The organism is Polaromonas sp., assembly GCF_016185115.1.
In the GTDB taxonomy this organism is placed as follows: Bacteria; Pseudomonadota; Gammaproteobacteria; order Burkholderiales; family Burkholderiaceae_C; genus Polaromonas.
Map to the genome: position 1 here is coordinate 1 of NZ_JACPOF010000029.1, position 228325 is coordinate 228325.

General features: G+C 59.8%; 210 protein-coding genes, 3 tRNA genes, 1 other RNA gene, 1 pseudogene and 1 riboswitch (1 of these 216 cut by a window edge). Of the genes and pseudogenes, 79 read left to right on the forward strand and 136 right to left on the reverse strand.

Going from position 1 to position 228325, the window contains the following annotated elements; translation table 11 throughout:
• Positions 1-139 precede the first annotated feature (139 nt).
• Positions 140-319: pseudogene (locus HYX42_RS18835) on the forward strand (helix-turn-helix domain-containing protein); the annotation flags it as partial.
• Here the strand turns inward: HYX42_RS18835 and HYX42_RS18840 are convergent.
• The 9 genes from HYX42_RS18840 to HYX42_RS18880 form a co-directional block, all read right to left on the reverse strand.
• Positions 297-578: a hypothetical protein gene (locus HYX42_RS18840; protein ID WP_293406011.1), complete on the reverse strand. Its 282-nt coding sequence runs from the start codon at positions 576-578 to the stop codon at positions 297-299. The pseudogene HYX42_RS18835 and the gene HYX42_RS18840 sit on opposite strands and share 23 nt — an antisense overlap.
• On the reverse strand, positions 562-855 hold the full coding sequence (locus HYX42_RS18845; protein WP_293406013.1) for a nitrogen fixation protein FixH: 294 nt from the start codon (positions 853-855) through the stop codon (positions 562-564). The genes HYX42_RS18840 and HYX42_RS18845 overlap by 17 nt, the downstream gene beginning before the upstream one ends.
• A gap of 32 nt (positions 856-887) precedes the next feature.
• Positions 888-2345: a cytochrome c oxidase accessory protein CcoG gene (gene ccoG / locus HYX42_RS18850; RefSeq protein WP_293406798.1), complete on the reverse strand. Its 1458-nt coding sequence runs from the start codon at positions 2343-2345 to the stop codon at positions 888-890.
• 18 nt (positions 2346-2363) lie between these two features.
• Positions 2364-3341, reverse strand: a complete 978-nt coding sequence (gene ccoP, locus HYX42_RS18855; protein ID WP_293406015.1) for a cytochrome-c oxidase, cbb3-type subunit III — start codon at positions 3339-3341, stop codon at positions 2364-2366.
• Positions 3342-3352: 11 nt separating this feature from the next.
• Positions 3353-3490 (reverse strand): cbb3-type cytochrome c oxidase subunit 3, encoded by a 138-nt coding sequence (locus HYX42_RS18860; protein WP_293406018.1) that lies wholly within the window; start codon positions 3488-3490, stop codon positions 3353-3355.
• Between the two features lie 15 nt (positions 3491-3505).
• A complete protein-coding gene (ccoO, locus tag HYX42_RS18865; protein WP_293406020.1) occupies positions 3506-4111 on the reverse strand; it encodes a cytochrome-c oxidase, cbb3-type subunit II in 606 nt (201 codons plus the stop codon).
• A gap of 48 nt (positions 4112-4159) precedes the next feature.
• Positions 4160-5638, reverse strand: a complete 1479-nt coding sequence (gene ccoN / locus HYX42_RS18870) for a cytochrome-c oxidase, cbb3-type subunit I (protein ID WP_293406022.1) — start codon at positions 5636-5638, stop codon at positions 4160-4162.
• Positions 5639-5714: 76 nt separating this feature from the next.
• On the reverse strand, positions 5715-5891 hold the full coding sequence (ccoS, locus tag HYX42_RS18875) for a cbb3-type cytochrome oxidase assembly protein CcoS (RefSeq protein ID WP_293406024.1): 177 nt from the start codon (positions 5889-5891) through the stop codon (positions 5715-5717).
• Positions 5892-5895: 4 nt separating this feature from the next.
• The gene (locus HYX42_RS18880) at positions 5896-8211 is read right to left on the reverse strand and encodes a cation-translocating P-type ATPase (protein WP_293406027.1); all 2316 of its coding nucleotides are present in this window, start codon (positions 8209-8211) and stop codon (positions 5896-5898) included.
• Positions 8212-8314: 103 nt separating this feature from the next.
• On the opposite strand from HYX42_RS18880, the gene HYX42_RS18885 reads away from it, so the two are divergent.
• Together HYX42_RS18885 and HYX42_RS18890 are read left to right on the forward strand one after the other, a co-directional pair.
• On the forward strand, positions 8315-8758 hold the full coding sequence (locus tag HYX42_RS18885) for a universal stress protein (RefSeq protein WP_293406029.1): 444 nt from the start codon (positions 8315-8317) through the stop codon (positions 8756-8758).
• 18 nt (positions 8759-8776) lie between these two features.
• Positions 8777-9199: a universal stress protein gene (locus HYX42_RS18890; protein ID WP_293406031.1), complete on the forward strand. Its 423-nt coding sequence runs from the start codon at positions 8777-8779 to the stop codon at positions 9197-9199.
• Positions 9200-9216: 17 nt separating this feature from the next.
• Here the strand turns inward: HYX42_RS18890 and HYX42_RS18895 are convergent, their stop codons facing one another.
• The 7 genes from HYX42_RS18895 to ispD all read right to left on the reverse strand — a co-directional run bounded on the left by HYX42_RS18895 (position 9217) and on the right by ispD (position 16304).
• Positions 9217-10740, reverse strand: a complete 1524-nt coding sequence (locus HYX42_RS18895; protein ID WP_293406033.1) for a malonyl-CoA synthase — start codon at positions 10738-10740, stop codon at positions 9217-9219.
• A 27-nt stretch (positions 10741-10767) separates the two neighbouring features.
• Positions 10768-11544, reverse strand: a complete 777-nt coding sequence (locus HYX42_RS18900) for an enoyl-CoA hydratase-related protein (RefSeq protein ID WP_293406035.1) — start codon at positions 11542-11544, stop codon at positions 10768-10770.
• Positions 11545-11627: 83 nt separating this feature from the next.
• Positions 11628-12626: a tripartite tricarboxylate transporter substrate binding protein gene (locus HYX42_RS18905; RefSeq protein WP_293406037.1), complete on the reverse strand. Its 999-nt coding sequence runs from the start codon at positions 12624-12626 to the stop codon at positions 11628-11630.
• A 61-nt stretch (positions 12627-12687) separates the two neighbouring features.
• A complete protein-coding gene (locus HYX42_RS18910) occupies positions 12688-14148 on the reverse strand; it encodes a malonyl-CoA decarboxylase (RefSeq protein WP_293406039.1) in 1461 nt (486 codons plus the stop codon).
• Positions 14145-14816 carry a GntR family transcriptional regulator gene (locus HYX42_RS18915; protein ID WP_293406041.1) on the reverse strand — a complete coding sequence of 224 codons (672 nt, stop codon included), beginning with the start codon at positions 14814-14816 and terminating at the stop codon, positions 14145-14147. Before HYX42_RS18915 ends, HYX42_RS18910 begins: the two co-directional genes overlap by 4 nt.
• Positions 14817-15058: 242 nt before the next feature.
• The gene (gene ispF / locus HYX42_RS18920; protein WP_293406043.1) at positions 15059-15550 is read right to left on the reverse strand and encodes a 2-C-methyl-D-erythritol 2,4-cyclodiphosphate synthase; all 492 of its coding nucleotides are present in this window, start codon (positions 15548-15550) and stop codon (positions 15059-15061) included.
• Between the two features lie 16 nt (positions 15551-15566).
• Positions 15567-16304 (reverse strand): 2-C-methyl-D-erythritol 4-phosphate cytidylyltransferase, encoded by a 738-nt coding sequence (gene ispD, locus HYX42_RS18925; protein WP_293406045.1) that lies wholly within the window; start codon positions 16302-16304, stop codon positions 15567-15569.
• Positions 16305-16391: 87 nt separating this feature from the next.
• Between ispD and HYX42_RS18930 the strand changes: the two genes are divergently transcribed.
• The 6 genes from HYX42_RS18930 to HYX42_RS18955 all read left to right on the forward strand — a co-directional run bounded on the left by HYX42_RS18930 (position 16392) and on the right by HYX42_RS18955 (position 25320).
• Positions 16392-18041, forward strand: coding sequence for a caspase family protein (locus HYX42_RS18930; RefSeq protein ID WP_293406047.1), 1650 nt, complete (start codon positions 16392-16394; stop codon positions 18039-18041).
• A 183-nt stretch (positions 18042-18224) separates the two neighbouring features.
• Entirely contained in the window at positions 18225-21689 is a 3465-nt protein-coding gene (mfd, locus tag HYX42_RS18935; protein ID WP_293406049.1) for a transcription-repair coupling factor, read from the forward strand.
• A gap of 200 nt (positions 21690-21889) precedes the next feature.
• Positions 21890-22207 (forward strand): virulence-associated protein VapB, encoded by a 318-nt coding sequence (locus HYX42_RS18940; RefSeq protein ID WP_366931167.1) that lies wholly within the window; start codon positions 21890-21892, stop codon positions 22205-22207.
• Entirely contained in the window at positions 22204-22632 is a 429-nt protein-coding gene (locus tag HYX42_RS18945; RefSeq protein WP_293406051.1) for a PIN domain-containing protein, read from the forward strand. The genes HYX42_RS18940 and HYX42_RS18945 overlap by 4 nt, the downstream gene beginning before the upstream one ends.
• A 25-nt stretch (positions 22633-22657) precedes the next feature.
• Entirely contained in the window at positions 22658-23368 is a 711-nt protein-coding gene (gene serB, locus HYX42_RS18950; protein ID WP_293406053.1) for a phosphoserine phosphatase SerB, read from the forward strand.
• A gap of 77 nt (positions 23369-23445) precedes the next feature.
• Positions 23446-25320: an ABC transporter ATP-binding protein gene (locus HYX42_RS18955; RefSeq protein WP_293406055.1), complete on the forward strand. Its 1875-nt coding sequence runs from the start codon at positions 23446-23448 to the stop codon at positions 25318-25320.
• Here the strand turns inward: HYX42_RS18955 and HYX42_RS18960 are convergent.
• The 17 genes from HYX42_RS18960 to HYX42_RS19040 form a co-directional block, all read right to left on the reverse strand.
• Positions 25295-28117, reverse strand: a complete 2823-nt coding sequence (locus HYX42_RS18960; protein ID WP_293406057.1) for a 7TM diverse intracellular signaling domain-containing protein — start codon at positions 28115-28117, stop codon at positions 25295-25297. The genes HYX42_RS18955 and HYX42_RS18960 overlap by 26 nt on opposite strands.
• 56 nt (positions 28118-28173) lie before the next feature.
• Positions 28174-28833 (reverse strand): hypothetical protein, encoded by a 660-nt coding sequence (locus tag HYX42_RS18965; protein ID WP_293406059.1) that lies wholly within the window; start codon positions 28831-28833, stop codon positions 28174-28176.
• A complete protein-coding gene (locus HYX42_RS18970) occupies positions 28830-30335 on the reverse strand; it encodes a response regulator (protein ID WP_293406061.1) in 1506 nt (501 codons plus the stop codon). The genes HYX42_RS18965 and HYX42_RS18970 overlap by 4 nt, the downstream gene beginning before the upstream one ends.
• Complete coding sequence (locus tag HYX42_RS18975) at positions 30336-31847, reverse strand: ATPase domain-containing protein (RefSeq protein ID WP_293406063.1); 1512 nt, start codon at positions 31845-31847, stop codon at positions 30336-30338. It abuts the gene before it with no gap.
• Between the two features lie 211 nt (positions 31848-32058).
• Positions 32059-33516 carry a cobyric acid synthase gene (locus HYX42_RS18980; protein ID WP_293406066.1) on the reverse strand — a complete coding sequence of 486 codons (1458 nt, stop codon included), beginning with the start codon at positions 33514-33516 and terminating at the stop codon, positions 32059-32061.
• Positions 33513-34538, reverse strand: a complete 1026-nt coding sequence (locus HYX42_RS18985) for an aminotransferase class I/II-fold pyridoxal phosphate-dependent enzyme (protein WP_293406068.1) — start codon at positions 34536-34538, stop codon at positions 33513-33515. Before HYX42_RS18985 ends, HYX42_RS18980 begins: the two co-directional genes overlap by 4 nt.
• A complete protein-coding gene (gene cbiB, locus HYX42_RS18990) occupies positions 34535-35554 on the reverse strand; it encodes an adenosylcobinamide-phosphate synthase CbiB (protein ID WP_293406802.1) in 1020 nt (339 codons plus the stop codon). Before cbiB ends, HYX42_RS18985 begins: the two co-directional genes overlap by 4 nt.
• A gap of 198 nt (positions 35555-35752) precedes the next feature.
• Complete coding sequence (gene bluB, locus HYX42_RS18995) at positions 35753-36448, reverse strand: 5,6-dimethylbenzimidazole synthase (protein ID WP_293406070.1); 696 nt, start codon at positions 36446-36448, stop codon at positions 35753-35755.
• 24 nt (positions 36449-36472) lie between these two features.
• Positions 36473-37054, reverse strand: a complete 582-nt coding sequence (gene cobO / locus HYX42_RS19000; RefSeq protein ID WP_293406072.1) for a cob(I)yrinic acid a,c-diamide adenosyltransferase — start codon at positions 37052-37054, stop codon at positions 36473-36475.
• A 14-nt stretch (positions 37055-37068) separates the two neighbouring features.
• Positions 37069-37848 carry an ABC transporter ATP-binding protein gene (locus HYX42_RS19005; RefSeq protein WP_293406074.1) on the reverse strand — a complete coding sequence of 260 codons (780 nt, stop codon included), beginning with the start codon at positions 37846-37848 and terminating at the stop codon, positions 37069-37071.
• 8 nt (positions 37849-37856) lie between these two features.
• Complete coding sequence (locus tag HYX42_RS19010; RefSeq protein ID WP_293406076.1) at positions 37857-38936, reverse strand: iron ABC transporter permease; 1080 nt, start codon at positions 38934-38936, stop codon at positions 37857-37859.
• Positions 38933-39826: an ABC transporter substrate-binding protein gene (locus HYX42_RS19015; protein ID WP_293406078.1), complete on the reverse strand. Its 894-nt coding sequence runs from the start codon at positions 39824-39826 to the stop codon at positions 38933-38935. The genes HYX42_RS19010 and HYX42_RS19015 overlap by 4 nt, the downstream gene beginning before the upstream one ends.
• A complete protein-coding gene (locus HYX42_RS19020) occupies positions 39823-40413 on the reverse strand; it encodes a bifunctional adenosylcobinamide kinase/adenosylcobinamide-phosphate guanylyltransferase (protein ID WP_293406080.1) in 591 nt (196 codons plus the stop codon). Before HYX42_RS19020 ends, HYX42_RS19015 begins: the two co-directional genes overlap by 4 nt.
• Positions 40406-41257 (reverse strand): cobalamin-binding protein, encoded by an 852-nt coding sequence (locus HYX42_RS19025; RefSeq protein ID WP_293406082.1) that lies wholly within the window; start codon positions 41255-41257, stop codon positions 40406-40408. The genes HYX42_RS19020 and HYX42_RS19025 overlap by 8 nt, the downstream gene beginning before the upstream one ends.
• Complete coding sequence (locus tag HYX42_RS19030) at positions 41254-42597, reverse strand: cobyrinate a,c-diamide synthase (RefSeq protein WP_293406084.1); 1344 nt, start codon at positions 42595-42597, stop codon at positions 41254-41256. Before HYX42_RS19030 ends, HYX42_RS19025 begins: the two co-directional genes overlap by 4 nt.
• Before the next feature lie 5 nt (positions 42598-42602).
• The gene (locus HYX42_RS19035) at positions 42603-44429 is read right to left on the reverse strand and encodes a TonB-dependent receptor (protein ID WP_293406086.1); all 1827 of its coding nucleotides are present in this window, start codon (positions 44427-44429) and stop codon (positions 42603-42605) included.
• Positions 44430-44510: 81 nt separating this feature from the next.
• Positions 44511-44794, reverse strand: a riboswitch (cobalamin riboswitch).
• Between the two features lie 29 nt (positions 44795-44823).
• On the reverse strand, positions 44824-46788 hold the full coding sequence (locus tag HYX42_RS19040; protein WP_293406088.1) for a TonB-dependent receptor: 1965 nt from the start codon (positions 46786-46788) through the stop codon (positions 44824-44826).
• A gap of 294 nt (positions 46789-47082) precedes the next feature.
• Between HYX42_RS19040 and HYX42_RS19045 the strand changes: the two genes are divergently transcribed.
• The 4 genes from HYX42_RS19045 (at position 47083) to HYX42_RS19060 (ending at position 48817) form a co-directional block, all read left to right on the forward strand.
• Positions 47083-47322, forward strand: a complete 240-nt coding sequence (locus tag HYX42_RS19045) for a DUF904 domain-containing protein (protein ID WP_293406090.1) — start codon at positions 47083-47085, stop codon at positions 47320-47322.
• Entirely contained in the window at positions 47319-47669 is a 351-nt protein-coding gene (locus tag HYX42_RS19050) for a cell division protein ZapA (protein WP_293406091.1), read from the forward strand. The genes HYX42_RS19045 and HYX42_RS19050 overlap by 4 nt, the downstream gene beginning before the upstream one ends.
• 115 nt (positions 47670-47784) lie before the next feature.
• Positions 47785-47964: non-coding RNA, 6S RNA (ssrS, locus tag HYX42_RS19055), on the forward strand.
• Between the two features lie 37 nt (positions 47965-48001).
• The gene (locus tag HYX42_RS19060) at positions 48002-48817 is read left to right on the forward strand and encodes a sulfite exporter TauE/SafE family protein (protein ID WP_293406092.1); all 816 of its coding nucleotides are present in this window, start codon (positions 48002-48004) and stop codon (positions 48815-48817) included.
• 4 nt (positions 48818-48821) lie between these two features.
• On the opposite strand, the gene rraA is transcribed toward HYX42_RS19060, so the two are convergent.
• Positions 48822-49328, reverse strand: coding sequence for a ribonuclease E activity regulator RraA (gene rraA / locus HYX42_RS19065; RefSeq protein WP_293406093.1), 507 nt, complete (start codon positions 49326-49328; stop codon positions 48822-48824).
• 511 nt (positions 49329-49839) lie between these two features.
• Between rraA and HYX42_RS19070 the strand changes: the two genes are divergently transcribed.
• Complete coding sequence (locus tag HYX42_RS19070; protein ID WP_293406095.1) at positions 49840-50298, forward strand: SWIB/MDM2 domain-containing protein; 459 nt, start codon at positions 49840-49842, stop codon at positions 50296-50298.
• A 64-nt stretch (positions 50299-50362) separates the two neighbouring features.
• Here the strand turns inward: HYX42_RS19070 and HYX42_RS19075 are convergent, their stop codons facing one another.
• Positions 50363-52084, reverse strand: a complete 1722-nt coding sequence (locus HYX42_RS19075; RefSeq protein WP_293406097.1) for a thiamine pyrophosphate-binding protein — start codon at positions 52082-52084, stop codon at positions 50363-50365.
• A 222-nt stretch (positions 52085-52306) separates the two neighbouring features.
• Positions 52307-52615 (reverse strand): hypothetical protein, encoded by a 309-nt coding sequence (locus tag HYX42_RS19080; protein WP_293406099.1) that lies wholly within the window; start codon positions 52613-52615, stop codon positions 52307-52309.
• A gap of 273 nt (positions 52616-52888) precedes the next feature.
• Between HYX42_RS19080 and HYX42_RS19085 the strand changes: the two genes are divergently transcribed.
• Positions 52889-53791, forward strand: a complete 903-nt coding sequence (locus tag HYX42_RS19085) for a DMT family transporter (protein WP_293406100.1) — start codon at positions 52889-52891, stop codon at positions 53789-53791.
• 10 nt (positions 53792-53801) lie between these two features.
• Here the strand turns inward: HYX42_RS19085 and HYX42_RS19090 are convergent, their stop codons facing one another.
• Positions 53802-55037 carry an MFS transporter gene (locus HYX42_RS19090; RefSeq protein ID WP_293406102.1) on the reverse strand — a complete coding sequence of 412 codons (1236 nt, stop codon included), beginning with the start codon at positions 55035-55037 and terminating at the stop codon, positions 53802-53804.
• Between the two features lie 119 nt (positions 55038-55156).
• Between HYX42_RS19090 and HYX42_RS19095 the strand changes: the two genes are divergently transcribed.
• Positions 55157-55966 (forward strand): helix-turn-helix transcriptional regulator, encoded by an 810-nt coding sequence (locus HYX42_RS19095; RefSeq protein WP_293406104.1) that lies wholly within the window; start codon positions 55157-55159, stop codon positions 55964-55966.
• Between the two features lie 246 nt (positions 55967-56212).
• Here the strand turns inward: HYX42_RS19095 and HYX42_RS19100 are convergent, their stop codons facing one another.
• The 3 genes from HYX42_RS19100 to HYX42_RS19110 all read right to left on the reverse strand — a co-directional run bounded on the left by HYX42_RS19100 (position 56213) and on the right by HYX42_RS19110 (position 59844).
• Positions 56213-56458 carry a DUF1272 domain-containing protein gene (locus tag HYX42_RS19100; RefSeq protein WP_293406106.1) on the reverse strand — a complete coding sequence of 82 codons (246 nt, stop codon included), beginning with the start codon at positions 56456-56458 and terminating at the stop codon, positions 56213-56215.
• Positions 56459-56595: 137 nt separating this feature from the next.
• Positions 56596-57282: a helix-turn-helix domain-containing protein gene (locus HYX42_RS19105; RefSeq protein ID WP_293406108.1), complete on the reverse strand. Its 687-nt coding sequence runs from the start codon at positions 57280-57282 to the stop codon at positions 56596-56598.
• A 183-nt stretch (positions 57283-57465) separates the two neighbouring features.
• Positions 57466-59844: a cation-translocating P-type ATPase gene (locus HYX42_RS19110; RefSeq protein ID WP_293406110.1), complete on the reverse strand. Its 2379-nt coding sequence runs from the start codon at positions 59842-59844 to the stop codon at positions 57466-57468.
• 184 nt (positions 59845-60028) lie between these two features.
• On the opposite strand from HYX42_RS19110, the gene HYX42_RS19115 reads away from it, so the two are divergent.
• The 3 genes from HYX42_RS19115 (at position 60029) to HYX42_RS19125 (ending at position 60935) form a co-directional block, all read left to right on the forward strand.
• Positions 60029-60226 (forward strand): heavy-metal-associated domain-containing protein, encoded by a 198-nt coding sequence (locus HYX42_RS19115; RefSeq protein ID WP_293406112.1) that lies wholly within the window; start codon positions 60029-60031, stop codon positions 60224-60226.
• Positions 60223-60660, forward strand: coding sequence for a Cu(I)-responsive transcriptional regulator (gene cueR, locus HYX42_RS19120; protein ID WP_293406114.1), 438 nt, complete (start codon positions 60223-60225; stop codon positions 60658-60660). The genes HYX42_RS19115 and cueR overlap by 4 nt, the downstream gene beginning before the upstream one ends.
• Positions 60661-60740: 80 nt before the next feature.
• Positions 60741-60935 (forward strand): DUF2892 domain-containing protein, encoded by a 195-nt coding sequence (locus tag HYX42_RS19125; RefSeq protein ID WP_293406117.1) that lies wholly within the window; start codon positions 60741-60743, stop codon positions 60933-60935.
• A gap of 49 nt (positions 60936-60984) precedes the next feature.
• On the opposite strand, the gene phbB is transcribed toward HYX42_RS19125, so the two are convergent.
• From phbB to phaC, 3 genes are all read right to left on the reverse strand, one after another.
• Positions 60985-61722, reverse strand: coding sequence for an acetoacetyl-CoA reductase (phbB, locus tag HYX42_RS19130; RefSeq protein WP_293406119.1), 738 nt, complete (start codon positions 61720-61722; stop codon positions 60985-60987).
• A gap of 93 nt (positions 61723-61815) precedes the next feature.
• Entirely contained in the window at positions 61816-62994 is a 1179-nt protein-coding gene (locus HYX42_RS19135) for an acetyl-CoA C-acetyltransferase (protein WP_293406121.1), read from the reverse strand.
• 54 nt (positions 62995-63048) lie between these two features.
• Positions 63049-64812 (reverse strand): class I poly(R)-hydroxyalkanoic acid synthase, encoded by a 1764-nt coding sequence (gene phaC / locus HYX42_RS19140; RefSeq protein ID WP_293406123.1) that lies wholly within the window; start codon positions 64810-64812, stop codon positions 63049-63051.
• 87 nt (positions 64813-64899) lie between these two features.
• Here phaC and HYX42_RS19145 point away from each other — a divergent pair, with 87 nt between their 5' ends.
• Positions 64900-65166: a hypothetical protein gene (locus HYX42_RS19145; protein WP_293406125.1), complete on the forward strand. Its 267-nt coding sequence runs from the start codon at positions 64900-64902 to the stop codon at positions 65164-65166.
• A gap of 2 nt (positions 65167-65168) precedes the next feature.
• Here HYX42_RS19145 and HYX42_RS19150 read toward each other — a convergent pair whose 3' ends face one another.
• On the reverse strand, positions 65169-66089 hold the full coding sequence (locus HYX42_RS19150) for a LysR substrate-binding domain-containing protein (protein ID WP_293406803.1): 921 nt from the start codon (positions 66087-66089) through the stop codon (positions 65169-65171).
• Positions 66090-66197: 108 nt separating this feature from the next.
• Here HYX42_RS19150 and HYX42_RS19155 point away from each other — a divergent pair, with 108 nt between their 5' ends.
• From HYX42_RS19155 to HYX42_RS19175, 5 genes are read left to right on the forward strand one after another with little or no spacing between them, the layout of a single operon-like run.
• Positions 66198-67064 carry an amidohydrolase family protein gene (locus HYX42_RS19155; protein WP_293406127.1) on the forward strand — a complete coding sequence of 289 codons (867 nt, stop codon included), beginning with the start codon at positions 66198-66200 and terminating at the stop codon, positions 67062-67064.
• Positions 67061-67861 (forward strand): SDR family oxidoreductase, encoded by an 801-nt coding sequence (locus HYX42_RS19160; protein ID WP_293406129.1) that lies wholly within the window; start codon positions 67061-67063, stop codon positions 67859-67861. Before HYX42_RS19155 ends, HYX42_RS19160 begins: the two co-directional genes overlap by 4 nt.
• A 31-nt stretch (positions 67862-67892) precedes the next feature.
• Entirely contained in the window at positions 67893-68885 is a 993-nt protein-coding gene (locus HYX42_RS19165; RefSeq protein WP_293406131.1) for a tripartite tricarboxylate transporter substrate binding protein, read from the forward strand.
• Positions 68886-68893: 8 nt separating this feature from the next.
• Positions 68894-69451 carry a carboxymuconolactone decarboxylase family protein gene (locus tag HYX42_RS19170; protein WP_293406133.1) on the forward strand — a complete coding sequence of 186 codons (558 nt, stop codon included), beginning with the start codon at positions 68894-68896 and terminating at the stop codon, positions 69449-69451.
• Positions 69426-70040, forward strand: a complete 615-nt coding sequence (locus HYX42_RS19175) for a hypothetical protein (RefSeq protein ID WP_293406135.1) — start codon at positions 69426-69428, stop codon at positions 70038-70040. Before HYX42_RS19170 ends, HYX42_RS19175 begins: the two co-directional genes overlap by 26 nt.
• 29 nt (positions 70041-70069) lie before the next feature.
• On the opposite strand, the gene HYX42_RS19180 is transcribed toward HYX42_RS19175, so the two are convergent.
• Both HYX42_RS19180 and rnr read right to left on the reverse strand, forming a co-directional pair.
• Complete coding sequence (locus HYX42_RS19180; protein WP_293406137.1) at positions 70070-70639, reverse strand: YggT family protein; 570 nt, start codon at positions 70637-70639, stop codon at positions 70070-70072.
• Positions 70640-70668: 29 nt separating this feature from the next.
• Positions 70669-73065, reverse strand: a complete 2397-nt coding sequence (rnr, locus tag HYX42_RS19185; RefSeq protein WP_293406139.1) for a ribonuclease R — start codon at positions 73063-73065, stop codon at positions 70669-70671.
• 71 nt (positions 73066-73136) lie between these two features.
• Here rnr and HYX42_RS19190 point away from each other — a divergent pair.
• Positions 73137-73221: transfer RNA gene (locus tag HYX42_RS19190), tRNA-Leu, on the forward strand.
• An 88-nt stretch (positions 73222-73309) separates the two neighbouring features.
• Here HYX42_RS19190 and rimO read toward each other — a convergent pair.
• The 6 genes from rimO to HYX42_RS19220 all read right to left on the reverse strand — a co-directional run bounded on the left by rimO (position 73310) and on the right by HYX42_RS19220 (position 79738).
• Positions 73310-74719 (reverse strand): 30S ribosomal protein S12 methylthiotransferase RimO, encoded by a 1410-nt coding sequence (rimO, locus tag HYX42_RS19195; RefSeq protein WP_293406141.1) that lies wholly within the window; start codon positions 74717-74719, stop codon positions 73310-73312.
• 39 nt (positions 74720-74758) lie between these two features.
• Positions 74759-75370: a polyhydroxyalkanoate synthesis repressor PhaR gene (gene phaR, locus HYX42_RS19200; protein ID WP_293406144.1), complete on the reverse strand. Its 612-nt coding sequence runs from the start codon at positions 75368-75370 to the stop codon at positions 74759-74761.
• A 166-nt stretch (positions 75371-75536) separates the two neighbouring features.
• Positions 75537-75613: transfer RNA gene (locus HYX42_RS19205), tRNA-Val, on the reverse strand.
• A gap of 184 nt (positions 75614-75797) precedes the next feature.
• Positions 75798-76199 (reverse strand): GreA/GreB family elongation factor, encoded by a 402-nt coding sequence (locus HYX42_RS19210; RefSeq protein WP_293406146.1) that lies wholly within the window; start codon positions 76197-76199, stop codon positions 75798-75800.
• Positions 76200-76511: 312 nt separating this feature from the next.
• On the reverse strand, positions 76512-78779 hold the full coding sequence (locus tag HYX42_RS19215; RefSeq protein WP_293406148.1) for a bifunctional (p)ppGpp synthetase/guanosine-3',5'-bis(diphosphate) 3'-pyrophosphohydrolase: 2268 nt from the start codon (positions 78777-78779) through the stop codon (positions 76512-76514).
• Between the two features lie 38 nt (positions 78780-78817).
• Positions 78818-79738, reverse strand: a complete 921-nt coding sequence (locus tag HYX42_RS19220) for an alpha/beta hydrolase (RefSeq protein WP_293406150.1) — start codon at positions 79736-79738, stop codon at positions 78818-78820.
• 116 nt (positions 79739-79854) lie between these two features.
• Between HYX42_RS19220 and HYX42_RS19225 the strand changes: the two genes are divergently transcribed.
• On the forward strand, positions 79855-80634 hold the full coding sequence (locus HYX42_RS19225) for a 3-hydroxybutyrate dehydrogenase (protein WP_293406152.1): 780 nt from the start codon (positions 79855-79857) through the stop codon (positions 80632-80634).
• A gap of 216 nt (positions 80635-80850) precedes the next feature.
• Here the strand turns inward: HYX42_RS19225 and HYX42_RS19230 are convergent, their stop codons facing one another.
• Positions 80851-82281 (reverse strand): coniferyl aldehyde dehydrogenase, encoded by a 1431-nt coding sequence (locus HYX42_RS19230; protein WP_293406154.1) that lies wholly within the window; start codon positions 82279-82281, stop codon positions 80851-80853.
• A 157-nt stretch (positions 82282-82438) separates the two neighbouring features.
• On the opposite strand from HYX42_RS19230, the gene HYX42_RS19235 reads away from it, so the two are divergent.
• Positions 82439-83428: a DnaJ C-terminal domain-containing protein gene (locus HYX42_RS19235; protein WP_293406156.1), complete on the forward strand. Its 990-nt coding sequence runs from the start codon at positions 82439-82441 to the stop codon at positions 83426-83428.
• Positions 83425-83757, forward strand: a complete 333-nt coding sequence (locus tag HYX42_RS19240) for a chaperone modulator CbpM (protein ID WP_293406158.1) — start codon at positions 83425-83427, stop codon at positions 83755-83757. Before HYX42_RS19235 ends, HYX42_RS19240 begins: the two co-directional genes overlap by 4 nt.
• Before the next feature lie 18 nt (positions 83758-83775).
• On the opposite strand, the gene ygiD is transcribed toward HYX42_RS19240, so the two are convergent.
• Complete coding sequence (ygiD, locus tag HYX42_RS19245; protein ID WP_293406159.1) at positions 83776-84681, reverse strand: 4,5-DOPA dioxygenase extradiol; 906 nt, start codon at positions 84679-84681, stop codon at positions 83776-83778.
• 186 nt (positions 84682-84867) lie between these two features.
• Here ygiD and HYX42_RS19250 point away from each other — a divergent pair, with 186 nt between their 5' ends.
• Positions 84868-85974 carry a DNA alkylation repair protein gene (locus HYX42_RS19250; RefSeq protein ID WP_293406160.1) on the forward strand — a complete coding sequence of 369 codons (1107 nt, stop codon included), beginning with the start codon at positions 84868-84870 and terminating at the stop codon, positions 85972-85974.
• Positions 85975-85991: 17 nt separating this feature from the next.
• Here the strand turns inward: HYX42_RS19250 and HYX42_RS19255 are convergent, their stop codons facing one another.
• Positions 85992-86678: a glutathione S-transferase N-terminal domain-containing protein gene (locus HYX42_RS19255; RefSeq protein ID WP_293406161.1), complete on the reverse strand. Its 687-nt coding sequence runs from the start codon at positions 86676-86678 to the stop codon at positions 85992-85994.
• A 225-nt stretch (positions 86679-86903) separates the two neighbouring features.
• Between HYX42_RS19255 and HYX42_RS19260 the strand changes: the two genes are divergently transcribed.
• The gene (locus HYX42_RS19260; protein WP_293406163.1) at positions 86904-87608 is read left to right on the forward strand and encodes a glutathione S-transferase N-terminal domain-containing protein; all 705 of its coding nucleotides are present in this window, start codon (positions 86904-86906) and stop codon (positions 87606-87608) included.
• Positions 87609-87628: 20 nt separating this feature from the next.
• Here the strand turns inward: HYX42_RS19260 and HYX42_RS19265 are convergent, their stop codons facing one another.
• From HYX42_RS19265 to HYX42_RS19295, 7 genes are all read right to left on the reverse strand, one after another.
• Positions 87629-88639: a lysylphosphatidylglycerol synthase domain-containing protein gene (locus HYX42_RS19265; protein WP_293406165.1), complete on the reverse strand. Its 1011-nt coding sequence runs from the start codon at positions 88637-88639 to the stop codon at positions 87629-87631.
• Between the two features lie 101 nt (positions 88640-88740).
• Positions 88741-89670: a LysR family transcriptional regulator gene (locus HYX42_RS19270; RefSeq protein WP_293406167.1), complete on the reverse strand. Its 930-nt coding sequence runs from the start codon at positions 89668-89670 to the stop codon at positions 88741-88743.
• Between the two features lie 138 nt (positions 89671-89808).
• Positions 89809-90228, reverse strand: coding sequence for a nuclear transport factor 2 family protein (locus HYX42_RS19275; protein ID WP_293406169.1), 420 nt, complete (start codon positions 90226-90228; stop codon positions 89809-89811).
• Between the two features lie 7 nt (positions 90229-90235).
• Entirely contained in the window at positions 90236-90850 is a 615-nt protein-coding gene (locus HYX42_RS19280; RefSeq protein WP_293406171.1) for a VOC family protein, read from the reverse strand.
• Positions 90834-92528 carry an FAD-dependent monooxygenase gene (locus tag HYX42_RS19285; protein WP_293406173.1) on the reverse strand — a complete coding sequence of 565 codons (1695 nt, stop codon included), beginning with the start codon at positions 92526-92528 and terminating at the stop codon, positions 90834-90836. Before HYX42_RS19285 ends, HYX42_RS19280 begins: the two co-directional genes overlap by 17 nt.
• A gap of 14 nt (positions 92529-92542) precedes the next feature.
• Positions 92543-93538: a tripartite tricarboxylate transporter substrate binding protein gene (locus tag HYX42_RS19290; RefSeq protein WP_293406176.1), complete on the reverse strand. Its 996-nt coding sequence runs from the start codon at positions 93536-93538 to the stop codon at positions 92543-92545.
• Positions 93539-93896: 358 nt separating this feature from the next.
• On the reverse strand, positions 93897-94907 hold the full coding sequence (locus HYX42_RS19295; protein WP_293406178.1) for a tripartite tricarboxylate transporter substrate binding protein: 1011 nt from the start codon (positions 94905-94907) through the stop codon (positions 93897-93899).
• Positions 94908-95139: 232 nt separating this feature from the next.
• On the opposite strand from HYX42_RS19295, the gene HYX42_RS19300 reads away from it, so the two are divergent.
• The 4 genes from HYX42_RS19300 to HYX42_RS19315 all read left to right on the forward strand — a co-directional run bounded on the left by HYX42_RS19300 (position 95140) and on the right by HYX42_RS19315 (position 99019).
• Positions 95140-95973 (forward strand): IclR family transcriptional regulator, encoded by an 834-nt coding sequence (locus HYX42_RS19300; RefSeq protein ID WP_293406180.1) that lies wholly within the window; start codon positions 95140-95142, stop codon positions 95971-95973.
• Positions 95974-95998: 25 nt separating this feature from the next.
• On the forward strand, positions 95999-97051 hold the full coding sequence (locus HYX42_RS19305; RefSeq protein WP_293406183.1) for a hypothetical protein: 1053 nt from the start codon (positions 95999-96001) through the stop codon (positions 97049-97051).
• A 728-nt stretch (positions 97052-97779) separates the two neighbouring features.
• Positions 97780-98196, forward strand: coding sequence for a hypothetical protein (locus HYX42_RS19310; RefSeq protein ID WP_293406185.1), 417 nt, complete (start codon positions 97780-97782; stop codon positions 98194-98196).
• 178 nt (positions 98197-98374) lie between these two features.
• Positions 98375-99019: a hypothetical protein gene (locus HYX42_RS19315; RefSeq protein ID WP_293406187.1), complete on the forward strand. Its 645-nt coding sequence runs from the start codon at positions 98375-98377 to the stop codon at positions 99017-99019.
• 179 nt (positions 99020-99198) lie between these two features.
• Here the strand turns inward: HYX42_RS19315 and HYX42_RS19320 are convergent, their stop codons facing one another.
• Positions 99199-99981, reverse strand: a complete 783-nt coding sequence (locus tag HYX42_RS19320; protein ID WP_293406188.1) for an IclR family transcriptional regulator C-terminal domain-containing protein — start codon at positions 99979-99981, stop codon at positions 99199-99201.
• 129 nt (positions 99982-100110) lie between these two features.
• Between HYX42_RS19320 and HYX42_RS19325 the strand changes: the two genes are divergently transcribed.
• The 7 genes from HYX42_RS19325 (at position 100111) to HYX42_RS19355 (ending at position 106745) form a co-directional block, all read left to right on the forward strand.
• Entirely contained in the window at positions 100111-100647 is a 537-nt protein-coding gene (locus HYX42_RS19325; protein ID WP_293406190.1) for a VOC family protein, read from the forward strand.
• 28 nt (positions 100648-100675) lie between these two features.
• Positions 100676-101599, forward strand: a complete 924-nt coding sequence (locus HYX42_RS19330) for an alpha/beta hydrolase (RefSeq protein WP_293406192.1) — start codon at positions 100676-100678, stop codon at positions 101597-101599.
• Between the two features lie 64 nt (positions 101600-101663).
• Positions 101664-102668 carry a tripartite tricarboxylate transporter substrate binding protein gene (locus HYX42_RS19335; protein ID WP_293406194.1) on the forward strand — a complete coding sequence of 335 codons (1005 nt, stop codon included), beginning with the start codon at positions 101664-101666 and terminating at the stop codon, positions 102666-102668.
• A 43-nt stretch (positions 102669-102711) separates the two neighbouring features.
• Positions 102712-104166, forward strand: coding sequence for an amidohydrolase family protein (locus tag HYX42_RS19340; RefSeq protein WP_293406196.1), 1455 nt, complete (start codon positions 102712-102714; stop codon positions 104164-104166).
• 145 nt (positions 104167-104311) lie between these two features.
• Positions 104312-105022, forward strand: a complete 711-nt coding sequence (locus HYX42_RS19345) for a YebC/PmpR family DNA-binding transcriptional regulator (RefSeq protein WP_293406198.1) — start codon at positions 104312-104314, stop codon at positions 105020-105022.
• Positions 105023-105203: 181 nt separating this feature from the next.
• Complete coding sequence (locus tag HYX42_RS19350; protein ID WP_293406200.1) at positions 105204-106397, forward strand: MFS transporter; 1194 nt, start codon at positions 105204-105206, stop codon at positions 106395-106397.
• A gap of 99 nt (positions 106398-106496) precedes the next feature.
• The gene (locus HYX42_RS19355; protein WP_293406202.1) at positions 106497-106745 is read left to right on the forward strand and encodes a hypothetical protein; all 249 of its coding nucleotides are present in this window, start codon (positions 106497-106499) and stop codon (positions 106743-106745) included.
• A 272-nt stretch (positions 106746-107017) separates the two neighbouring features.
• On the opposite strand, the gene HYX42_RS19360 is transcribed toward HYX42_RS19355, so the two are convergent.
• From HYX42_RS19360 to HYX42_RS19385, 6 genes are all read right to left on the reverse strand, one after another.
• Positions 107018-107209 (reverse strand): hypothetical protein, encoded by a 192-nt coding sequence (locus HYX42_RS19360; protein ID WP_293406204.1) that lies wholly within the window; start codon positions 107207-107209, stop codon positions 107018-107020.
• An 88-nt stretch (positions 107210-107297) separates the two neighbouring features.
• On the reverse strand, positions 107298-107483 hold the full coding sequence (locus tag HYX42_RS19365; protein ID WP_293406206.1) for a hypothetical protein: 186 nt from the start codon (positions 107481-107483) through the stop codon (positions 107298-107300).
• A gap of 63 nt (positions 107484-107546) precedes the next feature.
• Entirely contained in the window at positions 107547-107936 is a 390-nt protein-coding gene (locus HYX42_RS19370) for a RidA family protein (RefSeq protein ID WP_293406208.1), read from the reverse strand.
• Positions 107937-107953: 17 nt separating this feature from the next.
• On the reverse strand, positions 107954-109102 hold the full coding sequence (locus HYX42_RS19375) for a DSD1 family PLP-dependent enzyme (RefSeq protein WP_293406210.1): 1149 nt from the start codon (positions 109100-109102) through the stop codon (positions 107954-107956).
• Between the two features lie 12 nt (positions 109103-109114).
• Positions 109115-110122, reverse strand: coding sequence for a tripartite tricarboxylate transporter substrate-binding protein (locus HYX42_RS19380; RefSeq protein ID WP_293406212.1), 1008 nt, complete (start codon positions 110120-110122; stop codon positions 109115-109117).
• A gap of 1 nt (position 110123) precedes the next feature.
• A complete protein-coding gene (locus tag HYX42_RS19385) occupies positions 110124-110813 on the reverse strand; it encodes an HAD family hydrolase (RefSeq protein WP_293406214.1) in 690 nt (229 codons plus the stop codon).
• 99 nt (positions 110814-110912) lie between these two features.
• Here HYX42_RS19385 and HYX42_RS19390 point away from each other — a divergent pair, with 99 nt between their 5' ends.
• Complete coding sequence (locus tag HYX42_RS19390) at positions 110913-111830, forward strand: LysR family transcriptional regulator (protein WP_293406216.1); 918 nt, start codon at positions 110913-110915, stop codon at positions 111828-111830.
• A gap of 170 nt (positions 111831-112000) precedes the next feature.
• Here HYX42_RS19390 and HYX42_RS19395 read toward each other — a convergent pair whose 3' ends face one another.
• Positions 112001-112918 carry a LysR substrate-binding domain-containing protein gene (locus HYX42_RS19395; protein WP_293406218.1) on the reverse strand — a complete coding sequence of 306 codons (918 nt, stop codon included), beginning with the start codon at positions 112916-112918 and terminating at the stop codon, positions 112001-112003.
• A 154-nt stretch (positions 112919-113072) separates the two neighbouring features.
• Between HYX42_RS19395 and HYX42_RS19400 the strand changes: the two genes are divergently transcribed.
• From HYX42_RS19400 to HYX42_RS19410, 3 genes are read left to right on the forward strand one after another with little or no spacing between them, the layout of a single operon-like run.
• The gene (locus HYX42_RS19400; RefSeq protein ID WP_293406220.1) at positions 113073-114035 is read left to right on the forward strand and encodes a tripartite tricarboxylate transporter substrate binding protein; all 963 of its coding nucleotides are present in this window, start codon (positions 113073-113075) and stop codon (positions 114033-114035) included.
• 30 nt (positions 114036-114065) lie between these two features.
• Complete coding sequence (locus HYX42_RS19405; protein ID WP_293406222.1) at positions 114066-115559, forward strand: aldehyde dehydrogenase family protein; 1494 nt, start codon at positions 114066-114068, stop codon at positions 115557-115559.
• Between the two features lie 34 nt (positions 115560-115593).
• On the forward strand, positions 115594-116736 hold the full coding sequence (locus HYX42_RS19410) for an iron-containing alcohol dehydrogenase (protein ID WP_293406225.1): 1143 nt from the start codon (positions 115594-115596) through the stop codon (positions 116734-116736).
• A gap of 343 nt (positions 116737-117079) precedes the next feature.
• On the opposite strand, the gene HYX42_RS19415 is transcribed toward HYX42_RS19410, so the two are convergent.
• Positions 117080-117967: a LysR family transcriptional regulator gene (locus HYX42_RS19415; RefSeq protein WP_293406227.1), complete on the reverse strand. Its 888-nt coding sequence runs from the start codon at positions 117965-117967 to the stop codon at positions 117080-117082.
• A 222-nt stretch (positions 117968-118189) separates the two neighbouring features.
• On the opposite strand from HYX42_RS19415, the gene HYX42_RS19420 reads away from it, so the two are divergent.
• The 4 genes from HYX42_RS19420 to HYX42_RS19435 all read left to right on the forward strand — a co-directional run bounded on the left by HYX42_RS19420 (position 118190) and on the right by HYX42_RS19435 (position 122292).
• Positions 118190-119017 (forward strand): NAD(P)-dependent oxidoreductase, encoded by an 828-nt coding sequence (locus HYX42_RS19420; RefSeq protein WP_293406229.1) that lies wholly within the window; start codon positions 118190-118192, stop codon positions 119015-119017.
• Entirely contained in the window at positions 119014-120417 is a 1404-nt protein-coding gene (locus HYX42_RS19425; RefSeq protein ID WP_293406231.1) for an aromatic ring-hydroxylating dioxygenase subunit alpha, read from the forward strand. Before HYX42_RS19420 ends, HYX42_RS19425 begins: the two co-directional genes overlap by 4 nt.
• Positions 120414-120953 (forward strand): 3-phenylpropionate/cinnamic acid dioxygenase subunit beta, encoded by a 540-nt coding sequence (locus tag HYX42_RS19430; RefSeq protein ID WP_293406233.1) that lies wholly within the window; start codon positions 120414-120416, stop codon positions 120951-120953. The genes HYX42_RS19425 and HYX42_RS19430 overlap by 4 nt, the downstream gene beginning before the upstream one ends.
• 166 nt (positions 120954-121119) lie before the next feature.
• Entirely contained in the window at positions 121120-122292 is a 1173-nt protein-coding gene (locus HYX42_RS19435) for an ABC transporter substrate-binding protein (protein WP_293406235.1), read from the forward strand.
• A gap of 426 nt (positions 122293-122718) precedes the next feature.
• Here the strand turns inward: HYX42_RS19435 and HYX42_RS19440 are convergent, their stop codons facing one another.
• Both HYX42_RS19440 and HYX42_RS19445 read right to left on the reverse strand, forming a co-directional pair.
• Positions 122719-123477 (reverse strand): TetR/AcrR family transcriptional regulator C-terminal domain-containing protein, encoded by a 759-nt coding sequence (locus HYX42_RS19440; protein ID WP_293406237.1) that lies wholly within the window; start codon positions 123475-123477, stop codon positions 122719-122721.
• A gap of 45 nt (positions 123478-123522) precedes the next feature.
• Positions 123523-124788: an alpha/beta hydrolase gene (locus tag HYX42_RS19445; protein ID WP_293406239.1), complete on the reverse strand. Its 1266-nt coding sequence runs from the start codon at positions 124786-124788 to the stop codon at positions 123523-123525.
• A 300-nt stretch (positions 124789-125088) separates the two neighbouring features.
• Between HYX42_RS19445 and HYX42_RS19450 the strand changes: the two genes are divergently transcribed.
• From HYX42_RS19450 to HYX42_RS19475, 6 genes are read left to right on the forward strand one after another with little or no spacing between them, the layout of a single operon-like run.
• Entirely contained in the window at positions 125089-126771 is a 1683-nt protein-coding gene (locus HYX42_RS19450; RefSeq protein WP_293406241.1) for an AMP-binding protein, read from the forward strand.
• A 12-nt stretch (positions 126772-126783) separates the two neighbouring features.
• Positions 126784-127395, forward strand: coding sequence for a VOC family protein (locus HYX42_RS19455; RefSeq protein WP_293406243.1), 612 nt, complete (start codon positions 126784-126786; stop codon positions 127393-127395).
• A complete protein-coding gene (locus HYX42_RS19460) occupies positions 127395-127652 on the forward strand; it encodes a hypothetical protein (RefSeq protein WP_293406246.1) in 258 nt (85 codons plus the stop codon). The genes HYX42_RS19455 and HYX42_RS19460 overlap by 1 nt, the downstream gene beginning before the upstream one ends.
• Positions 127649-128815: an FAD-dependent monooxygenase gene (locus HYX42_RS19465; RefSeq protein WP_293406248.1), complete on the forward strand. Its 1167-nt coding sequence runs from the start codon at positions 127649-127651 to the stop codon at positions 128813-128815. Before HYX42_RS19460 ends, HYX42_RS19465 begins: the two co-directional genes overlap by 4 nt.
• Positions 128812-129276, forward strand: a complete 465-nt coding sequence (locus tag HYX42_RS19470; protein WP_293406250.1) for a thioesterase family protein — start codon at positions 128812-128814, stop codon at positions 129274-129276. Before HYX42_RS19465 ends, HYX42_RS19470 begins: the two co-directional genes overlap by 4 nt.
• A gap of 44 nt (positions 129277-129320) precedes the next feature.
• Positions 129321-130304, forward strand: a complete 984-nt coding sequence (locus HYX42_RS19475; protein ID WP_293406252.1) for a tripartite tricarboxylate transporter substrate binding protein — start codon at positions 129321-129323, stop codon at positions 130302-130304.
• A 95-nt stretch (positions 130305-130399) separates the two neighbouring features.
• On the opposite strand, the gene HYX42_RS19480 is transcribed toward HYX42_RS19475, so the two are convergent.
• The 4 genes from HYX42_RS19480 to HYX42_RS19495 all read right to left on the reverse strand — a co-directional run bounded on the left by HYX42_RS19480 (position 130400) and on the right by HYX42_RS19495 (position 141298).
• The gene (locus tag HYX42_RS19480; RefSeq protein ID WP_293406254.1) at positions 130400-132121 is read right to left on the reverse strand and encodes a response regulator; all 1722 of its coding nucleotides are present in this window, start codon (positions 132119-132121) and stop codon (positions 130400-130402) included.
• Between the two features lie 29 nt (positions 132122-132150).
• Complete coding sequence (locus HYX42_RS19485; protein ID WP_293406804.1) at positions 132151-139197, reverse strand: HAMP domain-containing protein; 7047 nt, start codon at positions 139195-139197, stop codon at positions 132151-132153.
• 380 nt (positions 139198-139577) lie between these two features.
• Entirely contained in the window at positions 139578-140561 is a 984-nt protein-coding gene (locus HYX42_RS19490) for a fumarylacetoacetate hydrolase family protein (RefSeq protein WP_293406256.1), read from the reverse strand.
• Entirely contained in the window at positions 140558-141298 is a 741-nt protein-coding gene (locus tag HYX42_RS19495) for a TetR/AcrR family transcriptional regulator (RefSeq protein ID WP_293406258.1), read from the reverse strand. Before HYX42_RS19495 ends, HYX42_RS19490 begins: the two co-directional genes overlap by 4 nt.
• A 108-nt stretch (positions 141299-141406) precedes the next feature.
• Between HYX42_RS19495 and HYX42_RS19500 the strand changes: the two genes are divergently transcribed.
• The 6 genes from HYX42_RS19500 to HYX42_RS19525 all read left to right on the forward strand — a co-directional run bounded on the left by HYX42_RS19500 (position 141407) and on the right by HYX42_RS19525 (position 147171).
• On the forward strand, positions 141407-141961 hold the full coding sequence (locus HYX42_RS19500) for a cupin domain-containing protein (protein WP_293406260.1): 555 nt from the start codon (positions 141407-141409) through the stop codon (positions 141959-141961).
• 56 nt (positions 141962-142017) lie between these two features.
• A complete protein-coding gene (locus tag HYX42_RS19505; protein WP_293406262.1) occupies positions 142018-142998 on the forward strand; it encodes a tripartite tricarboxylate transporter substrate-binding protein in 981 nt (326 codons plus the stop codon).
• A 31-nt stretch (positions 142999-143029) separates the two neighbouring features.
• Positions 143030-143566, forward strand: a complete 537-nt coding sequence (locus HYX42_RS19510) for a cupin domain-containing protein (RefSeq protein WP_293406264.1) — start codon at positions 143030-143032, stop codon at positions 143564-143566.
• A gap of 149 nt (positions 143567-143715) precedes the next feature.
• The gene (locus tag HYX42_RS19515) at positions 143716-144696 is read left to right on the forward strand and encodes a tripartite tricarboxylate transporter substrate binding protein (RefSeq protein ID WP_293406266.1); all 981 of its coding nucleotides are present in this window, start codon (positions 143716-143718) and stop codon (positions 144694-144696) included.
• Positions 144697-144703: 7 nt separating this feature from the next.
• Positions 144704-146086, forward strand: a complete 1383-nt coding sequence (locus tag HYX42_RS19520; protein WP_293406268.1) for an MmgE/PrpD family protein — start codon at positions 144704-144706, stop codon at positions 146084-146086.
• Positions 146087-146106: 20 nt separating this feature from the next.
• On the forward strand, positions 146107-147171 hold the full coding sequence (locus HYX42_RS19525; RefSeq protein WP_293406270.1) for an enolase C-terminal domain-like protein: 1065 nt from the start codon (positions 146107-146109) through the stop codon (positions 147169-147171).
• A 90-nt stretch (positions 147172-147261) separates the two neighbouring features.
• Here the strand turns inward: HYX42_RS19525 and clpB are convergent, their stop codons facing one another.
• The 10 genes from clpB to HYX42_RS19575 form a co-directional block, all read right to left on the reverse strand.
• Positions 147262-149859 (reverse strand): ATP-dependent chaperone ClpB, encoded by a 2598-nt coding sequence (gene clpB, locus HYX42_RS19530; protein WP_293406271.1) that lies wholly within the window; start codon positions 149857-149859, stop codon positions 147262-147264.
• Positions 149860-150646: 787 nt separating this feature from the next.
• Positions 150647-151597, reverse strand: a complete 951-nt coding sequence (locus HYX42_RS19535) for a hypothetical protein (protein ID WP_293406272.1) — start codon at positions 151595-151597, stop codon at positions 150647-150649.
• A 78-nt stretch (positions 151598-151675) separates the two neighbouring features.
• Positions 151676-152920: a flavin-dependent oxidoreductase gene (locus tag HYX42_RS19540; RefSeq protein WP_293406806.1), complete on the reverse strand. Its 1245-nt coding sequence runs from the start codon at positions 152918-152920 to the stop codon at positions 151676-151678.
• 11 nt (positions 152921-152931) lie between these two features.
• Positions 152932-154554, reverse strand: coding sequence for an FAD-dependent monooxygenase (locus HYX42_RS19545; protein WP_293406808.1), 1623 nt, complete (start codon positions 154552-154554; stop codon positions 152932-152934).
• Positions 154555-154638: 84 nt separating this feature from the next.
• Entirely contained in the window at positions 154639-155604 is a 966-nt protein-coding gene (locus HYX42_RS19550) for a tripartite tricarboxylate transporter substrate binding protein (protein ID WP_293406273.1), read from the reverse strand.
• Positions 155605-155650: 46 nt separating this feature from the next.
• A complete protein-coding gene (locus tag HYX42_RS19555) occupies positions 155651-156691 on the reverse strand; it encodes an amidohydrolase family protein (RefSeq protein ID WP_293406275.1) in 1041 nt (346 codons plus the stop codon).
• 39 nt (positions 156692-156730) lie between these two features.
• Complete coding sequence (locus tag HYX42_RS19560) at positions 156731-157705, reverse strand: tripartite tricarboxylate transporter substrate binding protein (RefSeq protein WP_293406277.1); 975 nt, start codon at positions 157703-157705, stop codon at positions 156731-156733.
• Positions 157706-158686, reverse strand: coding sequence for a tripartite tricarboxylate transporter substrate binding protein (locus HYX42_RS19565; protein WP_293406279.1), 981 nt, complete (start codon positions 158684-158686; stop codon positions 157706-157708).
• A gap of 85 nt (positions 158687-158771) precedes the next feature.
• Positions 158772-160502, reverse strand: a complete 1731-nt coding sequence (locus HYX42_RS19570) for a thiamine pyrophosphate-requiring protein (protein ID WP_293406281.1) — start codon at positions 160500-160502, stop codon at positions 158772-158774.
• Entirely contained in the window at positions 160499-161947 is a 1449-nt protein-coding gene (locus tag HYX42_RS19575; RefSeq protein ID WP_293406283.1) for an aldehyde dehydrogenase family protein, read from the reverse strand. Before HYX42_RS19575 ends, HYX42_RS19570 begins: the two co-directional genes overlap by 4 nt.
• Before the next feature lie 131 nt (positions 161948-162078).
• Between HYX42_RS19575 and HYX42_RS19580 the strand changes: the two genes are divergently transcribed.
• Positions 162079-162990, forward strand: coding sequence for a LysR family transcriptional regulator (locus HYX42_RS19580; protein WP_293406285.1), 912 nt, complete (start codon positions 162079-162081; stop codon positions 162988-162990).
• 9 nt (positions 162991-162999) lie between these two features.
• Here the strand turns inward: HYX42_RS19580 and HYX42_RS19585 are convergent, their stop codons facing one another.
• The 7 genes from HYX42_RS19585 to HYX42_RS19615 all read right to left on the reverse strand — a co-directional run bounded on the left by HYX42_RS19585 (position 163000) and on the right by HYX42_RS19615 (position 169643).
• Positions 163000-163473, reverse strand: a complete 474-nt coding sequence (locus HYX42_RS19585) for a molybdenum cofactor biosynthesis protein MoaE (protein WP_293406287.1) — start codon at positions 163471-163473, stop codon at positions 163000-163002.
• A 4-nt stretch (positions 163474-163477) separates the two neighbouring features.
• Complete coding sequence (locus HYX42_RS19590) at positions 163478-163729, reverse strand: MoaD/ThiS family protein (RefSeq protein ID WP_293406289.1); 252 nt, start codon at positions 163727-163729, stop codon at positions 163478-163480.
• Positions 163730-163739: 10 nt separating this feature from the next.
• Positions 163740-165011 carry a gephyrin-like molybdotransferase Glp gene (glp, locus tag HYX42_RS19595; RefSeq protein WP_293406291.1) on the reverse strand — a complete coding sequence of 424 codons (1272 nt, stop codon included), beginning with the start codon at positions 165009-165011 and terminating at the stop codon, positions 163740-163742.
• Between the two features lie 4 nt (positions 165012-165015).
• On the reverse strand, positions 165016-165573 hold the full coding sequence (gene mobB / locus HYX42_RS19600) for a molybdopterin-guanine dinucleotide biosynthesis protein B (protein ID WP_293406293.1): 558 nt from the start codon (positions 165571-165573) through the stop codon (positions 165016-165018).
• Between the two features lie 21 nt (positions 165574-165594).
• Positions 165595-167022, reverse strand: a complete 1428-nt coding sequence (thrC, locus tag HYX42_RS19605; protein ID WP_293406295.1) for a threonine synthase — start codon at positions 167020-167022, stop codon at positions 165595-165597.
• Entirely contained in the window at positions 167022-168344 is a 1323-nt protein-coding gene (locus HYX42_RS19610) for a homoserine dehydrogenase (protein WP_293406297.1), read from the reverse strand. Before HYX42_RS19610 ends, thrC begins: the two co-directional genes overlap by 1 nt.
• A gap of 69 nt (positions 168345-168413) precedes the next feature.
• Positions 168414-169643, reverse strand: a complete 1230-nt coding sequence (locus tag HYX42_RS19615) for a pyridoxal phosphate-dependent aminotransferase (protein WP_293406299.1) — start codon at positions 169641-169643, stop codon at positions 168414-168416.
• 193 nt (positions 169644-169836) lie between these two features.
• On the opposite strand from HYX42_RS19615, the gene HYX42_RS19620 reads away from it, so the two are divergent.
• The 3 genes from HYX42_RS19620 to HYX42_RS19630 all read left to right on the forward strand — a co-directional run bounded on the left by HYX42_RS19620 (position 169837) and on the right by HYX42_RS19630 (position 172654).
• A complete protein-coding gene (locus HYX42_RS19620; RefSeq protein WP_293406301.1) occupies positions 169837-170226 on the forward strand; it encodes an Mth938-like domain-containing protein in 390 nt (129 codons plus the stop codon).
• Between the two features lie 102 nt (positions 170227-170328).
• Positions 170329-170805, forward strand: a complete 477-nt coding sequence (locus HYX42_RS19625; RefSeq protein ID WP_293406303.1) for a peroxiredoxin — start codon at positions 170329-170331, stop codon at positions 170803-170805.
• A 172-nt stretch (positions 170806-170977) separates the two neighbouring features.
• Complete coding sequence (locus HYX42_RS19630; protein WP_293406305.1) at positions 170978-172654, forward strand: PhoH family protein; 1677 nt, start codon at positions 170978-170980, stop codon at positions 172652-172654.
• Between the two features lie 69 nt (positions 172655-172723).
• Here HYX42_RS19630 and HYX42_RS19635 read toward each other — a convergent pair.
• Together HYX42_RS19635 and dnaQ are read right to left on the reverse strand one after the other, a co-directional pair.
• Positions 172724-172798 (reverse strand) — tRNA-Val (locus tag HYX42_RS19635).
• A 29-nt stretch (positions 172799-172827) separates the two neighbouring features.
• The gene (gene dnaQ, locus HYX42_RS19640; protein ID WP_293406307.1) at positions 172828-173550 is read right to left on the reverse strand and encodes a DNA polymerase III subunit epsilon; all 723 of its coding nucleotides are present in this window, start codon (positions 173548-173550) and stop codon (positions 172828-172830) included.
• 146 nt (positions 173551-173696) lie between these two features.
• On the opposite strand from dnaQ, the gene HYX42_RS19645 reads away from it, so the two are divergent.
• Entirely contained in the window at positions 173697-174812 is a 1116-nt protein-coding gene (locus HYX42_RS19645; RefSeq protein WP_293406309.1) for an ABC transporter substrate-binding protein, read from the forward strand.
• A gap of 22 nt (positions 174813-174834) precedes the next feature.
• Here HYX42_RS19645 and HYX42_RS19650 read toward each other — a convergent pair whose 3' ends face one another.
• Both HYX42_RS19650 and dusA read right to left on the reverse strand, forming a co-directional pair.
• Positions 174835-175776 carry a DMT family transporter gene (locus HYX42_RS19650; protein ID WP_293406311.1) on the reverse strand — a complete coding sequence of 314 codons (942 nt, stop codon included), beginning with the start codon at positions 175774-175776 and terminating at the stop codon, positions 174835-174837.
• A complete protein-coding gene (dusA, locus tag HYX42_RS19655; protein ID WP_293406313.1) occupies positions 175769-176821 on the reverse strand; it encodes a tRNA dihydrouridine(20/20a) synthase DusA in 1053 nt (350 codons plus the stop codon). Before dusA ends, HYX42_RS19650 begins: the two co-directional genes overlap by 8 nt.
• A gap of 190 nt (positions 176822-177011) precedes the next feature.
• Here dusA and HYX42_RS19660 point away from each other — a divergent pair, with 190 nt between their 5' ends.
• Together HYX42_RS19660 and HYX42_RS19665 are read left to right on the forward strand one after the other, a co-directional pair.
• Positions 177012-178814: a M14 family metallocarboxypeptidase gene (locus tag HYX42_RS19660; protein WP_293406810.1), complete on the forward strand. Its 1803-nt coding sequence runs from the start codon at positions 177012-177014 to the stop codon at positions 178812-178814.
• Between the two features lie 141 nt (positions 178815-178955).
• The gene (locus tag HYX42_RS19665; protein WP_293406315.1) at positions 178956-179357 is read left to right on the forward strand and encodes an RNA-binding protein; all 402 of its coding nucleotides are present in this window, start codon (positions 178956-178958) and stop codon (positions 179355-179357) included.
• 14 nt (positions 179358-179371) lie between these two features.
• On the opposite strand, the gene HYX42_RS19670 is transcribed toward HYX42_RS19665, so the two are convergent.
• Positions 179372-180247 (reverse strand): PA0069 family radical SAM protein, encoded by an 876-nt coding sequence (locus HYX42_RS19670; protein WP_293406317.1) that lies wholly within the window; start codon positions 180245-180247, stop codon positions 179372-179374.
• 242 nt (positions 180248-180489) lie between these two features.
• Between HYX42_RS19670 and HYX42_RS19675 the strand changes: the two genes are divergently transcribed.
• From HYX42_RS19675 to HYX42_RS19690, 4 genes are all read left to right on the forward strand, one after another.
• Complete coding sequence (locus tag HYX42_RS19675; protein ID WP_293406319.1) at positions 180490-181329, forward strand: DUF4344 domain-containing metallopeptidase; 840 nt, start codon at positions 180490-180492, stop codon at positions 181327-181329.
• 147 nt (positions 181330-181476) lie between these two features.
• Entirely contained in the window at positions 181477-182643 is a 1167-nt protein-coding gene (iteA, locus tag HYX42_RS19680; protein WP_293406321.1) for an anti-phage ATPase IteA, read from the forward strand.
• Entirely contained in the window at positions 182612-184900 is a 2289-nt protein-coding gene (gene iteS / locus HYX42_RS19685) for a S8 family anti-phage peptidase IteS (RefSeq protein ID WP_293406323.1), read from the forward strand. Before iteA ends, iteS begins: the two co-directional genes overlap by 32 nt.
• A gap of 213 nt (positions 184901-185113) precedes the next feature.
• A complete protein-coding gene (locus HYX42_RS19690; protein ID WP_293406325.1) occupies positions 185114-185485 on the forward strand; it encodes a DUF305 domain-containing protein in 372 nt (123 codons plus the stop codon).
• A gap of 41 nt (positions 185486-185526) precedes the next feature.
• Here HYX42_RS19690 and HYX42_RS19695 read toward each other — a convergent pair whose 3' ends face one another.
• From HYX42_RS19695 to HYX42_RS19800, 22 genes are all read right to left on the reverse strand, one after another.
• Positions 185527-186846 carry a hypothetical protein gene (locus tag HYX42_RS19695; protein ID WP_293406326.1) on the reverse strand — a complete coding sequence of 440 codons (1320 nt, stop codon included), beginning with the start codon at positions 186844-186846 and terminating at the stop codon, positions 185527-185529.
• Positions 186847-186861: 15 nt separating this feature from the next.
• Positions 186862-188166, reverse strand: a complete 1305-nt coding sequence (locus HYX42_RS19700) for an MFS transporter (protein WP_293406328.1) — start codon at positions 188164-188166, stop codon at positions 186862-186864.
• 4 nt (positions 188167-188170) lie between these two features.
• Positions 188171-188602: a hypothetical protein gene (locus HYX42_RS19705; protein WP_293406330.1), complete on the reverse strand. Its 432-nt coding sequence runs from the start codon at positions 188600-188602 to the stop codon at positions 188171-188173.
• Between the two features lie 23 nt (positions 188603-188625).
• A complete protein-coding gene (locus HYX42_RS19710) occupies positions 188626-189120 on the reverse strand; it encodes a TPM domain-containing protein (protein ID WP_293406332.1) in 495 nt (164 codons plus the stop codon).
• Between the two features lie 2 nt (positions 189121-189122).
• On the reverse strand, positions 189123-189911 hold the full coding sequence (locus HYX42_RS19715) for a YgcG family protein (RefSeq protein WP_293406334.1): 789 nt from the start codon (positions 189909-189911) through the stop codon (positions 189123-189125).
• A 74-nt stretch (positions 189912-189985) separates the two neighbouring features.
• Positions 189986-190618: a LemA family protein gene (locus HYX42_RS19720; RefSeq protein ID WP_293406336.1), complete on the reverse strand. Its 633-nt coding sequence runs from the start codon at positions 190616-190618 to the stop codon at positions 189986-189988.
• Between the two features lie 35 nt (positions 190619-190653).
• Positions 190654-191310 carry a DUF6629 family protein gene (locus tag HYX42_RS19725; RefSeq protein WP_293406338.1) on the reverse strand — a complete coding sequence of 219 codons (657 nt, stop codon included), beginning with the start codon at positions 191308-191310 and terminating at the stop codon, positions 190654-190656.
• On the reverse strand, positions 191311-192582 hold the full coding sequence (locus tag HYX42_RS19730) for a cyclopropane-fatty-acyl-phospholipid synthase family protein (protein ID WP_293406812.1): 1272 nt from the start codon (positions 192580-192582) through the stop codon (positions 191311-191313). It lies immediately after the preceding gene.
• A gap of 134 nt (positions 192583-192716) precedes the next feature.
• Positions 192717-193187 carry a hypothetical protein gene (locus tag HYX42_RS19735; protein WP_293406340.1) on the reverse strand — a complete coding sequence of 157 codons (471 nt, stop codon included), beginning with the start codon at positions 193185-193187 and terminating at the stop codon, positions 192717-192719.
• Between the two features lie 29 nt (positions 193188-193216).
• Entirely contained in the window at positions 193217-194104 is an 888-nt protein-coding gene (locus HYX42_RS19740) for a ribose-phosphate pyrophosphokinase (RefSeq protein ID WP_293406342.1), read from the reverse strand.
• Positions 194101-195609, reverse strand: a complete 1509-nt coding sequence (locus HYX42_RS19745) for a thymidine phosphorylase family protein (protein ID WP_293406344.1) — start codon at positions 195607-195609, stop codon at positions 194101-194103. Before HYX42_RS19745 ends, HYX42_RS19740 begins: the two co-directional genes overlap by 4 nt.
• Positions 195606-196967: an MBL fold metallo-hydrolase gene (locus HYX42_RS19750; RefSeq protein ID WP_293406346.1), complete on the reverse strand. Its 1362-nt coding sequence runs from the start codon at positions 196965-196967 to the stop codon at positions 195606-195608. Before HYX42_RS19750 ends, HYX42_RS19745 begins: the two co-directional genes overlap by 4 nt.
• Before the next feature lie 104 nt (positions 196968-197071).
• Positions 197072-198127: a type II glyceraldehyde-3-phosphate dehydrogenase gene (locus tag HYX42_RS19755; RefSeq protein WP_293406348.1), complete on the reverse strand. Its 1056-nt coding sequence runs from the start codon at positions 198125-198127 to the stop codon at positions 197072-197074.
• 147 nt (positions 198128-198274) lie between these two features.
• A complete protein-coding gene (locus HYX42_RS19760) occupies positions 198275-199021 on the reverse strand; it encodes a lycopene cyclase domain-containing protein (protein ID WP_293406350.1) in 747 nt (248 codons plus the stop codon).
• 45 nt (positions 199022-199066) lie between these two features.
• A complete protein-coding gene (locus HYX42_RS19765) occupies positions 199067-199729 on the reverse strand; it encodes an isoprenylcysteine carboxylmethyltransferase family protein (protein WP_293406352.1) in 663 nt (220 codons plus the stop codon).
• A 21-nt stretch (positions 199730-199750) separates the two neighbouring features.
• The gene (locus HYX42_RS19770; protein WP_293406354.1) at positions 199751-200053 is read right to left on the reverse strand and encodes a DUF2933 domain-containing protein; all 303 of its coding nucleotides are present in this window, start codon (positions 200051-200053) and stop codon (positions 199751-199753) included.
• A gap of 175 nt (positions 200054-200228) precedes the next feature.
• Entirely contained in the window at positions 200229-202058 is a 1830-nt protein-coding gene (locus HYX42_RS19775) for a DUF3141 domain-containing protein (RefSeq protein ID WP_293406356.1), read from the reverse strand.
• A gap of 63 nt (positions 202059-202121) precedes the next feature.
• Positions 202122-204593 carry a cation-translocating P-type ATPase gene (locus tag HYX42_RS19780; protein WP_293406358.1) on the reverse strand — a complete coding sequence of 824 codons (2472 nt, stop codon included), beginning with the start codon at positions 204591-204593 and terminating at the stop codon, positions 202122-202124.
• A 140-nt stretch (positions 204594-204733) separates the two neighbouring features.
• Positions 204734-204964: a heavy metal-associated domain-containing protein gene (locus HYX42_RS19785; protein WP_293406360.1), complete on the reverse strand. Its 231-nt coding sequence runs from the start codon at positions 204962-204964 to the stop codon at positions 204734-204736.
• A 50-nt stretch (positions 204965-205014) separates the two neighbouring features.
• A complete protein-coding gene (locus tag HYX42_RS19790; protein WP_293406362.1) occupies positions 205015-206676 on the reverse strand; it encodes a multicopper oxidase family protein in 1662 nt (553 codons plus the stop codon).
• A gap of 53 nt (positions 206677-206729) precedes the next feature.
• Positions 206730-206990 (reverse strand): DUF5676 family membrane protein, encoded by a 261-nt coding sequence (locus HYX42_RS19795; protein WP_293406364.1) that lies wholly within the window; start codon positions 206988-206990, stop codon positions 206730-206732.
• 2 nt (positions 206991-206992) lie between these two features.
• A complete protein-coding gene (locus HYX42_RS19800) occupies positions 206993-207430 on the reverse strand; it encodes a hypothetical protein (RefSeq protein ID WP_293406366.1) in 438 nt (145 codons plus the stop codon).
• A 326-nt stretch (positions 207431-207756) separates the two neighbouring features.
• On the opposite strand from HYX42_RS19800, the gene HYX42_RS19805 reads away from it, so the two are divergent.
• Both HYX42_RS19805 and HYX42_RS19810 read left to right on the forward strand, forming a co-directional pair.
• Positions 207757-207879: a hypothetical protein gene (locus tag HYX42_RS19805; RefSeq protein ID WP_293406368.1), complete on the forward strand. Its 123-nt coding sequence runs from the start codon at positions 207757-207759 to the stop codon at positions 207877-207879.
• A 669-nt stretch (positions 207880-208548) separates the two neighbouring features.
• Positions 208549-209811, forward strand: a complete 1263-nt coding sequence (locus tag HYX42_RS19810; RefSeq protein ID WP_293406370.1) for a type II restriction endonuclease — start codon at positions 208549-208551, stop codon at positions 209809-209811.
• Between the two features lie 11 nt (positions 209812-209822).
• Here the strand turns inward: HYX42_RS19810 and HYX42_RS19815 are convergent, their stop codons facing one another.
• Complete coding sequence (locus HYX42_RS19815) at positions 209823-211247, reverse strand: heavy metal sensor histidine kinase (RefSeq protein WP_293406372.1); 1425 nt, start codon at positions 211245-211247, stop codon at positions 209823-209825.
• Entirely contained in the window at positions 211244-211924 is a 681-nt protein-coding gene (locus HYX42_RS19820; protein WP_293406814.1) for a heavy metal response regulator transcription factor, read from the reverse strand. Before HYX42_RS19820 ends, HYX42_RS19815 begins: the two co-directional genes overlap by 4 nt.
• 155 nt (positions 211925-212079) lie before the next feature.
• Here HYX42_RS19820 and HYX42_RS19825 point away from each other — a divergent pair, with 155 nt between their 5' ends.
• The 3 genes from HYX42_RS19825 (at position 212080) to HYX42_RS19835 (ending at position 213515) form a co-directional block, all read left to right on the forward strand.
• Positions 212080-212406 (forward strand): DUF4148 domain-containing protein, encoded by a 327-nt coding sequence (locus HYX42_RS19825; protein ID WP_293406374.1) that lies wholly within the window; start codon positions 212080-212082, stop codon positions 212404-212406.
• A 324-nt stretch (positions 212407-212730) separates the two neighbouring features.
• Complete coding sequence (locus HYX42_RS19830; protein WP_293406376.1) at positions 212731-213093, forward strand: DUF4148 domain-containing protein; 363 nt, start codon at positions 212731-212733, stop codon at positions 213091-213093.
• A gap of 74 nt (positions 213094-213167) precedes the next feature.
• Positions 213168-213515 (forward strand): copper-binding protein, encoded by a 348-nt coding sequence (locus tag HYX42_RS19835; RefSeq protein ID WP_293406378.1) that lies wholly within the window; start codon positions 213168-213170, stop codon positions 213513-213515.
• A gap of 9 nt (positions 213516-213524) precedes the next feature.
• Here HYX42_RS19835 and HYX42_RS19840 read toward each other — a convergent pair whose 3' ends face one another.
• The 9 genes from HYX42_RS19840 to dmeF form a co-directional block, all read right to left on the reverse strand.
• Positions 213525-215912, reverse strand: a complete 2388-nt coding sequence (locus HYX42_RS19840; RefSeq protein WP_293406380.1) for a heavy metal translocating P-type ATPase — start codon at positions 215910-215912, stop codon at positions 213525-213527.
• A gap of 326 nt (positions 215913-216238) precedes the next feature.
• Positions 216239-216592: a copper-binding protein gene (locus HYX42_RS19845; protein WP_293406382.1), complete on the reverse strand. Its 354-nt coding sequence runs from the start codon at positions 216590-216592 to the stop codon at positions 216239-216241.
• A gap of 28 nt (positions 216593-216620) precedes the next feature.
• Positions 216621-217124 carry a DUF411 domain-containing protein gene (locus tag HYX42_RS19850; protein WP_293406816.1) on the reverse strand — a complete coding sequence of 168 codons (504 nt, stop codon included), beginning with the start codon at positions 217122-217124 and terminating at the stop codon, positions 216621-216623.
• Complete coding sequence (locus HYX42_RS19855; protein ID WP_293406384.1) at positions 217105-217617, reverse strand: cupredoxin family protein; 513 nt, start codon at positions 217615-217617, stop codon at positions 217105-217107. The genes HYX42_RS19850 and HYX42_RS19855 overlap by 20 nt, the downstream gene beginning before the upstream one ends.
• A gap of 36 nt (positions 217618-217653) precedes the next feature.
• Positions 217654-219084, reverse strand: a complete 1431-nt coding sequence (locus HYX42_RS19860) for a copper oxidase (protein WP_293406386.1) — start codon at positions 219082-219084, stop codon at positions 217654-217656.
• 31 nt (positions 219085-219115) lie between these two features.
• The gene (locus tag HYX42_RS19865; RefSeq protein WP_293406388.1) at positions 219116-220540 is read right to left on the reverse strand and encodes a TolC family protein; all 1425 of its coding nucleotides are present in this window, start codon (positions 220538-220540) and stop codon (positions 219116-219118) included.
• The gene (locus HYX42_RS19870; protein ID WP_293406390.1) at positions 220537-220854 is read right to left on the reverse strand and encodes a hypothetical protein; all 318 of its coding nucleotides are present in this window, start codon (positions 220852-220854) and stop codon (positions 220537-220539) included. Before HYX42_RS19870 ends, HYX42_RS19865 begins: the two co-directional genes overlap by 4 nt.
• A gap of 120 nt (positions 220855-220974) precedes the next feature.
• Positions 220975-221391 (reverse strand): hypothetical protein, encoded by a 417-nt coding sequence (locus HYX42_RS19875; protein ID WP_293406392.1) that lies wholly within the window; start codon positions 221389-221391, stop codon positions 220975-220977.
• A gap of 87 nt (positions 221392-221478) precedes the next feature.
• A complete protein-coding gene (gene dmeF / locus HYX42_RS19880) occupies positions 221479-222429 on the reverse strand; it encodes a CDF family Co(II)/Ni(II) efflux transporter DmeF (RefSeq protein ID WP_293406394.1) in 951 nt (316 codons plus the stop codon).
• Positions 222430-222491: 62 nt separating this feature from the next.
• Here dmeF and HYX42_RS19885 point away from each other — a divergent pair, with 62 nt between their 5' ends.
• Positions 222492-222767, forward strand: coding sequence for a metal/formaldehyde-sensitive transcriptional repressor (locus HYX42_RS19885; protein WP_293406396.1), 276 nt, complete (start codon positions 222492-222494; stop codon positions 222765-222767).
• Positions 222768-222839: 72 nt separating this feature from the next.
• Here HYX42_RS19885 and HYX42_RS19890 read toward each other — a convergent pair whose 3' ends face one another.
• The 4 genes in view from HYX42_RS19890 to HYX42_RS19905 are tightly spaced (each overlapping or abutting the next) and all read right to left on the reverse strand, a layout consistent with a single transcriptional unit that may run on beyond the window.
• Complete coding sequence (locus tag HYX42_RS19890) at positions 222840-224114, reverse strand: TolC family protein (RefSeq protein WP_293406398.1); 1275 nt, start codon at positions 224112-224114, stop codon at positions 222840-222842.
• Positions 224075-224377 carry a DUF3240 family protein gene (locus tag HYX42_RS19895; RefSeq protein WP_293406400.1) on the reverse strand — a complete coding sequence of 101 codons (303 nt, stop codon included), beginning with the start codon at positions 224375-224377 and terminating at the stop codon, positions 224075-224077. The genes HYX42_RS19890 and HYX42_RS19895 overlap by 40 nt, the downstream gene beginning before the upstream one ends.
• Positions 224370-227462 (reverse strand): CusA/CzcA family heavy metal efflux RND transporter, encoded by a 3093-nt coding sequence (locus HYX42_RS19900; RefSeq protein WP_293406402.1) that lies wholly within the window; start codon positions 227460-227462, stop codon positions 224370-224372. The genes HYX42_RS19895 and HYX42_RS19900 overlap by 8 nt, the downstream gene beginning before the upstream one ends.
• A protein-coding gene (locus HYX42_RS19905) for an efflux RND transporter periplasmic adaptor subunit (RefSeq protein WP_293406403.1) crosses the window boundary here: on the reverse strand, positions 227462-228325 show its 3' portion. Its footprint extends 303 nt past the window's final position; only the last 864 of its 1167 coding nucleotides appear in the window; the start codon falls outside the window, past its right edge — the gene reads right to left on this strand; it ends in the stop codon at positions 227462-227464. The genes HYX42_RS19900 and HYX42_RS19905 overlap by 1 nt, the downstream gene beginning before the upstream one ends.

Below are 228325 nucleotides of genomic sequence, written 5' to 3' on the forward strand. Positions count from 1 at the left end.
CCACCACGCCGTGACCCCGTTCAATGACTTGTTTGACTGCCTCAGCCTTGAATTCGGCTGTGTAGCTGACTCTCTTCATGACTTTTTCTCCTTTTCAATTTCGACCTTATCAGGTGTCTATTGAAACGGGTCAAGTCCACTGATCCTGCGCATGACGCGCGAAGAAATCGGGAGTTACCTCGGCATGAAGCTGGAAACGGTTAGCCGTACGTTTTCAAAATTCGCCGAAGACGGCATGATCGAGGTCAAGCAGCGCAACATCCATATCCTGGATGCGGATGCACTCAGACGCATCGTCAATCCGCAACAGTGTCATTGACATCCCCGGGTGATGCAGAGAGCCACAAAGCTGCTCCTGCCGCCGCCATCCCGATGAGCCAGAAACAGAAAAAAGCCATGGTGTAAATGCCCAGCCGCGTGGGTTGCGGCATCCGCCCTGGCCAATGAACTTCGCCCGGATCAACCAGCGAAAACACCAGGCCCTCCAGAAGACAGGCCGCGAGAAACCCGACCCAGACGGTCAGTGCCACCTGCCCCGTTCGTTTATCAACGGCATTCAACTCATGGTTTTTGTACAAGTTGACCTCCCGTGGCGCTGTGATTGCGACCCTGCTGCGCGGGTTGCATGGGTGGTTGGGCAGTTTTGACCTCCCGGCTTATCGCAAGACCTTCGGGATAATGGCTTTCAGGCACCACGGCATCGGGGCCTTGCAGGATGTAGGCGGCAGTCACAATACACGCCAGCACGGCTGAAACCGGTCCCGCAATCACCATCCAGACATACGGTTCCTTCCACCAGGGTCGCTGGGCGACTAAGACAGGGTGATCACCATCACGACTTGCAGAGTAATTCATGCGGTCTCCTTGGAGCGGGTTATACGGGGAGCCTACCGGGGCACAAGGAACACTGATTTTTCGGTCAACTGTTCCGGCGAAACCCCTTGCTTGGACACAAGGAACTGGATCGGGTGGGAACCGGGCGTCAGAACGCCGGGCGGGGTGCGAACGCGAACCGGCACCCAGCGGGATTCTGCGGCATCAACAGTCGCTGTTGCATCAGAAACAATCTGCGCGCCTTCAATTCCCGCCACACGAATCGAATACTGCTGGCCATGCTCGGTTGCGTTCATGATTTGCAGCCGGTACACGTTCTCTATTTCACCCTGCCCCACCATGCGGGCGATCGAGCCCCGGTCGCGCACTACATCCACCTTGAAAGACGCGCGTAGCAACAGGCTCGCCAGCATGGCGATGCTGACGGCTCCCAGCACCGCCGTATAAATCAGCACACGGGGGCGCAGCACCCTGCGGAACATGGCAGATCGCGTAAGCTTCTGGGTAATGCCGTTCTGTGTACTGTTCCGGATCAGGCCGCGCGGGTAATGCATTTTGTCCATCACGCCGTCACAGGCGTCTATGCAGGCCGAACAACTGATGCATTCGTATTGAAGACCCTCGCGGATGTCAATGCCCGTCGGGCAGACCTGCACACACAAGCCGCAATCGATACAGTCGCCCAGCCCTTTAGCGTGATATTGGGCTGGCGTCTCGCTCCTGGGGCGCGACCCCCGCGCCTCGCCCCGCGCTTCATCGTAGGTCACGATCAGCGTGTCGCGATCAAACATCGCACTCTGGAAACGGGCGTAGGGACACATGTATTTGCAGACCTGCTCACGCATGAAGCCCGCATTGCCATAGGTCGCAAAACCATAAAACAGCACCCAGAACCACTCCCACGGACCCAGCGAAAAATGAAGCACCGCCGTGGCCAGTTCCCTGATCGGCGTGAAGTAGCCCACGAACGTAAACCCGGTCCACAGGCCGACGGCAATCCACGCCGCGTGTTTTGCACTTTTGCGTGCCAGCTTGCCGGCGTTGAGCGGCCCCTGATCCAGCCGCATACGCGCCACGCGGTCACCTTCAATCTTGCGTTCAATCCACATGAATATCTCGGTGTAGACGGTTTGCGGGCAGGCGTAGCCACACCACAGCCGCCCCGCGACGGCGGTGAACAGAAACAGCGACAGCGCGCAAATGACCAGGAGCCCCGTCAGGTAAATCAGGTCCTGCGGGTAAAGCACGAGGTTAAAGATATAAAAACGCCGCGCGCCGAGGTCAAACAACATTGCCTGGCGGTCGTTGAGCGACAGCCAGGGAATCCCGTAAAACACCAGTTGCGTGGCCCAAACCATGGCCCATCGCCACTGGTTGAACCAGCCGGAAACATGGCGGGCGTAAATGCTGCGTTCCGATCTGTACAGGGAGACGACCGTCGATGAGTCGTCCGCCACGGCAATCGGAATAACTTTCCGGCCTTCCGGGTTCTCTGGATGCTTGGTTGGCAAAGTCACGCCTTTGCGGCCCTACGGTTTGGTAACCGCAGGTGCCGCAGCCGCGCCGGGCGTGGTCACCGCCACGGGAAAGCTGCTGCCAGACAGACTGAGCACATAAGCAGCCACCACGTGTATCTGGTCTGGTGTCAGTTTGGGCGACTGGGCTGGCATCGCATTGGTTTTTCCGGTCTTGATCATGTTTACAATGGCCGCCTCTCCCCAGCCATGCAGCCAGTAGTCATCGGTGAGGTTGGGTGCACCCAGCGCCTTGTTGCCCTTGCCGTCTATCCCATGGCAGGCCGCGCAGGCGGTGAACTTTGCCTTGCCTCTAAAAGCCTTGATGTCGTTGTAGGGGCTGCCAGAAAGTGAAAGCACATAGTTCGCGAGCTCGCTGAGTTCCTGCTCACCACCCACAGCAGCGGCCATGGGCGGCATCATGCCGGTACGCCCATTAGTCACCGTCTGCACAATGTGGGCCGCCGTTCTCTCCCCAAGCCAGCCCGCATTGCTGTTGGTCAGGTTGGGATAAGACTTGCTCCCCCGCGCATCTGAACCATGGCACTGGGCACAGTTGTTCATGAATACCCGCTCGCCTATTGCCAGGGCGCGTGAATCCTTCGCCAGCGCCTCCACAGGCTGAGCGGCAAATTCGGCATAAAGCGGCGCCACCTGTTTGCTCAGGTTACCGACATCCTCGCTGTGTTCACGGTCCGTGGACCATTGCAGCAGCCCTTTGTAACTGCCAAGCCCGGGAAAGATAACCAGGTAAGCCAGTGAAAAAACCACTGTGATGACAAACAGCCACATCCACCATCGCGGCAGCGGGTTGTTGAACTCGCGCAAGTCTTCGTCCCAGACGTGGCCGGTGGTGTTGTCATTGGCCTGCCCCGCCGGTGTGTTGACGGTTACCCTGCCCGCCAGCCACAAAAGAACAGCGCAGGCCAGGATGGAAACCACGCTGATGGCAGCCACATACCAAGGCCAGAACCCGTTTGTAAAGTCACTCATGTCGGCAACCCCTATTCAGACCGGAAGGGCAACTGCGCCGCATCATCAAACTGCACTTTTCTGGAAGGCTGGTAGGCCCAGACCAGGATTCCGATGAAAACCACAAACGCGGCAACAGTCACCAGGCTGCGTAAAACATTGATATCCATACGCTTGAATCCTTCTCATTTAAGTGCAAGGCCGAGGCCCTGCAGGTACGCTACCAGCGCATCCATTTCGGTTTTTCCCTGCAATTCGCCAGGCGCACTGGCGATTTGCGCGTCGGTGTAGGGAACACCTACCGCCCTCAAGGCTTTCATGTGTTGCTGGATCGAGCCTGCATCGGCGGGAGTTTTTTCCAGCCACGGATAAGCCGGCATGATCGACTCAGGCACGAGGTCCCGCGGGCTTATGAGGTGCAGGCGCTGCCAGTCATCGCTGTATTTGCCACCCACACGGTGCAGGTCCGGCCCTGTGCGCTTGCTGCCCCACTGAAAGGGGTGGTCGTAGACAAACTCACCCGCTACTGAATAGTGGCCATAACGCAGCGTCTCTGCGACCAGCGGGCGAATCATCTGCGAATGGCAGTTGTAGCAACCTTCACGCACATAGATGTCGCGCCCCGCAATCCTGAGCGGGGAATCCGGCACCATACCCTTGACGGGAAGCGTGGTTGATTTCTGGAAAAACAGCGGGACGATCTCCACCAGCCCGCCAACCGCCAGTACCAGCAGTATCAGGACGATCATCAGCCAGTTGGTGGTTTCTACTTTTTCATGTGAGAAGGACATTCGGGAGTTCTTTCAGGCCTGATTTGGTACAGCTTGCAGCGTCATGATTTATGCGTGACCGGCAACGGCCGGGATGCGGCTTTCCGATGGCTTGCCGGCCATGGCAGTCTTGGTCACGTTCCAGGCCATGATCAGCATGCCCGTGAGGTAGAGAACCCCGCCGAAGAATCGCACCATGTAAAACGGGAGGGTCGCCTTGACGCTCTCCACAAAGGTGTAGGTGAGCGAACCATCGGGGTTGATGGCGCGCCACATCAGGCCCTGCATCACACCGGCAATCCACATCGCAGCGATGTAAAGCACGATGCCTATGGTGGCGACCCAGAAGTGCGCCTCAATCGCCTTGATGCTGTGCATTTTTGTTTGCCCGAACATGCGCGGCACCAGGTAATACAGGGCACCCATCGAGATGAAGCCCACCCAACCCAGCGTGCCGCCGTGCACATGCGCAATATTCCAGTCGGTGTAGTGCGACAGTGCGTTCACGGTCTTGATGGAGAGCATCGGCCCCTCAAAGGTTGCAATACCGTAAAACGACAGCGCAACAATCATGAAACGCAGGATCGGGTCGTCGCGCAGCTTGTGCCACGCACCCGACAACGTCATCACGCCATTGATCATGCCGCCCCAGCTGGGCGCAAGAAGGATCAGGGAGAACACCATGCCCAGGGACTGCGTCCAGTCCGGCAGGGCAGTGTAATGCAGGTGATGGGGACCGGCCCACATGTAGGTGAAGATCAGGGCCCAGAAATGCACGATGGACAGACGGTAGGAGTAAACCGGCCGCTCCGCCTGCTTGGGAATGAAGTAATAAACAATGCCAAGAAAACCCGCTGTCAGAAAGAAACCGACGGCGTTATGGCCATACCACCACTGCACCATGGCATCCTGCACACCGGCGTAAGCCGAGTAGGACTTCATCCAGCCTGCGGGCACCACTGCGGCGTTCACGACGTGCAGCAATGCGACCGCAATGATGAACGCACCATAGAACCAGTTGGCGACGTAAATGTGCCGCACCTTGCGGATGCCGATGGTTCCGAAGAACACCACAGCATAGGCCACCCAGGTCAACGTGATCAGGATGGCAATGGGCCATTCGAGTTCGGCGTATTCCTTGCCGCGCGTGTAACCCATGGGCAGCGAAATCGCGGCCGCCACAATCACAGCCTGCCAGCCCCAGAAGTGAAATGCAGCCAGCTTGTCCGAGATAACGCGCACCTGGCAGGTGCGCTGCACCACGTAATAACTCGTCGCAAACAATGCGCAACCGCCGAAGGCAAAAATGGCAGCATTGGTGTGCAGCGGACGCAAACGGCCGAAAGACAGCCAGGCAATGCCGAAGTTAAGTTCGGGCCAGGTCATCTGTGCGGCAATGAAGACGCCGACCAGCATGCTGACAACCCCCCACACCACAGCCATGACCGAGAACTGACGTACCACCCGGTCGTTATAGAAACCGGCGCTTGAAGCTGACCAGTTCGCGGACCATGACCTCGTTGAGGTTGTAGAAATTACTGCGCTCATCAAAAGCCCTTTGCTTTATTGTCCAAACTGACTGAAGCAGTGTGCCGCCCAGGGGCAGAACCTGTATTGATGTGGATCAAGCTTCTCGGTCACCCCGGGGTAACGGTGGTTCCGCCGGGTCACTTGCCAGGATACGGGCGCCTTCGCTCTCAAGCTCCTCAAACTGTCCCGACCACACGGCCCACGCCAGCACACCCAGAACACCGAGCCCCAGCAAAACGGAGACTGGAATGAGCAGGAACAGGATATCCATAAATTCAGTTGCTTCCGGGTTTGAACTTCGCCAGACGCGCAGCGTTGCCAACGACCAGGAGCGAGCTCAAGGCCATGCCCAGCCCCGCCAGCCACGCCGGCAGCAACCCGCCGACGGCCAGGGGCACGCATACTGCGTTATAGGCAGCAGCCCACCAGAGGTTTTGACGCACAACCCGCATGGTGGATCGCGCGTGCCCCAGGATCGCGGGGAGCATCCCCAATTGCCCGCCAGGTACCACAAAGTCAGACTGCGCCTGCGCAAGTGGTACTGACAAACCCATGGCAATCGAGGCATGGGCACCGGCAAGTACCGGCCCATCATTCATTCCGTCGCCCACCATCAGCACTTTTCGGCCTTGCTGCTGCAACGCCTGCATGTAGGCCAGTTTGGCGCCGGGAGTACAGCCGCCCTGCAAATGATGAATATCCAGCTGTTTGCCCATACGCAATACGGCATCCGGCTGGTCACCTGAAAGCAGGTAGACCTCAATTCCCCTGGCACGCAGGGCGCTGACTGCCTGCGCCGCGTCGTCCCTTGGCGCTTCACCAAAGTCAAACCGCGCAAGCCAGCCATATTCGTCAGAAAGATAGACCTGGGGGCCGTGGCCCGGCGAGTCCTCGACGCCGCAAAACCCGGCCGAGCCCATACGGAGTCGCTCACCCCTCCCAGCACAGGGGGCGGCGCGGCATTCAAGCCCCTTCCCTGCATGCTCCTGCACATCCATCAAAGCCGGTTGTGCGGTACCCTCCCCTGCGGCCTGGACCAGTGCACGAGACAGCGGATGCAGGGAGTAGCGGGCCAAGCCGGCGGCAAGCTGCAAAGCTTCATGCGCGCTGATGCAGCTACGCGTGCGGGTGTCCCGCAAACCCATCCCTGCCTCCGTCAAGGTACCCGTCTTGTCAAATATCACCGTATCGATGTCAGCAAGCACTTCCAGTGCTTGCATGCGACGGACCAGCACCCCGTTACGGGCCAGCAGCCCAGCAGACGTGAGCATCGCAGCCGGCGTCGCAAGCGAAAGCGCACATGGGCATGTCACTATCAGTACAGCCACCGCAGCCATCAATGCCCGCGCCGGGTCGGTGTTCCACCAAAAGACGGCAGCGCCAGCGGACGCAAGCAATACGAACCACAGAAACGGACGCGCGACCCTGTCAGCAAGCATGGCCAGCCGGGGCTTATCCACAGCAGCGCGAGCCATCAGCGCCACAATCTGGGCATACAGCGTGGCGCTGCCCAAGCTGAAGACGCGGACCTGGACTGCTGCCGAAAGGTTGTAACTGCCCGCCATGACGTCGGCACCCTCTGCCCTGGGCACAGCTGTCGACTCGCCTGTAAGCATGGCTTCATCAACGAAGGTCTCACCCGCGACTATGGTGCCGTCGGCCGGGAAAGCCTCGCCAGGCAATACTCGGATCACATCGCCACGCCGCAGGCGCCTGGCAGCAACCCGTTCAAACTGGCCATCCAGGCCGAGTCGCTCAATGCTGTCTGGCAGCCGCCGCGACAGCAAGTCCAGCGAACCGGCCGTGCGAGCACGCAGGCGCTGCTCCAGCCAGCGTCCGCTGAGCAGGAAGAACACAAACATGGTCAGCGAATCGAAATAAACCTCATGGCCCCACCAGCCCCTGGGTTCAAATGTTGCCGCAGTGCTGACGGCGAAGGTCACGGCGATTCCGAGAGCCACCGGAAGGTCCATGCTGATGCTTCGATGCCTGAGGTCACGCAGCGCCGTGACGAAGAATGGCCTGCACGAGAACAACACCACAGGCAGGCTCAGCAGCCATGAGGCCCAGCGCAGCAGCTTCTCGATATCAGGGGTGATATCCCCCGGCGCCGAAAAATAACCAGGTGCGGCGTACATCATGACCTGCATCATGCAAAACCCTGCGACCAGCCACCGCCAGAGCATAAGGCGGGCTTCCTGCCGCTCAACGTCGCGCGAAAACGCATCTGAAGCCGGCGAGAGTTCATAGCCCAGAGCACGCGGTACAGCCATCCACTCCGATGGGCGGGTATCTGCAGGGCACCAGGTGACGCTTGCACGCCTGCTCGCGGCACTGACGCGCGCGGCCCTCACACCCCGAATACCGAGAAGCGATTGCTCAAGCGTGAGCGAACAGGCAGCACAGTGCATGCCGCGCACCGTGACCTGCGACTCCCATGTCTCGGTTGAACCGGACGGCGAACCTTCGCAGCGGCGACTGAACAGGTCCCACTCGTGCGGGTCATCAAATACCAGCAGCGTGGCATCCGCCTTGTGTGGGTCCGCCGGCAGGTATCTGTGGGAGTCAGGCAGGGAGGCGGCAACTTGCATGCTGCAACGGTAAGCCCGGGCACGTGCGTACATATTGACCTACATCAAATCAGACGCCCTGAGCTCCGACTATGGTCGAACCATCATCAATAAAGGAGACCCCGTGTACAAAAGCATTCTTATAGCCACCGACGGATCCACATTGTCAAAAAAAGCTGTTTCTGAAGGTATCTCGCTGGCGGCGCTGACGGGCGCAGAAATCACAGTCCTGAAGGTGGTCGCGCGCTACCCGGTAAGTTATTTCGAGGGTGGGTCTGCCATTTCCAGCAGTCAGGTTGCCGCCACCGAAAAACAGTGGGCAGACGCAGCAAACGCCGTGGTGCAGGCAGTCAAGGCGACGGCTGAAGCCAAAGGCGTCAAGGCAAGGGCCATCACAAAGATGTCTGACCTGGTCGCGGAATCCATCATTTCAGCGGCCAAAAAACACAAATGCGACCTGATCGTGATGGCCTCACACGGCAGAAAAGGCGTCAAAAGGCTTTTGATGGGCAGCGAAACCCAGCATGTTTTGACACACAGCACCGTTCCGGTGCTGGTCCTGCGCTGACAATCCGCAAGGTAGTCCATGAAGATACTGTTCGCAGCTGACGGTAGCCGGTATACGAAAAAGGCATTAGCTTTTTTGGTCACGCATGAGACGCTGGCAAACCCTGATGCAGAACTCATCGTGCTGAACATCCAGCCTGCCGTATCGCCCCGGGTACGCGCCATGGCTGGCGCCGGCATGGTCTATCAATGGCAAAAAGACGAGGCGATGGCCGTGCTTGATCCTATCGGGACATTCCTGCAGCGCCACAAAATTCGCTACAAATGCAGCTGGGCAGTCGGCCCTGCCGCAGCGAAAATCGTGCAGACCGCTGAAAAAGAAAAAGTGCACATGATCGTCATGGGCACACATGGTCACGGGGTCGTAGGCCGGGCCCTGCTCGGCAGCGTGTCGCAACGCGTCCTCAGCGATGCGGGCGTCCCCGTGTTACTGGTGAAGTGATCTGCGGGTGAAGTGATTCAGGCAAAAAGGTTCTTGTGCTGCTCCCTGAGCAGGTTTTTCTGAACCTTGCCCATGGTGTTTCGCGGCAGCTCGTCAACCACAAAGCACTGTTTGGGTATCTTGAAATTGGCGAGCTTTGACTTGAGGCTTGCCACAATCTGACCCGGATCAACCGCAGCGCCTGGCTTTGAAGTCACCACGGCCACACCCACCTCGCCAAAGTCCGGGTGCGGCACACCCACCAGTGCACTCTCGGCCACGCCCGGCATGTCGTTGATGTAACCCTCGATCTCTGCCGGGTAGACGTTATAGCCACCGCTGATGATGAGGTCCTTGCTGCGGCCCACAATGGTGATGTAGCCTCGCTCGTCAATTTTCCCGACATCGCCGGTTTTGAAGTAACCGTCTTCCGTGAACTCCTCTTTTGTTTTTTCGGGCATGCGCCAGTAGCCCTTGAAAACATTCGGCCCCTTCACCTGGATGCCGCCAATTTCGCCTGTGGGCATGGTCTGGCCATCATCACCCTGAACGCGCAGGCTGACACCGGGCAAGGCAAAGCCCACAGTACCGCCGCGTCGCTCGCCGCCCTGGTAGGGGTTTGAGGTCAGCATGGCCGTCTCGGACATGCCATACCGCTCCAGAATGGTGTGACCGGTACGGTCTTTCCATTCGTTAAAAGTCTCAATCAATAGTGGTGCAGAACCGGCGACGAACAAACGCATGTTGCGGCAGGCCTGCTTGTCCAGACCCGGTTCGGCCAGCAGCCGGACATACAGCGTAGGCACACCCATGAAGACCGTCGCTTCCGGCAGTTTTTTGACGATCAGCCTTGGGTCGAATTTCGATAGCCAGATCATCTTGCTGCCGTTGATCAACGCGCCGTGCAGCGCCACAAACAGGCCATGCACATGAAAAATCGGCAGCGCATGGATCAGCACGTCACCGGGCTTCCAGCCCCAGTAATCCTTGAGCACCAGCGCATTGCTCAGCAGGTTGCCATGCGAGAGCATGGCGCCCTTGCTGCGCCCCGTGGTACCACTGGTGTAAAGAATGGCCGCCATGTCATCGGCGCTTTTGACAAACGCCATCTCGTGTTTATCGCTGCAGTGCGCCGCACGCTCAAGCAGCGAGCCGGTGCGGTCATCGTCCAGCGTGAACACATTGTGCGTACCCGCCTTGAAGGCGATCTTGCTGACCCAGCCGAAGTTCTTTTTGGAGCACACCACCACTGCCGGCTCGGCATTGCCAATGAAATACTCGATCTCCGCGCTCTGGTAGGCGGTATTGAGCGGCAGGAAAACATACCCGGCCCTCAAGGTTGCCAGGTAGAGCATCACCGCCTCGACGGATTTTTCGACCTGTACCGCAACCCGCGAACCCGCCGGCAATTTGAGCGATACCAGCAGGTTGGCAATCATGGCCGTCGAGCGGTCCAGGTCGCGCCATGAATAGTTCAGCCCGTCACCGGTTTCAATGGCGACAGCATCAAGGTCAGAGGGAAAGGCGGCACGCAGGGCAGCGAACAGGTTATTGTTTTTCATGGTTCAGGTAGTCAAAAGATGGTCAATTCAGGCGGCAAAACGCGCAGGACGCTTTTCAGTGAAGGCGGCAACCCCTTCCCTGTGTTCGGGCGAGTCTGCATAGGCGTAGGCATTCAGAGCAAGGTCATTCAGGCCTTGGGGATGTGTGCGCAAGGCGCGAAAAGTCTGCTTGTTCAGCCGCGCGGCAACCGGCGCGAGCGCAAGCATGCGGCTGACCAGCGCGTCGGTAGTGGCTGGCAGAGCGGCATCGGCCACCACCGAATTGAGAAAACCCCGCAGCTTCATCTCGGATGCTTCGAGCACCGCCGCAGACAGCAACAATTCACGCGCCGTCAACTCACCCACAGCATTGAGCACCAGTGCAGCCTCACGCGGCGCCATGGGGAAACCGAGTTTCGCAATCGGCGCGCCGAAGCGGGCGGACTCACCAGCGATACGCATGTCGCAGCAACTGGAAATTTCAAGGCCTGCACCCATGCAGTTGCCGCTGATCTGCGCCACGATGGGCACATCACAATCGAGCATGGCCTGCAAGCCGCCCCAGACCTCGTTTTCATGGAAGTCACTCAGCGACTGCTCGGCAAAACGGAAATCCCCATACTCGGAAATATCGCCGCCGGAACAAAAATGCCCGCCGTCGCCGCTGATGAGTGCGCATCGGATCCGGCGATCCTCATGGATGGCAGTGAACGCAGACCGAAGCTCACGCCACATCGCACGCGACATGGCGTTGAACTTGCCGGGGTGGGAGAGTGTGACCCGCGCAAGCGGGCCGGTCATCTGCAGGGAAACGGTGCCAGTCATTAAAAAATGCTTCTTTCAATATTCTCCAGATGCGAACCCCGAAGCACCCGCATCCTGAATGAAAAAGCATAACTTCAAATCGGTTATTCCAGTTTGGCGCCCGATGCCTTGACAACGGCCGTCCAGCGTTTGACTTCACCGCTGACAAAAGCACCGAACTGGACGGGCGTCAGGTTGCCGAATTCAGCACCGTTGCTGGCCCAGATGGCCTTGAGTTCGTCGGTATTGGCGGCCTTGCGCAGGTCTTCGACGATGCGGGCCTGCACATCGGCCGGCGTGCCTTTGGGCGCCCACATGCCATACCAGGTTGTTACGGTGTAATCGGGCAGGCCCAGCTCGCCGGCGCATGGTACGTCGGGGAAAGCCGGGTTACGTTTGGTACCCGAGACCATCAACGCCTTGATACGGCCGCCCTTGATATGCGCGGCAGACGAGCCAAGTCCATCAAACATCATGTCGACATTTCCCGAGATCAAATCCTGCAGGGCCGGGCCTGCGCCGCGATAAGGGATGTGCGTGATGAAGGTGCGGGTCTGCTGCTTGAACAACTCGCCAGCCAGGTGATGCGACGTGCCTGCACCGGCCGAGCCATAGTTGTATCTGCCGGGAGACTTGCGAACTGCTTCAATGTAAGTCTTGAAATCTGCAAATGGCATGTTGCGGGGGTTGACCACCAGCACCTGGGGCACATTGGCCAGCAGGGCCAGCGGCACAAAATCCTTCTCGATGTCGTAATCAAGTTTGGGGTACATCGACGGCGCAATGGTGTGGTGAACCGCCCCCATGAACAGCGTGTAGCCATCTGGTGCCGCCTTGGCCGCAATGCTGGCGCCCAGCGTGCCGCCTGCACCCCCGCGGTTGTCGATGATGAGCTGCTTGCCCGTCAGCTTGGCAAACTGGCCGGAGAGCGGCCTTGCAAAAGCATCGGTGCCGCCGCCGGCGGGAAAAGGCACGATCACCGTCACCGGTTTGACCGGCCAGCCGGATTGGGCATGGCTGCCCATTGAAAGTACCGCAAGACCCGCCGCGCCGGCACGGAGCACATCGCGCCGGTTACCCATCATGTCCATCGTGTAATTCATCTTTGTCTCCTGTCGTTATTAAAAGCAAATCGTCTGTCCAGCCATGGACCACTCGCACTCTTCAAATATACAAATCCTCAATATCGCCCGATACGGGGACTTTCCCCTGAGAAAGCAGCAGCCTGTGCTTGTCCAGGCGCTTCAGGTCATAGAGGTAATTGACCATCAGGCCATAAGACTGTTTCACGCCCTTGGCTGAGGGGTCACCAGCCCAGTTCAGACGCTCGACTCGTGCGCCGTTGCCAAGGTGGAACTTCGCCACCGCATCGACGGGTTTGCCATCGTCCATGGCCTGGCCAAGATAGTGCGCTGCGCAACGCAACAGCGTCAGGCGCACGGGTGACTTTTCAGGCAGGGCCAGAACATCGTCCGTCGCACCCAGAAAATGCCCGGCCGTCGGGGGCTCAAAGCCCACCGCCCGCCCCAGCGCTGCGAGCGATTTTTCATCGAGCTTTTCAATCATGGCTGCTGCGTTTTTATTCAGCCAGCTGCGAAACCCGGGAATGGGTGAAAGCGTCGCAAAGGTCTTGAGCCGGGGAAATTCCTCCTTGAGGGTTTCCACCACCCGCTTGATCAGTGAATCACCAAAACTCACACCCCTGAGCCCGGCCTGCGTGTTGCTGATGGAGTAAAAAATGGCCGTGGTCGCCTTGCCGAGATCCGCGGCATCTGCCGATTCATCAAGCAGCGGCGTGATGCAGTCAGACATCTCGTCAACCAGCGCAACCTCCACAAAAATCAGTGGGTCATCGGGCAGGCGTGGATGAAAGAACCCGTAACAGCGGCGGTCTGAATCCAGCCGGTTTTTGACATCCGACCAGCTCTTGATGTCATGCACCGCTTCGTATTTGATGAGTTTTTCAATCAGCGATGCAGGCGAGTCCCAGCTGATGCGGCGAAGCTCCAGAAAACCAACGTCGAACCATGTCGAGAACATGTACTCCATCTCGACATCGAGTGCCTGCAGTCGCCTGTCAGCCTTCAGGTACGGCAACATGTCGGCGCGCAGGTCGACAAGGAAACGTATGCCCTCGGGAAATGCGCTGAAACGCTGCAGCAAACGCCGGCGCGGCGACACAGTTGCGCGGCGATAGCGCACCTCGGCCACCGCTTCGTCGGGCGTGCCCACAGCAGCGGCGAATTGCGCCTGCGCCAGCTTTGTTTTCTGCGCATCGGCAACGAACTGCTCGCTCATCAGGAGCCACATGTCACGCCTCTCGTTCGGCGCCGCCTTTGCATACCAGCCTGCTACGCCCATGGCGCGCCGTCCGCCTTCGACCTCGCTCACACGCGGGTCAACGATGGCCTGCAACTCCTGCAGGGTACGGCGCAATACGCGCGGCGACAGGGCCTCTTCTTTTTGCCGCAGGGTGGCCTCCAGGCGTTCGCGCGTGCTGCGGCCGGCAGGCAATGCGTCCTGCGCCACCGCTTTTTTCGCGGCAGGCTCTCCCGCTGCTTTCGGCGCCTTCTTGTCACCCGCCAGGAGCGAGACGCTGCGGTTGAGCCAGTCAGCTGCGGTCATGATGCAATCCTCGAAGGCTTCTGGCTGCGCGCCAGCTCACGCAGGGCTTCGCGCTGGCGCGTGAGGTGCGTACGCATGGCCGCTTCGGCACCTTCGCTGTCGCGGCTTTTAAGTGCGGCAAACACCGTCATGTGTTCGGACAGGCTTTGCGCCAGCCGCCCCTGCGCGCCCAGAGATTGCAAGCGCGACAGCTTGAGTATCTTGCGCAGGTCGGCAATCGCCTGGGCCAGCCAGCGGTTGTTGGCCAGCGTGATGATGGCTTCGTGGATCAGGTAGTTGGTGGCGTAGTAATCGGTAATGCGCCCCGCCTTCGCATGGCCATTCAGCCTGTCGTGCAGGAGGGTGAGTTCAACCAGGTCGGCATCGGTCGCGTTGCGCGCGGCCTCATAGGCACAACGCCCTTCGAGCAAGGCAATCACGGGGAAGATATCGTCGAGATCCTGCTCGGTCACCTCGTTGACAAAACAGCCGCGCCGCGGCTCGTGGCGCAGCAGGCCCTCGGCAGTCAGCACTTTCAGCGCTTCGCGCAGCGGTGTGCGCGAAATCTCCAGCCGCTCGCAAAGCGCCACCTCATCAAGAAAGCTGCCCGGGGCCAATGTGCCCGCGAAGATCTCCTCGCGCAGCGTGGCAGCGACTTCATGGTGCAGTGAATTCTGGACTGGGCGCATGTTGGCAGGCTGTTGTTTCAGGTTCTATTTGCGGCTCTATTTCGGGATCTCGTTAGCCCCAGCTTAGCATCGCCGGAAGGTCATTATTTTAAGTAATTACCCGTAATTATGATAATTTCAAAGCCGGTTGCAATGCTTTTTTTGATCTCCAGAAACAGGGGTTGCCAATCTGCCACATCTGCACCGCGCTCATGTCACATCCACGCAAATGCGCGTCATGACCCGTGCCCAATGCGGCCGAATCAGAACAGCAGGACGACTGCCCTTGCTTCCATCGCCAGCCCCTGCCCCACAGGGCCAAGCTTTTCGGCGGTCTTGGCCTTGACGTTGACGCGGCTTACATCCAGACCCAGCGCCCCCGCGATTTTCTCTCGCATGGCCGCAATGTGGGGCGCGAGTTTGGGCGCCTGGGCAATCACGGTGCTGTCGATGTTGCCTATGCGCAGGCCGCGCCCTGCGAGCATCCGGCCGGTTTCCTTGAGCAGCACCATGGAGTCAGAGCCCTTGAAACGGGCATCGGTATCAGGGAAGTGCGAGCCGATGTCGCCCAGCCCTGCTGCACCCAGCAAGGCATCAATGATGGCGTGCGCCAGCAGGTCGGCATCTGAATGACCCAGCAGGCCGGCTGCATGGGGAATCTCGACCCCGCCGATGATGAGCTTGCGTCCGGGGACCAGTGCGTGGGTGTCCCAGCCTTCGCCAATACGGATGTTCGGGAAATCTGGCGTACTCATGTGTTTTCTTGTTCCTTCAGTTCTTCAGGGCTTGCCTGCCCGCGAGGATGGCCTCTGCCAGCGCAAAGTCTTCGGGATAAGTCACCTTGAAATTCTGCGCGCTGCCCGCGACCAGTTTGGGCGACAGGCCTGCCAGTTCCATGGCACTGGATTCATCGGTCACATTGTCCCCTGCAGCCTGCAATGCCTTGACCAGCGCACCGATACGAAACATCTGGGGGGTTTGCGCCAGGAATTTTCCTGAACGGTCAATGGTGGCGGTCACACGGCCAAATGCCCCGCTCTTGAGCGTGTCGGGCAAGGCCTGTGCCAGCAGGCCCCCCACCTCATCGCCCATGCACGCATCTACAAGCGCCAGAATTTGCGCGGGGGTGACGAGACAGCGCGCGGCATCGTGTACCAGCACCCAGTCGGTGGGCTGCGCACCACCCTGCCCCATCATGGCCTGCAGGCCATTGAGCACCGTCGCCGCGCGGGTCGGGCCGCCTGCAGAAAGAAGCATGTCGAGAGGCCGGTTGAAATCCGGGCAGGCTTTCGGGAAGGCATCGTCATCCGGTGAGATCACTACGCACAAACCCGAGAGCAGATCGCCAAGGCCCCGAAAGGCTTCAACCGTATGCGCCACCATGGACTTGCCGAGGATGGGCCGGTATTGCTTGGGACCCATATGGTCGGGGTGGGTGCCGGCGCGGCTGCCATTGCCTGCACAGGGAATCAGCGCATACAGGCGTATTTTTTGTGCAGGGGTATTCATGTGTCAACGGATTCTAGGCTGAGGGGCCTGGGCCTCATATCACGGTCAAAGATTCCTTCACACGACCCGGGTTGTAAGATAAAACGCATGAAAAAACAGCTCGCCGCGCTCAAAACCGCAGTGGCCATGGTGGCACTTCTAGCCTTCGCAGCCACCGCACAGGCTCCGGGCGAAGTCCGTGTGGCGCTTGTCATCGGCAACAGCGCCTACATCAGCGCACCAAAGCTGTTAAACCCGGCCAACGATGCCAAAGCCATGGGTGACACGCTGCGGGGTTTGGGCTTTACGGTGGTCGAGTTGCGCGACGGCAGCAAGGCGCAGATGGCGGAGGCCATAGCAAAAGTGCGTGATGCACTCAAGGGCAAACAGGGCATCGGCATGCTGTATTACGCCGGCCACGGCCTGCAGATGGATGCACGCAACTACATGGTGCCTGTGGATGCAAAGATGGGTAAATCGGCCGATGTGGCACCGCAGACTGTGGATGTTGGCAGCGTCATTGATGCCTTCAAGGGCGCCGGCAACCGCATGAACATACTTGTATTGGACGCCTGCCGTGACAACCCGTTTGGCGGCATCACCACAGGCAAAGGCCTGGCGCCACTCGATGCACCCAGCGGCACCTTCCTGGCCTACGCCACGGCACCGGGCAATGTGGCCGAAGACGGGAACGTCAAGACCGGCAATGGCCTGTACACGCAATACCTGTTGCAGGAACTGAAAAAACCGCAGGCCAACATTGAGAGCGTGTTCAAGCGCGTGCGCTTTGCTGTGCGCAAGGCTTCCAGCGGCAGGCAGATCCCGTGGGAATCGACCAGCCTTGAAGACGACTTCCAGTTCAATGATGGCAGGATAGTTGCCGCCATCAAACCGACCGCGCAGCAGTTGCAGGCTGAATTCAACCTGGAGGCCCAGGACTGGGACCGCATCAAGACCAGTACCAACCCCGACGACTTCTTTGCGTTCGTACAGAAATATCCCAAAGGCACCATCACGGATGCCGCCCACGCCCGGTTGAACATGCTTTCCAGACCGGCGCTGACCGTGCAGGGAGCCACCGCCGACGGGAAGGACCAGCCTTACGTGCCATCGAAATTCCGGCAAGGCGACGTCTATGAAACCATCGAGGTCAACGAAGAAGGTGATCGCTCCAGAGTCACCACAACCGTCAGAAAAGTTCAAGCCGACCGCGCCGAGGTCACCACCGAATACGCAGTCCCCGGCGTCAGGGTTTTGCGGCTAAAGATGTACGAGCCCCGCGGCGGATTCAAATTCTCGGGGCTGATCACGCGGGGCCAGAATTACGACCCGGCGATGGACTATGACGCGATGTACAGCAAACCGTTTACCGACGACTCGACTTTCATGCCGCAGCAGCGGTTCGACCCGCCGCAGTCTTACGTCCCTGATGGATTGCTGCAGGTGGGCCGCAAATGGACCTCGGCCTACCGCACGCTTTCGAGCACGGGCGAAGTATTGTGGACAGTGACGGAGCAGGGACGCGTGACCGCGCGCGAAAAAATCCGGGTCCAGGCCGGGGAGTTCGAAGCCTTCCGGGTGGAATCCGGTGGACAAAATATCAACCTCAAAGGCATCGAGCGGGCCATGCCATCCACCGTGATGTGGGTGGTTCCCGACCTGCCCTTTCCCGTCAAGATGGAGAGTGTGCGCACCTTGCCCAACGGCAGCACACGGCGCTCGTCGTTCGAAATGGCAAAAATCACCCACAGCAGCTGAAGATCCAACCGGCATCTGCCCCCTACAAGGCCGCGATGCCCGCATTCGCTTTGTGCCTGGCTTGCACGCTGCCCAGGCCTGGACGCTGACGCACAGGGGGATTGCCCCGCAGGTAAAATCGGGCCTTCACACCCCCCGCCATCTCGCCGGGGGGTGTTTCCCATTTCCGAGCGCAATCCACACATGGACCTTCCCAAACTCACACCCGGCAAACGCTACACCCTGCCCCAGCCCGTCGGCTCGGCGGATGCATTGCTGCTTGCGAACCTGGGACTGCGTGAAAAGGCTGCCGGCAAGCTGACAGCCATCGTCACGTCAGACGCCACCACGGCGCAGCGCCTGCTGGATGAATTGAAGTTTTTTGCGCCCGACCTGCGCTGCGCCCTCTTCCCCGACTGGGAAACGCTGCCTTACGACACCTTCTCGCCGCATCAGGATCTGATCAGCGAGCGGCTGGCCACGCTGTGGCGCATCTCGCAGCGCGACAAGGACACAGGCGCCGATGTGGTCATCGTGCCGGCCACGACCGCGCTGTACCGCCTTGCGCCACCCAGCTTTCTGGCGGGCTACACCTTCGAGTTCAAGGTCAAGCAAAAGCTCGACGAAGCCCGCCTGAAAGCGCAGCTGACGCTGGCGGGCTACAGCCACGTCACGCAGGTTGTCAGCCCGGGTGAATACGCGGTGCGCGGCGGGTTGATTGACCTTTTCCCCATGGGCTCGCTGGTGCCGTTTCGCGTCGATTTGTTTGACGACGAGATCGACAGCATCCGCACCTTCGACCCGGACAGCCAGCGGTCGCTGTACCCGGTGCCCGAAGTGCGCCTGCTGCCGGGCCGCGAGTTCCCCATGGATGACGAGGCGCGCAGCCGCTTTCGCAAGCGCTGGCGCGAACTGCTCGATGGCGACCCGACCAAAAGTCGCATCTATAAAGACATCGGTAATGGCGTGGCGACTGCGGGCATCGAGTACTACCTGCCGCTGTTTTTTGAAGAAACGGCCACCGTCTTTGACTACCTGGGTACCGACGCCACCGTGGTGCTGCACGGCGACCTGGAGCCGGCCTTCCAGCGCTTCTGGCAGGACACCAGGGACCGTTACCGCCTGGTGCGCGACGCGCCCGACCGCCCCGCCCTGCCGCCCGAGGCGCTCTTTCTGGATGCAGAGCAGTTCTACGCACGCGCCAACCACTACGCCCAGCTTGCGCTGCGCTCGACGGTGCAGGACGTGGCAGACAACGCACAGTTCCAGAAGCTTGAAGAGATGGCTGTGGTGCGCGGCGCTGAAGACCCGCTGGTCAAGCTCAAGAGCCATATCCGCAACACGCCGCACCGCGTGCTCATGCTGGCCGAAAGCGATGGCCGGCGCGAGAGCCTGCTGGACTTCTTGCGCGCCAGCGGCGTCAGCCCGCCGGCCTTTGATTCACTCGAAGACTTCCAGACCAGCACTGAAAAGCTGGGTATCGCCACGGCTGCTGTCGATACCGGTTTCAGCTGGCTTGAAGGCGACATCGACTTCATCACCGAGACCGAACTATTTGCTGCCGGCACCACGGTGCGCCGCCGCAACAAGAAGCAGGAGCAGGTCAGCGACGTTGAAGCGCTGATCAAGGACCTTTCTGAGCTGAACGTGGGCGACCCTGTCGTGCACAGCGCCCACGGCATTGGTCGCTACAAGGGCCTGATCAACATGGACCACGGCCAGGGGCCGAGCGAATTTTTGCACCTGCAGTACGCCGACGATGCCACACTGTATGTGCCGGTCAGCCAGTTGCACCAGATCAGCCGTTACACCGGCGTCAGCGCCGACGAGGCCCCCCTGCACCGCCTGGGCAGCGGCCAGTGGGAGAAAGCCAAACGTAAGGCCGCCGAGCAGGTGCGCGACTCTGCCGCCGAGCTGCTGAACATCTACGCGCGCCGTGCCGCACGCGAGGGCCATGCCTTCCGCTACTCGCCCGGCGACTACGAGGCCTTTGCCAACGACTTCGGCTTTGACGAAACCGCCGACCAGCGCGCCGCCATTCATGCCGTCATCCAGGACATGATCAGCCCCCGCCCCATGGACAGGCTGGTGTGCGGCGACGTGGGCTTCGGCAAGACCGAGGTCGCCCTGCGCGCCGCCTTTATTGCGATTACCGGCGGCAAGCAGGTGGCGCTTCTGGCACCAACGACGCTGCTGGCCGAGCAGCACTACCAGACCCTGGTAGACCGCTTTGCCAAGTGGCCGGTCAAGGTGGCGGAGATGAGCCGCTTTCGCTCCGGCAAAGAGATCACCGCCGCCATCAAGGGCCTGGGCGACGGCAGCGTGGACATCGTGGTCGGCACCCACAAGCTGCTGAGCCAGGACGTGAAGTTCGAACGCCTGGGCCTGCTCATCATCGACGAGGAACACCGCTTTGGCGTGCGCCACAAGGAGGCGATGAAGGCCATGCGAGCAGAAGTCGATGTGCTGACACTGACGGCCACGCCAATTCCGCGCACGCTGGGCATGGCGCTGGAAGGTTTGCGCGACCTCAGCGTGATTGCGACCGCGCCGCAACGCCGCCTGGCCATCAAGACCTTTGTGCGCAGCGAAAGCAACGGCGTGATACGCGAGGCTGTTCTGCGGGAGCTGAAACGCGGCGGGCAGGTGTACTTCCTGCACAACGAGGTCGAAACCATCCAGAACCGCCGCGAAAAGCTTGAAGCCCTGCTGCCCGAGGCGCGCATCGCCGTCGCCCACGGCCAGATGCCCGAGCGCGAGCTGGAAAAGGTCATGAAGGACTTCATCGCCCAGCGCTACAACCTGCTGCTGTGCTCAACGATTATTGAAACCGGCATCGACGTGCCGACCGCCAACACCATCGTGATGGCGCGGGCCGACAAGTTCGGCCTGGCGCAGTTGCACCAGCTGCGCGGCCGCGTGGGCCGCAGCCACCACCAGGCCTATGCCTACCTGATGGTGCCCGACATCGAGGGCCTGACCAAACAGGCCAGCCAGCGGCTGGAAGCCATCCAGCAGATGGAAGAATTGGGCTCGGGCTTCTATCTAGCCATGCACGACCTGGAGATTCGCGGCACCGGCGAGGTGCTGGGCGAGAACCAGTCCGGCAACATGATGGAGATCGGTTTCCAGCTCTACAACGAGATGCTGGGCGAAGCTGTGGCGGCCCTCAAGGCAGGCCGCGAGCCCGATTTGCTGAGCCCGCTGAACGTCACTACCGAGATCAACCTGCACGCCCCCGCCCTGCTGCCCAACGACTACTGCGGCGATGTGCATTTGCGGCTGTCGTTCTACAAAAAGCTGGCAACTGCCAAAACCACCGACCAGGTCGATGCCCTGCTCGAAGAGATCGTCGACCGCTTCGGTAAGCTGCCGGCCCAGGCCCAAACCCTGATCGACGTGCACCGGCTGCGGGTGATCGCCAAGCCCTACGGCGTGGTCAAGGTCGATGCGGCGCCGGGCGTCATCAACATCACCTTCAAGAAGGACCCGCCCATCGATTCGATGGCCATCATGCATCTCATCCAGAAGAACCGGCACATCAAGCTGGCCGGCAACGACAAGCTGCGCATTGAGCGCGAACTGCCGGAGCCGAAAGACAGGGCGCAGATGGTGCGCGACGTGCTGCGCAGCCTGGGACAGCCCAAAGTGGAGACGGCAGCGGCTTGAGCCGGCTGTCGGTCACCCTCTAATTACTATTAATTTCATAGCTGCTGACGTGCGTATTTATTGGCCTACAGCCGTTTTTATGCCTGGAAATGGCCTGTTTTCGCCTATTTTTTAAGCACCTCGTCCTCCGGCGAGCCAGTCAACCAGGCATATGCTGAGGCATATGCTAAAGTTGACCCGTTGACTCCAGGGAGCAAAACATGAGCAATCCACCCCCCCTCACCGCTGAAAACCTGCCGGCCTATGCTGCCGATACCGGTGCCCGACATGTCAGGCTGTTCAAAAACGGCGCCAACCAGGCCGTCCGCATACCAAAGGAGTTCGAGCTGCCCGGCAAGGACGCCGTGATGCGGCGTGAAGGCAACCGGCTGATCATTGAAGTTCCAGACAAGCCAGCTCGCGGTACCGCTGCGGCCCTGTTGCTGGCACTGGAAGAAATCCGCAAGATGGGCCCCTGCGAAGACGAGTTTCCCGATGTTGACGGCGGCATGCTGCCCCTTGACGACATCGTTTTATGAGCGCCCCCCTCTACCTGCTGGACACCAACATCGTCAGCCACATGATGGTCGATGGCGCCGGCATGGCCGCAAGGCAGGCCGAAAGCGTGATTGCAGGAAACCCCTCGGTTCAGATGTGCATCAGCGTAGTGGTTCATGGCGAGCTGGCATTCGGTCTGGCGAAGCGACCATCGGCACGCCTTAAAAAAGCGCTGGATGTGCAACTTGAGAACCTGCTGGTTTTGCCGCTGGACGAGACCATGGTTCCCCACTACGCCCACCTGCGCGCAACACTTGAAGCCGACGGCCAGCCCATGGGCGCCAACGACCTGCTCATCGCCGCACACGCGCTTGCACTCGGCGCCACACTGGTCAGCGCTGATGCAGCTTTTGGCCGCATCCCCGGCCTGAAATTTGAAAACTGGCTCGCAGCACCATCGCTGTGACCGTCAAAATCGATACCCTCCCCGCATGACCCCCACAGAAATCTCCCCCGGCCTCGTCGTCAATATTTCCACGCCAGACCTGAAACTCGGCGACTTCAAGCTGATCGCCTTTGACATGGACTCGACGCTTATCAACATCGAGTGCGTTGACGAAATTGCCGATGCCGTCGGCCTGAAGGCCGAGGTAGCCGCCATCACCGAAGCCACCATGCGTGGCGAGATCAAGGATTTCAAGGAAAGCCTGCGCCGCCGCGTCGCCCTGCTCAAGGGCGTGAGCGTGGCCAGCATGGACGAGGTTTACCGCCAGCGCCTCAAGCTCAACCCCGGTGCGGCCGAACTGGTACACGCCTGCAAGCAAGCCGGCATGAAGGTGCTGCTGGTCAGCGGCGGCTTTACCTTCTTTGCCGAACGCGTGCAGGCTGAACTGGGTATCGACTACACCCGCGCCAATGTGCTGGAAGTCGAGGGCGGCCTGCTGACCGGCAAAACCGTGGACCAGCCCTGGGGCGACATCTGCGACGGCGAAGAGAAGAAAAAGATGCTGATCGAGACCTGCGCCATGCTTGGCATCAACCCGCTGCAGGCGATTGCCGTAGGCGACGGCGCCAACGACCTGCCCATGATGGGTGTGGCGGGCCTGTCGGTCGCCTACCACGCAAAACCCAAAGTGCGTGAGCAGGCCATGGTGGCCATCAACGAAGGCGGGCTGGACCGATTGCTGGAACTGCTGAAGTAAATCCACGGGCAGCGGAACCCGGCGGCCGCGCGAGACACCAACAAGCACGAGACACAAAAAAGACAAGCCGAGACAACATGCCCGTTTTCAAGCGATTCGAGAGACTCCTTCACGCCTACCCCGAAGCCGAACCAAGCCCAGTACCCAAGGGCTTTGTTGCCTTTTTGTGGGCCTGTACCGCCGGCGCACGCGGCTACATCCTGGCGCTGGGCATTCTGTCGGCGGCCATGGCCGCCTTTGACGCCCTGCTCTTTGCCATGCTGGGCCGCATCATCGACTGGCTGGGCAAGACACAGCCCGGCAGCCTGTGGGCCGAACAGGGCGGCGTGCTGAAGGTGCTGGCCGGCATTGTGGTCGCCAGCATATTTGTTGTGGCGCTGCAGACCATCGTCAAACACCAGACACTGGCCATCAACTTCCCCATGCGCCTGCGCTGGAACTTTCACCGCCTCATGCTGGGCCAGAGCATGGCCTTTTACCAGGACGAGTTTGCCGGCCGACTGACCACCAAGGTCATGCAGACCGCACTGGCCGTGCGCGACACGCTGTTTGTGCTGGCCGATGTGTTGGTCGCCATGGGCGTGTATGTAGCAACCATGACGGTGCTGGCCGGCGCCTTTGATGTCAAGCTGGTGTTGCCCTTTCTCGTCTGGCTGGCGCTCTACATCGCGTCTCTGGTGTTTTTTGTGCCGCGGCTGGGCAAGATCAGCAAGTCGCAGGCCGATGCGCGCTCCATGATGACGGGCCGCATCACCGATGCGTATTCCAACATCATGACGGTCAAGCTGTTCTCGCACACGCACCGCGAAGCAGCGTTTGCGCGCTCGGCCATGCAGGAGTTTCTCAAGACCGGCTACAGCCAGATGCGGCTGGTGAGTGCGTTCGAGACCGTGAACCACACTCTCAGCATGGGCCTGATCCTCGGCATGGCAGGTACCTCGCTCTGGCTGTGGGACCAGGGCCAGGTCGGCGCAGGTGCCGTTGCAGCAGCTACCGCCATGGCACTGCGCCTGCAAGGCATGTCGCACTGGATCATGTGGGAAACCACCAGCCTGTTTGAAAGCGTGGGCACCGTGCAGGACGGCATCAATACCCTGTCGCGCCCACGCGCCATCGTCGATGCGCCCAACGCCAGCAAACTGACAGTACCCAAAGGCGAAGTCCGCTTCGACAATGTGAGCTTCAGCTACGGCAAGGGCAAACCGGTCATCGACGGCCTGTCGCTGACGGTCAAGCCAGGTGAAAAGATAGGACTGGTCGGACGCTCAGGTGCCGGCAAGTCGACACTGGTCAACCTGCTGCTGCGTTTTCATGACATTGACAGCGGGCGCATCACCATAGACGGGCAGGACATTGCACTCGTCACGCAGGACAGCCTGCGAAGCCACATCGGCATGGTGACGCAGGACACCTCGCTGCTGCACCGCTCTGTGCGTGACAACATCACCTACAGCCGGCCCGACGCCAGCGAAAAAGACCTGCTGGTCGCAGCAGAGCGCGCAGAAGCGCACCACTTCATCGACAGCCTGACAGACCTGCATGGCCGTACAGGTTTTGACGCACACGTTGGCGAGCGCGGCGTGAAGCTGTCGGGCGGCCAGCGCCAGCGCATCGCGATTGCACGTGTGATGCTGAAAGATGCGCCCATACTGCTGCTCGACGAAGCCACCAGCGCGCTGGACTCGGAGGTCGAAGCCGCCATACAGAGCAGCCTGGACACGCTGATGAAGGGCAAGACCGTGATCGCGATTGCGCACCGCCTGTCGACCATCGCGGCCATGGACAGGCTCATCGTGCTGGACCAGGGCCGCATTGTTGAAGAAGGCGACCACCACACGCTGCTGGCCAACGGCGGCCTGTATGCCAGGCTCTGGTCACACCAGAGTGGCGGCTTTCTTGCTGACCAGAACGGTGCCGATGACGGAATCAAGCCTGAGCAGATGGCAGCCTGACGGTGAACCTCGTGCCCTGCCCCGGGGTGCTTGTGACTTCTATCGTGCCGCCATGCACATCCACCGCATTCTTCACAATCGCCAGCCCCAGCCCCGTTCCCTGGATCGCACCGACATTGCTGGCGCGGTGAAAGGATTCAAACAGGTGGCTGATCTCGTCAGCCGGTATGCCAATGCCCTGGTCGGACACTTCAAACACCGTGATGCCCTGCCCGACTGACACATCGAAGTTCACCGTGCCCCCCTCGGGCGAATACTTGATGGCGTTGGACAGCAGGTTGCTGAAAATGTGCCGGAGCAATTTTTCATCGTAAACACCCTGGCTGACCCCACCCGCGAATTGCAGTTTGACATTGCACAAGGTTGGAGCCTGCTGGCTGCAGGCTTCTTCAACCAGCTCTTCGCAAAGCGTTTTCAAATCCAGCGGCCGGGGCAAGAACTCCAGCATCTGTGCATCGGCCTTGCCTATTAGCAGCACGCGGTCCAGCATGCGCATCATGCGGTGCACGCCGACTGAAATGCTGTCCAGAATGTCCGATTTTTCGGACTCGGGCAGCCGGTCACCGTAATGCTTGAGAAGCTCCTGCGCAGACAAAATGCTGGACAGCGGCGTACGAAACTCATGGCTGGTCATGGCCACGAAACGGCTGCGCAGCTCGTTGAGTTCACGCTGCTGCTGAAGCGCTTCCCGTGTGTCTTCTTCTGACTTTTTGCGCTGGGTGATGTCCAGGAAAGTCCAGATCACGCCCGCCTCGGGGTCATTGGGCCTGATGCAGCTTCCGCCTATCTGCACCCAGAAGAGTTCGCCGTTGCGCCGCTTGAGCTGGCGCTCTGCGGTATGTGTGCTGTGGTCAGCCAGTGCAGCCCTGGCCTCACGGCCGAACTGTATCCAGTCGTCGCGGCTGATGTGATAAAACTCTGACGACTTGCCTATCATTTCCTCGCGTGAATAGCCCATCATCTGGGCGAATTTGTCGTTCACCCATTCATGACGGCGCATCACCGACAGAACGATGCCGACCAATGCACTGTTGAGGATGGCTTCACGCTCTGATGATGTCCTGAGCAGCGCGGCTTCAAGCTCCTTGCGCTGGGTGATGTTGGTCATGACCCAGACCGTTCCCTGGCCGAGGTCGCGCGTCACCACCGCCTTGCCCGAGAGCGATACCCAGATCAGCGTGCCGTTGGCCTGGCGCACCTGTATCTCGGTCTGGTAGACCTCACCACGGGCGATGCAGGCGGCCACCTCGCCGCCCACGCGCAGGTACTCTTCACGCGACTGGTAGAACGGTTCCATGGTGGTGACGTTCCTGTCGGTCGAGGCGAAGATGTCCATCATGGCCTGGTTGGCCCAGCGAAAGCGCCCCTCCGGCGAGAGAAAAACAATGCCGACGATGGAGGTCTGCAAAATCGTTTCACGCTCCTGGAGCACCGTGCGGTAGCGCTCCTGCGATTCGCGCAGTGCCTCGACCATGGCATGGTCTACCTGGCTTCTGGCCTGCGCCTGCTCTTTCTCGGCAATCGCCACATTGATGCGGTTGCCCAGGCCGAATGACAGCAACACCATCTCGAGCGCAGAGCCCACCATGAGTGCGTTGGCCGTCAGGGCATTTGAAGGAAGCAGGCCTGTGTTGTGCGCCGCCAGCACGGCAACGCCCAGCAGCAGCACCGCCCATGCAACCAGAAAATAACGCGCACCGGGGTGTTTTCTGCTGACGCTGAGTATGCCCACCAGCACCAGCGTGCTCACCGTCAGGATGGCCAGCACGGTGACCATCCAGACAGACACCACATAGGGTAACAAGAGTGCGGCAGCGACGGCCAGCACCCACAGCACGACCTCGACCTGCAGCAGCCTGTCGAGAAGTGGCATGGTAGTTCTGCTTGACAGGAAATCACGCGCAAACAAAATGCCGAAAACCCCGCTCGCGGCGTTGCTGGCAGAGATGGACACCATGATCCACCAGGACCATTGCGGCCACAGGAACTGCGCGCCCATGCCTGTCAGCGAGGCCTGTGCGACAGCGATCCAGGCCACAAAAGCGACGTAAAAAAGATAGACCCGGTCCCGCAGCGACACAAACAGCAGCAGGTTGTAGAGAAACAGGCCGATCAGCATGCCAAAGTAAAGGCTGAGTACGGAATATTCAAACTGGTCATGCGCCCAGAGCGCAGCCGGTTGCCACAGCCGCACGGGTGTCGCCACCGTGCCCTCTGACATCACACGCAGATAGACCGTGTTGGCCTGCCCAGGTTGCAGGGTCACTGGCAACACATGGTTGCGATGCGGGATCTTGCGTTCGGCGAACGGCAGCAGGTCGCCACCGGCCTGCCGCTCAAAGCTGCCATCAGGCCTTGCGATGTAAAGCTCAAGGCGATCAAGCGGCGGATAAGCTACTTCGAAAAGCCACTGCGAAGGTGAGTCTGGCTGCACATCAAGCGTCAGGCGAAGCCAGAAAGCCGAATGGGTCAGGCCAAAGTTGGTGGCTGTCGCACCTGCATTGACGGGAAAAAACCGCGCCTGCGCTGCGGGCTTGAGGATGTCATCAAGGCCGAGTTGCGCACCCTTGTCTTCGAACACCGTGAAGGCGTTTGAAAGCACATACCGGTCTGCCTTGCCCACCAGCAGATGACCCGTTGACCCGCTTTGCGCGACGGCAACCGGGACAACGCAGCAAACTGCCAGAAGCACCAGCAGGCGCCGGGCCCACCACCCCGGGCTTGAGGAACTGTCGGCCCCCCAGCCCATGTGCGCCACGACACGAACGGCATGCAGGAGTCGGGAGGATATGAACATAAGGCAGCGGGTGTGGGATCCCGCGCATTATGAACGGCCCCTGCCAAAGCAATCCCTCAGGCCGGAAAGCGCAACTCCACATGCCCCGGAGAATGGACAAGGCCAACCCCCTGCGCCTCGGCCAGCGCCTCTACGTCATCCCACCCCAGCTTTCGGTAAGCTGGTGAGCCATCGGTCATCATGACTTCGCCCGAAGAAGCAGACACGCGGATATCCAGCAAAGTTGCGGAGCCAGCAGGAACGACCGTCAACACGACGTCGGAAGGTCCAACACATTCATCGGTCAGCGCCAGCAGGCTGGCCATGAAGACACCGCGCAGGCTGCTCAGAAGTGCCTTGCCTTCGGCACCTTCTGTTTCATTGACGAGATTGATGCCGCGAAACGACATTTCGGTGGCGACCAGCCCCAGGGACTCGGCCACGCAGGTGCTGACCGCGAGGGGTACATCCTCCCGGGGTGCCAGCCATGTCATCAGCCCCATGCACGACGCTGACGCCTCCCGGGCCAGTGCGCTGATGGCGCTGGTGTTTTTGCCCAGGGCCACCATGTCGGGATCAGGTTTTTGCAGGCGCTTTTCAAGCATGGCGGCCATCATGCTGACAGGCTGCAGGGCGCCAGCCATGTCATGCCTCAAGGCCGGCGCCATACGCCTGAGCAATGCGTAGCGTGCCGCCTCGCCAAGGCGTTCCCTGAGGACTTCGGGGGAGTGGTTCATGCGTGTTCCTGAAGGCATTTCATGAGCTGGTCGTAATCGACGGGCTTGACAAGGTGATGATCGAAGCCCGCCTGGCCGGCCCTGTTCCTGTCAGCCGTCTGTCCCCAGCCAGTCAGCGCGATAAGGGTCATGTTTTTGCCGCCTTCCTGCTGCCTGATCATGCGGGCCGCGTCGTACCCATCCATCCCCGGCATGCCTATGTCCATCACGATGACGTCAGGCTGGATGCGTTCTGCGGCCTCCACTGCGGCCACACCGTCATAGACGGCCTTCACGTCAAAGCCGTCCATCCCCAGCAGGGCTTCCAGTGTGTCGGCGGCATCCACGTTGTCATCGACCACAAGGATTTTTCGCGCTGTCAATTCTTTCATCTTCTCTGGATCCATTTTTTCCTGCTGCACTGGCGGCAGCGCCTCTTCAACGACGACCGGCAAGGTCAGCACAAATTCACTGCCCCTGCCCAGGCCCGGACTGGTGACATGCAGGGTGCCACCATGCATTACAGCAAACTGCCGGGCAAGACTCAAACCTATACCCAAACCGGTAGGGGCCTCGCCGGGTACCGGTGTCTGCGCAAACAACTCGAATATACGGGCGATGGACGATGCCTCCAGGCCAATGCCGTTGTCGATCACCCGAAATGTCACGGTCTTTCCGGCAACGTCTGCCGCCAGGACGATATGCCCGCCAGCGGGGGTGAACTTGGCCGCATTGACCAGCAGGTTGGCAACACTTTGCACCAGACGCGCATGGTCGGCAAAAAGCACATGCCCGGAGTCTGGCTGGATGACCTCAAGCTCATGGCCTTTGCTCTCCATGGAGGACATCGAAATTTCAATGGCATGGTTGATCACCGACTGAAGGGAAATCTGACCGGTTTTGAGAACCACCTTGCCAGTGGTTATGCGGGCCACGTCCAGCAGGTCATCCACCAGGCGGGTCAGATGGGTGACCTGCCGGTTGACGACATTGCGCAACTGGGTGACCTGGTCCGAGTGAGGGTGCAGATGATGCAGGATGCCCATGGACGTCCGTATGGGCGCAAGCGGATTGCGTAATTCATGCGCCAGGGTGGCCAGGAATTCATCCTTGCGCTGGTCGGCATCACGTACCTGGTATTGCCTTTCACGCGCGCGAATGGCGGTGCGCGCAGCAGCTATCAGGGCGATGGTGCGTACCGGCCGTTCCAGCACCGTCACATTCCCCAGGTGCTCAACCGCGCGCTGCACGTCCACCGAATCGGCTCCGCTGCGCGTCAGCAGCAGGATGGGAATGTCCGACCAGGTGGGCTGCGCGGCCACATATTCAGCCAGGGGGCGGAGCGCGGTGCCGCTGATGGCTTCCTCCACAAGAAGCAGCGCACCGGCGCCCTGCGAGAGTTGATCCAGCAAATCACCGGGGGAAACGGAGATGATGCAGTCCAGCCCAACCGATTCAAACACCCTTGCCGTCAGGCTGGCGTCCTGCCCGGTAGGTGCACAGATGACGATGCGACGCTCCATCTACCTGATCCCGGCGTCGTCAACCGAAGCGCCGCTTTTGCCGAGATAGACCGGCACCCCGGTGAGAATGCCACGGAAACCACGCAGGGCCTCACCCACATGTATGCCCCTGTCGGACATCGAGAACTGGCGTATGGTGCGCTCGTGAAGGCTCCCGCGTTTTTTGAACACGGAAACAGCCTGCTTGACCTCGCCGTCATGTTCGAAATAACGCAGCATCAACACGTTGTCTGCAAGATAACTCGCATCCACCGTTGTGGACATGGCACCGCCCAGCATGCCCTGCTGCACCCCTATAAGGATGGTGACCACGCCCCGCTGCCCAAGATAGGTGAGCAACTCATGCAAGTGGGTGGTCAGGAATCGCTCGTTGGGCATGGCGTTGAGATAGCCGTTGACGCTGTCAATGACCACCACCCTGGCACCATCATCCGCAGCCCTGCAGACGGCCGTCGCAAATTCTCCCGGGGACAACTCGGCCGGATCGATCTGCCTGATGGTCAACAGGCCGCTGTTGTAATGCGCGCGCACATCCATGCCCAGGCCATCGGCACGGTTGAGCAGGTTGTTGGCCGCTTCCTCGAAAAGGAACATGGCGCTCTGCTGGCCGCGTTGCCCCGCAGCGGATACAAACAGACTGGCCAGCGAGGACTTGCCCGTACCGGGTGGCCCCGCGATGAGCGTGCTTGAGCCTTCCTCCAGACCGCCTCCCAGCAGGGAGTCAAGCTGCGGGAGATTGCTGGTCAATTGAAGGCGTCTGGCCATCACGCGTGATTCGGCAGCCACCAGGCGGGGATAGACCACCAGTCCGCCGTAGCGTATGTCGTAGTCGTGCATGCCGCCGCGAAAAGCCCGGCCGCGGTATTTCACAACACGTACGCGCCGTCGCTCCGCGCCATACTCCTGCACCGATTGCTCCAGCGTGATCACGCCATGCGCGATGCTCCTGACCTGAAGATCGACGCCGGCAGCGGTGCGGTCATCCAGCAGCATCACGGTACAGGCCCGGCTGGCAAAAAATTGTTTGAGGGCGAGCACCTGGCGCCGATAGCGCAGGGGCGTATCTGCAAGCAATTGAAGTTCAGACAGGGAATCCAGCACCACACGGGTCGGCCTGCGTTGCTCGATGGCAGCAAGAATCAGCTGTGTGGTGGTGCCCATCTCGACTTCCGACGGATGGAACATGGTGTACTGGGCCTCGGGTTGCAGCAGGTTTTCCGAGGGCAGCACTTCGTGGATATGAATCCCGTCCATGGACCATCCGTGAGACTCTGCAACACCCCGAAGTTCAGCGGCGGTTTCCGCAAGGGTGATGTAGACAACCGACTCTCCGGCTCTGGCACCTTCCACGAGGAACTGCATGCCGGTGGTGGTCTTGCCGGTGCCCGGCTCCCCCTCGATGAGGTAAATGCGTCCTGTTGTCAGCCCGCCGCCAAGAATATTGTCAAGGCCTTCAACGCCGGTGGACAGGAGCTCGTCATCTTTCGTTTGCTGGATATTCTGGTGGGTCATGTGTTACCAATATCTGGTTATTCTGGTTGATGGCAGCCACATGCAACTTTCAGACGGGATAAGCAAAAAGAAGCGTGTAACACTTCCAATTATTAGCAACACAGGGTACAGGCCACGGGGCTTGCGAGCGGACGGGTGCGTCGGAAATCACTGGATCAGCATGTAGGACCAGGCTGACAATGGCCTCCTCCCGACCGCGCATCACACCGCATCAACCGATCAGCGATTGCAGAAAGTCTTTGTCGAAATGCTGGCCAATATAGTCAGCGAGACCGTCAAACACGCTGTCGAGCGTGGCGGCTGACGCGCCAAACAGGGCCTTCAGAACCTCAGGATCTTCGAACATGCCGTGGAGGTAGATACCCAGAACATTGCCCGCAGCGTTTTGCCAGGCGAGCCCGCCGGACATGACGGCTACGGCTGCGTCGCCAGCGGCAGCCATGTCAGCGCGAACCGAGGTCTGCCCGTGATGGATTTCATACCCCTGCACCTGCACGCCGGAAAGCGCGCCCCACGGTCCCCGCAACGCCCCGAACCTTGCGCGACTGTGCTGCACGGTTTTGTTTTCCTCGAACACGGTCACCAGGGACAGCAGCCCCAGACCCGGTCCATTGCCATCAATGCCATGCGGGTCTATCAAGGCCTCACCCAGCATCTGAAGGCCGCCGCACACGCCCAGCACCATGCCGCCTGAACCTGCATGCACAGCAATGGCCTGATCAAGACCCTGCGTACGTAGCCAGGCGAGGTCGCTGCTGGTGTGCTTGGACCCCGGCAGGATGATCCAGTCAGTCGCCACCAGGCCGGCCAGATCGGCCGGGCTTCGCGCCCACAGCAGGCGGACGCCAGGAATGTTCTTCAGCGGCTGGAACTCGTCAAGGTTGCTCAGGCGCGGATAGGCGACCACCGCAATGGTTTTGGTGACCACGCCTGTGGCCCGGCTGCGGTCGTCAAATACGCCATCTTCTTCAGGCAGGCCGTGTTGCCACCACATGGGCAGTGTGGCCACTGTCTGCACACCTGTCAGGTCTTCGAGCATCTGCGGGCCGGGCGCCAGCAACCCTGCATCACCTCGAAACTTGTTGAGCACAAAGCCCCTGATCAGCTTTTGCTCTGCGGCATCAAGCATGGCCCAGGTGCCATACAGGTGGGCAAACGCACCGCCGCGGTCAATGTCAGTGACCAGCAGGCAGGCTGCGTTGGCATGAAGCGCCACGCGCATGTTGACGATGTCGCTGGCCTTCAGGTTGATCTCGGCCGGGGAACCCGCACCCTCCATGACCACGACATCGTTTTCCTCGAGCAGTTCGTCCAGCGCCTGCGCAACCACAGGCCAGACCGATGCACTGCGGCCTCGCCATTCCATGCGCGACAGGTCAGCATTGACCTGTCCCATGAGGACGACCTGGCTCTGGGTGTCCTTTTCGGGTTTGAGCAGCAAAGGGTTCATGCGCACATCCGGCACGGCCCGTGCGGCCAGCGCCTGGAAATACTGCGCGCTGCCGATTTCACCCCCTGCCACAACCCTTGCGTTGTTGCTCATGTTCTGGGCCTTGAACGGAGCGACCTTCAGGCCCTGCCTCGCGTAATAGCGGCAAAGCGCAGTCGTCAGCCAGCTTTTGCCGGCACCGCTGGTGGTGCCCAGAACCATGACACTTTTTGCCCTCATGCGGTCTTTCCGGTAATGAATTGCCACGTATTGTGCAGCGCGTCCTGCGCTTCTGGCGCTTGCACACTGACGCGCACCATACCTGGCAGGCCGAATGAACCTGCATCGCGCAGCTTGATGCCGCGCTGTCGCAGGCGTCCCAAAGCAGCTGCCAGCGACATCGCATCGGGCAAGGCTGGCCGGGCGCAAAAGAAGTTTGCGTGGCTGGCCTCGCAACGCCAGCCCATGGCCTCGCACAAGGCAAGCTGTCTGGTTTTCCAGTTGCGCAAGGTGTGAAGGCTGCCCGCCAGCCACGCCTGTACGTCTGGCTGCGTCCATGCCTGCAACATCGCCACGCCATGGCTGCCCACGGGCCACGACGGGCATAGCGCATCCATGGCTTGAACCTCGGCATCGGCGTCAAGCGGTGCAATGGCGTAGGCTGCACGGACGCCGGTCAGGCCCAGCGCCTTGTTCGGTGTCCACAGTTGCCAGACGGATTGCAACTGCTTGTGTGTCAGCGCCACCGCACCTTCAAGGCGCAGGGGCTCGTATGCACGGTCAAGCACCACAACATCACCCTTCCCCCGCGTGGTCACCAGGTCCGGCAGGCGTTCATCGCCGAGCCCCTGCGGGCTGGAAGGATCACAACTCCAGCGCAAAGGCGCTTTTGCATCTGTGCTGGCGGGTTTCATCGCACAGGCTCTGGCTGCCTGCGCATAGTCGCCATAGCTGTGCACGGGCAGGGACACAGTATTCCCGCCGCGCCGGGACACCATGGAGGTGATCCGGAAAATAAACTCGCTCGCACTTGAGGCAAAAACAATTCGCCGTACATCTACATGGTGAAAGCCGGCCAGTTGCTGGCGCAGTCCGGTATAGGCAGCATCCGGATAGTGTGTCGGGTCGGCTTGCAGCACCGCCGATAACGCATGCGGAGACGGACCGCATGCATTGCTGTTGGTCGAGAAGTCATGCAATGGAACGCCCGCCTCATCGGGACCGCCATGGACCCGCGTGCCGGGAAAAGACTGGTTCTTCATGAAAGGAATGCAAGCGCGAACAGAACCAGGACAAGTGCCCAGGAAGACCAGCCAATGATTTCAAGCACGCAGGACGCGCGTCTGATGGCCAGGCTGACATCTGCAGCGACCGGTGAACGCCCCGACGCGTTGAGTGAATAAACGCCAGGCTTGCGCAGGCAGACGTCCAGCGTCAACGCCATGGCAGCCATGGGCCAGCCACTGTTGGGCGAAGGTGTCTTGCGGGCTTCGGTACGCAGCCCCGCAAAGGAAGAGAAGTCCCGGCCCGCCAGGAGCAACAGTACAGCGGTGATGCGCGCGGGTACCCATGACAGCGCATCGTCCGCCCATGCAGCCCATTTGCCGGCCCACTCCCACGTCACACCGTGCCTTGAGCCCCGGTAACCCCACATGGCATCGGCCGTATTGGAAAACCGGTAAATCACCGCACCGGGAAGGCCGAGCAACACAAACCAGAAAATCGGGGCCACGACCGAGTCGCTGAGGTTCTCTGCGAGTGATTCGATGGCGCTCTCGCGTACCTCACTTTCAGTGAGCGTTGACGTGTCACGGCTGACAAGCATGCCCAGCCTTTGCCTGCCCACAGTGAGCGACTGCTTCAGCGCGGCATCAACCGCAAGCGTTTCATCGCGCAGCATGCGCCACGAGAACATCGTCTTGAAGAGCCACGCAGACGCCCCCAGACACAACAGGGAATATAGGACGTCGGGAAGGCCACGGCCAGCCGCCACCGCCGCGATTTCATGAAATGCCGACGCCTGGACGATCCAGGCCAGCATCCAGGCACACAGAACACCCACCCACCAGGTAACCGCCCCGATCAGAAATGCTACAGCGGGTTGACACCGGGTGGACATACGCCCGCACAAGTCGAGGTACTCACCCATCCACACCACCGGGTGCCATGCCACTGCAGGCTCGCCCCATGTCCGGTCAATCCAGAGCGCCAGCAGCAGGCAAGCCGCCTGCGCAAAAGCCAGCCACAGGACCGGGTCTGGCGCCAGCCCCGTCAGCATGGCGCTCTGGATGGCAAACCAGTCCACCCGGCCGGCAACACTGCAAGGCCTGCCGTTTGGGGCTCGCCTGGCATTGGGTCAGATGCGCAACTCAGCATGATTCGTAGGTCAAGGAATGCCGGCTTGTGATGCAGCCCAGCCGCGCATCTTTTTGTCGCATGCATGCTGCATCACCACATGCTGCGCCGGCATGAAAAATCATGTTGTTCCCTCAGGGCTGGAAACCTGACCCCAGCCATCTTCAAACATCATGTCCTCCAGCTTGCTGCGGGTCGCCCAGTTTTCGGATTGCAGCATGGGTTTGTCGTAGAAAGCCTTGACCGGACCGAGGCACAGGACAGCAACAGGCTTGCTGCCTTCAGGCATGCCCAGCAGCCTGGCCAGTTGCACCGGACAGAAAAGCGAGACCCATCCCATGCCCAGACCTTCGGTACGTGCAGCCAGCCACAGATTCTGTATCGCACACGCCGCAGAGGCGAGGTCCATCTCCGGGAGGGTGCGGCGCCCGAAGATGTGCTGCTCGCGGCCTTCAGGCAATGCCACCACAAGAACTTCTGCGGCATCGAGTACACCCTGCACCTTCAGTTTCATGAACTCGTCTTCGCGTTGACCCAGGGCCTTTGCGGTCAGCAACCTCTCCCGCTCTACAAGCGTGTGCAACTCCACCCGCAGGGGCTTGCTACGCACGCGTATGAAACGCCAGGGCTGCATGAAGCCTACGCTGGGTGCATGGTGCGCGGCGGACATCAGGCGCCGCATGACATCGGCAGGGACTTCACCGCCCACGAAATGTCGCATGTCACGCCGTTCGAAAATGGCCCGGTAGACGGCGTCGCGCTCCGCTGTGCTGAAGGCAAGGTCCGGGACAGCCGGGGTGACGGAATCAGCATGCATAAACCGGAATCAGGCGTGCACGGATCAGTCTTCGATACCGCGCTGTGCGGGCACGCCCGCATTGAAGGCATGTTTGACCTTGGCCATTTCCGTGACCGTGTCAGCCAGTTCAATAATCTCGGGTGGGCAACGGCGGCCAGTGATGACCACATGCACATCCCTGGGCCGGCTTTTCAGGGTCGCCAGCACATCGTCAAGCGGCAACCAGCCATAGATCAGCGGGTAGGTCAGTTCATCCAGCACCACCATGAAATTCTCACCGTTAAGGATGGCAGCACTGGCTTTTTCCCAGCCGTTCCTGGCCAGTTGGGCGGAATGTTCAAGGTCCTGGCTTTTCCAGCTGAAGCCGTCACCCAGGCCTTCAATCGGAATGCCGAGTTGCTCGAACATGCGGTGCTCCCCGAAGCGCGCTGTCGGCACCTTCATGAACTGGAAAATCCTGACACCCTTGCCATGCACATGGTGCCGGCCATGGGCGCGCAGCGCAAGGCCGAAAGCCGCTGTGCTTTTACCCTTGCCATCGCCCGTGTTGACGATGATGATGCCACGGCGCTCGCCCTCGGGTTTTTCATAGGGTTTGTTGACGGGAGCGGTTTCGATTTGCATGTTTCAAAGTTCCTTCAAATTCTGGGCAGCGCCACCCACTGGCCAGATACCAGGTGTACACCGATACGCTGGTCAAACACCTCCTGCAGCGCGCGGTGTGTGGCCGGGTCGATGCAGGCACCCTGATGCGTGACGCGGCCCTGATCCATCACCACGAGTTCATCGGCCTGCAAGGCAAATGAAATTTCATGGAGCACGCTGACGACGGTCTTACCGCCCGCCACCAGTTCGCGCACGATGAGCAGCCAGTCGGCCTGATGGGGGGGATCCAGGTTGGCCATGGGTTCGTCCATCAGCAACACCTGGGCTTGTACCGCCAGGGCGCGAGCCAGCAGCACACGCTGGCGTTCGCCGCCCGAGAGCTGGCCCAGGGCGCGCTGACGCCAATCCCACGCGCTGGTGGCACGCAGCGCGCCCTCCACCGCGGCATGGTCAGCTTCGCTGGGGGGCGCCAGCCAGGCCTGGTGCGGCAGACGTCCCAGCATGGCCACGTCCCATACCGTCAAATCATCGGCTGAGGCTTCGTTCTGTCCCAGCCAGGCCAGCTGGCGGGCACGCTCGCGGTGTGGCAGGCTGTGCAAAGGCTGGCCAAGCAGCGTGACGCTGCCACTGTGTGCGAGCAGCCCGGCCAGCGCCCTGAGCAGGGTGGATTTGCCTGCGCCGTTGGGTCCCACGATGCTGGTCCACCGTGCCGCAGCAAAGTCCAGGCTGATATCGTGCAGCACGCGTTGTTTATGAAGACCGGTTCCGAGACTGGCCCCTATGGAACGTGCGCCTATGGCTACTGAATTCATGGCAGTGTTCATGTCGGGTGCGCTCCACCCAGATTGCTGCTGCGGTGCATGAGCCACAGCAGGTAACCGCCGCCCAGCACGGCGGTGAGCATGCCCACTGGCAACTCCTGCGGCGCAATCAAACCGCGCGCCAGCGTGTCGGCAGCCATCAGCAAAACGCCGCCCATCAGGCTGGAGAGCAGCATCAAGTGGGCGTGCGTGGTCTTGACAACCGACCGCACCAGATGTGGAGCTGCCAGGCCGACAAAGGCGATCAGCCCGGTCTGGGCCACGGCCGTACCCGTGGCCAGCGCCAGCACCGCCACCAGCGCCGCACGCATGGGCGCCACGGGAAGACCCAGGCTGATGGCGGTGGCGTCTCCCAGGCTCAGCCCGTCGAGCACGCGGGCCAGCAGCCAGGCCGCCAGTACGCACACGGCCCAGACGCCAACCATGAGGATGCACGAAGTCCAGCCGACAAAGGCGGTCGAGCCGAGCATGAAGGCCTGCATGGCCTGCAGCGATTCGGGCGAGAACAGCAGCACCAGATGCGTCGTGGCACCCAGCACCACGCCCACCACCACACCGGCCAGCAGCAGGCGCAAGGTATGCCCCACACCGCGCGACAGCATCAGGGTGAGCATCACCGCCAACACGGCGCCCATAAACGCTGCGCCCGTGAGACCCAGTCGCACCCACACGCTGCTGGAGAACACACTGACAGTCACACCACCATTCATCATGCTGCCGCCCAGCATGCCTGCACCACCGCCCAGGGCCGCAAGCGCCAATGCAACACCCAACGATGCTCCTGATGCACTGCCCAGCAGATAGGGGTCAGCAAGGGGGTTGCGAAACAGGCCCTGCGCAACCGCGCCGGCCAGGCCCAGCAAAGCGCCTGCGGCCCAGGCGCCCAGCGTACGCGGCAGCCGGATTTGCCAGACGATCTGCTGCGCCATCGCGGTTTGCTGCGGGTCCTGCGCAGGATTCAGAAGCGGCCGGATCAAATTCTCGAGCCCGGCACTTCCCACGCAAATGCCCAACGCCACGAGGGCCAGCGCACCCAGCACCCCGACCCATACCAGCCACCACACGCGGGCCTGCATCATGGCTTGGGCCCCATCACTGCCGCAGGGGACCCGGGCGCCTTGCCGGTCAAACACCGGGCCATCAGGCGCGCACCTTCTGCCATGCGGGGGCCGGGACGCACCAGCACATTGGCCTCTTCCGTCGGGAAGATGCAGACCCGCTGCTCGCGCAGTGCGCGAATGCCCTGCCAGCCGGGCCGCACCTGCAGGCCGTCGGCGCTGCGTTGACCAATCATGATCAGGTCGGGGTTGGCCCGGACGATGTACTCGGGATTCAGCTTGGGAAAAGGTCCCAGCCTGGCGGGCACGATGTTTTTGACACCCAGACGTGTCAGCGTCTCACCAATGAAAGACGACTCGCCCGCCGCGTACGGGCCCGGGTTGACCTCAAAGTAGACCCGCGTACCGCGCGTACCGGCCGGCAGCGACTGGGCCGCTGCGGAAACACCCGCGTCGATCGTGCGCCAGATGCGCGCGGCATCACCCACCTCCAGCAACTGGCCCAGTTTGAGTATCACGCGCTGCACGTCGGCATGGGTTTTAGGCTCCAGCGCCACTACCCGCAGACCCAGCGCCCGCAACCGCTCGCCCCCGCGTGACGAGGTGGCCATGAGCACCACATCGGGTTTGAGAGCAACGATCATTTCAATATTCGGATCTATGCCGCCGCCCACCACGGTCAGGCGTTTGACGCTGTCCGGGTAATTGGAATACCGGTCCACACCTACCAGTCGGTGGCACTGCCCCAGCTCGCAGACGCTTTCGGTCAGCGAAGGCAGCAGGCTGACGATGCGCTGTGGCGATTGCTCAAACGTCACGGTCACGCCGCGATCGTCAGTCACCTGCAACGCCCGGACGGGCACGGCCAACACCAGGAAAAACAGGGGCACCAGAAAGGCGAGACGTTTCACAAAGGGGCTTTCAGGGTCAGCGGCAAACCGGCAGCCATGAGGGTGACTCGCTCACAGGCACCGGCCACCTGCTGGTTCAGCAAGCCGAGCGCATCGACAAAGGCGCGCGTCTCCCGCCCCATCGGGATCACGCCCAGGCCGATCTCGTTGCCAACCAGCACGACAGGTCCGCGGGCCGACCCAATGGCCCTCAAGGTCATGGCCATTTCCCCACCTTCCCTGAGCACTGCAGACGGGTTTGACTCATGGCCCGGCGCGGGCATGAGCCAGTTCGTCAGCCAGAGGGTCAGGCAGTCGACCACCACCAGGGTGTTTTCAGCGCTATGCCGGGCCATGGCGCCGGCCAGTTGCAGAGGCGCTTCTACAGTGGTCATGCCGGGCACACGTTCGGCCCTGTCCTGCTGGTGGCGCCGGATGCGTTCCTTCATTTCCTCGTCCCACGGGCGGGCCGTGGCAATCAGCACAGCCCGGTGTACGGGGGATTGCGCCAGCCAGCAGTTTGCCAATAGTTCCGCGCGGCGCGACTTGCCGCTTTTCTGGCCACCGAGTATCAACTCGGTGCGGGATATTGAAACGGCCTCAACCATGATCACGGCTCCATTGCATGATGATGCGGTGCAGTTGCTCAACACCATCGGTCAGCGATGCCGGGCCAGGTTGAAGGATCTCCGCAGACTTGATTTCAAACAGCTGGTTGTTCCTGACCGCGTTGACACCCTCCCACCCGGGACGCCTGCGCACATGGTCCGGACGAAACTTGCGGCCGCACCACGAGCCGAAAATGATGTCAGGATTGCGTTGAACGATCTCGCCACCGTCTGCAATGATGCGGTCCTTGCCCATGGCTTTGGTGGCGAGTTCCGGAAAGCAGTCGTCGCCCCCCGCAATGCCCATCAGCTCGGATACCCAGGCGATTGCGCTGATGTGCGGGTCGTACCATTCTTCAAAAAATACGCGGGGCCGGCGTTTCAGGGTCGCAGCCTCCTGCTCGATGGCCAGCAACCTGCCCTGCATGGACTGCATCAACTCAAGCCCCCTGGCCTGCTGGCCGACCATGGCTGCAAGCTGGAACATCATGGAGAAAATCTCCGCGACGCTGCGCTGGTTGAAGATCGTGACCTGAACGCCTTTTTTGACCAGTTGGGAGGCGATGTCGGCCTGCAGGTCGGAGAACCCGATCACGCAATCCGGCTTGAGGTCGATGATCTTGTCAATCTTTGCACTGAGGAAGGCACTGACCCTGGGTTTTTCTTCACGCGCCCGCGGTGGCCGCACGGTGTAGCCGGAAATACCCACAATGCGGCGCTCTTCGCCCAGCATGTAAAGCCATTCGGTAGGCTCCTCAGTCAGGCAAACGATGCGTTGCGGACCATAGGCAGACTGGTCCGTGCCCGAGGCCAGCGTCCGCCAATCGGTGATTTTTTCAGTCATGCAGGAGCCTTCACAAACAGTGCGGCGGCGGCAGCCGGATTGGATGCAAACCACGCATGAAAATAACTTGCCTGAACGGCTCCTGAAGGGCCGTGTACATACAGGGCCTCACCCTCACCCCTCATTTTTTTCCCCGGAGCAGCCGTCGTGCGGGACCTGGGCATCAGGCCGGTTTCAACGGTGGAGTAGTGAAACGAATGGCCACGCATCGCACCACCCGGCAATTCAAGCTGCTGCGGGCCCAGGGCGGCGAGACGCTTTTGGAGCGTCACGCTGCCCGGCAGAACGCCCCACATGGGAAAGCTTGTGCCATCTGCCGTCGTGAGTTTGTCAAACAGCGCCATCATGCCGCCGCATTCCGCCCAGACCGGTTTGCCAGCATTCACATGCGCTGCGATGCCTGCTTTCATCGGGCCATTCGCAGCAATGGCCCCGGCGTGCAGTTCCGGGTAGCCACCGGGAAGCCAGAGCGCATCGCACGCGGGCAAAGCCGCATCCTTGAGTGGTGAAAAATATACCAGCCGCGCGCCCATGGCTTGCAGGCAGTCGACGTTGGCTGCATACATGAAACAGAACGCGGCGTCCCTTGCCACTGCGATGGTTGTACCCTGCAAGGCATGTTGGGAGATGTGTGCATCAGTTGTACTTTCCACCTCGAAAATCACGTCCCATGCATGAAGGTCGGCAGCCGTCATCTGGCCCAGCGGTGTAGTCGCAAGTGCATCGGCAGCTGCATCGAGTCGCGCTTCGGCGTCTAACAGTTCGCCGGCCACGACAAGGCCAAGATGACGCTCGGGCAAGGCAAATGCGTCACCGCGCATCAGCCCGCCCTGCCATTGGGAGGCATCACGCAGCCCGTCTTTGAGCATGTCCGCATGCCCGGGCGAAGCCACCCGATTGGCCAGTACTCCGGCAAAACGCAGGCCCTCGCGGTAATGCTGCAAACCCCAGGCCAGCGCCCCGAACGTACCGGCCATGGCGCTGGCATCAATCACCGCAAGCACGGGCAGACCGAAACGCTGCGCAAGGTCTGCCGCACTCGGGTCACCATCAAACAGCCCCATCACGCCCTCAACAATGATGAGGTCTGCATCCGCCGCGGCGTCATGCAGGCGCCGGGCACAGTCAGCCGGGCCTGTCATCCACAAGTCAAGCTGGTGCACCGGCGCACCGCTGGCAAGGGTGAGCCAGTGCGGGTCCAGAAAATCAGGGCCGCACTTGAACACGCGAACCCTCAGCCCCTGCCGCGAATGCAGACGCGCCAGCGCACAGGCAACAGTCGTCTTGCCCTGTCCGGAAGCCGGAGCGGCGACAAGGATGGCGGGGCAGTTTGCGGTCATGAAGCCTATTTTGGCTGCCAGCGCGCCGTGAAGTAAACCGCGCGCCCTGACTGGTTATAGCCAAGAGCGGTCTGATACGTCTTGTTGCCGACGTTGTTGATACTGGCCTGCAGCAACCAATCCCGCATCAGGGCGTAATTGACATACAGATCAGCCGTCGTAAATCCGCCCAACGGCACCGTATTGGCAGCATTGTCAAAACGGCTGGAAACTGCCAACAGCGACATACCGGATTTCCAGGGGCCGACGCCGTAGTCAATGGCAGCCGTTATCTGCTCGTCGGCCCGGCGTATCAGCTTCAGATTGTTGGCCTTGTTGCGGGCGTCCAGAATATCCAGTGCGCTGCGGTAAGACCAGTTACCTGATTGCCCTTCGTAAGACAGCGTCCACCCTTTGATCAGGGTGCTCGGTACATTCACAACTGCGGGCAAGATGGTGATGAAGTTGCGGATATCGTTCTGGTAGTGGGTCACCTTGAACTCGTTGCTGCCGCGGGTGTAGGTCATGCCGACTTCAGCACTTTTGCCGCGTTCCGGCTGTGTTGTTGCATTGCCAAAACCAGGAAAATAAAGCGTGTTGAAAGATGGCGCCTTGTAGGTCGTGCCATATGAGCCGCGCACACGCAGGTCCGGCGTCAGCTTATAGCCATATGCCAGCAGCCCGGTATTGGCTCCGCCGAATTGCGAATCTCCGTCATGCCGCGCGTTGGCCTGCCAGCTGTGACGTCCGGCCTCACCATTGAGTCCGACAAAAGCCGAATTGGTGATGCGCCTGGCAACTGTATAGGCGGTGCTGCCGCTCACGGTCTGGTCCAGGCGTTCCAGACCAGCCAACACCTTGCCGACGGGTGTACTGATTTCGTTCAGCCAGGTCATCTTGTCCTGCCGGGTATTGAAGACGCTTGCAACAGGGCTCGAATAGCTATCGGAAAGATCCTCGGAATGTGCCAGGGAAAAGCGCGATTTCCAGCGTGCAGACAACTGGCCTTCAATACCCAGACCATAGACACGATTCTTGACGTCCGCGTGCGTATCGTAGGCCGTAGGGCCGCTGTCATAGTGGTTGATGCCATCGGAGGTCAGCAGGTTCATGTCTACCTTCCATCCCGGTGCAAAACGCCAGTCGACAGAGCCGGTCAGGCTGCGTTGCTTGAAGCCATCACGGTCTGAATTGAAGCTCGTACCGACGGCAGGGTTCGTCGAAGAAAAGCCCTTTTCCCGCAGGTTTTGCACGCCAATCGCATAACTCACATTGCCCACGCCACCGCGCAGCCCGGCGGTCGCCTCCCGGCGGTCTTCACTTCCCAGCGTCACGCTTGCATAGGGTTTGAAGCCACTGGTGCCGCGCCGCGTAAATATCTGCACCACACCACCGACCGCGTCGCTGCCATACAGCGCGGATGCCGGGCCCTTGAGCACCTCGATGCGCTCGATGCTGTCGAGCGGAATGTTGTCCAGCGAAGGCGTTCCGGCCGTCGCGGATGAGAAGGGAACACCATCAATCAGGAACAACACATGACGCGACTCGCTCCCGCGAATAAACAGGCTGGAAGATTTACCCAGGCCTCCGTTGGACGCGGTTTGCAGGCCAGCCTGCCGAGCGATCAGATCCGAGAGGGTGCGGCCGGGCTGCTGCTCGATTTGTTCACGGGAAATAACCGTGACATCGGCCAGCACTTCGTCAACACGCGATTCCGTGCGCGTCGCCGTGACGACAACACCGCCCATTTCGGGATTCAGGCGGGATATGCCGGTCTGCGAAAAGACTGGAAATGCGGCGGCCAGCGCCAGTGGAAGCACGGCAAGGCGCGTGCGGAAAATACAAGTTTTCATCGGTAGGAACAATCAACAAAATACCCGGACCAGCTTCCCCGCCAGTCATGAGCGATACGGACATGCGGCCACGAAAAAAGCGCGCACGTCCACGTTGTTGGCCGGTATCCGGGCTGACGGAACTGTTCTCATCGCCTTCCCAGGTGCTTGTTCAAGGCACTCAGTGGCTGTGATGAAAACTGGACCAGTTCCTGAATAAAAGGAAATGACCCGTCCGTTTTACCGTTGCGGGGGCAGCGCAGGTTAAGAGTCGCGGCGCTTGCACATCGGATTGACCGGCGTGCATGGCTGGAGACTCCCTCCTGCTTCCCGTTGAACTGGAGTGTGTGAACCACACCCCGAGCACCAACAAAATGTATTCTAGCGTCCGAAAGGCCTTGCCAACCGCCGGTAGCTAGAACTGGAACCTGACGGCCAGCCGCAGCGCCCTGCCCGGCTCGGGGAAGATGCTGCTGGTAATGCCACCTGAGCCAGGGGTTCCAGCTACCGGGGCATCACATTCCGCCTTGGTAAAAAATCGCCGGTCGAAAAGATTGGCGATGGCCAGCGAAATCTCTGCCTCCCTGAACTGGTAGGCGTATCTCACGTCAGCCACGGTGTACCCCGGCATCGCACACAGGTTGGAAATATCCAGCCGCTGCGCTGAAAATGCGGTCACACCACCACTCAAAAGATGTTTGGCCATGGGGCGCCAGTCTGCATGTACGCCCAGCATGCGAGCAGGGGTACGGACCAGTTCCTTGCCGGCATAAACGCCTCCCACAAACCGTGACTTGCGCAGTGCGGTGTTAACACGAAGCCCCAGACTATCTGACCATTCGTAAACCCCCTCGGCTTCAAGCCCTGTACGCAGGGTGGGATCAAAATTGACATTGGCACCGAAGGCTGCAATAGACGTGAATCTGGCCAGATCGTAGCCAATCTCGTCCGTGATCGCGCTTCGGTAAATACGTGCATCAAGCTTGACGCGTCCCGCTGCATAACGTGAACCAATTTCCGTGTCGCGTGAGCGTTGCGGTTTGAGGATGACCCCAAAAGGCGTGTAGTTGAACTCCTCCACCTGGGCAACCCTGAAGCTTCGCCCGACGCGGCCGTAGACGGAAACTTCCTTGCTGACGGGTTGGTTGATGCCCAGTTCCCACGACGTCAGCGGATCTGAAATATCACGCGACCCGAAGGTAGCGTTGTCGTTATGGCCTGTCACGCGCTCCGTGCGTACACCTGCAGAAAGCGTTGTACCGCTGGACGCAAGGGTCAGCTCATCACGGACATAAAACCCTCGTGATACCTGTGTTGCCACCAATGCAGCGGGCACAGCAGGCGTTTCACGCTGCCAGCGCGCGTAATCGGTGCCCAGGATCAGGCTGTTCGAAAACGAGGCTTGCCGCGCCTGATGCACCGCACGCAGCGCGTAGTTCACACCCTTCACGTCATACCCGCCGCCATATTTGCCCTGCAGAACGTTGCGCAGCTTCTTGTTTCGCATGCCCGCATCTGCGAAAAACTTCCAGTCGCCTGACCTCATCTCGCCAAACAGGCCATGCCGGACATTGTTGATGACAACGCTGTCGGTTGGGGTTGTGGCTGTCCTGGGATTGGCCTGATAGACCGCAGGCGTCAGCAGACCAGCAAGCCCGGCATTCAACCCATCCTGCGAATGGCTGACGCCCAACCGGAGCCAGTCATTTTTCCACTGGCCAAGCAGGCTAAGTGCACCGCTGCCAGACCAATAATTGTCGCGATCATTGTTCCCATTGCGCCGGGCGGCATTGATATCCAGCGAAAAACCTCCCCCAGACACTGTTGCGTTTGCCCGTGCCTCACTCATGCGATTGCTGCCCACCGTCCCATAGAGGGATGCACTGTTGACACGCGTTTGCCCTTCCCGGCCTTTTGTCGTGATGGAGATCACCCCACCCGTGGACCCGGAACCATAAAGCACACCTCCGCTTCCGCGGATCACTTCTATTTTTGCCACCGAATCGATGGGAATTCCTGCAAGACGAATCGCATCGAAGTCGGACTCCTTGATCCGCACGCCATCAAGCATCACCACCTGGTTGCTGTCCGCAGTTTTTCCGAATCCGCGCAGGTCGAGTGAATATTCCCCCGCACCAAAAAAGTCGAGGTGTGACCCGGCTCCCAGCAAACGGATGATCGCATCGTTGACGGTCGTCGCACCGATGCGCTGTATGTCATCTGCCGTGATCACACTGATGCCAAACGGCTGGGCTTCACGGGGGCGGGCGATGCGGGTGCCTGTCAGGTCTGCCTCGGCAACTTGAGCCCCGGCTGCGAATGCAGCGGACACGCCAATCGAAAGCACCGTCAGGCGGGCAAGGTTCAAACAGGTTTTCATGGACAGGCAATCAAAAGCCCCGGCACCCGGCCACTCGCCAGCGTACAGGTATCACGGGCATGCGACCCCTCCGGATCGAATGACCACCTCGTTGGCGGCTTATGGGTCTGGCAACACGGTTGCCATCGCGCCAAATAGCGTCAGTGGGCAACCGCAACCATCACCCATTGGGGGTACAGCCAGCCCAACAGCCCTGGAACTGCAGCGTGTGAACCACACCGTATGCACCAACAGTTGCCGATTCTATGGCCGTCCTTACCCAATCCTGCCGTCAAACCCTACAATCAGGCTGCCATGGCGAACCAAACCCAAATCGACCAGATCACCGAACGCGTCGAGCGGCTCCTGCTCAGGTACGAAGAGCTTCAGCGCACCAATGCCTTGCTCAACGAGCAGCTTGCAGTGCTGACGCACGAGCGGGATTCGCTGAAATCAAGGCTGAGCGCAGCGCGCGCCCGTGTGGATGCCCTGCTCGAGCGCCTGCCCGAGAACGCCGTCAATGGCATGCACGCGCCTGCGGGAACCCCACAATGAAGCAGCTTGAAGTACAGATCATGGGCCAGAGCTACCTGCTTGGTTGCCCCGAGAACGGTGACGCCCGCATGCTGGATGCCGTCAACCGCGTCGACATCGCCATGTGCAAGATCCGCGATGCGGGCAAGATCAAGGCGCGCGACCGGATTGCAGTTCTGGCCGCACTCAATCTCGCATTTGAATTGCCTGACCGCTCGCTCGCGGAACCAGCGTTTGAAGCATCCAGTGCACCCATGCCATTGCAAACACCCCAATCGGGCAGCGATACCGTACATGACAGTCCACAACTGGCTGGCCTTTTGCATCGGCTGGACATGGTCCTTGGCCAGGACGGACAACTTCTCTAGGTCCTCAATACCTTCTCCATTAAAAAGCCCCGCAACAGGGGCTTTTTTACGCCCACACCCTGCAGGAGTTATCGGGTAACCAGACTGCACCATCTGCATCAAAGGCCTACAATCGGTTTGTCTGCGGTGCTCATCGGGCTTTATATTTCCTTGTACCAATGCTCTTTGAGCTCGGGCTTGGTAAATTGCCTGGCTGGCGTGATCGTCTCGCGTTAGACGGACCCAAAGTCAGGCTGCCCTCGCCCACCTGAACCCTGGTTCAGGATGACGGCCCGGTGGCATTCGCAGACACCTTTATCCTCAGGCTTTCGCGCCAACACTTCGCAACTCCCATGATCTTCGAACCTCTTTTGATTGTTGAACTTGCCGTGCTCGGCGTCGGTACCGGCTTCCTTGCAGGGCTGCTCGGTATAGGCGGCGGCATGATCATGGTCCCCTTCCTCACCATCATCCTGTCCAATCGCGGCGTCATGCCCGACCTGGCTGTCAAGATGGCAATCGCCACGTCCATGGCCACCATCATTTTTACCTCGCTTTCAAGCGTGCGGGCGCACCACAAACGCGGCGCAGTCCGGTGGGATATCGTCAAGCGTCTGGCGCCCGGCATCGTGGTCGGCAGCATCATCGGCAGCCTAGGCGTTTTTGCCCTGCTCAAGGGCTCCTATCTCGCCATCTTTTTCGGATTGTTTGTCGGCTTTTCGGCGACCCAGATGTTTCTTGACAAGAAACCCAAGCCCACGCGGCAGATGCCAGGCACCGCCGGCCAATTTGCTGCAGGAAGCTTTATCGGCTTCCTGTCGGGCCTGGTAGGCGCGGGCGGCGGCTTTATCAGCGTCCCCTTCATGACCTGGTGCAATGTTGCCATTCACAGTGCGGTCGCCACGTCAGCAGCGCTTGGCTTTCCGATCGCTGTTGCTAACGTGGTCGGCTACATCTTCAGCGGCCTGCACGTGCAAAACCTGCCTCCGGCTTCTTTCGGCTACATCTGGCTGCCTGCCCTTGTGGTGATCGCCATCTGCAGCTTCCTGGTGGCTCCCCTGGGCGCCAAAGCCGCTCACAGCCTGCCCGTGCGCAAGCTCAAGCGCGTCTTCGCCAGCATCCTCTATGTGCTGGCCGCCTATATGCTCTACAAAGGCCTGACCAGCTAATCATTCAGCGGGCCTTTGAGCCGGCGTCGACCACCACGATGCCGTCCTCATCGGCATAGAGCCAGTCTCCGGGGCGAATCCACACGCCTTGCACCTGCACCGGGACATCCCGCTGGCCTTCGTTACGCTTTTCAGTTGGCAACGGCATGGCTGCCAGCGCACGGATGCCCGTGCTGCACTGCGCCAGTTCAGCAAGGTCTCGCACACACCCGTCAATCACGACACCCGCCCAGCCATTCCTGGCGGCTGCTGCGCCGAGGTTTCCGCCCAGCAGGGCCCTGCGCAATGAGGCGCCGCCATCAACAACCAGAACGCGGCCAAGGCCGGGCGAATCAACAGCGGCCTTGACCAGCGAGTTGTCTTCGAAACACTTGATGGTTGTGACCGGTCCGGAAAACTTTTTAACACCACCGAAATCCGGGAACACAGGCGGCAGCACACGAAAAACGCCTGAACTGTCGTTTTTATGGGTATCGCATAAATCACAAGTCGCAAATTCCAGACTGCCCATGGAGATCACCTTTCCTGAAAAAATTTCTGCCTCACGCCCGTGGCATGTCAGCCATGCACGCATCCGGCGGTACGCGTAACTTTAGCAAGCGTTGCACCTCGATGCCCTGATCCGAAGGACGCTCGGAGTGCACCAAGAATGCTGTTTGCTGGCGCGACGTTAGTGGCGTTATCTCTATTTTGCGTGAGCATGCCCCACCCGCACATCTCAAAAAAAGAAGGCCGTCACGACCTGTGCAGACACGTACTGCTGCGCGTTTTCATGCTGATATGGAGTAGCCCGCGCACCACTTTCTCCAGCGAAAAACGCCGGTTGAAGCACTAAACGCAGGCGACGATCACGCTCCCCAGAGGAGGATTTACGGTTTTCCGGGGTAAATCCGCAACATAAAGACTCAAAAAAAGTGCTTTTCCCCTATGAAATGGGGTTTTTCTCCAGTAGCATCCGCATTGCCATTGGGGAGTAGTTATCTCTAGTGGTGATTTATCAACTTCTAGAAGGAAAATCAATCATGGCAACTGCAAAAAAAGCACCGGCTAAAAAAGCGCCAGCAAAAAAGGCTGCTCCGGCAAAGAAAGTAGCTGCGAAAAAAGCAGCTCCTGCGAAAAAGGTAGCCGCTAAAAAAGCAGCTCCTGCGAAAAAGGTAGCCGCTAAAAAAGCAGCCCCCGCCAAGAAAGTTGCGGCCAAAAAGCCAGCAGCCAAAAAGGCGCCTGCCAAAAAGCGTACCCCCAACGCAGCGTTCATGAAGGCATTGACCCTGAGCCCGGCACTGGCCGCGGTGGTCGGCGACAAGCCACTGCCACGCACAGAGATCGTCAGCAAGCTGTGGACATACATCAAGTCCAAGGGCCTGCAGGACAAGATCAACAAGCGCATGATCAACGCAGACGACAAGCTGAAGGCCGTATTCGGCAAGGCACAAGTCTCGATGTTCGAGATGGCTGGCCTGATCGGCAAGCACGTCAAGTAATCAGCCCTGCTGAACTGAAAAGGCCGGTTTTCACCGGCCTTTTTTTATGCGCGCAACACCCGGGTCATGGGGCTCTATGCCCTGGGCTGGCCTGATCTGATGCCTTCAATGCATTCTGCGTGATCGCCGAGAGGGTTCCGCGCGTGGTGATGACCTCCGGGTCCAGCATGATTTCAATCACGGTGCCCTCGTCGCGCCCCAGCGCCGCCAGCAGTTCCGCTTCGAACGCATCCGTGCGCGTGATGCGCACACCCGCATAGCCATAGGCCCGCGCCAGCGCCGCAAAGTCGGGGTTCTGCAGGTGCGATCCACTTTCATGCTCTGGATACTCCCGCTCCTGGTGCATGCGTATCGTGCCGTACATGCCGTTGTTGAGCAGCACGATGATGGTCTTTGCCCCGTGCTGCACGGCTGTTGCCAGCTCCTGGCCGTTCATCAAAAAATCGCCATCCCCCGCAATCGTGAACACCACACGCCCTGTCGTGATGGCCGCTGCAATGCCTGCGGGCACGCCGTAACCCATGGCGCCCACGGTAGGTGCAAGTTGCGTCTTGAAGCCCTTGGCCAGGCCGTGATGTTTGAAGAAGCGATGCACCCAGCTGGCAAAGTTGCCTGCGCCATTGGTCAGCACGGCATCGTCCGGCAGATGTTTCTGCAGCAGCCCGACGATGGCGGGCATGTCGATATCTCCGGGCAGCTTCTGCGGTTCAAGGTTGGCCAGGTAGTCTTCATTCGCGGACGCAGTCCACGCCTCCCATGGCAATGACACCGGTGCTGTCAGCACCTCCAGGGAACGCGCAGCGGCATTCATGGTCGCGTTGATGGCCAGGTCAGCCTGGTATACGCGGTTGAGTTCTTCCGCGCTCGAATGGATGTGGACCAGCTTCTGCCTGGGCCGTGGCGCTTCCAGCAGGGTGTAGTTGTTGGTTGTCATCTCACCCAGCCTGGGGCCTATGGCGATGATGAGGTCGCTGGCCTTGACGCGAGCCGCCAGCTTGGGGTTCAGGCCTATGCCGACATCTCCCGCATAGAGCGGATGATGGTTGTCAAAGGTGTCCTGGAAACGAAAGGCATTGCCCACCGGCAGCTTCCAGTTCTCGGCAAAGCGTTGCAGCGCCTGCGCGGCCTGCGGTGTCCAGCCACCGCCACCGGCAATCACCAGCGGCTGTTTTGAGGCCAGCAGCATTTCACGCAAGGTTCGCAATGACCCGGGGTCGCTCCAGGCCTGCACCGCCTCCACGCGCGGCAGGGGCTCTGCATCGGTCATGCGGGTGAGCATGTCTTCGGGCAACACCAGCACGACAGGGCCCGGCCTGCCGTTCATGGCGGTGGCGAAGGCGCGGGCAATATATTCCGGAATCCGGTCCGCATCGTCGATGCGCTCCACGCGTTTGGCAAACCCTTTGGTGCTGGGGCCAAAGAAACTGAAGTAATCGACTTCCTGGAACGCCTCACGGTCACGGCAATCGCTGGCCACATCGCCGACCAGCAGCACCATGGGGGTCGAGTCCTGGAAGGCCGTATGAACGCCTATGGATGCATTGGTAGCGCCTGGGCCGCGCGTCACCATACACACGCCGGGCCGGTTGGTCAGCTTGCCATGCGCCTCGGCCATGTAGGCCGCCCCGCCCTCCTGGCGGCAGATCACAAATTTGATCTGGTCACGGCGCGCGTGCAGGCCATCCAGCACAGCCAGGTAGCTTTCACCTGGAACGCCAAACGCATGAGTTACGCCCTGGGCCAGGAGGCAGTCAACAAGAAGATGGCCCGCAAGTTTTGAAGTCATGCGGCTTATTGTGCCGCTGGAATGTGGCCCCCACGTTCGCCCACTGCGTGTGGCTCTCTGCCCCCCGAGGGGGCCGCCCGCCTGTGGCCCGGCAAAGCCGGTTCCACGGCTCGAGCTTGCAAGAGAAAGACCCCCACGTTCGCCCACTGCGTGTGGCTCTCTGCCCCCCGAGGGGGCTGGCCTTGCTTGGGGCGGCCCTGCGCTGCGGCCCTTGACCCGCGCCTACTCTGGTGTGCTGCTGTCCCCGTCATCGCCGCCAGCCTCGAGCGCCTGCCGGGCAAGCTCTTCTTCGCTGAGCGGCGGAGCATGTTCAAGGGCCGCGAGTTCTTCAAGAAACTCGGGTGTCGGCTCTTCATGCTCCAGCAAGACCTCTTCCAGTTTTTGTTTCCCCGTCTCCACATGCACGGATGGCGAATGGAGTTCGGTTGGTGGTACGGGAAATTTCTCGCCAAGCGCAAACTTCAGTTCCTCGGCTTTTTCATCTACCCAGGCTGCAAAATTACCGTCTTTGGGGGTATTGGAATCATTCATGGGAACTCCTTTTTATGTCGTGCCGGTCACCAGGGCCTGATGGCAGGCCCTGACCATTACATTGCGCCATGGATATGCAAGGCGTAAGGCAATGGCTTGAATCATTTCACCAAAGCTTGCCGCCGTCCACCCTGAACGGCTACTGCGAGATAGAAATATTCCCGACCGGCCCGTCGTGGCCGCGTGACCATTCCAGGTGATGGACGCCAAATCCCCAGGCACAAGAGTGCCGTCTGAAGCCGTCAGCGAGCAGAGGCGCGGTATAAACACCGCATGAACCATTCCCCCGCCGCCAACCGCCGCGGTATCTTTTTCATGGTGAGCGGCACCGCCAGCTTTGTGGCCAACGATGCCCTCGTCAAGTTTGCAAGCCAGAGCATGCCCAGCTCACAGCTCATTTTTATTCGGGGCGCACTGTCTGTGCTGTTGATACTGGCCGTCGCTTATGCCTTGCGCACCCCGGTGCGTGTGCCGTCAGGCACGCGCGGCTGGGTCACCGGCCGGGCACTTGTGGATGCGCTGGCGACCATGTTGTATCTCGGCTCGCTGTTTCACCTGCCGATTGCCAACGCGATAGCCATCACGCTGGCCGCGCCGCTGTTCATGACGTTGTTTGCCGCCGTCTTCCTGGGCGAGCGGGTCAACACGGCGCGCTGGCTGGCTGTAGGTGCCGGGTTCACCGGCGTGCTGCTGGTGGTTCAGCCGCGTGCGGATGGCTTCAATTACTACGCTTTGGTATGCCTGCTGGCGGCGCTTTGCCATGCCTCACGCGACCTGATGACGCGCCGCATCGACGCCGGTGTGCCGTCCATCATCGTCACACTGACCACGGCGCTGGCCGTCACGGCCCTGTCGGGCGGTTTGACGCTGGCGCAGACATGGCAGCCCTTCAGCGGGTTTGAATTCGGCGTGCTGCTGCTTGCAGCGGCGTTTCTGGCTGCAGGTTATTACCTGACGGTCTGCAGCATGCGGTTTGGCGAGCTGTCGGTGGTCGGCCCCTTCCGCTACAGCGGCATTATTTTTGCGCTGGTGCTGGGCTACCTGGGCTGGCGCGACATACCCAACGTCATCGCCTGGTGCGGCATCGCCCTGCTGGTGGGCTCAGGCCTCTACATGCTGCGGGGTAACAAGCCAGGCACACCAGCCCAAAACGAGGCTGACACACCCCTGGCCTGAAAAAAGCCCCTCAGGCCGGGACAAGCGCCGTGCGACGCACACGCCGCACATTGAAGGCGCTGGCAATCAGCACACCCTGCACCAGCGCCAGGCCCAGCAGCACGCCGCGGTACTGGCCGTGGTCCATCATCAGGCCGAAGATCAACGGCGACACCGCGCTGCCGATGTCCAGCCCCGCATAGACCACGCCATAAACGCGGCCGGAGGCGTTGTCAGGCGTCGAGCGCTTGACCAGCAAATCACGCGACGGGCCGGCCATACCCGATGCAAACCCCATCAGGCCGAACAGCACAGGCACCACCCAGGCCGGGTAGCTGCCCAGGGCCAGCAACAAGGCAACGCCCGCCGCCAGTCCAAAACCTATACCCACGATGCGCTCACAACGCGACGGGTCTGAGGCCAGGAAGCCGCCCAGCACCATGCCGCCTGCGCTGCACAGCATGTAAATCGTCAGGCAGCTGGCGACCAGCGCAATCGGCATCTCGTGCAGGTGGCGTGCAGCTTCAGGGGCAAAAGCCTGCACCACACCCAGCGCGATGGCGTACCAGAAGAAGAAGGCAAAACACATCCACACGGCGGGTATCTTCAGGAAACCGAAGCTGCTGTCCTGTGCGGCCACGCCTTTGGCAGGCGCTTCAACCTTGAGGTGCAGGTGCCCGCGGTTGACCAGCAGCACGGCCAGCACGCCAAAGGCCAGCACACCGGCGGCCACCAGCGCCACGCGCCAGGAGAATGCCACCGTCAGCGGCACCAGCATGGCAGGCGCCAGCGCCCAGCCCAGGCTGCCGGTGATGCCGTGCACGCTGTAGGCGTGTCCCAGGCGCGGCGCACTGACCTTGCGGTTGAGCAGCGTGTAGTCGACCGGGTGAAACACGCCATTGCCGATACCGCCTATGACCGAGAAGACCGCCAGCATCCAGTAACTGTGGCTGGCTGCATAACCAAAGGCAGACACGCCTATCAGCGCCAGCCCGGCAAACAGGATGGGGCGCGGCCCGAAGCGGTCAACCACAAAGCCGGAAGCCGCCTGCACGCCGCAGGACACTGCGAAAAAGATGGTCATGAGCAGCCCCAGCTCGGCATAGCTGACGTTGAACTCGGTCTTCAGCCAGGGGAACAGCGGCGCCAGCAGCAACTGGCTGAAATGGCTGACCATGTGGGCTGCACCCACCAGGCCGATCACACCGGCGTCGTTGCGCAGAGGCACTGGGCCGGAGGGGAAGTTCATCGTGCTTGAAGTAGTCATGGGCTTATCGTAGTATTTGCGGTCCGCGCTGAAATGCGACAAATAGCCAAGAATCGTCGAATTTCAGACAACCAGCCAATACATCCAGACTCATGCCCCGCGCCCAGCCACTCCAATACATGCCCGTCGGCGATACCGACAGCTTCACGCCTCATACGAAGCGCCCGGTACGCGTGCGCGCCCGCACCATGGCGGCGGACACGCACTTCGAGCCGCATTCACACGCCTGGGCGCAACTGGCCTACTGCGCGGTCGGCATCGTGCAGGTCACGTCTGAACAGACACAGGCGGGCGGAGACCAGGTCACCTACATCGTGCCGCCCTCGCGCGCAGTATGGATCGCCCCTGGGGCCAAACACCACATCACAGTGCTGGAGGCGGCCGAGTTCCGCACCCTTTATATGGATGCCAGCGTCACGCCCAAAGGCTGGAGCGGCTGCCGCATGATCGTGGTCTCACCGCTGCTGCGCGAGACAATCCAGGCACTCGACGCCCCGGCGACTGCACCACTGCCCGCCGCCCGGGAGCAACTGCTGACCCGGCTGACACTCGACGAGATCGAGCGCGCCGACATCCAGGCGCTGGGCGTGCCACTGCCGCACCCGCAAACCGGCGACAAGCGCCTGCGCGCGCTGTGCGAGGCGGTGATGCGCGCGCCGTCCGAGCGCGCCACGCTGGCCGAATGGGCGGCCGACATAGGCGCCAGCGAACGGACAGCCGCCAGACTGTTCCGGGACGAGCTGGGCCTGAGCTACCAGCAGTGGCGACAGCAGGCCATACTCGCGCACGCCCTGCCGCTACTGGCGCGCGGCCAGTCCATCAGCACAGTGGCCGCTGCCAGCGGTTACGCCAGCGACAGCGCCTTCTCGGCGATGTTCAAGTCAGCGATGGGGCAATCACCCAGCCATTTCCAGCATCGTGGCAGCTGATCTGCGCTGGCTTGACGCCCGACTGCTATTTATTTCGTAGCTGCTCACGTACGTATTTATTGGCCTGCAGCCGTTTTAGGTGCCTGAAAATGGCCTTTTTCAGGTGTTTTTGGTCAATTTTTTGCCCCGAACATCGCCCAAAACCCAAAAAGTTAAGTTCCATATTAACTTTTGAAGTATTTTTAACGTATACGTTAAAAATCATGGTTTTTGGCCTGCATGACCCGGATACCCTGTCCGGGGAACTCAGCCGACCGCGCAGCCGCCCGGCTTGTAGACGCGCTCGACAGATGCAGGAAACTTCGCCAGCTTGTCCGCAGGCCGGCGCGGCCGGGTCACCAGCTCTCCACCGCAATTCGGGCACTTGCCCTTGAGTTTGTCTTCCGCGCAGCTTGAGCAGAAGGTGCATTCAAAAGTACAGATGCGGGCATCCGTCGAATCTGGCGGGAGGTCCTTGTTGCAGCATTCGCAGCCGGGCCGGAGTTGAAGCATGGGCGTGTCCTTAAAACCAAGAGAAGCTGATAGATAAGCCCTGTTATGTCGTATGAGCAGGCTCGCCAAGCAACACCTAGTCATTAAGCCATTGCATCGGACGCTACAAAAATCATCACAGAAAAGCCGCTGAGAAATTAGCCTAACTGCACTGCTTTGGGCGTGGCGAATTCGGTAAGTTCTTGACCTAGTTTGCATGCCACCACATAAAGCGCTTCGGCGGTAAAAGGTTGGGCTCCAAGGGCGCTCGTGAAGGCCACCTTCCGTGTCGCAAAGCAAAGGGACACTTGAAGTCCTTTTAGGGCCTTTATATGCTCATCCATGGCATCATAAATTTCGAACTTGTCTAGCTCCGAGTACATATCCTTGCAGTCCCGATATTCGCGAAAGTAGTCTATGAGCTCTGCGAATCGCTCATCAGCTTCCCGGGACAATTCGATTGCCGGCGTAGACATATCCATCATGGTCATTTCTACTAGCTTCGCGAGCTCTTTTCCTGACCCTATGGGTTGCGCTTTAAGAGTAATGTGGTCTTTTGCAAATTGTTCTTGCTGGGCTTTTTGCTCTTCCGCGTCGGGGATGCTGAAAGGCTTGTTGAGAGCATCAATGTCCTCAAATTCAAAAGCGCGGGCCAACGCACGACGGGTGTCTATGGAAGAGGCCTTGCCCTCCTCAACTCTTTGAACCGTCCGGCAGCTCAATCCCGAAATAGACGAAAGCTGCTCTTGCGACCATTGGCGTGTTTCACGGAAAAACTTAATAAGAAAAGCCAGTTCCGCCAATGTGAGCATGCGAGGGGGTTTGGTTTGTTCAGCAGTAGTCATCTAAAACTCCGTCAGTGGTTTGGTTGATGACACAAGTGTTAACTTTATGGCCTAGAAAAAACACGACAGGAACACGACAGCAAGACGACACCTCAATGAGAACAAAATTTCAGGCTAAAAAATATGCTCCTTTGAACTCTTATAAGTTAATTTCCCCATAAATATACGTTGTGTCATCACATTTCACTTCGGCGTCCAGCGCTTGAGCAGCAGCGCATTGGCCATCACGCTGACCGAGCTCATGGCCATGGCGGCACCAGCCAGCACCGGGTTCAGGAAACCCAGCGCGGCCAGCGGAATGCCGGCGGCGTTGTAGACAAAGGCCCAGAACAGGTTCTGGCGGATCTTGGCCACCGTGCGGTCAGAGATGTCGAGTGCCGCTGCCACCAGCATGGGGTCGCCGCGCATCAGCGTGATGCCGGCTGCATGCATGGCCACATCGGTGCCATTGCCCATGGCCATGCCGACATCGGCAGCCGCCAGCGCGGGCGCATCATTCACGCCGTCGCCCACCATGGCGACAACATGGCCCCCACGCTTGTCACTTCGTGTACTACGCTGCCCCCCGAGGGGGCTTTCGCCACTTGGGGCGGCCCGGCGTGGCGCATGCCCGCCCTCCTTCAACCCCATAACCCGCGCCGCCTTGTCGCCCGGCAATACTTCGGCCATCACTTCGCCTTCTTCGGGGCGCAGGCCCAGCCGGCGTGCCACGGCCTCGGCAGCGCCCCGGTTGTCACCGGAAATCATCACCGTTCTGATGCCGCGCGCACGCAATGCAGCCAGTGCCTCTTTGGCGCCGGGCTTGGGTTCGTCGCCAAAAGCCATCAGCGCGCGCAGCGTGGGGCCTGCCGTGGTGCGCTCAGCCATGGCAGAAACGGTGGCGCCTTGCGCCTGCAGTTCAGCGGCTTTGCCGGCCAGCGCGCCCATGTCCACTTTCAGCTCATCCATCCAGCGCAGGCTGCCGATCAAAAAGCTGCGCACGCCGACTTCGCCTTCGGTGCCACGGCCCGGCACGGCGCGCACGTTGTCGGGTGCTTCCACCACCAGGTTTTTCGCCTGCGCGCTGGCCACCACGGCGCGGGCCAGCGGGTGTTCGCTGCCGCTTTGCAGGCTGGCTGCGGCCTGCAAGGCTTCGGTTTCGTCCATGCCGGGCAGCACGACCAGCGCGGTCAACCGGGGCTGGCCAACCGTCAGCGTGCCGGTCTTGTCGAAGGCCACTACATCCACCTTGTGCGCTAGCTCCAGCGCCTGCGCGTCCTTGATCAGGATGCCGTGCTTTGCCGCCACGCCGGTGCCAGCCATGATGGCTGCCGGCGTGGCCAGGCCCAGTGCGCAGGGGCAAGCTATCACCAGCACTGCCACGGCGTGTATCAGCGCCAGTTCAAACGCATGGCCGCTCAGCCACCAGCCCAGCAGGGTAGCCAACGCAATCACCAAAACCACCGGCACAAACACCGCGCTCACCTGATCCACCAGGCGCTGTATGGGTGCCTTGGCGGCCTGCGCGTCTTCGACCAGTCTAATGATGCTGGACAGCACCGTCTCGCTGCCTGTTGCCGCCACCTGCATCACCACACGGCCATCGCCGTTGATCGAACCGCCCGTCAGCTTGCCGCCCACTTCTTTGGTCACCGGCAGGGGCTCGCCGGTCAGCATGGCTTCGTCAACCTGGGTGTGGCCCTCAAGCAGCGTGCCATCAACGGGGAAACGCTCGCCCGGTTTGACCACGATGCGGTCGCCGACCAGCACTTCTGCAACGGGAACGTCAATCGTGCCCCCACGCTCAATCACTTCGTGTATTTCGCTGCCCCCCGAGGGGGCCGTGCCTTGCTCGGGGCGGCCCGTCGCATCGGCCACCTCACCATCCACACGGATCAGATGCGCCACGTCAGGCCGCAATGCGTGCAAAGCCCGGATGGCTGAAGTCGTCTGGCGTTTGGCGCGCGCCTCCAGCCACTTGCCCAGCAGCACGAGCGTGATGACGACAGCAGAACCTTCAAAGTACAGGTGCACCATGGTGTCAGCATCTGCCGTGAGCCAGAGCCACATCGACAGCGCCCAGCCGGCGGTGGTACCCAGCGCCACCAGCAAATCCATGTTGCCGGTCAGCGCTTTCAGGGCGCTCCAGCCGGCCTTGTAAAAGCGGGCTCCCAAAATGAACTGCACCGGTGTGGCCAGCAGAAACTGCCACGACGGCGGCAGCATCCAGTGCAGGCCGAACAGGTCGGCAATCATGGGCGCCACCAGCGGTACCGACAGCGCCATGCCAACAGCGACCGGCATGAAACCAGCCCATGGTGAGGCGTCGGGCGCGTCAATCGCCGCATCGGCAGCGCGTGGCTCGTAACCGGCATCACGCACAGCCCGTCGCAGCCGCGCCTCCATCTGCTCGCCGGGCGCATACACAATGCGCGCCGACTCGGTGGCGAGATTGACGGTGGCGGTCTCCACACCCGGCACTTTTTTCAGGGCCTTTTCAACCCGCGTGACGCAGGATGCGCAGGTCATGCCGCCTATGCCGATGTCGAGGGGAATGGGTGTAGATAGGGTAGTCGTAGTCATAAAGGGGCTTCCAGAAATTTGATGTGCGTTTCCAGAAGGTTAAAGCTTCCCATGAAGGCAAGGTCAAGCATTGATTTACATCAACCTTACCCCGGGCAGCGGCAAAAACACCGCCCTTGACCTTCCCACGGTGGCAAGGTTCACGATATGCTTTCCCTCAAACCAGACCCCAAAAGGAATATTTATGAACCAGACATTCACCGTCACCGGCATGACCTGCGGCCACTGCGAAAAAGCCGTCACCCGCGCCATCAAACAGGTTGACCCGCAAGCCGAGGTCTCGATTGACCGCGCCGCCAACAAGGTAGAGGTGCAATCAGACCAGCCGCACGACGTGCTGGGCAAGGCGATTGCCGAAGAAGGCTACGCCGTCGCCGGATGAAACCCGCCGCCCCCACCAGCACCGCGTGGCCGGTAGCCATTGGTACAGCGGCAAGACTGTCCGGCGTGTCGGCCAAGATGCTGCGCCACTATGAATCGCTGGGGCTGCTGGCCGGTGTGGCACGCACCGACAGTGGCTACCGCCAGTACAGCGAGACCGATGTGCGCAGCCTGCAGTTCATCAAGCGCAGCCGCGACCTCGGTTTTTCGATGGCCGAGATCTCCGAGCTGGTCAGCCTGTGGCACAACCGCCGCCGCGCAAGTGCAAGCGTCAAGCGCATTGCCCAAAAGCACGTCGACGACCTGGCCCAGCGGATAGAAGCCATGCAGGCCATGCAGCGCACACTGTCCAACCTGATGCACCACTGCCAGGGCGACGAACGCCCCGACTGCCCCATTCTTGATGACCTGGCGGGCGACATCGCACGGGTTTGACATGGATCATTGAAATCCGCCCCCGGCGGGCGCTTAATGAATGCCCCCAGCATTCATCAACCAGCACCAAGGAGACTTTCATGACCAAAAATGTCGGCAGCATTGACCGCGCCCTGCGCGCCATCGTCGGTCTGGCACTCATTGCCCTCGCCGCCACCGGCACTGTAGGCTGGTGGGGCTACCTGGGCGTCATCCCGCTGGCGACCGCCGCCATCGGGTGGTGCCCGCCGTATGCGCTGTTTGGCTGGAATACCTGTTCCACCAAAAACCAATAAAAAACCCGCCGGAGCGGGTTTTTATTGAGGAGCAAGACGCCCGGAGGCATCAGCCCATGTGCAGGCCGCCGTTGAGCGAGAAGTCCGCACCGGTGGCGTAACCGCCTTCTTCCGACGCAATCCACGAAATGATGGATGCGATTTCTTCGGGCTTGCCAAGGCGTTTGGCTGGCACGCCGGCAACGATTTTCTCGAGTACGTCGGGGCGGATGGCCTTGACCATATCGGTGCCGATGTAACCCGGGCTCACGGTATTGACCGTCACGCCCTTGGCTGCCACTTCCTGTGCCAGAGCCATGGTAAAGCCATGCAGGCCGGCCTTGGCGGTGGAGTAGTTGACCTGGCCGAACTGGCCCTTCTGGCCGTTGACGGACGAAATATTGATGATGCGCCCGTAACCGCCTTCAATCATGCCTTCGATGACCTGCTTGGTCACGTTGAACATGCTGTTGAGGTTGGTGGAGATCACCGCATCCCAGTCGGCCTTGCTCATCTTGCGGAACTGGCCGTCACGCGTGATGCCGGCGTTGTTGACCAGCACGCTGACCGGGCCGTGTTCGGCCTTGACCTTGTCGAAAGCCGCGACGGTGGAATCCCAGTCACCGACATTACCGACTGACGCATGGAAGGTGTAGCCCAGTGCTTTCTGCTCGTCAATCCATTTGGTGAAGTCGCGCGTGGGGCCGCAACCTGCCACTACGGTAAAACCGTCCTTGGCCAGTCGCTGGCAAATGGCGGTACCAATACCGCCCATGCCGCCGGTGACGTAAGCTACTTTTTTTGACATGTATGTGCTCCTTGCTGTGCTTATGTCGATGCGAATTTCAATTCTTGCAATGCTATGTTTTTAATAGCCTGCAAGCATTGTTGTACCCGATATTCAGCGTTCGATAGTCAGGGCAACCCCCATACCGCCACCGATACACAGGCTGGCAATGCCTTTTTTCGCATCACGCCTTGCCATCTCGTGCAACAGCGTGACCAGGATGCGGCAGCCCGATGCACCAATCGGGTGACCAATCGCAATCGCGCCGCCATTGACGTTGACCTTGCTGGTGTCCCAACCCATCTGCTGATTGACGGCGCAGGCCTGCGCGGCAAAGGCTTCGTTGATTTCGAGCAGGTCAAGATCCTGCGCTTTCCAGCCTGCGCGCTGCAGCGCCTTGGTCGATGCGGGAACCGGGCCCATGCCCATGTAGGCCGGGTCAAGTCCGGTTGTGGCGTAGCTGGCGATGCGGCCCATGGGTTTGAGGCCCAGCTCGGCCGCTTTTTTGGCCGTCATGACCATCACGGCGGCTGCGCCGTCATTGATACCGGACGCATTGCCCGCCGTCACGCCACCAGCCTTGTCGAACGCAGGGCGCAAACCGGCCAGGCCTTCTGCCGTGCTCTTGCGGTTAATGAATTCATCAGCTGCAAACACGATGGGATCACCCTTTTTCTGGGCAATTGAAAACGGCACGATTTCGTCCTTGAACTTGCCGGCATCCTGTGCGGCGGCCGCCTTGGTCTGGCTGGCCAGCGCAAGGGCATCCTGCATTTCGCGGTTGATGTCGTACTTTTTGGCAACGTTTTCTGCCGTGATGCCCATGTGGTACTGGTTGTAGACGTCCCACAGGCCGTCAACAATCATGGAGTCGATCATCTTCCAGTCGCCCATGCGCTGGCCTTCACGCGAACCGTTCAGCACGTGGGGCGCCAGGCTCATGTTTTCCTGGCCGCCGGCAATCACGATCTCGCTGTCGCCAGTGGCCACGGCCTGTGCAGCCAGCATGACAGACTTGAGACCGGAGCCGCAAACTGCATTGATGGTGAGGCCGGGGATGCCGTTGGGGAAACCCGCCTTGATAACGGTCTGGCGTGCCGGGTTCTGGCCGACGCCTGCAGCCAGCACCTGGCCCATGATGACTTCACCGATCAGGTCGGCAGAGATGCCGGAGCGCTCCAGCACGGCACGTGCAACCGCAGCACCCAGTTCGGTAGCGGGTGTTTTGGCCAGCGAACCACCAAATTTGCCAACCGCGGTGCGGGCGGCTGAAACGATAACGATGTCTTCCATGATGTCTTTCCCTTTGATTAAATCTGTTGTGAAATTTTGCGAGGACCGCCCCGGTCAGGCCTTTGCCTTGACATAGCGACCGGGCGCAGGCTCCAGGGCCTGGTATTTTTTATTGCCGTATGTTTTGGGCGCAGCCACCTGCTTGCCCGAGTGGCCCTTGAGCCAGTTCGACCAGTCTGTCCACCAGCTGCCAGGGTGCTCCGTGGCGGTCTTGAGCCATTCGGCCTGTGCTGCCGGAAACTTGTTCACAGGCAGCTTGTCGTTGGTCCAGTAGCTGCGTTTTTTCTTGGCGGGCGGATTGATGACGCCGGCAATGTGGCCGGATGCGCCCATCACAAACCGCTTTTTGCCCGGCAGGTGCTGGGTAGAGGCGTAGGCGCCGCCAATCGGCACGATGTGGTCTTCGCGCGAGCCGTACACATAGACGGGGATGTCCACCTTGCCCAGATCAACCTTCTGGCCGCAGACAACAGTCTTGCCGGGCTTGACAAGGTTGTTTTCAAAATAGGTGTTGCGCAGGTACCAGGCGTAAAAAGGTCCTGGCAGGTTGGTGGAGTCGCTGTTCCAGTAAAGCAGGTCAAACGGCGGCGGCGTTTCACCCTTGAGGTAGTTGCCGACGACGTAGTTCCAGACCAGGTCGTTTGGCCGCAGGAAACTGAAGGTGGAAGCCAGGTCCTGGCCCTTGAGCAGCCCGCCCTTGCCCATTTCCGACTCACGCTGGGTGACGGTGCTCTCGTCGATGAAGATATCAAGGATGCCGGTGTCGGTGAAGTCCAGGAAAGACGTCAGCAGGGTTGCACTGGCAGCCGGTTTTTGCCCTTTGGCGGCCAGCACGGCCAGCGCGGTGGCCAGTATGGTGCCACCCACGCAAAAGCCCAAGGTGTTGATGGTCTTTGCGCCAGAGATTTCCTGCACCACTGAAATGGCCTTCATGGCCGCATGCTCGATGTAGTCGTCCCATGTTTTGCCCGTCATCGATGCATCCGGGTTGCGCCAGCTCACGACAAACGTACGGTGGCCCTGGCTGACCGCGTAACGAATCAGGGAATTCTCGGGCTGCAAATCAAGGATGTAAAACTTGTTGATGCACGGCGGCACCAGCAGGAAAGGCTTTTCATAAACCTTTGCCGTCAGCGGCTTGTATTCAAGCAACTGGAAGAACTCGTTTTCAAAAACCACCGCGCCCTCAGTAGTGGCCACATTTTTGCCCACTTCAAAGACGCTCTCATCGGTCATGGACACATGGCCCTGCCTGATGTCATGCAGCAGGTTGGCAATGCCCCTGGCAATGCTCTCGCCCTGGGTTTCAATGGCCTTCTTTTGCGCTTCGGCATTGAGCGTCAAAAAGTTGCTCGGTGCAGAAGCGGCCATCCATTGCTCGACCGCAAAACGCACACGGGCTTTGGTCTTTTCATCGCCCTGCACCGCTTCGGCCAGACTCATCAGGGTGCGGGCGTTAAGCAGGTAGGTTGCGGCAGAGAATCTGGAGACCGGATTTTCATTCCAGGCCTCGGCGGAAAAACGGCGGTCAGACGCCAGCGGTGCGACACTGCCAGCCTGCACACTCTGGTTCCAGAGGATGGAGGCTTCTTCAAGATAGGTTTGCTGGATCTTCTGCAGTTGCGCCGGGTCAAAAGTGACCTGCGGCTGCTGGAGTGATTTGAAGGCCGACAAATCCATTTGCGGAAAGCCTGCGGGAGCGCCCGCCGCAGCAAAGGGATTGGCACTGCCGAAAGAGCCCATGGCCTGCTGCAAGCCCGCGGTAAAGGTCTCTTGCATCTTTTGGGCAGCCTGGGCCCAGTTTGCGTCAGAATTCATCATGTCTCCCGGAATCTTGGATCATCAGACCCCTAGCAATATGCACACCACTTCGTTTACTGATTCTAAAGTCCGCACGGGTGATTTATGTATTTAGTTGTCATTGCGTGGCTGTACGTAGTCCTCATGATGAGTGTGGCCGAAGCCACCAACACCACCGGCACTCTCCTGGGCGCCATCATCACCTTTTTTCTGTATGGTTTGGGGCCTGTAGCCTTGGTGGTTTATCTCATGGGCGCGCCGGCGCGCAGCAAGGCCATCAAGAAACGCAATGCCGAAGAACGGGCAAGAGAAATGGCAGGCGAGATACCGGCGCCAGAAGCCCGGCCAGACATGCCGGCTGACAAGTCCTGAGGCTACCGCTTCCGGGTTTTGGCACTGGTTTTGGCGCTTTCGCCGTAATACTGCATGCATAAGTCCCGCGCCAGTTGCACCAGCGAACGGCTGAGCCGCGTCGCAGGCCTGGCTTTTGGCACCGCAATGCACAACCTGTTGCGTATGACAGGCGCGTAAATGGCGGCCATGTGCGGCGGCGTATCGTGTGTCCACTCCCGCACGGCGCTGGCGGGCAACACGGTGGCTGCCACCCCCCTGGCCACCAGTGACAGCACCGTCTTGATGGAGTCGACTTCTGCGACCACCTTCAGCAAATGGCCGCGCGGGGCCGCCTCACTTTCGAGCAGTTGACGCAGCGAGTTGGGTTTACTCGGCAACACGAGCGGCAAGGCTGCCACATCGGCCAGCCGTATGCGCGCGGGCAGCGGTGTCGAGGCCATCAATACCAGCGATTCGCGCGCCACGGTTTCAATATTGAGCAGCGGCGATGCCGGCGGGTCAAACAGCACGGCCACATCAAGCCGTCCTGCCACCAGCCATTCACGCAGGCGAATGCTCAGCCCCTCTTCCACGCTGATTGCGGCATCAGGGAATTCGGCGCGAAAACGCTCCACAAGATCGGCCGTCAGGGCGTGCGCCACACGTGGCGGCAGGCCTATGGTGATACGTCCACTGGGTGTGAGCTGCCTCTCACGCATGTCGGCCCGTGCGCGTTCTGCCAGTTCAAAAATGCCGCGCGCATGCACCAGCAGCGCCAGACCCGCCTCGGTTGGCTCCACGCCCCTGCCGGTGCGGTTGAGCAGTCGCTGGCCGGTTTCCTGTTCGAGGGCCGCTACCTGCTGGCTCAAGGCCGGTTGCGACATCACCAGCGTGGCGGCAGCCTTGCTGAAGCTGCCCGCCTCGGCGACCGCCACAAAATATTCAAGCCTGCGCAAATCGATGATGAACTCCTCAGGTTGATGGAAAGCATTTTATAAGTATTTCAAATATCTGATATTTGAGAATCATTTTCACAACACGCGCAAGCGCCGCCAGAATACGGACACACCATGAGCAACACCCTTCTCACTTACAACCCTGCACCATCAAAGCCGCAGTTCAGCCTGCCACCCGGTGCATGCGACAGCCATGTGCATGTTTTCGGCCCCGCCATACGCTTTCCGTTTGCACAGGGACGCAACTTCACCCCGGCTGATGCACCCAAAGAGAAATTGTTTGCACTGCACGAATACCTGGGCATCTCGCGCTGCGTGATCGTGCAGTCCGCCGTTCACGGCTTTGACAATTCAGCAACTGAAGACGCCATTTCGGCAGGCGGCGGCAATTACCTGGGAGTGGCGCTGGTTCCGCACGACGTGCCTGACGAAGAACTCCAGCGCCTGAAGTCGGCCGGCTTTCGCGGCGTGCGATTCAACTTCATGCCGCACTTGGGCGAAGGTGCCACGCCGCCGCAGGTCATTGCATTGACGCATCGCCTCAAGCCGCTTGGCATGCACCTGCAGGTTCACTTTGCGAGCAGCCTGATCCATGAACTCGCACCTATCCTGAAAACCTCGGCAGTGCCGGTGGTCATTGATCACATGGGCCGCGTCGATGCGACGCTGGGACCTGACCACGCCGACTTTCGCGCACTCTGTACCCTGATGGAAGACCCACTGTTTTACATCAAGGTCAGCGGTGCCGACCGCATTGATGCCACGCCACCCTACGATCTGGGGGCCGCCCTTGCCCGGCAACTGGTCCAAGCCTTCCCCGATCGCTGCTTCTGGGGCACCGACTGGCCGCACCCCAACCACACCCACATCCCTGACGACGGCGTGCTGGTAGACACCCTCCAGCGCATCGCCCACACCCCCGAATTGCTGCACAAGCTGCTGGTCAGCAACCCCCAAAACTTCTACAGGTTTGAAGCATGAGCAGGCGTCTCCAGGACAAGGTGGTACTGGTGACCGGGGCAGGCTCTGTTGGCCCGGGCTGGGGCAACGGGCGGGCCATCGCCGTGCGTTTCGCGGAGGAAGGCGCGAAGGTGTTTGCAGTGGACCGGGATGCCGATCGCATGCTTGAGACCATCAGGCTGGTGAAAGAAGCAGGGGGCGAGATCGAGACCGCCACCTGCGACGTGACGCAGTCCGCTTCCATCGCATCTGTTGTCGAAGCATGCGTCAAACGTTTTGGCCGAATCGACATCCTGGTCAACAACGTGGGCGGCTCTGCAGCCGGCGGCCCGGTAGAAATGACAGAAGAGGTGTGGGACGCGCAGATCGACCACAACCTCAAAAGTGTGTTTTTGACCTGCAAGCACGTGCTGCCATTGATGGAAAGCCAGGGTTCTGGCGCCATCGTCAACATCTCGTCAACCTCGGGCGTGCGCTGGACCGGGTCCGCACAGGTTGCCTATGCATCGACCAAGGCCGGCGTCATCCAGTTCTCGCGCGTCACTGCGGTGCAGTACGCCAAGGCAGGCATACGCATCAATACCGTGGTACCGGGCCAGCTCTACACACCCATGGTAGATGTACGCCTTGCCAAACAGCGCACAGGCGGCGACGTCACTGCGCTCCTGCAGCAGCGCCAGTCACGCATTCCCCTGCCCTTCATGGGCGACGGGCGCGACACCGCCAATGCTGCCCTTTTTCTTGCTTCAGATGAAGCCCGGTTCATCACCGGTACCGAGCTTGTCGTCGATGGCGGCATGTCGGTCAGATGCGACTGATTTAAACAGAGTAAAAACCCAAGGAGACACCATGACCATACGAAAAAATACCACCCGCAGAAATGCACTTACCTTCATCGCAGCGGCCGCAATGGCGCTATCGGCGGGCTTCACCCTGCCAGCTTTTGCCCAGCAAAAAGTTACCCGCCTTGTTGTGGCATTCCCGCCCGGCGGCCCGGTGGACTTCGTTGCCCGTACCATCAGCGAACAACTGGGCAAGGAACTGAACACCCAGGTCATCGTTGAAAACAAGGCTGGCGCGAACGGTGCCATCGCCGCCGAATACGTGTCGCGTGCGACACCGGATGGCAGCACCTTGTGGCTCACAAGCGTGGGCGCGGTAGCCATCAACCCGCCTCTCTATGAAAAGCTGCCCTACGACCCGGTCAGGGACCTGACCCCCATCTCGCTGGTGGTGAACAACGTTGAGCTGCTGGTCGTGCACCCGACCAACCCTGCCAGCAACGGTGCAGAGTTTGTGGCCAATGCCAAGAAGCGCAAGGAAGGCATCACCATGGCATCTTCAGGCACAGGCAGCGTGCCGCACCTGGCGATGGAACTGCTGGCGGATGTCAGCAAGGCCAAACTGGTCCACGTCCCCTACAAGGGTGCTGCGCCGGCCATTACCGATGTCATGGCCGGCCACGTGGACGGCTTTTTTGGCGACATCCCGGGCCTGGTGGGGTTCATCAAATCCGGCAAGCTCAAGCCCATTGGTATTGCATCGCCCAAACGCCATCCGCTGCTGCCCGACGTCAAGACCTTCAAGGAAATGGGCCTGCCCGGTGTGGATTCAGACAACTGGTATGCCCTCTTCTCATCCAAAGGCACGCCGACGGCTGAGCTGGCCCGGGTCAACCTGGCCGTTCAGCGCACCCTGGCAACCGAAAGTGTTCGCAGCAAGCTGATGGCATCGGGCGCCGAGCCTGCGGGCTCCACGCCGGACGCACTGGCCACATTGATGAAAAATGACACCGCCAAATGGGGCAAGGTCATTCGCGACAAAAAGATCAAGCCCGAATAAAACGACCCATGACCCTGACAAGAATCACACCCGTCGAACCGGGTAGCCGCCCGGAACTGGCGGCCATAGAAGCCGGCATCATGGCTGAGCGGGGCCGCGTCTCACTGCTTTACCAGGTGCTGCTCAACAGCCCGCCGCTGGCGCAGGGCTGGGAGCAGTTGCTGACCGCCGTGCGCAATCGCAGCAGTGTGCCGGCCGATCTACGCGAGATGGTCATCCTGCGGGTGGCCGTGCTCAACCGCGCGCCCTACGAATTTGAAGCGCATGTTCCGCATGCCCTCAAGGCAGGCATGACGCAGGACAGCATTGAGGCCCTGCGCAACTTGCAAGTGACGCAAGACGAAAAAACCTTTTCAGCGAAAGAGCGTGATGTGCTTGCCCTGACCGACACCATGACCCGCGACATTGAGGTAGCTGATGCTGTTTTCAACGCAGCGAAAGCGCATTTCAGTGATCAGCAGATGACAGACCTGGTGGCGACCATCGCCGCATACAACATGGTGTCACGCTTTCTGACTGCTTTCAAAATAGGTCACGGACATGAGCGTATCAAGCGTGGCCACTGATGCCCTGCTCGTGCAGGCCAACACGCCGGACACCTCAAGCCTGCCCATACTGATACAGCGCCTTGAAAAGGCCTTGCCCGGTACATCCGTCAGGATTCACGCAGCTTTTTCGCGGGTTCAAAAGCAGTTCTACGCTTATCTGTACCTCGACAAACGCCGAACCTGCACTGTTGATGAGGCTGCCTCCCTGCAGTCGTCGCTGCAAAAAGAATTTCCCCGGCTTCAAAACCTGCGCGTCTCAAGGCTGGAGCAGGTCTTTGCCACTGATGGCTCATCACAAGGTTCTGCACCTGCCTTTCATTACGCCGTCGAGATGGACCCGGAGTCCGGCTGGATGCCAGAGCTCTCGCAGTGGTACGACACGGAACACATGCCGGGCCTGGCCAAAGTGCCGGGCTGCATACGCGCCAGCCGCTTCCTGAACCATGACCACGGTCCGCTGTCCCTGGCCTGCTATGACCTGGTGACTGAAGAAACACTGGGGTCCGAACCCTGGCTGGCTGTGCGGGGAACACCGTGGAGCGATCGCATGCGTCCGAAGTTTACGAACACGATCCGCACGATGTTCAGGAGTTGGCCTTTGCCTTAGCTGCGCTTGTGCCCAGCCAGGGCGACAGTTCAGCCCAGAACCATCAGGCCAATCTGCAAAAGAAGTATCAGCACCAGAGCCGAAAGGTCAACTCCGCCAATTGAGGGCACGATGCGGCGCAGAGGCGTCAGCAGCGGCTCGGTGAGGCGGCCCAGCAGCACATAGGCAGGCGAGCCGGGCTGAACCCAGGACAGGATGGCAAAACCTATGACGAGAATCATCATGGTCTGCAGCGCCACGCGCACCAGCATCTTCAGCGCAAACACGAGCAGGTTGAACAGCGCAGAAATACCCAGGTCAGGCGACCAGTGCGCCACACCCAGCAGCACACCGAAGAGCAGGCTCCAGAGCAGCCCGTAGGCCAGCGCAAGCACCGCAGCGGCAATCAGGCTGGCCCAGTCGATCCGGGCTTTGCCGAGACTCGCCGGCAGTACGCGCCTCAAGGGCTTGACCAGCCAGTCCGTGATGGCCAAGACAAAAATGCCGGGCTGCCCGCGCATGTTCACGCGCGTCCAGTTCATCCAGGCGCGCAGCAGGGACGCGCCTATCAGCAGGAAGAAAATCGTTTCAAGCAGGAAAGCGAGGATACGGATCAACATGGGTGTCAGCGTTCAATAAACAAACACGATCATCGGCGCGGCTTTTTGCCCTGCTTTCGGCTGGCCTTGCCCGAAGCCTTTTTGACCGCGGCTTTCAGCGCCTGGATCGGCGAAGGCGGCGAATGACTGCTGCCTTTTGCGCTACGCCTGGACGAACCGGGTGCATTGCCTTCGCGTCCAGCACCGCGTGACTCCGAACGCGACTCAGAGCGCTTTGGCACGCCCTTGCCTTGCGACTTGCCTTCGCTTCGGGACGCACCACGCTCCCGGGCCGGCAGTTCCAACGCATGGCCACCGGTTTTGTCCTTCATCGCACGGCCCAGCAACTCCTCGCCCTCATTGATCAGGCGGAAATCGATCTTGCGGCCATCGAGGTCCACGCGGCTGACCTGCACCCGCACGCGCGTGCCGATGGCGTAGCGGATGCCGGTACGCTCGCCGCGCAGTTCCTGGCGTGCTTCGTCAAACCGGAAGTATTCGCCGCCAAGCTCGGTGATGTGCACCAGCCCCTCGACATACATGGCGTCCAGCGTGACAAATATGCCGAAGCCGGTGGCTGCCGTGACGACGCCGCCGAACTCCTCACCGAGATGCTCGCGCATGTACTTGCACTTGAGCCAGGCTTCCACATCGCGGCTGGCTTCGTCGGCGCGGCGCTCGTTCGCGCTGCAGTGCAGGCCCGCCGCTTGCCAGGCCAGTTCGTCAGCACTGATCTTTTTCGGCTTCTGATCCGGCTCTTTCACGCGCGACGCCAGACGTTTGGACAACTTGGCTTCTGCCTCTCCCGGTGTCGGAAGAACCGGTAACTGGTACCTGGACTTGGTCAGCACGGCCTTTATGACGCGATGTACCAGCAAATCGGGGTAGCGCCGGATCGGGCTGGTGAAGTGAGTGTAGGCCTCATAGGCCAGACCGAAGTGGCCGCTGTTGATGGGCGTGTAAATGGCCTGCTGCATGGATCGCAGCAGCATGGAGTGAATCTGCATCGCGTCCGGCCTGTCCTTGGTGGCCATGGCAATCTGCTGGAACTCGCCCGGCTTGGGGTCATCCGTGATCGTCATGCCCAGGCCAAGCGCTTTCAGGTAGTTGCGCAGCATGTCTTTCTTCTCTGGCGTCGGACCTTCGTGCACCCGGAACAGGCCCACGTGCTTGCTGTCGGCAATAAAGTCGGCAGAGCAGACGTTGGCGGCCAGCATGGCTTCTTCAATGATGCGGTGCGCCACGTTGCGGGTGCGCGGCACGATTTTCTCGATGCGCCCCGCTTCGTCACAGACGATCTGGGTTTCTGTGGTTTCAAAGTCCACGGCACCACGCACGCCGCGCTGCTTGAGCAGCGCCTGATACACATCATGCAGGTCGAGCAGGTGCGGCACCAGCGCCTTGCGCTGCGCGGCTTCGGGGCCACGCGTGTTGGCGAGAATGGCCGCGACCTCGGTATACGTGAACCGGGCGTGACTGAACATCACGGCCGGGTAAAACTGATAGGCGTGAACTTCCCCTTTCGCATTGACCAGCATGTCGCAAACCATGCACAGGCGCTCGACATTCGGGTTCAGCGAGCACAGGCCGTTGGACAGCTTTTCGGGCAGCATGGGGATCACGCGGCGCGGAAAGTACACGCTGGTGGCACGGTCATAAGCATCTATGTCAATGGCGCTGCCGGTTTCAACATAGTGGCTGACATCGGCAATTGCCACGAGAAGGCGCCAGCCCTTGCCGCGGCCGACCTTGGCTGGTTCGCAGTACACGGCATCGTCAAAGTCGCGTGCGTCTTCACCATCTATGGTGACCAGCGCCACGTCGGTCAGGTCGATGCGGCCTTTTTTGTCCGCGGGGCGCACGGCATCCGGAAGGGTTCGGGCCAGCGCCAGGGCGCCATCGCTGAACTCATGCGGCACGCCGTATTTGCGCACGGCAATTTCAATCTCCATGCCGGGGTCGTCAATCTCTCCCAGCACTTCCTTGACGCGACCTACCGGCTGACCAAACAGGGCCGGCGGTTCGGTCAGTTGCACGACCACGACCTGGCCCGCCTTGGCAGTGCCGGTCGCGCCCTTGGGAATCAGCACGTCCTGTCCGTAGCGCTTGTCTTCAGGTGCGACCAGCCAGACGCCGCTTTCCTGCAGCAGGCGGCCAATGATGGGGTTGGGGGAGCGCTCGATGATTTCCGTGACGCGGCCTTCGGGCCGGTTTTTGCGGTCATGGCGCACGATACGGGCCTTGACCCGGTCCTTGTGCAGGACGGCGCGCATTTCGTTCGGGGGCAGGTAAATGTCCGCCTCGCCGTCGTCGCGCTGTACAAAGCCATGGCCATCACGGTGGCCGGAAACGGTGCCCTCGAATTCAGCGAGGAGGCCGGCAGATGTGCCGGCATTTTGATGAACTGTTTTGATAAAAAACTCTTTTTTCTTTAATGAAAACTGCATCAGTATGCAGTCGAAATATTTCAGGTCTCCGGCCGCGAAAAACCATCAGATAATGGTACACTGCTAGCTGTGCCCGGGTGGCGGAATTGGTAGACGCGCACGGTTCAGGTCCGTGTATCGCAAGATGTGGAGATTCGAGTTCTCTCCCGGGCACCAAAATTACCTGGAGTTCCAGCAACCAGACTGGAACTCAAAACTAAAAGCCACTGCAAAGTGGCTTTTTTGTTGCCTGTCGTTTTTGCGATCAGAAAGGCTGCGCCACCAGATCGTGGCCTTGAACGCCGACGATTCTTGCCTTGGTAAATTCGCCAACCTTGAGCGTCTTGCTGATTTTTTCGGGCGGCAGCAATCTGACCACGCCATCAATCTCGGGTGCATCGGCATAAGAACGGCCGATACCGCCCTTGCGGCCCAGGGCCGGCGCGGAATCAACCAGCACCTGCATGGTCGCCCCCAGGCGCTGCTGCAGTTTGCGGCTTGACACAGCCTCGGCCACTGCCATAAAGCGCGCCCTGCGCTCTTCACGCAACTCGATGGGCAGCATGCCGGGAATGTCATTGGCCGTTGCGCCTTCGACAGCGCTGTAGGCAAAACAACCGGCCCTGTCGATATGGGCTTCCTGCATGAAGTCCAGCAGGTGCTGGAATTCCTCTTCGGTTTCCCCCGGAAAGCCGGCGATAAACGTGCTGCGAATGACCAGCTCCGGGCAGATTTCGCGCCAGCGCGCAATGCGTTCCAGATTTCTCTCGCCACTGGCGGGCCGCTTCATGCGCTTGAGCACATCGGGATGGCTGTGCTGCAGGGGCACATCCAGGTAAGGAAGAACCTTGCCCGTAGCCATCAGCGGCAAAATTTCATCGACGCTGGGATACGGGTACACATAGTGCAACCGCACCCATGCGCCATAAGGCTCGGCAATTTCGCCAAGCGCCTGCACCAGTTCCAGCATGCGGGTCTTGACCGGTTTGCCGTCCCAGAAACCGGTGCGGTATTTGACGTCAACACCATACGCCGAGGTGTCTTGGCTGATGACCAGGAGTTCTTTCACGCCGCCTTCAAACAGCGCGCGCGCCTCATTCAGCACATCGCCAATCGGCCGCGACACCAGGTCGCCGCGCATGGACGGGATGATGCAGAACGTGCAGCGATGATTGCAGCCTTCGCTGATTTTCAGGTAGGCGTAATGTTTGGGCGTGAGCTTGATGCCGGCAATGCCAAACGAATTGGGCACCAGGTCAACGAAGGGGTCATGCGGCTTGGGCAGGTTCAGGTGCACCGCGTCCATGACCTCCTGCGTGGCATGCGGGCCCGTGACGGCCAGAACACTGGGGTGCATCTGCCTGACCATATTGCCACCGCCCTCGCCTCCCTTGGCGCCAAGACAACCCGTGACGATGACGCGGCCGTTGGCGGCCAGTGCTTCGCCAATGGTGTCCAGGCTTTCCTTGACCGCATCGTCGATAAACCCGCAAGTATTGACGATGACCAGGTCAGCGCCCTCAAAGGTTTTGGAGGTCTGGTAACCCTCTGCACTCAACTGCGTGAGGATCAGTTCGGAATCGGTCAGCGCCTTGGGGCAACCCAGGCTCACAAAACCCACGCGTGGCGCGGACTTGCTGGCAGTTTGTATCGGTGGGGAAAGGACGTCGCTCATGGCTCTATTGTCTCAGAGCCCCAAAAATCAGGGCTTGGTTCAGCGTTTCAACCCTAAAGCGGCCAGCATCTGCTCACTTTGCTTTTGCATCTGCTCCTGCATCTGCGTGAAAACAGTCTTGGACTGCTCGACATAAGTGCCCATCATGCCCTGCATCATGGGCGACTGGGCATTCATGAACTGCGCCCATTTTTCCGGGCTCAGGGTTTTGGATTGTTCGGCCATCTTGACCTGCAGGTCCATGAAACTCTGGACATTTTTCTCAAGGTAAGCGCCCATGAAACCCTGCATGGCATTGCCGTAAAAACGGATGATGTTGGCAAGCACAGGCTCGGTAAACATGGGCGCGCCGCCGGACTCTTCTTCAAGAATGATCTGCAACAGGATGGCGCGGGTCAGGTCTTCGTTGGTCTTGGCGTCACGCACCACAAAGTGCGCACTGTCCATGACCAGCTGGCGTACTTCGGTGAGCGTGATGTAGGTCGACGTTTCGGTGTCGTACAAACGGCGGTTCGGGTATTTTTTGATGACACGATTTTTAACGTCGGCTGCATCTTTGGTGCTGGACGGCGTGTCGACAGAATCTTCTGCAGGGGAATCCGTGGCAGGGGCTGCGCCTGCTTTGGCGCGGGTGGACTTGGCTTTTGGCACGGAGAACTCCTCTGGAATAACCGGCATGCAGGACACTGCACGCATTAACTGCTGCTCAAGACATTCTAGGAAGTAAGGATAGTCGCAATCCCCTTGGTTTACCCTGTGAGTTCAGTCCTGCACACAAAATGTGCAGGCTGAATCGGGGAAAACGATCTAGGGAAATTGGTAGGCGCGATTGGACTCGAACCAACGACCCCCACCATGTCAAGGTGGTGCTCTAACCAGCTGAGCTACGCGCCTGAAAGTCTGTTCGACAACTAGCATTATAGCATTGGATTGATCCTCTTTCGGGAAGGCAGCGACAAAGCTGGCCCGCACCCCGCTAAACCCCGGGGAATGTTGCCCTTGCGCTCCATCGCTCATCACGTCTATCTGCAGCAGATCCGCGTGGCAACAGGTGGGGCCACCGCACGCAGCAAAATATTCAGGTGGTGTAGTCGCCGCTGGCTTCTGGCTGAAAAAGGATGGCCGTAACCCTTGCAGAGCACGCATCCCCCTTTGGCGATTTCCAGCTTGCGACGGATCCCACGCGCAAGCCCAGCAGGCTGGCGCCGACCGGGGAGAGCACTGAAATAAAACCCGCCGCCGGTTCGGCATCGGCCGGATAACAAAGCACCAGCTTCTGGCGGACACCGGAGCCTGAATCCTCGATCTCCACTTGCGAGTACATGGACACCCGGTCAGCTTGAATATCCCGCGGCGCAACCAGCTCTGCAAGTTCAATGCGGTCGGAAATTTCAGGGGGCATATCGCCCCCGCCAAGTTTTTTCAGGCGGACGAAGTCCAGCTCGGTGATCGTTCGATCAGTGGTCGCCATTGAATACATGTGTCAATCTCCAACAGGGCGTGCCTCCGCACAGCGCGGCGCTCGCTATCGCGCAGGCTTTGGGCCCGGCGATAAATGGATTGCGCAAAAAAGAGGGGTGGGTATCGCCGGGCTCAGGAATGTGCTGCCGGCAGGCGCAGCAGCACATCGCAGGCGCGTCGCGCGGGACGCGACAGACCAGGCGGCGAGGCATGGAAGTGTGGTGAGCAAAGACTCATGCGAATGATTTTAGGGAAATATCCCGTTCGTACAAGCAAGCCCCTACAGGTCTTGCCAGATATGCCGTAACTATTCCCAAAAATGTAGCTGGCTTTAGCGTCGCCTTGCTGATCGCACACCCGGCACTTCAGCCACCACACCCAGAACCTGCTTGAGCCGACCGGACTGCGCAACCTCAACCGTAAACGTCATCCAGGCGGTGCCGCCGCGGTTATCTTTCACCGACTGCGTCTGCACGCCGATGACATTCATTTTTTCTTTGGCGAATACTTCTGAAATGTCGCGCAGCAAACCCTGGCGGTCTGACGCTTCAATCGATACATCGACGGGGTACACCGCGCCATCGGCAGACTTGGGCGCATTCCACTCCACCTCGATCACGCGATCGGGGCTGCCCGATGCCATGTTGCGAAAGTTGCTGCAGTCGCTGCGGTGAATGCTCACGCCCTTGCCTTTGGTGACAAAACCCAGGATCTCGTCAGGCGGCGCGGGCTTGCAGCACTTCGCAAGCTGGGTGAGCAGCGAGCCCATGCCGACCACCAGCACACCGCCGTTGCCCTTGGCGTTCTGGCTGGGTGCTCGTGCCTTCTTTGCAAGTACATAGTCGTCCTGCGTGAGCACGGGCTCCGGCGGCCTGAGCATGTTTTCAATCGTGCGAAGCGAAAGTTCATCCTTGCCGACGACCTCAAACAAATCGTCTGCCGCCTTGAAACCCAGCTGCACCGCCAGGTCGTCGAGCTTCATCGACGTTTTGCCCTCACGCTGCAGCAGTTTTTCAACGGCTTCACGGCCACGTGCGACGGTCTGCGCCATGTCCAGCGCGTTAAACCAGGCGCGCACTTTGGACTTGGCGCGGTGGCTGGTCAAAAACCCAAGCTCGGGATTCAGCCAGTCGCGCGAAGGCCCGCCATCCTTGATGGTGATGATCTCCACCGTCTGGCCATTTTGCAGCGGCGTGTTGAGCGGCACCATCGCGCCGTCAATACGCGCACCGCGGCAGCGGTGGCCGACGTTGGTGTGCACGCTGTAGGCGAAGTCCACAGCGGTTGCGCCCTGCGGCAATTCGACAATCGCGGCATCCGGTGTCAGCACATAGATGCGGTCTTCAAACAGGCCCTTGTTGGCCTCGCGTGCCTTCGCGGCGGCAGGCCCTGAAAGATCACGCTCCCAGGCCAGCAACTGCCGCAGCACCGCAATCTTGGCATCGTATTCACTGCTGGCCGACACACCCGCATAACCCTTGTTGCCCGCCTCTTTATAAGCCCAGTGCGCGGCCACGCCGTGCTCGGCATGGTCATGCATGGCCTGGGTGCGGATCTGGATTTCAATCGCCCTGCCCGCTTCATCGCGCACCACGGTGTGCAGCGACTGGTAACCGTTTGACTTGGGCTTGGCGATGTAGTCGTCGAACTCACCCAGCACCGGCGTGAAGCGCGAATGCACAAAGCCCAGCGCGGCATAACAGCCCTTGATGTCAGCGGCAATCACGCGCAATGCACGGATGTCAAATACCTGGTCAAAGTCAAGCGACTTGCCGCGCATCTTCTTGACAATGCTGTAGATATGTTTGGGCCGGCCATAGACCAGCGCGGCGATGCCGTCCTTGTTGAGTTCGCGCTCAAGCTGGCTGCGCAGTGACTCCATGAACTGCTCGCGCTCAAGCCGCTTTTCATCAAGCAGGCGTGCGGTGTTTTTATAGGTCTCAGGCTCAAGAAAACGGAAGGCCAGGTCTTCCATCTCCCATTTCAGTTGCCAGATACCCAGGCGGCTGGCCAGTGGCGCAAACACGTGCAGCGACTCATAGGCCAGCGCAGCCGGCGCGGCCTGCCGGGTGGCAGCGTAATGCCTCAGGGTCTGCAGGCGTGATGCCAGGCGCAGCAGCACCACACGCAGGTCGCGTGAGAAAGCCAGCAGCATCTTGCGCACGTTTTCGGTCTGCACGGCCTGCACTTCCGGCTCGTGGGTGCCGGGAACAGCCGCACGCGCCTGCCGCTGCACATTGACCAGCTTGGTTGTTTCAACGGCCAGCGCTGCATAGTTCGCGCCAAAAGCCTTGGTGATGGATTCCAGCGGCCTGGCCAGGTGCTCGCACGAATGCACAAGGTAGATGGCTGCCTGCAGGGCCTCGGTACGGCCTATGGCCTTGAGGATGGCTGCAACAGCGTCGGCATGCGCGAGGATGTTTTCGCCGGTATCAAAGTGTTCGCCGGCAATCAGCGGTTCGGCAAAGGCGCGTGCCCGGGCCAGGGCATCGGGCTGGTCTGGCACTGCACCGGCCGTGGCAATGGCGATGGATGTCGGTACGTCGTCGGGATGTACAAAATCTTTGGGGCCGCCTGGCCCCTGCGCGTTGCTTTTCATGAAAACCTGAGTGAGATATGAGCGCCTGTGTTCACGGTTCAGCTAAATAAAAAGCCCTTGACTGCCGCGACCTGGTCATCGGCAATCAGCGTGGGCGCGTGGCCCACGCCCGGGAACTCCACCAGCCTGGCATGCGGACCGCGTTCTGTCATGGCCTTCGCCGTATCCGGGTTCAGCAGATCCGAATTGGCACCGCGTATCAGCAGGGTTTGCGCCTTGATGTTGTCGTAAAGCTGCCAGAGCGCGGCTGCACCCTGCTGCGTCGCCTCTTCGGTTGCCTGCCTGAAGGGTATGGCCATGGCCGGGTCGTAATGCAGACGGTATTTGCTGCCCGGCGCATCCGACACCGGCTTGACCATATGCTGCGACAGCGCCAGCCACTGCTCAGGGGTGTGCGGTCCGAAGCCGGTAGACACTGCCCACATCGCATCTGCCGCCGCCTGGACAGATTCAAACTCGCCCGCCAGGCCCAGGTACTGGCCTATGCGCACCAGCGCCTGCCACTGGATGGCCGGGCCCACATCGTTCAGGACCAGCTTGCGCACTGGTACCGGCAAAGGCAGCCCCGGCTGGCCGCAAAGAATGATGCCGATCAGCCCGCCCATGCTGGTGCCTACCCAGTCCAGCGTGGTGATGGGTGCCTGGCCGTGCACCTGGCCCAACATGGCCAGCATGTCGGCGGCATAGGCGGGCACCTGGTAGCCCATAGGGTCTTTCAGCCAGTCGCTGGCGCCACGGCCTGCCACGTCAGGGCAGATGATGCGGACACCGCCTTCGCGCTTTTCACCCTGGTCGCAGAGCGACTGCGCCAGCACGTCGAAATCCCGGCCCTGGCGCGACAGCCCGTGCGCGCAGACGATCACGTGGCCAGCATCGGGCTGCCCCCACTGCCAGTAAGCCATGCGGTGGCCGCCATTGGCATCAGGGCAATTGACGTAGTTCAGGCTGGGTTGGGTCATGGTCGGCTTGTCAGGAGTCGAAGGCTGATAATCAGATTGAAAATTCATCGGAGTGGCAGGTTTTATGCTTGCCCTTTCCTCAGGCCAACCATCGTAAATCATCCGGAGAAACATCCATGCTCAAAGGTAAGACAGCCCTCGTCACAGGTTCCACCAGCGGTATCGGCCTGGGCATCGCCAAGGCGCTGGCCGCGCAGGGCGCCAACATCGTCATGAACGGGTTTGGCGATGTCGAGGCGCCCAAAGCCGAAATCATCGCTGCCGGCGGATCAGGCATCAAGGTCGGCTATCACGGCGCAGACATGAGCAAGCCCGCGCAAATTGAAGAAATGATGAAATACGCCGCGAGCGAGTTCGGGCGCGTCGACATCCTGGTCAACAACGCCGGCATTCAGCATGTCGCCAATGTCGAGGACTTCCCGGTCGAGAAGTGGGATGCCATCATCGCCATCAACCTCAGCAGCGCCTTCCATACCACCCGCCTGGCCATGCCCGCGATGAAAGCCGCCAACTGGGGTCGCATCATCAACGTCGCGTCAGCCCACGGGCTGGTCGCCTCGGCACAAAAGTCGGCCTACGTCACGTCCAAACACGGCATCGTCGGTTTCACCAAGTCTGTGGCACTAGAGACCGCGACCACCGGCGTCACCTCCAACGCCATCTGCCCCGGCTGGGTGCTGACCCCGCTGGTGCAAAAGCAGATCGACGACCGCGCCGCCCGCGAAGGCATCACGGTGGAGCAGGCCAACAAGGAACTGCTGGGCGAGAAAGAGCCCTCACTGCAGTTCACCACCCCTGACGAACTCGGCGCCCTGGCGGTCTTTTTCTGCTCGCCCGCCGGCAACAACGTACGCGGTGTGGCCTGGAACATGGATGGCGGCTGGGTCGCGCAGTAAATTTCACGCAATTTGTGCTATTAAATTAATAGCTGCTCACGTGCGTATTTAAAGGGCTAGAGGCGTAAAACATCCTAAAAAAAGGTCGCAAAACCGGGTTTTGCGGCCTTTTTGCCGATTCAGCCAGCTCTGGAATGGTTGCCAGACAATTAATGCGTCATGTATAAATCATTAAGCACTTAAGGCATCTTTTATGACACCTTATTTAAACCATCTCTAAAACCAGCGTTTGAGCAGACCCATCACCTGCGTAAAGCGTTTGCCATACGGCGGGTAAAACACATCACCCCGGCCCCACTTCGATGACACAAGCACCGGTTTTTGCTGGGTCAGGCGCAGAAACCCTGCCTCGCCGTGGTAGCTGCCCCAGCCGCTTTCACCGATGCCGCCAAAAGGCAGATTTTCGTGGGCGATATGCATGAGCGTGTCGTTGACGGTCACGCCGCCGCTGACGGTTTGCGCCAGCACCTTGTCGCGTGAGGCTGTGTCAGTGCCGAACCAGTACAGCGCCAGCGGCCTGGGCCTGGCGTTGATGTGCGTGATGGCCTGGTCCATGGAGTCGTAGGGCAGCACGGGCAGGATGGGGCCGAAGATTTCCTCAGTGAGCAGTTTTGAATCTGCCTTTGCACCAAACACCAGCACCGGCACCATCTGCCGCGCTGCGCTGGGCCCTGTATCAGCACCGACGCGTTGCAGGCGTGCGCCCTCACCTTCAACCTCCGCCAGCAAGGCCTGCAGGCGATCATGGTGGCGCGGGCTGATGATGGCGGCGTAGTCGGGGTTGCCTTCAATCGTCGGGAATAGCTGCGCCGTGGCTTTGGCGAAGGCTTCGCCGAACGCGCCTTCGCTGCCTTTGGGCAGCAGCACGTAGTCGGGTGCGATGCAGGTCTGGCCGGCGTTGAGCAGCTTGCCGTGGGCTATCTTGATGGCGGCACTCTCCATGTCGCAAGAGGCGTCAATGATGCAGGGCGACTTGCCGCCCAGTTCAAGTGTGGTCGGCGTGAGATTGGCTGCGGCGGCTTTGGCAACGATGCGGCCAACGGCGGTAGAGCCTGTGAAAAACAGATGGTCAAACGGCAGGCTTGAGAACTCTGCCGCCAGTTCCCCATCGCCCTGCACCACACAGAGCTCTTCTGCCGCAAAGGCCTTTTCAATCAGTTCAGCCATAAGGGCCGATGTACGCGGCGTCAGTTCGCTGGGCTTGAGCATCACGCGGTTACCAGCCGCCAGTGCGGTAATCACAGGCCCCAACGCCAGCTGCACGGGGTAGTTCCACGGCGACACTACGCCTACGACACCCAGAGGCTGGCGCTGAAGGTAAGCACTGGAAGGCTGCAGGTAAATCGGCGTGCTGACCTTGACCGGCTTTATCCATTTCGGCAGTGCCTTCAGCGTATGGTGCAGCATGGTGCGCAGCACAAACAGGTCGGCAATCTCGGTGAGCTGCGGCGAGCGCACGCCGAAGTCGGCCTGCACTGCAGCGGCCAGCGCATCGCCGCCATCAACCAGCAAGGCACGCATGCGCAGCAGGCGGTCTCGGCGCATGGCGAGCGGCACATCAATCCGGGCGCGACTGGCCTGGTATTGGGCATTGAACAGGGCGCGGAGTGCGGCATTGGCCACAGGAGCGGTCGGGCTTGAATTCATGCAGGGATGATAGGTGGGAGGCAGCCACACCGTTAGGGGCACGCCCCAAGTTTTGGGGAGGGTTGACACGAGTCAAGGTTTGCGTGGATTCTTACAGGCCCGGCCCCCTACAGCGACTAAGCTCGGGCAGTACGGTTGCAGTCTTCAGAGGAGTTTCATGGAATACAAGGACTATTACAAGGCGATGGGTGTCGAGCGCAGCGCCACGCCGGAAGAGATCAAAAAAGCCCACCGCAGGCTGGCTCGCAAATACCATCCCGACGTCAGCAAGGAAAAAGATGCCGAGGCGCGCTTCAAGGAAATCGCCGAAGCCTATGAGGTGCTGAAAGACCCCGAAAAAAGGGCGGCTTACGACAGGCTGGGCGCCAACTGGCAGGCCGGTCAGGACTTCCGGCCGCCGCCGGACTGGGAACGCCAGGGTGGGCAGACCGGCGGCGGGTTTTCAGGCCAGGGCTTTGAAGACATGTCCGGCTTCGAACAAAGCGAGTTCTTTGAGTCGCTCTTCCGCGGGATGGGCGGTGCTCGCAGCGGCGGCGCCGGCGGCCAGCGCACACGCGGCAGCTTCGACATGCATGGCCAGGACCAGCACGCCAAAATCCAGATCAGTATTGACGATTCCTACATGGGGGCGACGCGCACCCTGCAGTTGCGCGTGCCCCAGCAGACGCCCGACGGCCATGTGCAGATGCAGGAACGCACCATCGAATTCGCCATTCCCAAAGGCATACGCGCAGGGCAGCACATACGCCTGGCAGGCCAGGGCGGGCCGGGCATAGGCCAGGGCAGCCCGGGCGACCTCTACCTGGATGTCGAATTTTTGCCGCACACACGCTTTCGAACGGAAGGCTACGACGTGTACATGGACTTGCCAGTCTCGCCTTGGGAGGCCGCACTGGGTGCAGAAGTCGAAGCGCCCACGCCGACCGGCGACGTTGAGATCAGGATCCCCGCCGGCTCGGCCAGCGGGCGCAAGCTGCGCCTCAAGGGGCGCGGCCTGCCGGGCAAGACACCGGGCGACTTTTATTTCGTACTCAAACTCAGCCTGCCGGCAGCGGAGACTGATGCGCAACGCAAGGCTTACGAAGACATGGCCGGCGCGTTCAGGACATTTGACCCCCGCGCAGCACTGAAAGGAGGCAAGGCATGACATCCCCATCCACAAACACATCCACAGCCGTACGCATCACCGGTTTCATTCTTGAGGACCAGACCGAACTGACGCTGGACGACCTGTGCCGCGCCTGCGCAGCGGAATCCGCACACATCACCGAGCTGATTGAAGAAGGCGTGCTGGCGCCTGAGGGCGCCGGGCCGCAGGAATGGCGATTCACCGGGGTGCACGTGCACAGGGCAGTCACCGCCGTGAGGCTGCAACGCGACCTGGGCGTCAATCCGGCCGGTGCGGCACTCGCCCTGCAGCTCATGGATGAGCTGGCGACGCTGAGGGCGCAGCTTCATCACCTCACCATCGACTAGGCACCCGCAAGGACAGCATCAACCCCACTGCAGGCAGCGCATGCTGAGCGTGCCGCTCTGAAAGCCTTCAAAGGTGGTGATGGTTTTTTCGGTCTTGCCCGCCGCACCCAGCGCATACAGCAGCGGCCAGTAGTGGTCTGGCGTGGGCACCGCCATGCGCACCGAGGCATCCATGCCCAGCGGGTTCATCAGGGCGTTGTCGTCACGCGCAGCCAGCGCATCGCGCACGGCGTTGTCAAACGATTGGGCCCAGGGCTTGCTGGCCATGACGCCCATGGGCACACCGCGCTCGGTGGCGCGCAGGTTGTGCACGACATTGCCGCTGCCCATGATGAGCACGCCCTTCTCGCGCAGCGCGGCGAGTTCCTGCCCGATCGCATAGTGGTATTTGCCCTGCTGCGCATAATCAATCGACAGCTGGAAGACCGGAATGTCCGCCCTGGGGTACATGTGGCGAAGCACCGTCCAGGTGCCGTGGTCCAGACCCCATTCATCCGAAGTGGAGGCTGGCGCACTTTTGACTAACGCAGCCGCCTGCCTTGCAAACGCCGGTGCGCCGGGCGCGGGGTACTGCATCTGCTGCAACTGGTCGGGAAAGCCGCCAAAGTCATGAATGGTCTTGGGCTTGTCATCAATGCCCACGGCCGTTTGCCCCGGTGTGAGCCAATGTGCAGACACCGACAGGATGGCCGCAGGCCGCCCCAGCGACTGGCCCCATTGGGACAGCTGGCGCGTGAAGGCGTTGTCCTGGATGGCATTCATGGGGCTGCCGTGCCCGACAAAGATGGACGGCATGCGTTTGCCGGCTTTGGCTGGCCTGCCCTGCTGCGCATGTGCCAGGTCGGCCAGGGTGGAAAGTGCAGCCAGTGCGGCTGCCATGCTGCCGCCTGTGAGGAGCTTGCGGCGGTCGGGAGAAGAAATCATGGCTGTTGTATCGGAGATATTTTCTGACACCCCTGGCATCCAGGGGCCTTGTTAAAAATGACATAGCGGTTGTAAACCCACATCTATGAACCTTCAAAACCGATTTGGTTCAAGAAGATTGATCATGCCGGCAATATGGATGGCTGCGTGAAGTTGGGTTGGTGAAGTTCTGCGATCATTCCGTTCATGACAGAAGAAGCGCAGACACCCGCACCCGCACTCAAGGAAATTTTCAACACCGCCCGGCTGCGGCATATCGCAACCGAGGTTGCGGCGGTTTACCCCGCCTTTGACCAGAAGAAATTCCTGAAACTGGCGCAGGCAGACCTGGACAGCCTGAGCCTGATGCAGCGCCTGAGGCGCACGTCGGAAAGCCTGCATGCCACCCTGCCCGCCGACTACAAAAAGGCGATTGCCATACTGCGCAGGCTGGCACCGCGCATCAACAGCGGTTTTGTCACGCTGGTGCTGCCAGACTACGTGGGCCTCTATGGGCAGGATGATTTCGACACATCCATGGATGCACTGAAGTTTTTCACCGCCTTCGGCAGTTCTGAGTTTGCAATTCGTGAATTCCTGCGGCGTGACCCGAAGCGCACACTGGCCGTGATGAAAAACTGGGCGCGCGATGACAGCGAGCATGTGCGCCGACTGGCCAGCGAAGGCAGCCGCCCCCGCCTGCCCTGGTCATTCCGGCTTGACGCACTGATGGCCGACCCGGACATGGCCGCACCCATTCTTGAAAGGCTGAAGGCCGACGACAGCCTGTATGTGCGCAAGTCAGTGGCCAACCACCTCAACGACATCACCAAGCTGCACCCCGAATGGGTCATGACGCGCCTTGAAGGCTGGCCGCTGGACCAACCCCAGACCGCGTGGATTGCGAGACATGCGCTGCGCACGCTCATCAAGCAGGGCGACAGGCGCGCGCTGGCCGTCATCGGTGCGGGTAAAAAGGCAGCTGTCAGGCTCAAGGGTCTTGCAGTCAGCCCGAAAAAACTTGTCCTCGGTGAGAGGCTTGATATCTCTTTCAGCCTCGAATCAACAGCGCATGAAAGCCAGCGCCTGGTGGTCGACTACGCCATTCACTACGTCAAGAAATCAGGCGCCAGCTCGGCCAAGGTCTTCAAGCTCAAGGAACTGACGCTGGCCCCGGGTGACACCGTGCAGCTCAAACGCAGCCAGGTGGTGAAGGACTTCACCACACGCTTGCACCATGCAGGCCACCACGCAATTGATGTGATGGTCAACGGCGAGAAGCTGGCCAGCAGCGGGTTTGACTTGCAGCGCTGATTGCGCTTGTTACTGGCTCAGGCTGCCAGGCGCGCGTTCTGCGGGAACATGTGTTTTTTGGCCTCATCGTCCATCTCCATCTTGAAGTTGAACTTCGCCTGCAGGCCTTCAGCGCGTTTGGCCGCAGGCCGCTCATTGATCTCGTCAAACAGGCGTTTGAGGTTGGGCAGCTTGCCCATCGCATCAGGCCCCAGCACGCGCGGCAGGGCTCGGGCCCATCCCCAGACGGCCATGTCGACCAGGGTGTAGGTATCGCCCAGCATGTATTTGTGTTTGGCCAGCTGGTCATCGAGGATTTTGAAGTGGCGCTCGGCCTCAAATGTGTAGCGGTTGATGGCATAGGCATTTTTCTCTGGCGCAGCGTGCTGGAAGTGCACCGCCTGGCCTGAATACGGGCCTATGCCGCTGGCCACAAACATCAGCCATGACAGCATCTGGCCTCGTGCGGCAGGCGTGTTTTCGGGCAAAAACTGCCCGGACTTTTCAGCCAGGTAAAGCAGGATGGCATTGCTGTCGAACACCGTCACGTCGCCATCGGTGATCGCGGGTGTCTTGCCATTCGGGTTGATCTTGAGGAAGGCCGGCGAATGCTGCTCGCCCTTGCGCGTGTCCACCGCCATCAGTTCATAAGGCATGCCGGCCTCCTCCAGAAACAGCGCGACCTTCAACGGGTTGGGGGATGGGTGGTAGTAGAACTTGATCATGGGGTCTGGTCTTCCTGTTTAAAAATTCCGGGGAGCTGACGCACGGGTGCAGCAGTGCAGATTTGATAATACCGGCTCGCACGAATTCATGTGGGGGCCGGTACGGCTAGCCGAAGTCAAACAAACCCACCCGGCAAGGGTTATTCGCGCTGGGGCTATATTGGCTTTCCGCAACGGTTTCCTTCATCTGCTTCATCCGCACTGCCGGCAACAACTTCAAAAACCATGACAAAACTGACCGACTTCCCCATCACAAAAAAATGGCCTGCCCAGCACCCTGACCGCATCCAGCTGTATTCATTGCCGACACCCAATGGCGTGAAGGTCTCCATCATGCTGGAGGAAACCGGCCTGCCTTACGAGGCACATACGGTGAGCTTTGAGAAGAACGACCAGACCTCGCCCGAGTTTTTGTCACTCAACCCCAACAACAAGATACCGGCGATCATTGACCCTGACGGCCCCGGCGGCAACCCTCTCGCGCTGTTTGAATCGGGCGCCATACTGCTTTACCTGGCTGACAAGTCCGGCAAGTTCATTCCGAAAGACGCTGCCGGCCGCTACGAAACAATCCAGTGGCTGATGTTCCAGATGGGCGGCATCGGGCCCATGTTTGGACAGCTTGGTTTTTTCAGCAAGTTTGCCGGCAAGGACTATGAAGACAAGCGCCCGCGTGACCGCTATGTGGCCGAATCAACCCGCCTGCTCGGCGTGTTGAACCAGCGCCTGGCCAACCGCGCCTGGATTGCCGGTGACGAGTACAGCATTGCCGACATCGCCACCTTCCCGTGGATTCGCAACCTGGTCGGTTTTTATGAAGCCGGTGACCTGGTCGGTATCCAGAACTTCCCGAATGTCACGCGCGCACTCGATGCGTTTGTGGCGAGGCCTGCAGTGGCAAAAGGCCTGACCATTCCCCCGCGCGGCTGATACTGATTCTGCTGCCCCGTTCAGCGCGAGGCAGCAGCATGCGGTGGGTCGACCAAAGTGGCGGGGTGCCTTGACGCATAGTGCTCCAGAAAGGCGTAGAGCAGCAGCCCACCGCCCAGCGGCACCAGGTAATACAGTGCGCGGTAGGCCAATATCGCCCCCATGATGGCGCCCTGCTTCATCGAGCCCGAAAGCAGCGCCAGGTACACAGCTTCAAGTACGCCCAGCCCGCCCGGCACGGGTATGAATACACCAGCAATGGAGGCGGCCAGCAGCACGCACAGCGTTGTGCCATAGGGTATGTGCTGCCCCAGCAACAAATACATCATCGCGCCCATCAACGCCCAGTTGACCGCGGAGACACAAAGTTGCACCAGCGCCAGCCCGGGCGAAGGCAGCCGCAGGTGCTTGCCGCGAACAACCCATTCACGCCCGCTGGCCCACGCACACGCAAGAACATAACAGGCGGCCATCAGCACCAGTGCCACCCCCAGCAGGCGCAGCGTGGTGCTTTCAAGGCGGGCCTGTGGAGGCGGCTCTATGAGGCCAGCCGCAAACAGGCTGCCCGCCAGCAGACCGTAGCCCATCCAGTTGGTGGCCAGGCCGGTGCCAATGACCTGGGCAATGGTGAAATCGCCGAGACCAGAGCGGGAGTACAAGCGGGCACGCAAGGCCATGCCGCCCACCAGCGCACCCAGATTCAGGTTGAGCGCATAGCTGGCCATGGCGATGGCCCATGTCCGCCACACCGGCAATCTGTGGCGCGTGTGCCGCCTGCCAATCAGGTCATAGCAGCCATAAATACAGTGGCTCACGGTCGCGAGTCCCAGCACAGCCAGCAGCAGCCCGGGCGGGTAATGGGTAAGGGCATACCATGCACCTTTCCAGTCAACCTTGTGCGCATGCGATATGAGCAGGCCCAGCACGGCAATGCCAAACAGCGGCACCACCCACCGGCGTAAACGGGGCCACCAGCCCTCCCCTGCGGATGAAAGGGTCTGGTCAGTCATGGCAGCGGCATGAAAGGTCATGGCACATCATGACCAGGACTGCCGCAGATGTACATTCATCGGCCTCCCCAATCCGCGCAAGAACTTTCCTACAGCCCGGGTAAAAGCCATGCTGCGCGCTGTCACAACGCTGGCAGCGACCCGCCCGCGCCTGTAAAGGGTGTGCCGGCCGCACGTTGCAGCAGCAGCGACAAATGCTCCGCAGCGGGCGTCAGGGGGAAATGCGCAGAATGCATCTGCACGATGTCGGGTGCGGCCAGGGATTCCATGACCGGGATCTGCTCCACCATGCCGCCAAACAGTTCATTGCCGGCCCATACCCGGGGCAGCAGTACCAGTGCATCTGTCGTGGCGATCAGAACCACCAACACCAGCATCGATTCGGCGCGCGTGCGCACGGCCGGGCTGGGCAGGCCGTGCGCCGAAAACACTTCTTCAAATTCTTCTTCAACACGGTCGCGTATGGCCGAGACCACCCATTCGGCGTCGACCAGCTCGGCCAGGCTGGTAGCGCCTGCAAGGGGGTGGCCCCTGCGGCCCATGATGACGCGCTCGTTGGCTGAAATGCGCAGCACGCTGTAGCCACTGCCCAGCTCGCGCTCGGGGCGCGGGCCCATGTAGAAGTCCAGCTCACCGTCGCGCAGTTTGGGTTCTATGACAGGAAAGTTGCCGTCCACAAAACGCACATTGATGGACGGCCAGGCCTTGCGGAACTGCGGGTAGGCCAGGGGCAGCATGCCGAGCACCGCAGCGCTTGAAATCGACACCGACACCGTGCCGCTCAGGTCGCCCTGGAACTGCCGCGCTTCTTCACAACCGCGCCGTATCGACTCGCTGGCAATTTGCGCGCGCACCAGGAATTTTTCGCCCGCCGGGGTCAGCACCACACCGCGCGCATGCCGCTCGAACAGGGGCACGCCCAATTCTTCCTCAAGCTCCTGCAGGCTGCGCGACACAGCCGGTTGCGTCAGCCCCAATGAGGTTGCCGCAGCGCGCAGGCTGCGCGAATGCGCAATCGCAATAAAGTCACGCAGGTGGCGGCTTTTGGGCATGAGGGTCTTTTATACGGGGCTGGAACACGATGATGGTATCGCGACGCCAGCGGCCCGTGACCATATCCGGCAACCGGCACCCGGTTCAACCCACACCAGGGCTTTTACAGACGCGGCTCCGGCGAACGCCTGACTGAATCAGGAAGGGGCAAAGACGACCGTTATCCTGCGGTTTTTTATTTTCCAGCCAGCGCCGGTCAGCACAAAGTCGTCGTCATATTCGGCAAATATCAGCAGGGAAGACGGCAGAGGCAAGGCGGCATCCGGCGCGGCCGTGGCGCCGAACATCATCACACTGCTGCTGCCTCTGGCCGTGGCCGGGCCCGTCATGTCGATGCGGATATTGCTGGTGGCGTGGCGCACGTAACGGTCCCTGGGTCGCCCCTCGCAGAACTGCTTCAGGCCGTCCATGCCCCTGAACACCTGCCCCGCCCTGTCGAGCGTGGGATCGGGCGCAAACAGCGCCAGGAAAGGCTCGTACTGGCGCCTGTCTATGTGGTAAATAAAATCCTGGCACAGGCGCGTGCATTCACTTTCGCAGCGGAGAAGGTCGTCCATGCCAGCCCTATCGCAGGTTCAGTGAGTCGAGCCCGCGCGCCTCGCTGTCCGGCCGCATCTTGATGGCGGTTTCGTCTTCGCCAGAATGAAAACGCCTGGCCAGGTCGGCGGGCTCGAAGTCCACACCGATCGGGTTCTTGGCGAAGGCGGGGCTGTAGAAAAATTCACCGGCCTTTTCAACCGTCTCGTAGTTGTCCACCTGCAGTTCGACCTGGTTGCCGTCGGGGTCTGCGTAATACATGGAGGTCGTCGGGCCATGGTTCATGCAGGTCACGGGGCGTATGCCGGCCTTGTCAAGGCGCTCATAGGTGGCGACCAGATCGGCCAGGGAGTCATAGGTGAAGGCCACATGGTGCATGCCGGCAATACCATCAGGCTGGCGCTCCAGGCCAGGAATGTTCAGTATCGCAATGCGGTGGTGCTCTTCGTCATACGACAGGAAGGCCAGGGCGCCGTTGGAAAACGCCGTCTTCGCGCACAGCACCGTGGTGTACCAGTTCACCAGCGCATCGAACTGCGAGGTGCGAAACACCACATGGGCCAGTCGTGCGGGTGGCACGGCGGCCCTGGGTGCAACTGCGGCGCGGGCTGTTTGCGGGCGGGATTCAAGTACCTGATTCATGGAGCGTCTCCTTCTGGGTGGTTTTAAAAGCGGCAACAGGTCCCTGCCCTGTCACCATCATGAGCACATCAAAATCTTCTGCAGCAGGCCACACATCGCCAGCCCACGCAATGTGCTGGTCAGGGCGAATGAGTGTCAGGCGGCGGTTGTAAAGGGCGGGCATGGCCGGGTTGTCTGTCTGCAGGATCTTCAGCGGTATACCCAGTCGCTTTGCGTCTGCACTGGCTGCATTAAGGGACGATGGCGCCGCCGACGGCAAAGCCAGCAATGTAAAACCCTCCCCGAAGTTGTCAAACAGCGAACTGCCGTCGTGCAGCCAGGCGTGCGGCGCGCGCCCGCCCGGTGCCGAGCTGGGCACGTAGTTGAGGAAGTCACGCATTGCAGGCGCCGCGCCGAGCACAGGCTGAACCACGGGCGAACTGGTGTAGCGATCGCCCAGAATCGTACCGAGGGTATAAAACTCGGAAAGTTTTTCGGCGTTGATGCGTTTGCCCACGCGCCGCCGTGCATCAGCACCTGCAGGCGTATCGTCCTCAAGCCCCGCCTCAAACAGCGCGTTGCTGAATTTGGAATGGTTGGTGGCGGCCTCCTGCAGCACATGCATGTGCACAGGCCGTCGCTCCAGTTCATAACTTTGCAGCAGCGTCTCGCCACCCCATCCCTGCAGCACTGCGGCCAGCTTCCAGCCCAGGTCAACGGCATCGCTGACACCCATGTTCATGCCGAAACCGCCATAGGGTGGGTGCAGGTGGCAGGCATCGCCTGCCAGAAAAGCGCGGCGGTCGCGGTAGCGGTCGGCCACCACGCGGTGTGCTACCCACTCGTCAATGCTGAGCACTTCAAACGGCAGGTCGATGCCGGTTGCGCGGCGTATCAGGTCTGCAGCCGTGTCTTTGGTCACCTGCACATCGGGTGCCAGCCCCGTCGGCATGAAGAACCAGCGGTCGCCGGAATCCATGGGCCCGATGAGGCTGGGCACGTCATCGTTGATCTGCCAGTACATGATGGCTTTGCCGTGCGGGTGGGCCTCAGCCAGCCCGGGCGCATGGAAAACGATGTTGTAGTTTCTTGAAAGGCCAAAGGTGCCCTCCATGCTGGCACCTATCGCGCTGCGCACCAGGCTGCGTCCGCCATCACAGCCGGCGATGAATTGCGCTTCGATCTCGCGTTCAAGCCCGGTCTCCAGGTCGCGCACGATGGCCAGTACGCCGTCATCGTCCTGGGTAAAGCTGATCAGTTCGCAGTTGAGCTGCACATTCACGCTGGCCACCGTGTCCAGGTGCTGCCGCATCACACGCTCGACGGTGTACTGCGGTATCCATTGCGCATGCTCTGCATACAACGGGTTGCGGCCCGGCGCGCAATACAGCGCGTTGTCAAAGCGCGCCAGCATGTGGCCCGACATGCGCGTGGTGAACACGATGTTCGACGGGTAATCCACGCCGAAAGGCGCAGCATCACGCAGCGCATCCGCAATGCCCCAGCGCCTGAAGTGCTCACGCGTGCGCACGTTGGTGGTCTTGGCGCGCGGGGCCACACCAATGCGCGGGTTCTTCTCGATGACCAGGCACGGGATGCCGCGGTGGCCCAGCTCAATGGCCAGACCCTGCCCGGCCGGACCTGCGCCGACGATCAATACCTGTGTTTTCTGTCGCATGGTGGGTGCATGTGGGGTCATGGGGCGTATCCGTATCAGTCGATGGTGGCGCCGGTGCGCTTGACCATGTCGGCGTAGTACACGGTCTCGGTGCCAATCAGCCGGACCAGGGCGGCGGGCGTCTGGGCATCGGGCAGAAAACCGAAGCCGGCGAACTTCTCTATCACCTCAGGCTGCTTGAGCACATCACCCAGGCTTCGGTTGAGCGTGTTGACGACCGCGGATGGCGTGCCTTTGGGCGCCATCACGGCGACCCAGCTGCGCACCTGGATATCCTTCGGCCCACCAGCTTCCTGGAAGGTCGGTACGTCAGGCAGGACGGTAGAGCGCGCGCTGTCCGCCACGGCGATCAGGCGCAGCTTGCCGGCCTTGACCAGCGCCGAGGTGCTGGCCACGGAGCCCATGGCCCAGTCCACCTCGCCAGTCGATACCGCCAGATACAGCTGCGAGATCTCCTTGTAGGGAACATGCAGCATCTTTGTGCCGGTGACGGCTTCGACCTGCGCAGCGCCCAGATGCAATGGCCCACCCACGGAGTTGGAGCCATAGGTGATCTTGCCGGGGTTGGCGCTTGCGGCGGCGATCAGGTCTTTCACAGTACGTATGGGGCTGTTGGCGCCCACGGCGATGAAAAAAGAGGTGCGGTAAATGCCGCCCACCGGCACGAAGTCGGTCTTGGGGTTGTAGGGCAGGTTTTTGAAGAGTGCCGGGCTGATGGCCAGGTGGCCTACATCGGCCAGCAGCAGGTCGTAGCCGGTGGGAGCGGCCTGCTTGACGGCTCCCGCCGCCAGGAAACCATTTGCACCCGGGCGGGCATCCACCACCACAGGCTGCTTCCACGCAGCACTCAGGCGCTCACCCACGATGCGGGCGACGACGTCGGGGCCGCTGCCAGCGGGGAAAGGCGAAATCAGGCGCACAGGCTGGGCCGGGAAGGACTGCGCCAGTGCAGCTGGCGATGTCGTGGCCGCCAAAAGGCCCGCCAATACCGCCGCGCATACCGCCACAGAAGCCAGGAATCGTTGCTTCATGCTTGTCTCCAGATTTTTATAAGAAAGGGCAGCACGGATGCTAGGGACACCGGCGTTGAGGCGACAGACCTCAAATATGACCAAAATATGCCTTTTAGGCATCACAAACCCTTGCAAAAGGTTGTTTTCATCTAAAAAGGTATGGGAAACCCTTAGAAGACAGGTTTATTGCCATCAATCACACTTTTTGGCCCCAAAAAGGCATCAAAAGGCCTATTTTTAGCCTCGAATATGGCTATAGCCCTTTAAATACGGGCGTGAGCAGCTACTAAATACATAGCAAAACTGGCGTAAAAAAGCCCACTCCTGTGCGGGAGCGGGCTTGTCGGCGCCAACAACGGGCGGATCAAGCGGCTTGTCAGTCCGCCTTCGCGCCGGATGACTTGATGATCCCGGCCCAGCGTGGGATTTCCAGCTGCAGGCGCTGCGTCACGCGCTCGGGGGCACCGCCTTCAGCCTCGGCACCGACTACCTGAAGTCGCGCGCGGGCTGTGGGGGTCTGCAGCGCCTTGTTCAGGGCTGCGTTGAGCTTCTGAACCACCTCAGGCGGCGTGCCGCGCGGCGCCATCAGCGATATCCACGAGCTCACGTCAAAGTCCTTGTAGCCCAGCTCTTTCAGGGTTGGCGTGTCGGGCAACAGCGTGGAGCGTTTCGGCGTGGTCACGGCCAGCGCGCGCAGCTTGCCGCTGCTGACCAGTGGTGAAGCCGTGGGCACGATGTCCATCATCACGTCTATCCGGCCAGCCATCAGTTCATTGAGAGCGGGCGCGCTGCCCTTGTACGGCACATGCAGCCACTTGATGCCGCTTTTCTCCTGGAAGTACTCACCCATCAGGTGGTTGATGCTGCCGCTGCCAGCCGAGCCCATGTTCAGCTGCTGCTTGGAAGCTTTTGACAGGCCCACCAGTTCGCTGACCTTGCCGGCCTTGACATTCGGGTTGACCACCAGCACGCCGGGGGTGCTCGCGTACCAGATCACCGGGTCAAAGCGCGTGAGCGGGTCGAAGTTGCGGTCCTTGTAGAGAGACGGGCTCATGGACAGCGGGCCAGCGGCACCTACGGCCAGCGTGTAGCCGTCAGGCGCCGAAGCGGCCACCTGTTCATAAGCCAGCAACCCGCCCGCGCCCGGGCGATTCTCGACAACAAAAGCCTGGTTGAGCGCTTCTGTCAGCGCGACGGCCATCTGCCGGCCAATCAGGTCGACAGCGCCACCGGCGGCAAAGGGCACGATCAGGCGCACCGGTTTGGCGGGGTAGGCCGCAGCCGTCTGGGCGCTGGAACCAGCGGCCACACAAAGCGCGCCGGTCAGCAGAGCCAGGGTTCGAATGGAAGAGAGAGCTGCGCGGCGGCCGTTGTTGAAGGGGTTCATGTTGTGTTGTCTCCAGTGCTTCAGCATTGACATTGGGAGGCCGGCACGAATGGGTGCGGCCCGAAAAGCAAAACAAATATTGTTCTTTTCAAAAGAATAACATTTCTTTAAAAGAAACAATATACTTTGTTGAAATTTTCTCGGGAAGGGGCCGGTCACCCGTTGCGCGACGTGACTGCACAGGGACACATGCACAATCGAAATGCCCCCACCCTCCCGTAAATCCATCCACATGCCACGGACCACCGCCGCAAAACAAAACAGCCCCCGCACCGCCGCCACACCGGCCGGCCCGGGCATTCTTGAGTCCGTCGGCATTGTTTTCGACATCCTCGACAAGCTGACCCAGGCCGGGCGGCCGCTGGGCGTGACTGAGCTTGCACAGCTCATGAACGAACCCAAGCCGCGTGTCTACCGGCACCTGGCCTCCATGCGCCAGCTAGGTGTGGTCGAACAGGAAGCGCTCAGTGAAAAGTACCGCCTGGGCGCGCGGCTGGTCGGCTACGGCGCAGCTGCCAACAACCAGTTTGATTTGCGCGCGCTGGCCACCCCCTACCTCAACCGCCTGCGCGATGCGACCGGCGAGACCGCCGTGCTGTCAGTGGCCGACCAGGCCTCGGCGCTGGTGATTGCGTCTGCAGATTCCGCCAACCCGGTCTGCATATCCGTCAAGCCAGGCAACCGCGTGCCCGTGCACAGCTCTGCGCAGGGGCGCATCGTGCTGGCCTGGTGCGATGCCGCGACGCAAAGGAAACTGCTCAAACCCAAGCTGCAGCGCTTTACCGACAAATCGTCGGTTGACCCGCAGGAAGTACTTGAGCGCCTGGCACGCATTCGCGAGCGGCTTTATGAAGACGCCAACGGCGAAATGATTGAAGGCGTCAACGTGCTGGCCGCGCCCATCTTCTCGGCCGGCGATGAGCTGGTCGGCGTGATCGGCATCATCGGCGCCGCGCGCGACGTGCCCTCCCCGCCCGCCAGCAAGCTGCTCAAGGCCGTGCAGGGGACTGCAGCAGAAATCAGCGCCAGGCTGGGAAGCGACATCTACGAGCGGCCGCGCAAATAAACAAACCATTCAAGGACAAGGACATATGGCCAACCTGCAGACCACGATAGGCAGCATCACCCTGAAGAACCCGGTGATCTGCGGATCGGGCGAACACACCATGAGCGCAGAAGGCATACGCGCGGCGATTGCCAGTGGTGCGGGCGCAGTCGTGGCCAAATCCACCAACGAATCTGCAGCGGCCAAATCACAGCTGGACAAAACCGACTACCGCCTGCTGGACGAGAACTGGCAGGCCGTGCCCTGGGACTTCAATGTGCCGCGCGACGCCACTGTGTTCTGCAGGTCGGGCCTGATACAGCAGGACTTCGAACCATGGATGGCGCAACTGCTCGCCCTTGACAGGGAAGCCGCCGCTGCTGGCAGCTACGTCATACCCAGCCTGATATTGAGCGGCCTGGACCAGTGCGTGGCTTACGCACAGCAGATTGAAAAAATGGGTTTTCGCATTCTCGAAGTGAACATAGGCGCACCGCATGGCGATGAGGCCGCCAAGGGCGCCATCATTCTTGAGCGTGATGCCGGCCGCATCACCACCATCGTCAGTCGCCTGCGCGCCGCCACAAAACTCCCGCTGTGGATCAAGCTCACCGGCCAGAGCGAAGACCCCGCCGCCCTGGCGGTGGCGGCAAAAGACGCCGGCGCCGATGCCGTGGTGCTGATGGGCCGCTTCATGGGTTTCATGCCTGACCTCGAAACACAGGCACCCCTGCTCAACACATCGGCAGCGATAGGCGGCGGCTGGGCCCTGCCGCTCACGGCACGCTGCATTGCACTGGCACGCAAACGTGTGGGCCGCAGCTACCCGCTGCTGGCCACCAACGGCGCACGCAGCGGTCTTGATGTCGCACGCTTTTTGTTGTCAGGCGCAGCGGCTACAGAGATGGCTTCACTGGTACTGATGCGGGGTTATCGCGCGCTGACAGAAGCGATTGCTGAACTTGATGCCTACCTCGATGGTTGCGGCAAGTCAGCTGCCGATATCACAGGCACTGCTGCAGACAGTCTGCAAACCTATGGCCAGCAGGCAGACAGGCCTGGCATCTGGCGCGACTTTGTGCCGCCCGTGAATGTGTAGGGTCTTCCCCATACTGGTCACGGTTGTCCCAGCACTTTCAAGAGCTAAAAAGACTTGCAGCCCAGTAGTGGCGGCCTTGTCTGAAGACATGCTCCTTCTGTGAACGCATTCCGGTCACTGGAAAACCCTCCCAAAGTACAGACAGGTTTTCGATATGCCCGGGCTATAGTGCAGGCAATAACCGCAAAAACAGTTTGCGGGGTTTGACGGATTCTTTATGAACGTACAACCACGTACAAAAATATCGGCAAACCCGATACACATGCCGGTTCCAGGAGGATTTTCATGACCAGCTTATGTTGCAGTTGCCAGGTTAGGCCGTAGGTGTTGCGGCACACATTACGTTAGACCTCATGGAGAACAATCACACGCTGTAACAGTGCCAGCGAAACTAGGTCATCCAAGATTAAGAACTGAGGGGTAGGAAATGAGTCCAACAATAGCTCCACCGATACCAGAGAAATGCGAAAAATGCGCGCGTTGCGTTGAGGTAGCCATAACTAGTAACCCATTTGATTTCGATGCTCCGTCGTTCAACTCGGAATGCAACCTCGATGGTTGTCCGGTAAACGCGCGGAATCAGCCAAACTCGGATGAACGGGTGAATGTCTATTTCGTGAATTGTGATGAGGCCTAATTTATCAATCGACAAGGACGCACAACAGCAGACTGTGGTTTTGCCGCAAGTGTTGGTTGTACGGTCATTTTTGCGTTAAACCGCAATGGCTATGGACCTTGCACTTTCTCAGGCCACTGCGAGTGCATTTCTGGAGGCATTTCGGCGCTGCGAGCCTGACGCCAATGACTCAAAGTACTTCATGGCATTCCCTGCATTGGTCTGCGCTGCCTTTTCTGCCGAGGTGGGGCTCAAGACAATTTTAAAAAGGGAGGGGAAAAGTGCGCATGGTCATGATCTTCTCTCTCTATTCATGCAGCTTTCAGACGAGAAAAAGATCGAAATCGCAGATGAAACCGGCATTTCAATTGAAGACTTTGCAGCGCATCTAAACCACTCGAAAAAAGCGTTCTTGGAATGGCGCTATATCTATGAAGAGTCTGGCGAAAAAATGATTAGTCTTCTTTTCATTGGAAAATTCGCCGCAGCTGTCGAGGCGGCGGGCCTCAGAATGAAAAATGCGGTCTAACATGTTGCTCGACACGGAAACACAACTACACACTCGTACTTCGCCGATCGTGTTGCGCTCCTGTCAGCCTCGATGTTAGACCGCACATTCACCTCTGTGTCAACGCGAAGCTTGAAGACGACCAGCACCTGAACTTGAATTTGAACTCAGCCCGTGCATACAAAATCGAATACCCGACATGACTCATACACAGACCGCGCGGCTTCTCACGTCCTTCATTCGGTATGCCGATGAAAAGGGTTCCATTGACAAACATAACGAGGAGTTCTTCGGAGAGATTGGCGCGCTGTACTCGAACGGGAATCAACTCAGCGAACATCTGTACGAATTGAGCGCGGCAGGCGTTGTGTACTATGAAGAAATTGGAGAAGACGGCTTCGCCCCGATCATCATGGCGGGCTGCACAAAGCAGACAGCAGCGCATCTTGCTAGTCTTCTCAAAGAGATCGATGCAGATGTAGAAGGTCTGCGACGGCGTATCAACGAAATACTGACTTTTGATCCCGATCGCCTGAAGTCAGAAATCAGCGTCGCAGAAGAGAAGCTTGGTGCTGCCCGCAGGGCCGCGGAGGAGAACGAGTTGCTCAGACCTCTTCTTCGGCAAATAACTGAGATAGAGAAGTATTTCCACGGCGTCTCCGCAGTGGCTGACAAATACGAAGATGTGTACAAAAACATCATCCGGCCGGTTCAACTTGAAGGAAAGTCAGGTGTCGAGGCTACCGTACGCTGGGCCATCATCAGTATCGTTGCATCGACAGCCATCTCAGTCGTGTTGGGAAATTGGAAGGAGCTTGCGCAGCTGTTTAGGAGCCTGATATGAGGGGAAAGGATGAAAGTGCGACAGCGGTCTAACAGGTCGTTCGACGCGGACACGCAGCGGCGCAATGGCACTGCGCGCCGGGCAGTTCCAAGGTTAAGCCCCCATTTGCCTTCCGAAGCGAATCATTTACCTCCCTTCCGGCTTCAGCACTGTGAAGCCTTACTACCAGACGGCGCAGCTCAGTTCGCAATCGTTTCCTGATAGGCCGCTTCAATCCGCGCAGCCGCATCCCGCAATATCGGCAAATAACGTCGTGTAGCCTCATCGAACTTGATGGCCGAATCTATCCAGATGATGTTGATGCAGCCCAGCACGTGGGCTCCATTCATGATGGGCACGGCGATGCTGGATGTTTTGGCCATGAACTCGCGCTGGCGCGTGCCGTAGCCGCGCCGCCTTGTGGCCGCCAGTGTGCGCCGAACGGCTTCAGGGTCCTGCATCTTGTCCTGGTCAGGCCCGGGCACCGAGCTGATACGTTCAAGAATGGCCTTGCGCTCCGGCAGCGGTGAGAAGGCCAGGTAAGTCCAGCCTATCGCTGTACTCAACATCGGCAGGTGCCGCCCCACCCACGAACGTTCTATGGAAAGCGGGCTGCGGAAATGGGTGGTTGAACGTATCACCATGCCATCGTCTTCATAGGTGGCGACATCTGTGGGCCAGACCACCTCATTGACCAGTTCACCCAGCACCACATCGGCGATTTGGGTGATCCAGTCGTCATCCTTGTAACCACCGGACAGGCTTTTGACCTTCAGCGTGAGGCGGTAGGCATCGCGCAAACCGCTGCGCTGCAAAAAACCTTCTGTGCGCAGCGTCTCCAGCAGGCGGTGCACGGTCGGCCGCGGCAGGCCGGTGTGCGCAGCCACCTCGACCGTCGTTGCATGCTGCAGTGCATTCACGGCGCGCAACACAGCGAGGCCGCGTTCCAGCCCGCGCACCGAGTGATAGGTGGATGTCGTCATATCGGGAAAACCATGAGTGAAATGTTCAGCCAGTGGACATTGAGCTTAAATCAATTGCGCCGCCCTGGTGCAGACCCTATTCTCCAAAGCAGGCGCCCACGAAGGCGCAGCAAAAAAAGGAGACATGACATGACACGACCGCCGGACGCACAACTCACGCACATCGGCCTGTTTGTGCGCGACCTCGACGCCATGGTGGCGTTTTACGGCAAGCTGCTCGGCCTGGTGGTGACCGACAGCGGTGACTTCCATGGCAAGCGCATCGCCTTCATGAGCCGCAATGCCAATGAGCACCACCAGCTGGTGATGGTCAGCGGCCGGCCCGAAGACGAGTACTCGCCTGTCAACCAGATGTCGTTCCGCGTGAAGACGCTCGAAGACCTGCAGCACTTTCACCGCGAAGTCGCTTCACTGGGCCTGCGCGACCTCAAACCCTCCAACCACGGCAATGCCTGGAGCATTTATTTCCTCGACCCGGAAGGCAACCGCATCGAGATCTATGCCGGTTCGCCCTGGTATGTGAACCAGCCCTACCAGCAACCCGTGGACCTCAGTGCCCCGGCTGACGAGATACGCGCCAGCACCCACGCCATGGTCAGCAAGGACCCCAGCTTTCTGCCGCATGAGACCTGGCAGCAGGGCCTGATGGAACGCCTGGCTGCATGAGCCCGAACACTTTTAAACGGAGACAACAATGAGCACAGTGATGAATGCCGAAGCGGCGCACCCCGCCACTTCAGCACGCCCAGCCCCCTTCCGCAGCGTCTGGTCCGAGCTGCGCGAAACATCTTTCCGCCAGGGCTGGATAGATGCAGGCGGCATACGCACCCGCTACATCCAGGCAGGCCCTGAAAACGCCCCGCCGCTGCTGATGATCCACGGCACAGGCGGCAGCTGGGAATGCTTTTGCGCCAACATTGCTGCGTTTTCAAAAGACTACAACTGCTATGCCTTCGACACCGTGGGCACGGGCTTCAGCGACAAGCCCGATGTGGACTACGAAATCCCGCTGTATGTCGAGCACACCGCAAACTTCATGAAGGCCGTGGGCATCAGCAAGGCGTCCATCATCGGTGTCTCGCTGGGGGCCTGGATCGCCGTGCGTTTTGCGCTCACCCATCCTGACAAGGTGCAAAGCCTGGTGCTGGTGTCAGCTACCGGCCTGCTGACAGATGCCAAAACCTCGTCGGACATCAAGGGCGCGCGCTTCAATGCCGTCGACAACCCCAGTTGGGAAAACGTCAGCGCCGTCTTCAAGGGCCTGATTCTTGAAGAGCAGAACCGCATTCCTGACTTTGTCAGCGTACGGCAAGCCGTCTACAAACAGCCCGGCATGCGCCGCGCGATGGAGCACATCCTCTGCCTGCAGGAGCCCGGCATACGCGCGCGCAACATGATCCCGGAGAGTGAATGGCGCACGGTGCAGGCGCCGACGCTGCTGATAGGCGCTGTAGACCATCAGGACATTTTTCTTGAGACCGCGAAACAGGTGGCCAAACTCATACCGAATGCCGAGTACGTCGAGATACACCGCAGCTCTCACTGGTCGCAGTTCGAGGCCCCCGAAGAGTTCAACCGCGCCGGGATTGATTTTTTGAAGCGTACAGTTACCCGCTGACAACCTGGTTCAGCTTTGCAGACGCCTGCCAGAGGCGCGCCACAACAACGAAGGAGACAAGACAATGAGCATTCACACCCGCAGGCGTTTCACCACCCTTGCATCAAGGGCTATCACGGCATGTGTGGCATTCGCAGGGCTCTCAGGCCTCAGCATGCCCGCCCATGCACAGGACTACCCCAACAAGCCGGTGAAGTTCATCGTCGGCTTCACGCCCGGCGGCAGCGCCGACATCATCAGCCGCTTCATGGCGCAAAAACTCGGCGAGCGCCTGGGCCAGACCTTTGTGGTGGAACAGCGCCTGGGCGCCGGCGGCATCATTGCGCAGTCTGCCGTGGCCAAGGCGCCGCCTGACGGCTACACCATGGTGCTGCTGACCGGAGGACACCCCACATCGGCCGCGATGAAAAAGACGCTGCCCTACCACCCCGTCAATGACTTCGGCATGGTCTCGACCATCATCGAATACCCCATGGCCATAGGCGTCAAGCCCGATTCGCCCATCAAGTCTTTCGCCGACCTGATCGCACGTGCGAAGGCCGAGCAGGGCAAGCTCAGCATGTCGTCTGCAGGCGTGGGCACCCTGCACCACCTGATGGGCGAGTGGATCAAGATCGAATCCGGCGCAGAGATGATCCACGTGCCGTTTGCGGGCGCAGCACCCGCCTACACCGAACTGCTGGGTGGCCGTATCGACGTGATGATAGAAACCATGACCTTCATGAGCACCAACTTCAAGAACGGACAGATACGCCCGCTGGCCGTGTCATCGTCGAAGCGCCTGAAGGACTTCCCGAATGTGCAGACCATGTCTGAAACCCTGCCCGGTGTTGAAACGACTTCATGGCTGGGCCTGGTGGTGGCGCCCGGCACGCCCGCGCCCATCATTGAGCGCCTGAACCGTGAGATGCGCGCCATCCTGGCAGAGCCGGCAACAGCCGAAAAATTTGCACAACTCGGTGGCGTTCCCGCGCCTTCCAGCCCGGAAGAAATGCGCACCCGCATCCAGCGTGAGGTGGAACGCTGGAACCGCGTGGTCAACCTGCGCAAGATAGAGCGCCAGGATTGATACCCGGCCATACAACAAAACACAACAGGCAAAAGAGACAAGCATGACCATCTTTCAATCTTCCCGCCGTGACTTCCTGGGCCGCGCCGGCCAGCTCGGCGCCGTGACTTCCCTTGGCTTCGTGGCGCAGGCCGGCCTGCTGTCGAACGCCATGGCTGCGGACAAACCGCTGCGGCCAGACGTTCGCAGCGTGACTGGCCCGCTGCCCAGGCGCGGCGAGTACCTGATACGCGGCGCCTATGTGCTGACCATGGACAAGGCCGGTGACATGCCCGACGCCGACGTACACGTCAAAAACGGCGAGATCATCGCCGTCGGCAAGGGCTTGCGCGCACCCGGTGCCGAGACCATAGACGCACGCGGCATGCTGGTCATGCCCGGGATGGTCGAGACCCACTGGCACATGTGGAACACCTTGCTGCGCAGCATGTCGGGCGACATTCAGGCAAAGGGCTACTTCCCACTGTCTGAAGCGCTTGGCAAGGTCTTCACACCCGGCGACATGTACCTGGGTGCCATGCTCTCTTCCGCCGAGGCCATCAACTCCGGCATCACCACGGTGCATGACTGGTGCCACAACACCAACTCGCCGGCCCACGTCGACCAGGACATCCTGGCCCTGCAGAACTCCGGTATACGCGCACGCTTCAGCTACGGTTACCCACAGGGCCTAGCGCGCGACAAATCGGTGGACCTGCAGGACCTCTCGCGCGTCAAACAGCAATGGTTTACCGGCAACGATGGCCTGCTGACCATGGGTTACGCCGCACGCGGCACGCGTTACCCCGGCGCCTACCCCAGCGAATGGGAGGCAGTGCGCAGGATGGGCCTGCCGATCTCCGTGCATGCCAACATCACAAAAAAATTCGGCAACGAGACAGAGATCGAGACCTTCTACAAGGACGGCTTTCTCGGCCCCGACGTGCAGGTCATACACGCCCTCACCGCACCGCCTGCTGCCATCGAGGCCATGGCCAAAACCGGCACCTCGGTCAGCCTCAGCCCCTACACAGAGATGCGCATAGGCTTCGGCTTCCCGCAGACCGGTGCATTCCTGGCTGGCGGCGTGCTGGTCACGTTGTCTGTCGATACGGCGGCGCTGTCCGGCAATGCCGACATGTTCGGCGTGATGAAGGCCACGCTGAACGTCGAGAACGGCCGCGCCGAAAGCGAGTTCAAACTGACCGCGCGCAAGGTGCTGGAGATGGCCACCATAGACGGCGCCAAAGGCATGGGCATCGCCGACAAGGTGGGCTCCATCGTCGCGGGCAAGCGGGCCGACATCATCATGGTGCGCACTGGCGACATCAACATCGGCCCCATGACCGATGCCGCGCATCTGCTGGTCGAGGCCGCGCAACCGTCAAACGTTGACCTGGTCATGGTCGATGGACGCATCCTCAAGCGCAAAGGCAAACTGACCGCCATACGCCCCGACCAGGTGGTGCGCGAGTCGGCCGTCGCACTGGCGGGTGTCCGCAAGCGCGCCAACTGGTAAACACAGCGTCCCCGGGGTTTCAAAACCCTGCTTCAGGAGAACCCGCAAGCAGGGTTTTGCCATTGAAGGGCTGGTGTTATAACCAAGACCCCTCAAAGGCGGGCGCACGGCGCCCCCATATCCAAAATATCAAGGAACTCCGAACATGGGCGCGCAGTGGAAAGCAAAAGGCAAGGAACTTGCCGCAAATGCAAAAGGCAAGGTCTTCGGCAAGCTGGCCAAGGAAATCATGGTCGCGGCCCGCAGCGGGGCTGACCCTGCCTCCAACGCCAAACTGCGGCTGGTGGTCGAGCAGGCCCGTAAGGTGTCCATGCCCAAGGACACCCTTGAGCGTGCCATCAAGAAAGGCGCAGGCCTGACCGGTGAATCCGTCAATTTCGAGCACGTGATATACGAGGGCTTTGCGCCGCACCGCGTGCCGGTGATGGTCGAATGCCTGACCGACAACCTCAACCGCACCGCGCCCGAGATGCGCGTGCTGTTCCGCAAGGGCCAGCTGGGTACATCGGGCTCGGTGTCATGGGACTTTGACCATGTGGGCATGATTGAAGCCGAGCCGATTGAAAAAGGCGCTGATCCCGAACTGGCCGCCATTGAAGCCGGTGCGCAGGACTTCGAGGCTGGCGAAGAAGGCGTCACCATGTTCCTGACCGATGCAACCGACCTCGACATCGTCAGCCGCGCCCTGCCCGCGCAAGGTTTCACCGTGCTGTCGGCCAAACTCGGCTACAAGGCGAAGAACCCGATTGACCCTTCAACACTGAGCGCCGCAGAGCTCGAAGAAGTCGAAGCCTTCCTGGCCGCGATTGATTCGAACGACGATGTGCAGAATATTTTTGCGGGGCTTGGAGGCTGAGGCTGCTGGTTGTACACCTCTGTCATTGCGGACGCTGTCCGCAATCCATGACCCCAGTCCGTTGATCGCGGCGCAAGTGAAGTCATGGATCCCGGATCAAGTCCGGGATGACAACCTTGAAGCGCAGACAGCCCTGCGGCTCACTTCCTGCTTCCATTCCCGCACCGACTGAATCTCCTGCATGAATCCGCCAAGCCATTCGTCCGCCCCCGAACCCTCACCCGCAAAAAGACTGCTGCCCCTCGCCGCCATCGTGCTCTTCGGCTTTCTCGCCGTCGGCCTGCCGCTGGCCGCGTTGCCCCTCTATCTGCATGGCGTGCTGGGTTTTGACACCGTCACCGTCGGCTGGGTGGTCGGCATACAGTCACTCGCCACCGTGCTGACGCGGCAATTCGCCGGCAACTACTGCGACCGGCATGGCTCGAAGGCCTCTGCACTGGCCGGCCTGCCGCTGGCGGCGCTGGCAGGCCTCATCTATCTGGCGTCAACCTTCCTGCCCGCAGGCAACGCCGCGCTGGGCGTGCTGGTCATCGGGCGCCTGCTCATGGGCCTGGCCGAGAGCCTCTTCCTGACCGGCACCATGACCTGGGGCATTGGCCGTATCGGCCCCGCACGCACAGGCATGGTCATGGCGTGGCAGGGCATCGCCATGTTCGCGGCCTTCGGCATCGGGTCCCCCAGCGGCATTGCCGTCATGCAGCAATGGGGCTTTACCGGTGTGTCGATTGCCACAATCGTGCTGCCGCTCATCGGTCTGTGCATCGCGCTCGCGCTGCCCGACACGGCCAAATTTGTCGGTGGCCGGGTGCGTCAATCGATGCTCAGCGTGATCGGCCTGGTATGGCGTCCCGGCCTGGCGATGGCCCTGGGCACGGTTCCGTTTTCAGTCATCACCACCTTTGTCGTGCTGTACTACGGCGACAAGGGCTGGGCCGGCGCAGGTGCATCGGTCGCCAGCTTCACGGCCGGCTACATCGCCATACGCCTGTTCTGGGCGCACCTACCCGACAGGCTGGGCGGCCGCAAGGTGGGCATCATTTCAGTCCTGATACAGATTGCCGGCCTGCTCTTGCTCTGGTGGGCGCCCTCGCCCCTGTTTGCGCTGGCAGGCTGCGTGCTCACCGGCATGGGCCTGTCACTGGTCTTCCCCGCCATGGGCGTGGAAGCCATGCGCCACGTCCCACCCGAAAGGCGCGGCCTGGCCGTCGGCTGCTTCGTCGCGTTCATCGATCTCAGCACCGCCATCGCTGGCCCCCTCATGGGCGCGGTGATCGGCCTGGCAGGCTACCCCGCCGTGTTTCTCTGCTCGGCGGCGCTGTGCGTAGCGGCGCTCGGGCTGATGGGCTGGGGCTTGGGTGCGCGGCGGGTGGCCTGATCCCGTGCTGCGCGCTGGTTCCGGCACTTCGGCCTGCAAGGGTATTTAAATCACTGCCAGCCGGCTTAAACGGGTACCCTTGGGCACACGCAGGACTACATGCCCCACAACACCACCCAAACCCAACACCTTATTGCCCAGACTGCGGAAGAAGTCCTGAACGATGAGGCTTACCGGCTTTACGCACACCTGATTGCAGCCATCACAGCCTTCCAGCTCGGCAAATGTGACGCACCAGCTGATGAAGAATTTGCCCTGTGGCGGGCAGCCCAGCAAAAGCGGCTGGACACCACCATCAAGCCCATAGATACATTCCTGCCGCGGCCGGACCGGCGCCCGGCCGGTTAAGAGCAGCAGCACCCTCCCGGCACACCGGCCCCCCACCTGGCCAGATGGAGCAATTTTCGCGTACACGGCAAATTTTTAATGTATGCGTTAAAAATTGGGTAAAAGTTAATATGGAAGTTAACTTTTGGGCTTGTAGCCGGGTTGGGCAGCCCAAAATGCCTCAAAAACCCCATTTTTTAGTGCCAAATCGGGCTGCAGGCCAATAGATACGCACGTGAGAAGCTATGAAAAACATAGCAATCGCAGGATCGGCGGGCAAGGCAGCGCCCGTGTCACTGGAGCCGCTTCAGGGTTTTGGCAGCTGCGCTGGCCATATCGAGCTCATGAAGCTCTGACAACTGGGCGGTGATGGCTTCGCGCGCCAGCATTTCCTTATTCACGGCGTGATTGAGTCGCAGCGCGACCCATGCCAGGACGACCACCACCAGTGCGAAGGCACACCACAGAAAATTTATCAGGCCCATGAATCAGCATTGATGAACCCGGAGCGTCTGTCTGTGCGCTGGCGAACACAGCGCAGCCCCGGCTGGCTGAAGAAAGCCAGGCGCCCGATCAGCCAGCGCCTTTTTTGTGGGCCTTGCGCCCTTTCACCTCGGCAGACGCCAGCTCTTTCGCCGTCAGCATGTAGGCGGGGTTGTCGGTCAGGCGGCTGACGGCCAGGTCTATGAAGGCCCGGACACGGGCCGGTTGCGCGGGCCGGCTGCCGTAGTAGACAAACACGCTGGACAAGTCGGCCATGTGGTCAGTGAGCAGGGGTAGTTGCGGTGATTTTTGAGCGCCGAACGCGCGATCGTTCAGGGATCACCCGCATGTGCCTACAACTTCAACTTCAATGGCAAAGCCGTAATGCAGTTCAGGTACCGGTACGACCGTGCGGGCAGGCCTTGCCGGCCCGGCCCACGCCTTGTAGAGCTGGTTGAAGGCTGGCCAGTGGGCTATGCCGGTGATGTACACACGCACCTGCACCAGTTGCGCGACGCTGCTGCCCGCGGCCTCAAGTGCGGCCTGCACGTTGGCCAGGGTTTGTCTGGCCTGCGCTTCAAAGCTGGCCCGGTTGAGGCGCTCGCCTGAGGGCGTGATGGGCAACTGGCCGGAGACAAACACCAGGCCGCCGGCGACCACGGCGTGACTGTAGTGGCCGCCGGGTGGCGCCATGCTGGCTGGGTTGATCAGGCGAATGCTGTTGTCCATGGCAGTGCTGGCCGTGGCTACCAGCCATAAAAGCGTTGCCAGGTCGCGCCTGCTTCGGGCTCGCCGCCCGGGGTTGCGGCGACGGTATGGTATTCGGGAAACTGCGCGCCGGTGGCGCAGGCGTGGTTGGGCAGGATGCGCAGCTGCGTGCCGATGGGAAAGCGGGTGGTGATGTCCTGCTCTGGCTCGTCGCTCGTGCTGCTGAGGATGCCGTGCTCCTGGTTGGCGCCTGTGAGCTGGTAGCCGTCAAGCGGTTGGCCGTCGGTGTTGCAGACCTGGCCGTAGCCGTAGTCCCGTGACTGCTTTTGCGTGCCGCGGTCCCGGCTCATGGCCATCCAGCCGGCGTCAACGATGGCCCAGCCCTTGTCTTTCTGGTGGCCAATCACGGTAGTGAGCACGCTCAGGGCAATGTCGTCCAGGCCGCAGACGCCCACATTGGCCATGACCAGGTCAAACAGCACATACACGCCGGCTCGTACTTCCGTCACGCCTTCCAGTTGCTGTGCCGACAGCGCGGTGGGCGTGGAGCCGACGCTGACATTCGGGCAAGGCAGGCCTGCAGAGCGCAGGCGCGTAGCAGCGAGTACGCAGAGGCTGCGCTCCTGCTCGGCCATGGCCTGCAGGGCAGCGGGTGTGCTCAACTCGTAGCTTGAGCCCGCATGTGTCATGACGCCGCCGAGCGTGACGGCGCCCTGGTGCAGCAGGCGGCCTATGGTGAGCAGGTCTTCGCCGGCGGGTTGCACGCCGGAGCGGTGGCCGTCGGTGTCGATTTCTATCCAGACCTCGAAGGGGGTGTTGCTGGCCTGCGAGAACGCGACGATGGCGGCGGCAGAGTCGGCGCTGTCGGCAATGATCTTGAGCGCGCAGCCCTTGTTGATCAGTGCGGCGGCCTGTCTAAGCTTGGGCGCGGCCATGCCGACTGCGTAGAGGATGTCGGTGATGCCGGCGGCAAAAAACTGCTCGGCCTCTTTCAGCGTTGAGACGGTGATGCCGCGTGCGCCGGCAGCAATTTGCGCCTGGGCGATATCAACACACTTGGTGGTTTTGACGTGCGGGCGAAAGGCGACGCCGAGCGTGTTCATGCGCTGCTGCATGCGCCGGATGTTGCGCTGCATGCGCGCGGTGTCGATCAGCGCGGCGGGGGTGGTGAGGTCTTGCAGTTGCATGGTGGTTTATGTTCAGTCAATGTATTCGCCGCGTGCCTTCAGTGCGGGCACGTCGCGGCGCAGGCCGAGTGTGATGAAAGCCGAGACGACGCCCGGGGCTACAGTTTCGGCCGTGGGCATGTCGACGCCGACGGCGGCCATCTGCATGCGGAGCTCGGGGTCGGCCACTGCGGTGGCCAGTGATCTGCTCAGCTGGGCCAGCACTTCTTTGGGCACGCCCTTGGGCGCGAAGATGGCGTTCCATGAGCGCACATCGACGTCGCTGTAACCCAGGCTTGCCAGCGTGGCCGTGGCAGGCAGTTGCCGGAGCGGCTGGCGGGACAGCACGCCGAGCGCCTTGATCTTGCCGCCGGCCACCTGCGGCAGCGCCGTGGTGGTCTGGTCGCACATGAAGTCGGTCTGACCGCCCATCAGGTCGTTCATGGCCGGCGCCACGCCGCGATACGGGACGTGGGTGATGTCGATTTTCAGGGCCGACAGCATCATCACGCAGCCGTAATGCGAGATGGAGCCGACGCCGGCGCTGCCATACGAAAGTTTGGCCTTGTTGGCCTGCGCGTAGGTGATGAAGTCCTTGAGATTGCTGGCGGGCAGCGCGGACCTGGCGACGAGGATGAGCGCCGCACTGCCGGCCATGCCAATAGGCTCGAAGTCGGCAATCGGGTCATACGGGAGTTTTTTGAACAGCGCCACGTTGGCCACATGCGTGCCTATGGTGCCAAAGCCAAGCGTATAACCGTCGGGGTTGGCGCGCACCATTTTGCTCAGGCCTATGGTGCCGCTGGCGCCACCTATGTTTTCTATCACCACCGTCTGGCCCAGGTTTTTACCCATGCGCAAGGCGACGGCCCGTGCCAGTGCATCGCTGGGACCACCGGGCGGAAACGGAACGATCAGCGTGACCGGCCGGGTGGGAAAGCCTTGCGCCGCTGCTGTCAGGCAGACAGCGGTGAGCAGGGCAAGCGTTGTTGCGGCAAGCAGATGGCGCAAGGCGGGGCGGCGCGAGGTGGGCTGTGGCATGTCAGGCTTTCGGGTGGGGCTTGAGGTTATGGGTTGGGGCGTTGAATGTCTGCAACCATGGCAGGGCGGCGTCCAGCGTGGGGGATTCAACTTCAGCAATCGGCGCGCCTTCGGGGCGTTGAAGCCCGACGCGGTTGTGCCAGTAGGTGCGCAGGCCAACCTGCGCGGTACCAAACAGGTCGTAGCCTGAACCCGCGACAAAGGCGGCATCGCTGGCCGGCACGCCGAGTTTGTTGAGTGCCATCTGGTAGGGCCGCGGGTCGGGTTTGTAGTAGCCGGCTTCCTCACTGGTGATGACGACGTCCCAGGCAATGCCCAGCCTGTCGGCGGCCTGCCTGCCCAGGGTGACCGAGCAGTTGGTGACCACCGCCAGCTGGCAATGCGGCGCCAGCGCCTGCAGCAGTTCGCGTGCGCCGCTCCACACGGGCAACGTGGACCATGCGGCATCGAGCCGGTCTGCTGCGCCCGCTTGCATGCCGGTGTTGCGGGCGGCGTCGCGCACCAGTTGTTCATAGGGCTGGTAGGCGCCGCAACCGTAAGTCAGGCGCAGGTATTCGGCGCGCCAGGTGCGGCCTGCAGCCTCCGATCCGGCTGCAGCGTTCCAGACTGTCCATGAGTCCAGCAATGCGGTGAGCAGGTCAAAGAGCACGGCGCGGGGATAGCCCGGGTTTGGAGAGAAGTCATTTGCCATGCGTCGAACTATACAAATCAAATGATTAGTTTTGGTTAAAATAAATTGAATATATCGTTTACTTTAAATTAACTGCAAGACACTTGTCGGCCAACTGCCATGCTCCATATCGAAGACTTGCAAATGATCAGCACACTGGCCAACAGCCCGTCGCTCAGCGCAGCGGCGCGTGCGTTGAACGTCACGCCGCCGGCGCTGTCAACGCGGCTGAAGCGGCTGGAGGCGCAATTGAAGGTCAACCTGGCGGTACGCAGCGCGCGGCATTTGTCGCTGACGCGTGAGGGCGAGCAACTTGCAGCGAGTGCTGCCGGACTGCTGGCGCAGATCGAGGCCCTGCCGGAGTCCTTTGCGCGCATGGGCCAGGACGTGAGCGGCAGCCTGCGCATCACGGCGCCCTTTGGTTTTGGGCGCGAACACATTGCGCCTGAGGTAGCCCGCTTTGTGAAGGCGCATCCGCGGGTACACCCCGTCCTGGAGTTGCTTGAATCACCGTGGCCCGACAAGCGCGACGCCGATGTGGTGGTACACATAGGAGCGGTGCGCGACTCGTCATGGGTAGCGCATCTGCTGGCGCGCAATGTGAGGTGGGTGTGCGCCAGCCCCGCCTATCTGAAGGCGCGGGGCGTGCCACTGCACCCGCGAGAGCTGGTGTCGCACGCGACCATCTGCATCCGCGAAAACGATGAAGACGTGAGCTTGTGGCACTACCGCAAGGGCAGCACGCGCAGCGCGATACGTGTGTCACCCACCATGGTCAGCAACGACGGTGAAGTGGCCCGCACCTGGGCACAGGCCGGCCTGGGCGTGGTGCTGCGATCACAATGGGACGTTGAGCACCTTGTAGCGCAGGGCAAGCTGGTGCGCCTGTTTTCTGACTGGCAGTTTGACAGTGCGGACATCGTGGCACTGGTGCCCAGCCGCCGCGGCAACACGCTGCGTGTGAAAGCCTGCGTGGAGCACCTGCGGGCTGCTTTTGCCAGGCCTGCCTGGCAAAAAGGAACAGTCGCGAAACGCTGATCCAGGTTGCGCCAGCCTCCCCGCGCAGTGTGTGGCGTGCACGGGCAGGTCCTGCTCAATGTCCGGGTCAGACTACCGTCCGTCATACCATCAGCGGACCTGGCAAGCTTGGGCTGGACAAAAGCACCCAGAAATAATCTGACGCCCACCTCGGGAGCCACCTGCAGGGCTTATGCGGACAACGCGCGCGAAGACACATACTGCGCGCTGGCACGGCGGAACATGTCGCCCAGATAGTCCGCCGCAGGCGTGAGCGGAATCCCGGCGCGCCGGATGATGACGATGTCCGGGGCCGGCAATGCCTCCTTGATGTCGATGATCTGCAGGGCGCTGCGGGTCAATTTGAATTCATCGTATTGACGCAGGGTCACCACCAGCGCATCAGACGACATCAGGGTGATCAGCGCGCTGAGCATGGATTCGGCCTTGATGACCAGGCGTGGCGGCGGCAGCTTGTTGCGTGTGAACAGTGCGCGGAACTCCGCCTCGGCATCGCTGGTGGTGCCGGTGGTGATCCAGCTGGCGCCTGCCAGTTCACGCAAAGAACGAGCCTTTGCCAGCGGGTGGCCTTTGCGTGCAAACACCTGCCTTGTATTGTTGAACAGCACCTCGACCGAATACTCACGCGACGGTGCCGGTTTGGGTGCGGGGCCGAGGTAGAAGTCCATGCTGCCATCGCGCAGCCTTGATTCCACCGCCGGGAACGACCCTTCAACAATCTGCAGACGCACGTTGGCAAAGCGCTGCTGGAACAGCGGCAGGGCCACAGGCAACAGCGCCAGATGCGCCACGATAGACAGGCAGACCGCCACCTCGCCCTTGTCGCCGCCAAGATATTGCTGCACATCTTCAAGCACGTGGCGCGCTTCGTTGGTGATGGTGCGCGCCCGCCGCAGCACCAGCTCGCCCAGCGGCGTGGTCGTCATGCCGCGTGCCCGCCGTTCAAATACGGGCGCGCCCAGTTCGCGCTCAAGTTCGCCGAGATTGTGGGTCAGCGCCGGTTGCGACATGCCCAGTGCCCGCGCCGCGCCGCGCAGGCTGCCATGCTCTGCAATGGCCAGTGCCGCGCGTAGTTGATGCAGCTTCATGAATGATCCTTGATCATAAGTAATTTCTATCAGTGGAACACTTTTGACATCTTACGCCGTTCTTGACCCTTGCCTAGACTTCACCCCAAGAGCCCGGCAGCAGAAGGGCCAAGCCATCGTCGGCAACCAATTCAATTTACCGGAGACAACCCTCATGCGTATTCACACCGCACTACTTGCCGCCACACTGCTGGCAGCCCCTTTTGCCCCGGCGATGGCGCAGCCGCCCGCCTTCCCGAGCCGGCTGCTGACCGTCGTCGTTCCGGTCGGCCCCGGCGGCAGTTATGACTACCTCGGCAGGCTGCTGGGTGACGGACTGTCAAAAGAACTGGGGCAAGCCGTGGTGGTAGAAAACCGCCCCGGCGCAGGCACGGTTGTCGGCACGACCTATGTCGTCAAGGCCGCAGCCGATGGCTACACCATGGTGGTGGGCGGTGTCGGCAGCATTGCACAGGCCCCTGCGCTGACACGCGACCTGCCCTACAACCCCACCCGGGATTTGCTGCCCTTGCAACTGGTCTCAACCAACGGCTACACACTGATTGCCCGCCCTGACCTGCCGCAAAAGACCCTGCCAGAGCTGATCGCCTTTGCAAAGGCCAATCCCGGCAAACTGACCATAGGCACACCCGGCCAGGGCAGCGGCCAGGCTGTTGGTGCAGCGTTGCTCAAGAGCCTGGCCGGCATTGACCTGCTTGAAGTGCAGTTCAAGGGCGCACCGCCTATCTACACCGAACTGCTGGCCGGCCGCATAGACCTGTTCTTCGACGGCACCGGCACGGCGCAGCCCTTCGTCAAGAGCGGCAAGGTCAGGGCCATCGCGACGTCCGGCGACACCCGCGAGCTGGCTGATGTGCCGACCTTCCGTGAAAGCGGATTGCCTGAACTGGTGCTCTCAAGCTGGACGGGCCTGTTCGTCCCCGCCGCCACACCCAAACCGGTCGTGCTGCGCCTGCGCCAGGCCATAGACAAGATCGCCGCCACGCCCGCTTTCAGGGACCAACTGGCCTCACGCAGTTTCAGCCCCTTCACCACGCCCGATGTAGAGGCCTTCGTGCGTGCCGAGAACCAGCGCTGGCCTGCCCTGCTGGCCAAGGCCGGCGTCAAGCCACAGTAATAGTCCTAGCAAACCACCAAAGGAAACGACATGACAAGCACCACACTCCAGACCCCTGCAGCCGCCACAGGCGTGCGCACGATGAAACAACTCATCAACGGCGAATGGGCAGCAGCCTCCAGCGGCCAGACTTTTGACGACATCAACCCGTACACCGGCGAGGTTTACGCGCGCATCCCTGCCTCCGGTGCCGCCGATGCCAAACGCGCCATTGAGGCAGCAGAAAAAGCCTTCCCCGCCTGGGCAAAAGTGGGCGCACGCGCACGCCAGGCGCTGTTTCTGAAAGCAGCAGACATCGTCGAACGCCGCGCCGAAGAACTGGTCAGCATCATGGCGCAGGAGACAGGCGCATCTCATGCCTTCGGGCGTTTTCAGGTCCAGTGGTCTGTCGGCCTGCTGCGCCAGGCAGCTGGCTACCCTTACCTGTCGGGCGGCGAGATCGTACCCTCGGACACACCCGGCGTTTTTGCCATGGCGATCCGCAGGCCCCTGGGCGTGGTGGCCGGCATCTCGCCATGGAACGGCGCCCTCGCGCTGGGACTGCGCACTGTCGTGTGCCCGCTGGCCTGCGGCAACACTGTCGTGCTCAAGCCTTCAGAAGAAGCCCCCATATGCGCCGGCCTGGTGATCGGCGAGATCCTGCATGAGGCGGGCTTTCCGCCGGGCGTGGTCAACGTCATCACGCATGCACCTTCGGAAGTCGGCCCCATCTCTGACCAGCTGTTTGAAAGCCGCTCGGTCCGCGCCTACAACTTCACCGGTTCATCAGCCACCGGCTCCATGCTGGCGGCGCGCGCCGGCAAACACCTCAAGCGCATTGCGCTCGAACTTGGTGGCTACAACCCCATGCTGGTGCTGCACGATGCCGACCTGGAATATTCAGTCGACACCGCCATCTTTGCGGCCTTCTTCCACCAGGGTCAGATCTGCATGAACACGCGCAAGATCCTGGTGGCACGCCCGCTGTTTGATGACTTCCTCGAGCGCTTTGTGGCGCGCGCCAAGGCCCTCAAGGCGGGCGACCCGACCAACCCGGCCACGAAGATCGGGCCGCTGATCAACGACGATGCCGTAGCCAAGGTGAAAGCCGGGATTGCCAAGGCTGTTGCCATGGGCGCACGCATTGTGGCTGGCGGCAACGCCGATGGCCGCTGCTTCGAGCCCACCGTGCTGGTCAATGTGCCAGCCAACGCACCTATCTACTGCGAAGAGGTGTTCGGCCCTGTCGTGCTGGTTGAACCCTTCGACGACGAGCAGGACGCCGTACAAAAAGCCAACGGCAGTGACTACGGTTTGTCGGCATCCATCATGTCGCGCGATGCATGGCGCGCCATCACGCTGGGCGGACAGATACAGGCCGGCATGGTGAATGTGAACGGCCCCACCATGGGCGGCGAACCGCAGATTCCGTTCGGCGGCGTCAAGGACAGCGGCTGGGCGCGCTTTGGCCGCTGGGCAATCGACATCTTCTCTGACCTGAACCTGGCCACTGTCAGCGAAGAGAAACGCAAATATCCGCTGTGAACATCCTGATGAAAAAAACTGCGATCAACAAGCCATGAACCCTATGACCGAACCACCTTCAGCCCTCAACCTGCCGCGCGTATTGTTCGCGGCCGGCGCCCTGGCTGCGCTTGCAGGGGAGCTTGAGGCGCTGGGCGTACGCAAGCCACTGCTGGTGACCGATCAGGGCCTGGTGGGCGCCGGGCTGGCAGCCAAAGCGATTGCAGCCTGCGGCAAAAACACGCCTGCAGTTTTTGACAACGTGACAGAGAACCCGCTGTTCTCCGATGTGGACAAGGGCGCGGCCTTTTATGCCCAGCAAGGGTGCGATGGCATCGTTGCGCTGGGCGGCGGCTCGGTGATAGACACAGCCAAGATGATTGCCCTGCTGGGAACCAACCCCGGCTCGGTTGCCAACTACGCAGGCGTGCGCAACGCTCCCCACGGACCCAGCGCGCCACTCATCGTCATCCCGACGACGGCTGGCACGGGCAGTGAAGCCTCGCCATCTGCAGGCATACACCCTGACGCTGCCAGCCCCTCTGTCGGCATGGGGTCGCGCCACCTGGTGCCGGTACTCGCCATCCTTGACCCTGACCTCACGCGCAGCCTGCCCCCACGCCTGACCGCGGCCACAGGCATAGATGCCCTGTCGCATTGCATCGAAGGCTTTCTGTCGAAAAAGCACGTCCCGCTCGGCAAATCAATCGCGCTCGACGGCATTGCCCGCGTCGCACGCTACCTGCGCCGTGCAGTCACTGACCGTGATGACGCCGAGGCCAGAGGCGAAATGATGCTTGCCGCCTTCGCCGGTGGTGCCGCCATCGGCATGGGCCTTGGCCCTGCCCACGCGGTCGCCATCGTCTGCAGTGACCAGGGCTTTCATCATGGCGTTCTGAGCGGCATAGGCCTGGTCGCCACACTGGACGCCACCAGCGCGCATGTGCCTGAACGTGCTGCAGAAGTTGCGGCTGCGCTCGGCCTCGAACGCAGCGCATCCCTGAGTGAGGCCATCGCCGCCCTCATGCGTGAGCTGGGCCTGCCGGCCACGCTCGCCGAGCTGAAATATGCGCCACGTGACATTGACGCGCTTGCCACTGCTGCGCACCAGAGCCATTTCAACTTCTTCGCGCCGTTTCACCCCACTGCAGGCGACTACGCCAGCATGCTTGCCGGTTCATTAAAGAGAAGCCACTGAATACATGAGCGGCTTTATGAGCAAGGCACGCCTGGATGGCCTGTGCCAAGAAAACTGACCAAGGCGGCGCACTGCATAATTTTGACGTATACCGCAAATTTTTAATGTACGCGTTAAATTTACGCCAAAAACTCAACACGAAAGTTAACTTTTGGAGTTTGCAGCAGCCACCACGTCTAAAAAATGCCCCAAATCCGCAAAAAGGCCGTTTTTAGCTGAAAAATAAGGCTGTGGCCCAATGGATACGCACGTGACCAGCTATGAAAATAGTAGCATTCGCATTTGTTCGCCGGGTTGCAATGCGGCGCACCCCGACCCAGCCAGTGCCTGCAATCCCCCGCATTCAGGGGCTGGCATTGGCCCGCCGCAACATGTCTAGAAAATATTCTGCAGCCGGTGTCAGGGGCATGCCGAACCTTCGCACAAACACCCCGCGCGGCCCGGCAATGGGTTTGTTGATATTCAGGACGGTGACGCCGGGTGGGCCGCCCAAGTCCACCAGAGGCTTGGGAACCAGCGCCAGCAAATCTGTGTGCATCACCGAAAAAATAATCGTGTTGATGGTCGAGCAGCGGACGGCAACATCGGGCAACGGCATGTTCAGCTGCAGGAAGGCTTGGGAAAGATTGTCGATCTGGTGGCCCGGCGTGGCGCTGACCCACTGCGCACTCCTGAGGTCATCCAGCGACTCCACCTGCGACAGCGGATGGCCCTTGCGCACTATGACCACCAGATGGTTGTCGTACATGAACTCGCTCACCAATTCGCTGTCGATTGAGGTTTCGGGTTCCGGGCCGATATAGAAGTCGATATTGCCATCCTTCAGTCCCAGCTCTGCGGTGGGGTACTGCCCCTCGAACACCTTGAGCTGAACGCCAGGATAGCGTTTGAGAAAGGGCACCAGTGCACCTTCCAGCAGCCTGGCTTGCGCGCCACTCGACAGGCAGGCCACGACCGCACCCACGTTCTGGCCCTGCAGTTGCTTGATCTCGTCGCGGGCGCGCTGGAGTTCTGCCATCGCGGCACTGGCGCGCTGCACAAAACGTTCGCCCATGGGCGAGAGTTGCGCACCGCGGGCATGGCGGTCGAACAGCACCACGCCGAGGTCGCGCTCAAGCTCGCCGATGCTGCGCGAAATGGCAGGCTGTGTTATGTGCAGGTGGCGGGCGGCAGCCCGAAAGCTGCGTTTGTTGGCGACGGCGAGTACGTCTTTTAACTGGCTGAGTTTCATGGTGGAGGCCCGTTCAAGACTGCGCTGGGGCAGCCACATCTGCTCAAATTTCAGCGATGCCGATCTTGCATCACCGTGACAATTTTGCCATCTTTCGGATTCACTCGGAAATTTCTAGTATTGCTGCAGCTGTGTGTGCTTCCCGTTTTGGCCACCACAGGCTGTACGCGCGCTCCCCGACATCAGGGTGCGCCACACAACTAAAAGTGACAGGAGACAAGAATGCAAATAGCCTTTATCGGCCTTGGGGTTCAGGGCAAGGGCCTGGCCAAAAACGCCGTAGCGGCCGGACATGAGGTCACCGTATTCGACCCCCGGCCTGAACCTTGTGCAGAACTTGCCGCCCTGGGTGCCACCGTTGCCGGCTCGAACGCCGACGCAGGCAAGAGCGCTCGGGTCATCCAGGTGTGTGTGCTCAACGATGCGCAGGTCGAGTCGGTCATTGCCGGCCCTGCCGGGCTACTGTTCAGCGCACAGCCCGGCACGATCATCGCCGTACACAGCACCATACGCCCGGCCACCATCGTGGCCATGGCCGCCAAAGGGCTTGAAAAAGGCGTCATCGTCATCGACGCCCCCGTCAGTGGAGGCGCTGCGGGTGCCGAGGCGAAGCGCATGTCCTTTATGGTAGGCGGATCGCCTGAGGCGCTGGACGTCTGCCGCCCTGTTTTTCAATCATCCGGTGACCGCATCGCACATATCGGTGAGCTGGGCAGCGCACTGCGCGCCAAGCTGGCGCACCAGCTCATCATCTCCGTCAATTTGCTTGCCGCCTATGAAGGCATGAAGCTCGGCGTGATGGCCGGCGTACCCGCCGAACTCCTGGAGCAGGTGGTGCGTGACGGGGCTGCACAAAGTTATGTCACCCATCACTGGTCAACCCTGGTGCTCGGGCCGCAGGCACCTGCGGTTTTTTACAAAGACCTGCAGCTGTGCATAGAGCTCGCCAATTCGCTCGGCCTCAGCGTGCCCGGCGCAGCACTGGCGCAACAACTCATGGAGGTCATCCTGGCTGACCACCGTATACCCAAGGAGCAAAAGCAATCATGAACCGGCGCATTCACATTAACCTAGATGTCAGCGGCAAGCCTGGGGGTGCCGACAACGGCCGCTTTGTGGCGCGTGATGCGGTTGACTCCGCCAATGGCGAAATTGCCCGCAGGATCTACGTCGACGAAGACATCTACAAGCAGGAAATCCAGCATGTCTTCAAGCGCTCATGGCTGTACATCGGACATGAAAGCCAGATCCCCAAACCGGGCGATTTTGTGCTGTCGCGTATGGGCGATGAATCCGTCATCCTGACGCGCGACGCAAAAGGCGTCGTGCATGTGTTTCTCAACTCATGCCGGCACCGGGGCATGAAGGTCTGCCGTTACGACGAAGGCAACGCCCGCAACTTTGTCTGCCCCTACCATGGCTGGACATTCAAGACGAGCGGCGAACTCATGCTTGTGCCGGGCTACGACGAAGCCTACAAGGCCGCCCCGTTCGACAAGGCCAAGTGGGGCCTCGTCGAAGTGGCCCAGATCGCCAACCTGCGCGGCACCATCTGGGCCACGTGGGACGCTAGTGCGCCGTCCTTCAAGGACTACATGGGCGACATGTATTTTTCGATGAACCTCGCGCTTTCGCCATGGAACGGCAGCGACGATGAAATCGAACTGCTGGGCAGCCCGCAGAAATGGGTGATTCCTTCGAACTGGAAGATCGTTGCCGAGAACTTTGCTGGCGACATGGCCCACACCATCAGCCATGCATCCGTCGACAAGGTCGGCATCGGTCCCAACAACAAGGACGGCATGACCGAAGGCCGGCGTGACGACCCAGGCGAACTGGCCCTGTGCACAACGCCGCAAGGCCATGGCGTGCTTTACGGTATTTCGCCCGAGGGACAGGAGCCACGCGACTATGCCGTCTCGCCGCCGACGGCAGCCTACTTCCTTGAAAACTGGCGCGAGCGCCAGAAACTCCAGGGTAACAAGGGCCGGCTGACACCAGTCGTCGGCACCATATTCCCCAACATGTCTTTTCACGGCCAACAGCCAAGAACCATACTCGTGTCACACCCCAACGGACCCAACCACACCGAAATGTGGCGGGTCTATTTTGTCGACAAGAAAGCGCCACCAGAGGTCAAGGCGTTTCTGCGCCGCTACTACACCCGCTACTCGGGCCCGGCCGGCATGACCGAGCAGGACGACATGGAAAACTGGAACTACGCTACAGCCAGTTGCCGGGGTAGCGTCGCGGAAGAGTATCCCTTCAACTACAAGGCGGGCCTACACGTCGGTGGTACGCACCCCATGATTCCCGGTGTGATCACGCAGCACCCGATCACCAGCGAGCAAAACGTGCGGTCGCTCTACCACCGCTGGGCAGAGATGATGGACGCCGAAAGCTGGGACTCATTGCGCGCACCCACTGCAGCCGACGGAGGCCGGCAATGAGCAGTCACGACAAGTCTGCCTATCGGGACCTGGTCCGCGACGTTGAAGAGTTTTTGTACCTTGAAGCAGACATGCTTGACGAGCGCCGCTACAAGGAATGGCTGGACCTGCTCAGCGAAGACATCCGCTACCGCATACCGCTACGCAAAAACATGAAGTATTCAGACAGCCACCTCGACATCAGCGGCGATGACGACATGTCATGGATGGACGATGACAGGGAAACCCTGGTCAAGCGTGTGAAGCAGATCATGACCGGCATTCACTGGGCCGAGGAGCCGCAGTCGCGCGTCTCGCACCTGGTCACCAATGTGCGCATCATCAATCCGGCTGAAGCGCTGGCAGGCAGCGCAGACATCCTGGTGTCCAGCCGCGTGCTAGTTCACCGCAACAGGCTCGAAGGCGAGACCGACTACTTCATCGGCCGGCGCAACGACATCGTGCGGCGGAACGGCGATGGATTCCTGCTGACGGGCCGTACGGTCATTCTTGACCAGGCGACCCTGCTGGCCAAAAACCTCACGATCTTTATTTGATCACCGGTGGGCATCGGTGCTTGACCTATGGCTTTTTTACTCTCGCCAACTACTCGTCGTGCAGAGACTGAAATTTACGGACTGGTAACAGCCTGCACCTCAACTTCGCCAGCGATTCCAGCATCCCCTTTCTAACTACAAGAGTTTTTTACTCACAGGAGTCAACATGCAAAAACGATTTTTCCTCAACACCCTGGCCCTTGCGATTTTGGGTACCGGCATTGCAGGCAATGCACTCGCGCAGGACAACAAGTTCAAGGTCGGCCTGGTGCTGTCCATGACCGGATCGTTTGCCACGCTCGGTAAACAAACCGAAGCGGGTGCCCGCCTTTATATGGCTCAACACGGCGACACCGTTGCCGGCAAAAAGATCGAGCTGATCGTCAAGGATGACACCAGCGTGCCGGATATTGCCAAACGCATCGCACAGGAGCTCGTAGTCAACGACAAGGTCAACGTACTTGCAGGCTTTTTGCTGACGCCGGCTGCCCTGGCGGCCGCACCGATCGCCACGCAGGCCAAAACGCCACTCATCACAATGGCCGGTGCCAGCTCCAGCGTGACGCAGGCATCACCCTACGTGCTGCGTACCAGCTTCACCGTAGCCCAAACCGCAGTAGGCATCGCCGACTGGGCACCCAAAAACGGCATCAAAAAAGTTGTCACGCTGGTGTCTGACTTCACGCCCGGCCTGGACGTTGAAAAATTCTTTGGCGACCGCTACACCTTCAACGGCGGCAAGGTACTCGACCAGTTGCGCGTACCCCTGCGCAACCCCGACTTCGCGCCCTTCCTGCAGCGTGTGCGCGACCTGGCACCTGATGCAGTGTTCGTATTCGTACCGGCAGGCGCCAACGCCGCGCTGATGAAGCAGTTTGCTGAACGCGGCCTCGACAAGGCCGGGATCAAGCTGATAGGCACAGGCGACATCACTGATGACGACATCCTCAATGCTACTGGCGACGTGGCACTGGGTGTGGTGACTTCGCACCAGTATTCAGCCTCGCACAACTCCGCGCTAAACAAGAAGTTCGTTGCAGAGTTCAAAAAGGCCAACAACGGTTTGCGCCCCAACTTCCTGGCTGTAGCGGGTTACGACGGCATGCGCGTGATTTACGAAGCAGCCAAAGCTGCAAAGGGCGGCAACGGCGACGCACTTCTGGCAGCCATGAAAGGTCAGGTATTTGAAAGCCCGCGCGGACCGATTTTTATCGACGCCCAGACACGCGAACTGGTGCAGAACATCTACATCCGCAAGGTCGAACGGGTCAACGGCGAGCTATATAACACCGAATTTGAAACCATCAAGGACGTGAAGGACCCCGGCAAGATTCGCTAGGTCGCAAGACAGACAGCGAACCCGCCGGGCATGGCTTCATGGCTTGGTAGCGGGTTCGTATGCTCCGATGCATGCCGGATAGGCCGTACAGCACGCCAAGGCTTGGTCGACGCTGCCAGAATTGCAAAACGCAGCGGCGGGGATCAAAATTTACCGTATACCGCAAATTTTTAATGTACACGTTAAAAATTTATCGAAAGTTAATATGAAGCTTAACTTTTGGCTTGCGGCAGCCGCCAGCTCAAAAAATGGTCTGAAAAACGGCTTAAAAGGCCATTTTTACCTGCCAAATCAGGCTGCAGCCCAATAGATACGCACGTGAGCAGCTATTAATAACATAGCATTCTCGGTGAAGCCGGCCTCCCCCTGCATGCCCGGTCGCGACGATCAGGTCATGCCCGTACAGCCATCTCGCCGGATGGCCGCTTAAACCCCGGCAACCCTCTTCTTGTGTTCCAGCTCAAGAGCCTGCAGCATCAGCCGCAGGCCCATCGAATAAGCGTCTGATGCATTGAGGCTCACAAGGCTTTCACGCACAAAATGCGTTCCGGGAAACTCTTTCGGGTCAAGCTGTGCGAGCTTCTCGTTGAGGAATTCCCCGTGCTGCCCCGGCCAGCGCCGCGCCACCGTTGAGTGCGCGAATGAGGTCACCAGTTCCACGACAAGGTGGGCATAGGCGGCGGTGTGCATCGCATCAAATCCGGCCTGACGCATGGTGCTGGAGAATTTTTCAAAAAAGAGGATGCCGTAATCGGTTTCGCCAGCCTGCACGTCCTGCACCATGCGGTAGCGGTTGTGGGTAGAGACATAAGAGGCAATGCCGGGATAGCGCAGCAAGGCGCGGTAAAAGGCATTGGCCACGTTTTCAATGTTTTCCAGCCAGTGCGGCTGTTCACGCGGCCAGTTTTCAATCACTTCACGCCAGAAGGCGTTCATGACGCCTGACGTCAAGGGATCGCGGCCGCCGAGGTAGTAGTGAATGAGGCCAGGCGTCACGCCCAGCTCCCGTGCGACCAGCACGACCGAGAGGTCCGCCAGCGGAACCGTCTTTGTCAGCTGCAATGACAGGGAAAGAACCGTCGCGCGGTCCAGTGCGCCGGTGGTGGCGCCGGCCGGGCGACCGGGACGTCGGCCGGTCTTGCGGGCTGCTGCTGTTTTTGCGGTGGCTGTATTCGCGGAAGACATTCGGTTTTGATTATCGCCGTAGCGGTCATGCTGCCCTGCTGCGACTCACCGCGCGTAGCGCGCCTGCAGCCACCCGGCAATCGCAGCACCGGCGATGTCCTGCGGCCAGGGGTCGCCCGCAGACACCGCGTGGCCATGGTGGTTGCCCTTGATGTCCACGCGCTGCCTGTCCGCACTGCCTATCTGCTGCTCGATCTGGTGGGCATCCGAGGGAAAGACGGTGTTGTCGGCGGTGTAATAAATCATCAGCGCCGGTTGTTTGATGGCTGCGCCGGTTTTGGCAAACGACGCGTTGGACGACAGCGCCGACCAGTTGGACAGCCAGCTTTCTGCCGTGCAGACGCGCCCGAACCCGACGGCCCCCAGATTGGATGCCACGGGATCAGAACCCCAGACCGTGCCCCAGCGCCGGTCAGACGGGTCCAGCGACAAGTCAAATGCCCGCAGGTCGGCATCAGTCCGCCAGACTTCGAAGATGGCGTTGAACGATCCCTGCATGGCGTCGCGCTCGCTGCCGCCCTGCTTTGAACGTGCGCGCGCCTCCAGCCGGTCAGCGATCATTTTTTTGGCCATCGCATCGATGCGCGCCACGCGCCCGCGCTGGGCCTCGCGGTAGCGCGTGACAAACTCCGGCGAATACTGCGCGCTTTGCGGGCGCGGGCGAAAACCATTGGCTTCACGAAAGGCATTCAGGCCCTCATCAAGTTCCAGTGGTTTTGATTCATCGCTCACCGCGGGGTCTATGCAGCTCATCAGCAGATGGCCCTGGCCGGGGTGCGGGGCCACAAAAATAAAACCATCCACCACCGGCATGATGGCATCGTGCAGCTTCACGGGCCGCATGCCGGGCGTGCGCTGGAGGCGCTGCTCAGGCGCGAGCAGTGACTGCTGGTTGTAAAACGAAAACAGGCTGGCGCCCCCCGAGTTGCCGAGCAGCACGATCTTTTCAAAACCGAGTTGTTTCAGGTGCTGCAACCCGGCCGCGACGTCCAGCAAGGCGACTTCATGCTCCAGGCGGATATCGTTGCCCACAGTCCTGGCACCCTGGACCCAGCATGCATAACCGGCCTCCACGATGTAGGGCACCAGATAGTGGGTGACCAGCAATTCACGCGGATGCATGATGACCACCACCGTTTTTTCACCCCCACGCGCATGCAGGTAGCCAGTGATCTGCGCGCCGTCCTGGGTGGGCACCGCTGCAACGCGTGTTTGCATGCCGGCGGGCAAACGATCCGCGTTCCACGATGCGCCCCGCAAGCCTGCGGTGGGTCGCGGTTCGGCGCGTGCGGTTTCTGCTGTTGAACTCAAGGTGATCTCCTGGCGATGGGCCGGCCGCAAGGCTTGCAGCCACGACGCCCGGTTTCAAATTCAAATGGCCGCCATCCTAATAATTATTGACATCTATGTCAAATTTTTACTCAAACCATCCATTCAACAGGAATCAATCAATTCCCTTAGAGAATTTAAAAATTCTCAGTGTGTTTAATGCATAGCCGAAAGCAGCATCAGGGTAAATACGCATTTATTGATATGCCTGTTAATTTATGCTTCGGTCATTGTGAACGCACTGCACAGGCACGCAAGCCATCAATCCCAGGAGACAGACACATGATCGGAGTCAAGGAAGCCATCCCCGGGGTGACTTACATACCGCTGGACAAACTGACGGAGTACGTCGCCGCAGGCGAGCTTGAAAACCGCACGCTGACTGAAGCGCTGGCCGGGTCCTTCAAGACCAATGCCGGGCGCGTGGCCATCGCCAGCCCTGAAGGCGAGGTGACTTACGCGCAGCTTGACGACATCACCGACCGCTTTGCCGCAGCCCTGCTGCAGCTTGGCATGAAGCCGCTGGACCGCGTTATCTTTCAGTCCGGCAACTGCCGCGAAGTGATCTACACGGTTGTCGGGTGCCTCAAGGCAGGCCTGATTCCGGTCTGCACGCTTGCCGCGCATCGCGAACTTGAAATCGAATACCTGGGCCGGCATACCGATGCGCGTTTGCACATCGTGCAGGGCAACGACCCGAAGTTCGACCTGCCGGGTTTTGCCCTCAAGACAAAGTCGCAGATCCCAACCATGCGGCACGTGATCTCATTCCTGGGCGAGAAGCGCGAAGGCATCCTGCGGTTTGAAGACCTGATTGCCCAACCGGTGTCCGCCCCTGCAAGGCAGGCCCTTGCAGACGTTCCGCGCGACCCTTACCAGGTGGCGGTCTTCCAGTTGTCGGGCGGCACGACCGGTGTTCCCAAGGTGATACCGCGCATGCAGAACGACTACCTGCGCAACGCGCTGGGCAGCATGGAAGCCATGGGGCTGCGGGCCACCGACGTGCTCTTCATGCCCATGCCCATGATGCACAACGCCGCCATGATCTGCATCTGGCTGCCATCCCTTCTGGCCGGCTCGACCTTTGTGATTCCCGGCGGCATGACCGCAGAGACATGGGGTGAGGTGTTCAGCGCCTACAGGCCGACCTTTATCGGCATGATCCGTGCGCTGTTGCCCCGGCTTGATGAAATGGTCACGCGCAAGCTCGGCAGCCTCGACCAGGTACGCGGCGCCTGGGCACCCGATGCCGCGCGCGTGATTCGCGAGAGGTACGGCATCCTCAGTTTCGGGATGTTCGGCATGTCGGAAGGCCTGAACCTGTATTGCCGGGCAGACGACCCGGAGGAAGCACGGGACTGGACCATAGGGCGACCCCTGTCCCGGCTTGACGAGGTGCGGCTGGTCGAACCCGGTACCGAACGCGACGTGGCCGTCGGCGACGTCGGCGAATTCATATGCCGGGGCCCCTACACATTGCGCGGTTACTACAACGCGCCAGACCGCAATGCGCAGGCCTTCACCGCCGACGGTTATTACCGCAGCGGCGACCTGATGATGCAGCGCGAGATCGAAGGAAAGCTTTATTACGCTTTCGCAGGGCGCACCAAGGACGTCATTGACCGCGGCGGCGAAAAGATCAATTGCGAGGAAGTCGAAAGCGCCGCATCCACCCACCCGGCCATATCGGAATGCGCCGTGGTTGCAATGCCCGATCCGGTGCTGGGCGAAAGAATCTGTGCATTCATCGTGGTCAAAAGCGGCGGTGCTGCGCCCGGCATTGGCGAGCTGGGCCAACACCTGCAGGCGCTGGGCATGGCGAAATTCAAATGGCCGGAACGCATCGAAGCGGTCGACGCCATCCCGCTCACCAAGGTAGGCAAAGTCGACAAGGCCACCCTGCGGAAAAACATCACCAGCACGCTGTCGGCCGAAGCGCCCGCGAAAACACTGCAACCCTCCTGAAAGGCATTCACCTTGAACAACCAACCGATGACGCTCCATGGCGTCAACCATACGGCCCGACCCACCTGGAAGCTGGCTGAAACCGTGGCGTTTTACAAGGACGTCCTGGGCTTGCCGCTGGTGCACTGCGTGTCTGCGCGCGGCTGGGGACCGGCCAACCACCCGGACTTTCTGCATTTCTTCTTCGACAGCGGCAATGGCAGCACGATTGCCTTTTTTTACTACATCGGTGACGACCAGCCAGAGCACCTGGTGCACCGGCCCGAATATGACAACGACGCCATCCACACGGCCTGGACCGTGCAGACACGGGATGAACTGCTGGCCTGGCGCGCGCAAATCGAAAGCCGCGGCGTCAAGGTGATGTTCCAGATCGAACATGAAGTGATCGAGTCTATCTACTTCAGGGACCCCAATGGATACCTGCTGGAAATCACCATGCCGCTGCGCGCGTTCCGGCCCATAGACGGGATAGACGCAGAACTCACCCTTCAGGCTGCCATTGAACAGGAGGCCCGGCGCAACAACACGCAACAGCCTTTTGAAGAGGTCGAAGCAGTCTGGCGATCCAAGGGCGACATGGTGCGCAAGCTGGTGGCAAATACACAGGCGGCGGTGCACTGATGGTGACGATTTTTGTACCCAATATTCCCGAGTTTGAACCGCTGCTCAAGGGCGCGCGGCTTTATCCGGGCTGCGCCGTGACCGGGCCCGTCGCGGACTACTGGCAGATTGAAGCCGGATCTTTTATCGAGTTCACACGCAAGGGGCTTGACCTGGGGCCTGCGCTCTGGAACAGCGCCCTGTGCGGTGGTTTCATTGGCCGCATTGCCGAATACAGCCGGGATGTCATGCGTATCGAGAGCGAGGTGGCCGCGTGAAAATCAACGTCCTGGGCGGAGGCCCCTCCGGCCTCTACTTTGCCCTGCTGGCCAAACGGCGTTTTCCCGAAGCGGACATCTGCGTGCATGAGCAGAATCCGCGCGGCGCCACCTACGGCTTCGGCATTGTGCTGGCCGATCGCGGGCTGGACAGGCTGCAAAAGGCGGACCCGGTCTCGTACCAGGCCATTGTCGACGCGTCATTTGTGACGCGGCACCGCTTCATGACGCATCCCGATGAAACGCTTTTCATCGAAGGGGGGGGTTACGGCGGTTCCGTCGCGCGGCTCAAGCTGTTGCAGATTCTTGAAGCCCGCTGTGAAGCGCTCGGTGTCCACATCACCTACGGCGTGCGGGTGGAAGACCTGGGCGCGCTTGAAAAAGCGGATCTTGTGGTCGGCGCCGACGGTGTGAACTCCATGCTGCGCAAACGGCATGAAGCCGCATTCGGCACCACCAGCCGCCTGCTCACCAACCACCTGGCGTGGTACGGCACCGAAAAACATTTCGCCTACCCGGTGATGTCTTACCGGCGGCATGCAGGCGGGCATTTTGTGGCAGTGGCCTACCCCTACTCGGAGCGCATGAGCACCTTTGTCGCCGAGTGCGACAAGGACACCTGGATCAATCTGCACATGGACGCGATGAGCGATGCGGAGCGGCAGGCGCTGGTCGAAAAAGTCTTTGCAGAAGAACTCCAGGGCCAGCCGCTGATCAGCAACAAGTCGGTCTGGCACAACCTGCCGGTGGTGCGCAACAGGCAATGGTCCGTCGGCCATCGCGTGCTGATCGGCGACGCCCTTCACAGCGCACATCCCAGCATAGGTTCGGGCACCCGCATTGCGATGGAAGATGCGATAGCGCTGGCCGATGCCCTTGTGGCGACGCCGGATGACATCCCCGCAGCGCTCGCAAACTTCAGGAAGATGCGCGAGCCCGGCAAGCTGAAACTGGTCGCCGCCGCAGAGAAAAGTTTCAACTGGTTTGAAACCTTCCCCGTAAAAGTGGACACGCTGGGCGCCGTACCCTTTATCTTTGACTACCTGATGCGTACCGGGCGTGTCGGCGACGAACGCCTTCAGGCCGAATATCCGGAATTCATGGCGCACTATGGCCATCGCCGCCATGAGGGTGTGTCCACACAGGAAGTGGCACCGGCATGACCGCAGTGACACCCTGGCTTATGGCACAGCCATTCACCAGCGAACGCCGCGTGCGTTGGGGTGAGTGCGACCCGGCGGGCGTGGTCTACACACCGCGCTTTGGAGACTATGTGGCCGAAGCCTTCCACACATTCATGGAGGCGCTGCTGGGCGGCCCGCTGAGCCGGAAGATGCCAGAGCTGGACCTGGGAACGCCGGTCAAATCACTGCAGTTTGTGTTTCACCGGTCATTGTGGCCCGACGACGAATTCCGCATCAGCACGCTGGGCGGCGACATCCGCAATCGCAGCTTTGACCTGGCCATGGAAGCGCATGACATCAAGGGCCGCCATGTCTTCAGCGCACGCCTGGGCATCATCTGCGTGCATACCGTGCAACGCGAGTCACAGGCCATCCCGCAGGCATTGAAAGAGCGGCTGCAACTTTATGCGGCGCGCTTTCCTGCGCCTGTTGCGGCGTAGCCGCTCAAGAAGATTTCCCCCACCAACGATAAACAGGAGACAACATGACACTGAAATTTTCCTCCATGGCCAGGCTTGCAGTGGCCGCACTGATGGGCGCGACACTTGCCAGCGCACATGCCCAGAGCGGCGCCTATCCACAAAAGCCGGTGCGCATCTTTGTGGCTGCACCCGCGGGATCGGCGCCCGACCTGATCGCCCGCATCCTCAGTGAAAAGCTGGCCTCGCAACTGGGCCAGCCGGTGATCATCGAGAACCGGCCCGGCGCAAACGGCATCGTGGCCATGAATGCCCTGAAAGCCGCAGCGCCGGACGGCTACACCATTGCCATGCCGCAGGCGGCTGTGGTGGCCGTCACGCCCTTCACGTACAAGGATGCGCACTACAACGTCGAACGCGACTTTGAGACCTTTGCCATCGTGGCGACATCGCCCATGCTGTTCGTGACCAACATGAGCAACCCCGCCAAAAATCTGGCAGACGCGGCGGCAGCCGCCAAAGCTGCGCCTGACCGTGTGGCGATAGGGAACCCGACGCGTACGTCCATCCCCCACCTGGCCGCAGAACTTGCAGGCCTGAAAGCGAACGCAAAATTCCAGCAGGTATCGTTTGCAACCACGGGTCAGGGCATACAGGCAGTCGTCAATGGCGACACTGCGTTTTACGTCGATGGCGTCGGACCGCTCATACAGCTCGTGAAGTCAGGAAGGCTGCGGGCGCTGGCAGTGGCGTCCGAAACGGAATTGCCCGGTCTTGAAGGCATCCCGCTCGCCAACAAATCCCTGCCAGGGCTCAATGTGTCCGGGTGGTTCAGCATGCAAGCCCCCAAGGGAACGCCCGCTGCGATTCTCCAGCGCCTGAACAATGAAGTGAAGATTGCGTTGCAATTGCCCGATGTCGTTGCCAAGTTCCGCGACTTCGGCACCTACCCCACACCGGGCAGCGTGGCCGATGCGCAAAAGTTCATCAAGGGTGAAATCGACCAGTTCAGCGGCGTGATCCGCACACTCGGGTTGAAGCCGGAGTAAGGGAGCCATCAGTTGCGGCGATAGCCCAATCCGGCTATCGCCTCAAGCTGCAGTTTCAAAACGGGCGTTCGCAGGGTTTCCCGAACAGGCTTCGCTTACAGGCCCACGTCCCGCGCCGCAATCACGGCATCTATCAATTCAACCAGCATGGCCGGCTCGACAGGCTTGACCAGGTGCCTGTCGAAGCCCGCTTCATCAGAGCGGCGACGGTCATCTGCCTGTCCCCAGCCGGTGCATGCCACCATGGTGCGGCCAGCCCCTCCGGGTTGCTCACGAATCTTGCGGCAGGCTTCATAGCCATTGAGCCTGGGCATGCCGATGTCGAGAAGCACGATCTGGGGGTCGAATTCCGCAGCAGCGCTCACGGCTGCTGCGCCGTCATGCACCTGCCGCACAGCAAATCCTGACAACTCAAGAAATGCGGTGAGGGTGGCAGCCGCATCCTCGTTGTCATCAGCAACCAGGATGCGAACCTCTGTGTCCTGCACGGGCCTGTCTTCAACAGGTTTATCAGGGGTCTCGACAACTTCTGCACGTTCACCCCCGGCAGCCAGGGGCATCCTCACCTCGAACTCGCTGCCAAAACCGAGCCCCTTGCTTCGTGCCTGAACGCTGCCGCCGTGCATGGTGATCAATTGTTTTGTCAGTGACAGGCCAATGCCCAGCCCGCCTCGCGACCTGGACAGCGCCGTCTGCACCTGGGAGAAAAGTTCGAACACGCGTTCCAGCTGATCGCTTGAAATGCCAATACCTGTGTCCTTGATGGTGATCACGGCTTCATGCTGCAATTTCTGGACATCAATGTCTATGCGCCCGCCTTTGTCCATGTATTTGGCTGCATTGTTGATAAGGTTCATGAAAGCCTGCGTCAATCGGGTGGAGTCGGCGTCAAACACAAGCTCCTGATCGGGAATCCTCAGCACCAGTTGATGCCCGCACTCGTCGATCAGCGGCCGGGCTGATTCAATCGCATCCTCGATGATGGACTTCGCGTTTACCCGGTCGCGGCGCAGTTCAATGCGGCCCTGGTTGATGCGGCTGACATCCATCAAATCGTCTATCAACCGGCTCATCGCCCGGACCTGACGGTCTATGACCTCGGCCGTCCACTGCAGGTCTGGTGTGCCCGCACCCTTCAGGCGCAGAAGCTGGACGGCATTGCGCACGGGCGCCAGGGGGTTGCGCAGCTCGTGTGCAAGCGTCGCCAGAAATTCGTCCTTGCGCCGGTTCACATCACGCAACCTGGCCTCACTCGCCTGCAGGGCGTTTGTCCTTTCGGTCACCTTTTTGTCCAGTGTGTCGTTGAGCTCGTTCAGCCGCTCTTCCGCCCTTCGCCGTTCTGCGATCTCATCCTGCAGCGCGCGGTTGGCGGTTTCCAGGGCACGGCCCCTGCGGTGCAATTCAGCAAAGATCGAAACCTTGGAACGCAGCACCGATGCGTTGACAGGCTTGAGAAGGTAGTCAACCGCACCGCTGCCGTAACCCGTAAGAACGTGCTGATCCTCGTTGTAATAGGCCGTGAGGAAAATGATGGGCACGCGGGCGGTTTTCTTGCGCTCCTTGACGAGCAGGGCCAGCTCGAAGCCGGTCATGTCGGGCATGCGCACATCCAGAACCAGCACCGCGAACTCATCGGCCATCAGGGCCAGCAGGGCCTCGGAGCCGGATCCAGCCCTGACCAGCCGATAGCCGGGATCATCAAGCACCGTTTCAAGAACCGTGAGGTTCTTGGGCTCGTCATCAACAATCAGGATATTGACCTGGTCTACAACCGGGGCCAATATTCCCGGCACCGACCCATGGGCGTCGGCGCTCATAGTCCCCTTTGCAGGCGGTGGCATGGCGTTCACCGGAATAACCATACACGCATCAGCGACAGCAACTGGTCGGTATTGACAGGTTTGGCGATGTAGTCGCTGGCACCCGCATCAAGGCATTTTTCACGGTCACCTTTCATGGCTTTGGCGGTCAGCGCCAGTATCGGGAGGGTACGGAATTTCGGATCCTTGCGGATTTCGCGCATGGTCTCATACCCGTCCATCTCCGGCATCATGATGTCCATCAGGACCATGACCACATCCGGGCTGTTCTGGATGATCTCGATGGCCTGGCGCCCATTGGTAGCGCTCAGCACGTCGACTTCGTGGTTTTCCAGCACGGAGGTCAGGGCAAAAATATTACGGGCGTCATCGTCAACGATCAGAACCTTGCGCCCGCGCAGCACTTCCGCCGAGTTATGCAGTTTATCCAGCATGGCCTGCTTCTGGGGAGGCAGAGCCGTCACGACACGGTGCAGGAACAGCGCGGTCTCATCCAGCAGCCTCTCCGGCGACTGCACATCCTTGAGCATGATGCTTTTGGCCATGGACTGCAGGCGCGCCTGCTCGTCCCTGCTCAGGTCCTTGCCCGTAAATACGACAACCGGCACGGCGGCAAGGGCAGGATCAGACTGTACTTTCTCAAGCAAATCAAAACCGGTCATGTCGGGAAGCCTCAGGTCCAGAACGACACAGTCGTAAGAATTCTCGCGCATGGCCGAGAGTGCATCTTCACCACTTCCGGCTGCCACGATCTCGATATCCTCATAACCTAGAAGTTCGACGACGGCATTGCGCTCCACTTCGTTGTCCTCAATGATCAGAAGACGTTTTTTGCGCGGTATCGTAAATTCCCTGATGCGGTCGAAAGCCACTTCAAGGCCCGTGGTGGTGGGCTCCTTGACAAGGTATGCAAAAGCGCCGTGCGCGAGCCCGTGTTGCTGCTCCTCTTCCATCGACACGATCTGCACGGGAATATGGCGCAAGGCGGGGTCGAGCTTCAGCTGGTTGAGTACCGTCCAGCCCAGCATGTCGGGCAGGAAGATATCCAGTGAAATTGCCGCAGGCTGGTATTGGCGGGCAAGTGCAAGGCCCTGCGCGCCCTTGGTGGCCACCACGCCCTTGAAGCCCTTGTCCCGGGCAAGGCCCAGCAGGATGCGCGCGTAATGCGGGTCGTCTTCAATGACCAGCAGGACCTGGTCCCCTGGCCTAATGCTGTCGCGGTCATCTGCGATGTGTTCCTCCCGTGCTGCCGGAAGGGCAATGACGGACCGTGAAATTTCCTTGCCCTGCTCCACGTCACGGGAAACGGTGGCGCCATCGGGCCCCGAATAATGAAGCGGAAGATACAGCGTGAAGCAGCTGCCCTGGCCATGAATGCTGGTCAGCCTGATTTCGCCGCCCAGCAGTACCGCCAGCTCGCGGCTGATCGCCAGCCCGAGGCCAGTACCGCCGTATTTGCGCGATGTGCCGGCATCGGCCTGCTGGAATGCCTCAAAGATGAGCCGCTGCTTTTCTGGCGCGACGCCTATGCCGGTGTCCTCAACGGCAAAGGCCACAACATGCTGGGCCTGGCTGAGCACTGGATGATCGGCACTCCAGCCTCTTGACGCCAGCCCCACACGGACCTCCACCTGTCCCTGCGACGTAAATTTGACGGCATTGGACAGCAGGTTTTTGAGAACCTGCTGCAAGCGCTTGGGATCGCTGTCCATCGAGCGCGGCAGGTCTTCTTCAAACCGGATAAAGAAAGGCAGGTTCTTGGCTTCAGCCACATGGCGGAAATTGCGGTCTATGTTGTCACGCAGGCTGGCAAACGAAATCTCTTCGACCTCGACAGTCACCGTGCCCGACTCGATCTTGGACAGGTCAAGAATATCGTTGATCAGATGCAACAGGTCCGTGCCTGAAGAATTGATGTTGCGCGAAAACTCGACCTGTTTGGCAGAAAGCGTGCCCGGTGAATTTTCTGCCAGTTGCTGGCTGAGAATCAAAATGGAATTCAGGGGCGTGCGCAACTCATGCGACATGTTGGCGAGGAATTCGGACTTGTATTTGGATGTCAGCGCCAGTTCTGATGCCTTTTCCTCAAGCGCTCCACGCGCCTGTTCCACTTCGCGGTTCTTGCGTTCGACCTCGGCATTCTGCTCGGCCAGCAGACGCGCCTTGGTTCCCAGTTCCTCATTCGTTTGCTGCAATTCACTTTGCCGTGATTGCAGCTCAACCGTGAGCTGCTGCGACTGCGTCAGCAGGCCTTCCGTACGCACCGTCGCCTCAATGGTGTTGAACACGGCGCCAATACCCAGGGCGAGCTGGTCGAGGAAATTCAGGTTGACGGCCGTAAAGGGGTGCAGCGACGCGAGTTCGATGACGGCCTTGGGCTCGTTCTCGAACAGGACCGGCAAAACAACAATGCTGACATGCAGTGAATCACCGAGGCTTGACGAAATGTTGACAAAGTCCGAAGGCACGTTCGTGAGCAATATGCGTTTTTTCTCAAGTGCGCATTGCCCGACCAGCCCCTCCCCGGGCCTGATCGTGGAAGGCAACCTGACGCTTCCCGACTGTGCGTAGCTTGACAGCAGCGTCATGCCGGCAGTGTCACCCGCTCCGCTGCAGTGGTAGACGGTGCCCTGGTGTGCATGCACCAGCGGGGCAAGTTCCGACAGCAGCATCTTGCCCACCGTATTCAGTTCACGCTGGCCCTGCAACATGCCCGTAAAACGCGCCAGATTGGTCTTGAGCCAGTCCTGCTCACGGTTGCTTTCCGTGGTCTCGCGCAGGTTGGAGATCATGGTGTTGATGTTGTCCTTGAGTTCGGACACCTCACCCTTGGCATCGACCTGGATGGAGCGCGTCAGGTCGCCTTTGGTGACCGCTGTGGCCACCTCGGCAATGGCACGCACCTGCGTGGTCAGGTTGGCCGCCAGAAGGTTGACGTTGCCGGTCAGGTCCTTCCAGGTACCTGCTGCACCGGGCACGTTGGCCTGGCCACCAAGCCGGCCGTCCACACCCACTTCACGCGCGACGTTGGTCACCTGATCAGCAAAAGTGGCCAGCGTGTCCGTCATGCCGTTGATGGTGTCGGCCAGCGCTGCGACCTCCCCTTTGGCCTGCACGGTGAGGCGCTGGCTGAGGTTGCCGTTTGCCACGGCAGTCACCACTTTCACGATACCCCGGACCTGCTCCGTCAGGTTGGACGCCATGAAGTTGACGTTGTCGGTCAGGTCCTTCCAGGTGCCGGCCACACCGCTCACCTCTGCCTGCCCGCCCAGCTTGCCCTCAGTGCCCACTTCACGAGCCACCCGCGTCACCTCACCCGCAAAGGCGTTGAGCTGATCCACCATGGTGTTGATGGTGTTCTTCAGTTCCAGGATTTCGCCTTTCACGTCCACCGTGATCTTGCGGTTCAGGTCACCACGCGCCACGGCCGTCGTCACCTCCGCAATATTTCGGACCTGGGTGGTCAGGTTGTTGGCCAGGCCGTTCACGGTATCGGTCAGGTCTTTCCATGTGCCGGCTACACCAGGCACCGCAGCCTGCCCGCCCAGCCGTCCTTCCGTACCCACTTCACGCGCGACACGCGTGACCTCGGATGCGAAGGAGCGCAACTGCTCCACCATGGTGTTGATGGTTTCCTTGAGCTGCAGGATTTCACCGCGCACGTCCACCGTGATCTTTTTGGACAGGTCGCCATTGGCCACGGCAATCGTCACTTCTGCAATGTTTCGCACCTGGCCTGTCAGGTTGGACGCCATCGAATTGACGTTGTCGGTCAGGTCCTTCCATGTACCCGCCACGCCCGGCACCTGCGCCTGCCCGCCCAGCTTGCCCTCGGTACCTACCTCACGTGCCACACGTGTGACCTCTGATGCAAAGGCTGACAGCTGGTCCACCATGGTGTTCATGGTTTCCTTGAGCTGCAGGATTTCACCCTTCACGTCCACAGTGATCTTGCGGCTCAGATCGCCACGCGCGATGGCCGTGGCGACGTCTGCAATATTGCGCACCTGGCCGGTCAGGTTGTTGGCCATGGAGTTGACGTTGTCCGTCAAATCTTTCCATGTACCGGCAACACCGGGCACCTGTGCCTGGCCGCCAAGCTTGCCGTCCGTCCCCACCTCCCGCGCCACGCGGCTCACCTCAGCTGCAAATGAGCGCAACTGGTCTACCATGGTGTTGATGGTTTCCTTCAGTTCGAGGATTTCCCCGCGTACGTCAACCGTGATCTTCTTTGACAAATCGCCGTTGGCGACGGCGATGGTCACCTCCGCGATGTTGCGAACCTGACCCGTCAGGTTGGAGGCCATGGAGTTGACGTTGTCGGTCAAATCCTTCCAGGTGCCGGCCACACCCTCCACCTCTGCCTGCCCACCCAGCTTGCCGTCAGTACCCACCTCGCGCGCCACCCGACTCACCTCGCCGGCAAAGGCGTTCAACTGGTCCACCATGGTGTTCATGGTTTCCTTCAGCTGAAGAATTTCACCCTTCACTTCCACGGTAATCTTGCGCGACAAGTCACCGCGTGCAATGGCTGTCGCGACGTCGGCAATGTTGCGCACCTGGCCTGTCAGGTTGGAGGCCATGAAGTTGACGTTGTCGGTCAGGTCTTTCCAGGTGCCAGCAACCCCCGGAACCTCGGCCTGGCCGCCCAGCTTGCCTTCGGTGCCGACCTCGCGGGCCACACGCGTAACTTCAGAGGCGAAGCCATTGAGCTGGTCCACCATGGTGTTGATGGTGTTTTTCAGCTCAAGGATTTCGCCCTTGACCTCAACCGTGATCTTGCGCGAGAGATCCCCCCGCGCCACGGCGGTCGTCACGTCGGCGATATTGCGCACCTGGCCTGTCAGGTTGTTGGCCATGGAATTGACGTTGTCGGTCAGGTCCTTCCAGGTACCGGCGACACCGCGCACCTGTGCCTGCCCGCCCAGCTTGCCGTCGGTGCCCACCTCGCGGGCGACGCGGGTCACTTCAGAGGCAAAGCCGTTCAGCTGATCCACCATGGTGTTCAGGGTGTTTTTGAGCTCAAGAATTTCACCCTTGACGTCCACCGTGATCTTTTTGGACAAATCGCCGTTGGCGACCGCTGTCGCCACGTCGGCAATATTGCGCACCTGGGCCGTCAGGTTGGAGGCCATCGAATTGACGTTGTCGGTCAGGTCTTTCCAGGTACCGGCCACACCGAGCACCTGGGCCTGCCCACCGAGTGCGCCTTCTGTCCCCACCTCCCGCGCAACCCGGCTGACCTCGCCGGCAAAACCATTGAGCTGGTCGACCATGGTGTTGATGGTGTTTTTGAGCTCCAGGATTTCGCCGCGCACGTCGGCCGTGATCTTCTTTGAAAGATCGCCTCGCGCCACTGCGGTTGTAACCTCTGCAATGTTTCGTACCTGCCCGGTCAGGTTGGAGGCCATGAAGTTGACACTGTCGGTCAGATCCTTCCATGTACCCGCCACGCCCGGCACGGCCGCCTGCCCACCCAGCTTGCCTTCGGTGCCCACCTCGCGGGCAACGCGGGTGACTTCCGATGCAAACCCGTTGAGCTGGTAGACCATCGTGTTGATGGTGTTTTTGAGTTCGAGAATTTCGCCCTTCACGTCCACCGTGATGGTCTTGGAGAGGTCGCCGTTGGCCACAGCCGTCGTCACCTCAGCAATATTGCGCACCTGGCCTGTCAGGTTGGATGCCATGAAGTTGACGTTGTCGGTCAGGTCCTTCCAGGTTCCTGCCACGCCGGGGACCTGCGCCTGACCGCCCAGCTTTCCTTCGGTGCCCACCTCACGCGCCACCCGGGTCACTTCGGATGCAAACCCGTTGAGCTGATCGACCATGGTGTTGATGGTTTCCTTGAGCGCGAGAATTTCGCCCTTCACCTCAACCGTGATTTTTGAAGACAGGTCGCCCTTGGCAATGGCGGTCGCAACGCCCGCAATATTTCGCACCTGGCCTGTCAGGTTGGACGCCATCGAATTCACGGAGTCGGTCAAATCCTTCCACGTCCCTGCCACGCCAGGCACCTGTGCCTGGCCGCCCAGCTTTCCTTCGGTGCCCACCTCGCGCGCCACCCGCGTCACTTCCGACGAAAAGCCGTTGAGCTGGTCGACCATGGTGTTGATGGTTTCTTTTAGCTCCAGAATCTCGCCCTTCACGTCCACCGTGATCTTGCGGCTCAAGTCACCACGCGCCACGGCCGTGGTCACAGTCGCAATATTGCGCACCTGCGAGGTCAGGTTGTTGGCCATCGAATTGACCGAATCGGTCAAATCCTTCCAGGTACCCGCAACCCCTGGCACCACGGCCTGCCCACCCAGGCGGCCGTCGGTGCCGACCTCACGTGCCACACGCGTCACCTCGGAAGCAAATGAACGCAACTGGTCAACCATGGTGTTGGTCGCTTCCTTCAGCTGCAAAATTTCCCCGCGCACATCCACCGTGATCTTTTTGGACAGGTCGCCGTTGGCCACCGCAATCGTCACATCCGCAATGTTGCGCACCTGGGCGGTCAGGTTGCCCGCCATCTGGTTGACCGAATCAGTCAGGTCTTTCCAGACACCTGAAACGCCCTTGACCTGCGCCTGGCCGCCGAGTTTGCCCTCGGTGCCGACCTCGCGCGCCACACGCGTCACTTCCGAGGTGAACACCGAGAGCTGTTCAATCATGGAGTTCACCAGCTTGGCCGAACGCAGGAACTCGCCCTTGAGCGCACGCCCGTCAACCTGGAGTTCCATGGACTGGCCCAGGTCGCCCTTGGCCACCGCGCCAATGGTTCGTGCGATATCCGTCGTTGGACGCACCAGATCGTCTATCAATGTGTTGAGGGAATCAACCTGCCCGGCCCATCCGCCGACCGCACCCGGTGCCGACATGCGCTGGGAAAGCCGCCCTTCCTTGCCAACACCGGTGCGCAACCGGTCGGCCTCCATGCTGATGCGTTCTGCATTGCCGATGGCGCGGTTGAACGCTTCGGCGATGCGGCCATTGGTCGCCGACCAGTCTGCAGGCAGCCTGACCTTGAAATCCCCCTCCGAGAAGGCCATCATCGCGGCGAGCATCTGACGCGACTCAATTTCTGCCATTTCTACCGTATTGGCGTTCAACGATGAAGTCGAAGCCGGGGACGAGGCCCTGTTCAATAACGAATCGTTGTCAACCGGTTTCTTCCTCGACCTGCTTTTTTTGAACGTTGGGTCTGTGACCTGATTCATGGAGCTTCCTCGATCCAGTTTTATGTTCGTAGTAGTGGTGCAGCGCAGCAATCGACGTTCCCCAACATCGATCACCGATGATTGTCTGGGGAATGTGTATGAAAATGTGTAGGACGCTACTGACACCCTCGACGGTCGTGGCATCGCCCCTTTAAAACAGGCATCAAAAAACCCGCTTTGACTGTAGCCAAAGCGGGTTTCAAACTTCTGGTCCAGCCCTTGCCGGGCCCATTCAAGGACGCCTTAATAGCCTATTTCACAAAGCGGTTCTTGAGCACCCCGATTCCCTGCACTTCCAGTTCGACCACATCGCCGGGTTTCAGAAAGCGCATGGTCTCCAGCCCGCAGCCCGAACCCACGGTGCCCGAGCCGAAGAACTCGCCGGAGAACAGAGTCTCGGAGCGTGAGGCATGCGCGATGCAGTCTTCAAACTTCCAGCGCATGGTGCCGCTGTTGCCGCCACCCCAGCGTTCGCCGTTGACACGTACTTCCATCTCCAGGCTGTAGGGGTCGGTCATCTCGTCTGCAGTGACCAGACAGGGGCCGAGGATGTTGCCGGTGTCAAAGTCCTTGCCCTTGCCGGGGCCGAGCTGGCCGGGCATGTCTATGACCTGTTCATCCCTGGCCGACACATCGTTGAAGATGGTGTAGCCGAAGATGTGTTCGCGTGCTTTCTCCTTGCTGATGTCTTTGCCGGGCTTGCCGATGAAGACGCCGAACTCAAGTTCAAAATCAAGCCGGCTTGAATAGCCGGGCCACATCACATCGGTGCCGGTACCCACCACGTTGAGGCGGTTGGGGTGGTAAAAAATCGGCCGCTGGTACCAGACCTCAGGGATGGTGAGGATGCCCTTTTCTTCCATCTCGCGCATGGCGGCTGCCGGGTCCGGCGCTGACGAGGCGCGCACCTCGCGGGATTTCTTGAAGGCCTCGACCAGGTGTTCCTCAAAACACAAAAAATCGCGCATCTGCGGCGGTGCGGGTATGGGCGACAGCAACTGCACATCTGCCAGCTTGTGCGTCACACCCGCTGGTTTTGCATCCACCAACTGCTGTGCGAGCCTGACGGACTGGTCGCTGTTTTCAGCCATGGCGAGCACGCTGGCCAGCATGGGTGATGGTTTGGCGTGCACAGCCTCATGCGCGGCCTGAAGGTCGATGACGGTGGCGCCCCCGTCTATCAGGGCGCCGGCTTTAGGGGTTGAGTTTTTACCCTGGAAGGTCACGAGTTTCATGGTTTGGTCTTTCCTGTCTTTGGTTTTTTGGAAGGGGCGTCCGGCTTGGTGGCCTTTGTCTCGCCGCCCAGAAATGCACTTGAGAAAAAGTTGACGATTTCATCGATGACGGCCTGCTCGTCGCCGATGTCGCAGACCTTTCCCGACAGCCGTTTCACACGGTCGGGGTTGGAAAGAATCAGAAGCAAGGCGCCTATGAAGAAGTGGTAGGCCCAGGCGACTTTTCTGGCGCTCATTCTGGGCAGGGCTTTCTGCATGGCAGCCATGAACTCGAGCGCAATCGGGTCAAGCAAATCCGACACAATGCCGCGCTTGCCCTCTGCCGGGTCGCCCACCTCACGCGCAATCAGGCGGCTGTAGGCCAGGCCGCCCGGTTGCCGGCGCATCTCTACCCAGGGCCGGGCGAGCGCATCGAGTACCTCACGTATGGGTGGCGACTTCTGGTCGAGCACGACGGCCAGCGCTTCACGCCGCAGGCTGGAGACCGGCACGATGCGCCGCTCGAACACGCCGCGGTAGAGCTTGTCTTTGGAGCCGAAGTGGTAGTTGACGAGCGCCAGCGTGACTTCTGCACTGACAGCGATGTCGCGCATCGATACGCCGTCAAGGCCGTGCTCGGAGAACAGTGTTTCTGCTGCGTCAAGGATGAGCACACGGGTGCGCTCGCCATTTTTATTCGCTGATGGAGCCTCGGACTGCGGAGTGCTGGCGGTTTTGGTCTTGGTCAGGGTTTTCATCAATTATTGGACGTTCGTTTAATTCTATGATTCAATCCGTTTATTGAACAGTCGTTCAACTATAGGGTTTACCCAAACCTGCATCAACAACCATCAAAGGAGCCAGACATGGTGTGGAAAGTCAGAAGAGTGGTCACGGGCCACGACGCAAGCGGCAAGTCGATATTTACCATGGACGGCCACGCGACCTGCGTGAAAGAGATGGAATCCATGCCCGGCCTGGCGCTGACGGACCTATGGGAGACAACGACGGCGCCTGCCGACAACGCGGGCAACCATGACCCTGCAGATCGCCCTGTGAAGCTCGAACCGCCCAAGGGCGGCAGCATTCTGCGCATTGTTGAATTTCCGCCGGACAAGGTGTGGCGCAACAACGCCGATGCGGCCACGGCCTTCACGTCGATAGGCGCGGGCCATGCGAACGACAAGGGCAACAGCGACCCCATGATGCACACAACCCTGACAGTGGACTACATCATCGTGCTCAAGGGCGAGATCTTCGCCATCATGGACGAGGGTGAAAAGCTGCTGAAACAGGGCGACATCCTGATCCAGCGCGGCACCCGCCATTCATGGAGTGTGCGCGGTGATGAACCCTGCATCGTCGCAGCCATCCTGGTCAGCGCCCTGCCCGTGCCGGGAAGTGCAGCCACCGCGCATTGAACACGAACAGCACAAACAGCCATCAACAACACAGAGACAAGAGCAAGAGCAAGACCATGACACGCAGAAAAATCATTCTTTCAACACTCGCTGCCGCCGCCTCGTTCGCCATCGGCATGGGCGCCAACCCGGCATTTGCCCAGGCCGCCTGGCCCAACAAGCCCGTGAAGCTGGTCGTACCCTTCCCTGCGGGCACATCGCCCGACACGACGGCACGGCTGGTCGGCGACAAGCTCTCGCAGATGTGGGGCCAGCCGGTGCTGGTCGACAACCGCGCAGGCGCAGCGGGCGGCATAGGCGCAGAGAACGTCAAGCAAAGCCCGGCTGACGGCCATACCGTGCTGTTCACGGTGTCGTCCGTCATCACCATCAACCCGCATGTGTATGCCACGCTGCGCTACAACCCGCTGACCGACTTCACCGGTGTGGCGACGGTGGCCATCATTCCATACGTGTTGATTGCGACACCCGCGGCGCCGTTCAACAACCTTGCAGAACTGGCAGAGGCTGCCAAACGCAAACCCGGCGGCATCGACTACGCATCCTACGGCGTGGGCTCGCAGACGCAGGTGGCGGTCGAGATGTGGTCCAAGCAGATGGGCATCAAGCTCAACCATGTGCCGTATGCAACCAACCCGTCTGCAGACCTGATGGGCGGCACCGTCAGCCTGCTGTTTGACCCGGCCACCACGGCCATACCGCTCATCAAGGGCAACAAGGTGAAAGCGATTGCGGTGTCCAGCGAGCAGCGCCTGGCCGCCCTGCCGAATGTGCCTACCGCGTCGGAGTTCATACCCGGCGCGGTATCCACCGCGTGGCACGGCATGTTTGTACCGAAAGGCACACCGCCTGCCGTGATTGCAAAGGTCAATGCCGATGTACTGAAGGTGCTGGCCATGCCCGACGTGCGCAGCCGCATCACCGACCTGGGCCTGCTTGTCGGCAGCGGCAGTGCTGAAGACCTGAACACCCGGGTGGTGGCCGAGCACGCCAGCTGGGGCCGCGAGATCCGCAACCTGAACATCAAGCTGCAATAAACGTCGGACAAAGAAACAAAAAGGAAAACACATGAGACAAGCGATACGCCGCGTGGTCACGGGCCACAACAAGAACGGCCAGTCGGTCATCACCATCGACGACGACGCACCCAACGCCACAGCCGTCGAAGGCTGGCCTGGCCTCTACATCACGGAGCTTTGGGTGACAGGCGAGATGCCCATCAACAACATGGGCGACACCGACCAGGGCGCACGCAAGATGCGGCACGACCCGACGCCCAACGGCACGGTATTCCGCGTGGTGGAGTTTCCGCCCGAAAGCAGGATGTCCGGCATCGACACCCAAAAAGCTTTTGAAGCCATGGGCAGCCACAACAAGCCCCGCGCGCAAGACTCGGCCAAACACGCCTCCATGCACAAGACCAATTCCATCGACTACCTGGTGGTGACCGCAGGCGAGATGTGGATGGTGATGGAAGAGGGCGAAACCCTGCTCAAGCCGGGCGACTGCATCGTGCAGCGCGGCACCAACCACGCCTGGGTCAACAAGAGCGACAAGCCCTGCATGCTGATGGCGATATTGATTGACGCGGTGCCTGCGCCCTGACGCTACCCGAGTAGAAAAAGCGGCCTCCGGCACCCTCGGAAACGGCGGGGCGCTGATTTGCACGTTTTCGCTCTGCGAAACATATTTGCGTTGTAATCGTTCCAGCCGGGACCCGATTTCCGGAATCCCATAACGAACCGGAGACACGCATGCAAATCAGCGCCGTCATGCGCTCGCTGGCCTTCATGGCCGCAGCCCTTTCCTGCCTTTCAGCCGTCCACGCGCAAAGCCCGGCCTACCCCGACAAGCCCATCAAGCTCGTGGTGCCCTACGCCCCCGGCGGGCCGACCGACCTGGTGGCGCGCTCGATGGCAACGACGCTGTCGCAACAGCTGCATCAACCCGTGGTGGTTGAAAACCGCGCCGGCGCGGGCGGCGTGATCGGCACCAGCTTCGTCGTCAATGCCCCTGCTGACGGCTACACCCTGCTGCTGGGCCTTCAGGGGCCCATCACCATCAACCCGGCGCTGACCAAGGTGCCTTACGACCCCTTCCGCGACCTGGTGGCGGTGCGCATGATTGCTTCGGCGCCCATGGTGTTGATGGCCAGCAAAAAGTCGGGCGTCGCCAAACTGGCCGACATCACGACGCTGTCAAAAACAAAAACATCGGGCCTGAACATAGGCTCGCCCGGTAACGGCAGCCTGCCTCACGTAGCGGCGGAGCTGATGAAGAACCAGACCGGCGCGAACCTTACCCACGTACCGTACAAGGGTGCCGGCCCGGCATTGGCCGACCTCACCGCCGGGCACATCGACCTGCTGTTCACGGATTTGCAGGTAGGCCTGCCTGCCATCCAGGCTGGCCTTGTCACGCCGCTGGCGGTCACCATCCCCATGCGTTCGCCCAAGCTGCCCAACCTGCCGACCATGGCAGAGTCCGGCTTCGGCAACACGCGCCTGGCCGGCTGGTATGGCATCTTTGCGCCGAAAAACACGCCACCCGCCGTGGTGGCCCAGATCAACAAGGCGGTGGACGGCATGTTCCAGGACGCGGCCTTCAAGCAGTTGCTCGAGAACCAGGGCGCGCAGCAAAGCACTGCGGACAATACCCAGTTCATGAAGTTCCTGCACGATGAATACGATCAGTGGTCAAAGCTCGGCAAGGCCATCACCATCAAGATGGATTGAGTCCGGGATGCAGGGAACAAGCGAACAGCTGGCCGCCTGGGTGGCCCGCCTGCAGTGGGACGACATTCCGCAGCATGTGCGCAAGGCGGCACGGCTGCACATCCTGGACGTGGTCGGTGTCATGCTGGCCGCGAGGCCGTCAGAGGTTGTCAATGCGGCAGCCCGCGCCATGGCGCAGACCGACCCCGGCTCCCAGGCGAGGGCATTGGGCTTTGACAGTACCCTCTCGCTGGGTGGTGCGGCGTTTGTGAACGGCGTCATGGCTTCGGTGCTGGAGTTTGACGACACGCATATCGAGTCGTTTGTGCATTCAACCATTGCGCCCTTCTCGGCCGCTGCGGCCCTTTGCCAGGCATCGCACCTGGCGGGCCCGCTCCTCATGCAGGCTGTCATCGTGGGCAGCGAACTGGGTTGCCGCCTGGGCCTGGTGTCACCCTCGCGCCTGCACAGCGCAGGCATACACCCGTCGGCCATCATGGGCACGTTCGGTGCCGTCTATGCGCTGGCCACGCTTCGCGGCCTGCCCGCTGCGCAAATCGTCAGCGCCATCGGCCACAGCGCAAGCATGTGCGGCGGCCTGATGGCTTCATGGGAAGACGGCGCATCAACCAAAACCCTGCACGTCGGCATGGCTGCGGGCCAGGCGGTCCGCGCCGTGGCCCTGGCTGCGGAAGGCATCAGCGGACCGGTATCGGCCTTCGACGGCCGCTACGGCTGGTTCCGCACGCACCTGCAAAAAACACCACCTGAAGAGTTCCGTTTCTCCAAAGCCACTGCGGCGCTCGGGCAAGACTGGGAGATGCTCAATGTCGCCTCCAAGCCCTACCCCAGCGCCTTCACCATTCACCCTTATGTCGATGCGGTGCTGGCGCTGAAGGCAGCGCACGGGATGGATGCGTCGCACATCACGGAAATCCGCTGCGAAGTCGCGCAAAGCTCTATCGCCACGCTGTGCGAGCCGGTGGCCGAAAAGCTGCGGCCACGCACCACCTGGCACGGCCGCATCAGCCTGCAGCACTCGCTGGCTGAAGCCTTCATCATCGGCAAAATGGACAAGAACGCCTACAGTCCCGAGGCACTGCACGACCCGCACATCAATGCGCTGGCCGACAAGGTCAGCTACCGGGTGGCGCAAAAGCCGGTCGATGCGAAAAAATCGGGCGCGCATGTCACCATCTTCCTCGACGACGGCAACAGCATGCAGCATGTGATCGACAGCGTGCGCGGCACGCGTGACAATCCGATCTCTGAGGCAGACTATTTCGACAAATTCCGCTCCAATGCAGAGGGCGTCATCGCCCCGGCGCTGGTGGAACAGACCATAGACAGCCTGATGCGCCTGGACGAACTCCCGGATGTTGCCCCGGTGTTCGACAGGCTCGCAGGCTGACACAACTTTCGGGCCAAGTCATGCACATCGCCGCCATCGCTGTTTTACCCTGCCACCAGCGCATGCGCGATGCGGGCTGGAAATTCGCACGTGCCACCGTGTCGAAAATCGAGGGGTCGGTGTTGTCGCTGACTGACGATGCCGGCAACACCGGCCTCGGCTACGCGCATGCCATTCCGGCCATCACCACGCACGGTGAAGGCGCCCGCTCTGCACTCGAGCTGGTCAAGCCCCTGCTCGAGGGCCGCGCGCTGCAGGACATCGCCCTCATCATGGAAGAAGTGGAACGCAGCCTGGCCTTCAGCTACAGCGTCAAGGCCGCTGTCGACATGGCGCTGCACGATCTTCTGGCCAGGCGCGTGGGTGTGCCCATCCACGTGCTTCTGGGCGGCAGGATGCGCAGCGAAATACCCCTGGCGCGCATCCTCTCGATCAAGTCGCCTGCGGAGATGGCAGGCAAGGCGGCGGCACTGACCGAAAGCGGTTTCAAACAGCTCAAGCTGAAACTGTCAGGCGACACGGCTCTCGATGTCAGCCGCGTCGCGGCGGTGCGGGATGCGGCCGGCCCGGATGTGGTGCTGACGCTGGACCCCAACCAGTCCTACAGCGCCAAACAGATGATGACGGCCTTCGCGCGCATGGAGCGTTACGACATCGCCCTGATCGAGCAGCCCGTACCCGCACACGACTGGGCCGGTCTCGAACTGCTCACGCGCAGCCTGCCAGCGGCCGTCGAGGCCGATGAAAGCGCAGTCACCGTGCATGACGTCTACAGGCTGGTGTCAGGCCGCGTCGTGGATGTGATCAACCTCAAGGTGACCAAGCTCGGCGGCTTCAGGCATTTCATGGAGGCCGTGCGCATCTGCGAAGCAGGCGGCGTGGTGTGCCGTGTCGGCGCCGCCTTCGGCCCCTCGCTCATGCAGGCCATGAACGCGCAGGCGGCAAGCACCATCAAGACCCTGCCCTATGCCTGCGAACTGTCGGAGCATGAAAACCTGCTGGATGACCCGTTCACCGGATTGACGATCAACAGGGGGGTGCTGACCTTGCCGGATTCACCGGGCTGCGGCATTGTGCTCGCCTGAAGCCCACCTGCTTTCCTGATCTATAGACCGGCAAATAAAAAATCCCGCCAGCGCATATGCAGTGGCGGGATTCTTGTTTGCAGAAGACGCTTAAGACGCAGCGCCGAAGCTGAACACCCCAGGGTCGCGCACCGGGTCAACGCTGACCGGGATCACGCTCTTGGGCGGGAAGCGCCCTTCAAGCAGCAGCTTGCTCAGCGGGTTCTCGATGCGCTGCTGTATCGCACGCTTCAGGGGCCGTGCGCCGAACACGGGGTCGAAGCCGACCTTGGCGAGTTCTGCAATCGCAGCTTCCGAAACTTCCATCGTCAGGTCCATCTTCTGCAGGCGGCCGATGAGGGTCTGCAACTGGATGCGGGCGATGGACTCGATGTTCTTCGCGTCCAGCGAATGGAAGACCACCGTCTCGTCGATGCGGTTCAGGAACTCGGGGCGGAAGTAGTTCTTCAGCTCGTCCGTCACGGCCTCTTTCACCTCTTCATACGGCCTGCCCACCATGGTCTGGATGATGGGTGAGCCGATGTTGCTGGTCATGACGATGACGGTGTTCTTGAAGTCCACTGTGCGGCCCTGGCCGTCAGTCAGGCGGCCATCGTCGAGCACCTGCAGCAGCACGTTGAAGACGTCGGGGTGGGCTTTTTCCACCTCATCGAGCAGCAGGACGCTGTAAGGCTTGCGCCGCACGGCCTCGGTCAGCGTGCCGCCTTCTTCGTAGCCGACATAACCCGGGGGCGCGCCGATCAGGCGGGCGACCGAGTGTTTCTCCATGAACTCGCTCATGTCGACGCGAATCAGGTGGTCTTCGCTGTCGAACAAAAAGCCCGCCAGCGCCTTGCACAGCTCGGTCTTGCCGACGCCGGTGGGGCCGAGGAACAGGAACGAACCTGTTGGGCGGTTGGGATCAGACAGGCCTGACCGTGAGCGGCGAATGGCATTGGCCACCGCGCCGATCGCTTCGTCCTGGCCGACTACACGCTCGTGCAGCTTGCCTTCCATCAGCAGCAGCTTGTCGCGCTCGCCCTGCATGAGTTTGCTGACCGGGATGCCGGTGGCGCGCGCCACGACTTCGGCGATCTCTTCGGCGCCGACCTGGGTGCGCAGCAGCGTGGGCGCGCTGGTGGCGCCCTTTTCGGATTCGCTGTCCTGCGCGGCCTTCAGGCGCTTTTCAAGGTCTGGCAGCTTGCCGTACTGCAGCTCGGCGACCTTGTTGAAGTCGCCCTTGCGGGTGGACTCCTCGATCTGGAAGCGGATGCGGTCAATCTCTTCCATCACGTCTTTCGAGCCGAGGGCCTGGGCCTTCTCGGCCTGCCAGATCTCGTCGAGGTCGGAAATTTCCTTTTGCAGCTTGGTGATTTCTTCCTCGATCAGGCCGAAGCGCTTTTGTGAGGATTCGTCTTTTTCACGGCGCACGGCTTCGCGCTCGATCTGCAACTGGATGAGCCGGCGGTCGAGCTTGTCCATCACCTCGGGCTTGGAGTCCATCTCGATCTTGATCTTGGCCGCAGCCTCGTCGATCAGGTCTATGGCCTTGTCGGGCAGGAAGCGGTCAGTGATGTAGCGGTGCGAGAGTTCAGCCGCCGCGACGATGGCCGGGTCGGTGATCTGCACGCCGTGGTGCACTTCGTACTTCTCCTGCAAGCCGCGCAGGATGGCGATGGTCGCTTCCACGGTCGGCTCGCCCACCAGGATTTTCTGGAAACGGCGCTCGAGTGCGGCGTCTTTCTCGATGTACTTGCGGTATTCGTCCAGCGTTGTCGCGCCCACGCAGTGCAGCTCGCCCCTGGCAAGCGCAGGCTTGAGCATGTTGCCGGCGTCCATTGCGCCTTCGGCCTTGCCGGCGCCCACCATGGTGTGCAGCTCGTCGATGAAGACGATGGTCTGGCCTTCGTCCTTGGCGAGTTCATTGAGCACGGTCTTCAGGCGCTCTTCGAACTCCCCGCGGAACTTGGCGCCCGCCAGCAGCGCGGCCATGTCGAGCGACAGCACACGTTTGCCTTTGAGCGAATCGGGCACCTCGCCCGCGACGATACGCTGGGCCAGGCCTTCGACAATGGCGGTCTTGCCGACACCGGGTTCGCCGATCAGCACCGGGTTGTTCTTGGTGCGGCGCTGCAGCACCTGGATGGCGCGGCGGATTTCATCGTCGCGGCCGATGACCGGGTCGAGCTTGCCCAGACGGGCGCGCTCGGTCAGGTCAAGGCAGTATTTTTTCAATGCTTCGCGCTGGCCTTCGGCATCGGCGCTGTTGACGCCCTGCCCGCCGCGCACGGCGTCAATCGCGGCTTCCAGCGACTTGCGGTTCAGGCCGTTCTCCTTGGCCAGCTTGCCCACATCACTTTTGCTGTCGGCCACAGCCAGCAGGAAGAGTTCGCCAGCAATGAACTGATCGTTGCGCTTGATGGCTTCCTTCTCGGTCGCCTGCAGCAGCTTGGCCAGTTCGGGGCTGACCTGGATCTGGTCCTGACCCTGCACCTGGGCAAGTTTTTTGACCGCCGCCTCCGTCGCCTTCGTCAGCCCGGGGACGTTGACGCCAGCTTTTTCAAGCAGCGCGCGCGGCCCGTCGTCCTGGCGCAGCATGGCCAGCAGCAGGTGCGCCGGCTCGATGTAGCCGTTGTCATTGCCCAGCGCGAGCGACTGTGCGTCGCTGAGGGCTTCCTGGAACTTGGTGGTGAGTTTGTCTTGTCGCATGGGATGCTTTCTCCGAACTTTGGTTGCCGAACAGTTCAGGCCACCCGGCGCATTTTCAAGCGCTATATCAGTTGGTGGCTTGCGCCATGTCAAAGTCAGCGGTGTGTCGCGCACGAGAAGCGACTGAAGACCTGCAGCCCGCCAGCGAGGCCAGAGTGTGCGCACGGCAGCACTCGGCGAAATTTATTTGCTATTTATTCAATAGCTGCTCACGCATGTATTTAAAGGGCTGCAGCCTGTTTTAGGCTAAAAAATGGCCTGTTTTAGGCTATTTTTAGTCCAGAAATCGGTCCCTCTTGTGCTGTGGCCGCCAAATGTTAATACCCATATTAACTTTTTGCTATTTTTTAACGTGTACGTTAAATTTTTGCCGTAGGTGTTAAAAATTGAGGTGCTGGACCGCTCCAGCCTGTCATTGCGGGCTTGACCCGCAATCCATGGCGCACAAAGCGGGGGATGGATCCCGGATCGCGCCCGGGACGACGTTAGTGAGTTGCCGTTGTGCCCTTCATGACCAGGCCGGGTCTCGCCCCGGCGGGCGAGTTACCTTTCTTTGGGCGAAGCAAAAGAAAAGTGACTAGCCGCCGGGCTACCCCCGGCTTCTACGAGAAGGGCACGACCCCCCACAAAACGCACAGATGGATCCCGGAGCAAGTCCGAGATGACGGCTTGCAACCCTGCGTCAAGTGGACGTCTCCATCAACGCCTCACGCGAGGAGTCTGGAATGTACGCAAATTTCTATGAAATGCGTCTGAGCTTCTGTTGAGCGACGACATTCGCGCAGAATTAATCGGCGCTCAAGCTGATCAGGTTTTCATTAAAGTATTGAGCCATCACAGCGAAGGCGCCCGTAGACCAGCTTCGAGTCGCGGGGCTGACATAGGTTTGGCTGCTATCACACCTTCTGTAAATTATCATTTCCTTACCCGCGACCTCCGACATCGCGTATCGCTCAATCACCGCCCATCTTTGCGGGTCAATGCCCAATCGGCTTGCTATCGCAGGGAAGTTTCGAGTTTTGATTAGCAATTCATTTTTTACTTGACCGATCTGACCAAGATTGACGAACTGCGCCAGGTAAATGTCATTGACGGGATTTGCAACAGCGGTATAAATTTTCCCCCTAATCTCCTCATCCAGATCATTTGACTCAGCTGAATTCGTCGAGGCTATGGATTTACCATCCGCATTAAAAGTTCGCTGGAAGGCCTCAAAACTCCAGGCTTCGACTTCCCCACCAAGGCGAGGAAAAAAATGAACAACACCGAAAATGCTCCGCAAACTTTGCAATTGATCTGAGGACAAATCAGATTGATAAGCTTTGACGAGGCAATCACCCCATAGCTCAAACTGTTGTTGTGCCTGAGTTGGCGTGATTGGTACCGCGCCATGTCTTGCCCCGTAAGCCTTAAGGTCCTCCACTACTTTTGCGTTTCTGGCAGGTGTGAAGGTTCGTTTCACGCTTAGTTGTATGCCGCTAACAGGTATTTGGTAATTTCGGTAGTGGAGCGCTTTGAGCATTTCACTCGAATTACCATACAGCCACCGCTGGTTGACATAGGTCCTAAGCTCGGACTCACTTGGCATCTGACTTTCTATATTCTGTGCAGATGAGCCACAAGCACACAAGATCAAAACAAGCGCAAAAAATACACCGTTGAGATGACGAGTCATCGGGGAAGCATTTAGTGGGTGCAGACAGGCAGGAAGTTGACTAATAAGAAGCGTTGGGGTCATACGGACCCATCCTGACAGCGAAACAAAACCGCGTCAAATGCAATCGCCTCAACTCACTCAATGGTCCGCAAAAATTTATCAGCCTGGTGCAGTAGCCTTGAGCGCAGCTTGCGAGAAGCCAGCGATATTGGCGTAGTTCTCGGCGATCTTGCGCAACTCGTCCTGGCTGATCAGGTCGTCAATCTTGCCAAACGGCTTGCCGCCACTGAGCTCATCAGCCTTCATGATGATGAAATCAGGCGGCGTCGAGCGGTTGGTCTCGACAATCCTGCCGGTGGTCTTCAGGCGCAGGTCTTCGTAGCTTTTCAGCGCCGCCAGCGGGTCGGCGTGCTGCTGCAACTGGTCGGCGAGTGTGCGGCCGTCGATGAGGGCCTGCGCCGAGCCGTTGGAGCCGCGCGGGTACATGGGGTGGGCCGCATCGCCCAGCAGCGTGATGCGTCCAAAGGTCCACTGCGCCACCGGGTCCTTGTCGACCATGGGGTATTCGAGGATTTCTTCAGAATTGGCGATCAGCGCCGGCACATCCAGCCAGGGAAAGGTCCAGTCCTTGAAGATGCCGGCGAAGTCTGCCGCCTTGCCCTTCTGGTTCCAGTCGTTCATGTCGGTGGCGTCGCCCTGGATTTCTGTGGTCCAGTTGATGAGCTGCATGCCGTCGTCATCAAGCTTGTCGATGATGGGGTAAATCACCATCTTGCCGGTTTCTATGGTGCCAACGCGGATGTAGCTTTTGCCGGTCAGTATGGGTTTGTGCCTTGTCACGCCGCGCCAGGTGTTGATGCCGGCAAAGGCGACTTTCTCGTCGGGGTAGAACTGCTTGCGCACCGCCGAGCGCACGCCGTCGCAGGCGATCACCACATCGGCACGTACCGGCTCGCGTGCGGCACCCGTAGCCGGGTCGATAAAGCGGAGGGTGGCGCCGCTGTCGTCCTGCTCTACGCCCACACAGCGGTAGCCGGTGTGGATGCGGTCAGCGCCGAGACGGACCAGCGCTTCGTCATACAAAATGCGGTGCAGCTTGCCGCGGTGAATGCCGAGCTCGGGCAAGGCATAACCGGCATGGCGGCCGCGCGGCTCCTTGTAGATGAACTGGCCGTAGCGGTTGAAAAACACGCTTTCGAGGTTTTCAATCGCGACGGCTTCGAGCTTCGCCTGCACGCCCAGCGCCGCCAGCTCGCGCATGGCATGCGGCAGCAGCGTGATGCCGACGCCCAGCTCTTTCACCTCGGGCACCGCCTCATACACATCGCAGTCCAGGCCGAGCTGCTTGAGCGCCAGCGCGAAACCGAGACCCCCAATACCGCCGCCGACGACGGCGATTTTCATGTTCTTGTTCATCACTTCACAACTCCTTGAATAATTCGCAGCACTTGCCTTATTTCGGCGTCACCGGGCTCAGGCGTGTTTGCTGTCCACGCGACGAACTCATCGGGGCGCACCAGTACCAGTGCGGCGGCATAGCGCAGGACTTCGCCTTCAGGCGCGGCCACACAAACAGTCAGGGGCAAATCCAGTTCAGCCGCTGCATGCCGGAAGCGGTCGACAGTGGTTTGCGGCACGCCAATCGCCAGCAGGGTAACGCCGGCCCCAAGGGCCTCGAAGACGTTGCCACCCGAAGAAAGAAGGGCAGGCGCGAGGTGATGCCCTGCACGCGCCTCGAACCGGTGCGCCCCCCTGGCGCTGCACACAGCATCGGCAGAGTGAGGCCACACCACCGGCGAGCCTTCGTAGTTCGGTTCATATGAATGGATTTCGCCAACCACGCCGGCGGCCCGCTCCTGCCACGCCGCCTCGAACGCAGGCCGGTCACGTTCAGGGTCATGGGCGGCCAGAAAGCTGCCATCGTTCTCTATGGATTTCGCGATGAAGTCGTCTATGGTTGACCTGAACACCGGACGGCGTTCAGCGTCATAGGAATCGAGCAGGCCTTCACTGCCCCACCCTTGCAAAGTGGCGGCGAGCTTCCATCCGATGTTTCTGGCATCTTCGAAGCCAGAGTTGACGCCATAGCCACCATAGGGCGGATGGCTGTGGGCGGCATCGCCCGCGATGAATACACGGCCTTTGCGGTAGGAGTCCGCGAGCATGAAGCGCAGGTCCCAGAAACCGATGTGTTCAAACTCAACGTCAATCGTTGCACCTATCGACTCGTACAGATAGGCCTTGAAGTCGAAGTTGTCGGCAGTCGTGCCAGGCGGCACCGGTGCGTGAAAGAACCATGTGCTGCCCAGGTCCACACGCCCGAAGAACTTCCAGTAGCCCTTCAGGTCCGGGTGCAGGACGTTGTAAAAGGCCTTGTCCGGGTAGCGCTCCAGCAGCTTGTGAAGTTCCACCGACCTGAAAACCAGCAGCACCATCAGCCTGTCATGGTCGGTGCGGGTGTGCGTGATGCCTGCCTGCTCGCGAATGCCGGACCTCGCACCGTCACAACCCACGACATAGGCCACGCGCAAGACACGCTCACTCTTGTCAGCACGATTTGTGATGACGACAGAAACGCCGGTCTCGTCCTGAAGCACATCACCGGCGTCATGGCCGTACATGGTCTCTACATGCGAAAGCTCAGATACGCGTTGGCGCAGCACCGCCTCGGTGGCGTATTGGGGCAGTCGTTCATTCGCCTGAAAGTAGTAGGGCTTGACCAGGTCGCGCGGGAACCAGTCGTAGGCATATCGGCCAAGCAGGGTGCCGTATGCGGTCAGGCCGCCAATGCCATAGTCCGGTGGAATGGTGCGGGCCGCACGCAACTGCTTTTCTGCACCCCAGGCATGGAAATGCTCCATGGTGCGCGTGGTCAGGTTCTGGCCCTTGGGAATGGGCTGGGGTTGCTCGTAGCGCTCGACCACAATGCAGCGAACGCCGCGCTGCCCCAGCTCGATCGCCAGGCCCATGCCCACAGGGCCGCCGCCAACGATGATTACATCCGCGTCACGCGAAGTTTCGCTCCCGCCCGGGAGCATGCTGCTGGTTTCCACCGTCTGTCCTCAATTCAAATGTTTCATGGCGGTGGACCCGGGGTCCCCGTTCGGACCGCTGCCAGCCGCTTATTCGGCGGCGATGCCGTTGGTTTTGATCACCTTGCCCCAGCGCGTGTAGTCCTGGCCCACGATGGTGGTCAGTTCAGCAGGCGTGGAAGACGAAGCATCCAGCCCGCCCTTGGTCAGCACCGACTGCACGTCCGGCAACTTCATGATGGCTGCGATCTCGGTATTCAGGCGGCTGACCACATTGGCCGGCGTGCGGTTGGGCACAAAAAAGCCATACCACATGTCGACATTCAGGCCCTTCATGCCCAGTTCCTGCAGGGTGGCCACATTCGGTGCTGCCGGGTTGCGCTTTGCGCTGCCGACGGCCAGCGCATTGAGCTTGCCTGCCGTCACAAAACCCTGGGCCACGTGCACCGGCAGAAAGCCGACCATCAGCTCGCCGCCCAGCAAGTCCTGCACGTAGCCGGCCGTGCCCTTGTAGGGAATGTGCAGCATGGACACCTTGCCTTCAGACTTGAGCAGCTCCATCGCCATGTGGTGCGGCGTGCCGACGCCGGGCGAGCCGTAGCTGATGAAGCCGGGTTTCGATTTGGCCAGCGCCATCAGGTCTTTCAGCGACTTGATGTTGGTCTTGGGGTTGGACACCAGCATCAGCGTGCCATAGGCTGCCATGGACACCGATGAAAAATCCTTCACCGGGTTGAAGGGCACGTTCTGGTAGAGCTGCGAGGCGATCAGCATGGTGTTGGCGCCCATCAGCACGGTGTAGCCGTCAGGCGTGGCCTTGGCAACGGCGTCAGCACCGATGTTGCCGCTGGCACCCGGTGTGTTCTGCACGATCACGGGCTGGCCGAGACGTTCGCTCAGCTTGGGCGAGACGGCGCGGGCAATGGTGTCCATGCCGGTGCCGGGTGTGAATGGCACAACTATCCTGATGGTCTGGCCTGGCCAGGTCTGCGCCTGGGCAGCAACGACAAAGGCCATCAGCAGGCCAGTCGAAAGTGCACGTTTGATGAGGTTCATGATGTCTCCTGATGGATTCGGGTAAGTAAAAATGGGCGGCGCGGCTTCAACGAATCTTGAACACCGTCTCGGCATTGGTCTGGAAGAACTTCTTCTTGTCTTCCATGCTCATGTCCATGTTATCGAGCGCGATGACCTCGTCAAGCTGGTGCTGGTAGGGGTAATCCATCGCATACAGCACGCGGTCAACACCCAGCACCTGCTGAGAGAACTTGATGGCCGGCTCCCATGCCACACCGCTGTTGGTGATGTAGAAATTTTCCTTCAGGTAGTCGCCAGGCGTCTTCTTGATGGGCTTCATGCTTTCGTAACGTTTGGATGCAACTGTGGCGCGGTGCATGTAATTCAGGCGGTACATCCAGAACGGCAATGCTTCGCCCATGTGGCCGATGATCATGCGCAGCTTGGGGAAGCGGTCAAACGCACCCGAGGTGATGATGCGCATGGCGTGCAGGCCGGTCTCTACACCAAAGCCGTAAATCGCACCGTCAAGACCGGCTTCCTGGAAGGGCTCGATCATGTTCTTGGGCAACGAGTTGGGGTGCAGGTAGATGGGCGCGTCATGCGCTTCAGCGGCTGCAAGGATGTCCCAGAATTTCTGGTCAGACAGGTATTCGCCCTTGGTGTGCGAGTTGATGACGATGGCATTCATGCCCAGCTGTGTCACCCCGCGCTCGATCTCTTTTGCCGCGGCCGCAGGGTCTTGCGGCGCGACCGAGATCATGCCGGTGAAACGGGTGGGGTGGCGCTTGACCGCATCGGCCAGGAAGTCGTTGCCGACTTTCGCAAATGCCACCGCATCGTCCTTGTCCATCACCTGCACACCGGGTGAGGTCATGGCCAGCACCTGGCGGTCAATCCCGCATTCGTCCATGTGCTGGATGCGCAGCTCGTCCATGTCGGTCAGGCAGCGCATGATGTGTTTGGCACGGTCGCTCGGGCTGGTCATGTAAAAACCCATCAGGCCATTGAAGCCGGGGTCTACATTTCCCCTGGCGATGATTTTGCGATAGGCCTCCAGCAGTTCGGGCGGCGCGAAAGCCTCTTCAGTGGCGATGCGCTGGTAGTTGGGGGATTTTGGATGCATGGGGTCTCTCCGTTGGGTTCAAAAAAAGAATGAGCAGGCCTAGTTAGCCTTGATGTTGTTATCCAGAGCCAGCTGCTTCCAGAGCGGGATTTCGGTAGCGATGACTTTTGAAAATTCTTCAGGCGTGCTGCTTGCGGGCACCACAGACATCGCGGTGAAGCGGCTTTTGACGTCAGGCATGTTCATCACCTTCGTGATCTCTTCCTGCAGGCGCTTGATGACAGGTGCCGGTGTGCCAGCCGGTGCGAGCAAGCCGCTCCAGAACGACACCTTGAGGTCAACGCCCAGTTCGCTCAGCGTAGGCACACCGGGCATGTCTTTCAGGCGCTCGGAAGATGTCACGGCCAGGGCCTTCACTCGCCCGCCCTGCAACACGGCGGAAGCAGCGCCTGCGTCAACCAGCGTCATCGTCACGTCGCCGGAAATCAGCGCAGTGATGGCGTCGTTGCTGCCCTTGTAGGGGATGTGCGCAAACCTTGCCCCGGTTTTGGTATTGAACAGTTCAGTGACCAGCTGGAATGAGGCAGAGCTGGCGCCATAGTTGGATTTGTCAGGGTTTTGCTTTGACTGCGCGATCAGCTCCTGCACGTTTTTTGCAGGGTTGTTCGCGTTCGCCAGCAACAGCAGCGGAAAGGTGCCGAGAAGGGACACCGGCGCGAATTCCTGCGGCGCATACGGCAGCCTGGCGTACAGCGCGTAATTGAAAACATTGGGGCCGCTGGCCCCCATCAGCAGCGTGTAACCATCAGGTTTGGCCTTGGCTACAAAGGCTGCGCCCACAATCGAAGCAACACCAGGCCGGTTTTCAACCAGCACCGGCTGGCCCAGGCCAATCGCCAGCTTTTCAGCGACGATACGGGCCAAAGCGTCACTGCTACCGCCCGCAGAAAAACCCACCACAATGGTGACGGGCTTGTTCGGGTAGCTGCCGACCTGCGCAGCTGCAGGCACAACAACGGCTGCCGCCATCGCAAATGCCAGGACCAACTTCAGGGCCACGCGCTCGGTCTGCATTTAGTTCGCCTTGATGTTGTTGTCAATCGCGAGCTGCTTCCACACCGGGATTTCAGAGGCAATCACTTTGGCGAACTCTTCAGACGTGTTGCTCATGGGGATGACCGACATGGTGGTCATGCGTTTCTGCACGTCGGGCATGGCCACCGCCTTGGCAACGGCATCCTGCAGGGTTTTCATGACGTCGGCCGGCACGCCTGCAGGGGCCAGCAGGCCAATCCACAGCGAGACTTTCAGGTCAATGCCCAGTTCGCTCAGCGTCGGCACATTGGGGTAGTCCTTCATGCGCTGCGCCGAGGTCACAGCCAGCGCCTTGACGCGGCCGCTCTGCAGGCCGACAGAGGCCGGGCCCGCATCGGCCAGGGCCATGGTGATATCGCCGGCCATCACTGCAGTGACGGCATCATTGGCGCCCTTGTACGGAATGTGCGTGAACTGGCCGCCGGTCTTTTTCTTGAAGAGTTCGGTGATGAGCTGGAAGGATGCCGAGCTCGCGCCGTAGTTGGACTTGTCGGGGTTCTGTTTTGACTGGGCCACGAGCTCCTGCACAGTTTTGGCCGGGTTGCTTGCATTGACGATCAGCATGAGCGGCGAGTCGCTGACAAAGGAAATCGGCGTCAGTTCCTGCGGTGTGTAGGGCAGCTTGGCATAGACAGCGTGATTGAAGATGATGGGGCCGGGGGCACCCATCAACAGTGTGTAGCCGTCAGGTTTGGCCTTGGCGACATAGCTGGTGCCGACAATCGCGCCCACGCTGGGGCGGTTTTCAACAATCACCGGCTGGCCAATGATGGAAGGCAGTTTCTCGGCCATGATGCGCGCCATGGCATCGACACCGCCGCCGGCGGAATAACCGACGACGATGGTGACGGGCTTGTTCGGGTAGGCGCCCTGTGCGGCAGCCATCATGGGCATCATGGGCAGCAAAGCCATCGCGACGAAGGCCCGGCGGGCGAAATTCAATTTGTGTGTATTCAGCATTTTTGTCTCCTGTTTAAACAGTTATTTACGGTTGATGGGGCGCTCTTGCGGCGCCTCGTCGATCTCAAACTCTCCACAAATCTTTTTATTGAAGGCCTATCTGTACATTCAGCACGGCGGCCTGCCCTGCATCCACGGCCTTGAGGCAACGCGCAATGGCGGCCTCAACCTCAGCCGGGTCACTCACACATTCGCCATGGGCGCCAAAGGCTTGGGCAACTTTTTCAAACTGCCTGTCCTGCCCCTGCAGGCGCGCCTGGAATTCATTGGTTTTTGCAGCCACGCCATCGGGATAGACACGCAGCACGGCTTCTTTGACAGCCTGCCAGCCGCCGTTGTCGAGCACCACAGTGAAGATGGGCAAGTTGTAGCGCTGCGCCGTTGCATAGACCGACGTGGGCGTCGAAAAATGAAAACCGCCATCACCCACCACCTGCACCACGCGCACTTTGGGGTTGGCCAGTTTCGCGCCCAGCGCCATGCCGCCGCTGTAACCCAGGCCGCCGCCTGCACCGCAGAACAGGGTCAGTGGTTTGCAGCGTGGTATCTGGTTGAGCACGGCAAAGGTATTGCGTATGGCTTCGTTAATGACGAGGTCATCCGGCGAAATGGCTGCGCCCAGCGCCGCACACAACCAGGCCGCAGTGATGGCGCCCGGCTTGCCGTGGTCTTCTGCCGCATGGGCGACCACCGCCTTGCGTTCGACTGATGCCGCAAACCAGCCGTCGATGCGCGCCGAGACCTTTTTGTGAAAGGCGTCACTCGCTTTGGCACGGACAATTTTTGCGACCTGCCTAAGCACCGTAGCGCAGTCGGCCTGCACCCGCATGTCGGTGGCAAAGCCCCACATCGGGAAGTCCTTCTTGATCGGGTCCACATCGATGTGTGTCCAGCGCGTCTCGCTGCTGACCTGCACAAACTTGGGCAGCCAGGGCACATCGACATCCAGCAGCAGGCCGACGTCTGCATTGCCCACACCCTTGCCCGGCTCGAAGCCGGAAAAACACGGTGAGGTGCGCGAGATGTTCATGTGGCTGGGGCTGAACTCGAACACCTTGATACCGCAGAGCAGCGCGAGGTCTTCAAGGGCTGCCACCGCCTCTGCCTTGCGGCCGAGATATGACGTGACGGCAATGGGGTTGCTGGCCGACATGAGTTGCGCAGCAATCGCCTGGGCGCGCTCATCATCAATACCGCCGGACATCACCGGGCCGTAACGCTCGCCGCTGTAGGCCTTGACCTTGTCACCGTCAATCGTTTCGGCCAGCACTTCACGCGGCAGGGTCAGGTAGACCGGACCCTGCGGGTCGCTCTGCATGACGGAGTGGCCGCGCCGCAGCACCTCTTTTGCAATCACGCCTGTGGGCAGTGAGTAGTCCCACTTCACATAGGGCCTGACCACGCTGGCCATGTCGAACGGGTCCTGCACAAAATGCACATAGTTGTCGCGCGAGCCGGGCAGCTCGTTGCGCAATGTGTAGGGTGCCTTGCCTGCCATCAGCAGCACCGGCAGGCGGCCGCGGAACATGTTGTGCATGCCCATCGCAGCATTGGCGGTGCCCGCATCAACGTGCACCATGACGGCCTGGCCACGGCCCGTGACAGCAGCAAAACCTGCAGCCATGTGAATGGCCACGTTTTCATGCGGCACCAGCAGCATGTTGGGGTGCGGCCTGCCCTCTTGGTCCCAGCGCGCCAGCTCTTCAATGATGGAGACGTGGTCGGTGCCGAGGTTGCTGAAGACGTGCTCTATGCCGAGCTCGGTCAGCCCTTCGAGGAAATAATGCGCCCCGCTGCGTTGTTCGGCCTGGCTCATGTGTTGGTCTCGAAGTAGAAGTGTTTGGTCTGCAGGAAGTCGTTAAGCCCCTCTGCGCCGTGCAGGCGGCCATAACCGCTGTCGCGGAAACCACCGGTCTCTGCTTCGGCAAACAGTCGGTTGTGGCTGTTGGACCAGACCGTGCCTGAGCGCAGCGCTGCGGCAATGCGGCGCGACTTTTTCATGTCGCTGCTCCAGACGCTTGCGGCCAGGCCAAAGCGCGTGGCGTTGGCGCGCATCACGGCTTCGTCTTCAGTCGTGAAGCGTTCCATCACCAGCAGCGGGCCGAACAGTTCTTTCTGGATAAAGTCGGATTGCAGGTCATCGACCTCAATCAGGCTGGGCTCAATGAATGCGCCTTTGGCCAGAGCGCCGCCAGGCACATTGCCGCGCAGGAGGACGCGCTGGGTGGCAGCAGCGGTATCCATCAGGCCATTGATGCGATCGCGGTTGCGCACATCAATCAGGCAGCCCATCTGCGAGGCCGGGTCGTTGCCGGGCCCAACCTTGACGGCCTTGAGCGCGGCGGTGAGCTTGAGGGCAAACTTGTCGTAGGCTGCGTCTTCGACCAGCACGCGGGTGATAGCCGTGCATTGCTGGCCAGCCATGACCATGCCACCGGCGACCATGCCGGCCACCGTCTTGTCCATGTCGGCGTCTGCAAATACGACAGCAGGCGCCTTGCCGCCCAGTTCAAGCGACAGGCGCTTGAGTGTGGTGGCGGTGGTTTCGGCAATCAGCTTGCCCACTGCAGATGAGCCGGTAAAACTGATAACGTCGATATCGGGTGAGTCGCAGAGGAAGCGTGACACCTCGGCGCCGGATTCGGTCACGGAGTTGATGACGCCTGCCGGCACGCGCGCATCGCTGCTCATGCATTCGAGCACCATGTTGTTGACCACAGCCGTCTGGCAGGCGGGCTTGATGACCACGGTGCAACCTGCAGCCAGCGCCGGCGCCAGGGAGCGGACCAGCAGGGTCACGGGCGCGTTCCATGGCAGGATGATGGCGCAGACGCCTGCGGCTTCGCGGTCAAGCGATGAATAGCAGCCCGGCTCGACTTCGAGCACACGGCCGAACAGGTTGCGCGCCAGCCCGGCGTAATAACGCAGCTCTGAAATGCCCGCGCCTATTTCACCCAGGGCTTCGCGCCTGAGCTTGCCATTGAGGGTCACCAGCCAGTCGGCGATTTCTTCCTTGCGGGCATCGAGCTTGTCGGCAAAATCGAGCAGCACCTGGGCACGCAGGCGCGGGCTGCGCTTCCAGTCCGTGTTTTCAAAGGCGCGCAAAGCCGATGCGACTGCGGCTTCTGCCTCAGCTGCGGTACCTTCACAGAACTGGGCGGCGACTTCGCCGGTGGCGGGGTTGATGGCATTACCGAGGCGCTCTGCGCCGGCCACGTGGCTGACCCACTGACCATCTATCAGTTGTTTTGCTGTTTGCACTTTGTCTCCTGGAAATCTCTATGAGCATGGCAAGGCTATGGCTGCCTTGCGTTGGGTCAATGCTAATTAACTTTGATTTGGGTGACAATCACCTATTTTTAAGCCAGACCTTTTCCAGATCGCAATAAATCATGGACACACTTGCCAACCTCAAGGCCTTTGTTGCGGCGGCTGACGCGGGGAGTTTTTCGGCTGCGGCGCGCAAGCTGGACCTGGTGCCATCGGTCATTTCCAAGCGCATAGACCAGCTGGAGTGGCGCATACGCGCGCCGCTGTTTGCCCGTTCAACACGCAAGCTGACCCTTACCGACGTTGGCGACCGCTACCTGCCGACGGTGCGCGAGCTGGTGCGGCAGATGGACGATGCGCTGGATGGCATGGCCAGGTCCAGCGGCGACCTGGAAGGACACATCCGCGTGAAGGTACCGACCACCATGGCCATCCTTTACCTGAGTGACATTCTTTACAGTTTTCTGCGCAGCCAGCCCAAGATCAGTATGGACATCGTGCTGGCCGACCGCTCCGTCAACCCGCTGGAAGAAGGTTTTGATCTGGCGCTGGGCGCGAGACCCGAGTTGTATGGCGGCGTGCAGGACATTGCACTCTGCCGCCTCAAACGCTATCTGTGCGCCTCGCCCGCCTATCTGGCCAGGCGCGGCACGCCGCAGCATGTGAGCGAACTGCCCGACCACGACTGCGTGGTGTTTGCCACCACCGGGCCGCGCTGGGAGTTCATGAGCCAGCAGGGGCTGATTGGCATTGATGTGCGCCCCAAACTGCGCAGCAACGACGGCGCGGCCATCTGCAATGCAGCCATTGCCGGCAGCGGCATCGCTGTGCTGACCGACTACATGGCCGGACCGGCGATTCGTTCAGGACAACTGGTGGAGATACTTCCGGAGTTCGAGGTGCCAGATATCTGGCTCAAGGCGCTGGTGCCCGGCACACGCATTGCGCTGCCGCGTGTGCGCATGCTGCTGGACTGGCTGAAGCAGCACCTGGAGCAGTTGCCGCCGCTGGACAAGGCCACCGTCCAGACCTGAGGATGGCGCTCAACCCGCGTTGGGCTGGTCTATGCCCCACTTCGCCAGCGCTGCATCGTCGCTGACGCGGGCATCGACCCAACGCGCGCCCTCAGGCGTCTCTTCTTTTTTCCAGAACGGGGCCTGGGTCTTGAGGTAGTCCATCAGGAACTCGCAGGCCCTGAAACTTTCACCGCGATGCGCCGAGGTCACGGCCACCATGACCACCTGATCGAGCGGCTGCAGGAGGCCGACACGGTGCACAACACGGGCACCGAAGATGTCGAAGCGCTTGAAGGCCTCGTCAATCATGGCCTCTATGGCTTTTTCGGTCATGCCCGGGTAATGCTCAAGCTCCATGCTGCTGACGGTCTGGCCGTCATTGCGGTCTCTTACGGTTCCGGTAAACGTGCAGACGGCGCCTACCCGTTTGTCGTCCCTGCGAAGCAATTCGACTTCTTTTGCAAGATCGAAGTCCTCCGCCTGAATGGACACGCGGGCCATCATCTCAACCCCCGGTCACCGGCGGAAAAAAAGCGACCTCGCAGCCATCGACGAGGCTTGCCGACTCATCGCTCATGACCTGGTCAAGCGCCATGCGCACGGCCTTGCCGCGGGCCAGCACACCCGCGTAGGGCGTGCCCAGGGCCAGCAACTCGTCACGCAAACCTCCCAGCGTTGTTGCTGCGGTTTCGCGTGCCTCGCTGCCCTTGCCCACGGCTTCACGCACAGAGGCGAAATACTTGATGGTGACTTTCATGGCAAGGCCTTCACGCGATCAGCGACGAAAAGGGCAGGAACTGCACCGTGTCGCCATGGGCAATGCTTGCACCTGCGGGGTTGTCAATCACGCCGTCACCCCACACCGCCGAGGTGAGCACGCCCGAACTCTGGTTATTGAACAGGTCCAGTCCGCCAGCGGCGTTGCGCTTTACCCGCAGAAACTCCTGGCGTTTGTCGGGCCGGGGCCAGTTGAAATCGGCCCGCATGGGCAGGGGTTCCGCGGCCAGATGCGTGGCACCCTGGAGCCTGAGTATGAAAGGCCGCACCAGCACCAGGAAGGTGATGAAACTGGAGACCGGATTCCCCGGCAAACCTATGAAATGGGCGGCCTGTTTTTCATGTTCAACAAGGCCATAGGCAAAGGGCTTACCGGGCTTGATGGCCATTTGCCACAAGGCCAGCTTGCCAAGTGCCTCTACCGCAGGCTTGATGTGGTCTTCTTCACCGACAGACACGCCCCCGCTGGTCAGGATCAGGTCGTTCTGGCTGCAGGCACTTTTTAATGCGCCTATGGTGGCATCAAGACGGTCGGGCACTATGCCCATGTCGGTGACGGTGCAGCCCAGGCGCAGTAGGAGCGCACGCAGGAAGAAACGGTTGGAGTTATAGATGGCACCCGGCTTCATGTCGGCAGGCGCCACGTCGCCAGGCATGACCAGTTCGTCACCCGTCGAGAAAAGCGCCACCCGCACACGGGGTGCGACCTGCAGTGTGTCAAAACCAATGCTCGCCGCCAGGCCCAGCGACGCCGGCGAGAGCCGTTCGCCCTTGCTGAGCACCACAGCGCCGGAGGTCACATCTTCACCGGCACGGCGTATTGACGTGCCCGGTTTGGGCTGAGTTTTCACCTTCACGCCTGGCAGGCCACCGGCGACGGCCTCCACGGCCACGCAGTCTTCCTGCATCACGACGGTGTCGGCCCCCTGGGGCACTGGCGCACCGGTGAAAATGCGCGCAGCGGAACCGGCTGCGAGCGGCGAGCCGGCGCTGCCTGCAGGAATACGCTGGTGAACCGGCAGCACGGCATCGGCACCTGTCCAGTCGGCACAGCGCAAGGCATAACCATCCATCGCGCTGTTGTCGTGGGCCGGCACATTGAGGCCGGAGACGACATCCTGCGCCAGCACGCGCCCATCGGCATCAAAGGTGGACACCGCCTCGACACCCGGCAATGGCGCTGCATGCGACAGCAGCTCGGCCAGTGCATCAACAAGCGGCCTCAGGGGCGCGCGCGGTGGTGGTGATGAAACTGCAGTCATGGCATCAAACGTCCTGGGGAAGCCGGATTTCAAACGAATATTCAAATCGCTCCTGGTCGCGGATCAGGTAATCAGCCACCGCTTGTGGATTGTTGAGGTCCAGCACCGGGCGCAGGGTTTCATGAGGCAGCTGCGTCGCGTCGTCGGTGGCGATGGCGACGATGAAATCGTCTTCCATGTACATCGGCTCGCGCCCCGCGTAGTGGGCAGACGGAGCGCGCCAGACTTCTATCTTGAGCAGGTCGCTGCTCTTGAAGCCTTCAACCAGCACCCAATCCACACCCTCGTACAGCTCGGCAATCAGCTGGTGGACCGAGAGCTCTGCAGGTTGCTCGAACTCCCGCATGAGGGCCAGCCGGCGATCAGACGCCACGACCACCTCAAAGGCACCGGCTTCCCTATGGCGAAAAGTGTCCTTTCCGGGGTGATCAATGTCAAAGCGGTGATGCGCGTGCTTGACGACGGACACCCTGAGCCCCCGCGCCTTGAGGACGGGGATGAGCCGCTCGACCAGCGTGGTTTTACCCGATCCGGAAAAACCGGCAAACCCTACGACATTCATGCGCCTGCCTTCAGGTGTTTTTCAGTGAACATTGTCGGCAATGTAGCGCTTGATGAGCACTGCGTCAGGCGGCATCACTTGCACGCGCTTGGGCAGGGCTTCAATGCCTTCGAACCTTGCCGGCCTGTCGGGAAGGCGGCCCAGCGCCTCTTCAATGGTGGCTGCGAACTTGATGGGCAAAGCCGTCTCAAGCACGATCATGGGAATGCCCGGCTGCAGGTGTTCGCGCGCCACCTTCACGCCGTCGGCGGTGTGCGTGTCTATCATGGTGCCGAAGCGCCCATAGGTGTCCCTGATGGTCGCCAGACGATTGGCATGGGTGCTTTTGCCACTGACAAAGCCGTAGGTCGCCCGCGCCGATTTGAAAGCCGGCACATCGCTCAGATCGAACTGCCCGCTCTTGCCGAGCTGGTCATGGAAGAGCGCCCTGACCTTGTCACCGTCGCGCCCCAGCAGGTCAAACACAAAACGCTCGAAGTTGGATGCCTTGGAAATGTCCATGGACGGACTGGAGGTTTCGTGGGTGTCCGCGCTGGCCCGTACACGGTAAACCCCGGTACGAAAGAACTCGTCAAGCACATCATTTTCATTGGTAGCCACCACCAATTGGGCAATCGGCAGGCCCATCATGCGGGCGACATGGCCTGCGCAGACATTGCCGAAGTTGCCCGACGGCACGGTGAAACTTACTTTTTCAGCGTTTGATTTCGTCGCCTGGATGTATCCGGCAAAGTAGTAAACCACCTGGGCCATCAGCCGCGCCCAGTTGATGGAGTTGACCGTGCCTATCCTGTACTTGCGCTTGAACTCCAGGTCGTTGGACACCGCCTTGACGATGTCCTGGCAGTCGTCAAACACGCCATCGACAGCGATGTTGTGGATGTTTTCATCCTGCAGGCTGAACATCTGCGCCTGCTGGAACGGGCTCATGCGGCCGTTGGGCGAGGTCATGAACACGCGCACGCCTTTTTTGCCGCGCATGGCATATTCGGCGGCGCTGCCGGTGTCGCCACTGGTAGCGCCCAGGATGTTGAGCTCTTCGCCGCGCCGAGCAAGCTCGTACTCAAACAGGTTGCCCAGCAACTGCATGGCCATGTCCTTGAAGGCCAGCGTCGGGCCGTTGGACAGGGCCTCCAGCTGAAGGCCGGCTTCCAGCGGACGCAGCGGCACGATTTCAGGGGTGCCAAAAACTTCAGGCGTGTAGGTCTTGTGGCAAATCGCCTTCAGGTCTGCATCGGGAACGTCATCGATGTAAAGCGAAAGGATTTCAAAAGCGAGGTCTGCGTAAGAAAGCGACCGCCAGCTCGCCAGGGTGAAATCATCGACCTGCGGGTACTGTTCGGGCAGGTACAGGCCGCCATCAGGCGCAAGGCCTTCCAGCAGGATTTCACAGAAGCGCTTGCGGCCTGATGCGTCCGAGGCAGCGGCCCTTGTCGAGAGATAACGCATCAGACCAGCTCTTCCTTGCGAATGCGGATGATGGGTGCGAGTACGGTAGGCAGCGCCTGCATCTGCGCGAGGGCAGCATTCATTTTTGCTTCCACGCAATCGTGCGTGAGGATGATGAGGTCGGTCTGCGTGGAGCCCTCACCGCCAACTTCATCGGCTTCACGCTGCAGCACCGCATCGATGCTGATGCCGGATTCGGCGAGGATACCGGTGACTTTTGCCAGCACGCCGGCTTCGTCCGCCACGTTCAGGCGCAGGTAATAACTTGTGACGACCTGACCCATGTCGAGCACGGGTGTGGTGCTCATGGACTGCGGCTGGAAAGCCAGGTGCGGGACGCGCTGGGCGCTGTCAGCGGCGTGCAGGCGTGCGATGTCCACGAGGTCGGCAATCACCGCGCTGGCAGTCGGCTCACTGCCGGCGCCCTTGCCGTAGTACATGGTGGTGCCGACCGCATCGCCATGCACCATCACGGCGTTCATCGCCCCCTCAACATTGGCGATCAGGCGTTTTGCAGGGACCAGGCAAGGGTGCACGCGCAACTCGATGCCATTGGCCATCTGCTTGGTGATGCCCAGCAGCTTGATGCGATAGCCGAGCTGCTCGGCGTATTTGATGTCCTTGGCGCCGAGCTTGGTGATGCCCTCGACATAGGCCTTGTCAAACTGCACCGGCACGCCGAATGCGATGGCCGACATCAGCGCGGCCTTGTGAGCGGCGTCCACACCCTCGATGTCGAAGGTCGGGTCAGCTTCGGCATAGCCCAGGCGCTGCGCCTCCTTGAGCACCACGTCAAAGTCCGAGCCCTTGTCGCGCATCTCGCTGAGGATGAAATTGGTGGTGCCGTTGATGATGCCGGCAATCCATTCGATGCGGTTGGCCGTCAGGCCTTCGCGCAATGACTTGATGATGGGAATACCACCGGCAACTGCCGCTTCAAAAGCCACCATCACGCCCTTGCGGTTGGCGGCTGCAAAAATCTCGGTGCCATGCACGGCGAGCAGCGCCTTGTTGGCCGTGACCACATGCTTGCCCGCCTCAATGGCTTCGAGCACCAGTTGCCTGGCGATGCCATAGCCGCCAATCAGTTCGACGACGATGTCGATCTCGGGATTGGCAATCACGGCGCGTGCATCGGCAACGACGGTGACGTTTTTGCCCACAGCCGCCTGGGCGCGTGCAGTGTCGAGGTCGGCGACCATGGCGATCTCGATGCGGCGGCCAGCGCGACGCAGAATCTCGCCCTGGTTGCGCTGCAAGACGTTGAACACACCGCTGCCCACCGTGCCTATGCCCAGAAGGCCTACCTTGATTGATTTCAAACTCGTCACTTTTGTTTTCGCTTTCAGAACACTCTGGATTTTTATCTGCAACTCTGCCAACAAACCCGCTCAGGCGACCGGATGGGTCTTGCGGTAGTTTTCAAGAAACTTTGCAATGCGGCCAATCGCTTCACGCAGGTCTTCCTCATGCGGCAGGAAAACAATGCGGAAGTGGTCCGGGTTGGGCCAGTTGAAGCCCGTACCCTGAACCAGCATGACCTTGGTTTCCTTGAGAAGTTCGAGGAAAAACTGGCGGTCATCGGTGATCGGGTAGACCTTGGGATCCAGCCGGGGGAACATGTAAAGCGCGGCCTGCGGCTTGACACATGTCACGCCCGGAATCGCAGTGATGAGCTCATAGGCCAGATCACGCTGGCGCCGCAGACGGCCACCCTCGCCGGTCAGGTCATTGATGCTCTGATAGCCACCCAGCGCTGTCTGTATGGCCCACTGGCCGGGCACATTGGAACAGAGCTTCATGTTGGCCAGCATGTTCAGGCCTTCGATGTAATCCTGCGCCTGCTTTTTCGGGCCGGAGACAACCATCCAGCCCGCGCGGTAACCGCAAGACCTGTAACTCTTTGAAAGCGAATTGAAGGTCAGCGTCAGCACATCCGTCGAAAGGCTGGCAATGGCGGTGTGCCTGACGCCGTCATAAAGCACCTTGTCATAGACCTCGTCGGCCAGGATGACAAGTTCATGCTCGCGTGCAATATCCACAATCTTCTTGAGCAGTTCGTCGGAATAGAGCACGCCGGTCGGGTTGTTCGGGTTGATGACAACGATGGCCTTGGTTCTGGGCGTGATGCGCGCGCGGATGTCTTCCGGGTCGGGCATCCAGCCATTGTTTTCGTCGCACAGGTAATGCACGGGCGTACCACCGGACAGGCTGGTGGACGCGGTCCACAGGGGGTAATCTGGCGCGGGCAACAGGAGTTCATCGCCATCATCGAGCAATGCATTGGTGGCCATGGCAATCAGCTCACTGGCGCCGTTTCCCAGGTAAACATCTTCAAGGGTCACGCCCTTGATGCCCTGCTTCTGGGTTTCATGCATGACGGCCTTGCGCGCCGCAAAAATGCCCTTGCTGTCCGAATAACCCGCCGATGCCGGCAGGTTGCGGATCATGTCCTGCTGGACCTCTTCGGGTGCGTCAAAACCGAACACCGCAAGATTGCCCAGGTTGAGCTTGATGAGCTTCTGGCCTTCTTCTTCCATTTTTTTGGCCGCGTCCATGATGGGACCACGTATGTCATAAAGCACATTGGCAAGCTTGGCAGATTTGGTAATCGGTTTCATGCGTATTCTGGGATTAGGAACAGGAGCTGACCATCAACCCTGCCCGCAACTGGTGCACAGAAGGCCCTGGCTGCAGGAAAAATCGGGCGGAATCTATAATTTGACCACATAAAGTGCCTGTTTTCACTGGAAAACGGGCAGTTCCCGCCCTGATACCGCCCCGTTTGCACCACGCTGACAACACCACCTTCTCATGAAACTCCAGCCTGACCGCCTCGACGTCCAGTCCATCCTCGGCTACGGCCCCGGATGGGTGGGTTTGGGCAGCAATGGTGTGGCTGAAAAAATCGAACACAGCATCGTGATCGGCTCGCGCGGCGAAAAATTTGAATGGAAGTGCGCGAGGTTTGAAGACCTTACCGAAGCGCACTTCGCACTGCTGGCAGAAACACAGCCGGAGCTGGTGATTTTCGGCAGCGGCACACGCCTGCGCTTTCCGCCACCGGCCTTCATGCGGGCCCTGATGCAAAAACGCATCGGCATCGAAACCATGGACACGCTGGCGGCCTGCCGTACCTACAACATCCTCGCCGGGGAGGGGCGCCAGGTCATTGCTGCGTTGCTGATTGAGGCGGCAAGCTGAAAGAGCAACTCTTTCAGGGTAAAATCTAGGGTTGCGTATACCTCCAGGCAGTGGAGGGGCGCCGCGGCTAATTACAACCACTTTCGTCAGGGTCTACTCAGTATGGCAGTCGTCGTCAATAAACTCCTCCCCGAATTTGAAGCGAACGCCACCAGCGGCGTCAAGGTCTCCAACCAGTCACACATGGGCAAGGTCGTTGTCCTGTACTTCTACCCCAAAGACAACACCCCCGGCTGCACCACCGAAGCCATGCAGTTCAGGGACCGCTACAAGGATTTCGTGAAAGCCGGCGCCACGGTGTTCGGCGTGTCGCGCGACAACATGAAATCGCACGACGAATTCAAGGCCAAGCTTGAACTGCCGTTCGAACTGATTGCTGACACGGAAGAAAAAATGTGCCACATGTTCGGCGTGGTCAAGAACAAGATCATGTACGGCAAGAAGGTCAAGGGCATAGAGCGCAGCACCTTCCTGATCGGTGCAGACGGCACCCTGAAGGAAGAGTGGCGCGGCCTCAAGGTTCCGGGCCACGTTGATGACGTTCTCAAGGCCGTGAAAGCGCTGAAAAAAGCAGCCTGAGCACCTGAGGCCGTTGCGCAACAGTAGCGGGCAGGATTGAATTGCCCTGTCACCTGAGTTGTGCATAATGAGGCCATGCAGTTGAGTTTCACGACCGCGCTCACAGAAAAAGCCGCCCTGGTTTCAAGGCGGCTTTTTCACTTCTTGAACCCCCTTCTGGAGAGTTATACGCATGCCCTTGCCTCCCGCCCCGACAAAACGTGCCGCCCTCCTCTCCACCGACGCGCTGGACGCTCCGGCACGCTCACCCTCCAAAACTGCCCGTAATACCCATAATTCCGAGTCCTCGCAAAGACCCCCCGTCCTGGACCTTTTTGACAACCGTGCGACTGGCGGCGGCGACCACCCGGCGGCATTCAAGGGCAAGGAAACAGCCGGTAGCAAGGCCAGCACAGGCAGCTATAAACGCGAAGCCCCGCCGGCACCCCTGCCCGTGAAAACCAGGAAGGCAAAGCACACGGGCCCCACCAAGCTTTTTGTGCTGGATACCAATGTCCTGATGCACGACCCCATGTGCATGTTCCGGTTCGAGGAACACGACATCTTCCTGCCCATGATCGTGCTGGAGGAATTGGACAGCAACAAGAAGGGCATGACGGAAGTTGCCCGAAACGCCCGTCAGACCAGCCGCTCCCTGGATGCCCTGGCCGGTGCAAAAGATGCCGATATTGCCAAAGGCCTCAAGCTCAGCACCACCGGGCATGGCGAGGCCGGTGGCTGCCTGTTCTTCCAGACCAAGCCGCTGGACTACACACTGCCCATGAGCCTGCCGCAGGGCAAGGCCGACAACCAGATCCTGGGCGTTGTCGAGGCGCTGCGCAAGGAATACGCCCCGCGTGAAGTCGTGCTGGTGTCCAAGGACATCAACATGCGCGTCAAGGCGCGCGCGCTCGGCCTGGCAGCAGAGGACTACCAGAACGACAAGGTTCTGGAAGACGGCGACCTCCTCTATTCAGGCGCCCTGCCCCTGCCTTCGGATTTCTGGACGCGCCAGAGCAAAACCATAGAAAGCTGGCAGCAGGGCAGCCAGACCTTCTACCGCATTACCGGCCCCATCGTCGGCAGCCTGCTGATCAACCAGTTCGTATTTTTTGAGACCCCCGGTGAACCCCCGCTGTATGCGCGCGTGACGGAAATCCGCGCCAAGACAGCCGTGCTCAAAACCCTCAAGGACTACAACCACCTGAAAAATGCGGTCTGGGGCGTCACCACACGCAACCGTGAGCAGAACTTCGCCATGAACCTGCTGATGGACCCGGAAGTCGACTTCGTCACACTCGCAGGCACCGCAGGCACGGGCAAGACGCTGATGGCGCTGGCCAGCGGCCTGACCCAGGTGCTGGATGACCGGCGCTACACGGAAATCATCATGACCCGCGCAACCGTGTCGGTCGGTGAAGACATCGGCTTCCTGCCCGGCACCGAAGAAGAAAAGATGGGCCCATGGATGGGCGCACTCGACGACAACCTGGAGGTGCTGGGCAAGACCGACAGCGGCTCGGGCGAATGGGGCCGTGCCGCCACCAATGAGCTGATCCGCTCACGCATCAAGGTGAAAAGCATGAACTTCATGCGCGGCCGCACCTTCCTGAACAAGTACGTGATCATTGACGAGGCCCAGAACCTGACGCCCAAACAGATGAAGACCCTGATCACGCGCGCCGGCCCGGGTACCAAGATCATCTGCATGGGTAACCTCGCGCAGATTGATACGCCTTACCTGACGGAGGGCTCATCCGGCATGACCTACGCCGTTGACCGCTTCAAGGGCTGGCCGCATGGCGGTCATATCACGCTGGCACGCGGCGAACGCTCCAGGCTGGCTGACTTTGCCAGCGAAGTGCTTTAAAACCCCTGAAGCGCTCCAGAAACAAAAAAGCCAGATCAGTTGATCTGGCTTTTTTACGTCTTCAAAATCTGGTGGGAGATGCAAGTTTCGAACTTGCGACCCCTGCAGTGTGAATGCAGTGCTCTACCCCTGAGCTAATCTCCCTTTCGGTCAGCCTAAGATTATATGCTGTTTCAGGCTGGGACCCCGGCCTGCAGGGCACCAACGCGCCACAGGGTCTTGCCCTTGCTGGCCTTGTCGATGTCGTCCAGCAGCTTTTCGTGCTCGGCGCTTTCCTGCTCGCTTGCCAGAATCAGGGGCAACTCGAACCTGCTCAGGTCTATGGACGGCGCGGCCAGGTCGGTCTGCACCGCGCCAGCGACTTCCATCATCAGGCTGTTCTGACCACGCGTGAGGTTGATATAGACGTCGGCCAGCAGTTCCGCGTCAAGCAGGGCGCCGTGAAGGGTCCGGCCAGAGTTGTCGACTTCCAGGCGATCGCACAATGCATCGAGTGAATTGCGCTTGCCCGGAAACATTTCCTTGGCCATCACCAGGCTGTCAGTGACCTTGCCCACACAGTGCCTGATCGGCTGCTGGCCTATCAGTTCAAGTTCCTTGTTCAGGAAGCTCACGTCGAAGGGCGCGTTGTGGATGATGATCTCGGCACCGCGCAAATATTCAAGCAGTTCGTCGGCAATGGCTTCGAACTTTGGCTTGTCTTTGAGGAACTCGTTGCTGATGCCGTGAACCTTGAGCGCATCTTCATGGCTGTCGCGGCCGGGATTCAGATAAAAGTGCCGGTTGTTGCCTGTCAACTTGCGGGCAATCAGTTCAACACAGCCGATTTCAATGATGCGGTCGCCGTTTTCAGCCGACAGACCCGTGGTTTCAGTATCCAGAACGATTTGGCGCATGAGGCGATTATCGCTCTGACTGCCGCCCAATCCTGTGCACCAACATCAGGCGCCGGATGAATTCAGGCCTCAAAAGCGCAGCGAAAGGCCGTGAAGGACAGGCCTGAATATTGCTCCACCCATGAAACACTTTCACAGGGAATCACATGGTGCATGTTTTACGTTACGTCTTTCCGCTGATGGCACTGTGTTTGCCAATGGCCGCACTGGCGGAGTCAAAACCCATCGTCATTGGCCAGACGTATATCCAGACCGGCCCGCTGGCCGGGCTATCCACAGACCCGCTGATCGGCATCAAGGCCATGCTGGCCTCAGCCAATGAAGTCGGCGGAGTCAATGGCCGGCTGCTGGAGATCAGGCAGATGGACGATGCGTATGACCCCGCGCGTGCGGGTGAAAACGTCAAGCAACTGGTGTCGGAAGGTGCGGTCGCCATCCTGATGCCGATAGGCACAAGCTCATCTGTGGGCGCCCTCAAGGCCGCGAATGATCTCAAGGTACCGCTGATTGCGCCTTACACGGGCGCAGGCCCGGTGGTTAAATTTTCGGACTACGGATTTCCAGTACGCATCAGCTTTGATGAAGAGTACGGCCGCATCGTGAACCACCTGTTCACACTGGGCATCACAAAGATTGCCTTTGCCTACAACGACAATCCCGGCGCGAAATCCGCGATGGAGAGCACCAGGGCCTTTATTGAACAACGGGGCGCAAAAATGTTGGGCAGCGTGGCCATCAAAAACGATGCGTCTGACGCAGAGGCCAGAGCTGTCGAACTGGCAAAACTCAACCCGGTCGCAGTTGTCCTGTCGGCGACCAACCCCGTCACCGCAAAGTTCATCCAGGCCTACAAGAAGGCAGGCGGCGAGGCCAACTTCTATTCTTTTTCCTTCCTCAACGGCCAGCAGCTTTTCAAGGCCATCGGCAAGGACGCTGTGGGCGTGGTGGTGTCGCAGGTCGTACCTTACCCATGGAACAACTCGTCTCCCCTCATCGCCGAGTACCAGGCTGCGATGAAAAAAATAGGCGTGAATGATTTCAGCTACGGCAGCCTGGAGGGCTATGTCAGCACCCGGGTGCTGGTCGAGGGCCTGAAACGCGCCGGCAGCAACCCGACGCCGGAGGCCCTCAAAAAAGCGCTCGAAAATTTCAAATCACTCAACCTGGGCGGCCTCTTCCTCGGTTACGGACCAACCGACCACCAGGGCCTGAACTTCTCGGAGCTGTCGATGATCAAGCGCGACGGGGCATACGTCCGTTAGCCCGATTCAAGCCGGACTAAAGTCAGACGGCGGTGGCTTCCGGCGGGCTTGAAACAGCTTTCGCCTGCCCGGCGCCCGACACCAGAAACACGCCCGGCAAAATCAGCGCAGCGCCCACGGCGTGATGCCAGCCCGGCGCTTCGCCCAGTACCGCCCAAGCGACAAAGGCCGTATACAGCGGGCCCAGATATAGCGCTACCGCCACACGGCTCGCGCCAAGAACTTTCTGCGACCAGCCGTAAATCCAGTAGGCGCCCAGGCCGGGTATCACACCGGCAACCGCGATCAGCGTCCAGGCCTTCAGCCCCCAGTGCGTGAGTCCGGGTTGGGTGGCTTCCCACAGGGCGCACGGCAGGAGCAGGATGACGCCGCCGGTACAGCTTGCGGCGAGCCGCGCAGTGGCGCTCAGGGTGCTTGGCCACTTCTTCTGCAGCAGGGCATAAGCCGCCCATGCGAATGTGGCGCCCACAATCCACGCATCGCCGGGCACAAACTGCACGCTGCCCAGGGCAGACCACTTCCCTTTGAGAACCACATGCAGCACGCCAGCCATGGCAATGACCACACCGGTTGCCTGCAGCTTGCTGAAGCGCTCACCCAGCCACAGGGCGGCGCCCAGACCAATCAATACGGGCGATGCTGAATAAATCAGCGCAATATTGACGGCACCGGTGGAACGGGCGCCAAGGTAGACCCAGGCACCGCAGACCAGCATGCCCAAAAAGCCGAGCACAAGGTATTGCCACCAGGTTTGCGCAAGCTCGGCACGCTTTTGCCAGAGTTCACCACCGGACAGGGCCAGCAGTACCACGGCCGCCAGCGTCCATCGTCCCAGTGCCAGCGCATAAGGGCCAATGACACCCGGCGCTGTTCGCGCCACGACATAGTTGGCCGTCCACAAAACCGGAATGAACCAGATCACTGCCAGAGCCAGCCTGATCTGGCGCGGCGTCGCGTCAGGCACAGGCGGCTTCTGCAGCGGTGGGGTGTTGTTCTGGTGAACTGTGTGCCAGCGCCATCACCTCATGCGGGGGCATGGCCTTGAGCCTGTGGTCGCTCCAGACCTGGCGCCAGCGGCGGCTGCCGGCCAGGCCATGGCGAAGGCCCAGCATGTGGCGGGCAATATTGCTCCACGGCGTGCCGTTCGCATCAAGCTCGCGCACCATGTAATCGCACATCTGCGCTTCAACGATTTCGCGCGTGAGCCCGTTGGGCGCTTCACCAAAAAAGGCTTCGTCCCACGAGGCCAGCCACCAGGGGTTGTGATAGGCCTCACGCCCAATCATCACGCCATCAAGCACCTGCAATTGTGAACACACCTGACCTTGGTTGGCAATGCCGCCGTTGATGGCGATGGTCAGATGGGGAAACTCGCTTTTGAGTTGCTGAACCATCCCGTAACGCAGCGGCGGCACTTCACGGTTTTCTTTCGGGCTCAGGCCCTTGAGCCAGGCATTGCGGGCATGGACGATGAACACATTGCAGCCGGCATCACTGACAGCACCCACAAAATCGCGCACAAAACCGTAGCTCTCGGTCTTGTCTATGCCGATGCGGTGCTTGACCGTCACAGGCACATCCACCACATCAACCATGGCTTTCACGCAATCGGCCACCAGTTGCGGCTCGGCCATCAGGCAGGCGCCAAAAGCCCCACGCTGCACGCGCTCGCTGGGGCAGCCGCAGTTGAGGTTGATCTCGTCGTAACCCCACTGCTCGCCCAGCCTGGCGCAATAGGCCAGGTCGGCCGGCTCACTGCCGCCCAGTTGCAGGGCGACCGGGTGTTCTTCAGCATTGAAGCGAAGGTGCCTGGCCACGTCACCATGAATCAGCGCGCCGGTGGTCACCATTTCGGTATACAGCAGGGCATGGCGTGAAAGCAGGCGGTGGAAATACCGGCAATGCCTGTCGGTCCAGTCCATCATGGGCGCGACGGACAAGCGCCACGGGCTGAATCCCGCCTCCGGCAGAGCGGACGGCGAAGATGTTGATGGATCAAGAGCAGACATCGCCCCATTTTCCCAGAAAGGTAAAGTCCCCGGAATCCGGCTGGCGGGTAATATGGCTCGTATGCACCCAACAAGGGGATGCACTCCCCAGCGATTCACAGACTGCAACTGCCACAGGAAGTCAGCCATGCCCGATTCCATACCTTACGGTCCAGTCAAGAACCCCAAGGTTGCGCATCACCACTCGTCGATGACAAAACTGGCGCTGAGCCTGGGTGCCACAGTACTCATGCTGGGCTGCGCGTCGTCGCCCATGCCCGAGTGGAATAGCATCTTTTCGGCCAGGCCTGCAGCAACAACACCCCCATCACCGCAACCATCAAGGCCGGCCATCGTGGCGCAGACAGTGCCGCAAGCGATTGCTGTGGCGCCCCTGCCGGAAGTGAAAGTCTCGCCGGTCGCACCGCCGCCACCCGCAACGCCGATGCCGCTGCAGGACCAGCCCCTTCCCTACAGCGCGGCCGTCGCATCCCGGTTTCCACCACCGCCCATCACCTACAGCACGCCCGGCCTGCAGGGTGGCCGCAACACTTACACATCACAGTCGGAAATCCAGGCCTGGCTGCGCGCGCAGGCCACAGCAGCAGGCGGTGTTCCCGGGCTGGCGGCCGCGGTCATTCCTGCCGGTACTTCGCAGCGCGGGGAAACGATTGAAGCCCTGGTGCTGGCCCGCGCCACGGGCACTGACCCGGCCGCACTGCTGGCCAATGGAAGGCCGACTGTTTTCCTGGTCGGGCAACAGCATGGCAATGAACCCGCAGGCAGCGAGGCACTGCTGGTGATGTCACGTGAGCTGGCGCAGGGCCTGCTGCGCTCCCTGCTGGACCGCATCAACGTCGTGATCGTGCCACGCGCCAACCCCGATGGCGCGTCTGCGGACAGGCGTGAAACCGCCAATGGCGTGGACATGAACCGTGACCACCTGCTGCTCAACACACCGGAGGCGCAGGCGCTGGCAAAACTCACGCGCGACTACCACCCCACCGTCGCCATAGACGCCCATGAATACACCGTCGCTGGCCGCTTTCTTGAAAAATTCGGCACCGTGCAAAAGTTCGATGCGCTGCTTCAATATGCCACCACCGCCAACCTGCCCGAGTTCCTGACCAAGGCGTCTGAAGAGTGGTACCGCAGACCACTGGTTGCCGCTCTCAAAACCCAGGGCCTGAGCACAGAGTGGTACTACACCACCTCCTCCGACCTGGCCGACAAGAAAATATCCATGGGCGGCACCCTGGCTGATACAGGCCGCAATGTTGAAGGGCTCAAAAATGCGGTCAGCCTGCTTGTAGAGACACGTGGCGTCGGCATAGGCAGGTTGCACATACAGCGCCGCGTGCATACACAGGTTGCAGCCATGACCAATGTGCTGAACAGCACGGCACAGCGCGCGTCCGAGCTGAGCCAGTTGCGCCCCTATATCGACAAGGAAGTCGCAGGCCTGGCCTGCCGCAATGCCGCCGTGGTTGAAGCCGGGCCAACGCCTGCCCAGTACGAGCTGACCATGCTGGACCCCGTCACAGGCGCCGACAAGACCCTGGTCGTCAACTGGGACTCGGCGCTGGCGCTGCAGACCATCAAGACCCGCGCCCGGCCCTGCGGCTACTGGCTGTCGGCGTCATCATCCACCGCTGTAGAGCGCTTGCGCCTGCAGGGTGTGCAGGTGCAACGGCTTGCAGAGGCAGGTTCTGTGCTGGGCGACAACTACCGCGAGACCTCGCGCACGGTCTCCGAACGGCAGGACGTGCGGGGCACGATTGCTGATGGCAACAACAAGGCCGTGAAGGTGGAAGTGGGCCTGGCGCGCGGGCTGATTGAAGTACCACGCGGCAGCTATTACGTGCCGCTCAACCAGCCGCTTGGCAATCTGGTCATCGCAGCACTCGAGCCCGATACGCAGAGCAGCTTTTTTGCCAACCAGCTGATTGATGATTTGAAAAACACCGCGCGTGTCATGGCGCCACCTGCATTCCGGCTGGAAGACCTGCCATGACGCAGAAACGCCGGCAGTGAATTTAAGTCCCCGTCTTACAAGGCCGGGCAGCCTAGCCTGACGGCTTTTTTGATGCGTTTGACCCTTAATGATGGGACTGATCCCGGATAACCCGGACACCCGACAACAAGGATGCAAACCATGAACGAATTCAAACTCACCTCCGATATGGTCAGCCTGGGCGGCGCTTTTTACCCCAAAGGCTATGTCTTCATCATGTTCCCCGACCAGGAGAGCGCCGCGCAGGTTGCTCGCGAAATTGATGGCCATCCCGGCAATGAGGTGGTGATGCTTCTCAGCCCGGCTACTATCCTGCGCGAAATAGGCAAGGTGGATGGCGAGTCAAGAATACCGCTCCCATCGGTCGGTACCGAGGGCGCCACGGTCAACAACTATGTGGCCCTGGCACGCAAGGGCCACCACGCGCTGATGGCCAGGGTGGCCTCGGACGAAGATGCAAAGCGCGTGACTGACGCAGCACGCAGGGCCTCGTTCTCTTATGGCCAGCGCTACCACCTTCTGGCTATCGAAGACCTCGAATAAACCCAGGATTAAACCTAGAAAAGGCTGCCCTGCCCTTTTGCAGCGGCCGGCCTGAAGCGGCTCAGATCAAGTTCGATGCGCTGGCGGTTAAAGCCCAGTTTTCGGGTGGCTTTTTCAAACCGCTGTCGAATCATGTCTGCCCACAAACCCTGGCCTTTCATGCGTGAAGCGAAGTCGCTGTCGTAGTCCTTGCCGCCGCGCATGTCGTGAATGCGCGCCATGATGCGTGCGGCACGCTGCGGGTAATGCAGTTCAAGCCACTCCCTGAAGATGGGAGCCAGTTCCCACGGCAAGCGGATAACGGTATAAAACGCGCTGCGTGCACCTGCCTCCCACGCGGCTTTTAAAACCTGTTCCATGTCATCGTTCACGAACGGGATTTGCGGCGCCAGGCTCACGCCCACAGGAATGCCGTGTTCCACCAGTGTCTTGATCAGTCGCAAGCGCCTGTGCGGCGCAGCGGCACGCGGTTCAAGCTTGCGCGCGAGTTCTGCGTCCAGCGTGGTGATGGTCACGTAGACGGCCGCCATGTTTTCTTTTGCCATGGCGGCAATCAGGTCGAGGTCACGCTCCACGCCCGCCGACTTGGTGACCAGTGAAAACGGGTGACGCGTCTCCTGCAGCACTTCAATCACGCTGCGCGTCAGTCGCAGTTCGCGCTCGACCGGCTGGTAGCAATCGGTGGCAGATCCGATATTGAGCAGGTGCGGCACGTAACTCTTTCTGGCCAGGTCCCGTCGCAGCACCTGGGCGATGTTGCGCTTGGCGATGATTTTTGTTTCAAAGTCCAGGCCGGGCGAGAGGTTCAGGTAGCTGTGCGTGGGCCGGGCGTAGCAGTAGACGCAGCCATGCTCGCAGCCGACCCAAGTCCCCCCTAGATTTCCATACATAAAGGAAATTAAGGGATTTTTCATTGGGAAAAGTAAATACTGCGAAGTATGGAAATATGGATGGATTTTCTTAGTGAGTACATTCTTTCCTATAAGTCGTACTTTAGGAGCTGAATAAGCAGCCTTCTCAAATCAAGAAGACTTTTTCATTTTGTAGAAATCGGCCGAAAAGTAAACGCCGAGTGACAAGGCTGCCTCTTTGCGCTCGCTGAGTGCTCGACAATGGTTGGGGGGATAAAGACATGAATAAGATTCTTTTTGGTGTTCTGCTCTTCGCGGGTTGCTGTTTAAAGTCCTATGCCGCCCTGCCGTTCGAGCAGCTTTTGTACAAGGGTCGGGCGATCCCGTTTTACGGGGTGTCACAGGATGCCACCCAGCAGCAATTGCTAGATGCTGTTAAGAGGTCAAATCTGTCAGAACGCATGGCGGGTATGACAAACGCGACCCTACACCTCAAGAGTGACATTGGCGTTGGATTCGAATCCTGTGGATCGGTCAATGCTTTTTACTCGCGACAGCGACATGCCGTTGTGATTTGTTCCGAATTAATAGAGACCATAGGCAAGCTGGCGGTGGCTGACCAGGATGTCATGGGCAAACTTCCGCGAGAACAGTTCGCCAAGGTACTTGATGGCTTGATTTGGGGCATTTACTTCCACGAACTCGGACATGCGCTTGTTGATACAAACCGAATTTCTATCACGGGACGCGAAGAGGATGTTGCCGATCAATTCGCTGTCTGGTTTGCATTGAACTACGTGGATCTCAGCAGGCAGCCCATCCTGATGCCCACTATCTGGTTTTGGCGGGAAATGTCCAAAGCCAGAAACCTTCCGACCATGAGCCAGGATCAGTTGAGGCATTTTCTTTCAGACGAACATAGTCTGGATGAGCAACGAATCTACAACTTGGCATGCTGGGCTTATGGGAGCAATACGCCTGCCGGAAACGGTGCCGCGCGCTACGCTCGCCTACCGGAGCAAAGAGCTCAACGATGCGCAGGGGAATATGCGTCGGTTGATCGAGGCATGATGACCCATTTCAGAAAATTTTTCAGATTACGCCCATTGACCGCTCGCTAGCGCAACACCTAAAAACTGCCTCCGCCAGCGAATTGTTAATTTATCCGAAATCGAAACGACTTGGCGTAAAAACGAAACAAAATAGCTGTTTTTCGAATCACGTATGCGATAAACTGAAACAGATATCTACATTATCGGTACAGGTCCGTGCAATATCTTTCTGAAGTACTCAAAATATTAGACGGCGCGCTCAAGGCCAATGCGGGTATGGCCAGCAACTATGCGGGCTTGCTGGCTGACAAGCTTGACCAGGAAGGTGAGCGCCAGCAGGCACGGCAACTGCGGGAAAGGCTGGCACGTGTTGTTCCTGCTTTGGTGTCAGCTCAAGATGCCGGGCACGGGGTAAGCATGGGGCAATTGCCGACCGACAATGAAAGTCGGCTCAACACGGTAGATGTAAGTCGCCCACAAAGCCGAGACATAGATCTTGTATTGCCTGACGCAATTCAAGGACGTCTTGACGAATTCCTGCAATGCGTCCGTCACCATGACCAATTGGTTAGGGCTGGCGCGGCTCTGCCCAATCGGGTTTTGATTTATGGCCCCCCGGGGACCGGCAAGACTCAAACAGCTCGATGGCTATCGGGACAACTAGAACTCCCGCTGCTGACTGTGCGGTGCGACACCTTGGTGAGCAGCTTGTTGGGGCAAACCAGCCGAAATTTGCGCCGGGTCTTTGACTACGCGGAGCAAACCCCGTCGGTTCTCTTTCTGGATGAGTTTGATGCGCTCGCAGGGGCGCGCGGGAATGAACGTGATGTAGGGGAACTGCAGCGCGTGGTGATTGCCTTGCTGCAAAACATCGACGCCTTGCCTGATAGCACTATTCTTGTGGCTGCCACCAACCATGAGCAGCTTCTTGATGCTGCTATTGGAAGAAGATTCGCTTTTCACATACCTATGCCTCTACCGGACGCATCGCTACGCACCGTCTTGTGGCAACGATGGTTGGGGTCTTATGCCCCAGCCAGTATTGACTGGGATGAACTCAGCGACTTATCTTCCGGTGCTACCGGCGCTGTAATTGAGCATGTGTGCATGGACGTCAAACGCACAGCCATCCTGTCAGGCCAGGCCTTGATTGACAAGAACGAGTTGTACCGGCGCCTGGGACTAACCCAAGCCATGGCCTCGCAAGAGCGTTTGAGCACCACAGAACAGGAAATCGTCTGGCTGCGGCAATGGGCTCCTGAGCATTTTTCATTGCGTGCGCTTGCTGGGATGTACAACCTTTCCACCCGTAAGATCACCAGTATTATTCAAGCAAAAAAGGGAGGCAGCCATGGCAACAAAAAAGGGGTCGGCCGACGGTGAGGCCGCACCCGCGCCGCCCGGACCCAGCCCAACCAATCCATTTATTCTCGTGCCACACGCCGTGGCAGATCTGCAGAACTACGAGGCCGGTGGTGGGGGCACCACTGAACTTGTGCCGGTTACTCAGGCGGTCCGCGAGGAATTGGCGGGAACTCTGCGGGAGACCCGGGCATCCTTGGCCGCAACTCTGCAAAGCTACCCCAATCTGCTCAGCACGGTGGTGTTGAGATTGCGGGAAACGGGCATTGCCAAATCCCATCGGCCTCTGAATCTCATCGAACGGGCAGGACTGGAGTCTGCGGGTCACGCCCACCTGGACGAAATGCTGGTTGGCAGCTCTGCCGCGGGTTTGCAGCAGTTGGAGCAGGTGATTTACGAAGGCTCAACACAGGTCCTGCGGGCCAATATAAGCGCCATTGCGCGCATTGAGCCTTGGACGCGTCAAAAACGCAATCCTGAGGGTTCCCTTGCCTTACGTCAAAACGGTAGCGCACTGCTCCGATTGTTTCGGTACTGGAACGATGAAGCGACTGCAACAACTCGCGCCAATGTTCTGGCTCTGCTCGAACTGTTGGACGTGAAGTTTCATGTTCTTCAAGGGATTGGGTCGGGACTCCTGCTCAAACTCGAAGATCTTGATCATGTCGACGATCCCGTCCTTGATTTGATTCTCGACCATCCGGGAATCCGCACTGCGAGCACCGAGCCATTGGTGCTTACGGCGGCCACTGGCGCGCCTGCTGCAGTCGCCACTGTAGCTGGGCTTCCGTTTTTTGGTGTGCCGTCGGCCGGCCTTCCGACTGTTTCGGTTTTCGACTCCGGCACAGCCGCCGGAAACGCTGCACTGGCACCATGGATAAGCAGTCGTGGCTCTTACGTCCTGCCACCAGAGACTGATCATGTGCATGGCACTGCAGTTGCTTCTCTGGTCGCTGGCGGCAAAGCGTTGAATCCGACTTTTGCTTGTCCGCCTTGCGTTGTGCATGACATTGCGGCTATGGAAACCGCTGGAAGTCCCCTTGCTGTTCTGGCCGAACGTTTACGCGATGCGGTCGCCCTGCGTCCGGATATCAAAGTGTGGAACTTGTCACTCGGAGTCAATGCGCCTTGCGATCCCGATCTGTTCGGTGAACTGGCACAAGTTCTCGACACACTTTCAGATCGCCATGGCGTCCTGTTTGTGGTCGCCGCCGGCAACTATTTATCTGCACCGCGTCGTACCTGGCCACCGGATAAAACCATGACGGCTGACCGGCTGTCAACTCCTGGTGATTCGGTGCGAGCTCTGACGGTTGGATCCATCAGCCACGCCGACTCAGCGGACACACTCAGTCTGGCAGGCGAACCAGCACCCTATTCGAGGCGCGGTCCCGGACCTGTATTTACACCTAAACCGGACATTGTTCACCATGGCGGTAACGTGCATACCCCATGGACAGGTGGCCAGTCCTCTACCCGTGTGCTCGCACCGGATGGGGCAACTTATGCGAGCTTCGGGACAAGTTTTGCCGCGCCACTTGCCTCGGCCATGGCAGCTCATGTCTGGCAATCGCTCGAGGGACACCCCGCGTTGCAGGCTAATCCGGCGCTGGTCAAAGCACTCATGATTCATGCTGGCCAGCTATCCGGGCCCGCCTACCAGGGATGGGAGCGCAGGTATTTTGGCGCGGGCTTGCCGCTTGATGCCATGAGCGTTTTGTTTGACCGTGACGACAGTTTCACCATGGTGTTTGAAGCCAGCCTGATCCCCGGCGCTTGGCGCTGGAGAAAGTCAAACTATCCCATACCCGCGGCACTACGCCACCACGGCAAGCTGCGCGCCGAGGTCATCATGACGGCAGCTTACACGCCACCGCTCAATCCAAGTTTTGGCGCTGAATACGTCAGAGCCAATCTCGAATTGGGTTTTGGCGTTGAGGACGCAGACGGGTTTAAAGGTAAGGTCCCTCTGTTAGGTGAAGAGGGGACCACGGGGTATGAATCCGAGCAGGTGGAGTACGGCGGCAAGTGGGCACCGGTCAAAGTTCATCGACGAAAATTTCCCCAAGGTGTTGCCGGTGACGTGTGGGCGCTGAACGCAAAGTTGATGTTGCGTGCCTTTGAGCCACCTTTGCAGGAAGCCCTGAGAGCTTACATAGTGGTCACTCTGCGCGCGACTGATGGAGACACGAGAGTTCATGCCCAGGGTATCCACGCACTGCAGGCCCGTAACTGGGTGCAGCACGCCTTGCCGCTGCGCGTGCCAATTGTTGTTTAACCATCGACAACTGCCTGCCGAAGCAGCTTCGCGAGCTCCCTGTTGTTAAGGCATTCAATGGCCTACAGCAGATAGACCAATAACCCCACAGCTCAAAACGTCAGATTGCTTATTCTGAGAATTGTGCTTCTTGTTTGCATGGCGACGCTCAGTTGCGCATGCGAATTTGGCACCGGTCCGTGAATCAATTCTTTAACTACCAGGAGCCATCAGATGATTTCCAAATACAACAGCAAGGCTATGCTCTTCTCCGCTATCGCGGTAGCAGCAGCAATGTTCTTGCCATTGGCGAATGCCCAAACCCCCATGGCTGGGGGTATGGACATGAAGGCCATGATGAAGGACAACAACGACAAAATGTCATCCATGGCCATGACGGGTAATGCGGATGTCGACTTTGCGATGATGATGAAAATTCACCACCAAGGAGCCATCGACATGGCTCAAGCCGAACTCAAGAACGGTAAAGAACCGCAAATGCGCAAGATGGCACAGAACATCATTGCTGCCCAGAAAAAGGAAATCGCACAGTTCGACAAATTTCTGGCGAAGCACGGTCATCCCACCGACAAGATGAGCAAGTAATCGGCAGTCTAGGTCCCGCCGCATTGCGCTGATGAATAGTCTTATTCGCCAACGGATGCGTCCGGAGTTGTATAGACAGGTGCAAATCCGCCGCCTGAGGTCCTGAAATTGGTGGTTTGCCCCTGATATACGCGGGCGCTGAGCCACTGAACACTGGCGTTGTATGCATAAGCGCGCAGGTCAAACTTCATTGACACAGGCGAGTCAACCCTTCCAGTGGATCTTGCACCAGGCTTGACCATTTCCTGAGCGACATAATCACCCGCCAGAATATCCTGCCAAACGCCCTTGGTAAGCTTGTCGCCGCGGTAGGCAGCGCGACTGCCAAAACCTGCAACGGGTTTGAAGAAAAGGCTGCGGCGCGCAGCCCAAAGACGCTGCGCATCGGCCGCTTCGACTACCTCCGTCCTCGGAATATTTTCAAGCAGGATCTTCTGGACAGAAGGTGGCACACCCAAACCCTCCAGCTGTCGCGCATCACTTAAAAGGGCGAGCCGCCTTTTGTTGGCATACAGCGCATGAGCCTGCGGATGCGGTGTCAAAACAATCCCTTCAAGAAGGTAAGCCTCACGCAGGGCTGAGCTTTCAGGTAGCTCAAGATAAAAGTCAGTTAATCGGTTGTAAACCAGATCGACTACTTGAATCCCATGTCGCAAGGCGCCGTCACGCCACTCGAATTCCGACGGGTCTGCAATGATGGTATGTAACCCATGCCTCTCGAACAGCTTTTGGAACAGCAGAAACTCGGGGTATAGATACTGATCCCAAGGAGATGAATCCACGATGGCAATTGTCTTTAACGGTACCGTTCGTCCGGCCAGCGCCCACTCGTGGCGGAACATGCCCACTATCGCTTTTTCGAAGCTTTCAATCTCGGCAGGCGTAGGAGCCATCGCTCCCAAATCAGCGCAGCAAGCCCTATGGGCTCGGGCCATGACGGCATTTAACATCGCGCCGCCGGCATTGGTGTTGATCTCGATCAGTCCAAGATGCCCATCAATGAGATGAAAGTCATAGCCAAAAAATACCCCAAGCGCCCCTGTGGGTGCCAGTTGAGCGACCGTTGGTGAACCTGCCAACACCAGCTCGCGGTACTGGGGCATGGCAACTACAGACTCAACGGCTCGGACCACCTCGGCCATCTGCCGTATGTGCTGCGCACCCACAAAAACCGGTTGTGAGGCAAAAAGATAAGGGCAACGCTGCTTAACCATGGCCGACAATTCTTCGGTACCAAGTTCCGAATCCAGGGCACATGCCAATGCTGTTTGATCAAGGCTAAGACAAAAGCACTCCTGATTCAGCAATTCGACCGCACCGCTTGAAGCACAAGGTAGTTGCGACGAGGATTGATTATTCATAAGTGATTGTCTTATTCATTGAGACGCCGTCGGTCTCTTCGCATCAGTATCGATATTTGGTAGTTTTCCAGCGGCGATCTCGCCCATCCGGGCCGGCCCCCACCAAACCAGCGACAGGGCAGCGCCAGCCAACAATACCAGCGCGGCGGTCCAGAATGGTGCCATCGGTGCCAACGTGAACAATGAGCCAGCGCCCATTGATCCAAGCGCCTGTCCGAGATTGCCGGCCGCAGCTTGCTGACCAAGCAATGTTCCAGGCGCAGCCGACTGGCGCTCCAGCAATTCATATGACAAAACCGGGCCTATCATCCCTGCAGCGGTCGCAACCACTGCGATCATCAAACCTAGCGATCCTGCGTCAGGTGCAAACGACGTAAAAGCCAGCGCAATGGCCGAGCTGGCAAATGCTGCAGCCATCCAACGCTGGTCAATGCGGTTTCGCACCGATGAAAAGAGCAACAAAGACTGCGCCGCGAGCATCGCGAGGCTGCAAGTGATGAACATCGCGGCCATCGCCGCAGTGGTCAACCCGAGTGTCTGGCTACCAAACAGATTGAACCCAACTTCGAAAGTACCCACCGCAAACGACGACAACAATGCCAGAAGCATTGATGAATGCAAAAAGCGCTTGCGGGATACACCTGGTTGCGCGGCGATTGGCTCGACGACGCGGTTCGAGCCAAGACACCATGGAGCCAGTAACAGCAGTGGCAGGCCCGCCAAGGCGACCGCCATAGCCGGCCAGTTCAGCATGCCTCCCATCTGTCCCACGGTCACGCCCATCACCGGCCCGGCAAGCCACGTACCGAATGCTGGGCCGGCGAGAAAGCCGATGAAGGAAGCGCTGCCCAGCAGTACGAAGCGGCGACTGCGATCAACTGTCGTGCTGAAGTCGGCAATGTAGGCCTGCGCCGTTGGTACGATCGCAGCGGCACCGGCACCTGCGAGCACCCTTGCGCCGTAGACGACTTCCAGGCTAGGTGCGAGCGCAATTGCCACGCTGCCGACTAGGAACGCAGCAAAACCAATCAGCAGCACCAGAACGCGCCCATGCCTATCCGAGAGTCGGCCCCAGAGCGGCGCGAACATAAAAAGCGCGAATAGATAGATGCCCCCCAGCATGCCGACGTGCCAAGCCACGTTCGACGCAGGCACAGCATCAAGGTAACGCAGCAGATAGGGCCGAATCAGTGGCAGGCCTGCACCGTAGCCCAGCGAAACCACGAAGACCATCGCGCCCAGCAGTGCCATCGCACCCTTGGCAATGGACGATGGAGTCCTTGGAGATCGTTCGAAGCCACCATAAACATCAGTAGCCATGTCGCTATCGTCTTGCGACGTAAAGAACGAAGCCTGCCAGCCAGGCCAGCACCGGGAACAGCAACAACCACCTGAAATCAGAGTGGAGTGCAAAGTTGATTGAGCTCATGAGTGCAACCGTCAGCAACCCGGACATTGCAACAGCCCATGACGCGCCCCTCAAACGCGAGGGAATCGCAACGCGCGCCGCAAAAATGGTGAGTACGCCTGTGCCTGCCATAAATCCCCCCATCACGATGAATACCCGTTTTAGCCAGCCCTCCAGGCCAGGGAGTGCAGTCCGAACTTGCTCAAGAGAGCTGCCCATGAACCTCGTATCTTCCGGTAACAAGGGGGGCCGCAGGAAGATAAAGTAAAGACCTAGTGACACAAGCCAGATTCCGCAGGCGATAAGCAGCCACATCGAGAGATGAGGAGTTCGGATGGGGGCGCTCATGGTGAAATCCATTCTTAATTGCTTCAAAGAACTACCGGTCTGTCCGGCAGCTCATTCTGTTGATCGTCGACTGGGAAGTGCTGCACAAGGTGCTGTTTCGCGGCCAACACGCCGCCAATCACCCCGCCCTCATAGTTCGACTGCTTGAATGCAGCCTCCATCTGGCGGCAAACCTTGCTCCACTCTTCGGCGCCTATCCGGGCGTGGATTCCCCGATCAGCCACGATCTCCACCGCTCGATCAGCGAGCAACAGATAGATCAGCAAGCCGTTATTGTGCTCGGTGTCCCATACGCGCAGCTGAGCGAAAAGTTCGATCGCCCGACTTCTGGGCGACTGTCCCTTGAAAAGTGGCATGCCGTCCAGTGACCCTTCAACCACGAACCGGATCTCTCCAGCATGCGCGGCCTCACTGGCTTTGATCGCAGCCTCGATAGCGTTCAATGCGCTTCGGGGAAAGGCTCGTGTGACCTGACCGTGTGTTGTCAGCAAGTGCTTCAAGATGCGTAGAGTTTTCATGATCACCACCTCCCCGACGCACCGCCACCACCGAAGCCGCCACCGCCACCACGGAATCCACCACCTCCACCTTGACCGCCTCCACCGTAATAGCCACCCAAACCACGCATCCCGTGCCCTCTCATGCCTCCACCGAGCAAGGTGAACAACAGTGCGATCACACCCGCACCTAGAGCCATAGACACGGCACCGACGACGAACCAGGCAATCAGGGCGACGACCCCGCCCGTGACCAATGAGCCGGGAACCTTGCCAAGCGCGGCGCGCAGCACGCTGCCTACGGCGATGGCAAGAATGAAGAGCATGGGCGCGTATTGTTGAAACCCACCGATATTCCTGGCGGGGGTGTTGCTGGGGGCGGGCAACGGCTCTCCGTCAACGACACGGATGATCTGCTCGATCCCGGCCGTAATGCCTCCATAGAAGTCTTGTGCCTTGAAGCGCGGGAGGAGGATTTCCCCGATGATGCGTTTGCTTGTGAGGTCTGTGAGCGCTCCTTCCAGACCGTATCCCACCTCGATTCGGACGGCGCGGTCGTCTTTCGCAACGACCAGAATGGCGCCGTCATCCACCTTCTTGCGTCCGAGCTTCCACTGCTCTGCAACACGCAAGGCGTATTGCTCGACGGCCTCCGGTGCTGTCGAAGCGATCATCAGCACTGCGAGTTGGCTGCCTTTCCTGGCTTCGAACGCTGTCAGCGTTTGCTCCAGGGTGGCTTTTTGCTCCGCAGTGAGGGTGCCGGTCAGGTCGGTGACATGCCCATTCAAAGACGGAATCGGCACTTGCGCCATGACGAGGCCGGACCAACTGAGTGCGCATGCAACAAGCAGTACCCTAACGGTTCTACTCGTCGTCATGCCCGTGATCACTTGGCCACCCCGGAAGCCGTCGCCGCAGGCTTGACGGGTGCTGTATCGAAACCAACGCTTGGCGGCCTGGAGATTTCTTTTTCGTTTTCGACCGTGAAGTTGGCTTTTTCTTTGTAGCCCATCACCATCGCCGTCAGATTGGACGGGAAGGACCGCACCGTCACGTTGTAGTTTTGTACTGACTGGATATAACGGTTGCGCGCGACCGTTATACGGTTCTCAGTGCCTTCCAGCTGTGCAGACAGGTCGCGGAAGCCTTGGTTCGCTCTCAGGTTCGGATAATTCTCCGACACAGCCATGAGTCTGGACAGTGCGCCTGTCAATTGCCCCTGAGCGGCCTGAAATTTCTGGAATGCTGCGGGATCATTAATGAGTTCCGGGGTGGCCTGGATAGACGTGGCCTTGGACCGTGCCTCAATCACTTTGGTCAGCGTATCCTGCTCGAACTTCGCCTCCCCTTTGACGGTATTCACAAGGTTGGGCACCAGGTCCGCACGCCGCTGGTACTGGTTGATCACCTCGGACCAGCTCGCCTTGACCTGCTCGTCGTTGGTTTGAAATGTGTTGTAGCCGCAGCCGGTAAGGGTTAGCGCCACAGTTATGGCCAGGACTGTCAATATTTTTCGCATGGTTTCTTCTCCAAAGTTTCAGGTTGGTTGGGCATTCAGGAAATCTTTTGCAAGCCTCGGTGCCCCGCCCGCGGCAATGCAAAGTGAAGGTAGATGACGACGCTAAGCAAGGCAGCAAAAAAGCACCACACCGAGATGAACCACGTCGCATAGAAGTAGTAAGCCGCGCCGAATGACAGCAGCGCCAAAGCGCCGAAGACCCGAACCCCTCGAAGCGTGGACAGCAGCGGACTCACGGTGGTCGAGACCAGGTACAGCATCATCACCGCCGCAACAAAAAAGTGCGGCGAGTCGTACTCAACGTGTTGGCCTGTGGGGCGCGACACCACCGGGAAGGCCACGAGCATGTACAGCAAATAGATTCCTAAAGCGGATCCCGCCACAACGAGCATCCCAAGTGCGCGCCGACGTCCACCGAGCGGCTCAATCATCCACACTGCTACCGGCAGGTAGGCTGGCCACAGCACATGCGAAAAGAACGAATATACATGTGTCATCACCGTATTGAGCAATGGCGCGTCGTGACTAAAAGTAAGCCAGATTACACCCTCGCTTAGTTGCTGGATTGCGAACAACAGCGGAATTGCGGCGAACGGCCACTGCCTGGGGAGCTTTGCCGATTTAAGCGTAAGCGTACCCAAGCCAAGCAGATAGGCACCTGCGGTGAAGCTGGCCGTGGCGGAAAAGCACATCTAATTCACTCCTGAATTTCGAACATCACCGCCTGCGTAGAGATCGCGCCGTGATAGCGGAACCGGCCACTCGCCGAGGTTACGCTTGGAGGCGAGGATTTGGTATATTCCTGTTCCACCATACTCGAACTCTAGCGCGCAGGCTGCCATGTACAAGCGCCAGACACGGTAGGTCGCCTCACCCACCTCGCGCAGCGCAGCGTCGCGATTGGACTCCAGTCGTTGTACCCAATGGCGCAGCGTCAGCGCATAGTGCGGTCGCAGACCCTCAACATCATGGATTTCGAATCCCGTGCGCTCCATCCCTAGTTGAATGTTGCTGACGCAATCGAGTTCGCCATCCGGGAAGACATAGCGGTTGATGAACTGAGTAGCCACAGTCTTGTTCCAGCCCTCTTCGTCGTGCGTGATGCCGTGATTGAGGAACAGTCCACCAGGACGCAACAGACGCATGACGGTCTTCAGATAGGTGGGCAGGTTGCTCAAACCAACATGCTCGAACATGCCGATGCTCGACACCTTGTCGTAGACGCCTTCGCCGGCCATGTCCCGATAGTCGCGCAGCTCCACGGTTACCAGGTCCTGCAGCCCGTCTGCATTGATTCGTTTCTGGGCATACTCGAACTGCTGCTTGCTAAGCGTGATGCCGTGAGCCCGCACCCCATGCTGCTTGGCGGCCCAGCACACCAGCGCTCCCCAGCCGCAGCCGATGTCCAGCAGCCGCTCGCCAGGCTGAAGCCGAAGTTTGCGACAGATATGCTCCAGCTTGTTGCACTGCGCCTGATCCAGCGATTCGTCGAGGCTAGTGAAATAGGCGCAGGAGTACACGCGCTCCTCGTCTAGCCACAAGCCGTAGAACTCGTTGGAGACGTCGTAGTGAAACTGGATCGCGGCACGGTCACTGTCTTTCGAGTGGCGATGGGAGAAATGCCGGGCGATCCGCGAAGCCATGGTATCACCCGGCTTGATATTGGGATCCGTCATGGTGGGAAGGCGCCAGGCATCCCGCAGCAGGGCCAGCTTGTCCCGCCAATTAAGAGACAGGCGCTCGAAATGCGTCTTTAATGAGAGTGCGCTGTACAGGTCACCTTCGAAATCAATCACACCACGGAAATAGGCATCCGCCAGTAGCAGCGGACTACGCTCAAGAACCAGACGACGCAGGATGGATGGATCGCGCACCACCAGCGTGAAGGATGGCAACTGATCACCGGGCGCATGCAGCATGTTGTTCCATAGCCGCAGGGAGACTGATCCAACGTAACCTCGCATCAAACGGTCGAAGATTCTGACAGCCGTCAAATGTGCAGTGGCTGCATCCGACGCGCTGCCTGGAGCCAGGGATGATGTGTTGCTTGTCATTGTGTACCTCCAAAAGTTGACTAACAGGTTCTTGTGTGAGTCGCTTAGCGGACTTCGCGATGAGGCGACCAGGCCGACACAGCGAACTCGATCTCGGTGGCTCGGCTGGGAAGTTTGACCATGACGCGGAAGCGGTACGGCCCGCTCTTGGCGGTCGAGAACAACTGGCCATAGGTCATTTGGCCGTCGATACTCATCGGGGTGAGGTACTTTGGCGGTGCATCGACAATCCCGGTCTCGCTGAGCTGGGCGCGCACCACAGCGTCCCCGATACGTGCGCCATTAATTGTGAAAAGGGCAACGACGAGGTGATGGACTTGACCACCGTCCTGCGGCACGACACCATGCATGTCTTCCAGAGCGTGTTTTTCTGACACGATGGCGGCGGGCACTAGACCCCAGTAGAGAACCACACCGTCGCGTTCGAGGCGCGCCTGTGCCAGGACGGCGGACGACCCAAGTGCTAGGATGAGCAGCATAAAAAGTGCAGCCAGTTTTGATAGCACGAACGACATGGCGTTCTCCCGGATAGTCTGGTTCGGATTCATGGAAGAAACTCGCGCACGCGGGCTGCAATGGTGGATGCCAATGCGATGCGATTGGACGGGTGCGAAATCGTGTCGCAGCTCACTATGTCAGCTGCACCGGCCGCATGCAGATCCTCAAAAGCCGTTTGTGCGAACACAGCATGCACGGCCACGCACACGGGTGCGGCCAGACCTATACGGCGTAGATGGCCAACGGTTTCGATCATGGTCTGTGCGGTCGAAACGATGTCGTCCACCAGCACTGGCGTGTGCGAGCGCCAGCGATCAACCTCAGGTACTGACACTTCGACATCACGATCGCCTCGCCGGGTCTTTGCCAATATGATGAAAGGCACTTCCGCGCGCCGCGCCACATCCCTTATCCACTGGGCGCTTTCCTCGTCAGGCCCAATCAAAAGCGGTTGGCTGACATTCAGCCGTACCCAGCTTGCGACGCCGTCTGCCGCATGGGCCACCCGCGACGGAATACTGTAAACCTGCGATAGCTCCGCAATGCGGTGCAAATGAGGATCTACAGTAACCAGCCAGTCCACCTGGCCGGAGATCCACGTCGCTACATGCTGAGCGCTGATCGTCTCACCCGCGTGAAACTGCCGATCCTGACGCATGTAGGCCAAGTATGGAGCCACCAAGCCGACTGATACCGCACCAGCTTCACGAATGGCGCATGCGAGAAGAAGGAGCGGCACCAGCTTGTCATCTGGCCGGTCAAGCGTGCACACGATGAACACATGTCGTCCTTCGACCGACGTTTCAGCCCTTACATGGGATTCTCCGTCCGGGAAACGGCGAACCGTTGCAAGTCCGCGATCGAAATCAAAATGAGCAGCCAGATCGTCGGTAAGGCGCTCATTGCCAGGCATGGCGATCCCCACAGCCTTCATTGTTTTGTCTCCTCGCCCAGTGTCAAAATCGGGTGCGTCGCGAGATAGCGCTTAGCGTAGGCCAGTTCTCCCGGTGCCTCCGCGTGCAACGTGAACAAGGGCTGACCAAGCTGCACAGGATCACCCAACTTCACATGCAAAGAGAGCCCGGCAGAGGGAGCGCCAGGCGCGCCGGCGAGTTTGGCAACCCGCGCGAGCCGTCGACTGTCGATGCCGGAGACATAGCCAGTACGTTCGGCTATCACCGCTTCACGCAAAGGGGCAACACCGGGCTCGCGCAAGCCACCTTGCGCCTCGCAGATAGCCTGAAACTTGTCCCAAGCCGCGCCGCTGTCAAGTAGTCGCCAAGCCTCCGATTTGCCAGTGCCAGGAATGCTATGCCCGCAAAACTCCAGGATTTCTCCCGCCAGCACCAACGATCGCATGCGAAGATCCACCGGAGCCGCGGCCGCACCGCGCAACACCGCGAGGACGTCATGCGCTTCCAGTGCAGGGCCGATACCACGCCCAACGGGCTGCGCACCGTTCGTGCGAAAAACCCGCAAGTTGATTCCATGTGCAGCAGCTACCTGCTCAAGCAGGATCTGAAGACGATGCGCATCTTCATTGGTCCGAACCTTGGCGGTGAGACCAACGGGAATGTCGATCACCGCGTGCGTCGCCCCGGCGGCAATCTTCTTGGACAACACGGACGCGACCAGTTGGGCGTCGCTATCAAGGTCCAGTGGACGCTCAACACGGATCAGCAAGTCATCAGCCGGACTCAGGGTCAGCGCACCTCCCCATACGAAACAACCGCCCTCGCGCTCGACGACACGGCGCATTGCAGGTAGATTCAGATCAACACGGGTCAACGTCTCCATCACATCGGCGGTCCCCGCAGGTGAGGTGATCGCGCGGGATGAAGTCTTTGGAATTGTCAGCCCAGCTGCAGCGGCAATGGCAACTACGATGGGAGTAGTCCGGTTGCCAGGCAAGCCTCCAATGCAGTGCTTGTCCGCAATGGGGGTGCGCCCCCAGTCAATACGCTCCCCCACGTCAACCATTGCTCGCGTCAGATCGATTGTTTCCTGAAGATCCATACGCCCACCCGCGCAGGCACTCAAGAAGGCGGCGATATGCATATCCGAATATCGACCCGCAGCAACGTCTGTCACGATGGCCTTGAGCGCAGGGGCATCAAGCCGATGGCCATAGATCTTGGAACGCATGGCACTCAGCGAGTCGAGTGTCGGCGCGTGCACCACGACAACAACGTCTCCCAGAACGGCGTTCAGCGCTTTCCAGGCGCTGGTTGAAAGACTGACCTCCCCTTCCGCTAGTAGATCGGAATCGACAACGTTGATTGTCGCTATGATGCGACGGTCGTGCAGATCTACCTCGACGCGTGTTTGCGCCTCGAAACCTTCAGCGCGGCATACGTGGCAATCACGCCGCATGTAGATCACGAATTCCTGGTGTGTGTCTATCCCCAGGGAACGCAGCCGCAATCCAACTCCGTTCATCGTGCAATCTCAAAGGTCTGGCCCAGCCGGGGGACGGTCACCGACCAACCTAGTTCACGCTCTACGCGTTGCCGGAGCGCATCTGCCGGAGCCGGTTCACCATGATTGAGGAAAACACCCCGAGGTGCCTTCGGAGAAGTTTTGAGCCAATCGACGATCTGGCGCGCGTCGGCGTGGGCGGACATTCCTGGCAAAGACACCACTTCGGCATTAACGGCGACATCCTCCCCGTGAATGCGAATACTTTTCTCGCCGGCAACTATCCTGCCGCCGCGTGTGCCCCCAGCCTGGAATCCGGCGAACACGATGGTGTTGCGTCTATCCGGCGCCAGTGCCTTTAGGTGATGCAGCACCCGCCCACCAGTGGCCATGCCACTTGCCGACACGATGACCGCCGGGTAATGTTGGGCGACCAGCGCACGCGACTCATCCACTGTACGAACCATTTTCGCGACCTGACACATCCCGATGCACTCCTCCGACGACAGCCGGTGCTCAGCGCGATAGCGGTGATAGAGATCGGTCATGTCGATCGCCATCGGGCTGTTCAGGTAAACGGGCATGTCAGGGATTTCCGAACGCTCCTTCAAGCGGTAAATCGAATACAAAAGCGATTGCGCTCGCCCGACTGCAAACGCAGGAATCACTACGACACCTCCGCGTGCGGCCGTGCGCCTGATCACCTCGCCCAGCAGAGTTTCCGCATCTGCCCCGTCATGAAGGCGATCACCGTACGTCGATTCGGTGACGATATAGTCAGCCCGCTCGATAGGAGCAGGCGCCCGCATGACGAGATCGTCCGGGCGGCCCAAGTCCCCTGAGAACAAAACGGTGGTCTCGCCTGCCGTCACCTCGACCGAACTGGCGCCCAGAATATGCCCCGCAGGTCGTAGCCGGAGATGCATTCCGACGACGCCTATGGCTGAGGCATCAAAAGGCAGCGGCTCCAGACGACGCAGAGCCCGGAACGCATCTTCTTCGGTGTACAGCGGCAGGGCCGGTGTGTGTTTGGACCGCTGGCGGCGGTTGGCATACTCCGCGTCCTCTTCCTGCAACCTTCCACTGTCGGGCAGCAGAACTCCGCAGACTTCAATTGTGGATGGCGTGGCAAATACCGGACCACGGAAGCCTTGCTTGACGAGCAACGGCAAGGCTCCAGAATGATCGAGGTGGGCATGCGTCAGGACGACGGCATCGAGTTGCTTCGGATCGAACGGGAATTCCTCCCAGTTCATCGAGCGCAAATTTTTGTAGCCTTGAAACAGACCACAATCGACGAGCAGCTGCTTCCCTTCGTGGGTGACGAGCGTCTTCGAACCGGTGACAGTGCCTGCGGCGCCGAGGAATGCGAGTTTCATTTAGTGACTTTCAGGTAAGTGATTGAAAAATATGGCGTCGGGCGGCACAAACATTGGTTTAGCCATTGCAGTGCAACAACCACCGGTCCTATACAAAGCCCCCCTCATGACAAAGGCCATTTTTTTGATGTGAACGGTGCGCCCACGCCTAAAGAGGCGTCTGTCATCGCAATGGATTCGCTTGCAGGAACACCGCTTATCCCCAGCGCACGGATGGCGTCTATCGTCTCTGGAATAACGATGGCCTGGTTATCCACCATGTAGGCATAGAACAACTCCGCGCCTTCAACATGCAACATGTCGGACCAAAGTCCTACTTCGTACAAGCTGTCGTGCGGTCGGCCGCTGTCGGCCATCAACTCCTTGACCACGTTAGGGGCAGCAAGGCCGGTACTGCCTTCGATCAGGACAACCCGGCTGGTGCAGGAAAAGGCCTTCAGAACCTCCTCTTTGCTCGCCGAACGGGTCATATCAACCGCCCAATAATGGACGTGCGCAATCGTCGTCGGAACAGCGACCGCCATCGTCACCACGTCGAGGTCGGGGTCAACGCTGCGCGCATCGGGCCCTTGGTGGCTCGGAATCGAAGGTTCGGGGAGCACCGTATTCATGATGCCGCCCAGATGACTTTCCCATGGGTCGGTGGCGCGCCGCAGCAGTGTGCCGCGCGCTCGTTTAAGCAGGCCAGCGCGTTTGAGGGCACCCAGGGTGCGAACGATCGATGTAGTGTTGCAAGACACCACACGGGTCGCCGAGCGACCGACCGCCGAGGCGTAATTCGCCTCAGCCACGAAGGAATGCCCAGTGACTTCGTGTTTTTCGCCGCCGTGAAGAATAAATGCCTTTCCTGCGGCGCGATAGCGTTCCGCATTGCTGGCACCAACGCGCTTGGGCGTACAGTCCACGACGATGTCGCAGATGCCCAAGAGATCATCCAGCGACCCGCTGAGATCAATACCCGCATCGCGCATGCGCTGGCTTGCCGACGCGTCTGCGGTATAGAGGGGTATTTGTCGCGTCACGGCGCCCAGAATGCGCCAGTCTGCGGCAACATCAGCTACGCCAGCCAATTCCATATCCGGCTGGGTTTTGATGGCTTCGGCAACACGCTTGCCGATCACGCCGTAACCGACGATGCCTACCTGGATCTTGCTGTTCATTCGTTCTCCTTTATCAATCGATACTGGGCTACCGCGAGATCTGGGCGTCACGCCTCAGCACGCCTGCAAAGTCGGGTTCAGCAAGCCATATCGCTGCCGACGCGCCCTTCGCTTTCGTCCTTCCAGCACGGCAGCACGCGTCTCTTTTCATCTAGCACCTCTTCCGGCACTTACGACTCGGCGAATCCGTGCCATGTCGCGCTGCCGCCAGGTGAGATGTTCATAAACACTGCTCCAGTACATGCCGAAAGCGAAGCCAAACAAGAGCTCCTCTATAGGCAAACCACCCGGACGCCAGGCAAGCAAGGCCCCCAGGTTCCAGACGGCCTCAACGTAACCGGGCCAAAACCACTTCAACCCGAGCAGAAAGACCGCATACAGCGCCAGAAAAACGCCTCCGCCGAAGAGTGTGTTTCGCCAGAGATCCAGCCGGCAGAAGAGTGTTGCCATTGCCCCTGAAAACATCGCCAGAATTCCGGGATATATGGGGTTCCAACGCAGCACCATCAGGCCACCGAAGACAAATAATGGACAGGCTAGTGCCATCAGATGCCAGCGATGCTGTGGCATCGATCTCGCTCGGTGATCCATGCTTCTGAGTGGTAATGAAGTTAAGGCGCGATAGCCTGCCACGCCTAGGCCACCGATCGCGAAACAGAAGATCAGGCTTTCAATATCAAAGCCTGTTCGTTGGGCCAGGTCAAACAGGCTGGGTGGATTCCAATAGGCGGGCACGAACAACGGCTCTGTCAGACCGAAGGGGGTGGTCAGCATGCTGGCCCAAAGCATGGGACGGCGCAGTTCGGGGCGGAAGTAGAAGAGCAGTGCCCACGGCACCATAAATGCTGAGGCCCAGATTAACCATGTGTAGCGGAAAGATGGATCGTCGGTCACGCTGTTGCTCCCCAAGTGAGATGATTTTCAAAGTCCGGCGACGTGCTATGTGGGGTTTTGAGTCGAGGGCGATCCGCCAAAGTTCGGAATAAACCGAGGTGTTCGGCTCGCGTAGCGATCCCATTCATCCCCAAAACGCTGTGCCGATTCGCGCTCCTCCGTATAGGAAAGCCGCACGTACATCACACACAAAATTGGGAACATCACCAGCGTCAGCACTGTTGGCCACTGCAACAGGAAGCCGAACATGATCATCACAAACGCCACGTACTGGGGATGCCGAACCCTTCCATATGCGCCACTTTGAGCAAGTGTTCCTGCACGCTGGTTCGCGTACAACACCGACCAAGCTGCGGACAGCAGCCAAAAGCCGCCGCCGATGAATAAGGCGCTGAGCAGGTGAAATGGGCCGAAGTGGGGATTAGCACGCCAGCCGAACATCACCTCCAACAAATGACCTGCATCGTGCGAGAGGAAGTCCACCCCTGGAAACTTGGTGCTCAACCATCCCGACATCAGGTAGATGGTTAGCGGGAAGCCATACATCTCGACAAAAAGCGCCACCAGAAACCCGGAGAAGGCACTGAACGAGCGCCAGTCTCTTGGGCTCTGGGGTTTGGCGAAACTAAAAGCGAAAATAATAAATACCAGTGAATTGATGACTACTAGCGTCCACAGCCCATAGGCCGGTGCAGAAGAATGGTCCATGTCATTGACTCCCAGATAGGTTTAGTGGTGGTGGGTGCCAGATGACGCAGATGCGCCCGGCTTCGGGGTACTCTCTCCGGGCACCGCGTCTTGTTCGCGGCGACCGGGCGTATCGTCAGATCGATGTTCACGGTGGCCCCCATGACCGCCGTGGAACATATGCATCAACACGCAGCCCCCCAAGAGCAGGAAGGGCAGCCAGCCGAAAAGATGAGCGCGATGTTCTGCCAAAAGGAAGAACAGAGCGACCGCTGCAAAGCCGGCGAATATCCAAGTGGAGGCCTTGCCGCACTGCCGCCGGCGTGAGGAAAGTGAGCGTTTCATGTGAAGGTCCTTTCGAGAATCGTGGGTGGAAAAAATACAGGGCTCAAAGGCCGTGTACGGGATGTCAAAATGCGTGGCTCTTCATTCATGGCCAGTTTCCTCAGAGTCCGGTTCTATGACACGGATGCTTTATGAGCTGTCACCATCGAATGGCGTCGATCGGGATAGGTGTATTTCATAATCTTCCGTATAAGGTTGTGAACAGATGCTCCTCGGTAGCATCGCGCTGTAGACGCCACTGTTCCAGCGCACCAGAAATAAGTTTCCCCGCTTCCTCTTCCCGTAAGCGCCATGGGTTATCTTTGGATGCAGCCTGTCGGTTCTGCCGGACCCACTCTGCGGCGAAGGTCACCCAGCCCATCGCCGGAGTCACCTGCGACGAGAACAGGTAGCGCCGCAGACGCATCGGGTGGCCCCACTTTTGCATGAATGCAGACACCGGATTGGCACTCCCCTTGATCCAGGGGCTGACCCAGGTGCGATATGCCAACTCGTTCCACTGCGACACTACCGCTACTTTCTCGAAGGCCTTACGTGGATAGTTGAACTGCAAGTCCTCGATACGTCGCTCCTCGAAGGAGACTTTGTGCCTTGGCAATGACGTATCCCCGCCAGCTGGTTTTCCAGCGCCGCGCACTGCCCGGCTTTTGACCGGCTCTCCCAGCTTCATCTCATACAGCCCCGGTGCCAGATTCTTGAAGGTTTCGATGTTTTCCAGGATGGCTCGGTGTTCATGTTGTGCAACGCTGGCTGACACGAAAATTCCCAGGTGCCCAACATGCGGATTGAGAAGGTACACGATGCGCTGTCCCGCGGCTTTGAGCGCAGCCGTGTCAGGGTAGATCGCGGGAAGCCAGGCCAGCGCCTGATGCGGTGGGGTGATGTTGTCGCCGCTGGAGGCGAAGATCACCATCGGATTGCGGATGCGTTTCAGGTCTACGACGCAGGGGTCGGCCATATCGCACGAGTCGAGTTGGACCTGGCCTTGCTCTAGCCGATTTCCGATAAACAGATTCTCAACGGTGGCAAGGATTTCTTCGCGACTGAGGAAGAAGTAGCTGGACCACCAGCGTTCGAATTCAAGGAAACGTTCGCGTTCGGTATCCACATGGGCGTAAAGGTTGTAGTTCTTATCCCACCAAGTGTTGGCCGGATTTAGACCCTCAAAGTTTTGCACCAGCCAAGCGCCATCGAGCCGTCCACTGCCAAGATCGGCCATCAGGTGCGTGATCCACTCGCCGCCCAGCAAGCCGCCAGCAAGGCGCATCGGGTTCACTTCTTCAGCGCCAGCCCAATACGACAGAGGCGAGCCATTGAGCACTGCCGGGCCGTCAAGACCTTCACATTCAGCGGCCAGCAACGCCACAGCCCAACCACCCTGACAGTTGCCGTAAAGAACCGGTGCCACGCCGTGGCGACGTACGATCTCACCTACGAAGGCGTGCAGTGCATGGATAACGTTACTGAGCGTCTGGCCCGGGCAAGGCTCGGGGAAGAAGCTAGCGAAATAGGTCGGGTGCCCCTCGTGCAGCGCCACGCCAACCTCGGAGTCGTGCTTGAAACCGCCGATACCTGGACCGTGGCCGGCCCGCGGATCAATCACCAGAACCGGCCTCAGGTCTTGTCGCACGAAATCTCTGGCATGTGTGGGGCCACAGCGTGTGATGCGCAGCAGCGCGTAGTTGGCGGGTTCGTCGAAAGTCCGGGCATCCAGCACCATTTCATGCTCAAAGTCGAGCAAAGGCGGCTGCCCGGCGCGCTCGTGAGCAAGCATGTTGTCGCCACGTTCGCGTAGTACGTCGAAAAACAGCACGCCGCGTTGCACAGAATCGATGTAATAGCGCCAAGCGGCATCCAACGCCCCGAAATTATCCGTCGCGGCATGTATTTTTGGCACGGCAGACTCGCCGGGTGAGGCGTTTGTGACGGGCCTGGCTGAAGACCTGGCCTCTGTTGTGATGCCTCGCCCAGGTTTCCCCTTAGGACGACGCGTGCTTGTGCTCATGATTTATCCTTCGATGTTTTGAACAATCTGAGTCCAGATCGCGTGGAACCGAGTACCGCTTTTTCATGATGAAACCCCTGCGGCCGTTGTCGCTGAAGCTTGCGGCTTCTGGTGCCTAATGCCGGCGAGCTTGGTGCGTTTTAGTAGCAATGCATTGATTGCTACCAGCGCCGAGCTGCCGGACATAGACAGTGCCGCGACCTCGGGCGACAGCGTGAAAGGGTAAAAGACGCCGGCCGCCAGAGGAAAGGCAATCACGTTGTAGCCGACCGCCCACCACAGGTTCTGGTGCATCTTGCGCAGCGTGGCGCGTGACAGCTCGATGGCGCCGACCACGTCGTAGGGATCGCTCTTCATCAAAATGACTTGGGCGCTCTCCATCGCCACGTCAGTGCCCGCGCCAATTGCGAAGCCCACATCAGCCTGTGTCAGGGCCGGAGCGTCGTTGATACCGTCGCCGACCATGCCGACCTTATGCCCCTGGGCCTGCAGCTCTTTGATCTTGGAGGCCTTCTGGCCAGGCAACACATCGGCCAGAACGATGTCGATGCCGAGTTCTTTCCCAATCCGATCCGCTGTAGACTGATTGTCCCCAGTGATCATCGCGACCTTCACACCGCGCTCCTGCAGCTTGGCGATCGTTGCCATGGACGTTGGTCGGACGGCGTCGGCAATGGCAATTAGGCCTATAAGCTTGCCAGCCCGAGCGACATACACCACGGTGCGGCCGCCGCCCTGAAGACGGGAAGCTTGCGCAGAGAGCGCTTCCAAGGCGACTTTTTCAGATTCCATCAGCTGACGATTGCCGAGCAAGACATTTTCATCGTTGATAGCTGCGCGAGCGCCCTGCCCATCAATATTGGTAAAACCCGTCGCGACCTCAGTCGGTGTGGTGCCAGCTCGCTTGAGTATCGCAAGCGCCAAAGGATGCTCGGAGAACTTCTCCACAGCTGCTGCCGTGGCCAGCAGTTGCGCGTCGTTGACACCTGACGCGGTGACCATCTCCACGACGTCAGGCTGTCCGAGCGTGAGCGTACCCGTCTTGTCGAAGACGATGACTGTCAACTTGGTGGCGTTTTCCAGCGCGGCAGCGTTCTTGAAGAGGATGCCGTTCATGGCCCCAAGTCCGGTCCCGACCATGATGGCCATCGGGGTGGCCAGCCCAAGGGCGTCGGGGCAGGCGATCACGAATACCGTGATCGTTAAAGTCAGGGCGAACAGCAAAGGCTGGCCCAAGACCCAGAACCAGACGCTGAAGGTGAGCAGCCCAACGAGAATGGCAGCCAGCACCAGCCATTGCGAGGCCCTATCCGCGAGTAACTGGCCCGGTGCCTTTGAGTTCTGCGCCTCCTGGACTAATTTGACAATCTGCGCAAGCGCTGTGTCGGCGCCGACCTTGGTAGCCTTGTAGCGAAGGCTGCCGCTTTTGTTGATCGTAGCGCCGATGACTGCATCGCCAACGACTTTTTTCACTGGCATGGATTCGCCGGTCAACATGGACTCATCAACCTGGGAACCGCCCTCAAAAATTTCGCCATCCACCGGAATCTTGTCTCCCGGTTTGATGACGACTGTCTCACCAACCAATACCTCGGCGGTAGGGACCTTGACCTCGACGCCACCGCGCAGTACTGTGGCCATGGGCGGGGCAAGGTCCATCAAAGAGCGGATCGCGTCCGAAGCCCCAGCGCGCGCCCGCATCTCCAACCAATGTCCCAACAAGATGAAGACCAGCAACACGGCTGCCGCTTCATAAAACACTTCACCTTCATAAATGAAAGTGGCGCCGATGCTAAAGACGTACCCCGTGCCGACCGACAAAACGACCAGGGTCGCCATGTTCGCGACCTTGTTACGCGCAGCACGCCAAGCAGCGATGAAGAAGGGCCAGCCCGGATAGGCAATGGCACCTGTCGCGACGACGAACAGGAAAAGCTTGCGGTCGATGCCGAACGGGGTAGCAAAGTCGCCAAACATCTGCCCCATTGGTGAATATAGAAACACTGGAATTGCGAACAATAGAGCTACAAGGAAGCGGTTGCGCATGTCCTTGGCCATGTCTTCCATCGACATGCCCGGTGCGTGACCCATGTCATGCATCATGTCGGTCTTCCCGTTAGCAGAAGGGTCGCCATGACCATCGTGAGAACCATGGTCGCCATGCACCGCTGGCGCAACTTTCACATTGGCTCGCAGCTCAGTCGCCGAATCGCCGCCAATGCTTTGGCGCCCTGCGCCGCTAGGCATGGTGTGCCCGGCATGCCGGGTATGTGCATCTCCTGCCGTCTTATGCTCCTCCGGAGCGCAAACATGGGCTGGGAGGAGTTGGCCGCGGCAGTGATAGCCGCAGTCGATCACGCGTTGCCGGATAGTTTCAAGCTCGATTCGCGATTCATCATAGTGAACGGTCGCGCTGCCGGCGACGTAGTTCACGTCTACGTGATGGACACCCGGAAGCGTAGAGAGCTGCTTCTCAACGCCAGTGGCGCTCAGTGTGGAGACCAGATCGCCAACCTCGATGGTTTTTGTTTTCATGCATATTCCAATACAAATAATTCAGCGGGCCAACAGCCTGGCGTCGCTTGGAGTCGAATCGCAACCATGGTCAGCGGGAGCTGCCATGTGGCCATCTCTTTTGGGCTTGTCTTTGCGGCTCTTCCTGCTCATGGCTGGGCCTATTGACCTTGATCTGCCGGGCGCGCCTTGGCCGGGTAGCCAAGGCTGGTGATCGCCAATTCAATTTGTGCGGGCGACACTTGGGAAGGATCAGTCACAACGGTAGCGACGCCCGGATTCAAAGTCACTTCGGCGTGAATGACTCCGGAAATTTTTTTCAGCGTACGCTGCACGCTACCCGTGCAACCGCCGCAAGACATTCCGCTGATATCAAATTTAAGTGTGTGCATGGTAAGTTTTCCGTGAGTTGAATTGCCTAAGCCCGTGTATAGATTCGCCTTCACACCTTGACGCGAAAATTGATCATCATCCCGCCGTCTTCGTGTTCCAGGTTGTGGCAATGGAGCACATAGGTCTGGTCGCCGGGGTAATCGTGGGCGAAGTCGATCGCCACCCGCACCGTTTCGCCGGGCCAGACCAGCACGGTGTCTTTCCAGCCGAGGTCGCTCACGGTGCGGCCTTGGCCGAAGCGCGCCGTGGCCGCTACCTGGGGCGGGCTGCCGATGCGTTCGAGCACCTGAAACGAAAAGCCGTGGATGTGCATCGGGTGCGGCATGCCCAGCGCCGGGTTGCTGATGCTCCAGATTTCCACTGCACCGCGTTTAACGTCGAATGCGATTTCGTCCATGCGAAAGGTGGAACCGTTGATCAGGAAGCGCATTTGCCCCATTGACAGTTCGATCTTGCGCTGCGCGGTGCCGGACGTGGCAATCGGCTTGATCTGGGACAGCGTGGCCGGCAGTTTGGCGACGACGCGTTCGCCGGCCGTGACCGACAGTTTCAAGAGGTTGAATTCCAGGCCCAGCGGCAACCGTGACGAGGACATGCTGGCCATCATCTGGCCCATGCCCATGCCCATGCCGCTCATACCCGGCATGCCGCCTGGGCCGGCAGCAGGTCCTTCGTTTTCCATCGCATCGAACGCCAGACTCCTGAGAAAGATGTCCTCACCGGGCCGCGCCTGGCCTGCGTCGAACAGCACGTCAAGGCGCTCACCCGGCGCCAGAAAGGCTTCGCTCACCGTTTCCGGACGTTCGATCAGGCCGCCGTCGGTGCCGATGACGGTGAAGTCCAGCGCCTTGTTTCCCTTGACGAAGGCGAGCCGGTAAATGCGCGCATTCGACCCGTTGAGCAGCCGCAGGCGGTAGGTGCGCGGTGTGACGGCCTGCACCGCATTGGGCGTCAGGTTGGCGAGCACGATGTCGCCGAGCCAGCCCATCATGGCTTCATGCGCACCAGGCTTGTACAACAGCCTGCCCTGCGCGTCGAACTGCTTGTCCTGAATGACCAGGGGCAGGTCGGTGACGCCAAGCTGCAAGTCAAGCGCCTTGCTCAGTCGGCGCTGGTCGTCGTCATCCACCAGGAAAAAACTCGCCAGGCCGTGATAGGCCTGTTCGGCAGTCAGCTCGTGCGCGTGTGTGTGGTACCAGTAGGTGCCGCCGCGGTTGCTCACCTTGAAGTCATACGCATAGCGACCACCGGGGCCGATGGTGCTGGCCGGGTGGCCGTCCATGGCGGCGGGCGTGTGCAGCCCGTGCCAGTGGATGATGGTTGGCTCCTGGAGCGCGTTGTCCAGGCTGGCCGTGAAGCGCGCGCCGCTCTCAATGCGCAAAATAGGGTTCTGGTAGGCCTTGCCCGCCTGCTCGGTCTGGTACAGCAAGAAGGGGGATTCGCGGCCGGGCAACAACGGGAAGCTCGCTGCGGTGGTGCGAATTTTGAGCGGCCCGGCGACATCGAGCACCCCAAACGGCCCGCTGCCGACAGGAATGAACAGCTTTTGCTGGAAATTATCTGCGGCCACCGGATCGAAGGGATAGTGGCGAAACGGCCCGCCTGCCAGCGCCCTGGAACGAGGCGATCCGTAATACATCCAGACGGCGCCCCCGGCGGCGGCCACGGCTGCCACACCGGCAAACTGAAACAGCTGTCTTCTCTTCAACATATAACTTACCTTTCCAAGTCTCAACTATTCCGTCAGCGCGCTAAAGCCGGCAATCAACGCGTCATTCGATTCAGCAGCCAAGCAAAAAAAGTCCCTGCCAATAGCGCCCAAGTGCTCAGTACGAGCAGCGCCGTCAAGAAGCCCTGCCATCCGAATGGCCGGGGCTGAACCATGCTGTTGAAATCCATGCCGTGGAACAGACTGTTCATAAAGCCCAAAAAAGGACCAGGCGCCAGAAACCAGACCAGCGCGCATAAAGCGTAGAAAACCGCGACGGTTATGGCGAGCGCGATGCCTGTTCGAATGGGGGTCATGATCACCTTCCCGCAGGAACCGGCATGCGATCCATCATCATCTGCATCATTGATTGCATCATGTCCATGCGCTTTTCCATAACCTGGTGGTGCGTAGCCATGTCGCTCTTTTGCACGCCTGTCATGCCCCCCATGGTGCCTGCAGACATTCCCTTCATCATGGCCATGCTGTCCTGCATGGTCTTCATGTGTTCAGCCATCAAAGCGTTGCGCTCCTCTGGAGTTTTAGCGGCCATCATCTTGTCGTGCATCTGTTCCATGGCCTTCATCTGGGTATTCATTCCGGACATGTCGGAAGAGGCCTTGCCGGGCAGGACTTTGGGCGTTGAGGCGGACGCGGCCGGATGATGCGCGTCTTGTTGCGAAGGCTGGGCGGACCACGCGAACGAGCTGCAACTGGTAATTACAAGCGCAAGTGAAAGTGAACGAACGAGTTTCATTTTGGAATCCTGGGTAAATTGAAGAATTGAATGCAGTGCTCCGCCTCAGGTCACCGATCACAGGCACGTGAGTAAGGAGCCCGTTTTGGTGGAGGACAGAAATCGGTGGGTTAGAGAGCTTGGCGGAGACCGAAAGCCGCGAGCCCTTGGTCGGGCGTCAGAAGCGGCTAAAGCGCCATGCGAGAGTAGCGGACCCGCAAAGGCAAAGGAGGCGGCAAAGGCCGTATAGCGTCCATGCGAACGGGAGTGTCGCCAGACGATTCAGGCAGGACCCAAAGCACTACGACCAATGGCGCTGGACCTAGCTCCGGCTGGTCAAGGCCGAAATGCTGCTTGGTCATAACCTTCGACTCATCGCTGCAGAATTTCTGGCATGGAGCCTTGGCGGCATCTGCGGCAGCGTGGTCGCCGCCCACCTGTACATGAACATGTTTATGTTCATGATGTGAGTCAAGCGTAGAAGTGGCTTTAGTAGCATCCACCACGTGAACATGCGGGTGCGCGTCGTGCGCATCCAGCAGACAGGCATTGACAGCACCAGAAGTTATCGCAAACGTCCATAGCATCAAAACCACGAATGCGGTGTTGCGCTTAGTTCGTTTGCCTGATAGCAGTGTCATGTCTGGTGTGAATTAGGTTCAACCGATATTAGAACGACGCTGCTGGAATTTATTGATCTAAATCAAACACCTCGCCAAAACTTCGGAATCCAGAAGAGCTACGTCTTGTCATCGCGCCTGTGCGTCGTTGAACGTATTCTGCAAATGCCGCAATTCAGTCTTGAGACATATGTCCGGTTCATACAGACGTGCAAACACAGCACTCAAATTTCATAGGTACGTCGACTTGGGACATTCCGACCTGGGATGGTGATCAGTCTTTAGCTGGGGTTTTGTAGGAACAGTCCCCTGCCCTTACGATTTTGCTGAAAGCGTAGTTCTGATTAACCCCTCATCCTTGCACTACGAATGGGTACGTTTATCTCTGCCACTTTCTCAACCTAGAGGCGAAAAGGTCATAGCAGGTGAGAAAGACTGTAACTTTTATAGCTTGACTTGAGTGAGGTTCATCTTTCCAAAGTCAGATACAGTCAAGATGGCGATTTATGAGGACGATTGATGCACGATACGGTTTCTTTACTAATTGATCACTGGAAAAATGACCCCCATGGCACGTACAACACCTGGTTTCTCTGGGAAGAACGCCTCAAGAACTTTCGCTCAATTCGCAGGGGCATTGGTCAGGTGGTACGAGACATTGATGCCGGAACTTTTGGAAACGCCTACCGAGGTTCATCCTTGCAAACGGTTGTCGGGTCAGTCGCTGAGCAGAGGCAAATATTTAAGGGCGCCGACCACGCTTTTTTGTGGAAGCCCAAACTGCGCATACCGGACATTTATGAGCATGAGGCCAACCAGCGCGCCTTCGCGAGGCTCTTGAACGCCTGCGACTGCTGCGATACCGCAGAGGCGGTTGTTGACGCGATCCAGAAGATTGATACGCTCAAGATTAAGGGCCTGGGCCCTGCCGTTGCCAATTTACTTTATTTCATCCATCCAACCCTTGTTTGTCCTTTCAACACGGCCATCGTCAACGGTTTCAATGCTGTTACAGGAAGCAACGTGAAGTTAGGCCGATGGGACCACTATCTCTCGATGCGCGAGGGATTGATTCGGCTCAATGAGCAGCATCGCCACAAGCTGTCCAACGATCTGGGTGCCATTGCTGGCTTGATGTTTGACGTCGGTAGTGGGCGCTATGCAGCACCGCCCCGGGTTGAAGACCCCGCGATGCTTGCACTCTGGGAGGCGGATTTGCAGCGCGTCCGCAATGAATCCGCTGCGGCCGAGAAACAATGGCAACTGGCTCGAGAAAGCGATGCCACGCACACCGAGATTCAGGGGTGGTTGCGAGATATGGGCAGGTCGCTGGGTTTTGACGTCTGGATTGCGTCCAACGACCGCGGGCGAGCGCATGGTGACGGTTTCCTGAGAGACGGTTGCCTGCAGCAATGGCCGGCGGGCAATGGGCAGGGTCTTGATTCCGTGCGCCTGATTGACGTCATCTGGCTCGAACGAGGTAGCGCACATGTAGCGGCCGCCTTCGAAGTGGAACACTCCACATCGATTTATTCTGGAATCGTTCGCATGCTTGATCTTGCTCTGGGTACTCAGGTCGGCGCCGCAAGCACGCTGTTTTTGGTGGCCCCTGACAATCGGCGGGACGAGGTAGCTCAGCAGCTCAAACGACCTGCGTTTTCGCGGGTTTCCGAACTGGGTATCCGGTATCTTCCCTACAGTCAATTGAAAGAGCATCGGGCGACCATCGAGCGTTTCGGATCCAGTATCAAACCCCTGATGGAGATATCCCAATTGCTCTGAACCCGCTTTCATCACGGCGCGCTTGCCGGGTCCACAGCCGGAAACACCAAAATGAATGTCGTTTTGACCCCCTGTTGGCTTTCGACCCGAACGTGACCCCGATGAGCGGACATGATGGAGCGCACAATAGCCAAGCCTAAACCTGTACCGCCGCTTGAGCGAGCGCGACCGTCATCAACGCGGTAGAAGCGATCAAATATACGATCGAATTCTTCAGGGGCAAGTCCCTCTCCATGATTACTCACGGCAAGGGTTACATGTCGCCCCTCTTCAGCGACCATTACATCGATCTGAGAGTCGCCGGTAGCGTGACGTATAGCGTTGGAAAGCAGGTTTGTAATCGCGCGCTGTACCAGCGAGCTGTCGCCCATGATGGTGGCTTCTCCTGTCACTACTAAAGCGAGATTTTTTTCGTCAGAAATCAACGAAAGGAACTCAGTGACCCGGCGGGCCTCCTGAGCGAGGTCAAGTGGACGCGCATGGAGTGGGCTGGCTTGGGAATCTGAACTTGCGATAAACAGCATGTCCGAGATGAGTAAAGCCAGGCGGTCCAGCTCTTCTATATTTCCCTCCAGCACACCTTGAAGATCAGCCGCCGAACGTGTCTGGGAGAGCGCGACCTGGGTTCGTCCCAAAAGTGTTGCCACGGGAGTTCGCATCTCATGCGCCAGATCACCCGAGAAGTCTTGCAGGCGCCGGTAGCCTTTATCAATGCGATCCAGCATGCCGTTGAATTCTTCTGCAAGTTCTGCAAGCTCCAGCGGCAATGTGGTCGTGGACAGACGCTGATTCAACGACTTTGCACCAATTGAGGCTGCCAGCCGGTTAAAACGTCGTAGCGGCGTCAGGGCTGTACGGGCGATTAGCCAAGCTCCTACGGCAACGAACAGAAGGAGCACGGGCAGGCCAACCAGCGTCGCATTCATAAAACCCGACAACAGCCGTACGTCGTGTCGGCGGTCCAGGGCCAGTTCAAACCTGATTGGCAAACCATCGGCGGTCGACATGGTGCCCTGCAATTTGCTTTGACGTTGCCCACTCCAGGCAGACCAAGCGCGAAAGCTCTGCTCATCAGGCTCGATCTCTGAATCCACGTTGCCCTTGGATGCCCCGGGGCCAAAGGTTGCAATAGCTTGATCTGAGGCGGCCCCCATAAACATCAATTGGAGATCGTCGTGACCGATCAACAGATCTTCAAAGCGATGTCGGTTCTCATTGATCGCCGTGGAGGAAGGAACTTCCGACAAGAGATGGGCCAACAAATCCCTTTTACCCGCCAGTTCGGCCTGTGATCTGGCATCGAGTTGTTGGGTCAGCGCCCACAAGGCCACCGTTGTAGCACCGCCCGCAACCAACAGCCCAAAAAGAGCGCTGGCCGCCGCAATGTGAGACGCCAATGAATTCCTGGATATCCAGGTCCGCATGCTGGAGTTCAAGGATTCTCCCTGGATTCCAGCACATAGCCAACGCCGCGCACGGTGTGGATCAACTTGTTTTCGAAAGGATCGTCGATTTTCAGGCGCAGGCGCCGCATCGCCACTTCCACCACATTGGTGTCCGACTCAAAGTGGATATCCCAGACCAGCGATGCAATCTGCGTTCGGGACAACACCTCGCCAGATCGTTGAGCCAGAAGGGTCAGCAGCGCAAATTCTTTAGCTGAAAGATCAATACGCTGTCCAGCGCGTGTGGCCCGGTGCCTTACCGGGTCAATTTCCAGATCTCCAGTCAAAAGAACCGCTTCTGGCCTGATGAGGTGATTGCGTTTGAGAAGCGTACGAACCCGCGCCAAAAGCTCCGGGAACTGAAAGGGCTTGACCAGATAGTCGTCTGCACCCAGATCAAAACCTCTGACCTTGTCGTCGGTTTTGCCACGAGCGGAGAGCATCAGAACAGGCACCTGCCTGGATGTGCGAAGCGCTGACAGCACAGCAAATCCGTCAATGCCTGGAAGCATGACATCCAGAATAATGAGATCGTGATCGCCCGTGACGGCGACATGCAGGCCATCCGTTCCACTATGAGCTACTTCCACGGCATACCCGCTTTCGCTCAATCCCTGGCGGACATATTCAGCTGCCTTGGGCTCATCATCAATCACCAGGATTTTCAAAAAATGCCTCCCATTGAGATTACCGATCTGTAATCTGCGGGCCAGCATGGTGAAGGCCCTGTTTTTTTAAAGTAGGACCCGTGATGCAAAGGTTGCATCGCAGTCATCCCAGTGTTGGGGTGGCACTTTGCAAGATGTTCTACAGGAGTTCCATCATGAAATCGAAATTTATTGCTTCCACCGTTGTCGCCATTGCCGCTCTGAGCGGTGTCAGTGCGTTCGCACAGTCCAATATCCAGAATCGCCTGGAGGGCGAAGCGTCTACCAAGATTGTTTTTGACACTGCGCCCAGCAACCTGACCCGTGCCCAGGTCCAGGGCGAATATCTGCAAGCCAGAAAAAACAACGCTTTGCCCTTGAGCGATGAAGCCAGCTTTTCGCCAGCGGTTGCACAAACCAGCAACCTGACGCGTGAGCAAGTTGTCGCCTCGATGGGGAAAGTTCATGCTTTGGACGGCAGCGGCTCGCTGACGCAACACTGAACGGAAGTATGAAGGTGGCGAGGCATTCCTGATCCTCTGCCAGTAGCTATCGCCGACCATCCTTCTCACCCCGAAAGGCCGCCCGGTTTTACCTTGGCGGCCTTCGTCATTTTGAGAAACGCTTTGCCACAACAGACCAACGACTCTCGCGCAAGATGTATAAGGCACTGCAAAACAGCCTGTTGCCCTGAATAACAGTTTTGTAATCAGGAGGTCAGCGTCTTGTATGGGCCCACTTTCTAAAGTTGGAACCGTGATGCAGCAGTTGCATCGCAGTCGACTCAAGTGGGTTGACTCACTCAAAGTAGTTTTAGGAGACTCATCATGTTGATTCGCAAAACCGCAGTTGCCCTGGCCCTCATTGGCGCATCCATCCCTGCTGCATTCGCCAACAACGGAATCAGCGTTGTTGGTGGAGAAAAAGGGTTTGACTTTCACGCTACGCCCAGCCTGAAAAGTCGAGCCGACGTGCAGAATGAGCTCTTTGCATCCAGGAAAAATCCGACCATCGCGGATGGCGGCAAATCCCTTGCTGGCGGAGCGCTCTATGTCTTCCCTCAGCACAGCTATATCTTCAAAGATGGCGCGCCGGTTCACGCCGATACCCTGAACCACGACTCGCCGAAGTCCAGCCTGACCATGACCTCGGATGAGCGCCAGGCGCAGATCAGGCTGCAGGGCCTGTAAGGCCGTAGACACATCAAGCCCAAAGCCGGTTGCCTGGCAATCGGCTATCCATCAACTCAAACGGAAAATACACCATGAAATCCACTCTGAAACTCTCCTTTGCTACCTTTGTTGTTTCCATTGGCATGAGCGGTATCGCACTCGCTGCACCCGACAACGTGTCGAGCATGACCGTCGCAACAGCATCAACCACAGGCGTCCAACTGACGTCAGGCGAAATTCGCAAGGTTGACCTTGAGCAGGGAAAGCTGACCATCAAGCACGAAGCTCTTGAGAACCTGGATATGCCCGGCATGACAATGGTCTTCAAGGCGAGCGACGCCAAGCTGCTCAACGGCGTCAAGCAGGGTGACAAGATTTTGTTTCGCGCCGAGAAAACCGATGCAGGTTTCATGATCGTGCGACTGGAGCAGGCCAAGTAAGTAGCCCAGTCAGGCTTTGGGTGTGCCGCGCAAGCGCAATGCGTTTGTAATGACCGAGGCGGAACTCAGGCTCATTGCCAGCGCAGCGATCATCGGAGACAACAACCAGCCGGTAAAGGGAAAGAGCAGGCCGGCGGCCAAAGGAACTCCGAGCGCGTTGTAGACGAAAGCAAAACCAAGGTTCTGCTTCATATTGGCGATAGTGGCTTCCGAGAGTTCGCGCGCCGTGGCAATACCGCGCAAATCCCCCTTGACCAGGGTGACTTGTGCACTGTTCATCGCCACATCGGTACCTGTGCCCATCGCGATCCCAACATCCGCTTTGGCCAGGGCCGGCGCGTCGTTGATGCCATCCCCTGCCATGGCCACCACCAGCCCTTGCGCCTGCAAGCGTTCGACCAGCGCCAATTTGTCGGCAGGCTTGACCTCTCCGTGTACCTCATCAATGCCCAAACGCTGACCCACAGACTTCGCCGTCGTCAGGCCATCGCCTGTCGCCATGATGATCCGGATCCCGGCGTCTCGCAGTGTTTTGAGCGCAGCCGGCGTGCTTTCCTTGACCGGGTCTGAAACTGCCAATAGACCGGCAAACTGTCCATCCACGGCCAATGACATGACACTTGCGCCGCCCAGCCGGAACGCTTCTGCCTGGGCCTGCTTGGCACTGTCGGTGGTGACCTTGTCTTGCGCCATCAAGGCGGCATTCCCGAGCGCTAGCCGCTTACCATCAACCACTCCGCGCACGCCGATTCCGGTGGCTGATTCGAATTCTTCGACCTTTGAAAGGGTCATAGACTTGTCCCGGGCTGCACGCACGATGGCATCAGCCAGAGGATGTTCGCTGCCTTGATCCAGACTGGCCGCAAGGCGTAACACCTCGTCTTCGCTATAGGGCTCTGCAGCAAATACCTTTTCGAAGACCGGGCGCCCTTCAGTGAGCGTTCCTGTCTTGTCCACAATCAGGACCTGGACCTTGCGGAAGTTCTCAATCGCAGCCGCGTCACGAAACAAGATGCCCTGTGTCGCACCACGACCGGTGGCAACCATGATGGACATGGGTGTGGCCAGGCCCAGGGCACAAGGGCAGGCAATGATCAGCACGGAAACCGCATTGATCAGGCCGTAGACCCAACTCGGCTGTGGCCCAAAGAATCCCCAGACCAGCAGCGTCAGCAAGGCTGCGGCAACCACTGCCATCACAAAATACCCGGCGACCTGGTCTGCCATGCGCTGCATTGGCGCCCTGGAGCGCTGCGCCTGGGCAACCATTTGAACTATTTGTGAAAGAACTGTCGCCGATCCCACATGCTCGGCGCGCATTACCAAAGCGCCCGAGGTATTGAGCGTGGCGCCAATCAGTTTGTCCCCTGCTCGCTTGGTAACAGGCAAAGGCTCACCCGTGAGCATGGCTTCGTCGACGGCACTGCTGCCATCTGTCACCACCCCATCAACGGGTACCTTCTCGCCAGGGCGCACCCTCAGCAGATCTCCTTCATGGACGTGTGTCAGCTCAACATCTTCTTCTGAGCCATCCGGCTTGATGCGGCGTGCCGTTTTAGGGGCCAGACCCAGAAGCGATTTGATGGCCGCCGATGTCTGCGACCGCGCCTTGAGCTCCAGCATCTGGCCTAGTAAGGTAAGGGAAATGATGACGGCCGCGGCTTCAAAGTAAACCGCCACACGGCCCATGGCTACAAACGAGGGAGGAAACACGCCCGGGGCAACTGTAGCGACCACGCTGTAAATGAATGCGGCAGAGGTGCCAAGGCCAATCAGGGTCCACATATTCGGACTGCGGTTGACTACAGACTGCCAACCGCGCACGAAGAATGGCCATCCCGCCCAAAGAACGATAGGCAGCGAAAGCACCAGCTCCACCCAGCTTTGCGTTGCCATGGCGAACAATCCAAGCTGGTGCCCGAACATTGCCAGGACAGTGACCACGACCGTCAGCGGCAGCGTCCACCAGAAACGTCGTGAAAAATCCTTGAGTTCAGGATTTTCATCATCATCCATGCTGGGCATGAGCGGTTCGAGTGACATACCGCATTTGGGACAGTGACCGGGATGGTCCTGACGTATCTCCGGATGCATGGGGCAGGTATAAACCGTGCCCGCGACTGCCTTGAACGTTTCAGGGGCAGCCGTCTCCTGCTTTGGCTTCAGGTAGCGCGCAGGGTCCGCAACGAATTTTGCCCGGCACCCTGCACTGCAAAAGTAATATGGCCGTCCCGCATGCTCATGTTTATTGGGGGACTGCTCTGTGACGTTCATCCCGCATACGGGATCCTTCAATTGTCCAGCTGAACTGGTCGGTGCTTCGCCCGCCTCGGCCTTCGCGTGGTCCATGGCTGGAGAATGGTTATGACCATGTGGATGATGTTCGTTTTTTTCCATGGTGGGCAGCTTCCTGTAAACGGGTTAAGACGCGAAGCCTTGATCATCGTCGGCGCTTCTTGCGGTTTCTGGGGGGCGAGCCTTTAGGCTGACTTCCAGGTCTTTTCAGCTTTCTGTCGCGCCACAGAAAGTAAGCGATAAAAAGCAAAAGTATGACGGCCGCAGCGCCCCCCGCAATCAGCGCATTGCCCAACAATTCGCGGGGAGCATAGATCAGATTGCGAAATTCGTGTGCCATCAAAATTCATCTGATTAATTGGATGTCCAATCCAGGCTGCTGAAACACCACAGCGCTTACGCCACCTGTGGCATTCCTGAGTCCAGACTTACTTGGATGGCTGCAGGTCGGTCACCACGAAGGCACCGTTGGACTTTTCAGCCTTGAAGCGCACCTTGTCACCAGCCTTGACCTTGTCCAGCATCGCAGGATCTTTCACCTGAAACACCATGGTCATGCCAGGCATGTCGAGGTTCTTGATATCGCCGTGTTTCAGCGTGATCTTTTTGGTGTCCATGTCTACCTTGCGCACTTCGGCTTCTGTCATGTCGCCAGCAGGTGCGGCTGCTGTTTTTTTGCTGTCCATGGCCATAGGCGCCTCGGCTGGCTTCATGGCTGTTTGTGCATGCGCTGCGCTGGTTGCGATAGCGGCAAGGATCAGAAGGGTCTTGAGGTTTTTCATGATGGTTCTTTCAGTGGTTAACGGTTGATTACGATAAAGATTTCTGGGGGTAAGACTGATAAATGCGAGTACTGCCGTCCCTGAGGACGAGTAGCACATCAAAGGCATCCTGGATATTGCCCATTTCCATGCCTGGTGAGCCCGCAGGCATCCCCGGCACAGCCAGGCCAAGAGCGTTGGGCTTGTCACGAAGCAGGCGCCGCATTTCCTTTGCAGGAACGTGGCCTTCCAGCACGTAAGTGCCCAGCAGTCCGGTGTGACAGGATCCGAACTTCTCAGCCAGTCCGAGCTTTTGACGCACGGGTGCCGTGTCTTTGACGTCGTTGGTCACGACTTCAAAGCCGTTGCTGCGCAAATGGGAAACCCATTCATTGCAGCAACCGCAGTTAGGTGTTTTCCAGACGGTCACCCGGTCTTTCGGCGAAGCAGCCAGTACGCCCAAGGGCTGACCGAATGCAACAGCACCCGCCAGCCCGAAGATCAGCCCTGAGGCTGACCGTCTAGACACCGGATCAGTGTTTATGGTCACCATGGCCATCTTTCTTTGGTGCGGCCTTGCCACCAGCGACAGTCACGAAACCTTTCATGCCGGCGTCGTAATGACCAGGCTGCAGACAGGCAAAGTCAATTTTTCCTGCCTTGGTGAATTGCCAGATGATTTCACCCGTCTTGCCTGGAGCGACGGTAACCATGTTGGCGTCCGCGTGTTCCATCTCCGGGTTCTTCTTCATCACCTCGTAGTGTTCCTTGAGCTCCTTTTCGGTCCCCAGCACCATTTCATGCTTGACCTTGCCGGAGTTCTTGACCACAAAGCGGATGGTTTCACCTTGCTTGGCAGTCACATTGGGAACGCTAAAGCGCATGGAGTCAGCCATGTCCATGGTGATGGTCCTGGTGACCTTGGAGGCCACGCCGGGCTTGCCTATGGCTTCATCGTCGTGGCCGCCGGCGTGTGTGCCGGATGCCATGGCTGTCAGGGCCATGAGGAGAGATGGAACTGCGATCAGGAGATTGCGTGTTTTCATTGGAATTACCTTTCTTTCTGGGTTAACGATAAAAAATCAGTGCTTCATGCCGCCCATGCCGCCACCGCTCACGGCGGGTTTGCGGACCTGGACTTCAACTTCTTTGGCGGGCATGTTTTGCGCTTTCATGGCCTGGCCGCCGCCGCTTGATGCGCGGTCAGTTACGGGCGCCGTGCCGGTCCACTCGTAAGCCACGGTGCCTGCCGGGTGCTTGTACCAACCGGGGTCTTTGTAGTCGCCGGCTTTTTGGTCCTTGCGCACCTTGACCATGCTGAACATGCCGCCCATTTCGACGGAGCCGAATGGACCAGCGCCGGTCATCATCCGCTCCGTGTTCTCGGGCAATGGCATTTCCATTTCGCCCATATCGGCCATCCCTCGCTCACCCATGACCATGTAGTCCGGAATCAGTTTGGTGATGTCCTTGGCGATCTTGCGGTGGTCCACGCCGATCATGGTGGGTACGTCATGCCCCATGGCATTCATGGTGTGGTGGCTCTTGTGGCAATGGAATGCCCAGTCGCCTTCCTCGTCGGCGAGGAATTCGATCTGTCGCATTTGCCCGACTGCCACGTCGGTAGTCACCTCCGGCCAACGCGTGGATTTTGGCGTCGGTCCACCGTCCGTCCCCGTTACCAAGAACTCATGCCCATGCAAATGAATGGGATGGTTGGTCATGGTCAGGTTACCTATCCGGATGCGAACCTTGTCATTCTTGCGAACCACCAGAGGATCAATTCCCGGAAAGACCCGGCTGTTCCAGCTCCACAAGTTGAAGTCCAGCATGGTCATGATTTTGGGGGTGTACAGACCCGGGTCAATGTCATAGGCGTTGAGCAGAAACACAAAGTCGCGGTTGACTTCGTCGATCAGCGGATGCGCAGCCTTGGGATGAGTGATCCAGAAACCCATCATGCCCATGGCCATCTGTGTCATCTCATCAGCGTGCGGGTGGTACATGAAGGTCCCCGGACGCCGGGCAACAAACTCGTACACGAACGTCTTGCCTGCCGGGATGGCCGGCTGGTTCAAACCAGCCACCCCGTCCATGCCGTTAGGCAGGCGCTGGCCATGCCAATGCACACTGGTGTGCTCCGGCAGCTTGTTGGTCACAAAGATGCGGACACGATCACCTTCGACGACCTCAATGGTCGGGCCTGGAGATTGGCCGTTGTAACCCCACAGGTGTGCCTTAAATCCCGGTGACATCTCGCGCACCACGGGTTCCGCCACAAGGTGGAACTCCTTAACGCCAGCATTCATGCGCCACGGAAGAGTCCAGCCGTTGAGGGTGACAACCGGGTTGTAAGGGCGACCGGAATTCGGCACCAAGGGGGCCATGGTGTCCGGCTTTGTCTGGATCATGGGCTCTGGCAATGCTGCCATGGCCACTTTGCTGACCGCCGCTGCCGCCACCGCAGTGGTGATGGCGCCGGCACCGGTCAGGAAATTTCTTCTGTTGTTCATGAGTAATCCGTTGAATAGGTTGTGAGCAAGGTCACTGAGCGGATCCGCCGCCTGCCATGGGTGCCGACACCATCATGGAGATGGGTTTGCCCGTGACAGAGGCAGCCAGCGCGGCATCTGAAAGCCAGAACTGCTGATAGGAGTTGATAGCGGCTATGACGCTCGACACCTGGTCACGGCTATCTGCCAGTAGCTCAAACACGCTGATCAGCATGCCGTTGTAGCGAAGACCGTTTTCTTCTGCCATGGCGCGGCGCAGCGGAACAATTTCATCGCGGTAGTGCTTTGCCACGTCGTAGGCTGTCCGGTAGGCTGAATAACTTTCCCGAAGCTGCGATGAGGCACCCCGGACCGTACTTTCGTAACGGTTGGCAGCAGCCAGGGATTGCGCGGTCATACTGGCCCGCTGGACCGATCCCCAGTCGAAGACTGGCAACCTGATTCCCAGCTCAAAGCCTCTCTTGCCAGACTTGGTGCCGGCAGCGTTGTCAAACACCGTGTTGCGGCGAACGCCCAACTCCACATCGACCACGCTGGTCAGCAAGTTCAAACCTTGGGCTTTGCCAGCGGCATCCAGCTGGCTTCGGGCCAACAGGACGTCAAGCCTTTGATCAGCTGCGGTTGTTGAGACGGCATCGGCATCCCGAGGCTTCTGGGGCAAATCAGGAAGACGCTCGGGAAGCTGCAGTTGACCCGCCTGGGCATCGGTCAATCCCAGCAGCCTGACCAGTTCTTCGCGCGAAGACGTGTCTGTGTGTCTTGCGGCAGCCAACTGGGCAACACTATCGGCATAGAACACCTGCTGGCGCTGACGCTGGAGTTTGGTGAAGTTACCCACCTGCTGCATGCGCTGTGCGAGCTCCGCACTCGCCTGGGCGCTGGCATTGACCTGCTCTGCATACTGGAGGGTCTGCTTCGCAGCCACTGCGCGTACCCAGGCTTGACGTACCTGCGTGACGTGCTCGACCACACTCGCGCTGAGTTGATACTTTGCCTGCGTCACCAGGCTGCGGGAAATGCCCTGGCGGTAAGGCAGGGTCAGGAGGTCAATCAAGCCCACTGACAGCAGGCGGCCGATTTCCAGCTCGTCACGGTACCGAATTCGCTCGAAAGTAAAAATGGGATTGCTGATCCGGCCAACCTGCGTGGCCTGGGCAATGTCAGACCAGCTCTGGGCCAGCAGGCTCTGCACCGCCGGGCTGTTGCTCAAGGCAAGTTGGACGGCATCATCCATACCCAGCGGCTTGGCCAGCAGCTCGGTACTGAGCTTCTGGCGCGCCTGGGCCCGTTGGTCGGTGCGGCTAAGCTCAAGCTTGCCCTGGGTGAACGCACCTGTGGCGTCGTTGGTATCTTTGACAGCCTGGTCGATGTTGACGGAGGCACAACCAGCCAGCACCAGTACAGTGGCAAGCACCGCACCGGACTTGAAAGCGGGTTTTATTGAGCGAGCATTCATGGCTTGCCACCTTCAGCTTTCGGCTCAGGCATCTTGCTCATGTCGTGAGCGGGTGCCTTGTCATCGGCTTGCCTGGCCTCTTTGGCATAAACACGCCAGCCGCCGATGCGGCCGGTGGTGTCATTGACCTCTTTCCAGTTCAGCAGCTTGTCATCGGTGTAGGGCTTGTAACCCTCGAAGGCCGAACGGTAGGTCAGAGGCGAAGTAGGGGCCGCCCCTGAAGCGGGAGATGCCGCCGCAGGCGTTTGCGCAGCTGCTATCCCTGACAAAGAAAATATCGGAACCAGCCATACGGCGGGTAGGTTTTTGAACATGGAATCCTCGCGTTTTCATGGAACGGCGACAACAAAGTCATCCCGCAAGGGACGATCTGGTGTCGGACGATGAAAAGAGCGCCTGTCACTGCAGCCTGAAAGCTGCAGCGGCATGGCGCATCAGGCGCGAGGCGGTTTGTCGGGCAGGCGCGAGGGGACAGCGTAAATCAGGACGAATGGCTCGGCCAGATCAGCTTTGGGGGACAACTGTACTTCTACAGTCTGTGGGAAGTCGGCAATAGCGATGACGCTGCAGCATGCGGCGCATACACCGCATTTGTGCGTGGAATCGGGCAACTGCTTTTGCCCATCCGGTGACTGATTGGCAGCCTGGACGGTTTTATCGTGTTTACCATGCTCATGCTGCATGCCCATGGCATCGGCCATTTGATGGTGGCTGGAATTCAGGTCCATCTGGACGATCTTGGCGCCATGCGCCGATCCCATGCCGCAATAGAGCATGGATGCCGCAGCAAAGCCTTGCAGGGGCAAGGCCAGCATCATCAGGCAAAGCAACAGATGGCGAAAACGCGACATATAACCTTGATTCTATAGAAGTCTCTAGAATTTTTGAAGTCCGCGCAAAAAACCTGGTTACCTAAAGTAAGCAAGCGGACTGAAGAATTAGGCGAGGCGCCTGTTAACTTCCACTGAAATATGCACTAATTCCTCGTGAATCTGGAGCTGTTTTTTGAAGTAGTCGGGGGAGGCGTCTGCGGTAGTAACCAAGGACACGATGCAGGCATACATTCCTTTGCCCACGCGCCAGACATGCAAGTCGGAAATCGTCGCCGCAACAGGACTGGCGTCAATGACCTCCCGGATCTCCGCGACTACCGGTGCGTCCATCTCGGCGTCCAGCAGAACTCTTCCCGAATCCCGCAGCAGGCCAACTGCCCACACAGCCACAAGGCCAGCACCCACAATCCCCATTACAGGGTCGAGCCAACTTGCACCCCATACCTTGCCGCCAATCAGCGCAACAATGGCGAGCACGGAAGTGGCAGCATCGGCAATCACGTGAACATAAGCGGATCGCAGATTCAGATCATGATGGTGGCCATGCGAATGGTGTTCATGCCCATCCGGGGCGTGGTGACTTCCGTGGCTGTGGCCGTGACCATCTTTGAGCAGCCAGGCGCAAGCAAGATTGACCAGCAGGCCAACGATCGCTATCGCAATGGCCTGGTCATAGTGAATGGTACTGGGCGAAATCAGGCGCTCTACTGACTGATACAACATCAATCCTGCCACCATGATCAGCAAAAGAGCACTGGTGTAACCGGCTAACACTTCCATCTTCCAGGTACCAAAGGCAAACCGTGCGTCGGCGGCAAATCTTCTCGCCGCGCCGTATGCCAGCACGGACAGCCCAAGAGCCAGCGCATGCGAACTCATATGCCAGCCATCTGCCAGCAGAGCCATTGAATTGAAAACCCAGCCGCCAGCAATCTCGGCAACCATCATGATGGCGGTGATGATCACGACCCAGCGTGTATTTCTCTCGGCCAGGGGATTGCCTTCGTCGAAGACATGCGAGTGCTCCCAACTATCTGTTGATGGCGAGTTTTGCATGGGATATGTGTTTTTGGACATTACGTATACTGTACCCCAGTATATTGAAACATGAAACGCTAATGGCCCACACCCTCAAAAACAAGAAAAGTTTGTTGACCAGAATTCGCCGAATCAAAGGTCAGGCAACGGCTTTGGAAGGCGCTCTGGATAGCGAAGCCGGGTGCAGCGAAATCCTTCAGCAAATCGCAGCCATCCGGGGTGCTGTCAATGGACTGATGATGGAAGTTCTTGATGGCCATCTAAGGGAGCACCTGGGCACCGAGGCACTTTCAGCAGTACAGCGAGAAAAAGACATCGACCAGGTCGTATCCATTTTTCGCTCATACATGAAATAGCTCAGCAGCATGAACTGGATGGATCGCGCTGGTCACTTGGAGTCGTTGAGTTAAGCAGCGCCCACCGAGAAACTAATCCCGCTCAAGATCCCATACCAAGTGCGCATCGACCAGCAAGCCGTACCAGGCTTTGAGCGCAACCAGTTGAGCCTGCAAGGCACTATTGGCTGCGGCGCTTGCCTGCCTGCGCGCCAGCAGCAGTGACTGCAAGTCGCCCTCGCCCAAAGAGTACGCGCGCTGAGTCAGGTTGGCATTTTCCTGCATACCCTTCGCACCCTCGGCGGCAATCTGCATGCTTTCGTACGCGCCCCGGGCGGTCGCCAACTCGCCAGCAATCTCGGTGTCCAGTTGCCGGCGTTTGAGTTCCTGTGCATGGGCGGCCACTTCCTGCGCTGCAACCGCTTTGGCGCTACGCGCCGCGCGAAGACCACCCGGCAAGGGAATGCTGATGGTGATACCGGAAATTCTCTCGCGGCCGCCAACCTCGGAAGCCGTGTAAACGCCTAGGGTCGGGTCTGGGATGCGGCTGGCCCTTTCACGCTCAGCCTGCGCCTCGGCTTTGGCTACTTGAGCCGCAACAATCTTCAGTTCCTCACTTTCTGACAGGATGCGTTGGCGCCAGAAGTCATCGTTTTGATCCAGCGCGAGGGGTAGCGGCAAGGGAACCCGATCTCTGACCAGCCCGGGAAATCGCGCGGACAGACGCGCCCACGCCGCAGAAGCCTGTGTTTTGGCATCGTTGGCCAGACGGCGTTGTTCGGCGAGTTCAGCCCGGGCAAGGTTGGTATCAAGTTTTGAGGCATCGCCGGCTCTGAGGCGTTTGTCAACAGCCGCAAGATTTTCCTGAACACCCGTAAGACTAGCCTGTGCCAGTACTTGAGCCTGTTCTGCTGCCAGCCAATCCAGCCACAATGTCATCAATCCGCGTGCTGCGTCATGCACCGATTCGCCATAGCGGGCGCGCGCCTCGCCCACCGTGGCTTCGCCGAGCCGCCGGTCCGCCGCGCCTTTTGCAGGCAAACGCACCCCGCGCTCGATACCGACGTTCCATTCACCGTAACGCCCCCCCGCAGCAACCGTTCTGCGCTGGGTCAATGCCTTGGCTGTCCACTCATAGGGTGACTGGTCCAAAATTCCTGCTTCCTGGCGCGCCACATCCAGCCCTGCGCGCGCAGCTGCCACGCCGGGATCCTGATCAAGCAATGGCCTGGCCAGTGCCGTGGCTAGAAGACCAGGCGCGGCGGTATTCTCAAGGGCGTGAACAGCTGGAGTAGCCATCATCAAACTGAAAATTAGAAAACGGACTTTCATTTGAATTCCCCTGAACCCAGCACCGGGGTTGTCCAAAAATGCAAACCATGGCCGGCGAAGTCTTCTTGAAGTCCATGGAGCAACGCTGAAATCCGGGAGTCGTCGGTCACCAACCGAATCTCAGTCGCTTTCGCATGTCCCAGCACCTGTTCGGACTGTGTCAATGTGTCTCCTGGCAAGCCGTGCAAAGCAGTCGGTGTGCTGGAAAGGAAGGCGATGCCGTCGGTCTGGAGCAGTGCATTTAGGACACGTTCTTCCAGCGCACGAGGACTTAACAGGGTAATCAGAATGTCAGACATGAGCGACCTTTGAAAACTTTGGACGTGGCAGACCAAAGCGCAGATAGAGGATGGGAAGGAGCAAAAGCGTCAAAGCCGTGGCCGTGATCAGACCGCCTATGACCACAATGGCAAGAGGCCGCTGAATTTCAGAACCGGGGCCGCTGGCAAAAAGCAACGGAATCAGGCCGAAAGCGGTGATGGAAGCCGTCATGAGCACGGGACGCAGTCTGCGGTGGGCTCCCTGCACTACCACGTCGGCCAAGGCCATCCCTGAAAGCTGAAGCTGGTTGAAGTAGCTCACCAGCACCACGCCGTTAAGTACGGTGATGCCCAGCAAGGCGATGAAACCAACGGAAGCCGGCACTGACAGGTATTCGCCCGTGACCCAGAGCGCGAAAATGCCGCCAACCAGCGCAAAGGGAATGATGCTCAGGATCAGCAAGGCTTGGCGGACCGACCGGAAGGTCGAAAAAAGCAAGGCGAAGATCAGTCCAAGGGCAATCGGCACCACGATGCCGAGGCGGGCTGCCGCACGCTGCTGGTTTTCAAACTGGCCGCCCCAACTGATTCGGTATCCCGTGTCCATCGGCATTTTCTGGGTCACCAGGGATCTAGCGTCCTCGACAAACCCGACAAGGTCGCGTCCCTCCACATTGGCGATCACGACGCTGTAGCGGCTACCCATCTCTCGGTCTATCTTGACCGGACCGCTTGCGCGTTCAAGCGTAGCCACGCTTGCGAGTGGCACGGTGTTGCCATCCTTCGTGGTGATGCGCATCGCCCCGAAGTCGGCGGGCGATACCCGCATGCTTTCGGCTCCGCGCAGCATGATGGGTGTACGGCGATTGCCCTCAATAACAGTTCCGGCGATGCGGCCCTCTATCTGCGTACGTAGTGCGTCCTGTACTTCTTCGACGCTCAAGCCCAGTCTGCCAGCCTGCAATCGGTCTACCGCCACTCTGAGGTACTGCACACCGTCGTTTTGCACGGTATAGACATCCTGATTGCCTCTAACGGTTTTCAACAGCGTCTCGACCTGGGCTGCGTAGGCATTGAGTTTGCCGAGGTCAGGGCCGAAAATCTTGACCGCGACATCGCCCCGCACGCCGATGATCATTTCCGACACTCGCATTTCGATGGGTTGGGTAAAGCTGTATTTGATGCCAGGCATCGGGTCCAGCACCTTGCGGACCTCGTTCATCAGCGCTTCCTTGCTTTTCATTCGCCACTCGCCCTGAGGCTTCAGAAGCAAATAGGTATCGGTCTGGTTCAGTCCCATCGGATCCAGGCCGATTTCATCGGAACCCGCACGCGCAACCACTCCCTGGACTTCAGGAATGGCTTGCATCAATGCCTTATGAATTTTGAGATCCAGCGCGGCGCTTTGCTCCAAGCTGATCGACGGCAGCTTTTCGATTCCGACGATGAGGTCATCCTCGTCCATGGTGGGCAGAAAGGTCTTGCCCACCTGGGTGTAAATCAGTCCGGCAAGCAGGAGCAAAACGCCAGCAGCAACAGCAACCACATGCTGCCGATTCAACGCCCAGGCCAGCGCCGGTTCGTACAGGGCCAGCAGCTTGCGCGGCAGCCAGGGTTCCCCATGTTTGACCTCCCGAAGCAGGTAGGAGGCCAGCACCGGTATGACAGTCAGTGAAAGCAGGAGCGACGACGCCAGTGCAAAAACAATGGTCAAGGCCACGGGCACAAAATACTTGCCTTCCAGATCCTGCAGGGTTAGCAGGGGAAGGAATACGGTAATGATGATCAGGATGCCGGCCGTGACCGGAACGGCCACTTCACGGACTGCGCGATAAATCACATTCAGCCTCGGCAGGCGTTGTCCTGCTGGATCACTGGCCAATCGCTGCACGATGTTTTCAACGACCACCACCGCAGCATCCACCAGCATGCCGATTGCAATGGCCAGGCCTCCCAGGCTCATCAAGTTGGCCGACAGACCGAAGGCCCGCATGAGGATAAATGTGCCCAGTGCTGCGAAAGGCAGCACGAGCGCGACAGTCAACGCCGCACGAACGTTGCCCAGAAACAGGCCGAGCAGCACGACGACCAGTATGGTGGCTTCTACCAGTGCATAGGAAACTGCGCTAACTGCCTTGGTGACAAGTGATGCGCGATCATAAAAAGTCTTGATTTCGACGCCCGGTGGAAGGGTGGGCTTGAGCTCATCAAGTTTTTTGCGCACACCCTCGACCACCTTTTGAGCGTTCGAGCCTGCCAGCCCGAGCACCAGCCCTTCAACTGCCTCGCCGCGCCCGCTCTGGGTCACGACGCCGTAGCGCGTGACGGTGCCTATGCGCACTTCAGCAAGATTGCCAACGCGCAAAGGTGAGCCGTCTTTGATGCTGACCACCACGGCGCGCAAGTCTTCCAGGCTTGTAATGCTGCCCTCGCTGCGAACGAGCAGGACCTCGTCGCCCTCGGCAAGCCGCCCCGCGCCATCATTGCGGTTGTTGGTCTCGATGGCCTGTTTGAGCTGAGTCATGGTGACCCCGCCACTGGCCATGGCCGCCAAGTTGGGAATGACTTCGTATGCCCGAACCTCGCCGCCAAGGGCATTGACGTCGGCTACGCCCGCCACGGTTCGCAACGCAGGCCGTATCACCCAGTCCAGGAGACTGCGCCTTTCGGCCAGCGACAGTCCATCTGCCTCAACCGTAAACATATACATCTCACCGAGCGGTGTCGTGATAGGGGCCATACCTCCAGAGATGCCCGCTGGCAGGTTCTCAGCCAGCCCAGCCAGGCGCTCGCTGACCTGCTGGCGCGCCCAGTAGATATCTGTGCCATCCTCAAAGTCCAGAGTGATGTCCACCAAACCGTACTTTGTCACGGAGCGCAGTATCCGGGTTTTGGGGATACCCAGCATCTCAACTTCGATGGGCACGGCGATGCGGCTTTCGACTTCCTCGGGCGTCATGCCCGGTGCCTTCATGATGATCTTGACCTGCGTGCTGGAGACATCCGGGAAGGCATCAATCGGCAACCCGCGGTAAGCGTATATCCCGGCGCCTGCCAATACGAGACTGGCCAGCAATATCAAGAGCCGCTGGGAGAGAGAAAATTGAACCAGTCGGGAGAGCATCACTTGCTCCCCTTGCTGTCTTTCGCATCCTTGGCTTCCCTAGCGTCGAGCCACGCGCCTTTCAAGGCGACGACCCCGCTGATGGCCACCTGTTCGCCAGCCTTGGCATCGGCCTGGACGCGCACGCGCTGGCCAGCGCTGGCAAGTACCTTGACGGGACGCGCTTCAAACCCCTCTGCGGTGCGCACGAAGATGTAAGCCTCGGCACCATCGCGGGCAAGTGCGGACAGGGGCAGATCCCAACCGGTCGCAGCGTTGCCCATTGAGGTTTCCACGGACACCAGCTCTCCAGGGCGCAGGCCTGAATTGCCATCTACCAGCGCGCGCACCGCGAGCATCTGACTACCGGTCGCAACGAGAGCGCTACTTCCAACAACGCTGGCGGCGATGTCCCGCCCTTTCACTTTTAATTTGGTCCCTGGTGGCCATGCGCTGGCTTCAGTTGCAGGTACCTGAACTTCGAGCCACAAGGTATCGGTTTGTGCCAGCCGCATCAAAGGTGAGGCGGAGTCCACCCTCTGGCCTGTACGCGCACTGATCTCGGTGACCACGCCGGCCTGTGCAGCGACCAAGACCAGACTATCCTGGGGGTTGCCGGATGCTGCGACCTTGTCGATCGCACCAGCGGACATGCCACCCAATCGGAGAGCAGATTTGGCTTGTCTGAGTGCCGCTTCGGCTTCCTGCAATCCAGCTTGCGCTTCTTGCACCCGCCGCTGCGAAATCAGCCCTTCGCTGAATAGCGACCGCTCCCGTTGCGCGGTCTGCGTGGCCAGGGTTGCTCGTGAATTGGCTTGCAGCAGTTGCAGTTGCATTTGCCCCAACTCCGCACTGGCAATCCGGATTAAGGGTGCCCCTGGGCG

What these genes read in the sequence shown, in the direction of transcription:
- HYX42_RS18845 (WP_293406013.1), bottom strand. Translation starts at nt 855, where the DNA reads ATGAATTACTCTGCAAGTCGTGATGGTGATCACCCTGTCTTAGTCGCC.
- ccoP (WP_293406015.1), bottom strand. Translation starts at nt 3,341, where the DNA reads ATGAGTGACTTTACAAACGGGTTCTGGCCTTGGTATGTGGCTGCCATC.
- HYX42_RS18860 (WP_293406018.1), bottom strand. Translation starts at nt 3,490, where the DNA reads ATGGATATCAATGTTTTACGCAGCCTGGTGACTGTTGCCGCGTTTGTG.
- ccoO (WP_293406020.1), bottom strand. Translation starts at nt 4,111, where the DNA reads ATGTCCTTCTCACATGAAAAAGTAGAAACCACCAACTGGCTGATGATC.
- ccoN (WP_293406022.1), bottom strand. Translation starts at nt 5,638, where the DNA reads ATGAGCGCAGTAATTTCTACAACCTCAACGAGGTCATGGTCCGCGAAC.
- ccoS (WP_293406024.1), bottom strand. Translation starts at nt 5,891, where the DNA reads ATGGATATCCTGTTCCTGCTCATTCCAGTCTCCGTTTTGCTGGGGCTC.
- HYX42_RS18880 (WP_293406027.1), bottom strand. Translation starts at nt 8,211, where the DNA reads ATGCAAGTTGCCGCCTCCCTGCCTGACTCCCACAGATACCTGCCGGCG.
- HYX42_RS18890 (WP_293406031.1), top strand. Translation starts at nt 8,777, where the DNA reads ATGAAGATACTGTTCGCAGCTGACGGTAGCCGGTATACGAAAAAGGCA.
- HYX42_RS18895 (WP_293406033.1), bottom strand. Translation starts at nt 10,740, where the DNA reads ATGAAAAACAATAACCTGTTCGCTGCCCTGCGTGCCGCCTTTCCCTCT.
- HYX42_RS18900 (WP_293406035.1), bottom strand. Translation starts at nt 11,544, where the DNA reads ATGACTGGCACCGTTTCCCTGCAGATGACCGGCCCGCTTGCGCGGGTC.
- HYX42_RS18905 (WP_293406037.1), bottom strand. Translation starts at nt 12,626, where the DNA reads ATGAATTACACGATGGACATGATGGGTAACCGGCGCGATGTGCTCCGT.
- HYX42_RS18910 (WP_293406039.1), bottom strand. Translation starts at nt 14,148, where the DNA reads ATGACCGCAGCTGACTGGCTCAACCGCAGCGTCTCGCTCCTGGCGGGT.
- HYX42_RS18915 (WP_293406041.1), bottom strand. Translation starts at nt 14,816, where the DNA reads ATGCGCCCAGTCCAGAATTCACTGCACCATGAAGTCGCTGCCACGCTG.
- ispF (WP_293406043.1), bottom strand. Translation starts at nt 15,550, where the DNA reads ATGAGTACGCCAGATTTCCCGAACATCCGTATTGGCGAAGGCTGGGAC.
- ispD (WP_293406045.1), bottom strand. Translation starts at nt 16,304, where the DNA reads ATGAATACCCCTGCACAAAAAATACGCCTGTATGCGCTGATTCCCTGT.
- HYX42_RS18930 (WP_293406047.1), top strand. Translation starts at nt 16,392, where the DNA reads ATGAAAAAACAGCTCGCCGCGCTCAAAACCGCAGTGGCCATGGTGGCA.
- mfd (WP_293406049.1), top strand. Translation starts at nt 18,225, where the DNA reads ATGGACCTTCCCAAACTCACACCCGGCAAACGCTACACCCTGCCCCAG.
- HYX42_RS18940 (WP_366931167.1), top strand. Translation starts at nt 21,890, where the DNA reads ATGAGCAATCCACCCCCCCTCACCGCTGAAAACCTGCCGGCCTATGCT.
- HYX42_RS18945 (WP_293406051.1), top strand. Translation starts at nt 22,204, where the DNA reads ATGAGCGCCCCCCTCTACCTGCTGGACACCAACATCGTCAGCCACATG.
- serB (WP_293406053.1), top strand. Translation starts at nt 22,658, where the DNA reads ATGACCCCCACAGAAATCTCCCCCGGCCTCGTCGTCAATATTTCCACG.
- HYX42_RS18955 (WP_293406055.1), top strand. Translation starts at nt 23,446, where the DNA reads ATGCCCGTTTTCAAGCGATTCGAGAGACTCCTTCACGCCTACCCCGAA.
- HYX42_RS18960 (WP_293406057.1), bottom strand. Translation starts at nt 28,117, where the DNA reads ATGTTCATATCCTCCCGACTCCTGCATGCCGTTCGTGTCGTGGCGCAC.
- HYX42_RS18965 (WP_293406059.1), bottom strand. Translation starts at nt 28,833, where the DNA reads ATGAACCACTCCCCCGAAGTCCTCAGGGAACGCCTTGGCGAGGCGGCA.
- HYX42_RS18970 (WP_293406061.1), bottom strand. Translation starts at nt 30,335, where the DNA reads ATGGAGCGTCGCATCGTCATCTGTGCACCTACCGGGCAGGACGCCAGC.
- HYX42_RS18975 (WP_293406063.1), bottom strand. Translation starts at nt 31,847, where the DNA reads ATGACCCACCAGAATATCCAGCAAACGAAAGATGACGAGCTCCTGTCC.
- HYX42_RS18980 (WP_293406066.1), bottom strand. Translation starts at nt 33,516, where the DNA reads ATGAGGGCAAAAAGTGTCATGGTTCTGGGCACCACCAGCGGTGCCGGC.
- HYX42_RS18985 (WP_293406068.1), bottom strand. Translation starts at nt 34,538, where the DNA reads ATGAAGAACCAGTCTTTTCCCGGCACGCGGGTCCATGGCGGTCCCGAT.
- cbiB (WP_293406802.1), bottom strand. Translation starts at nt 35,554, where the DNA reads ATGCTGACGGGGCTGGCGCCAGACCCGGTCCTGTGGCTGGCTTTTGCG.
- bluB (WP_293406070.1), bottom strand. Translation starts at nt 36,448, where the DNA reads ATGCATGCTGATTCCGTCACCCCGGCTGTCCCGGACCTTGCCTTCAGC.
- cobO (WP_293406072.1), bottom strand. Translation starts at nt 37,054, where the DNA reads ATGCAAATCGAAACCGCTCCCGTCAACAAACCCTATGAAAAACCCGAG.
- HYX42_RS19005 (WP_293406074.1), bottom strand. Translation starts at nt 37,848, where the DNA reads ATGAATTCAGTAGCCATAGGCGCACGTTCCATAGGGGCCAGTCTCGGA.
- HYX42_RS19010 (WP_293406076.1), bottom strand. Translation starts at nt 38,936, where the DNA reads ATGATGCAGGCCCGCGTGTGGTGGCTGGTATGGGTCGGGGTGCTGGGT.
- HYX42_RS19020 (WP_293406080.1), bottom strand. Translation starts at nt 40,413, where the DNA reads ATGGTTGAGGCCGTTTCAATATCCCGCACCGAGTTGATACTCGGTGGC.
- HYX42_RS19025 (WP_293406082.1), bottom strand. Translation starts at nt 41,257, where the DNA reads ATGACTGAAAAAATCACCGATTGGCGGACGCTGGCCTCGGGCACGGAC.
- HYX42_RS19030 (WP_293406084.1), bottom strand. Translation starts at nt 42,597, where the DNA reads ATGACCGCAAACTGCCCCGCCATCCTTGTCGCCGCTCCGGCTTCCGGA.
- HYX42_RS19035 (WP_293406086.1), bottom strand. Translation starts at nt 44,429, where the DNA reads ATGAAAACTTGTATTTTCCGCACGCGCCTTGCCGTGCTTCCACTGGCG.
- HYX42_RS19040 (WP_293406088.1), bottom strand. Translation starts at nt 46,788, where the DNA reads ATGAAAACCTGTTTGAACCTTGCCCGCCTGACGGTGCTTTCGATTGGC.
- HYX42_RS19045 (WP_293406090.1), top strand. Translation starts at nt 47,083, where the DNA reads ATGGCGAACCAAACCCAAATCGACCAGATCACCGAACGCGTCGAGCGG.
- HYX42_RS19050 (WP_293406091.1), top strand. Translation starts at nt 47,319, where the DNA reads ATGAAGCAGCTTGAAGTACAGATCATGGGCCAGAGCTACCTGCTTGGT.
- HYX42_RS19060 (WP_293406092.1), top strand. Translation starts at nt 48,002, where the DNA reads ATGATCTTCGAACCTCTTTTGATTGTTGAACTTGCCGTGCTCGGCGTC.
- rraA (WP_293406093.1), bottom strand. Translation starts at nt 49,328, where the DNA reads ATGGGCAGTCTGGAATTTGCGACTTGTGATTTATGCGATACCCATAAA.
- HYX42_RS19070 (WP_293406095.1), top strand. Translation starts at nt 49,840, where the DNA reads ATGGCAACTGCAAAAAAAGCACCGGCTAAAAAAGCGCCAGCAAAAAAG.
- HYX42_RS19075 (WP_293406097.1), bottom strand. Translation starts at nt 52,084, where the DNA reads ATGACTTCAAAACTTGCGGGCCATCTTCTTGTTGACTGCCTCCTGGCC.
- HYX42_RS19080 (WP_293406099.1), bottom strand. Translation starts at nt 52,615, where the DNA reads ATGAATGATTCCAATACCCCCAAAGACGGTAATTTTGCAGCCTGGGTA.
- HYX42_RS19085 (WP_293406100.1), top strand. Translation starts at nt 52,889, where the DNA reads ATGAACCATTCCCCCGCCGCCAACCGCCGCGGTATCTTTTTCATGGTG.
- HYX42_RS19090 (WP_293406102.1), bottom strand. Translation starts at nt 55,037, where the DNA reads ATGACTACTTCAAGCACGATGAACTTCCCCTCCGGCCCAGTGCCTCTG.
- HYX42_RS19095 (WP_293406104.1), top strand. Translation starts at nt 55,157, where the DNA reads ATGCCCGTCGGCGATACCGACAGCTTCACGCCTCATACGAAGCGCCCG.
- HYX42_RS19100 (WP_293406106.1), bottom strand. Translation starts at nt 56,458, where the DNA reads ATGCTTCAACTCCGGCCCGGCTGCGAATGCTGCAACAAGGACCTCCCG.
- HYX42_RS19105 (WP_293406108.1), bottom strand. Translation starts at nt 57,282, where the DNA reads ATGACTACTGCTGAACAAACCAAACCCCCTCGCATGCTCACATTGGCG.
- HYX42_RS19110 (WP_293406110.1), bottom strand. Translation starts at nt 59,844, where the DNA reads ATGACTACGACTACCCTATCTACACCCATTCCCCTCGACATCGGCATA.
- HYX42_RS19115 (WP_293406112.1), top strand. Translation starts at nt 60,029, where the DNA reads ATGAACCAGACATTCACCGTCACCGGCATGACCTGCGGCCACTGCGAA.
- cueR (WP_293406114.1), top strand. Translation starts at nt 60,223, where the DNA reads ATGAAACCCGCCGCCCCCACCAGCACCGCGTGGCCGGTAGCCATTGGT.
- HYX42_RS19125 (WP_293406117.1), top strand. Translation starts at nt 60,741, where the DNA reads ATGACCAAAAATGTCGGCAGCATTGACCGCGCCCTGCGCGCCATCGTC.
- phbB (WP_293406119.1), bottom strand. Translation starts at nt 61,722, where the DNA reads ATGTCAAAAAAAGTAGCTTACGTCACCGGCGGCATGGGCGGTATTGGT.
- HYX42_RS19135 (WP_293406121.1), bottom strand. Translation starts at nt 62,994, where the DNA reads ATGGAAGACATCGTTATCGTTTCAGCCGCCCGCACCGCGGTTGGCAAA.
- phaC (WP_293406123.1), bottom strand. Translation starts at nt 64,812, where the DNA reads ATGAATTCTGACGCAAACTGGGCCCAGGCTGCCCAAAAGATGCAAGAG.
- HYX42_RS19145 (WP_293406125.1), top strand. Translation starts at nt 64,900, where the DNA reads ATGTATTTAGTTGTCATTGCGTGGCTGTACGTAGTCCTCATGATGAGT.
- HYX42_RS19155 (WP_293406127.1), top strand. Translation starts at nt 66,198, where the DNA reads ATGAGCAACACCCTTCTCACTTACAACCCTGCACCATCAAAGCCGCAG.
- HYX42_RS19160 (WP_293406129.1), top strand. Translation starts at nt 67,061, where the DNA reads ATGAGCAGGCGTCTCCAGGACAAGGTGGTACTGGTGACCGGGGCAGGC.
- HYX42_RS19165 (WP_293406131.1), top strand. Translation starts at nt 67,893, where the DNA reads ATGACCATACGAAAAAATACCACCCGCAGAAATGCACTTACCTTCATC.
- HYX42_RS19170 (WP_293406133.1), top strand. Translation starts at nt 68,894, where the DNA reads ATGACCCTGACAAGAATCACACCCGTCGAACCGGGTAGCCGCCCGGAA.
- HYX42_RS19175 (WP_293406135.1), top strand. Translation starts at nt 69,426, where the DNA reads ATGAGCGTATCAAGCGTGGCCACTGATGCCCTGCTCGTGCAGGCCAAC.
- HYX42_RS19180 (WP_293406137.1), bottom strand. Translation starts at nt 70,639, where the DNA reads ATGTTGATCCGTATCCTCGCTTTCCTGCTTGAAACGATTTTCTTCCTG.
- rnr (WP_293406139.1), bottom strand. Translation starts at nt 73,065, where the DNA reads ATGCAGTTTTCATTAAAGAAAAAAGAGTTTTTTATCAAAACAGTTCAT.
- rimO (WP_293406141.1), bottom strand. Translation starts at nt 74,719, where the DNA reads ATGAGCGACGTCCTTTCCCCACCGATACAAACTGCCAGCAAGTCCGCG.
- HYX42_RS19210 (WP_293406146.1), bottom strand. Translation starts at nt 76,199, where the DNA reads ATGTATTCAATGGCGACCACTGATCGAACGATCACCGAGCTGGACTTC.
- HYX42_RS19215 (WP_293406148.1), bottom strand. Translation starts at nt 78,779, where the DNA reads ATGAAAAGCAACGCGCAGGGGCCAGGCGGCCCCAAAGATTTTGTACAT.
- HYX42_RS19220 (WP_293406150.1), bottom strand. Translation starts at nt 79,738, where the DNA reads ATGACCCAACCCAGCCTGAACTACGTCAATTGCCCTGATGCCAATGGC.
- HYX42_RS19225 (WP_293406152.1), top strand. Translation starts at nt 79,855, where the DNA reads ATGCTCAAAGGTAAGACAGCCCTCGTCACAGGTTCCACCAGCGGTATC.
- HYX42_RS19230 (WP_293406154.1), bottom strand. Translation starts at nt 82,281, where the DNA reads ATGAATTCAAGCCCGACCGCTCCTGTGGCCAATGCCGCACTCCGCGCC.
- HYX42_RS19235 (WP_293406156.1), top strand. Translation starts at nt 82,439, where the DNA reads ATGGAATACAAGGACTATTACAAGGCGATGGGTGTCGAGCGCAGCGCC.
- HYX42_RS19240 (WP_293406158.1), top strand. Translation starts at nt 83,425, where the DNA reads ATGACATCCCCATCCACAAACACATCCACAGCCGTACGCATCACCGGT.
- ygiD (WP_293406159.1), bottom strand. Translation starts at nt 84,681, where the DNA reads ATGATTTCTTCTCCCGACCGCCGCAAGCTCCTCACAGGCGGCAGCATG.
- HYX42_RS19250 (WP_293406160.1), top strand. Translation starts at nt 84,868, where the DNA reads ATGACAGAAGAAGCGCAGACACCCGCACCCGCACTCAAGGAAATTTTC.
- HYX42_RS19255 (WP_293406161.1), bottom strand. Translation starts at nt 86,678, where the DNA reads ATGATCAAGTTCTACTACCACCCATCCCCCAACCCGTTGAAGGTCGCG.
- HYX42_RS19260 (WP_293406163.1), top strand. Translation starts at nt 86,904, where the DNA reads ATGACAAAACTGACCGACTTCCCCATCACAAAAAAATGGCCTGCCCAG.
- HYX42_RS19265 (WP_293406165.1), bottom strand. Translation starts at nt 88,639, where the DNA reads ATGACCTTTCATGCCGCTGCCATGACTGACCAGACCCTTTCATCCGCA.
- HYX42_RS19270 (WP_293406167.1), bottom strand. Translation starts at nt 89,670, where the DNA reads ATGCCCAAAAGCCGCCACCTGCGTGACTTTATTGCGATTGCGCATTCG.
- HYX42_RS19275 (WP_293406169.1), bottom strand. Translation starts at nt 90,228, where the DNA reads ATGGACGACCTTCTCCGCTGCGAAAGTGAATGCACGCGCCTGTGCCAG.
- HYX42_RS19280 (WP_293406171.1), bottom strand. Translation starts at nt 90,850, where the DNA reads ATGAATCAGGTACTTGAATCCCGCCCGCAAACAGCCCGCGCCGCAGTT.
- HYX42_RS19285 (WP_293406173.1), bottom strand. Translation starts at nt 92,528, where the DNA reads ATGACCCCACATGCACCCACCATGCGACAGAAAACACAGGTATTGATC.
- HYX42_RS19290 (WP_293406176.1), bottom strand. Translation starts at nt 93,538, where the DNA reads ATGAAGCAACGATTCCTGGCTTCTGTGGCGGTATGCGCGGCGGTATTG.
- HYX42_RS19295 (WP_293406178.1), bottom strand. Translation starts at nt 94,907, where the DNA reads ATGAACCCCTTCAACAACGGCCGCCGCGCAGCTCTCTCTTCCATTCGA.
- HYX42_RS19300 (WP_293406180.1), top strand. Translation starts at nt 95,140, where the DNA reads ATGCCACGGACCACCGCCGCAAAACAAAACAGCCCCCGCACCGCCGCC.
- HYX42_RS19305 (WP_293406183.1), top strand. Translation starts at nt 95,999, where the DNA reads ATGGCCAACCTGCAGACCACGATAGGCAGCATCACCCTGAAGAACCCG.
- HYX42_RS19310 (WP_293406185.1), top strand. Translation starts at nt 97,780, where the DNA reads ATGGACCTTGCACTTTCTCAGGCCACTGCGAGTGCATTTCTGGAGGCA.
- HYX42_RS19315 (WP_293406187.1), top strand. Translation starts at nt 98,375, where the DNA reads ATGACTCATACACAGACCGCGCGGCTTCTCACGTCCTTCATTCGGTAT.
- HYX42_RS19320 (WP_293406188.1), bottom strand. Translation starts at nt 99,981, where the DNA reads ATGACGACATCCACCTATCACTCGGTGCGCGGGCTGGAACGCGGCCTC.
- HYX42_RS19325 (WP_293406190.1), top strand. Translation starts at nt 100,111, where the DNA reads ATGACACGACCGCCGGACGCACAACTCACGCACATCGGCCTGTTTGTG.
- HYX42_RS19330 (WP_293406192.1), top strand. Translation starts at nt 100,676, where the DNA reads ATGAGCACAGTGATGAATGCCGAAGCGGCGCACCCCGCCACTTCAGCA.
- HYX42_RS19335 (WP_293406194.1), top strand. Translation starts at nt 101,664, where the DNA reads ATGAGCATTCACACCCGCAGGCGTTTCACCACCCTTGCATCAAGGGCT.
- HYX42_RS19340 (WP_293406196.1), top strand. Translation starts at nt 102,712, where the DNA reads ATGACCATCTTTCAATCTTCCCGCCGTGACTTCCTGGGCCGCGCCGGC.
- HYX42_RS19345 (WP_293406198.1), top strand. Translation starts at nt 104,312, where the DNA reads ATGGGCGCGCAGTGGAAAGCAAAAGGCAAGGAACTTGCCGCAAATGCA.
- HYX42_RS19350 (WP_293406200.1), top strand. Translation starts at nt 105,204, where the DNA reads ATGAATCCGCCAAGCCATTCGTCCGCCCCCGAACCCTCACCCGCAAAA.
- HYX42_RS19355 (WP_293406202.1), top strand. Translation starts at nt 106,497, where the DNA reads ATGCCCCACAACACCACCCAAACCCAACACCTTATTGCCCAGACTGCG.
- HYX42_RS19360 (WP_293406204.1), bottom strand. Translation starts at nt 107,209, where the DNA reads ATGGGCCTGATAAATTTTCTGTGGTGTGCCTTCGCACTGGTGGTGGTC.
- HYX42_RS19365 (WP_293406206.1), bottom strand. Translation starts at nt 107,483, where the DNA reads ATGGCCGACTTGTCCAGCGTGTTTGTCTACTACGGCAGCCGGCCCGCG.
- HYX42_RS19370 (WP_293406208.1), bottom strand. Translation starts at nt 107,936, where the DNA reads ATGGACAACAGCATTCGCCTGATCAACCCAGCCAGCATGGCGCCACCC.
- HYX42_RS19375 (WP_293406210.1), bottom strand. Translation starts at nt 109,102, where the DNA reads ATGCAACTGCAAGACCTCACCACCCCCGCCGCGCTGATCGACACCGCG.
- HYX42_RS19380 (WP_293406212.1), bottom strand. Translation starts at nt 110,122, where the DNA reads ATGCCACAGCCCACCTCGCGCCGCCCCGCCTTGCGCCATCTGCTTGCC.
- HYX42_RS19385 (WP_293406214.1), bottom strand. Translation starts at nt 110,813, where the DNA reads ATGGCAAATGACTTCTCTCCAAACCCGGGCTATCCCCGCGCCGTGCTC.
- HYX42_RS19390 (WP_293406216.1), top strand. Translation starts at nt 110,913, where the DNA reads ATGCTCCATATCGAAGACTTGCAAATGATCAGCACACTGGCCAACAGC.
- HYX42_RS19395 (WP_293406218.1), bottom strand. Translation starts at nt 112,918, where the DNA reads ATGAAGCTGCATCAACTACGCGCGGCACTGGCCATTGCAGAGCATGGC.
- HYX42_RS19400 (WP_293406220.1), top strand. Translation starts at nt 113,073, where the DNA reads ATGCGTATTCACACCGCACTACTTGCCGCCACACTGCTGGCAGCCCCT.
- HYX42_RS19405 (WP_293406222.1), top strand. Translation starts at nt 114,066, where the DNA reads ATGACAAGCACCACACTCCAGACCCCTGCAGCCGCCACAGGCGTGCGC.
- HYX42_RS19410 (WP_293406225.1), top strand. Translation starts at nt 115,594, where the DNA reads ATGAACCCTATGACCGAACCACCTTCAGCCCTCAACCTGCCGCGCGTA.
- HYX42_RS19415 (WP_293406227.1), bottom strand. Translation starts at nt 117,967, where the DNA reads ATGAAACTCAGCCAGTTAAAAGACGTACTCGCCGTCGCCAACAAACGC.
- HYX42_RS19420 (WP_293406229.1), top strand. Translation starts at nt 118,190, where the DNA reads ATGCAAATAGCCTTTATCGGCCTTGGGGTTCAGGGCAAGGGCCTGGCC.
- HYX42_RS19425 (WP_293406231.1), top strand. Translation starts at nt 119,014, where the DNA reads ATGAACCGGCGCATTCACATTAACCTAGATGTCAGCGGCAAGCCTGGG.
- HYX42_RS19430 (WP_293406233.1), top strand. Translation starts at nt 120,414, where the DNA reads ATGAGCAGTCACGACAAGTCTGCCTATCGGGACCTGGTCCGCGACGTT.
- HYX42_RS19435 (WP_293406235.1), top strand. Translation starts at nt 121,120, where the DNA reads ATGCAAAAACGATTTTTCCTCAACACCCTGGCCCTTGCGATTTTGGGT.
- HYX42_RS19440 (WP_293406237.1), bottom strand. Translation starts at nt 123,477, where the DNA reads ATGTCTTCCGCGAATACAGCCACCGCAAAAACAGCAGCAGCCCGCAAG.
- HYX42_RS19450 (WP_293406241.1), top strand. Translation starts at nt 125,089, where the DNA reads ATGATCGGAGTCAAGGAAGCCATCCCCGGGGTGACTTACATACCGCTG.
- HYX42_RS19460 (WP_293406246.1), top strand. Translation starts at nt 127,395, where the DNA reads ATGGTGACGATTTTTGTACCCAATATTCCCGAGTTTGAACCGCTGCTC.
- HYX42_RS19470 (WP_293406250.1), top strand. Translation starts at nt 128,812, where the DNA reads ATGACCGCAGTGACACCCTGGCTTATGGCACAGCCATTCACCAGCGAA.
- HYX42_RS19475 (WP_293406252.1), top strand. Translation starts at nt 129,321, where the DNA reads ATGACACTGAAATTTTCCTCCATGGCCAGGCTTGCAGTGGCCGCACTG.
- HYX42_RS19480 (WP_293406254.1), bottom strand. Translation starts at nt 132,121, where the DNA reads ATGAGCGCCGACGCCCATGGGTCGGTGCCGGGAATATTGGCCCCGGTT.
- HYX42_RS19485 (WP_293406804.1), bottom strand. Translation starts at nt 139,197, where the DNA reads ATGGCAGAAATTGAGTCGCGTCAGATGCTCGCCGCGATGATGGCCTTC.
- HYX42_RS19490 (WP_293406256.1), bottom strand. Translation starts at nt 140,561, where the DNA reads ATGAAACTCGTGACCTTCCAGGGTAAAAACTCAACCCCTAAAGCCGGC.
- HYX42_RS19495 (WP_293406258.1), bottom strand. Translation starts at nt 141,298, where the DNA reads ATGAAAACCCTGACCAAGACCAAAACCGCCAGCACTCCGCAGTCCGAG.
- HYX42_RS19500 (WP_293406260.1), top strand. Translation starts at nt 141,407, where the DNA reads ATGGTGTGGAAAGTCAGAAGAGTGGTCACGGGCCACGACGCAAGCGGC.
- HYX42_RS19505 (WP_293406262.1), top strand. Translation starts at nt 142,018, where the DNA reads ATGACACGCAGAAAAATCATTCTTTCAACACTCGCTGCCGCCGCCTCG.
- HYX42_RS19510 (WP_293406264.1), top strand. Translation starts at nt 143,030, where the DNA reads ATGAGACAAGCGATACGCCGCGTGGTCACGGGCCACAACAAGAACGGC.
- HYX42_RS19515 (WP_293406266.1), top strand. Translation starts at nt 143,716, where the DNA reads ATGCAAATCAGCGCCGTCATGCGCTCGCTGGCCTTCATGGCCGCAGCC.
- HYX42_RS19520 (WP_293406268.1), top strand. Translation starts at nt 144,704, where the DNA reads ATGCAGGGAACAAGCGAACAGCTGGCCGCCTGGGTGGCCCGCCTGCAG.
- HYX42_RS19525 (WP_293406270.1), top strand. Translation starts at nt 146,107, where the DNA reads ATGCACATCGCCGCCATCGCTGTTTTACCCTGCCACCAGCGCATGCGC.
- clpB (WP_293406271.1), bottom strand. Translation starts at nt 149,859, where the DNA reads ATGCGACAAGACAAACTCACCACCAAGTTCCAGGAAGCCCTCAGCGAC.
- HYX42_RS19535 (WP_293406272.1), bottom strand. Translation starts at nt 151,597, where the DNA reads ATGACCCCAACGCTTCTTATTAGTCAACTTCCTGCCTGTCTGCACCCA.
- HYX42_RS19540 (WP_293406806.1), bottom strand. Translation starts at nt 152,920, where the DNA reads ATGAAAATCGCCGTCGTCGGCGGCGGTATTGGGGGTCTCGGTTTCGCG.
- HYX42_RS19545 (WP_293406808.1), bottom strand. Translation starts at nt 154,554, where the DNA reads ATGCTCCCGGGCGGGAGCGAAACTTCGCGTGACGCGGATGTAATCATC.
- HYX42_RS19550 (WP_293406273.1), bottom strand. Translation starts at nt 155,604, where the DNA reads ATGAACCTCATCAAACGTGCACTTTCGACTGGCCTGCTGATGGCCTTT.
- HYX42_RS19555 (WP_293406275.1), bottom strand. Translation starts at nt 156,691, where the DNA reads ATGCATCCAAAATCCCCCAACTACCAGCGCATCGCCACTGAAGAGGCT.
- HYX42_RS19560 (WP_293406277.1), bottom strand. Translation starts at nt 157,705, where the DNA reads ATGCAGACCGAGCGCGTGGCCCTGAAGTTGGTCCTGGCATTTGCGATG.
- HYX42_RS19565 (WP_293406279.1), bottom strand. Translation starts at nt 158,686, where the DNA reads ATGCTGAATACACACAAATTGAATTTCGCCCGCCGGGCCTTCGTCGCG.
- HYX42_RS19570 (WP_293406281.1), bottom strand. Translation starts at nt 160,502, where the DNA reads ATGAGCCAGGCCGAACAACGCAGCGGGGCGCATTATTTCCTCGAAGGG.
- HYX42_RS19580 (WP_293406285.1), top strand. Translation starts at nt 162,079, where the DNA reads ATGGACACACTTGCCAACCTCAAGGCCTTTGTTGCGGCGGCTGACGCG.
- HYX42_RS19585 (WP_293406287.1), bottom strand. Translation starts at nt 163,473, where the DNA reads ATGGCCCGCGTGTCCATTCAGGCGGAGGACTTCGATCTTGCAAAAGAA.
- HYX42_RS19590 (WP_293406289.1), bottom strand. Translation starts at nt 163,729, where the DNA reads ATGAAAGTCACCATCAAGTATTTCGCCTCTGTGCGTGAAGCCGTGGGC.
- glp (WP_293406291.1), bottom strand. Translation starts at nt 165,011, where the DNA reads ATGACTGCAGTTTCATCACCACCACCGCGCGCGCCCCTGAGGCCGCTT.
- mobB (WP_293406293.1), bottom strand. Translation starts at nt 165,573, where the DNA reads ATGAATGTCGTAGGGTTTGCCGGTTTTTCCGGATCGGGTAAAACCACG.
- thrC (WP_293406295.1), bottom strand. Translation starts at nt 167,022, where the DNA reads ATGCGTTATCTCTCGACAAGGGCCGCTGCCTCGGACGCATCAGGCCGC.
- HYX42_RS19615 (WP_293406299.1), bottom strand. Translation starts at nt 169,643, where the DNA reads ATGAAACCGATTACCAAATCTGCCAAGCTTGCCAATGTGCTTTATGAC.
- HYX42_RS19620 (WP_293406301.1), top strand. Translation starts at nt 169,837, where the DNA reads ATGAAACTCCAGCCTGACCGCCTCGACGTCCAGTCCATCCTCGGCTAC.
- HYX42_RS19625 (WP_293406303.1), top strand. Translation starts at nt 170,329, where the DNA reads ATGGCAGTCGTCGTCAATAAACTCCTCCCCGAATTTGAAGCGAACGCC.
- HYX42_RS19630 (WP_293406305.1), top strand. Translation starts at nt 170,978, where the DNA reads ATGCCCTTGCCTCCCGCCCCGACAAAACGTGCCGCCCTCCTCTCCACC.
- dnaQ (WP_293406307.1), bottom strand. Translation starts at nt 173,550, where the DNA reads ATGCGCCAAATCGTTCTGGATACTGAAACCACGGGTCTGTCGGCTGAA.
- HYX42_RS19645 (WP_293406309.1), top strand. Translation starts at nt 173,697, where the DNA reads ATGGTGCATGTTTTACGTTACGTCTTTCCGCTGATGGCACTGTGTTTG.
- dusA (WP_293406313.1), bottom strand. Translation starts at nt 176,821, where the DNA reads ATGTCTGCTCTTGATCCATCAACATCTTCGCCGTCCGCTCTGCCGGAG.
- HYX42_RS19660 (WP_293406810.1), top strand. Translation starts at nt 177,012, where the DNA reads ATGACAAAACTGGCGCTGAGCCTGGGTGCCACAGTACTCATGCTGGGC.
- HYX42_RS19665 (WP_293406315.1), top strand. Translation starts at nt 178,956, where the DNA reads ATGAACGAATTCAAACTCACCTCCGATATGGTCAGCCTGGGCGGCGCT.
- HYX42_RS19670 (WP_293406317.1), bottom strand. Translation starts at nt 180,247, where the DNA reads ATGTATGGAAATCTAGGGGGGACTTGGGTCGGCTGCGAGCATGGCTGC.
- HYX42_RS19675 (WP_293406319.1), top strand. Translation starts at nt 180,490, where the DNA reads ATGAATAAGATTCTTTTTGGTGTTCTGCTCTTCGCGGGTTGCTGTTTA.
- iteS (WP_293406323.1), top strand. Translation starts at nt 182,612, where the DNA reads ATGGCAACAAAAAAGGGGTCGGCCGACGGTGAGGCCGCACCCGCGCCG.
- HYX42_RS19690 (WP_293406325.1), top strand. Translation starts at nt 185,114, where the DNA reads ATGATTTCCAAATACAACAGCAAGGCTATGCTCTTCTCCGCTATCGCG.
- HYX42_RS19695 (WP_293406326.1), bottom strand. Translation starts at nt 186,846, where the DNA reads ATGAATAATCAATCCTCGTCGCAACTACCTTGTGCTTCAAGCGGTGCG.
- HYX42_RS19700 (WP_293406328.1), bottom strand. Translation starts at nt 188,166, where the DNA reads ATGGCTACTGATGTTTATGGTGGCTTCGAACGATCTCCAAGGACTCCA.
- HYX42_RS19705 (WP_293406330.1), bottom strand. Translation starts at nt 188,602, where the DNA reads ATGAGCGCCCCCATCCGAACTCCTCATCTCTCGATGTGGCTGCTTATC.
- HYX42_RS19710 (WP_293406332.1), bottom strand. Translation starts at nt 189,120, where the DNA reads ATGAAAACTCTACGCATCTTGAAGCACTTGCTGACAACACACGGTCAG.
- HYX42_RS19715 (WP_293406334.1), bottom strand. Translation starts at nt 189,911, where the DNA reads ATGGCGCAAGTGCCGATTCCGTCTTTGAATGGGCATGTCACCGACCTG.
- HYX42_RS19720 (WP_293406336.1), bottom strand. Translation starts at nt 190,618, where the DNA reads ATGCGAAAAATATTGACAGTCCTGGCCATAACTGTGGCGCTAACCCTT.
- HYX42_RS19725 (WP_293406338.1), bottom strand. Translation starts at nt 191,310, where the DNA reads ATGTGCTTTTCCGCCACGGCCAGCTTCACCGCAGGTGCCTATCTGCTT.
- HYX42_RS19730 (WP_293406812.1), bottom strand. Translation starts at nt 192,582, where the DNA reads ATGCGAGGTTACGTTGGATCAGTCTCCCTGCGGCTATGGAACAACATG.
- HYX42_RS19735 (WP_293406340.1), bottom strand. Translation starts at nt 193,187, where the DNA reads ATGTCGTTCGTGCTATCAAAACTGGCTGCACTTTTTATGCTGCTCATC.
- HYX42_RS19740 (WP_293406342.1), bottom strand. Translation starts at nt 194,104, where the DNA reads ATGAAGGCTGTGGGGATCGCCATGCCTGGCAATGAGCGCCTTACCGAC.
- HYX42_RS19745 (WP_293406344.1), bottom strand. Translation starts at nt 195,609, where the DNA reads ATGAACGGAGTTGGATTGCGGCTGCGTTCCCTGGGGATAGACACACAC.
- HYX42_RS19750 (WP_293406346.1), bottom strand. Translation starts at nt 196,967, where the DNA reads ATGAAACTCGCATTCCTCGGCGCCGCAGGCACTGTCACCGGTTCGAAG.
- HYX42_RS19755 (WP_293406348.1), bottom strand. Translation starts at nt 198,127, where the DNA reads ATGAACAGCAAGATCCAGGTAGGCATCGTCGGTTACGGCGTGATCGGC.
- HYX42_RS19765 (WP_293406352.1), bottom strand. Translation starts at nt 199,729, where the DNA reads ATGGACCATTCTTCTGCACCGGCCTATGGGCTGTGGACGCTAGTAGTC.
- HYX42_RS19770 (WP_293406354.1), bottom strand. Translation starts at nt 200,053, where the DNA reads ATGAAACGCTCACTTTCCTCACGCCGGCGGCAGTGCGGCAAGGCCTCC.
- HYX42_RS19775 (WP_293406356.1), bottom strand. Translation starts at nt 202,058, where the DNA reads ATGAGCACAAGCACGCGTCGTCCTAAGGGGAAACCTGGGCGAGGCATC.
- HYX42_RS19780 (WP_293406358.1), bottom strand. Translation starts at nt 204,593, where the DNA reads ATGAAAACAAAAACCATCGAGGTTGGCGATCTGGTCTCCACACTGAGC.
- HYX42_RS19785 (WP_293406360.1), bottom strand. Translation starts at nt 204,964, where the DNA reads ATGCACACACTTAAATTTGATATCAGCGGAATGTCTTGCGGCGGTTGC.
- HYX42_RS19790 (WP_293406362.1), bottom strand. Translation starts at nt 206,676, where the DNA reads ATGTTGAAGAGAAGACAGCTGTTTCAGTTTGCCGGTGTGGCAGCCGTG.
- HYX42_RS19795 (WP_293406364.1), bottom strand. Translation starts at nt 206,990, where the DNA reads ATGACCCCCATTCGAACAGGCATCGCGCTCGCCATAACCGTCGCGGTT.
- HYX42_RS19800 (WP_293406366.1), bottom strand. Translation starts at nt 207,430, where the DNA reads ATGAAACTCGTTCGTTCACTTTCACTTGCGCTTGTAATTACCAGTTGC.
- HYX42_RS19805 (WP_293406368.1), top strand. Translation starts at nt 207,757, where the DNA reads ATGCTGCTTGGTCATAACCTTCGACTCATCGCTGCAGAATTTCTGGCA.
- HYX42_RS19810 (WP_293406370.1), top strand. Translation starts at nt 208,549, where the DNA reads ATGCACGATACGGTTTCTTTACTAATTGATCACTGGAAAAATGACCCC.
- HYX42_RS19825 (WP_293406374.1), top strand. Translation starts at nt 212,080, where the DNA reads ATGAAATCGAAATTTATTGCTTCCACCGTTGTCGCCATTGCCGCTCTG.
- HYX42_RS19830 (WP_293406376.1), top strand. Translation starts at nt 212,731, where the DNA reads ATGTTGATTCGCAAAACCGCAGTTGCCCTGGCCCTCATTGGCGCATCC.
- HYX42_RS19835 (WP_293406378.1), top strand. Translation starts at nt 213,168, where the DNA reads ATGAAATCCACTCTGAAACTCTCCTTTGCTACCTTTGTTGTTTCCATT.
- HYX42_RS19840 (WP_293406380.1), bottom strand. Translation starts at nt 215,912, where the DNA reads ATGGAAAAAAACGAACATCATCCACATGGTCATAACCATTCTCCAGCC.
- HYX42_RS19845 (WP_293406382.1), bottom strand. Translation starts at nt 216,592, where the DNA reads ATGAAAAACCTCAAGACCCTTCTGATCCTTGCCGCTATCGCAACCAGC.
- HYX42_RS19850 (WP_293406816.1), bottom strand. Translation starts at nt 217,124, where the DNA reads ATGGTGACCATAAACACTGATCCGGTGTCTAGACGGTCAGCCTCAGGG.
- HYX42_RS19855 (WP_293406384.1), bottom strand. Translation starts at nt 217,617, where the DNA reads ATGAAAACACGCAATCTCCTGATCGCAGTTCCATCTCTCCTCATGGCC.
- HYX42_RS19860 (WP_293406386.1), bottom strand. Translation starts at nt 219,084, where the DNA reads ATGAACAACAGAAGAAATTTCCTGACCGGTGCCGGCGCCATCACCACT.
- HYX42_RS19865 (WP_293406388.1), bottom strand. Translation starts at nt 220,540, where the DNA reads ATGAATGCTCGCTCAATAAAACCCGCTTTCAAGTCCGGTGCGGTGCTT.
- HYX42_RS19870 (WP_293406390.1), bottom strand. Translation starts at nt 220,854, where the DNA reads ATGTTCAAAAACCTACCCGCCGTATGGCTGGTTCCGATATTTTCTTTG.
- HYX42_RS19875 (WP_293406392.1), bottom strand. Translation starts at nt 221,391, where the DNA reads ATGTCGCGTTTTCGCCATCTGTTGCTTTGCCTGATGATGCTGGCCTTG.
- dmeF (WP_293406394.1), bottom strand. Translation starts at nt 222,429, where the DNA reads ATGCAAAACTCGCCATCAACAGATAGTTGGGAGCACTCGCATGTCTTC.
- HYX42_RS19885 (WP_293406396.1), top strand. Translation starts at nt 222,492, where the DNA reads ATGGCCCACACCCTCAAAAACAAGAAAAGTTTGTTGACCAGAATTCGC.
- HYX42_RS19895 (WP_293406400.1), bottom strand. Translation starts at nt 224,377, where the DNA reads ATGTCTGACATTCTGATTACCCTGTTAAGTCCTCGTGCGCTGGAAGAA.
- HYX42_RS19900 (WP_293406402.1), bottom strand. Translation starts at nt 227,462, where the DNA reads ATGCTCTCCCGACTGGTTCAATTTTCTCTCTCCCAGCGGCTCTTGATA.